229 protein-coding genes, 1 pseudogene and 2 riboswitches (2 of these 232 only partly in view) are annotated in these 222911 nt (G+C 63.9%); of the genes and pseudogenes, 131 read left to right on the top strand and 99 right to left on the bottom strand.

Annotated features, from left to right (window positions below):
• Together JMY29_RS19710 and JMY29_RS19705 are read right to left on the bottom strand one after the other, a co-directional pair.
• Nucleotides 1-209, bottom strand: the 5' portion of a protein-coding gene (locus JMY29_RS19710) for a PEP-utilizing enzyme (RefSeq protein ID WP_189076600.1). It extends 130 nt beyond the left edge of the window; 209 of the gene's 339 nt are visible here — the first part of the coding sequence; it begins with the start codon at nucleotides 207-209; its stop codon lies off the left edge, out of view.
• On the bottom strand, nucleotides 206-610 hold the full coding sequence (locus JMY29_RS19705; protein ID WP_229778688.1) for a hypothetical protein: 405 nt from the start codon (nucleotides 608-610) through the stop codon (nucleotides 206-208). The genes JMY29_RS19710 and JMY29_RS19705 overlap by 4 nt, the downstream gene beginning before the upstream one ends.
• Before the next feature lie 95 nt (nucleotides 611-705).
• Here JMY29_RS19705 and aztD point away from each other — a divergent pair, with 95 nt between their 5' ends.
• Nucleotides 706-2019: a zinc metallochaperone AztD gene (aztD, locus tag JMY29_RS19700; protein WP_209783745.1), complete on the top strand. Its 1314-nt coding sequence runs from the start codon at nucleotides 706-708 to the stop codon at nucleotides 2017-2019.
• A gap of 213 nt (nucleotides 2020-2232) precedes the next feature.
• Here aztD and JMY29_RS19695 read toward each other — a convergent pair whose 3' ends face one another.
• Both JMY29_RS19695 and JMY29_RS19690 read right to left on the bottom strand, forming a co-directional pair.
• The gene (locus tag JMY29_RS19695; protein ID WP_018779406.1) at nucleotides 2233-2667 is read right to left on the bottom strand and encodes a DoxX family protein; all 435 of its coding nucleotides are present in this window, start codon (nucleotides 2665-2667) and stop codon (nucleotides 2233-2235) included.
• Between the two features lie 68 nt (nucleotides 2668-2735).
• Nucleotides 2736-3302 carry an antibiotic biosynthesis monooxygenase gene (locus tag JMY29_RS19690; protein WP_018779405.1) on the bottom strand — a complete coding sequence of 189 codons (567 nt, stop codon included), beginning with the start codon at nucleotides 3300-3302 and terminating at the stop codon, nucleotides 2736-2738.
• Nucleotides 3303-3343: 41 nt separating this feature from the next.
• Here JMY29_RS19690 and JMY29_RS19685 point away from each other — a divergent pair, with 41 nt between their 5' ends.
• The 3 genes from JMY29_RS19685 (at nucleotide 3344) to JMY29_RS19675 (ending at nucleotide 5688) form a co-directional block, all read left to right on the top strand.
• Nucleotides 3344-4684, top strand: coding sequence for an MATE family efflux transporter (locus tag JMY29_RS19685; protein ID WP_064722394.1), 1341 nt, complete (start codon nucleotides 3344-3346; stop codon nucleotides 4682-4684).
• 9 nt (nucleotides 4685-4693) lie between these two features.
• Entirely contained in the window at nucleotides 4694-5272 is a 579-nt protein-coding gene (locus JMY29_RS19680) for a DUF308 domain-containing protein (protein WP_189076598.1), read from the top strand.
• Nucleotides 5273-5340: 68 nt separating this feature from the next.
• Nucleotides 5341-5688, top strand: a complete 348-nt coding sequence (locus tag JMY29_RS19675) for a hypothetical protein (protein WP_018779402.1) — start codon at nucleotides 5341-5343, stop codon at nucleotides 5686-5688.
• Between the two features lie 141 nt (nucleotides 5689-5829).
• Here JMY29_RS19675 and JMY29_RS19670 read toward each other — a convergent pair whose 3' ends face one another.
• Together JMY29_RS19670 and JMY29_RS19665 are read right to left on the bottom strand one after the other, a co-directional pair.
• Nucleotides 5830-6252 carry a hypothetical protein gene (locus tag JMY29_RS19670; protein WP_189076597.1) on the bottom strand — a complete coding sequence of 141 codons (423 nt, stop codon included), beginning with the start codon at nucleotides 6250-6252 and terminating at the stop codon, nucleotides 5830-5832.
• 287 nt (nucleotides 6253-6539) lie between these two features.
• Nucleotides 6540-7088 (bottom strand): CGNR zinc finger domain-containing protein, encoded by a 549-nt coding sequence (locus tag JMY29_RS19665; RefSeq protein ID WP_018779399.1) that lies wholly within the window; start codon nucleotides 7086-7088, stop codon nucleotides 6540-6542.
• A gap of 71 nt (nucleotides 7089-7159) precedes the next feature.
• Here JMY29_RS19665 and JMY29_RS19660 point away from each other — a divergent pair, with 71 nt between their 5' ends.
• Nucleotides 7160-8185 (top strand): EamA family transporter, encoded by a 1026-nt coding sequence (locus JMY29_RS19660; protein WP_189076596.1) that lies wholly within the window; start codon nucleotides 7160-7162, stop codon nucleotides 8183-8185.
• Between the two features lie 127 nt (nucleotides 8186-8312).
• Here the strand turns inward: JMY29_RS19660 and JMY29_RS19655 are convergent, their stop codons facing one another.
• Complete coding sequence (locus JMY29_RS19655; RefSeq protein ID WP_018779397.1) at nucleotides 8313-8576, bottom strand: WXG100 family type VII secretion target; 264 nt, start codon at nucleotides 8574-8576, stop codon at nucleotides 8313-8315.
• A gap of 158 nt (nucleotides 8577-8734) precedes the next feature.
• On the opposite strand from JMY29_RS19655, the gene JMY29_RS19650 reads away from it, so the two are divergent.
• Nucleotides 8735-9007 carry a DUF2277 domain-containing protein gene (locus JMY29_RS19650; protein ID WP_018779396.1) on the top strand — a complete coding sequence of 91 codons (273 nt, stop codon included), beginning with the start codon at nucleotides 8735-8737 and terminating at the stop codon, nucleotides 9005-9007.
• Between the two features lie 18 nt (nucleotides 9008-9025).
• Here JMY29_RS19650 and JMY29_RS19645 read toward each other — a convergent pair whose 3' ends face one another.
• Genes JMY29_RS19645 through JMY29_RS19635 form a run of 3 tightly spaced genes read right to left on the bottom strand, consistent with a single transcriptional unit; the run spans nucleotide 9026 to nucleotide 12035 of the window.
• A complete protein-coding gene (locus JMY29_RS19645; RefSeq protein WP_189076595.1) occupies nucleotides 9026-11377 on the bottom strand; it encodes a heavy metal translocating P-type ATPase in 2352 nt (783 codons plus the stop codon).
• A gap of 9 nt (nucleotides 11378-11386) precedes the next feature.
• Nucleotides 11387-11620, bottom strand: coding sequence for a heavy-metal-associated domain-containing protein (locus tag JMY29_RS19640; protein ID WP_026267396.1), 234 nt, complete (start codon nucleotides 11618-11620; stop codon nucleotides 11387-11389).
• A 49-nt stretch (nucleotides 11621-11669) separates the two neighbouring features.
• Nucleotides 11670-12035, bottom strand: a complete 366-nt coding sequence (locus JMY29_RS19635) for a metal-sensitive transcriptional regulator (RefSeq protein ID WP_018779393.1) — start codon at nucleotides 12033-12035, stop codon at nucleotides 11670-11672.
• A 94-nt stretch (nucleotides 12036-12129) separates the two neighbouring features.
• Between JMY29_RS19635 and JMY29_RS19630 the strand changes: the two genes are divergently transcribed.
• From JMY29_RS19630 to JMY29_RS19620, 3 genes are all read left to right on the top strand, one after another.
• The gene (locus JMY29_RS19630) at nucleotides 12130-12567 is read left to right on the top strand and encodes a rhodanese-like domain-containing protein (RefSeq protein ID WP_229778687.1); all 438 of its coding nucleotides are present in this window, start codon (nucleotides 12130-12132) and stop codon (nucleotides 12565-12567) included.
• Nucleotides 12568-12580: 13 nt separating this feature from the next.
• Nucleotides 12581-13228 carry an alpha/beta fold hydrolase gene (locus JMY29_RS19625; protein WP_189076594.1) on the top strand — a complete coding sequence of 216 codons (648 nt, stop codon included), beginning with the start codon at nucleotides 12581-12583 and terminating at the stop codon, nucleotides 13226-13228.
• 75 nt (nucleotides 13229-13303) lie between these two features.
• Complete coding sequence (locus JMY29_RS19620; protein ID WP_064722398.1) at nucleotides 13304-14314, top strand: YdcF family protein; 1011 nt, start codon at nucleotides 13304-13306, stop codon at nucleotides 14312-14314.
• A gap of 6 nt (nucleotides 14315-14320) precedes the next feature.
• On the opposite strand, the gene JMY29_RS19615 is transcribed toward JMY29_RS19620, so the two are convergent.
• Nucleotides 14321-16348, bottom strand: coding sequence for a glycoside hydrolase family 3 protein (locus JMY29_RS19615; protein ID WP_189076593.1), 2028 nt, complete (start codon nucleotides 16346-16348; stop codon nucleotides 14321-14323).
• A 57-nt stretch (nucleotides 16349-16405) separates the two neighbouring features.
• Nucleotides 16406-17698 carry an exo-beta-N-acetylmuramidase NamZ family protein gene (locus tag JMY29_RS19610; RefSeq protein WP_189076592.1) on the bottom strand — a complete coding sequence of 431 codons (1293 nt, stop codon included), beginning with the start codon at nucleotides 17696-17698 and terminating at the stop codon, nucleotides 16406-16408.
• A gap of 184 nt (nucleotides 17699-17882) precedes the next feature.
• On the opposite strand from JMY29_RS19610, the gene JMY29_RS19605 reads away from it, so the two are divergent.
• The 5 genes from JMY29_RS19605 to JMY29_RS19585 all read left to right on the top strand — a co-directional run bounded on the left by JMY29_RS19605 (nucleotide 17883) and on the right by JMY29_RS19585 (nucleotide 21678).
• Entirely contained in the window at nucleotides 17883-18809 is a 927-nt protein-coding gene (locus JMY29_RS19605) for a MurR/RpiR family transcriptional regulator (protein ID WP_189076591.1), read from the top strand.
• Nucleotides 18809-19330 (top strand): GNAT family N-acetyltransferase, encoded by a 522-nt coding sequence (locus JMY29_RS19600; RefSeq protein WP_189076590.1) that lies wholly within the window; start codon nucleotides 18809-18811, stop codon nucleotides 19328-19330. The genes JMY29_RS19605 and JMY29_RS19600 overlap by 1 nt, the downstream gene beginning before the upstream one ends.
• Nucleotides 19331-19399: 69 nt before the next feature.
• Complete coding sequence (ppk2, locus tag JMY29_RS19595) at nucleotides 19400-20335, top strand: polyphosphate kinase 2 (protein ID WP_018779385.1); 936 nt, start codon at nucleotides 19400-19402, stop codon at nucleotides 20333-20335.
• 147 nt (nucleotides 20336-20482) lie between these two features.
• Complete coding sequence (locus JMY29_RS19590; protein ID WP_189076589.1) at nucleotides 20483-20980, top strand: RNA polymerase sigma factor; 498 nt, start codon at nucleotides 20483-20485, stop codon at nucleotides 20978-20980.
• Nucleotides 20977-21678 (top strand): hypothetical protein, encoded by a 702-nt coding sequence (locus JMY29_RS19585; RefSeq protein WP_189076588.1) that lies wholly within the window; start codon nucleotides 20977-20979, stop codon nucleotides 21676-21678. The genes JMY29_RS19590 and JMY29_RS19585 overlap by 4 nt, the downstream gene beginning before the upstream one ends.
• 75 nt (nucleotides 21679-21753) lie before the next feature.
• On the opposite strand, the gene treS is transcribed toward JMY29_RS19585, so the two are convergent.
• Nucleotides 21754-24039 (bottom strand): maltose alpha-D-glucosyltransferase, encoded by a 2286-nt coding sequence (gene treS / locus JMY29_RS19580; protein ID WP_018779382.1) that lies wholly within the window; start codon nucleotides 24037-24039, stop codon nucleotides 21754-21756.
• A 284-nt stretch (nucleotides 24040-24323) separates the two neighbouring features.
• On the opposite strand from treS, the pseudogene JMY29_RS19570 reads away from it, so the two are divergent.
• The 4 genes and pseudogenes from JMY29_RS19570 to JMY29_RS19555 all read left to right on the top strand — a co-directional run.
• Nucleotides 24324-24662, top strand: a pseudogene (locus JMY29_RS19570) (cyclase family protein); the annotation flags it as partial.
• 59 nt (nucleotides 24663-24721) lie between these two features.
• Nucleotides 24722-25693, top strand: coding sequence for an NAD-dependent epimerase/dehydratase family protein (locus tag JMY29_RS19565; protein WP_189076587.1), 972 nt, complete (start codon nucleotides 24722-24724; stop codon nucleotides 25691-25693).
• Nucleotides 25694-25760: 67 nt separating this feature from the next.
• Nucleotides 25761-27074 carry an LssY C-terminal domain-containing protein gene (locus tag JMY29_RS19560; RefSeq protein WP_189076586.1) on the top strand — a complete coding sequence of 438 codons (1314 nt, stop codon included), beginning with the start codon at nucleotides 25761-25763 and terminating at the stop codon, nucleotides 27072-27074.
• A gap of 229 nt (nucleotides 27075-27303) precedes the next feature.
• Nucleotides 27304-28029, top strand: coding sequence for a polyprenol monophosphomannose synthase (locus tag JMY29_RS19555; RefSeq protein ID WP_229778686.1), 726 nt, complete (start codon nucleotides 27304-27306; stop codon nucleotides 28027-28029).
• A gap of 171 nt (nucleotides 28030-28200) precedes the next feature.
• Here JMY29_RS19555 and JMY29_RS19550 read toward each other — a convergent pair whose 3' ends face one another.
• Genes JMY29_RS19550 through JMY29_RS19540 form a run of 3 tightly spaced genes read right to left on the bottom strand, consistent with a single transcriptional unit; the run spans nucleotide 28201 to nucleotide 30375 of the window.
• Complete coding sequence (locus JMY29_RS19550; protein WP_017197328.1) at nucleotides 28201-28605, bottom strand: RidA family protein; 405 nt, start codon at nucleotides 28603-28605, stop codon at nucleotides 28201-28203.
• Nucleotides 28602-29363: an IclR family transcriptional regulator gene (locus JMY29_RS19545; protein ID WP_064722441.1), complete on the bottom strand. Its 762-nt coding sequence runs from the start codon at nucleotides 29361-29363 to the stop codon at nucleotides 28602-28604. Before JMY29_RS19545 ends, JMY29_RS19550 begins: the two co-directional genes overlap by 4 nt.
• A gap of 4 nt (nucleotides 29364-29367) precedes the next feature.
• The gene (locus JMY29_RS19540) at nucleotides 29368-30375 is read right to left on the bottom strand and encodes a sugar kinase (protein WP_189076584.1); all 1008 of its coding nucleotides are present in this window, start codon (nucleotides 30373-30375) and stop codon (nucleotides 29368-29370) included.
• A gap of 168 nt (nucleotides 30376-30543) precedes the next feature.
• On the opposite strand from JMY29_RS19540, the gene JMY29_RS19535 reads away from it, so the two are divergent.
• From JMY29_RS19535 to JMY29_RS19520, 4 genes are read left to right on the top strand one after another with little or no spacing between them, the layout of a single operon-like run.
• Nucleotides 30544-31863: an alanine racemase gene (locus JMY29_RS19535; protein WP_189076583.1), complete on the top strand. Its 1320-nt coding sequence runs from the start codon at nucleotides 30544-30546 to the stop codon at nucleotides 31861-31863.
• A gap of 8 nt (nucleotides 31864-31871) precedes the next feature.
• Nucleotides 31872-33521 carry an N-acyl-D-amino-acid deacylase family protein gene (locus JMY29_RS19530; protein WP_189076582.1) on the top strand — a complete coding sequence of 550 codons (1650 nt, stop codon included), beginning with the start codon at nucleotides 31872-31874 and terminating at the stop codon, nucleotides 33519-33521.
• Nucleotides 33518-34153, top strand: a complete 636-nt coding sequence (locus JMY29_RS19525; RefSeq protein WP_018779373.1) for a bifunctional 4-hydroxy-2-oxoglutarate aldolase/2-dehydro-3-deoxy-phosphogluconate aldolase — start codon at nucleotides 33518-33520, stop codon at nucleotides 34151-34153. The genes JMY29_RS19530 and JMY29_RS19525 overlap by 4 nt, the downstream gene beginning before the upstream one ends.
• 23 nt (nucleotides 34154-34176) lie before the next feature.
• Nucleotides 34177-35568: a GntP family permease gene (locus tag JMY29_RS19520; protein ID WP_018779372.1), complete on the top strand. Its 1392-nt coding sequence runs from the start codon at nucleotides 34177-34179 to the stop codon at nucleotides 35566-35568.
• Between the two features lie 307 nt (nucleotides 35569-35875).
• Here JMY29_RS19520 and JMY29_RS19515 read toward each other — a convergent pair whose 3' ends face one another.
• The 3 genes from JMY29_RS19515 to JMY29_RS19505 are packed head-to-tail and all read right to left on the bottom strand — an operon-like array spanning nucleotide 35876 to nucleotide 39190.
• The gene (locus tag JMY29_RS19515) at nucleotides 35876-36382 is read right to left on the bottom strand and encodes a universal stress protein (RefSeq protein ID WP_064722409.1); all 507 of its coding nucleotides are present in this window, start codon (nucleotides 36380-36382) and stop codon (nucleotides 35876-35878) included.
• Nucleotides 36383-36386: 4 nt separating this feature from the next.
• Complete coding sequence (locus JMY29_RS19510; protein WP_018779370.1) at nucleotides 36387-36746, bottom strand: CU044_2847 family protein; 360 nt, start codon at nucleotides 36744-36746, stop codon at nucleotides 36387-36389.
• Nucleotides 36743-39190: a CHAT domain-containing protein gene (locus JMY29_RS19505; RefSeq protein ID WP_189076581.1), complete on the bottom strand. Its 2448-nt coding sequence runs from the start codon at nucleotides 39188-39190 to the stop codon at nucleotides 36743-36745. Before JMY29_RS19505 ends, JMY29_RS19510 begins: the two co-directional genes overlap by 4 nt.
• Before the next feature lie 123 nt (nucleotides 39191-39313).
• On the opposite strand from JMY29_RS19505, the gene JMY29_RS19500 reads away from it, so the two are divergent.
• Nucleotides 39314-39514 (top strand): hypothetical protein, encoded by a 201-nt coding sequence (locus JMY29_RS19500; protein ID WP_018779368.1) that lies wholly within the window; start codon nucleotides 39314-39316, stop codon nucleotides 39512-39514.
• Nucleotides 39515-39516: 2 nt separating this feature from the next.
• On the opposite strand, the gene JMY29_RS19495 is transcribed toward JMY29_RS19500, so the two are convergent.
• Together JMY29_RS19495 and JMY29_RS19490 are read right to left on the bottom strand one after the other, a co-directional pair.
• A complete protein-coding gene (locus JMY29_RS19495) occupies nucleotides 39517-40551 on the bottom strand; it encodes an LLM class flavin-dependent oxidoreductase (RefSeq protein ID WP_110504746.1) in 1035 nt (344 codons plus the stop codon).
• Between the two features lie 106 nt (nucleotides 40552-40657).
• Entirely contained in the window at nucleotides 40658-41065 is a 408-nt protein-coding gene (locus JMY29_RS19490) for a CBU_0592 family membrane protein (protein WP_189076580.1), read from the bottom strand.
• Between the two features lie 182 nt (nucleotides 41066-41247).
• On the opposite strand from JMY29_RS19490, the gene JMY29_RS19485 reads away from it, so the two are divergent.
• Complete coding sequence (locus tag JMY29_RS19485; RefSeq protein WP_189076579.1) at nucleotides 41248-42171, top strand: LysR family transcriptional regulator; 924 nt, start codon at nucleotides 41248-41250, stop codon at nucleotides 42169-42171.
• A 402-nt stretch (nucleotides 42172-42573) separates the two neighbouring features.
• Here the strand turns inward: JMY29_RS19485 and JMY29_RS19480 are convergent, their stop codons facing one another.
• The 3 genes from JMY29_RS19480 to JMY29_RS19470 form a co-directional block, all read right to left on the bottom strand.
• The gene (locus tag JMY29_RS19480; RefSeq protein ID WP_055974013.1) at nucleotides 42574-43353 is read right to left on the bottom strand and encodes an isocitrate lyase/PEP mutase family protein; all 780 of its coding nucleotides are present in this window, start codon (nucleotides 43351-43353) and stop codon (nucleotides 42574-42576) included.
• A 40-nt stretch (nucleotides 43354-43393) separates the two neighbouring features.
• On the bottom strand, nucleotides 43394-45895 hold the full coding sequence (locus JMY29_RS19475; RefSeq protein WP_189076578.1) for a glycoside hydrolase family 3 C-terminal domain-containing protein: 2502 nt from the start codon (nucleotides 45893-45895) through the stop codon (nucleotides 43394-43396).
• Nucleotides 45896-46079: 184 nt separating this feature from the next.
• Nucleotides 46080-47297, bottom strand: coding sequence for an MFS transporter (locus JMY29_RS19470; RefSeq protein ID WP_189076577.1), 1218 nt, complete (start codon nucleotides 47295-47297; stop codon nucleotides 46080-46082).
• A 126-nt stretch (nucleotides 47298-47423) separates the two neighbouring features.
• Here JMY29_RS19470 and JMY29_RS19465 point away from each other — a divergent pair, with 126 nt between their 5' ends.
• The 5 genes from JMY29_RS19465 to JMY29_RS19445 all read left to right on the top strand — a co-directional run bounded on the left by JMY29_RS19465 (nucleotide 47424) and on the right by JMY29_RS19445 (nucleotide 51602).
• On the top strand, nucleotides 47424-48302 hold the full coding sequence (locus tag JMY29_RS19465) for a helix-turn-helix transcriptional regulator (RefSeq protein WP_018779361.1): 879 nt from the start codon (nucleotides 47424-47426) through the stop codon (nucleotides 48300-48302).
• 17 nt (nucleotides 48303-48319) lie between these two features.
• Complete coding sequence (locus JMY29_RS19460) at nucleotides 48320-48715, top strand: (R)-mandelonitrile lyase (protein WP_039243452.1); 396 nt, start codon at nucleotides 48320-48322, stop codon at nucleotides 48713-48715.
• Nucleotides 48716-48840: 125 nt separating this feature from the next.
• Nucleotides 48841-49986, top strand: a complete 1146-nt coding sequence (locus tag JMY29_RS19455) for a GGDEF domain-containing protein (protein ID WP_227453607.1) — start codon at nucleotides 48841-48843, stop codon at nucleotides 49984-49986.
• Nucleotides 49987-50146: 160 nt separating this feature from the next.
• On the top strand, nucleotides 50147-51307 hold the full coding sequence (locus tag JMY29_RS19450; RefSeq protein ID WP_039243451.1) for a WD40/YVTN/BNR-like repeat-containing protein: 1161 nt from the start codon (nucleotides 50147-50149) through the stop codon (nucleotides 51305-51307).
• 7 nt (nucleotides 51308-51314) lie between these two features.
• Nucleotides 51315-51602: a MoaD/ThiS family protein gene (locus JMY29_RS19445; RefSeq protein ID WP_018779357.1), complete on the top strand. Its 288-nt coding sequence runs from the start codon at nucleotides 51315-51317 to the stop codon at nucleotides 51600-51602.
• A 42-nt stretch (nucleotides 51603-51644) separates the two neighbouring features.
• Here the strand turns inward: JMY29_RS19445 and JMY29_RS19440 are convergent, their stop codons facing one another.
• Nucleotides 51645-51881, bottom strand: a complete 237-nt coding sequence (locus tag JMY29_RS19440) for a hypothetical protein (RefSeq protein WP_018779356.1) — start codon at nucleotides 51879-51881, stop codon at nucleotides 51645-51647.
• A 274-nt stretch (nucleotides 51882-52155) separates the two neighbouring features.
• Between JMY29_RS19440 and JMY29_RS19435 the strand changes: the two genes are divergently transcribed.
• On the top strand, nucleotides 52156-54879 hold the full coding sequence (locus tag JMY29_RS19435) for an FG-GAP-like repeat-containing protein (protein ID WP_189076575.1): 2724 nt from the start codon (nucleotides 52156-52158) through the stop codon (nucleotides 54877-54879).
• 138 nt (nucleotides 54880-55017) lie between these two features.
• Here JMY29_RS19435 and JMY29_RS19430 read toward each other — a convergent pair whose 3' ends face one another.
• A complete protein-coding gene (locus JMY29_RS19430) occupies nucleotides 55018-56337 on the bottom strand; it encodes an MFS transporter (protein ID WP_018779355.1) in 1320 nt (439 codons plus the stop codon).
• A 205-nt stretch (nucleotides 56338-56542) separates the two neighbouring features.
• Here JMY29_RS19430 and JMY29_RS19425 point away from each other — a divergent pair, with 205 nt between their 5' ends.
• From JMY29_RS19425 to JMY29_RS19370, 12 genes are all read left to right on the top strand, one after another.
• On the top strand, nucleotides 56543-57313 hold the full coding sequence (locus tag JMY29_RS19425) for an IclR family transcriptional regulator (protein WP_039243448.1): 771 nt from the start codon (nucleotides 56543-56545) through the stop codon (nucleotides 57311-57313).
• A gap of 225 nt (nucleotides 57314-57538) precedes the next feature.
• Entirely contained in the window at nucleotides 57539-58456 is a 918-nt protein-coding gene (locus JMY29_RS19420; RefSeq protein ID WP_018779353.1) for a shikimate dehydrogenase, read from the top strand.
• Nucleotides 58456-60327, top strand: a complete 1872-nt coding sequence (locus JMY29_RS19415; RefSeq protein ID WP_189076574.1) for a bifunctional sugar phosphate isomerase/epimerase/4-hydroxyphenylpyruvate dioxygenase family protein — start codon at nucleotides 58456-58458, stop codon at nucleotides 60325-60327. Before JMY29_RS19420 ends, JMY29_RS19415 begins: the two co-directional genes overlap by 1 nt.
• A gap of 86 nt (nucleotides 60328-60413) precedes the next feature.
• Entirely contained in the window at nucleotides 60414-61238 is an 825-nt protein-coding gene (gene pcaH, locus JMY29_RS19410; RefSeq protein WP_374757531.1) for a protocatechuate 3,4-dioxygenase subunit beta, read from the top strand.
• A 4-nt stretch (nucleotides 61239-61242) separates the two neighbouring features.
• On the top strand, nucleotides 61243-61863 hold the full coding sequence (gene pcaG, locus JMY29_RS19405; protein ID WP_189076572.1) for a protocatechuate 3,4-dioxygenase subunit alpha: 621 nt from the start codon (nucleotides 61243-61245) through the stop codon (nucleotides 61861-61863).
• A complete protein-coding gene (locus tag JMY29_RS19400) occupies nucleotides 61860-63281 on the top strand; it encodes a lyase family protein (protein ID WP_189076571.1) in 1422 nt (473 codons plus the stop codon). Before pcaG ends, JMY29_RS19400 begins: the two co-directional genes overlap by 4 nt.
• Entirely contained in the window at nucleotides 63274-64083 is an 810-nt protein-coding gene (locus JMY29_RS19395; protein WP_189076570.1) for an alpha/beta fold hydrolase, read from the top strand. The genes JMY29_RS19400 and JMY29_RS19395 overlap by 8 nt, the downstream gene beginning before the upstream one ends.
• Nucleotides 64080-64532, top strand: coding sequence for a 4-carboxymuconolactone decarboxylase (gene pcaC / locus JMY29_RS19390; RefSeq protein ID WP_039243438.1), 453 nt, complete (start codon nucleotides 64080-64082; stop codon nucleotides 64530-64532). The genes JMY29_RS19395 and pcaC overlap by 4 nt, the downstream gene beginning before the upstream one ends.
• Before the next feature lie 43 nt (nucleotides 64533-64575).
• A complete protein-coding gene (locus JMY29_RS19385) occupies nucleotides 64576-65796 on the top strand; it encodes a thiolase family protein (RefSeq protein ID WP_018779346.1) in 1221 nt (406 codons plus the stop codon).
• A 4-nt stretch (nucleotides 65797-65800) separates the two neighbouring features.
• On the top strand, nucleotides 65801-66484 hold the full coding sequence (locus JMY29_RS19380) for a 3-oxoacid CoA-transferase subunit A (RefSeq protein ID WP_018779345.1): 684 nt from the start codon (nucleotides 65801-65803) through the stop codon (nucleotides 66482-66484).
• Between the two features lie 2 nt (nucleotides 66485-66486).
• Nucleotides 66487-67155 carry a 3-oxoacid CoA-transferase subunit B gene (locus JMY29_RS19375; protein WP_018779344.1) on the top strand — a complete coding sequence of 223 codons (669 nt, stop codon included), beginning with the start codon at nucleotides 66487-66489 and terminating at the stop codon, nucleotides 67153-67155.
• A 520-nt stretch (nucleotides 67156-67675) separates the two neighbouring features.
• Nucleotides 67676-68479, top strand: coding sequence for an IclR family transcriptional regulator domain-containing protein (locus tag JMY29_RS19370; protein ID WP_018779343.1), 804 nt, complete (start codon nucleotides 67676-67678; stop codon nucleotides 68477-68479).
• Between the two features lie 58 nt (nucleotides 68480-68537).
• On the opposite strand, the gene JMY29_RS19365 is transcribed toward JMY29_RS19370, so the two are convergent.
• The gene (locus JMY29_RS19365; RefSeq protein ID WP_189076569.1) at nucleotides 68538-68882 is read right to left on the bottom strand and encodes an iron chaperone; all 345 of its coding nucleotides are present in this window, start codon (nucleotides 68880-68882) and stop codon (nucleotides 68538-68540) included.
• 40 nt (nucleotides 68883-68922) lie between these two features.
• On the bottom strand, nucleotides 68923-69321 hold the full coding sequence (locus JMY29_RS19360; RefSeq protein WP_018779341.1) for a RidA family protein: 399 nt from the start codon (nucleotides 69319-69321) through the stop codon (nucleotides 68923-68925).
• A 135-nt stretch (nucleotides 69322-69456) separates the two neighbouring features.
• Between JMY29_RS19360 and JMY29_RS19355 the strand changes: the two genes are divergently transcribed.
• The 6 genes from JMY29_RS19355 (at nucleotide 69457) to JMY29_RS19330 (ending at nucleotide 77234) form a co-directional block, all read left to right on the top strand.
• Entirely contained in the window at nucleotides 69457-70305 is an 849-nt protein-coding gene (locus tag JMY29_RS19355; protein WP_189076568.1) for a fumarylacetoacetate hydrolase family protein, read from the top strand.
• A gap of 35 nt (nucleotides 70306-70340) precedes the next feature.
• Nucleotides 70341-70823 carry a cupin domain-containing protein gene (locus JMY29_RS19350; protein ID WP_055973957.1) on the top strand — a complete coding sequence of 161 codons (483 nt, stop codon included), beginning with the start codon at nucleotides 70341-70343 and terminating at the stop codon, nucleotides 70821-70823.
• Between the two features lie 3 nt (nucleotides 70824-70826).
• A complete protein-coding gene (locus tag JMY29_RS19345) occupies nucleotides 70827-71699 on the top strand; it encodes an acyl-CoA thioesterase (protein WP_189076567.1) in 873 nt (290 codons plus the stop codon).
• A gap of 71 nt (nucleotides 71700-71770) precedes the next feature.
• A complete protein-coding gene (locus JMY29_RS19340) occupies nucleotides 71771-73465 on the top strand; it encodes an AMP-binding protein (RefSeq protein WP_189076566.1) in 1695 nt (564 codons plus the stop codon).
• Nucleotides 73466-73479: 14 nt separating this feature from the next.
• The gene (locus JMY29_RS19335; protein ID WP_189076565.1) at nucleotides 73480-75870 is read left to right on the top strand and encodes a bifunctional salicylyl-CoA 5-hydroxylase/oxidoreductase; all 2391 of its coding nucleotides are present in this window, start codon (nucleotides 73480-73482) and stop codon (nucleotides 75868-75870) included.
• Nucleotides 75871-75872: 2 nt separating this feature from the next.
• Nucleotides 75873-77234 (top strand): MFS transporter, encoded by a 1362-nt coding sequence (locus JMY29_RS19330; RefSeq protein WP_039243512.1) that lies wholly within the window; start codon nucleotides 75873-75875, stop codon nucleotides 77232-77234.
• Between the two features lie 75 nt (nucleotides 77235-77309).
• Here JMY29_RS19330 and JMY29_RS19325 read toward each other — a convergent pair whose 3' ends face one another.
• Nucleotides 77310-77843, bottom strand: coding sequence for an ABC transporter permease family protein (locus JMY29_RS19325; protein ID WP_039243426.1), 534 nt, complete (start codon nucleotides 77841-77843; stop codon nucleotides 77310-77312).
• A gap of 189 nt (nucleotides 77844-78032) precedes the next feature.
• On the opposite strand from JMY29_RS19325, the gene JMY29_RS19320 reads away from it, so the two are divergent.
• Nucleotides 78033-78932, top strand: a complete 900-nt coding sequence (locus JMY29_RS19320; RefSeq protein WP_229778685.1) for a PaaX family transcriptional regulator — start codon at nucleotides 78033-78035, stop codon at nucleotides 78930-78932.
• A gap of 17 nt (nucleotides 78933-78949) precedes the next feature.
• Here JMY29_RS19320 and JMY29_RS19315 read toward each other — a convergent pair whose 3' ends face one another.
• The 3 genes from JMY29_RS19315 to JMY29_RS19305 form a co-directional block, all read right to left on the bottom strand.
• Complete coding sequence (locus JMY29_RS19315) at nucleotides 78950-79726, bottom strand: VOC family protein (protein WP_039243422.1); 777 nt, start codon at nucleotides 79724-79726, stop codon at nucleotides 78950-78952.
• Between the two features lie 110 nt (nucleotides 79727-79836).
• Nucleotides 79837-81423 carry a phytoene desaturase family protein gene (locus JMY29_RS19310; protein ID WP_189076564.1) on the bottom strand — a complete coding sequence of 529 codons (1587 nt, stop codon included), beginning with the start codon at nucleotides 81421-81423 and terminating at the stop codon, nucleotides 79837-79839.
• A gap of 182 nt (nucleotides 81424-81605) precedes the next feature.
• Entirely contained in the window at nucleotides 81606-82247 is a 642-nt protein-coding gene (locus JMY29_RS19305; RefSeq protein WP_064723800.1) for an NADPH-dependent F420 reductase, read from the bottom strand.
• Nucleotides 82248-82361: 114 nt separating this feature from the next.
• Between JMY29_RS19305 and JMY29_RS19300 the strand changes: the two genes are divergently transcribed.
• Nucleotides 82362-82643, top strand: a complete 282-nt coding sequence (locus JMY29_RS19300; protein WP_229778684.1) for a hypothetical protein — start codon at nucleotides 82362-82364, stop codon at nucleotides 82641-82643.
• Nucleotides 82633-83316: an HAD family hydrolase gene (locus JMY29_RS19295; protein WP_018780346.1), complete on the top strand. Its 684-nt coding sequence runs from the start codon at nucleotides 82633-82635 to the stop codon at nucleotides 83314-83316. The genes JMY29_RS19300 and JMY29_RS19295 overlap by 11 nt, the downstream gene beginning before the upstream one ends.
• On the opposite strand, the gene JMY29_RS19290 is transcribed toward JMY29_RS19295, so the two are convergent.
• On the bottom strand, nucleotides 83313-83732 hold the full coding sequence (locus tag JMY29_RS19290) for a hypothetical protein (RefSeq protein WP_189076563.1): 420 nt from the start codon (nucleotides 83730-83732) through the stop codon (nucleotides 83313-83315). The genes JMY29_RS19295 and JMY29_RS19290 overlap by 4 nt on opposite strands.
• Nucleotides 83733-84105: 373 nt before the next feature.
• Here JMY29_RS19290 and JMY29_RS19285 point away from each other — a divergent pair, with 373 nt between their 5' ends.
• A complete protein-coding gene (locus JMY29_RS19285; protein ID WP_079582929.1) occupies nucleotides 84106-85050 on the top strand; it encodes an EcsC family protein in 945 nt (314 codons plus the stop codon).
• Nucleotides 85051-85139: 89 nt separating this feature from the next.
• Here JMY29_RS19285 and JMY29_RS19280 read toward each other — a convergent pair whose 3' ends face one another.
• Together JMY29_RS19280 and JMY29_RS19275 are read right to left on the bottom strand one after the other, a co-directional pair.
• Nucleotides 85140-85766, bottom strand: a complete 627-nt coding sequence (locus JMY29_RS19280; RefSeq protein ID WP_079582931.1) for a DUF4230 domain-containing protein — start codon at nucleotides 85764-85766, stop codon at nucleotides 85140-85142.
• Nucleotides 85767-86060: 294 nt separating this feature from the next.
• Entirely contained in the window at nucleotides 86061-86672 is a 612-nt protein-coding gene (locus JMY29_RS19275; protein ID WP_018780342.1) for an NADPH-dependent FMN reductase, read from the bottom strand.
• 185 nt (nucleotides 86673-86857) lie between these two features.
• Here JMY29_RS19275 and JMY29_RS19270 point away from each other — a divergent pair, with 185 nt between their 5' ends.
• The 5 genes from JMY29_RS19270 to JMY29_RS19250 all read left to right on the top strand — a co-directional run bounded on the left by JMY29_RS19270 (nucleotide 86858) and on the right by JMY29_RS19250 (nucleotide 90605).
• Nucleotides 86858-88054, top strand: a complete 1197-nt coding sequence (locus tag JMY29_RS19270) for a Re/Si-specific NAD(P)(+) transhydrogenase subunit alpha (protein WP_055973348.1) — start codon at nucleotides 86858-86860, stop codon at nucleotides 88052-88054.
• Entirely contained in the window at nucleotides 88054-88386 is a 333-nt protein-coding gene (locus JMY29_RS19265) for an NAD(P) transhydrogenase subunit alpha (protein ID WP_055973351.1), read from the top strand. Before JMY29_RS19270 ends, JMY29_RS19265 begins: the two co-directional genes overlap by 1 nt.
• On the top strand, nucleotides 88383-89756 hold the full coding sequence (locus JMY29_RS19260; protein WP_189076562.1) for an NAD(P)(+) transhydrogenase (Re/Si-specific) subunit beta: 1374 nt from the start codon (nucleotides 88383-88385) through the stop codon (nucleotides 89754-89756). The genes JMY29_RS19265 and JMY29_RS19260 overlap by 4 nt, the downstream gene beginning before the upstream one ends.
• Before the next feature lie 194 nt (nucleotides 89757-89950).
• Nucleotides 89951-90121: a hypothetical protein gene (locus tag JMY29_RS19255; RefSeq protein ID WP_018780338.1), complete on the top strand. Its 171-nt coding sequence runs from the start codon at nucleotides 89951-89953 to the stop codon at nucleotides 90119-90121.
• Nucleotides 90122-90257: 136 nt separating this feature from the next.
• The gene (locus JMY29_RS19250) at nucleotides 90258-90605 is read left to right on the top strand and encodes a hypothetical protein (RefSeq protein WP_018780337.1); all 348 of its coding nucleotides are present in this window, start codon (nucleotides 90258-90260) and stop codon (nucleotides 90603-90605) included.
• A 139-nt stretch (nucleotides 90606-90744) separates the two neighbouring features.
• On the opposite strand, the gene JMY29_RS19245 is transcribed toward JMY29_RS19250, so the two are convergent.
• From JMY29_RS19245 to JMY29_RS19225, 5 genes are all read right to left on the bottom strand, one after another.
• Nucleotides 90745-91359 (bottom strand): hypothetical protein, encoded by a 615-nt coding sequence (locus JMY29_RS19245; protein ID WP_055973358.1) that lies wholly within the window; start codon nucleotides 91357-91359, stop codon nucleotides 90745-90747.
• A gap of 100 nt (nucleotides 91360-91459) precedes the next feature.
• The gene (locus JMY29_RS19240) at nucleotides 91460-92335 is read right to left on the bottom strand and encodes an amino acid-binding protein (RefSeq protein ID WP_189076561.1); all 876 of its coding nucleotides are present in this window, start codon (nucleotides 92333-92335) and stop codon (nucleotides 91460-91462) included.
• Between the two features lie 208 nt (nucleotides 92336-92543).
• On the bottom strand, nucleotides 92544-92990 hold the full coding sequence (gene mscL / locus JMY29_RS19235) for a large conductance mechanosensitive channel protein MscL (RefSeq protein WP_189076560.1): 447 nt from the start codon (nucleotides 92988-92990) through the stop codon (nucleotides 92544-92546).
• A gap of 131 nt (nucleotides 92991-93121) precedes the next feature.
• Complete coding sequence (gene speB / locus JMY29_RS19230) at nucleotides 93122-94117, bottom strand: agmatinase (RefSeq protein WP_018780333.1); 996 nt, start codon at nucleotides 94115-94117, stop codon at nucleotides 93122-93124.
• Nucleotides 94114-95496: an MFS transporter gene (locus JMY29_RS19225; protein ID WP_189076559.1), complete on the bottom strand. Its 1383-nt coding sequence runs from the start codon at nucleotides 95494-95496 to the stop codon at nucleotides 94114-94116. The genes speB and JMY29_RS19225 overlap by 4 nt, the downstream gene beginning before the upstream one ends.
• A gap of 169 nt (nucleotides 95497-95665) precedes the next feature.
• Here JMY29_RS19225 and JMY29_RS19220 point away from each other — a divergent pair, with 169 nt between their 5' ends.
• The 11 genes from JMY29_RS19220 (at nucleotide 95666) to JMY29_RS19170 (ending at nucleotide 109574) form a co-directional block, all read left to right on the top strand.
• Nucleotides 95666-97159 carry a PucR family transcriptional regulator gene (locus tag JMY29_RS19220; protein ID WP_189076558.1) on the top strand — a complete coding sequence of 498 codons (1494 nt, stop codon included), beginning with the start codon at nucleotides 95666-95668 and terminating at the stop codon, nucleotides 97157-97159.
• A 74-nt stretch (nucleotides 97160-97233) separates the two neighbouring features.
• Nucleotides 97234-97332, top strand: a riboswitch (glycine riboswitch).
• 148 nt (nucleotides 97333-97480) lie between these two features.
• Complete coding sequence (gene gcvP, locus JMY29_RS19215) at nucleotides 97481-100327, top strand: aminomethyl-transferring glycine dehydrogenase (RefSeq protein WP_189076557.1); 2847 nt, start codon at nucleotides 97481-97483, stop codon at nucleotides 100325-100327.
• An 11-nt stretch (nucleotides 100328-100338) separates the two neighbouring features.
• On the top strand, nucleotides 100339-101472 hold the full coding sequence (gcvT, locus tag JMY29_RS19210; RefSeq protein WP_189076556.1) for a glycine cleavage system aminomethyltransferase GcvT: 1134 nt from the start codon (nucleotides 100339-100341) through the stop codon (nucleotides 101470-101472).
• Between the two features lie 84 nt (nucleotides 101473-101556).
• Entirely contained in the window at nucleotides 101557-101940 is a 384-nt protein-coding gene (gene gcvH / locus JMY29_RS19205; RefSeq protein ID WP_018780328.1) for a glycine cleavage system protein GcvH, read from the top strand.
• Nucleotides 101937-103256 (top strand): serine hydroxymethyltransferase, encoded by a 1320-nt coding sequence (gene glyA, locus JMY29_RS19200; protein WP_064723820.1) that lies wholly within the window; start codon nucleotides 101937-101939, stop codon nucleotides 103254-103256. The genes gcvH and glyA overlap by 4 nt, the downstream gene beginning before the upstream one ends.
• A 274-nt stretch (nucleotides 103257-103530) precedes the next feature.
• The gene (locus JMY29_RS19195; protein ID WP_189076555.1) at nucleotides 103531-104931 is read left to right on the top strand and encodes an L-serine ammonia-lyase; all 1401 of its coding nucleotides are present in this window, start codon (nucleotides 103531-103533) and stop codon (nucleotides 104929-104931) included.
• A 21-nt stretch (nucleotides 104932-104952) separates the two neighbouring features.
• Entirely contained in the window at nucleotides 104953-105960 is a 1008-nt protein-coding gene (lipA, locus tag JMY29_RS19190) for a lipoyl synthase (RefSeq protein ID WP_064722886.1), read from the top strand.
• A gap of 460 nt (nucleotides 105961-106420) precedes the next feature.
• Entirely contained in the window at nucleotides 106421-106876 is a 456-nt protein-coding gene (locus JMY29_RS19185; RefSeq protein WP_018779333.1) for a hypothetical protein, read from the top strand.
• A 97-nt stretch (nucleotides 106877-106973) separates the two neighbouring features.
• A complete protein-coding gene (locus JMY29_RS19180) occupies nucleotides 106974-107810 on the top strand; it encodes a hypothetical protein (RefSeq protein WP_189076554.1) in 837 nt (278 codons plus the stop codon).
• A gap of 1 nt (nucleotide 107811) precedes the next feature.
• Nucleotides 107812-108327 (top strand): hypothetical protein, encoded by a 516-nt coding sequence (locus tag JMY29_RS19175; RefSeq protein ID WP_189076553.1) that lies wholly within the window; start codon nucleotides 107812-107814, stop codon nucleotides 108325-108327.
• On the top strand, nucleotides 108324-109574 hold the full coding sequence (locus JMY29_RS19170; RefSeq protein WP_229778683.1) for a hypothetical protein: 1251 nt from the start codon (nucleotides 108324-108326) through the stop codon (nucleotides 109572-109574). The genes JMY29_RS19175 and JMY29_RS19170 overlap by 4 nt, the downstream gene beginning before the upstream one ends.
• A gap of 59 nt (nucleotides 109575-109633) precedes the next feature.
• Here JMY29_RS19170 and JMY29_RS20910 read toward each other — a convergent pair whose 3' ends face one another.
• On the bottom strand, nucleotides 109634-109768 hold the full coding sequence (locus tag JMY29_RS20910) for a hypothetical protein (protein WP_267912508.1): 135 nt from the start codon (nucleotides 109766-109768) through the stop codon (nucleotides 109634-109636).
• 1 nt (nucleotide 109769) lies between these two features.
• Between JMY29_RS20910 and JMY29_RS19165 the strand changes: the two genes are divergently transcribed.
• From JMY29_RS19165 to JMY29_RS19140, 6 genes are all read left to right on the top strand, one after another.
• Nucleotides 109770-110807, top strand: a complete 1038-nt coding sequence (locus JMY29_RS19165) for an FUSC family protein (protein ID WP_233460893.1) — start codon at nucleotides 109770-109772, stop codon at nucleotides 110805-110807.
• A gap of 97 nt (nucleotides 110808-110904) precedes the next feature.
• On the top strand, nucleotides 110905-111405 hold the full coding sequence (locus JMY29_RS19160; RefSeq protein ID WP_018779328.1) for a MarR family winged helix-turn-helix transcriptional regulator: 501 nt from the start codon (nucleotides 110905-110907) through the stop codon (nucleotides 111403-111405).
• Nucleotides 111406-111537: 132 nt separating this feature from the next.
• A complete protein-coding gene (locus tag JMY29_RS19155; protein ID WP_229778682.1) occupies nucleotides 111538-111903 on the top strand; it encodes a hypothetical protein in 366 nt (121 codons plus the stop codon).
• Nucleotides 111900-112835, top strand: a complete 936-nt coding sequence (locus JMY29_RS19150) for a serine/threonine-protein kinase (protein ID WP_189076551.1) — start codon at nucleotides 111900-111902, stop codon at nucleotides 112833-112835. The genes JMY29_RS19155 and JMY29_RS19150 overlap by 4 nt, the downstream gene beginning before the upstream one ends.
• Nucleotides 112836-112908: 73 nt before the next feature.
• Nucleotides 112909-113169 (top strand): GlsB/YeaQ/YmgE family stress response membrane protein, encoded by a 261-nt coding sequence (locus tag JMY29_RS19145; protein WP_018779325.1) that lies wholly within the window; start codon nucleotides 112909-112911, stop codon nucleotides 113167-113169.
• A 171-nt stretch (nucleotides 113170-113340) separates the two neighbouring features.
• Nucleotides 113341-114564 (top strand): hypothetical protein, encoded by a 1224-nt coding sequence (locus JMY29_RS19140; protein ID WP_189076550.1) that lies wholly within the window; start codon nucleotides 113341-113343, stop codon nucleotides 114562-114564.
• Here the strand turns inward: JMY29_RS19140 and JMY29_RS19135 are convergent.
• Nucleotides 114561-115316 carry a ZIP family metal transporter gene (locus tag JMY29_RS19135; protein ID WP_189076549.1) on the bottom strand — a complete coding sequence of 252 codons (756 nt, stop codon included), beginning with the start codon at nucleotides 115314-115316 and terminating at the stop codon, nucleotides 114561-114563. The two genes, JMY29_RS19140 and JMY29_RS19135, sit on opposite strands and share 4 nt — an antisense overlap.
• Nucleotides 115317-115533: 217 nt before the next feature.
• On the opposite strand from JMY29_RS19135, the gene JMY29_RS20905 reads away from it, so the two are divergent.
• The 3 genes from JMY29_RS20905 (at nucleotide 115534) to JMY29_RS19120 (ending at nucleotide 117430) form a co-directional block, all read left to right on the top strand.
• On the top strand, nucleotides 115534-116142 hold the full coding sequence (locus JMY29_RS20905; RefSeq protein WP_064723919.1) for a TasA family protein: 609 nt from the start codon (nucleotides 115534-115536) through the stop codon (nucleotides 116140-116142).
• A gap of 126 nt (nucleotides 116143-116268) precedes the next feature.
• A complete protein-coding gene (locus JMY29_RS19125) occupies nucleotides 116269-117021 on the top strand; it encodes a signal peptidase I (RefSeq protein WP_189076548.1) in 753 nt (250 codons plus the stop codon).
• Nucleotides 117014-117430 carry an Hpt domain-containing protein gene (locus JMY29_RS19120; protein WP_018780357.1) on the top strand — a complete coding sequence of 139 codons (417 nt, stop codon included), beginning with the start codon at nucleotides 117014-117016 and terminating at the stop codon, nucleotides 117428-117430. Before JMY29_RS19125 ends, JMY29_RS19120 begins: the two co-directional genes overlap by 8 nt.
• Here JMY29_RS19120 and JMY29_RS19115 read toward each other — a convergent pair.
• Complete coding sequence (locus tag JMY29_RS19115; RefSeq protein WP_055975570.1) at nucleotides 117427-118695, bottom strand: MFS transporter; 1269 nt, start codon at nucleotides 118693-118695, stop codon at nucleotides 117427-117429. The two genes, JMY29_RS19120 and JMY29_RS19115, sit on opposite strands and share 4 nt — an antisense overlap.
• Before the next feature lie 192 nt (nucleotides 118696-118887).
• Here JMY29_RS19115 and JMY29_RS19110 point away from each other — a divergent pair, with 192 nt between their 5' ends.
• Together JMY29_RS19110 and JMY29_RS19105 are read left to right on the top strand one after the other, a co-directional pair.
• Nucleotides 118888-119661 (top strand): IclR family transcriptional regulator, encoded by a 774-nt coding sequence (locus JMY29_RS19110; RefSeq protein ID WP_064723925.1) that lies wholly within the window; start codon nucleotides 118888-118890, stop codon nucleotides 119659-119661.
• A gap of 85 nt (nucleotides 119662-119746) precedes the next feature.
• Entirely contained in the window at nucleotides 119747-120934 is a 1188-nt protein-coding gene (locus JMY29_RS19105; RefSeq protein ID WP_189076547.1) for a 4-hydroxybenzoate 3-monooxygenase, read from the top strand.
• Nucleotides 120935-121149: 215 nt separating this feature from the next.
• Here the strand turns inward: JMY29_RS19105 and JMY29_RS19100 are convergent, their stop codons facing one another.
• On the bottom strand, nucleotides 121150-122976 hold the full coding sequence (locus JMY29_RS19100) for an HNH endonuclease (RefSeq protein ID WP_407673012.1): 1827 nt from the start codon (nucleotides 122974-122976) through the stop codon (nucleotides 121150-121152).
• A 140-nt stretch (nucleotides 122977-123116) separates the two neighbouring features.
• On the opposite strand from JMY29_RS19100, the gene JMY29_RS19095 reads away from it, so the two are divergent.
• A complete protein-coding gene (locus tag JMY29_RS19095) occupies nucleotides 123117-123767 on the top strand; it encodes an HAD family hydrolase (protein WP_189076774.1) in 651 nt (216 codons plus the stop codon).
• Nucleotides 123768-123851: 84 nt separating this feature from the next.
• Here the strand turns inward: JMY29_RS19095 and JMY29_RS19090 are convergent, their stop codons facing one another.
• Together JMY29_RS19090 and JMY29_RS19085 are read right to left on the bottom strand one after the other, a co-directional pair.
• Entirely contained in the window at nucleotides 123852-124712 is an 861-nt protein-coding gene (locus JMY29_RS19090; protein ID WP_018779779.1) for a class II glutamine amidotransferase, read from the bottom strand.
• 22 nt (nucleotides 124713-124734) lie between these two features.
• The gene (locus JMY29_RS19085) at nucleotides 124735-126135 is read right to left on the bottom strand and encodes a glutamate decarboxylase (protein WP_189076775.1); all 1401 of its coding nucleotides are present in this window, start codon (nucleotides 126133-126135) and stop codon (nucleotides 124735-124737) included.
• 187 nt (nucleotides 126136-126322) lie between these two features.
• On the opposite strand from JMY29_RS19085, the gene JMY29_RS19080 reads away from it, so the two are divergent.
• Nucleotides 126323-126517, top strand: a complete 195-nt coding sequence (locus tag JMY29_RS19080) for a hypothetical protein (RefSeq protein WP_026267446.1) — start codon at nucleotides 126323-126325, stop codon at nucleotides 126515-126517.
• Here the strand turns inward: JMY29_RS19080 and JMY29_RS19075 are convergent.
• Nucleotides 126486-128333 (bottom strand): glycoside hydrolase family 15 protein, encoded by a 1848-nt coding sequence (locus JMY29_RS19075; protein WP_018779781.1) that lies wholly within the window; start codon nucleotides 128331-128333, stop codon nucleotides 126486-126488. The genes JMY29_RS19080 and JMY29_RS19075 overlap by 32 nt on opposite strands.
• Nucleotides 128334-128469: 136 nt before the next feature.
• Here JMY29_RS19075 and JMY29_RS19070 point away from each other — a divergent pair, with 136 nt between their 5' ends.
• The 3 genes from JMY29_RS19070 to JMY29_RS19060 all read left to right on the top strand — a co-directional run bounded on the left by JMY29_RS19070 (nucleotide 128470) and on the right by JMY29_RS19060 (nucleotide 130101).
• Nucleotides 128470-129366 (top strand): SDR family oxidoreductase, encoded by an 897-nt coding sequence (locus JMY29_RS19070; protein ID WP_039243358.1) that lies wholly within the window; start codon nucleotides 128470-128472, stop codon nucleotides 129364-129366.
• Nucleotides 129367-129473: 107 nt separating this feature from the next.
• Entirely contained in the window at nucleotides 129474-129704 is a 231-nt protein-coding gene (locus JMY29_RS19065; RefSeq protein ID WP_018779783.1) for a DUF6458 family protein, read from the top strand.
• Nucleotides 129705-129816: 112 nt separating this feature from the next.
• Nucleotides 129817-130101 (top strand): hypothetical protein, encoded by a 285-nt coding sequence (locus JMY29_RS19060; RefSeq protein WP_189076776.1) that lies wholly within the window; start codon nucleotides 129817-129819, stop codon nucleotides 130099-130101.
• Nucleotides 130102-130441: 340 nt separating this feature from the next.
• Here JMY29_RS19060 and JMY29_RS19055 read toward each other — a convergent pair whose 3' ends face one another.
• Entirely contained in the window at nucleotides 130442-131035 is a 594-nt protein-coding gene (locus JMY29_RS19055; RefSeq protein WP_189076777.1) for a histidine phosphatase family protein, read from the bottom strand.
• Nucleotides 131036-131343: 308 nt separating this feature from the next.
• On the opposite strand from JMY29_RS19055, the gene JMY29_RS19050 reads away from it, so the two are divergent.
• Nucleotides 131344-132789 (top strand): serine/threonine-protein kinase, encoded by a 1446-nt coding sequence (locus JMY29_RS19050; RefSeq protein WP_189076778.1) that lies wholly within the window; start codon nucleotides 131344-131346, stop codon nucleotides 132787-132789.
• An 8-nt stretch (nucleotides 132790-132797) separates the two neighbouring features.
• On the opposite strand, the gene JMY29_RS19045 is transcribed toward JMY29_RS19050, so the two are convergent.
• Nucleotides 132798-134027 (bottom strand): GAF domain-containing sensor histidine kinase, encoded by a 1230-nt coding sequence (locus JMY29_RS19045; RefSeq protein ID WP_110506057.1) that lies wholly within the window; start codon nucleotides 134025-134027, stop codon nucleotides 132798-132800.
• Nucleotides 134028-134104: 77 nt separating this feature from the next.
• Between JMY29_RS19045 and JMY29_RS19040 the strand changes: the two genes are divergently transcribed.
• Nucleotides 134105-135517, top strand: coding sequence for an MFS transporter (locus JMY29_RS19040; protein ID WP_079582413.1), 1413 nt, complete (start codon nucleotides 134105-134107; stop codon nucleotides 135515-135517).
• A 7-nt stretch (nucleotides 135518-135524) separates the two neighbouring features.
• Here JMY29_RS19040 and JMY29_RS19035 read toward each other — a convergent pair whose 3' ends face one another.
• From JMY29_RS19035 to JMY29_RS18995, 9 genes are all read right to left on the bottom strand, one after another.
• A complete protein-coding gene (locus tag JMY29_RS19035; RefSeq protein WP_189076779.1) occupies nucleotides 135525-135854 on the bottom strand; it encodes a hypothetical protein in 330 nt (109 codons plus the stop codon).
• On the bottom strand, nucleotides 135851-136477 hold the full coding sequence (locus JMY29_RS19030; RefSeq protein ID WP_079582411.1) for an Asp23/Gls24 family envelope stress response protein: 627 nt from the start codon (nucleotides 136475-136477) through the stop codon (nucleotides 135851-135853). The genes JMY29_RS19035 and JMY29_RS19030 overlap by 4 nt, the downstream gene beginning before the upstream one ends.
• Complete coding sequence (locus JMY29_RS19025) at nucleotides 136474-137070, bottom strand: RNA polymerase sigma factor (protein WP_018779791.1); 597 nt, start codon at nucleotides 137068-137070, stop codon at nucleotides 136474-136476. The genes JMY29_RS19030 and JMY29_RS19025 overlap by 4 nt, the downstream gene beginning before the upstream one ends.
• A gap of 90 nt (nucleotides 137071-137160) precedes the next feature.
• A complete protein-coding gene (locus JMY29_RS19020) occupies nucleotides 137161-137391 on the bottom strand; it encodes a CsbD family protein (RefSeq protein ID WP_018779792.1) in 231 nt (76 codons plus the stop codon).
• Between the two features lie 76 nt (nucleotides 137392-137467).
• Nucleotides 137468-138073: a hypothetical protein gene (locus JMY29_RS19015; RefSeq protein ID WP_039243352.1), complete on the bottom strand. Its 606-nt coding sequence runs from the start codon at nucleotides 138071-138073 to the stop codon at nucleotides 137468-137470.
• Nucleotides 138070-138663 carry a DUF6286 domain-containing protein gene (locus tag JMY29_RS19010; protein ID WP_189076780.1) on the bottom strand — a complete coding sequence of 198 codons (594 nt, stop codon included), beginning with the start codon at nucleotides 138661-138663 and terminating at the stop codon, nucleotides 138070-138072. Before JMY29_RS19010 ends, JMY29_RS19015 begins: the two co-directional genes overlap by 4 nt.
• On the bottom strand, nucleotides 138660-139037 hold the full coding sequence (locus JMY29_RS19005) for a hypothetical protein (protein ID WP_055973584.1): 378 nt from the start codon (nucleotides 139035-139037) through the stop codon (nucleotides 138660-138662). The genes JMY29_RS19010 and JMY29_RS19005 overlap by 4 nt, the downstream gene beginning before the upstream one ends.
• A complete protein-coding gene (locus tag JMY29_RS19000) occupies nucleotides 139034-139225 on the bottom strand; it encodes a DUF2273 domain-containing protein (RefSeq protein WP_018779796.1) in 192 nt (63 codons plus the stop codon). Before JMY29_RS19000 ends, JMY29_RS19005 begins: the two co-directional genes overlap by 4 nt.
• Nucleotides 139222-139710: an Asp23/Gls24 family envelope stress response protein gene (locus JMY29_RS18995; protein WP_039243350.1), complete on the bottom strand. Its 489-nt coding sequence runs from the start codon at nucleotides 139708-139710 to the stop codon at nucleotides 139222-139224. Before JMY29_RS18995 ends, JMY29_RS19000 begins: the two co-directional genes overlap by 4 nt.
• Before the next feature lie 188 nt (nucleotides 139711-139898).
• Between JMY29_RS18995 and JMY29_RS18990 the strand changes: the two genes are divergently transcribed.
• From JMY29_RS18990 to JMY29_RS18975, 4 genes are all read left to right on the top strand, one after another.
• The gene (locus JMY29_RS18990; RefSeq protein ID WP_110506052.1) at nucleotides 139899-140195 is read left to right on the top strand and encodes a hypothetical protein; all 297 of its coding nucleotides are present in this window, start codon (nucleotides 139899-139901) and stop codon (nucleotides 140193-140195) included.
• A gap of 100 nt (nucleotides 140196-140295) precedes the next feature.
• Nucleotides 140296-140499, top strand: coding sequence for a hypothetical protein (locus tag JMY29_RS18985; protein ID WP_026267449.1), 204 nt, complete (start codon nucleotides 140296-140298; stop codon nucleotides 140497-140499).
• 131 nt (nucleotides 140500-140630) lie between these two features.
• Nucleotides 140631-141431, top strand: coding sequence for a DUF1206 domain-containing protein (locus tag JMY29_RS18980; RefSeq protein WP_018779800.1), 801 nt, complete (start codon nucleotides 140631-140633; stop codon nucleotides 141429-141431).
• A 153-nt stretch (nucleotides 141432-141584) separates the two neighbouring features.
• Nucleotides 141585-142520 (top strand): SDR family oxidoreductase, encoded by a 936-nt coding sequence (locus JMY29_RS18975; RefSeq protein ID WP_189076781.1) that lies wholly within the window; start codon nucleotides 141585-141587, stop codon nucleotides 142518-142520.
• Here JMY29_RS18975 and JMY29_RS18970 read toward each other — a convergent pair.
• From JMY29_RS18970 to JMY29_RS18960, 3 genes are all read right to left on the bottom strand, one after another.
• Nucleotides 142517-143392: an AraC family transcriptional regulator gene (locus tag JMY29_RS18970; protein ID WP_189076782.1), complete on the bottom strand. Its 876-nt coding sequence runs from the start codon at nucleotides 143390-143392 to the stop codon at nucleotides 142517-142519. The genes JMY29_RS18975 and JMY29_RS18970 overlap by 4 nt on opposite strands.
• A 166-nt stretch (nucleotides 143393-143558) precedes the next feature.
• A complete protein-coding gene (locus JMY29_RS18965; RefSeq protein ID WP_064723438.1) occupies nucleotides 143559-143816 on the bottom strand; it encodes a hypothetical protein in 258 nt (85 codons plus the stop codon).
• Entirely contained in the window at nucleotides 143809-144078 is a 270-nt protein-coding gene (locus JMY29_RS18960; protein ID WP_018779804.1) for a GlsB/YeaQ/YmgE family stress response membrane protein, read from the bottom strand. Before JMY29_RS18960 ends, JMY29_RS18965 begins: the two co-directional genes overlap by 8 nt.
• A gap of 651 nt (nucleotides 144079-144729) precedes the next feature.
• Here JMY29_RS18960 and JMY29_RS18955 point away from each other — a divergent pair.
• Nucleotides 144730-145182 carry a hypothetical protein gene (locus tag JMY29_RS18955; protein ID WP_018779805.1) on the top strand — a complete coding sequence of 151 codons (453 nt, stop codon included), beginning with the start codon at nucleotides 144730-144732 and terminating at the stop codon, nucleotides 145180-145182.
• Between the two features lie 13 nt (nucleotides 145183-145195).
• Here the strand turns inward: JMY29_RS18955 and JMY29_RS18950 are convergent, their stop codons facing one another.
• Nucleotides 145196-145900 (bottom strand): alpha/beta fold hydrolase, encoded by a 705-nt coding sequence (locus JMY29_RS18950; RefSeq protein WP_189076783.1) that lies wholly within the window; start codon nucleotides 145898-145900, stop codon nucleotides 145196-145198.
• 254 nt (nucleotides 145901-146154) lie between these two features.
• Between JMY29_RS18950 and JMY29_RS18945 the strand changes: the two genes are divergently transcribed.
• From JMY29_RS18945 to JMY29_RS18915, 7 genes are all read left to right on the top strand, one after another.
• The gene (locus tag JMY29_RS18945) at nucleotides 146155-147642 is read left to right on the top strand and encodes a fumarylacetoacetate hydrolase family protein (RefSeq protein WP_229778707.1); all 1488 of its coding nucleotides are present in this window, start codon (nucleotides 146155-146157) and stop codon (nucleotides 147640-147642) included.
• Nucleotides 147635-148300, top strand: a complete 666-nt coding sequence (locus tag JMY29_RS18940) for a GntR family transcriptional regulator (protein WP_189076785.1) — start codon at nucleotides 147635-147637, stop codon at nucleotides 148298-148300. Before JMY29_RS18945 ends, JMY29_RS18940 begins: the two co-directional genes overlap by 8 nt.
• An 85-nt stretch (nucleotides 148301-148385) precedes the next feature.
• On the top strand, nucleotides 148386-149897 hold the full coding sequence (gene hpaE / locus JMY29_RS18935; protein ID WP_055973568.1) for a 5-carboxymethyl-2-hydroxymuconate semialdehyde dehydrogenase: 1512 nt from the start codon (nucleotides 148386-148388) through the stop codon (nucleotides 149895-149897).
• A 104-nt stretch (nucleotides 149898-150001) separates the two neighbouring features.
• Nucleotides 150002-151096, top strand: a complete 1095-nt coding sequence (gene hpaD / locus JMY29_RS18930) for a 3,4-dihydroxyphenylacetate 2,3-dioxygenase (protein ID WP_018779810.1) — start codon at nucleotides 150002-150004, stop codon at nucleotides 151094-151096.
• A 3-nt stretch (nucleotides 151097-151099) separates the two neighbouring features.
• Entirely contained in the window at nucleotides 151100-151885 is a 786-nt protein-coding gene (gene hpaH / locus JMY29_RS18925; protein ID WP_018779811.1) for a 2-oxo-hept-4-ene-1,7-dioate hydratase, read from the top strand.
• On the top strand, nucleotides 151870-152673 hold the full coding sequence (locus JMY29_RS18920; protein WP_189076786.1) for an HpcH/HpaI aldolase family protein: 804 nt from the start codon (nucleotides 151870-151872) through the stop codon (nucleotides 152671-152673). Before hpaH ends, JMY29_RS18920 begins: the two co-directional genes overlap by 16 nt.
• A gap of 63 nt (nucleotides 152674-152736) precedes the next feature.
• Nucleotides 152737-153183 (top strand): hypothetical protein, encoded by a 447-nt coding sequence (locus JMY29_RS18915; protein ID WP_079582400.1) that lies wholly within the window; start codon nucleotides 152737-152739, stop codon nucleotides 153181-153183.
• Nucleotide 153184: 1 nt separating this feature from the next.
• Here the strand turns inward: JMY29_RS18915 and JMY29_RS18910 are convergent, their stop codons facing one another.
• Together JMY29_RS18910 and JMY29_RS18905 are read right to left on the bottom strand one after the other, a co-directional pair.
• Nucleotides 153185-153541: a nuclear transport factor 2 family protein gene (locus JMY29_RS18910; RefSeq protein WP_189076787.1), complete on the bottom strand. Its 357-nt coding sequence runs from the start codon at nucleotides 153539-153541 to the stop codon at nucleotides 153185-153187.
• Between the two features lie 95 nt (nucleotides 153542-153636).
• Nucleotides 153637-154149: a hypothetical protein gene (locus tag JMY29_RS18905; protein ID WP_229778705.1), complete on the bottom strand. Its 513-nt coding sequence runs from the start codon at nucleotides 154147-154149 to the stop codon at nucleotides 153637-153639.
• 262 nt (nucleotides 154150-154411) lie between these two features.
• Here JMY29_RS18905 and JMY29_RS18900 point away from each other — a divergent pair, with 262 nt between their 5' ends.
• Both JMY29_RS18900 and JMY29_RS18895 read left to right on the top strand, forming a co-directional pair.
• Entirely contained in the window at nucleotides 154412-155620 is a 1209-nt protein-coding gene (locus JMY29_RS18900) for an aspartate transaminase (RefSeq protein ID WP_189076788.1), read from the top strand.
• Between the two features lie 13 nt (nucleotides 155621-155633).
• Nucleotides 155634-156308, top strand: coding sequence for a 4-carboxy-4-hydroxy-2-oxoadipate aldolase/oxaloacetate decarboxylase (locus tag JMY29_RS18895; protein WP_018779817.1), 675 nt, complete (start codon nucleotides 155634-155636; stop codon nucleotides 156306-156308).
• Between the two features lie 244 nt (nucleotides 156309-156552).
• On the opposite strand, the gene JMY29_RS18890 is transcribed toward JMY29_RS18895, so the two are convergent.
• Together JMY29_RS18890 and JMY29_RS18885 are read right to left on the bottom strand one after the other, a co-directional pair.
• Entirely contained in the window at nucleotides 156553-156774 is a 222-nt protein-coding gene (locus JMY29_RS18890; protein WP_018779818.1) for a hypothetical protein, read from the bottom strand.
• Between the two features lie 124 nt (nucleotides 156775-156898).
• Entirely contained in the window at nucleotides 156899-157843 is a 945-nt protein-coding gene (locus JMY29_RS18885; protein ID WP_039243331.1) for a LysR substrate-binding domain-containing protein, read from the bottom strand.
• A gap of 264 nt (nucleotides 157844-158107) precedes the next feature.
• Here JMY29_RS18885 and JMY29_RS18880 point away from each other — a divergent pair, with 264 nt between their 5' ends.
• From JMY29_RS18880 to JMY29_RS18860, 5 genes are all read left to right on the top strand, one after another.
• A complete protein-coding gene (locus JMY29_RS18880) occupies nucleotides 158108-158896 on the top strand; it encodes a LamB/YcsF family protein (RefSeq protein ID WP_055973562.1) in 789 nt (262 codons plus the stop codon).
• A gap of 1 nt (nucleotide 158897) precedes the next feature.
• Nucleotides 158898-159635 carry a 5-oxoprolinase subunit B family protein gene (locus JMY29_RS18875; protein WP_189076789.1) on the top strand — a complete coding sequence of 246 codons (738 nt, stop codon included), beginning with the start codon at nucleotides 158898-158900 and terminating at the stop codon, nucleotides 159633-159635.
• On the top strand, nucleotides 159632-160645 hold the full coding sequence (locus JMY29_RS18870; RefSeq protein WP_189076790.1) for a 5-oxoprolinase subunit C family protein: 1014 nt from the start codon (nucleotides 159632-159634) through the stop codon (nucleotides 160643-160645). Before JMY29_RS18875 ends, JMY29_RS18870 begins: the two co-directional genes overlap by 4 nt.
• 54 nt (nucleotides 160646-160699) lie before the next feature.
• Nucleotides 160700-162040 (top strand): MFS transporter, encoded by a 1341-nt coding sequence (locus JMY29_RS18865; protein WP_189076791.1) that lies wholly within the window; start codon nucleotides 160700-160702, stop codon nucleotides 162038-162040.
• A gap of 81 nt (nucleotides 162041-162121) precedes the next feature.
• Entirely contained in the window at nucleotides 162122-162871 is a 750-nt protein-coding gene (locus JMY29_RS18860) for an SDR family oxidoreductase (protein WP_039243328.1), read from the top strand.
• 122 nt (nucleotides 162872-162993) lie between these two features.
• On the opposite strand, the gene JMY29_RS18855 is transcribed toward JMY29_RS18860, so the two are convergent.
• The 4 genes from JMY29_RS18855 to purB all read right to left on the bottom strand — a co-directional run bounded on the left by JMY29_RS18855 (nucleotide 162994) and on the right by purB (nucleotide 166400).
• Nucleotides 162994-163428, bottom strand: a complete 435-nt coding sequence (locus JMY29_RS18855; protein ID WP_018779825.1) for an acyl-CoA thioesterase — start codon at nucleotides 163426-163428, stop codon at nucleotides 162994-162996.
• A 61-nt stretch (nucleotides 163429-163489) separates the two neighbouring features.
• On the bottom strand, nucleotides 163490-163993 hold the full coding sequence (locus tag JMY29_RS18850) for a GNAT family N-acetyltransferase (RefSeq protein ID WP_018779826.1): 504 nt from the start codon (nucleotides 163991-163993) through the stop codon (nucleotides 163490-163492).
• A 119-nt stretch (nucleotides 163994-164112) separates the two neighbouring features.
• Nucleotides 164113-164769 (bottom strand): histidine phosphatase family protein, encoded by a 657-nt coding sequence (locus tag JMY29_RS18845; RefSeq protein WP_189076792.1) that lies wholly within the window; start codon nucleotides 164767-164769, stop codon nucleotides 164113-164115.
• Between the two features lie 224 nt (nucleotides 164770-164993).
• Nucleotides 164994-166400 carry an adenylosuccinate lyase gene (gene purB / locus JMY29_RS18840; RefSeq protein ID WP_189076793.1) on the bottom strand — a complete coding sequence of 469 codons (1407 nt, stop codon included), beginning with the start codon at nucleotides 166398-166400 and terminating at the stop codon, nucleotides 164994-164996.
• Nucleotides 166401-166567: 167 nt separating this feature from the next.
• Between purB and JMY29_RS18835 the strand changes: the two genes are divergently transcribed.
• Both JMY29_RS18835 and JMY29_RS18830 read left to right on the top strand, forming a co-directional pair.
• Nucleotides 166568-166879, top strand: coding sequence for a hypothetical protein (locus JMY29_RS18835; protein WP_018779829.1), 312 nt, complete (start codon nucleotides 166568-166570; stop codon nucleotides 166877-166879).
• A complete protein-coding gene (locus JMY29_RS18830; RefSeq protein WP_189076794.1) occupies nucleotides 166879-168225 on the top strand; it encodes an alpha/beta hydrolase family protein in 1347 nt (448 codons plus the stop codon). Before JMY29_RS18835 ends, JMY29_RS18830 begins: the two co-directional genes overlap by 1 nt.
• A 3-nt stretch (nucleotides 168226-168228) precedes the next feature.
• Here JMY29_RS18830 and JMY29_RS18825 read toward each other — a convergent pair whose 3' ends face one another.
• Nucleotides 168229-168657, bottom strand: coding sequence for a phage holin family protein (locus tag JMY29_RS18825; protein WP_018779831.1), 429 nt, complete (start codon nucleotides 168655-168657; stop codon nucleotides 168229-168231).
• An 89-nt stretch (nucleotides 168658-168746) separates the two neighbouring features.
• Here JMY29_RS18825 and JMY29_RS18820 point away from each other — a divergent pair, with 89 nt between their 5' ends.
• From JMY29_RS18820 to JMY29_RS18800, 5 genes are all read left to right on the top strand, one after another.
• Nucleotides 168747-169865 carry a histidinol-phosphate transaminase gene (locus tag JMY29_RS18820; protein WP_026267454.1) on the top strand — a complete coding sequence of 373 codons (1119 nt, stop codon included), beginning with the start codon at nucleotides 168747-168749 and terminating at the stop codon, nucleotides 169863-169865.
• A gap of 150 nt (nucleotides 169866-170015) precedes the next feature.
• Nucleotides 170016-171209: a pyruvate dehydrogenase (acetyl-transferring) E1 component subunit alpha gene (gene pdhA, locus JMY29_RS18815; RefSeq protein WP_189076795.1), complete on the top strand. Its 1194-nt coding sequence runs from the start codon at nucleotides 170016-170018 to the stop codon at nucleotides 171207-171209.
• The gene (locus JMY29_RS18810; RefSeq protein WP_018779834.1) at nucleotides 171209-172189 is read left to right on the top strand and encodes an alpha-ketoacid dehydrogenase subunit beta; all 981 of its coding nucleotides are present in this window, start codon (nucleotides 171209-171211) and stop codon (nucleotides 172187-172189) included. The genes pdhA and JMY29_RS18810 overlap by 1 nt, the downstream gene beginning before the upstream one ends.
• Nucleotides 172190-172244: 55 nt before the next feature.
• On the top strand, nucleotides 172245-173804 hold the full coding sequence (locus JMY29_RS18805; RefSeq protein WP_189076796.1) for a dihydrolipoamide acetyltransferase family protein: 1560 nt from the start codon (nucleotides 172245-172247) through the stop codon (nucleotides 173802-173804).
• Between the two features lie 37 nt (nucleotides 173805-173841).
• Nucleotides 173842-174438: a phosphatase PAP2 family protein gene (locus tag JMY29_RS18800; protein ID WP_026267456.1), complete on the top strand. Its 597-nt coding sequence runs from the start codon at nucleotides 173842-173844 to the stop codon at nucleotides 174436-174438.
• 177 nt (nucleotides 174439-174615) lie between these two features.
• Here the strand turns inward: JMY29_RS18800 and JMY29_RS18795 are convergent, their stop codons facing one another.
• From JMY29_RS18795 to JMY29_RS18785, 3 genes are all read right to left on the bottom strand, one after another.
• Complete coding sequence (locus JMY29_RS18795) at nucleotides 174616-174927, bottom strand: hypothetical protein (protein WP_018779837.1); 312 nt, start codon at nucleotides 174925-174927, stop codon at nucleotides 174616-174618.
• A gap of 172 nt (nucleotides 174928-175099) precedes the next feature.
• Nucleotides 175100-175528 carry a universal stress protein gene (locus JMY29_RS18790; protein ID WP_018779839.1) on the bottom strand — a complete coding sequence of 143 codons (429 nt, stop codon included), beginning with the start codon at nucleotides 175526-175528 and terminating at the stop codon, nucleotides 175100-175102.
• Nucleotides 175525-176616, bottom strand: coding sequence for an aminotransferase-like domain-containing protein (locus JMY29_RS18785; RefSeq protein WP_237567099.1), 1092 nt, complete (start codon nucleotides 176614-176616; stop codon nucleotides 175525-175527). The genes JMY29_RS18790 and JMY29_RS18785 overlap by 4 nt, the downstream gene beginning before the upstream one ends.
• Here JMY29_RS18785 and JMY29_RS18780 point away from each other — a divergent pair.
• The 5 genes from JMY29_RS18780 (at nucleotide 176539) to JMY29_RS18760 (ending at nucleotide 181625) form a co-directional block, all read left to right on the top strand.
• On the top strand, nucleotides 176539-178080 hold the full coding sequence (locus tag JMY29_RS18780) for an ABC transporter family substrate-binding protein (RefSeq protein ID WP_237567098.1): 1542 nt from the start codon (nucleotides 176539-176541) through the stop codon (nucleotides 178078-178080). The genes JMY29_RS18785 and JMY29_RS18780 overlap by 78 nt on opposite strands.
• A gap of 192 nt (nucleotides 178081-178272) precedes the next feature.
• On the top strand, nucleotides 178273-179328 hold the full coding sequence (locus tag JMY29_RS18775) for a Gfo/Idh/MocA family protein (RefSeq protein ID WP_189076800.1): 1056 nt from the start codon (nucleotides 178273-178275) through the stop codon (nucleotides 179326-179328).
• Between the two features lie 133 nt (nucleotides 179329-179461).
• Nucleotides 179462-180190, top strand: coding sequence for a hypothetical protein (locus JMY29_RS18770; RefSeq protein ID WP_189076801.1), 729 nt, complete (start codon nucleotides 179462-179464; stop codon nucleotides 180188-180190).
• An 89-nt stretch (nucleotides 180191-180279) separates the two neighbouring features.
• Complete coding sequence (locus JMY29_RS18765) at nucleotides 180280-180831, top strand: RNA polymerase sigma factor (RefSeq protein WP_189076802.1); 552 nt, start codon at nucleotides 180280-180282, stop codon at nucleotides 180829-180831.
• Nucleotides 180828-181625: a hypothetical protein gene (locus JMY29_RS18760; RefSeq protein ID WP_189076803.1), complete on the top strand. Its 798-nt coding sequence runs from the start codon at nucleotides 180828-180830 to the stop codon at nucleotides 181623-181625. Before JMY29_RS18765 ends, JMY29_RS18760 begins: the two co-directional genes overlap by 4 nt.
• Before the next feature lie 55 nt (nucleotides 181626-181680).
• On the opposite strand, the gene JMY29_RS18755 is transcribed toward JMY29_RS18760, so the two are convergent.
• A complete protein-coding gene (locus JMY29_RS18755; RefSeq protein WP_374757943.1) occupies nucleotides 181681-182865 on the bottom strand; it encodes an IS30 family transposase in 1185 nt (394 codons plus the stop codon).
• A gap of 147 nt (nucleotides 182866-183012) precedes the next feature.
• The gene (ald, locus tag JMY29_RS18750; RefSeq protein ID WP_018780201.1) at nucleotides 183013-184131 is read right to left on the bottom strand and encodes an alanine dehydrogenase; all 1119 of its coding nucleotides are present in this window, start codon (nucleotides 184129-184131) and stop codon (nucleotides 183013-183015) included.
• A 208-nt stretch (nucleotides 184132-184339) separates the two neighbouring features.
• Here ald and JMY29_RS18745 point away from each other — a divergent pair, with 208 nt between their 5' ends.
• Complete coding sequence (locus JMY29_RS18745) at nucleotides 184340-185554, top strand: PucR family transcriptional regulator (protein ID WP_189076897.1); 1215 nt, start codon at nucleotides 184340-184342, stop codon at nucleotides 185552-185554.
• Nucleotides 185555-185804: 250 nt separating this feature from the next.
• Here the strand turns inward: JMY29_RS18745 and JMY29_RS18740 are convergent, their stop codons facing one another.
• Complete coding sequence (locus JMY29_RS18740) at nucleotides 185805-187019, bottom strand: hypothetical protein (RefSeq protein WP_229778723.1); 1215 nt, start codon at nucleotides 187017-187019, stop codon at nucleotides 185805-185807.
• Between the two features lie 15 nt (nucleotides 187020-187034).
• Nucleotides 187035-187185: riboswitch (cyclic di-AMP (ydaO/yuaA leader) on the bottom strand.
• 128 nt (nucleotides 187186-187313) lie between these two features.
• Entirely contained in the window at nucleotides 187314-187544 is a 231-nt protein-coding gene (locus JMY29_RS18735) for a hypothetical protein (protein ID WP_039243304.1), read from the bottom strand.
• A gap of 46 nt (nucleotides 187545-187590) precedes the next feature.
• Between JMY29_RS18735 and JMY29_RS18730 the strand changes: the two genes are divergently transcribed.
• Nucleotides 187591-188655, top strand: a complete 1065-nt coding sequence (locus JMY29_RS18730; protein WP_189076899.1) for an ATP-dependent DNA ligase — start codon at nucleotides 187591-187593, stop codon at nucleotides 188653-188655.
• Nucleotides 188656-188670: 15 nt separating this feature from the next.
• On the opposite strand, the gene JMY29_RS18725 is transcribed toward JMY29_RS18730, so the two are convergent.
• The 6 genes from JMY29_RS18725 to ptsP form a co-directional block, all read right to left on the bottom strand.
• On the bottom strand, nucleotides 188671-188934 hold the full coding sequence (locus JMY29_RS18725; RefSeq protein WP_018780195.1) for a DUF6480 family protein: 264 nt from the start codon (nucleotides 188932-188934) through the stop codon (nucleotides 188671-188673).
• Between the two features lie 133 nt (nucleotides 188935-189067).
• Entirely contained in the window at nucleotides 189068-189853 is a 786-nt protein-coding gene (locus JMY29_RS18720; RefSeq protein ID WP_189076900.1) for an alpha/beta fold hydrolase, read from the bottom strand.
• Between the two features lie 85 nt (nucleotides 189854-189938).
• Nucleotides 189939-190193, bottom strand: a complete 255-nt coding sequence (locus JMY29_RS18715; protein WP_189076901.1) for a hypothetical protein — start codon at nucleotides 190191-190193, stop codon at nucleotides 189939-189941.
• A gap of 80 nt (nucleotides 190194-190273) precedes the next feature.
• The gene (locus tag JMY29_RS18710) at nucleotides 190274-190681 is read right to left on the bottom strand and encodes a helix-turn-helix domain-containing protein (RefSeq protein WP_018780192.1); all 408 of its coding nucleotides are present in this window, start codon (nucleotides 190679-190681) and stop codon (nucleotides 190274-190276) included.
• 34 nt (nucleotides 190682-190715) lie between these two features.
• Entirely contained in the window at nucleotides 190716-190994 is a 279-nt protein-coding gene (locus tag JMY29_RS18705; RefSeq protein ID WP_018780191.1) for an HPr family phosphocarrier protein, read from the bottom strand.
• A 29-nt stretch (nucleotides 190995-191023) separates the two neighbouring features.
• A complete protein-coding gene (ptsP, locus tag JMY29_RS18700) occupies nucleotides 191024-192709 on the bottom strand; it encodes a phosphoenolpyruvate--protein phosphotransferase (protein WP_189076902.1) in 1686 nt (561 codons plus the stop codon).
• Nucleotides 192710-192838: 129 nt separating this feature from the next.
• Here ptsP and JMY29_RS18695 point away from each other — a divergent pair, with 129 nt between their 5' ends.
• From JMY29_RS18695 to JMY29_RS18685, 3 genes are all read left to right on the top strand, one after another.
• Nucleotides 192839-193561: a TetR/AcrR family transcriptional regulator gene (locus JMY29_RS18695; protein WP_018780189.1), complete on the top strand. Its 723-nt coding sequence runs from the start codon at nucleotides 192839-192841 to the stop codon at nucleotides 193559-193561.
• 66 nt (nucleotides 193562-193627) lie between these two features.
• Nucleotides 193628-195646, top strand: a complete 2019-nt coding sequence (locus JMY29_RS18690; RefSeq protein WP_039243294.1) for a PTS mannitol transporter subunit IICBA — start codon at nucleotides 193628-193630, stop codon at nucleotides 195644-195646.
• A complete protein-coding gene (locus tag JMY29_RS18685; RefSeq protein ID WP_189076903.1) occupies nucleotides 195646-196794 on the top strand; it encodes a mannitol-1-phosphate 5-dehydrogenase in 1149 nt (382 codons plus the stop codon). Before JMY29_RS18690 ends, JMY29_RS18685 begins: the two co-directional genes overlap by 1 nt.
• 82 nt (nucleotides 196795-196876) lie before the next feature.
• Here the strand turns inward: JMY29_RS18685 and cycA are convergent, their stop codons facing one another.
• The 5 genes from cycA to JMY29_RS18660 all read right to left on the bottom strand — a co-directional run bounded on the left by cycA (nucleotide 196877) and on the right by JMY29_RS18660 (nucleotide 200745).
• Nucleotides 196877-198337 (bottom strand): D-serine/D-alanine/glycine transporter, encoded by a 1461-nt coding sequence (gene cycA / locus JMY29_RS18680; RefSeq protein WP_018780186.1) that lies wholly within the window; start codon nucleotides 198335-198337, stop codon nucleotides 196877-196879.
• A 174-nt stretch (nucleotides 198338-198511) separates the two neighbouring features.
• Nucleotides 198512-199273: an ABC transporter permease gene (locus JMY29_RS18675; protein ID WP_189076904.1), complete on the bottom strand. Its 762-nt coding sequence runs from the start codon at nucleotides 199271-199273 to the stop codon at nucleotides 198512-198514.
• Nucleotides 199270-200052: an ABC transporter ATP-binding protein gene (locus JMY29_RS18670; protein ID WP_189076905.1), complete on the bottom strand. Its 783-nt coding sequence runs from the start codon at nucleotides 200050-200052 to the stop codon at nucleotides 199270-199272. Before JMY29_RS18670 ends, JMY29_RS18675 begins: the two co-directional genes overlap by 4 nt.
• Nucleotides 200049-200414: a DUF1048 domain-containing protein gene (locus JMY29_RS18665; RefSeq protein WP_018780183.1), complete on the bottom strand. Its 366-nt coding sequence runs from the start codon at nucleotides 200412-200414 to the stop codon at nucleotides 200049-200051. The genes JMY29_RS18670 and JMY29_RS18665 overlap by 4 nt, the downstream gene beginning before the upstream one ends.
• Nucleotide 200415: 1 nt before the next feature.
• Nucleotides 200416-200745, bottom strand: coding sequence for a PadR family transcriptional regulator (locus JMY29_RS18660; RefSeq protein ID WP_018780182.1), 330 nt, complete (start codon nucleotides 200743-200745; stop codon nucleotides 200416-200418).
• 112 nt (nucleotides 200746-200857) lie between these two features.
• Here JMY29_RS18660 and JMY29_RS18655 point away from each other — a divergent pair, with 112 nt between their 5' ends.
• The gene (locus JMY29_RS18655) at nucleotides 200858-201364 is read left to right on the top strand and encodes a GNAT family N-acetyltransferase (protein WP_189076906.1); all 507 of its coding nucleotides are present in this window, start codon (nucleotides 200858-200860) and stop codon (nucleotides 201362-201364) included.
• Between the two features lie 12 nt (nucleotides 201365-201376).
• On the opposite strand, the gene JMY29_RS18650 is transcribed toward JMY29_RS18655, so the two are convergent.
• A complete protein-coding gene (locus JMY29_RS18650; protein WP_189076907.1) occupies nucleotides 201377-202198 on the bottom strand; it encodes a class I SAM-dependent methyltransferase in 822 nt (273 codons plus the stop codon).
• A gap of 165 nt (nucleotides 202199-202363) precedes the next feature.
• Between JMY29_RS18650 and JMY29_RS18645 the strand changes: the two genes are divergently transcribed.
• The 3 genes from JMY29_RS18645 (at nucleotide 202364) to JMY29_RS18635 (ending at nucleotide 205637) form a co-directional block, all read left to right on the top strand.
• Nucleotides 202364-203833 carry an HNH endonuclease gene (locus JMY29_RS18645; protein WP_189076908.1) on the top strand — a complete coding sequence of 490 codons (1470 nt, stop codon included), beginning with the start codon at nucleotides 202364-202366 and terminating at the stop codon, nucleotides 203831-203833.
• Nucleotides 203834-203922: 89 nt separating this feature from the next.
• Nucleotides 203923-204366 carry a MarR family winged helix-turn-helix transcriptional regulator gene (locus JMY29_RS18640; protein ID WP_189076909.1) on the top strand — a complete coding sequence of 148 codons (444 nt, stop codon included), beginning with the start codon at nucleotides 203923-203925 and terminating at the stop codon, nucleotides 204364-204366.
• Between the two features lie 32 nt (nucleotides 204367-204398).
• The gene (locus JMY29_RS18635; RefSeq protein WP_018780179.1) at nucleotides 204399-205637 is read left to right on the top strand and encodes an MFS transporter; all 1239 of its coding nucleotides are present in this window, start codon (nucleotides 204399-204401) and stop codon (nucleotides 205635-205637) included.
• A gap of 56 nt (nucleotides 205638-205693) precedes the next feature.
• Here the strand turns inward: JMY29_RS18635 and JMY29_RS18630 are convergent, their stop codons facing one another.
• The 3 genes from JMY29_RS18630 to rraA all read right to left on the bottom strand — a co-directional run bounded on the left by JMY29_RS18630 (nucleotide 205694) and on the right by rraA (nucleotide 209758).
• A complete protein-coding gene (locus JMY29_RS18630; protein ID WP_039243283.1) occupies nucleotides 205694-207166 on the bottom strand; it encodes a sugar porter family MFS transporter in 1473 nt (490 codons plus the stop codon).
• 334 nt (nucleotides 207167-207500) lie between these two features.
• Nucleotides 207501-209153, bottom strand: coding sequence for an MDR family MFS transporter (locus JMY29_RS18625; RefSeq protein ID WP_018780177.1), 1653 nt, complete (start codon nucleotides 209151-209153; stop codon nucleotides 207501-207503).
• Nucleotides 209154-209284: 131 nt separating this feature from the next.
• The gene (gene rraA / locus JMY29_RS18620; RefSeq protein ID WP_189076910.1) at nucleotides 209285-209758 is read right to left on the bottom strand and encodes a ribonuclease E activity regulator RraA; all 474 of its coding nucleotides are present in this window, start codon (nucleotides 209756-209758) and stop codon (nucleotides 209285-209287) included.
• Nucleotides 209759-209914: 156 nt separating this feature from the next.
• Here rraA and JMY29_RS18615 point away from each other — a divergent pair, with 156 nt between their 5' ends.
• Nucleotides 209915-211216, top strand: a complete 1302-nt coding sequence (locus tag JMY29_RS18615; RefSeq protein WP_189076911.1) for an MFS transporter — start codon at nucleotides 209915-209917, stop codon at nucleotides 211214-211216.
• A 20-nt stretch (nucleotides 211217-211236) separates the two neighbouring features.
• On the opposite strand, the gene JMY29_RS18610 is transcribed toward JMY29_RS18615, so the two are convergent.
• From JMY29_RS18610 to JMY29_RS18600, 3 genes are all read right to left on the bottom strand, one after another.
• Nucleotides 211237-212238 carry an FG-GAP repeat domain-containing protein gene (locus JMY29_RS18610; protein ID WP_229778725.1) on the bottom strand — a complete coding sequence of 334 codons (1002 nt, stop codon included), beginning with the start codon at nucleotides 212236-212238 and terminating at the stop codon, nucleotides 211237-211239.
• 153 nt (nucleotides 212239-212391) lie between these two features.
• The gene (locus JMY29_RS18605; protein ID WP_189076913.1) at nucleotides 212392-213537 is read right to left on the bottom strand and encodes an FG-GAP repeat domain-containing protein; all 1146 of its coding nucleotides are present in this window, start codon (nucleotides 213535-213537) and stop codon (nucleotides 212392-212394) included.
• 48 nt (nucleotides 213538-213585) lie between these two features.
• The gene (locus tag JMY29_RS18600) at nucleotides 213586-214713 is read right to left on the bottom strand and encodes an FG-GAP repeat domain-containing protein (RefSeq protein WP_229778726.1); all 1128 of its coding nucleotides are present in this window, start codon (nucleotides 214711-214713) and stop codon (nucleotides 213586-213588) included.
• A 200-nt stretch (nucleotides 214714-214913) separates the two neighbouring features.
• On the opposite strand from JMY29_RS18600, the gene JMY29_RS18595 reads away from it, so the two are divergent.
• The 3 genes from JMY29_RS18595 (at nucleotide 214914) to JMY29_RS18585 (ending at nucleotide 217639) form a co-directional block, all read left to right on the top strand.
• On the top strand, nucleotides 214914-215522 hold the full coding sequence (locus JMY29_RS18595) for a TetR/AcrR family transcriptional regulator (protein WP_018780171.1): 609 nt from the start codon (nucleotides 214914-214916) through the stop codon (nucleotides 215520-215522).
• A 318-nt stretch (nucleotides 215523-215840) separates the two neighbouring features.
• On the top strand, nucleotides 215841-217031 hold the full coding sequence (locus tag JMY29_RS18590; RefSeq protein ID WP_039243276.1) for an NAD(P)-dependent malic enzyme: 1191 nt from the start codon (nucleotides 215841-215843) through the stop codon (nucleotides 217029-217031).
• A gap of 104 nt (nucleotides 217032-217135) precedes the next feature.
• Entirely contained in the window at nucleotides 217136-217639 is a 504-nt protein-coding gene (locus JMY29_RS18585; RefSeq protein WP_018780169.1) for a DUF456 domain-containing protein, read from the top strand.
• A 47-nt stretch (nucleotides 217640-217686) separates the two neighbouring features.
• On the opposite strand, the gene JMY29_RS18580 is transcribed toward JMY29_RS18585, so the two are convergent.
• From JMY29_RS18580 to JMY29_RS18570, 3 genes are all read right to left on the bottom strand, one after another.
• Nucleotides 217687-218919, bottom strand: coding sequence for an IS30 family transposase (locus JMY29_RS18580; RefSeq protein WP_307807990.1), 1233 nt, complete (start codon nucleotides 218917-218919; stop codon nucleotides 217687-217689).
• Nucleotides 218920-219006: 87 nt separating this feature from the next.
• Nucleotides 219007-219990 carry a polysaccharide deacetylase family protein gene (locus tag JMY29_RS18575; RefSeq protein WP_189076915.1) on the bottom strand — a complete coding sequence of 328 codons (984 nt, stop codon included), beginning with the start codon at nucleotides 219988-219990 and terminating at the stop codon, nucleotides 219007-219009.
• The gene (locus JMY29_RS18570) at nucleotides 219987-221516 is read right to left on the bottom strand and encodes a purine-cytosine permease family protein (RefSeq protein WP_018780325.1); all 1530 of its coding nucleotides are present in this window, start codon (nucleotides 221514-221516) and stop codon (nucleotides 219987-219989) included. The genes JMY29_RS18575 and JMY29_RS18570 overlap by 4 nt, the downstream gene beginning before the upstream one ends.
• A gap of 108 nt (nucleotides 221517-221624) precedes the next feature.
• On the opposite strand from JMY29_RS18570, the gene JMY29_RS18565 reads away from it, so the two are divergent.
• Nucleotides 221625-222911: the 5' portion of a PucR family transcriptional regulator gene (locus JMY29_RS18565; protein WP_189076916.1), read on the top strand. It continues 180 nt past the right edge of the window; only the first 1287 of its 1467 coding nucleotides appear in the window; its start codon is at nucleotides 221625-221627; its stop codon lies off the right edge, out of view.

The raw sequence follows: 222911 nt of genomic DNA, 5'->3' as shown, positions 1-222911 counted from the left end.
GCGGCATGGGACAGCATTCCTCCTGTTTCGGTGACCACTGCCGAAGCCATCCCGAACAGAGGGGTCCATGCTGGATCAGTGGTGCGGCAAACCAGTACGTCTCCGGTCCGGAAACGGGCAAAATCATCGGGCCCATGGATCAGGCTGGCCATCCCCCTGGCACTGCCGGCGCTCGCTGCGGTTCCGTTCAGGACTACCGCCCTTGTCACTTGGCGGCACCTGTTCCTGGGCGGTCGGACAGCCGGTCCAGCCGCTGCTGCGCGGCCTGCGCGGAACGGAGCCCAAGGCTCTCCGCGATCTGCGGCCAGGTCAGCCCTTCCGCCCGGGCCAGAAACAGGAGTGCAGTTTCGACGGCGTCGATCTCACCTCGGGCGGCGGGCATCAGGGTGAGCGCCGCGCGGAGATCTGAGGAATCCGGCGCTGGATCACCCTCCTGGCTCCGGAAACGCCACAGCACGTGCTGGATGAGGTCCATGGCGGTCGGTGGCTGTTTTTCGTGGAGCCAGGGACGCTGGGGCAGTGCGGCGGCGCCCCGGTCCAAGAGCAGCCGGGTCGCGTCCGTCTGCAACTGCGCGTCTTTCCCGTCTTGGGGTGTGGTGGAGGCGTTCATGCGAGCGAGCATCCCTCATCAACATTATGTTGTCAATATTTTGTTGATGTCTGGATTGATTTGCTCTCTAAATGAGAATCAATATCATTTAACTCATGTCACATCACTCACACCCCACCCTTCCCGCCGTGCGCGGCCGTAAACGCCACTTGCCCACGGGCGCGGTCGCCGTCGTCGGGCTTTCCGCCCTTCTTCTTACTGGCTGCGCGACTCCCGGCGGCTCCGCTGGCAGCACAGCCGACGCCTCGCCGTCGTCGTCCGCAAAGCCCAGCCCCAAAGAAGCCGGTGCCCCGACCCCTCGCCTGGTCTACACGTACGACGGCGGCATGGGAGTTCTGGACGCCGCCTCCCTGGAGAAGGTGGGGAGTGCGGACCTGGGTGGCTTCAACCGGCTGAATCCCGCAGGCGACGGCAGGCATGTTTTCGTGTCCACCGGTGACGCCTTCCGCCTTTTCGACGCCGGCGCCTGGACCGAGCCGCACGGCGACCACAGCCATCACTACGTCAGCGATCCCAAGCTGACGGATCTGGCGTTCGAGGCGAGTAAAGCCGGTCACGTGGTGCTGCACGCCGGCAAAACCGTGCTGTTCAGCGACGGGTCGGGCAAGGTGGAGAGCTTCAAGAGCTCTGCGCTGGGGGCTGCTGTGGAGGACGGAAAACTGCCCGCCGCCGACGTTTACACAACGCCTGAAGCGCACCATGGAGTCGCCGTCGAACTCGAGGACGGCAAGCTGCTGGTGACCCTCGGCAATGAGGAAAGTAGGTCCGGAATCGCAGTGCTCTCCGCCGGCAAGGGGCAGGACCGCAAGGAAATCGTCCGCAACGAGGACTGCCCGGGCGTGCATGGTGAGGCCGTGGCTGCCGGAGAAGCAGTAGTGGTCGGGTGCGAAAACGGCATGTTGATCTACAAGGACGGGGCCATCACCAAGGTGGCGAGCCCTGATGCTTACGGCCGCTTGGGCAATCAGGCGGGATCGGAAAAGTCCCCGGTGATCCTGGGCGACTACAAGGTGGACAAGGCCGCCAAGCCGGAACGTCCCACCCGGATTTCGCTGGTCAACACCGAAACCGCAGCCATGCAGCTCGTGGACATCGGCACCAGCTACTCGTTCCGCTCACTGGGCCGCGGCCCGGCGGGTGAAGCCCTGGTTCTGGGAACTGATGGCGGCCTGCGCGTGATCGACCCACTCTCCGGTGCCGTCACCTCAACCATACCTGTGGTTGCCGCATGGGAGGAGTCGGCCACCTGGCAGGACCCGCGGCCCACCCTTTTTGTCCAGGGCTCGACGGCGTACGTCACCGAACCTGCGACGCAGTCACTTCACGCTGTGGACCTGAAGGCGGGCAAGGTGGCGAAGTCGGTGAAGCTTGATCAGACCCCGAACGAGCTCACCGGCGTCACGGGCTAGTCCAATCCTTGGGTCCCGCGTCGTGGAAATCGGACGCTCGCTCACTTTCCATGCCTTAAGCGCCGACGCTCGCTCACGTCCCACGCCTTAAACGCCGACGCTCGCGCACGTCCCACGCCTTAAACGCCGACGCTCGCGCACTTTCCTCGAAAAGTGAGCGAGCGACCGCGTGAAAGTGTTGTTATGTGAGCGAGCGTCCGAGGGGAGTGCCGCTTAGGCCAGTGCGCGGAGCTTCGAGCCGGAGCGGCCGAAGAGTGCGGCGTCGGCCGAGATCCTGCCGGCGCCCGCCAGTGCGAGGGCCAGCGCGGCACCTGCGAAGAGCAGTACGAGTTCATACCCTCCGTTGGCCACAAAGATGCCGGCCGGAGCGTGCACCAGGAAGAGGGCCCCCAGCATGTCGATGGCCAGGAGTGCTGCGAAGACGCGGGTCAGGAGGCCGAGGATCAGTGCGATGCCGCCGACGAGCTCCAGTGTTGCCACGATGGGGGCCACGACGGATGCGCCCGGCACGCCCATCTGGGTGAAGGAAGCCTGGGTTCCGGCGATGGTGAATTCGTTGAACTTCTGCCAACCGTGCGCGGCGAAGAGAAATCCTGCAATGACGCGCAGGATGGTCAGGGCTGTGGTGGTCAAGCTGGACTTGTTCATACTTCAACCCTTGCAGCCCGTTGGTTGAAGTGTCAACTAATTGTGGCGCACTATCACCGAATTCCCAGCTAATTACGAGGCTTCGCCTGAAGCCAGGGCTGCAGGAGCCGGGTGGTGATCGGCAGGAAAATGTACGTCATCAGAGGCGTCAGGATCACGATGTTCAGCAAAACGGCAAACACCAGCGGCCAATCCTGCGTCAACGGGTGCAGCAGGAAATTTGCCAGCAGGCTGAGCGGGAAGAACGGGAGGAAGATGCTGATGGCCTGCTTCCAGCGCGGTGGCACCACAGTTTCGGGCACGACTACCGAGACATCGCCAGGCCGCGAGAACCAACCCTCAATCCCCGTATGACGTTCCACGCGTGTGGTCTCCATCATGTCCCTGGCACTGTCGATCCACCAGCGCCTCTCCTCGGAGTCCTCCCACGCCTGCAGCGATTCGGCGTCGGCGAAACGATAGAGCATGTGCCACTCGGTGGAATCCACTCCGTTGCGCACCCATCCAGATCCCAGGTAACCCGGCCACTCGCGGGCAAGTTCCTGCCCGGCATGTGCCCACGCGTTGGCTTGGCGGGTGTAGCCCGGAAGAATGGTGCGGGCTACGGAAACGGTGACGGGATGCTCATATGACACGGCCCAAATGTACCCGTCCCCCAGCAGACTAGGCTTGTTTAGTGCCTCAAACCACAATCGCCCCCGCCCGCTCCACCGCGCGCGAAATCCTTCGCCTGGCCGTCCCCGCGTTCGGTGCGCTGATTGCAGAGCCTTTGTTCCTCCTGGCCGACTCTGCGATCGTGGGGCATTTAGGGGTCGACCAGCTGGCCGGCGTCGGACTGGCGTCAACCATCCTGCACACTGCGGTGGGACTCATGGTCTTCCTGGCGTATTCGACGACGCCGGCGGTCGCCCGCGCGATCGGCGACGGAAAGTTGGGGAAGGCTCTGGCCGCAGGGCGCGACGGCGTCTGGCTGGCCCTGCTGCTGGGGCTGGTGCTCGCTGTGGTGGGCTTCGTAGCAGCCGAGCCCTTGGTCGGTTTCATGGGTGCATCGGGCGATGTGCAGGGATTCGCCGTGGACTACCTCCGGTGGTCCATGCCCGGGCTGGCGGCAATGCTCCTGATTTTCGCGGGCACCGGTGTCCTTCGTGGTTTACAGGACACCCGGACGCCGCTTGTGGTGGCGACGGCCGGATTCGCGGTCAACATAGCCCTCAATGTGTTCCTGGTCTACGGGTTGAACATGTCCGTGACGGGTTCGGCGATCGGTACCAGCATTGCGCAGTGGGCCATGGCCGCCGTCTACCTGGTGATGGTGGGCCGTAATGCGCGGCAGCATGGTGTGTCCCTGCGGCCCGACTGGCACGGCATCCGGGCCATGACCAAGGTGGGCTCGTGGCTTATGCTTCGCACGCTGAGTCTTCGCTTGGCCATCCTCGCCACGGTCCTGGTGGTGACGGCCCAGGGGGCCGTCAATCTGGCAGCGCATCAGTTGGCCATGACAATTTTCTCCTTCCTTGCCTTTGCCTTGGATGCGCTGGCGATTGCGGCGCAGGCCCTGATCGGCAAGGAACTCGGAGCCCGGAACGCAGCCAGGGCCCGTGAACTGACCCGCACGATGATCCGCTGGGGTACGGGCTTTGGCGTGGTCACCGGCATACTGCTGGCCGTGGCGGCTCCGTGGGTTGGATACATTTTCACGGCCGACTCCGGCGTTCGATCGGCGCTGACGGTTGCGCTCTGGGTGCTCGCGCTCGGTCAGCCGCTGGCCGGGTACGTGTTCGTCTTGGACGGTGTCCTCATCGGCGCCGGCGACGCGCGCTATCTGGCGATTGCCGGCGTCGTAAATCTTGCGGTCTATTTGCCGCTGCTGGTGGCTGTCCACCAGCTGAGGCCCGGCGGCGAGGCGGGTCTTCTGTGGCTGTGGGCGGCGTTTGCGCTGGGTTACATGCTGGCCCGTGCGGTGACGTTGGGGCTGCGCGCGCGGACCGATCGGTGGATGGTGTTGGGTTCGCACTAAACTGGACGGGTGACTCTTCCATCGACTCCTGCCCACACTCCTGCTGCCCCTCCGGCCGGACTGTGGAAACCCATCCTGATCCGCGCAACGGTCGCAGTGTTGTTTGGTTTGGTGACCATCTTCTGGAGTTCGCCGTCAGTGGAGGTCCTGGCGTGGGCCGTGGGCCTGTATCTGCTTGGAACGGCAGCGGCCGTGTGGATGTCCCGCGTTTTGCCAGTAGCTGTAGCAGTGGTGGTAGCCGCGGGCGGCCTCGCCGCGTTGGTGACGCAGTCTGATCAAGGCGTGGCTCTTTCTGCCATGCTGGCTCTGCTGGTTCTTGGACTTCTTGAGTCCATGCAGGGCCTGAAGAAGCGCGATTCCGTAGCCCGCGACTGGCTCATCTCGGGCATTATTTCGGTGGGTACGGGCATTCTGCTGCCATTCTTTACTTCGCTGGGTGCGCACGCGCTCCTGGGGGTTGCAGGTGGGGGCGCCATTCTCTCGGGCGTCTTGTGGATGCTTTCCGGTCTGTCGCTGCGCCATGATGCCCGCACCGGTACGAGGACGCAGGCCTCTGCGCCCGGCGCCTCGCCGGAGGCCGTAAACTAGTAGTTGGACGTTCTACTCGTTGTAGAACTTTTGCAGACCGGCGGGCATGTACCGCCATCATTGGAGGAATGACCGTGGCAGACCAGACACCAGGAGAACCGCGCAAGATGCGGACTTCGGTCAAGGGACCCCTCATGTTCTCCGCCTTCTTCGCCGTGCTGGCCTTCGTGGCCGTGCTGATCTTCGCTTCCGGCGGCAGCGCGCGTGTTCCGCGGTTCGACCTCGCGTTCACCGGCGCAGGCATCGCGTTCATTGTGAGCCTCGTTGTGGCCGCCATGCTGTCCATGAGCTACAAGGAGAACGCCGACCACCTCGGCAAGGGTTCCGGGGTCAACCTCAGTTCCAAGCGTCCGCACGGCGGGTCGCCGGCTGCGGACTCCTCCGGCGGGACTGAAACGCCCGACGCCGGCCACTAACCTTCCAGCGCTTCCCCACTGTTGTTGGGGGAGCGCTTTTTGGTGGACTCGTTTGCTTGAGTCGCTACGCTTCCCGTTTTCTGCCACGCCAATGGATTCATGACACGCAAATCCGGGTAGCGATAGTCCATATTCCGGTCGTCAGCGCATTTGGGTGGCCTGACCACGGCGGCGGTACCAACGTACAGGAAACCACGCGTTGACGATGAAGAATCCCAGCACTAACCAGCCAGCAAAGAGCAACCCAGTGTCCGGTGACAGTACGTCGTAGGAGACGCCGTCCACGACACCTGTCTCGCGATGTTTACTCAGGATCCCGGCGGCTAAAAGGCCGTATCCGATGACAACGCCGGCCAACCCTACTTCGCCATTGGTTACCCACCACCGCTTTAGGGCTGGAATGAGCCGAATCGGGAGCCCAATGAGCGCCGCTGAGCAGACTGTAACCCAAGGAATCAAGACGGTCATGACAGTGAAACCCAAAATGGTCAACACCCCGTCATAGATGAAGTTCAGCGAGAAGTAGATATATATCCAGAGCGGCGTCATGATGATGAGCCCCACTAACATTTGTATCGGCAGGGCTCTCCAAACCCACGGGAGCCGTGTGCCTGCGCGTTCGCCCTGGGGCCGAGTCTGCTCGGGAAAACGCTGAGGCAGGTGCTGCCGGTTGATCTCTGGAGAGTGCGTGTAGCCGCCAGACCGGTAGTAGTTAGCCGGCTGTCGGGCTGCAGGGACCGTCGGTAACGGCGGTGGCTCGCGGTGGGGGTTGGTCATTGTGGCACCTTCACTGAGCGCACGCGCTTCCTGATCCGGAGGGGGGGGAATCCCATGCCGCAATTATGCCTGGGTTATTCGCTTTCGGCGGCCTTCCGTGCGCGGTATGCCGCCACGTGGGCCCGGTTGGCGCAGTTGCCTGTGTCGCAGTAAAGCTTGGAGCGGTTGCGGCTGAGGTCCAGCACCACGGCATCACAATCCTCTGCGGCGCAAATGCGCATCCGGTCCATTTCCCTGCTGCGGATCACGTCGACGATGGCCATCGCGGCCTCGGTGCCCATCCTGTCAGCCAGGGGCGCTTCCGGTGTGGTGGCGTGCAGGTGCCAGTCCCAGTGGTCATGCTTGACCAGCTGTGGGAGGGCTTTTGCGTCCGCGAGCAGTTTGTTGACGGTCTTGGCTGCAGTGTCTTCGTCAGAGGTCCAGAGTGCTGCGAGTTCGCTGCGCAGGCGCTTGATGCTGGTCAATTCATCGGCCGAATTGGCGCGCGAGCCCGTGAACTCCTCGGCGTTCAGGAACGAGTTGAGTTCCTCCACGGTGGCCAGCAGTTCTTCACCGTTGGCGGCAGTGTTGATCAGGTTGACGACGCTGCGTAAGGCAACTTCGGTGTCAGGCGCAAATAGCACTTTGACTCCTTACATATTTCGGGAGTACTGTCATGACCATAAGCCCACTTTACTCCTGACAGGAGGCTGCTGTGTCAGCTCCAACGACGAAGGCTGATGCAAAGAGTTTCTTGGCATCGGGACTCGGCATTGCCCTTTTCTCTTCAGCTGTCTTCGGAACCTCCGGCTCTTTCGCCAAGTCGATGTTGGAGACCGGCTGGTCCCCGGGCGCCGCTGTTACCGTGCGCCTCACGGGAGCGGCGCTGATCCTGGCGATTCCCGCCGTCATGGCTCTCCGGGGCCGTTGGCATCAGCTCAAGGAAAACTGGCTCACCATCCTGCTGTTCGGCCTCATCGGAGTAGCCGGCTGCCAGCTTTTCTACTTCAACGCGGTAGCCCGGCTGTCCGTTGGCGTTGCACTGCTACTCGAATACCTGGCCCCGGTGATGATTGTGCTGTGGCTGTGGATCTCCAGCCGACGCAAACCGCGCGCACTCACCGCTGCCGGCGCGCTGCTGTCCCTGGGTGGACTGGTGCTGGTTCTTGACCTGACCGGCGCTGTGAAGGTGGACTTCGTTGGCGTCCTGTGGGGCATGGCGGCTGCCGTGTGCCTGGTGATCTACTTCTTCATCACCGCAAAGGAAAACGACACCCTCCCCCCACTGGTGCTCGCCTCAGGCGGTCTGCTGGTAGGTGCACTGGTGATGTGGCTGGTGGGCCTTTTGGGGCTTCTTCCCATGACGTTCAGCACCGCAGACACAACGCTGGGACCCTGGACCGTGCCCTGGTGGGTGTCCGTCGTCGGCTTGATCATCCTGGCAACGGTCCTGGCGTACGTTTCCGGAATCATGGCGGCCCGAAGCCTGGGATCGAAGGTGGCCTCGTTCGTGTCCCTGACCGAAGTGCTGTTCGCCGTGATCTGGGCCTGGCTCCTGTTGGGCGAACTCCCCGGCCCAATCCAACTGCTGGGCGGTCTCCTGATTGTGGGCGGCGTAGTCCTGGTCCGTGTGGACGAACTGCGCGGGGACCGTCGTGCCGCTGTCGTCCACGCGTTGGATCACCCGAACGACGTCGAACCTGTACCTTCGGGGCCTGTCGCCGGAGCTTCCCGGGACTGAAGCACGGCCCCGCGGCCCTGTCGGGTCGCCTTGCCGTGCATTGAAGGCAAACGCGGATAACTGCGGGTTCTGCTGTGAACACAAAAATGCCCGGACGCTTGTGCGTCCGGGCATTTTCCCAACTGTCTTAGTTGGAAGCCTGCTGCTGCTGCTCAGCGTTCTTCTGAGCGCGATCGCCGGCTTCGCGAAGAGCATCGGCAACCTTCTTCAGGTTGGAAGCGTGCTGGCTGTCCCACTCGCCGCGGAACTTGTCAGCGTCCGGACCCTTCCAGTCGGTGCCGTCGAGTGCACCCTTCAGCTGTGAACGCTGCTGCTCGATGTGCTCGGCACCTGCCTTCAGCTTGTTACCGAGCTGACGAAGCTGATCAACATCTGCACCCCAAATAGCCATGAGATTCTCCTTCATTTGTTCGGACCCGAGCTCTTCGGCATCCCCAGCGGCCTCCGGCTCATCCGGAAGATCCAATAGCTAAAACCTATCCCGGGAATCGCGAACCCGTCGATGGGCACCCCTCCCCATGCAGCACTGCCCATGGTTAGCATGGGGTTATGTGCCGGAATATCAGGACTCTGCATAACTTCGAACCGCATGCCACCAGCGAGGAAGTGGAGGCCGCTGCCCTCCAATACGTGCGAAAGATCAGCGGATCCACCAAGCCCTCCAAGGCCAACGAGGAAGCCTTTGCCGAGGCTGTCCACGAAATCGCACACATTACGCAACATCTTCTGGACTCGTTGGTGAGCCACGCGCCGGCCAAGAACCGGGACGAGGAAGCGGCCAAGGCAAAGGCCCGGGCTGCGGTCCGCTTCGGAACCGCGTAGCCCAGGCCTTCCGCGAAGCTATTTGCCGAACGAGCGCAGCCTTAGCGAGTTGGCCACCACCAGGACCGAGCTGGCCGCCATCGCTGCCCCCGCGATCATCGGATTCAGCAGCCCCAACGCGGCTACGGGAATGCCGATCGCGTTGTAGAAGAACGCCCAGAACAAGTTGGTCTTGATCGTGGAGAGGGTCTTCCGGGACAGTTCGATTGCCTGGACGAGCTGACCCAGGTCGCTGCCCATGACCGTCAGATCCGAGGCTTCGATGGCGACATCTGTGCCGGAACCCATCGCGATCCCCAGATCCGATTGCGCCAGGGCCGCGGCGTCGTTGACACCATCTCCGGCCATGGCGACTGTCGCCCCGGAGGCCTGAAGCTTCCGAACTGCCTCCACTTTTCCTTCCGGCAGCACCCCGGCGAATACGTCCTCCGGGGATATTCCGACGGCGGCAGCCACTTGGGCGGCCACGGCAGCGTTGTCTCCGGTCAAAAGGATCGGACGGATGCCCAGATCCTTGAGCTTCTGGATCGCTGCCGCCGAGCCGGGCTTGATGGTGTCGCTCAGGCTCACAATTCCAGCGGGTGCTCCGTCAACGGCGACCCAGATGGCGGTGGCGCCCCCGTTCTCCTCGTCTGCCAGCATTTCCCGATGGCCCGCTTCGAGGGAGATACCGTTCTCTTCAAGCCAACCCGAGCGACCTACGACCACAGCCTTCGGGCTGCCGTCCAGCACAACCCGGCCCCGCACTCCGCCGCCGGGAGCGGAACTGAAGCCGTCCACGGCAGGCAGGGCTCCGGCGTCGGGCATTGCGTCTTTTGCCGCGGCGGCAATCGCGTGGGCGATCGGGTGCTCCGACGCTGACTCGACGGCACCCGCCAGGGTGAGCACTGCGGCGGGGGAATGCCCGTTCAGGGCTACGGTGTGGTCCACGGCCAGCTTGCCGCTGGTAACGGTACCGGTCTTGTCCAACAGGATGGTGTCAACGTGCCGGGTGTCCTCGAGAACCTGCGGACCCTTGATGAGGATGCCCAATTGGGCTCCACGACCCGTTCCGGTCAGCAGGCCAACCGGCGTCGCCAGACCCAAGGCGCAGGGGCAAGCGATCACCAGGACAGCAACGGCGGCGGTGAATGCGGCATTCAGGTCGCCGGAGATGAACAGCCAGAGCACGAACGTTGCCAGCGCGATGACCAGCACGATCGGGACGAAGACCGAGCTGATCCTGTCCGCGAGCCGCGCAATCGGCGCTTTGCCCGTTTGGGCCTGGCTGACCAGCCGCCCCATCTGGGCGAGCGTGGTGTCGGAGCCAACGCGCGTGGCCCGGACCAACAGGCGCCCGGAGGTATTGATCGTAGCCCCGGTCACCGTGCTGCCCGGCCCCACTTCAACCGGCACCGATTCGCCGGTAACCAAGGAAGCGTCGACGGCGGAAGCGCCGTCCGTGACAACGCCGTCCGTCGCGATCTTCTCGCCGGGGCGGACAACGAACACATCATCCACGAGGAGCTGATCCGCAGGGATCTTCCGCTCAATGCCCCGTTCGAGGATGGTTGCATCCTTCGCGCCCAGGTTCAGGAGGGCCTTGAGGGCATTGCCCGCTTTGGCCTTCGCGTTCGCTTCCAGGTAACGGCCAAGGAGGAGGAACGTGGTGACAACAGCCGCGACCTCGAAGTACAGCCCCCCGCCGGACATGCTTTCCATGCCGGGGTGTTCGGTCATTCGCGGGTCGGCGAACAACTGCCAGGCCGAGTACACGTAGGCCGCGATCACACCAATGGAAACAAGGGTGTCCATGGTGGACGCCAGATGCCGCGCATTGATGGCAGCAGCCCTGTGGAAGGGCCAGGCTGCCCAACTCACCACCGGCAGCGCCAGGGCGCCCACAACCCAGCCCCAGTTGGCGAACTGCAGGGCGGGAATCATGGAGATCGCAAACACAGGAACGGTCAGGACGGCAGCCAGGATCAGGCGCGGCCGGAGTGTCGATGCCGACGGACCGTGATCCATATGGTTTTCGTGCCCGGAATGCTCGTCGTGCATGGGCTCAGCGTCGTGATGATGATTGTGATGCTCATGCCCGGGACTGTTTGCCGTGTCACCGGCGGCCGGGCGGGTATGCGGCGCGGGTGCCTGGCGCAGGGTGGCTTTGTACCCCGTCGCATTGACCGTGTCCACGATCTGCTGGTCCGTCACGGTGGCGGGGACGGTGACATGGGCTGATTCGAGGGGCAGGTTGACGCTCGCCTCGACGCCTTCGAGCTTGCCCAGTTTCCGTTCCACCCGATTGACGCATGAGGCGCAGGTCATGCCCTCAATGTCCAGCTCGATCACCCGTTGTGCGGGTTGGTTGAAGGTTTCCTGGTTACTCAAGGGAGCCCCCTAGGCTTCGTTGGCTACCACCAGGTAGCCGGCTTCTGCCACGGCCTCGCCAATTTCTGACGGCGAGAGTTCATGGGTGGATGTGATGGTGACGGTGGACAGGCCGCCGGGGTTGAGGTCGACTGCGACATTCTGGACGCCGCTAAGAGATTCGAGTTCTTCGCTCACGCTGGAAACACAGTGGCCGCAGGTCATGCCGGAAACGTTCACGTTGGTCTGGATGGTTTGGCTCATGGAGTGCTCCTTGGTGCTGAGTTGGATGGTGTGGTGGGTGGTAGCGGGGTTACCGCAGCAGGCGCCCGATGGCATCGGTGGCCTCCTTGACTTTCGCGTCGATTTGTTCGGCGCGGGCTTCGGGGTCGGGCTCGGAGGCAGCGCCAACGACGCAGTGGCCGATGTGCTCCTCAACGAGGCCCAGGCTCACTGCGTGGAGGGCTTTGGTGGCAGCTGCGACCTGCGTGAGGATGTCGATGCAGTATTTGTCGTCTTCCACCATGCGCGCGATCCCGCGGACTTGGCCTTCGATTCGTTTCAACCTCTTGAGGTACGCGTCCTTATTGCTGGTGTAGCCGTGGTGCGCGGAGGGTTCCAGGTCCACCTCGATGACTGGCGCATCCGGGTGGCTCAGTTTCAGGTCTGGTGAATTCATGTCCTCAACCTATACCCCAAGGGGGTATGCGTCAAGTACCCCCAGGGGGTATGGTGAGGAGGTGAAAGAACCCTCAATAAGGCAAGGTGACTGAATGGCGTCCGACGATCAGGCCGGGATTTTTGGCATGAAGCTCGACCCCGCCGACTATTTCCGGGCCAAGCTTCAGTGCGAGATTGATGTCATGGAGGTGGCCGAGGCGGACCCGGAAACGCTGTTTGTCGTGGACACCCGACGCCGATCTTCCTGGGACCACGGACATATTCCTCAAGCCGTACATATACCTACGGCGCTGATCCCATCCCAGGCTCCGGACCTTGTCCCCGCTGGCTCACAGGTAGTGGTGTATTCCTGGGGCCCGGGCTGCAACGGCAGCACCTTTGCTGCGCTCGCGTTCGCGGAACTCGGCTACTCCGTGAAGGAGTTGATAGGAGGCATCGAATATTGGATCAGGAACGGGCTGCCCGTTGAAACTGACGCGGGTATCGTTCAGGGAGCGCCCGATGTATTGGTGACAGCGCACACGGCCTGATGTGAAACGGGGCATGATGACGACTTTCGTACTGGTCCACGGCGGTGGTTCCACGGCGTGGGACTGGCATTTGGTTGGCCCGCTTCTTGAAGCGGCCGGGCATGACGTGGTGGCCGTCGACCTGCCCATCGAAGACGTTGATGCCCGGCTCGAGGACTACGCCCGCGCAGTGACGGCCGCCGTTGGCAAAGCCCCGCACACCATCGTGGTGGGGCACTCGCTGGGCGGTTTCACGGCACCCTTGGTTTGCGAAAAGCTCCATTCCAACGGCCTTGTGTACCTCTCGGCAATGATTCCGATGCCGGGGGAGACCTTCGGCGAGTGGTGGACCAAGACAGGCCATGACCGCGAGGCCATCCCCGACGAACCATATTTCAATCTTGTCCCCGCGGAATTGGTGCAACAGGCCACCGACAGGGAGCGTGACCAGCAAGGTGCATGGATGTCAGACCCCTGGCCGGGAAAGCATCCGAGCGTGCCAACCCTGGGGATTTTCTGCCGTGACGATTTGCTCTTCCCTGCGTCGTTCATGAGTCGCCAGATACGCGACCGGCTGGGCATCGAACCAGTGGACATCCCGGGCGGTCACTACGCCACGCTGAGTCACCCGGGCGCTGTAGCTGGAGCTCTTGTCGACTTTGCCGGAAAGATTGGCCTCTGACTTCACGGAGCCTCCCTCATCCCAAAGCCTCCACGAGACACCGCGAGTGGTAACGGCACCGCATAGGCTTGGATCATGCTGACCCTGGTCCTAGGACTTCTCTTTGCGGGCCTTTTCCTTGCCTCATTCCAGTCGGACCGGCGCCGGCTAAGGAATGGCGTCTTCCTTCTGGTTGCGGCCTGGTTTTTACTGCAGGCCCTCCTGGACTTCCTGATTGACCTGAATCCATGGTTCGAATGGCTGAACCTCGTAATTGTCGTAGTGCCCGTAGTCAGCATTTTCGTCTTCGCCGGCTTCTTGCTCGCGAACGGCGTCACCATGGTCCGCAGGGAAGGCCCAAGCATCACCAGCTTTTTGCCCATGGCAGTGGGAATGGCTGTTTTCCTGGCACCGGTGGTGGCCTTCCTCTTCGTGCTGAGCGGGCAGCCCGTACTGGCCGGCATCGCAGCCCTTGCGTTCTTCCTCTGCGCCTACCTCGGCTGCGCATTCGTGGTGTTCCTGGGCTATGCCGTGGTGTACTCCAAGATGCGCTTCAGCCCGAACCCGGCGGCGGTCATCGTCCTGGGTTCAGGGCTCATTGACGGCAAGGTTCCGCCGCTGCTCGCCGCACGCCTGAACAAGGCTCTGGAAATTTACGACGCCGTCACTCCGGTCAGGCCCGTTTTGGTACCTTCCGGGGGCCAAGGCCCCGATGAACCCCGGCCCGAGTCCTCGGCGATGAAGGACTACCTGGTGACCAAGGGTGCCGCTCCCGGCGATGTGGTGGAGGAGAACAAAGCCACCACCACCCGCGAGAACCTTGCCTACTCCGTCGCACTGCTGGCCGACAGGGGAATCCAGGGGCCGCTGCTGGTGTGCACCAACAACTACCACGTACTCCGCGCCGCCCTCCTGTCCCGTCGGCAGAAGATCAACGCAGAGGTGGTGGGTGCTCCGACCGCCAGGTATTTTGTGCCCAGCGCGTTCCTTAGGGAGTTCGTGGCCGTGATGAGGGACAACCGCCTGACCAACGCAGTACTCTGCCTGCCGATGTTCGGGATTGCCCTGCTCATCACGGTCGCACTGATGAACTCTCCGGTGGTGTAGCTCTTCCTATGGGTTGGGGAGCCCGGTGGTGAAGGTGTGGCTCCACTCGGTGACGGCGCCGTCCGTGAAGACGTACCCCTTGTCGGGTGCAGCGGTGACTGTCACGGTGCCCGCCGGCTTCCGGTAGGACCCAGCTGCAACCTCCTTGCCGTCAACGAGGTACGTCACGCCCGGAACTGCGGGGATGGTGTACGAATCCTGCCCCTTGCCCGGCCGGTCCGTAAAGGTGACGGCTGCCGGCGTCGCGGTGTCATAGCTGAGGCCGAAGCCGAGCGGCAGGAGGACGCCGTCGCCGTCGGCCTTCGGGACGTTCACCGGCAGTTTGCCGCTGGGGTTGACCGCGCCGGCAATGGCGCGGACGGCGCCATGGAAGTTGACCTCCTTGACCCCGTAACTGTTGAGAACGGCGTCGGCGCCCGGGAAGACGTTGATGTCGTAAGGGTTGCGCGTGGCAATGACGATCACCGGCGTTCCGGTCGCCGCGAGCTCAGCCACCATCTGCTGTTGCGCAGCGTTGCCGGTGGCGTTGTAGGAGGCGAAGACGACCGCATCCACTCCTCGGGCAGCGGCCACCGCCCGGGCCCGGTAGGCCGTGGAGGGCGATGCGCCATTCTCGTAATCTTCAGTGACTGCGAATCCTTGCATTTTGAGCATGGGACCAGCCAGTTCCGGCCACGCTGAACCGGAACCAACCATGAGCACCGAGCTCTTGGACGGGAGCGGCAGGACGCGGTCCTCATTGCGGACCAACGTGACGGCGCGGTCGGAGATCAGATTGGCCGTGCCGAGGTTTTCGGCAGTGCCAACAAGCGTGTCCACGGCGCCGGGATCGGTCATGGGCTGGTCGAAGACGCCGCGCTTGACCTTCCACTCGAGGATCCGTCGGACGGACTCGTCCAGGCGGGCTTCAGTGATCTCTCCGGACCCGACGGCGGCACGCACCCCGGCGAACGACGCCTCCACGTCGGGGGAGTTGAGGAGGATGTCGGACCCGGCCTGGATGGCCTTGACCGCGATTTTTTCCTGGGGCCATTCGGCGGCCATCGCGGCCATGTCCAAAGCGTCGGTGGTGACGAGCCCCTTGAAGCCGAGCTCATCACGGAGCAGGCCGGTGAGCACCTTGTGGGACAGGGTTCCCGGCATGTCCGGATCGATGGCCTCCACAATGATGTGTGCCGTCATGACCATGTCCACGCCGGCATCGATCGCGGCTTTGAACGGCTGGAGGTGCTTGTTCAGGGTCGCGCGGTCGTAGGTGACCGTTGGCAGTCCGTAATGGGAGTCCACTGAAGTGTCGCCGTGGCCGGGGAAGTGCTTGGCCGCAGCCCCCACGTTATGTGCCTGCAGGCCGTCGATCTGGGCGACGCCAAGTTTGCTGACCAGTGCGGGGTCTTCACTCATGGAACGGATTCCGATGACAGGGTTGTCCGGGTTGGAGTTGAGGTCCAATACCGGGGCGAAGTCCACGTTGATGCCCATGGCGCGCATCTCCGACCCCAGGATTCCGCCCTGGGCCCGTGCAAGCTCCTCATCTCCGGTGGCACCCAGTGCCATGTTGCCCGGGAGTACAGTGGCGGGCGGCCCGATCCGGGCCACAAGGCCACCTTCCTGGTCGATGGTCACGGCCAGCGGAATGCCTTTTCCGTCTGCGCCCACGGCCGCCTTCTGCAGGCCGTTCGAAAGGCCTGCAACCTGCCCGGGGTTGGCCGTGTTGCCGGACCAAGCGAAGTAGAGGACGCCGCCCAGGTTGTACTTCTCCACCACCTCGGCTGGCGTATTGACGCCGTACCGCTCCTGGTTGCTTGACGCCATGGACGTGTCATCCGCGGACGAACCATAAACATGGGTCCACGTCATCTGGCCGATCTTTTCGTCCAGAGTCATGCCCGCAATCATTGCGTCGATGTCCGGTGAGGCGGAGGCCGCCGTCGTCATTACCGTGCTGGTGGGCACGGCGGCGACTGCAGTGCCCGCGCCGGTCATGAGCAGCGCCGTGGCGGCCGCCGTCATGAGGGTAGTTCCTTTTCTGTACATGTGGATCCCAATCCCATCGTCCTTGTTTGTTGGTTGAGGCGGGGTGTTTCTGCGCGCTTAGCGTGGCCCGTTGTAGAGGAGGTACGGGCGGGTATCGCGAACGAACTGACCCAAATCCTGCCGCCAGCTGTCCATGATCGTCCTGGCGTCAGCGCCGGCGTCGAGCTGTTCGGCGAAGCGGGCCGAACCGCTCAGCAGGCCCATCCAACGGCCGCCGTCGCCGCGCCAGTCGAAGCCCGGGTACAGACGCTTGGCTTCGACCAGCATGTGGGTGCCCACCTCAAGCGCTTCAACGCGGGTGGCGTCGGTGATGTGGACCTGGACGCCCCCACAGATGAGGCCTTGGTTTTTCGACAGCGTGGGCTGGAAGTAAGCCTCACGAAAGGTGACGCCGTTGAGACCCTTGCCGTTCAACGCTTCGGCCCATCGGTAGTCCACATAAGGCGCGCCGATGATTTCGAAAGGCCGGGTGGTTCCGCGGCCTTCGGACATGTTGGTCGCCTCGAACAAGGCTGTACCGGGATACAAGGTGGCTGTTTCCGGCGTGGGCATGTTGGGACTCGGGAGAATCCAGGCTGCCCTGTTATCCGGTCCGGTCATCTCGCGGCGCCAGCCCTGAACCTGCACCACGTGAAGGTCCTTGATGGGCGTGAGACCGGCGGCCGGGAGGTAGACGGCGTTGAAGCAGGTGGCGAGCTCGCCCACGGTCATGCCGTGTTGCAGGGCTATGCCCAACCGTCCCACTCCGGACTCGAAGCCGGGTTGGAGGACCGGTCCGCGCGCCTGGCCGCCGATGGGATTGGGGCGGTCCAGGACCACAAACTTGGTGCCGGTCCGGGACGCCGCCTGCATGGCGCCCCACATAGTCCAGATGTAGGTATAGAACCGGGCTCCGACGTCCTGGATGTCGAAGCAGATGGTGTCCACGCCGGATGCTTCGTAAAAGCCCACGTAGTCGGCAACTTCGGCGCCGTAGGAGTCATAGACGGTGATGCCGGTCCGCGGGTCCACCGAGGTGCCTTCGCTGCCGCCGTCCTGGGCGGTTCCGCGGAAGCCGTGCTCGGGTCCGAAGACGGCCCCGACGTCGACGCCCTTGTCCGCCATGTCGTCCACGATGGAGCGGAAGTTGGCCAGGACGCCGGTGGGATTTGTGATGACACCTACCTTGCGACCGGCGAAGATGCTCCAGTTATCGGCGGCGGCGAGGTCGGCTCCGTTGACGGCGGCGCCCGGCTTTCCGGGTCGCGTGCCCGGCGGCTGCGCGACGGCGGCAGGCGTGAAGGGTGCGACGACGGCGGCCGCTGCGGCCAGCCCCGAGGCATGGATCAGTCTTCTGCGGTTGAGGTTCATGGGGTGCCTTTCGGAAAGGTGCTGCCGTGCTCAGGTGGGGATTCCTTGACAACATTTGTGATTTTCCTTACATCGACCGTATTCCCCTCGTGGAGATGCGTCAATGACTTACCTTCGTATCCACGTTTAGGTAACTTATTTACAAGCCCGTACTTTTGGACCCAGCCGTTGGAAGGAGTCCGCCGTGGACCAGGAGCTGAACACGCAGGCATCGCGTACTGTTTTGGTCCGGATCAGATCTGCCCTGCCGGCCCTTCGCCCATCCGAGCGCTCTGTTGCCGAGCTTGTCCTGGCGGACCCTTCGCGGGCCGCGACGTTGTCCATCGGCGACCTCGCCGAGCACTGCGGAACGTCCACCACGTCAGTTGTCCGCTTCTACAAAAAGGTGGGCTACCGCGGGTACTCCGAGCTGCGCCTCGACCTCGCCAGGGAAGCGGCCAGGGAGAGTTCAGCCAACCCCGTGCCCGCTACGGTTTACGACGACGTGAACCCGTCGGATTCGCTTCCCGACATCATTTCCAAGATCGCTTTCAACGAAACGATGTCCATCGCTGACACCGCCCAGGTGCTCGACGTTCACGAACTGGCCACAGCCATCGAGGTCATCACCCTCTCGCGGAAGATCGACATCTTTGGTGTGGGCGCCGGAGGGTTGGTCGGCCACGACCTGCAGCAGAAACTGCACCGGATAGGCCTGACTTCCTTCAACTGGCCCGAAGTTCATGTCGCGTTGACGTCCGCAGCACTTCTGGACGGGAACGGTGTGGCGGTGGGCATCTCGCACTCCGGCACCACCGCGGATACGGTCGATTTCCTCAGGGCGGCCAAGGATGCCGGGGCCACGACGATCGCCATCACCAACCATGCTGACTCGCCGTTGGGCCGTGACGCCGACATTGTGCTCAGCACCGCAGCGCGTGAGACACCCTTCAGGCCAGGCGCGATGGGGAGCCGGATCGCCCAGATGATGGTGGTTGATTGCCTTTTCGTGGGGGTCGCCCAGCATTCGTACGACGCTTCCATCTCAGCGCTGCGCAAGACGCACGCGGCCGTCCAAGGCAGGAAAGTGCCGCGCGGGCATACACCGCCCCAGCCGAATATAGTCGTGTGATGTTCACCCTCGTTGCTCCGGATGCTTCCTTTCATCAGTCGTTTACCGAGTCCCACAGCGAGTGGGACGGTGCCCACCAGGACGGTGCCGGGCTGTTCCCGGGGGATGACGTCACCAGTCAAAAGGGCTTTGAGCGCTGGGTCCGCAAGCTGCTGGACGCTGAACGGGCCGTCGAAAAGGACGGTATTGTTCCCTGCACGTTCCGGTGGATAACGGAGGGCCCGCGGTATGTGGGCTCCATTGCGTTCCGCCACTATCTCACCCCAGCCCTTCTGAACTCCGGCGGGCATATCGGCTACGGCGTAAGGCCATCCGATCGTGGACGGGGGGCGGCATCCTGGGCCCTCCAGGAACTGTGCGCTCACCTGGCTGCACGAGGAGAGCCTGATCGGGTTCTCTTGACCTGCGATGACTCCAATGCCGCGTCCGCCAAAACCATTGAACGCGCGGGCGGGCTCCTTGAGGATGCGCGAACCGACGCCGATGGGCGACTCTTCCGCCGCTATTGGATCGACCTCTAGGCTGTTCATGTTCCCGTCACCAAGCCTTGTTAGCCTGCCGTGCACCACACGGCTTAGCAGGAGGACCGCATGACGGACGCAAACCCACTCGCCACATCGCTGGACAACTGGTGGGTCAGGGACAACCTGCGCGAGACCATCGACCATCTGGTGGAGCTGGGATACACCATCAGCGGAGGCCAAGGGGAAGACCCTGAGCTCATCGATCCCGGCGGATCGGCCGTGGAAACATGGAGCGACGAATACCCCTACCCGGAGCGGATGACCCGCGACGAGTACGAGATCGAGAAGTACCACCTGCAGATAGAGCTGTTGAAGTTCCAATACTGGGGCCAGGATCTGGGCCTGAAGCATGTGATCGTGTTCGAAGGCAGGGACGCCGCGGGCAAGGGCGGAACCATCAAGCGTTTCACCGAGCACCTGGATCCCCGCTCGGCCCGGACCGTGGCGCTCGCCAAGCCCTCCGACCGCGAGCAGGGCCAGTGGTATTTCCAGCGCTACATCCAGCACCTGCCCACTGCCGGGGAGATCGTCATGTTCGACAGGTCCTGGTACAACCGGGCCAACGTGGAACGCGTCATGGGGTTCTGCACCGACGAGGAATACGACACCTTCATGGGCCAGGCGCCCGTCTTTGAAAAAATGCTGGTGGACGCCGGAATCCACGTCACCAAGTTCTGGTTCTCCGTGACCCGGCAAGAGCAGCGCACCCGTTTCGCGATCCGCCAGATCGACCCCGTGCGGCGCTGGAAACTTTCACCAATGGACCTCGCGTCACTGGGCCGCTGGGATGAATACACCGAGGCCAAAGAGCAGACCTTCCTCCACACGGACTCCGATCACGCACCGTGGATCACCATCAAGTCCAACGACAAGAAGCGTGCCAGGATCAACGCCATGCGCTTCTTCCTCAACCAATTCGACTACGAGGACAAGGACACCTCGGTGGTCTTCCCGGCGGATCCGCTGATCGTCCGCCGCGGCCGCGACGCCGTAGGCGACTAGTCGCTCTACGCGCAAAACCCGGCAAACCGCGACGTCGGCACTTACCGTAAGTGCCGACGTCGCGCTTTTCCTGAAAAGTTCCGTTACATTCTTCTGACTGCCGGACATTAACCGGGTATGAGCGTGCAGACGGACCAAGGAGATCGCGTGGAGCCGGCCAGACAGGAACACTTCCTGGCAGCCCACTCGGCCTGCCATGACAAGGTCTATCGCTATTTCCGGCGGCGCGCCGGGGACCCGTCCACTGCGGAGGACCTATGCGCCGAAGTCTTCCGCATCGCCTGGGAGAAGTGCCGTCAGGACCAGGAATTGTCCGTGCTGATCGTGTTCGGTATTGCCCGGAATGTTCTCCGCAACCACAACCGTTCCGCCGTCCGCTCGATCAACCTCGCGCAGCAACTGGAACGGCAGCAGACCAGGGAACCGGTTAGCGACGACGGCGAGGTGCGGGACGCGCTGGACCGGCTCAAGCCCGAGGACCGTGAGGTTCTCCTCCTGACGTACTGGGACGGCTTCACCTCGGCCGAAGTTGCGGAACTGCTCGATGTCTCGGCCACCGCTGTCAGGATGCGGCTGCACCGGGCTCGAAGACATCTCAGCCAACTACTTCGGGCAGAGCGAGAGATAGAGGATGTGCAGCGATGAGGCATGAGGAAACGGCCGCTGTGGAACGATTGACGGGCGCCGATCCGGGCGTGGCCGTCACGGAAGAGGAACTGGCCCGGAGCCGGGAGAAAAGCCTTGCTGTCAGGTTCACTGACTCGGAGCAACTCGTACCCGGCGGCTCCATCGACGACTTCCATCAGCGACGCCCGCGTCGACGTTTCCGGCTGGCTGCGGGGGCCGGGTTGGCGGCAGCGGCAGTCCTCGCCGGTGTTTTCGTGGCGTCGTCCCTGTCCGCGCCGCTCAATGAGCAGGCGGGTCCAGCCGCCACCCCGTCTGCTGCCGCACCGGAAACAGATTCGTCCGCGTCTCCATCATTGCCTGAAATTATCGGCGCCAAGGCGGCGACGGGCGCTGCCGAAATCGTCGTCGGAGGCAACGGCAACAAGGCCGCCGTCTCTACGGATCAAGGCGTCAACGTCTTCATGGAGGCTCTCAACTCAGGCAGGCTCGGCCTGAACAGCGGAGGGTGCTTCGCCGAAATCCGCCCGGACGGAACATCGACGGGCCTCATCTTCCCCTTCGGAACCCAGGTCACCGGGACGGGAGTCATCTTGCCCGACGGAACTGCAGTCAATGTGGGCGACGACTTTGCGTTCGGAGGAGGACTCGCGCCCGGTACCAGGGACCCCGGCGTGTGCTCTCCGACCGGTGCAGCGTTCCTGGTCCAGAGTTGGTGAGCCCGCGAGTTGGCATTTAATGCCCATGTTTTGGGGCAAAGTCATTAGGTGCCAACTCGCGGAACGTCGGGCTTCCTATTCGGTAGCTTCGTCCTCGGCGACCGGATCCTTCAACAGGAGTGCCGTGCCCTGGAAGGGCCGCAGTTCCAGGAAGAAACTGCCCAGGTCATCCACCTGGCCCACATCTTCGCCGCTGAACAGATCGTGGACCGTCGCGCCAGGCACCAGATGCGAGGACTGGATGCTGCCTGCGATGTCCTGGTCGGAGAAGTTCAGGACCGTCACTTGCACCGCACCGTCAGCGAGCTGGTTGACCATCACCAACAGTCCACGGTTGGACACGTCCGGGACATCCAGGAGCGTACTGGTTGCGATCCCGGACTCTTCCCGCACCGTGAGGATCTTCTGGAGCCGCCGCGCATAGGACGCCGGATCCTTGAGCTGCTCGGGCAGCGGGCCGTAGAGGCTGCGTGCCCGGGCCATGCCCGCCAAGGAGGTCGTTGCGTCCGGGCTGGTCCCCATGAGATCGTGGGCTCCGCGGTTGATCCAGCGGGTGTCGCCCTGGGACGTCAACTCGCGGACAGTCTCACGGTCCAGGGCAGTGATGCCGGTGAGGTCCCAACCGGACAGTGCGAAGACGCCCGGCTGCAAAGCGTTGTACATGGACAGCAGGACGTGGGCATCCAGTACTTGGGCTTCCTGTTCCGCCGTGATGGCGTCCGGGTCCTTGATCCCCAACGTGGCCATGATGAAGCTGACGGTGGTGCAGGCGATGCCGTTGGTGGTGAAGACGGCGTTGTAAGGGCCGTTCTCACCTGTGAGGCGCTCCCGCAGGGTGTCCTGTACTTTCTCGGCCACCTCCGCGCCCGTCAGTTCTTCCCCGCCGAGCTCGAAAATGTCGTCCCTGTGGCCGGCCGCGAAGTGCAGCAGTTCGTAGGTCAGTTCGTCGTGGTTCTGGAGTGCGTGGACCAAGGACGCCTGGTCGACGCCGATCTCCATGGCGAGCTTCAAGGTCAGGCGCAGGAACTCGGTATCACCGGTCACCAGGGCGTAGTGGTAGGCGGGCCTGGTGACGAAGTCGTAGGACAGGTCCGGACCCGACTCGGACTGGGCCTTGATGTCATCAATGGTGAGGTTGAGTTCCTGGAAGGAGAAGCCACCCACTTTGCGGATCATCGAGCCGATCAGCTGGTTCGCTGCCTCGGACAACGGGTGGCCTTCGGACCAGCCCGGCTCTTCCTCGGCGCTTTTCTCAACACCCAGGAAGCCGTTGGCGTCCAGGCGCAGTGCGCCCGTTCCAAGGTCCAGCAGGGAATGCAGGGCATCGCCCACCACCAGGCGCATGCCGGCAAAGGTGGGGTCCAGCCAGTTAATGGACGGCTGCCCGGCCTTGAAATAGTGGAGGTACACCCAGCGGCGTTTCTTGCCGGTGGTGTCGACGATTGCCTTGGTCGCGCTCCAGTTGGTTTCCTTCACGCCCGGCTCGTAGAAGATGACCCGCTGCAGGCGGCCGATGATGTAGCCGGCCTGCTGGAGGGCCTTCTCCGTCTCGGGACTGATGTTGACGGAGTCCTCGTTCTCGGGAACGTCCGGCAGGAGGTGCCAGTCCTCTTCGGGGATGTCCACCATGTGATAAATGCCGGGGTAGTCCCGGAAGTTCATTTCGGCAAGCCGGAAGTCAGCACCCTTGCCGGTGTGCCCGGGAACAATGTCGTCGATGATCGTGCCGCCGTGCTCGACGGCGACCTCGCACATCTGCCGGAATTCTTCCTCGGTGCCGAACGCAGGGTCGATCGCCATGCTGATGCGGTCGAAGTGCCCGTCGACGCTTGGTGTCTGCGACCATCCGCGGATGCCGCCGGCAAGCTTGACCGGCCCAGTGTGCAGCCCCCGGATGCCGATCTGGCTGAACGCATCCCACAGTGCAGGGTCACCGAGCGCAGAAAGGAACGACTGGCCGTCCTTGGTGATGAAGGACAGGGGGTAGGCCGTGAACCAGACAGGTGCGCGCTCCACTGCGGAGCGCGGGTTCGGCCTGGCGTAGGAGTTCTGCCACATGCTGGCTTGCCCCGAAAGCTGCCGGGCCATGGTGTTGGCGTCGCCGAGCATGGACTGGTTGCGCAGCCAATCGACGTACGTGGAGTTCAGTCCGTCGAACTCCAGGGACGGTCGGGCTGCAAAGAACTGACGACGGCGGGCAATCGGCCTCAGCGCTTTGGGCCGCGCAGGGTAGAACTGCTCGTCGAACGTGATTTCCGGTGACTCTGTTGCGGTTTCCTCAGTTACCTGCGGTTCTTCCTGTGATTCAGATGGATCAGCGCTGACTTCTGCCGCGCTCTCGTTGACTACAGGCTCCCGCACAGCATTCTCCTTTACGTGGCCGGCGCTGGCGCCGACCTTCCGAGGGGGTCGTTCAAGAGTTCACGTACCCGGGCTTACCCGGAGTATTCATGCTAGGCACGACCGCATGCGGTTTGTCGAACTTGGGAGAAGTGAGTCGTCAGGTTGCTGGCTAATGTCCGCCCGAAGACTGTTGCTGCGCTAGTAGACGGACCCTTCCAGCAGCTCCGAAAGCCGGCCCGCTGCACGCCTTAGTTCCGGTACGCCGGCCCTCAACGCTTTGTCGGTGACGGATTCCACTGGGCCGAACCAGCAGGAAGGCATCAGGCGTGGAACAATCCCAGGAGTTCGTCGCCTGGGCGTGGGACAACCAAATTGCGCTGCTGGCCGCCGACAACTTCGCCTTCGAATGCCTCCCGGCCGTGGCAGGCAGCCCGTTCCTGGAGGCGGCGCCGAATGGCAACGGCATGATGCACCAGCAACTCCTCGCCAAACTCGGCATGCCCCTCGGTGAGCTTTGGCGACTGGGTCCATTGGCCCGGCACATGAGGTCAACCGGAAACTGGGACGCCTTTGTCAGCATCAAGCCGCTCAACATCGTGGGAGGCACGGGTTCGCCGGCGAACGCCATCGCGCTGCTGTAAACCACGAAGCCGGACTACGCTGGAACTCCCGGCCCCGGAGCAAAGGCGAAGTGGACACCATGAAGACAGTTGTCATCGGAGGCAGCGGCCACATCGGCTCCTTCCTCGTTCCCAGGCTCGTCCGTGCGGGGCATGAGGTGGTCAACATCAGCCGCGGAACCAGCACGCCCTACACGGATTCACCCGAATGGCAGCAGGTCCGCCAGGTCGCTGCGGACCGTGAGCAGGAGGACCGTGCCGGCACCTTCGGTGACAGGGTCGCGGAGCTGGGTGCCGACGTCGTGGTTGACCTTGTCTGCTTCACGCTCGACTCGGCCACCGCGCTGGTGAACCGTCTCCGTGGCGAGGTGGGGCATCTCCTGCACTGTGGATCCATCTGGCGGTACGGCGAGAGCTTGAAGTTGCCGTTGGCGGAGGGCTCGGATTCCGCCCTCGAACCGACTGATGAGTACGGCATCCAGAAGCGCGACATCGCCCGCATGCTGAAGGAGGAGACGGCGTCCGGCGGCCTGGTCACGACGTCGCTGCATCCCGGGCATATCGTGGGGCCGGGCTGGCATCCGGTGGGGCCGCTTGGGAATTTCGATCCCACGGTGTGGCAGAAGATCTCCGGCGGGCAGACAGTGCTCATGCCGGGAAGCGGTGCGGAAATGATGCATCACGTCCATGCCGACGACCTCGCGCAGGCCTTTGAGAAGGCCATCGACCGCCGTGATGCGGCGGCCGGCGAAGACTTCAACATCGTCGCTCCCACGGCCCTGAGCGTTCGCGGCTACGCCAGGATTGCGGCGTCCTGGTTCGGCCAGGAGCCGCATCTTGAGACGGTCGGATGGGACGAATTCCGCCGGACCAGCACACCGGAACACGCCGACACTAGCTGGGCCCACTTGTCCCGCAACCATTGCCTCACCATCGAAAAAGCCAAATCCCTCCTGGGCTACGCACCGCGCTACGAGCCCGAACAGGCCGTGCACGAGTCCCTGCGCTGGCTCGTTGACCACGGGCAACTCAAGGTCAGCAGCCCCGACTGAACCTGAACGGTATCTGTACATCCCCCGCGCGAGGCCCGAAGCTTGAAGCAAGCAAAGGGGGCTCTCTGTGTACAAGGCGCCGAGCAGGGACGTGACTGACAGCCGGCTGGACCATGCGTTCTTCATTCTGGGCGGGGCGGCTGCGGTGTGGCTGGCGTTCCTGCTGGTGGGGGAGAGCTTCCATCTGGGGTGGGGCCAGGTGTGGTTCTACTTCTTCTTCTGGGTATTTCTTGCTTATCTGCTCCTGCCCCGCCTGCACCGCATCCTGACCACTATTTACGTTCCGGGCTACTTCATCGGGCGCGCCCGGACCAGTGACGGACTCCTGGGCGATCCCGTGAACGTCGCGTTGCTCGGCCACGAGCCGCAAATCCACGCCATCATGCGCGCTGCCGGCTGGACGCAGGCGGACGACGTCACCTTCGGCAGCAGCCGCCGCATCATCAGCTCCACCATTTTCAGGCAAAGCTATTCCGAGGCGCCGGTCAGCCCGCTCTACCTGTTCGACCGGCAACAGGATTTCGCCTATCAGCAGGAAGTGGACAACAACCCCGGCAAACGCCACCACGTCCGGTTCTGGCGCTGCCCCGATGGCTGGCTCCTGCCGGGCGGTCATAAGGTGGACTGGCTTGCCGCCGGAACCTACGACCGCAGCGTCGGTTTCTCGCTGTTCACCCTCCAGATCACGCATAAGATCGAGCAGAACACGGACGTTGAGCGTGACCACATCGTGCGGACAGTTTCCGACGCCGGGCCCGCGGTGGCCGTTCACGTCATCAAGGACTTCTCTACCGGCTACCACTCCCGGAACGGCGGCGGTGATTCAATCTCCACTGACGGCGACCTGCCCATTATCGACGCGCGGTCCGTGACTGTCCCGGCCGGCCAGCCTTCCCGTCCCACTGACAGCCGTGACAGGCGGCCGGCTCCCACCATGATGGGTGCCGCGTTGGTGGTGGCCAGGTCCATCGCGGCCTTCGTCCTCGCCCTGACGCTGCTGACTTCGTCCGAGGTCTTCACGGACCTCACCGCCGACGGCGACCCCCTTGACCCGCAAACCACGACGGCGGTGGTCACCTTCGTTGCCATCGCGGTGCTGTTGTTCGGCCTGGGTGAGATTTTCCTTGCCTGGCGGATTTTCCTGGGCAGCAACGGAGCCCGGGTGATCGCAATGGGCCTCAGTTCCATATCGGTGGTTGTCCAGGCCATTGACTACTTCACCGGAAGCACCAACATCACCCTCGAAGCCGGACTCTCAGGCCTGGCCACCGACATCCTGGTTCTCCTGGCACTTTCCAGCCAGCGGGCGAGGGTCTACGCCAAACGGCAGCGAATTCCGGCCGTGCCTGCCTCGGTCGTCGGGCGCCGCGTCTCTTCCTGACCCTCTTTCAAGCCGGGAGTGCCGGGACACGCCGTAGTTTCCGGCGTGTCGGGGGCGTTTCAGATTCAAAGCGGGTCGTGGAGGTACAGCTTTCCACGATTCTTCAGCTTGGCTCAATAGACTGGCGGTGCCCGGGGCCGCGCATAGCAGCATTGAGCCCCGGCAATTATCGAACACCGAATTGGGGACCCTCGTTTTGACTGCTGTTTTTCCGAAAGTTACCGTCGTTGTGCCTACCTACAATGAGCGCGAGAACCTGCCGGTTCTTGTCGCCCAGCTCCAGGCACTCAGTATTCCGAATCTGCACGTGCTGGTTGTTGATGACAGCTCACCTGACGGGACCGGGATGGTGGCTGATCGATTGTCGGCGGAATCCCGGGGAACAGTGTCCGTCCTGCACCGGAAGGAAAAGGATGGACTGGGCCGGGCCTATGTGGCGGGAATGACCGAGGCGCTGGCCGGGAACTCGGAGATCATCATCCAAATGGACGCAGATCTGTCCCACCCTGTAGCTGCAATCCACACCATGCTTGAACGGATCCAGGATTCCGGGGCTGCGCTCGTGATTGGTTCGCGCTACGTCACTGGCGGCTCAACTGCGGCCGAATGGCCCTGGCACCGCAAGGCCCTCTCGGCGTGGGCCAACTTCTATGTCGGCGCAATCCTGGGATTGAAGGTCAAGGATGCCACGGCGGGATACAAGGCGTGGACAGCTTCTGCGCTGCAACAGATCGATGTGGCGTCCATCCAAAGCGACGGATATTCATTCCAGGTGGAGATGAACTACCGGGCAGCCCGGCACGGCCTGAAGATCATGGAGGTTCCCATTCATTTTGAAGAGCGGGTGGAAGGCGCATCCAAGATGGACCTTCGCGAACAACTCGAATCCGCGCTCACCCCGTGGAAGCTCCGCTTCCAGAAGGTGGAGGCACCCGCACGGGTGACCGCCTTCTAAGGCGCCAAACTCTTAAAGCCCGACGGCGGCACCCAAGTGAGTGCCGCCGTCGGGCTTTATCCCTGTGCGGGAGCGTTGGCTTCAAGCTTGAGGGATGTGCGGGAGCGTTGGGTTCAAGCTTGAGGGATGTGCGCGAGCGTTGGCCTCAAGCTTGAGGGATGCGCGCGAGCGTTACGCGGTGACTGCCAGGGCGTCGATCTCCACCAGCATGACCTCGTGCGGCAGGTCCACGAACACGGTGGTGCGGCTGGGCAGCTGGCCGCTGGGGACGTTCTCGCGGATGAACTCGCCGTAGACTTCGTTCATGGCGGCGAAGTCGTCGCGGGTGGTGAGGTAGACGCGGAACATGAGGACGTCTTCGACGGAGGATCCGCCGGCTTCCAGGATGGCCTTGACGTTCTCCAGGGTGCGGCGGGTCTGGACGCGGACGTCGCCCTCGCCGATGTACTGATTGGTGGCGGGGTCCATGGGGCCCTGGCCCGAAACCTGGAACATGCCGCCCTTCTTGATGCCCTGGGAGAATACGTGCGCCGGGGCGGGGGCGTTTTCGGTCAGTACTACGGTCTTTTCACTCATGCTGGGTTCCTTTCGTGGCTGATCCAGCCGAGGTCGTTGGAGATGGCCTCGGTGCTGGCTTTAAGGTCGGGCAGCAGCTCAAGCAAGCCTTCATAGCTGAGCATCACTACCGGTACCGAACAAGAGGCTGCGGCAACAACGGCGCCGCTGGCGTCGCGGATGGGGGCCGCGATGCAGTGCACGAACGCTTCGTGCTCGGCGTTGTCGTGTGCCCAGCCCTGTTCCTTGACCTGCTCGAGTTCGGCCAACAAGGCCTCCGGCGAGGTCAGGGTGTTCTCGGTAACTTTCACGTAGTCCAGCCCCGCCGCGATCTTTTCCTGCCGGCTGCGCGGCATGTCGGCGAGGAGGACTTTGGACACAGCGGCCGAGTGCAGCGATGCAGTCAGGCCGATGCGCGAGTACATGCGGACGGGGTGGTGGGACTCGAACTTGTCGATGTACACCACCTCGCTTCCTTCGAAGGCGGCAAGGTGCACGGTGTGCCCGGTCTTGCCGTTGAGTTCGGCCAGATGGGGGTGGGCCACTTTGCGGATGTCCCGCTGTTCCAGCGCCAGCGAGGACAGTTCGAACAGCTTGGAGCCGAGCATGAACCGTTGGTCCTCGTCCCGCACTACCAGCCGTTTTTCTTCGAGGGCGTGGAGGAGCCGCATCACGGTCGTCTTGTGTACGGATGCCTTGGATGAGAGTTCATCCAGGGTGGCTGGCTTCGCGGCGAGTTCGCCGAGCAGGTCGATGGCCCGCAGGAGGCTTTGGCTCAAGGTGTCACGCTCCGGTTCCGGTGTTGAATTGTCCGTCTTCAACATGGATAGCAGCCCAAGCCCCATCCGAAGAATCGAGGATGGCCGCGAGGTCCTCCGCGGACGGCAGCGGACCCCGGTCGCCGTGGACCGTCAGCGTGCAGGCAGCGGCGACATGGCCGCGGCGGAGGCTCTCTTTCTGGCCGAGTCCGAACAGCATGCCGCTGAGGTACCCGGCGGCGAACGAGTCACCGGCGCCAACAGGTTCGACGACGGCGACCGACAGTGCGGGCACCTCTTCCCGGGTGCCGCTCCGGTCCAAAGAGATGGCGCTGATGGCCTCGTTCTTGATGACCAGGACCTTGGGGTCGGGCATCAGGCGGCGGAGTTCGGCTTCATCAGTGGTTCCGAAGGCGTGCTCGGCTTCGTCTTTCCCAACAAGCACGACGTCGGCCAGGTTCGCCAGGCGCTGCAGGACGGAACGGTCTTGGCCTGCCCACAAGGCTTCGCGCCAGTTGACGTCGAAGCTGATGGTCCGGCCGTTCCGGGGTGCGGTGAGGATCGCTTCGAGGAGGGACAAGCACTCGGGGGAGAGGGCGGCGGTGATTCCGCTCAAGTGGATCAGGGCAGCTTTTTCCAGCAGGGAGGACACCGCGGGATTGGCGAGTGTGTCCCGTCCCATGGCCGATGCCGCGGATCCTTGCCGGTAGTAGAGGACTGAGCTGCCGCCGTCGGGGTCTGAATCCTGGGCCGGGACCTTCACGTAAAGGCCGGTGGGACGCTGGGAGTCGATGTCGACGCCTGAGACGCCCACTCCGTGGTTCCGGAGATCGTGGAGGATGCGCGTGCCGAAGCCGTCGTGGCCCACCCGGCTGACCCAGTGGGTGTCCAGTCCCATGGCTGCCAGGCCCATGGCGACGTTGGATTCGGCGCCGCCGATCCCGCAGTGCAGCTCCGTTGCCAGGTGCAGGGGGACGGCTTGGACAGGGGTAAGCATGGCCATGGTTTCGCCGACACATACAGCTGAAAGCACTCGTTCTCCCATAGGTTCGCGCGCTTCGCAGCGGCCTTGACTCTCTATCCGCCACCATGTTAGACATATCACCAGCAGGTTTGCAACCAGCGTTGCAAAATACGCAACGCAAGAGAATCAACCCAAAACGCAGCTTCAACGCCGCAGCACCGCGAAGGGAATCAACGCGTGGACACTTCCGAAGCCATCTCGGCAACCGCCGTGGCATCCTTGGCCGAGCGCCGGCTCGACTGGCGCCACAAGGCCATCCCCGCCGCCGCCAACGGGATCACGCACGCTGATTTCCTTGCGGCCAAGCCAACTCTGGCCGCGCTGCAGACCCCGCTGCTCACCCTCGACGCCCAGGCACTCCAGGGCAACGCCGACCACCTGGCGAAGTGGTGCGCAGACAAGGGCGTGCTGCTCGCTCCCCACGGCAAAACCACCATGTCCCCGCAGCTCTGGGCCGAGCAGCTCAACCGGGGAGCCTGGGGCATCACGCTGGCCAACTTCGCGCAGCTGCGGGTGGCCCGCGGGTTCGGAGTCCGCAACCTGCAGCTCGCCAACAGCCTCACGGATCCCCACGCCATCCAGTGGGTGGCGGAGCAGGACTCCGCCATCCTGTCCTGGGTTGATTCAGTGGACACGGTCGCGCTGATCGAACGGACCTTGGCCGGCACCGACTCTGTTCTGGATGTCCTGGTTGAGCTGGGCGCACACGGTGGGCGGACCGGAGCCCGCGGTGTGGATGCCGCGCTTGAGGTTGCCCGGGCCGTTGATGCCGCGGAGCACCTTCGCCTTGTGGGCGTCGCCGGGTACGAAGGCTCGCTCGCGCACACAGCGGACGACGCCGGACTGGCCGCCGTCCGCGGGTACCTCGCCAAGATGCGGCTGCTTCACGAGGAGCTGCTCGCCGCCGGGTTGTACGGTTCCGGCTCCGTCATCATCACGGCCGGTGGCAGCGCGTACTTCGACGACGTCGTCACTGTGCTGTCCCCCTGCATCAGCACCACAGCGGAGGCGGCCCCGACTGTGTCTCATTCCTTGAAAGTGGATCTCATGATCCGCAGCGGCGCCTACATCATCCACGACGACGGTTTCTACCGCGGAATCTCGCCGTTCTCCCGGGCGGGCAACCAACCCTTCAGCCCCGGAATGTACGGCTGGGCACGGGTTGTGTCGCAACCGGAACCGGGCCTTGCACTCCTCGACGCCGGCAAGCGGGACCTTCCGTTCGACGAAGGCCTGCCCGAGCCGCAGTTCATCGGCTCAACCCTCGGCGGAGCCATGGAGCCCCTGGTCGGAGCCGAAATCACTTCGGTCAACGACCAGCACAGCTTCCTGACCTTCAACCCCGACACCACCACCGTCCGCCCCGGCGACGTCGTCCGGCTGGGCCTGTCCCATCCGTGCACCGCCTTCGACAAATGGACGGTCATCCCGGTGCTCGCGGATTCCACGCCGGGCGGCGACCAGACCGTCGTCGACCTCATCCACACCTTCTTCTAGGACCCGCCATGAAGACCCTCATCAGCAATGCCACCCTGGTGGACGGAACCGGAGCGGACCGCCGCCCAGCGGACGTCCTGCTGGACGGCGCGGTGATTGCCGCCGTCGTCGACGCCGGTAGCCTCACCCCAGCGGACACGGGCGCCGAGCGTGTCATCGATGCCAGCGGCCTGGTCCTGAGTCCCGGTTTCATCGACATGCACGCGCATTCCGACCTGCAGTTGTTGGTCAACCGGGACCACTACGCCAAGCTCAGCCAAGGCGTCACCACGGAACTGTTGGGCCAGGACGGACTGTCCTATGCGCCCGTGGACGACGCCACACTGGCCGGTGTCCGGGAGAAAATCGCGGGCTGGAACGACAACCCGGCCGGCTTCGACTGGAACTGGCGGACCGTGGGCGAGTACCTCGACCGCCTCGACAGCGTAGAAGAGGGCGGCCGCATCGCCACCAACGCCGCCTACCTGGTACCCCAAGGGACCGTCCGGGCCATGGTGATGGGTTTCGCTGAAGGAGACCCCACGCCGGAGCAACAACAGCACATGCAGGACGTCATCCGCACGGCGATGGAAGAAGGCGCCCTCGGCATGAGCTCCGGGCTGACCTACACGCCCGGTATGTACGCGCAGACCGAGGAACTTGCCGGGCTCCTCCGCACGGTGGGTGAGTTGGGCGGCTTCTACGCACCGCACCACCGCTCCTACGGCAAGGGCGCCCTGGGAGCCTACGCCGAGATGATCTCCCTCAGCCGCGATACCGGCTGCGCCCTCCACCTTTCCCACGCCACCATGAACTTCGCCGAAAACAAGGGCCGCGCCGGGGAACTCCTGGACTTGATCGACCAAGCCCTGGACCAAGGCGTGGACATCACCCTGGACACCTACCCCTACCTCCCCGGCGCCACCACGCTCTCCGCGATCCTGCCGAGTTGGGCCTCATCCGGCGGAACCGAGGCCACCCTGGCCCGGCTGGCGGACCCGGACACCCGCGCGCGCATCCGCGAAGCCGTGGAGATCTACGGCTCCGACGGCTGCCACGGCGTCGTTGCCGAGTGGGACACCCTGGAAATCAGCGGAGTGCAGAACCCGGCGCTCGCAGAACTCGTGGGAAAGACCATCAAGGACATCGCGGCCGAAGCCCGGCAGGATCCCTTCGACGTGTTCGTGCGCATCCTCACCGAAGACCGCCTCGGCACCGGCATCCTGCAACACGTCGGTCACGAGGAAAACGTCCAGGCCATCATGAAGCACCGCACGCACACCGGCGGCAGCGACGGACTCCTGGTCGGCGCCAAACCACACCCCCGCGCCTGGGGCACGTTCCCGCGCTACCTCGGCCATTACTCCCGCGACCTCGGCCTGCTCAGCCTCGAAGAAACAGTCCACCACCTCACGGGCCGGCCCGCCGCCCGCCTCAAGCTCAGCGGCAGGGGACTGGTCCGCGAAGGTTGCGCAGCCGACGTCGTGCTCTTCGACCCCGCAACCATCCGCGATACCGCCACGTTCGAGAATCCCCGCCAGGCCGCCGACGGCATCCACTACGTGTTCGTCAATGGCATGGCAGCGATCGACGGCGGCAAACCCACCGGCGCACGCGCCGGCCGCGCCCTCCGCAGACACAGCGACGGCCTCACCCGAGTAGGAAGCAGCACCTCATGACCCCCGAAGAATTCCTCCAGCAGCTCGAAACGGACCGCACGCTCGCTGTGGTCCGGGCGCCCTCCATTACGGACGCGGCCGACCTCTGCCGTGCCTTGGCCAGCGGCGGCATCCGCAGCGTCGAGCTGACGTTCACCACGCCGGATGCGCTCAAGCACGTCAAGCGCGCGGCCGAGACGGCAGCGGACCACGGTGCCGCCGTCGGAATCGGCACCGTCATGACCGGTGACCAAGCCCGCGCAGCGATCGACGCCGGGGCGAAGTTCCTGGTGACGCCCGGGCTCAGGCCGGAGGTCGCGGCAGTTGCTGCGGCTGCGGGAATTCCCTTCAGCCTCGGCGCCATGACCCCCACAGAGGTGGCGCAGGCCCTGGACCTGGGTTCGGCCGCCGTCAAGATTTTCCCCGCCCGCCAGCTCGGTCCGGCGTATCTGAAGGACTTGCAGGGCCCGTACCCGGGCATCCGTTTGCTGCCTTCGGGAGGCATCGACGCCTCCAACGCCAAGAGCTATCTCGACGCCGGTGCTGCCGCAGTCTGCTGTGGCACCAGCGTGGTCCCGCCCGCAGCAGTCGCTGCCGGCGATTGGGCAGACATCGCGGCACGTGCCGCAGCCTTCACCAGCACCCTCAAGTAGGACTCACCCAGAAAGAAACGCCCATGAATGAATTTCTTGAATGGCTGCGGCACGACACCGCCGGCCTGCTCCTCCTGGCAGGCGCGGGCATCGCGTTGCTGCTGTTCCTGATCATCAAGGTCAAGCTCGAACCGTTCATCGCCCTCGTGGGGACGGGTGTGATCGTGGCCCTGGTCGGCGGGATTTCCGTGGAAGCCCTGGTGGGTTCGGCCACCAAGAGCAGCGACGCCCTCATCGAAAAGGGCTTCGCCGGCATCCTCGGCCACATCACCGTGATCATCGGCCTCGGTACCGTGCTGGGCGCCATCCTGGAACGGTCCGGCGGCGCGGAAGTGCTGCTCGGCAGGCTCGTGAAGATCTTCGGTGAAAAGGGCACCCCGCTTGCCATGGGCATCACCGGCTTCGTACTGGGTATTCCGGTGTTCTTCGATATCGGCATCTTCGTCCTTGCGCCGCTGGTCTATGTTGCCGCCATCCGCGGCGGCAAGTCCCTGGCACTGTACGCACTGCCGCTGCTGGCAGGCCTTTCCGTAACCCACGCCTTCCTGCCTCCGCACCCCGGCCCTGTTGCCGCTGCCGGCCTCTTCCACGTTGACCTTGGCTGGATCATCCTCATGGGCCTCATCTGCGGCATCCCCGCCTGGTTCGCTTCCGGCATCCTGTGGGGTACGTACATCGGCAAGCGCGTGATGGTGTCCGTTCCGGAAGACCGGATCGTTCCCGAGGCCGAGGGAGCCCGGGGCCACGAACCGTCCATCGGCCTGGTGCTGCTGGCCATCGGCCTGCCCATGATCCTCATCCTTGGCGGCACGTTCGGCAACATCTTCGCTCCTCCCGGGGCTTTCCGGGACGTCCTCCAGTTCTTCGGCAACCCGGCCATCGCATTGACCGTGGCCGTGCTGCTGGCCATGTGGCTGCTGGGCATCCGCCGCGGCATGACCTCCGCCGAGCTCAGTGAAATCACGGGATCTTCGCTGCGGCCCGTAGGCATGATTCTCCTCGTGGTCGGTGCCGGTGCCTTCTTCGGAGCAGTCCTGTCCGCCACGGGTGTTGGTAAGGCTGTTGCGGACTCGCTGTCCCAGGCCGGCCTGCCGATCATCCTGTCCGCGTTCGTCATCAGTGCGGGCATGCGCATCGCCCAAGGCTCGGCCACCGTGGCAATCGTGACCACCGGCGGCATCCTGGCACCGAGCCTGGCCACCGGGTACTCCCAGCCGCAGCTCGCCCTGATCGTGGTGGCCATTTCCTCCGGCTCCATCATCGCCAGCCACGTCAACGACGGCGGATTCTGGATCATCTCCAAGTACTTCAACATGTCCGTCAAGGACACCCTGAAGACCTGGACCGTGCTGGAAACCGTGCTGTCCATTGTGGGCTTCGGAATGGCGGCCCTGCTGTACACCTTCGTGAGGTGAACCGCCGGCACCCACGGTGGGTTCCGGCGTCGTGAGCTTCTACCGTCACGAGCCAATGTGAAACCGGAACGGCCCCGGCATGCCTGTCAAAAGGCATGCCGGGGCCGTTGTGCTTTAAGCATGTAGTGGCCGCATCGGGCGCGGCTGCGGCCGCATCGCGCTGCCGTTAAAGCAAAGAGCTCCGGAGTGCGTTATTGGGGGATACGCACTCCGGAGCGGTCTTTGAGCAGGCGCTTTCGCTTCCTGCACTCATCACTCTACGTGCCATGGGACGCCAATGCCACCACCTCGAATAAGTACTTTCGCTTTAGTTTCTCCGGTCCCCGTCATGGCGCTTTTTCTGGGGCACAATCAGCACCGGCCGGCGCTGGTGATGGCTGAGCCAGGCAGCCACGGAACCGTTGAGGGCCTCGGAAATCCGGTGCCCCAAACCAGGTTCCGGCGAGCCCACAATGATCATGGACGCGTTGATGTCCGCCGCCAGCCGCCCCAGGGCCCGGGCGGGATCGCCGGCCAGCAGCCGCAGGGTCCAGTCGGCGCTGCCGCCGTCCATGGCTTCCCCGATCATCTTGCCGAGATCCCCCCGGACCGCGTCCACCTCGGCGTCGTCTTTTTCCGGGTGCAGCGACATCCTGTGGGTTTCGCGGGAGGGATCCCACTCCACGAGGTAGCTGGCCTCGTCCACGTAGGCGCACACCAGCGGCACGCCGAGCTGCTCGGCCAGGGTCCGGGCCGTTTGCAGCACCTCCACGTGCTGGTCGGGAAGGACGCCCACCACGAGGGGAATGGGCCCGCTGAAATTTTCCTCAGCCATACCCTTATTGTTGCGCCGCGCCGTGCTGTTGAACAGGCTTGTTCCACGTCAGCCGCACCTTGAAGTTGGATGCCGTGCTGGCCGATGCGATAAAGGCGCCCGCCTCCGCATGAAGGTCTATCCCGAACTCCACACTCAGCTCGTCGGGGCGGTTTTCGAGGCTGAGCAACTCGTCAATGACGCCTTGGACCGCGGGACGGACATGCTCGAGGGCCCGTTGGAACGTCTGCTGGGCACGCGCGAAGACCCCCGAGTGATCGGCCGTGTGCTCACCACCCCGTGTCACCAGGCTGCCGGCAGTGCTCGCCACCTCCACGATCACCGTGCCGCCGTCATCCGTTGCGAACTCCACCAGGTGCGTCATTTTTCAGTCCTTTCCGTTGACCGCGCACGCAGGCGGCGGGAGGCCGCCAGGAAAGCCATACCGGCCGCGCAAACCACAAAAAGCTGTATCAAGGCAAAGTAGGCGTGTGTCCGGTACCAGGACTCAAGGAACACTCCCTTGTCCTGGACCCAGACCAGCGGCACGGACAGTGTGGGCCAGAGCAGCAGCCAGCCCATAAGCCTGGATTGACTGGAACGCATGGCCAGGATGCCCGCGCACAACCCAAAACCTGCATGCACAAAGCTGAACACCACAGCTGTCAGTTCCACGCTGTAATTCAGTCCCGAAAGTCCAAAGACCGCACCTGAGACAACAACTCCGGCCATCACCAGGCGTCCGATGATGGTCCGATCCGGAAGGCCGGCGACGGCCAGCAGCAGGTATCCCAGGGGAGCCACCAAACCGTAGAGGATCCTCAGGGATGCGTCGCCGCCGCTCTCGTACCAATAGTTGTCATCGAACCACAGGAAGTAGACGGCAAAGCACACCCCAAGCCCGCCGGCCACCGCCAGGACGGCACCGCCCCAGGCAAGGGGAACCGCATTCAATGGCGCGGACGCGCCCGGCTGTGATGCCACCGGGCTTTGCCCGGCTTGGGCAGCTGCAATATTCGACGCCGGCACACCGGTCAGCGGCGCAGCGCGCGGTTGGGGCGGGGGCTGATACACGGTGGTGTACGAACCCCGGGTGCCGGCCATATCAGTTTGGGACTCCTCCGCGGAAGGGGTTTGCTTTGGCTTGGCCTTCTCGATTTCGGCACGCGCTGCCGTGGCGAGCCCGCCGGGATCCGCCGCCGAGGGGTCCACTGAAGCCAATTCACTGGAAACGTCGAGCACTGCCTGCCAGGAGCCCTGGGAGGAGTGGTACCGCAGTTCCCCCTCTAGGTCGGAGACGCGTTGCTTTCGCTCGCAGTCCTGTTTGCGCGCTGCGGCCTGGGGATACTCGGGGTCGTCCAGGACCAAGGCGAAGCCGTCCGCAGCGGCCAACCAATCGCCGGATTCCTCCGCCTGGAGCGCCTCGCGGTAGATACGTGCCAGCTCCAGCCGTCTGCGGGCCGCATCCCTTTGCGTTGCAGCGTCCCTATAACCGGGTTCCAGAGTGAGTAGGTCCTCAAACAACTCGACGGCCTGCTCGAATCGCCGGGCACGCAATTCCGCGGTTGCCTGCACGTACAACGCCCTCAGCTGGGCCCGCTTCATCGCCTGATCGGTGTGGGCTTGTTCGGTGTTCGCAACAGCAGGGGGCGGCACCGCAGCCTGACCGCCCGACGCGGCGGCCGCCGTCGTGCTTTCACTGTAAGCCGGTGCGCGCGGCGGCCCCGTCAGCGTGAAGAGCTGCGTGGAGCCGCCCCGGACGTAGAGGGCCGGCGTGACCCATTCCAACGTGCCGTCGGGGCTGGCCATGACCGAGATGCGGCCAACGCGGGCGGCTTCGTCCACCGTGCGGCCGTTGGCGATTGCGGCGTAGAAGCCGTGGGCGAAGGCGATCGCGGCGGCGTCGCTGATGGCGAACTGCATGGCCGCCACAGCGCCTATTCCGCTCCTGACCAGCGCGGCAGCCGTCCCGGAGAAGAGGTCGGTCTGGCCCATCTCACCGGAAGAACACGAATTGAGCACCACCAGCCGTGGCCTGGGGGAGGCCACGCTGAGCAGGGCCATCAAGCGGACGGCGCGGACCATGGCTGCACGCCCGTCCTGGCCCACCAGGGCGATCCGGCCCTCGTCCGTGCGGGGGTCGTAGTCGCCATGCCCGACAAAATGAACCACATGCCATGGGCCGGCGAGGAGCATCGACTGGACGTCATCCCAGGTCCCGGTTTTGGACCACACCAGTTCCACGCGGCCCTCGCTCATGGGGCCGGCCAAAGCCCGGCCCAAGTGGTCCTTCTCGGTCTCGACGTCAAGGGCAGGCAGGTCGCGCGGCGATGCGACGATGCCCAGAATCCTCAGCGGAGGTGCGACGTCCAGCGGGTTCTGGTTGTAATCGGGGGCCGGGATGTGCCGGATGAGCGGCTCTGTCTGGCAAAGGTAGGTCTCAGTCCCGGGGTCGAAGAGGGTCTCCCACGGCATCATGGCCAACTCCGGAGCCGCGAGCCGAAGCACCACGCGAAGTTGCTGGCCCGAATGCTGTGTTGCCCCAAGGCTTGCCCTGTAAGTGCCGTACACCTCACGGGTAAAGAGTGCTTGAAAGAGTTCCTGCCCCACTTCCCGAACCGCAACCTCGGCGATAGGCAACGTCCGCCGGGCGGCGACCGCGGAAGCCAGGACGGTGGCCTCAAGCTGCGGAAGCCGGTCCTGGATGCCATCTACGTCCAAGGTGAAGGCTCCGGACGCATGCCCTCCCGCCGGCGCACGGACCACGTGCACCGTATATTCACCGCGTGCAGAGCCAGCGTCGATTTCCAGCTCGATGTCACAGTCCATCGCGGGTCCCTTGTGGTTCCTACGTACAGATTGGCCCTACGACGGCCACCCCGCAAGGGGTTTCAGGCCTTGAAGCGGCAACCGACCAGGCCTACCGTTAAACCGACGGAAGGTGGTCCCGCGGTGGAAATCTACATGTGGTGGCTTGATCTGCACATGGACAGCAAGGAATGGCTGCGCGAGAACCTGCGCGTGGAAGAACTCCCCCTGCAGGTCCTGCAACATATCGCCGAGGCCGGCGGTCCCCATCCGGACAAAGTCAGCGGTGTGCTGACCACGGCCGACTGGGACTTCATCGAGACCCAGTCCGAATTCGTGGACTGAGGCTATTCCGTCGGCGCCCACCCCAGCGCCGGCCCCAACGTGCCCGCGATATCGGTGAGGATCTGCACGTAGTCCTCGTGCTCAAAGCTGAACGGCAACGCGAACGCTACCTCGTCCACTTCCTGGAAGCCCTGGTGCGCGTACAACTGTTCGGCAATCTGATCGCTGCTGCCGATGAGGTCCCGCGCGAACATCATGCGCTGCGGGCCTTGGGGCGCGCTGGTGCGCGGAGTCCGCTCATCGACATAGCGCTGGTACTTCTCCCGCTGGGCACTGGAAGCGGAATCCGTGGGGATCACCACCAGTCCTTGCGAGACGCGGGCGGTGCTGCTGCCGCCTGCTTCAGCCGCGCCACGGAAAGCGCGGATCTGCCGTTGCTGTACTGCAGCAAAATCCGGCTCTTCATCCTGGCCCGGGAACACCACGCTGCTGGTAAGCAGGTTGAAGCCGTTCTCCCCGGCCCACGTTGCCGACTTCAGGCTCGCTGCTCCATACCAGATCCGTTCACGCAGCCCGGCGGAATGGGGTTCCACGCGGTTTGAGAACTCCTCCACCACGCCCTGCTTGCCGGAAAACTCCCGCACCTTCCCGCCGGCGACCAGCCGGGCAAAACGGTCCACACGGGCGTAGCTGAAATCTTCGGTGTCCGCGGAATCAGGGTAGAGCTCGTGCTTGACGGTGTCGTAGTGCATCGGTACGCCGACGCTGACCCCCGGATTGATGCGGCCTCCGCTGAGTAGGTCCACTGTGGCCAGGTCCTCGGCCAGGCGAAGCGGATTCTCCCAACCCAGCGGGGTCACCGCGGTGCCCAGCTCGATCTTCGAGGTCCGTTGGCTGGCCGCTGCCATCACCGCAACCGGCGACGAAATTCCGTACTGCAGGTGCCGGTGGCGCAACCAGGCACTGTCGAATCCCAAGCGCTCGCCGAGTTCGATGATCTCCAGGGTGGAGCGGTGCCCCGCAGCCGGATCCGCGGGATCGAACAGGCCGATGGTGAGGAATCCAAGCTTGCGCAGCGGACGGTCTGGGGTGGGCATGGCTTCCTTCTCTGTCGGTCGGCGCTTAGTGCCCACCCTAAGCGTTGCCGCTTACGACGACGACGGGAGGTTACCTTGTGTGATGTGCAGCCCAGGGATACGCGGATTACGCGCAGTTGACTGCCTGGCTGGGCCGCGGGATGACCATCTGCGCGGCTGTGTCCGTGATGCTGATGTCCCTGGTGCCTGAGTCCCTGGCGCCTGTGTTCCAGCCGGCTGGGTCCATGGTGGCGAGGGCCGGGGCGGTCATTGGTTCGGGCTCGGCGACTGCAGCCTCCGTCCGGGAGCGCATCCGCAGCAGCGCCACCGCTGAGATGAGGAACCATGCCACGTTGGTCACCACCGAGGGCCACGCTTGGTGGAGGGTGCCGTTGATGATGAACGCGCAGGAGCCAAACAGGTTCACGGCCTGGAAGGTACTGCCCGGCTTGATCCATCCCATGGACACTGTCATGTAGGCACAGAGCATCGCCGCCGCACCGGCCCAACCGGTAATTTCCCACAGCAGTTCCATCGGGGGTCCTCTCATGTCCAGGCAGCCGGAAGTGGCCGGGCGACGAATGGTTTCAGGGGTTTTTCTGCCGAATGCAGAGACCGGCCCTTCAGAGCGAAGAGCGGCCTTGAACTAAATTTTGAGGGATAGCTGCCTTTAGTTCAATTGCATTATTCTGAAGCCCGTATTTAGAATCTCTGAACATGGAAATGGACCCCCGACGCCTGCTCGTCCTCCTCGCCGTCGCCCGTACCGGAGGGGTCCTCGCCGCTGCCGACGAACTGCGGATCACGCCGTCCGCGGTGTCCCAGCAACTCACCAAATTGGAGAACGAAGCGGGCCAGGCCCTGCTCCTCCGAACCCCCAAAGGTTCAGTGCTGACACCGGCCGGACTGGCCATGGCGGAAGCCGGGGAGGAAATAGAGCGGGCGTTGAACGTGGCGCGCTCGCGGATGCAGGGAGAAGCGGAGGTCGCGGGAGTTGTGCGGGTAGGTGGGTTCACCAGCTTCATGCGCACGGTGGTCATTCCGCGCCTTCCGGAGTGGCGCGTCCAGTACCCGCAACTACAGATCCAGCTGGTGGAGGACGGCTTCCCGGCGCTCATGCGTCTCTTCCGACAACGCCAGCTGGACGCCGTGGTGGTCGAGCAGGATTCGACGACCTCGGACCAACGTCCCCTGGCAGCCGGGATGGTGGAAGAACCACTGCTGGATGAGCCGTGGAAGCTGGTGGTGCCGGCGGGATCACTGCTCAGCACGGACAATCTTGACCTGAGCCGTCTGCCCCTGCCGTGGCTGGGCGTAGAGCCGTCCGCAGCCAACATTGCCGTGCTTGGCCGACTGCGCCATTCGACGGGTGCCCACATCGAGACGATTCACCAATACCAGGACACACTGACTGCCTTGGCGCTGGTGGCGGCCGGGGAAGGTGTTGCGATAGTGCCCACCCTGGCGCTGACAGGAGTGGTCCAGGACCAGGTGGACATCCTTGATGTGCCGGGTTTGGGGACGAGGCACATCGCGCTGCGTCGGTTCGACAGGCGAAGGCCGACAAGCCTTCCGTTGGACACGGTGGCCCGGCTCCTGCGGGAATCTGCGGCGGATTTTGACACGCGGTCGACTTCGTAACCGGTTACGGCCTGGAGCGTCAACCTACTGGGTGTCCTTGGGAGCAGTGCGTTTCCCCCGGCGCTATCTCGTGGCCTTGGATGCACGTGCGTTCAGGTGGCTGGTGGTCATCGTGGCGCCGTATGAAAATACTGCTGCCGGTTCCCTCCACGCCTGAGTCCTCGCGCTGCAGCCACTCGCCGAAGCGGGTCCTGTGCACCTTGCCGTCACTGTTTTGATCCGGTTTACCGTGGTGGAATGGACTTTTGGCCATGGCAACCGCGCCCCTTCTGCTCGGTCTCTGTTGCCCGCATTGCACAGTAATTTTAGGACCACGCAGCAAGCACTGAAAGAGGTGCCGGGAAACGCTGGCCAAGGCCGCTCCCGGTCCGCTCACTCAGAGCGGGCCGGGACGGCTTAGGCCTAGTTCAGCGCCGGGGTGTCCGTTGGGATGACGCCGGAGCCGTACAGGTCAGAGGCCAGATCCTGAAGAGCGCGGAGGGCCACCCGCTGGGTGAACGGACCGTAGGACACCCGGGCTACGCCGAGTTCCTGGAGCTCGGCAGCAGGCAACGCTCCGGGAGCGCCGATCACGGAGAGCTTGCCGTGGCCGAGGCCCTCAACCAGCGGTTCGATGAGATCACGGTTCAGCGCGCCCGGCACGAAAACCAGCGCTGCACCGGCGTCGAGGAAGGCGCGACCCCGTGCGATGGCGTCCTCGATGCTGTCCTTGATCGGACGGTCACCACCACGGACGATCGCGTCCGTGCGGGCGTTCAGCTGGAACGGAATACCCTCGGCGTTGGCGGCATCGATGATCGCCTTGACGCGGGCAACCGCTTCGTCGAACGGCCGCAGGCGGTCCTCAACGTTGGCGCCCACGACTCCGATGCCAATAGCGCGCCGGATGGTTTCGGCAGGATCCTCATATCCGTCGTCGAGATCTGCAGTGACGGGGACGTCCACAGCCTTGACGATCCTCTCCACTCCGCTGAGCGCCACGTCCAAGGGCATGGTTCCGTCCTTATAGCCAAAAGCCGCGGCGATGGAGTGCCCGGCGGTGGCGATGGCTTTTGTCTGGGGGAGGGCTGCCACCGTGGTGGCACTGACCGCATCCCAAACATTGACGACACTCAGGATTTCCGGCGCTTCATGCAGGGCCTTCAGTTGTTCTGCGCGTGCAGTCGTGTTTGCTTCAGTCATGGTTTTCTCCGTCATCCTCGGTAGGGAGTTGGTGCCACGTTCAGCCTAAACGCAACGCATCCGCCCCGGCCAAGTCCACCCGGATGTCCGTCATCAAAGGTAAATCCGCACTGGATGTCCCCGCGCGGAGGTGGAAGATCCCCGGCTCCAGGGACCAGGAGCCGGCGGCGGTGTCCCAGTGCCCGAACAAACGCCGGGGAATCGTCACGGAAACCGTGTCTTCCGCTCCTGCAGGCAGCTCGGAAACGGCCGCACCCGCGAACCACAGGGCGGGCCTTTCCACCCGGCTCTGCCCCCGGGAGAGGTAGAGCTGAACCACTTCGCGGGACGCCCGGGCGGAATGGTTCCTGAGCCGGACGGTCACAGCGACGTCCTCCTCCTGTGCCCGGACCTCCAGATGTGACAGGCTCCAGCTTCCGTAGCCCAGTCCGTGCCCGAAGGCGTAAGCGGGTGCGGTTTCCGCCCCGGCGCGGTAGCCGATGGCGAGCCCTTCGCGATAGACCACGTCGCCATTCTGCGGCTGCGGCGAAGCCAGACCTTCCTCGCTGGACGGGAAGGTGACGGGCAGCCTGCCACCGGGCTCTGCCTCTCCGGTCAGAACGTCCGCCACAGCCCAGCCCATTTCCTGGCCGCCGAACCACGTCAGGAGGATGGCATCCACCTGGTCACGCCAGGGGAGGAGAACGGGCGCCCCGGAATTGACCACCACGATGGTCTTCGCGCTCACGGCCGCCACCGCTGCCACCAGTTCGTCCTGGCGCCCCGGCAGAGCGAGCGTGGTCCGGTCGAAACCTTCAGCTTCGTCTTCCGAACCGGTGCCGGCAAAGACGATGACGCAGTCCGCATCGCGGGCCGACTCCACCGCCTCCGCGATCAGCAGGTCGGCGTCGGGTGCTGCTGAATCAAAGCCCAAACGGAGGGAGGCCACGGTCCGCTGTGCCGGCGCGTAGGTGAAGACCACCCCCACGGCCTGTCCCGGTGCCATGGCGAGGTCAATCAGCGCTTGCGGCGGCAGGGACATGCCCACCACGGCGTCGGCATTAATAGGGATGAGCTCCCCATCGAACCGGGCGACGCCGTCCACGGTCACCTGCGCGTGGCCCACGCCCGCCGCGGAGAACACGTAATCGCCCGGGGTGTCGGCGGTGAGGAGGGTGCTTGCCCGGATGGCCTTGACCTCGTCCTCCGGAACGCCGTCGGGGTAGCCCATCCCGTACGTCAGTGTGTCGCAGCGGTCGCGTGTTTCGCTGCCCAGCGTGCGGCCTTCCTGGTCCAGGAATTCAATGAGGACCACGCCCTGGCCTCCCGGCGCGGAGCCGTTCGCTGCGGAAAGGGTCTTCACCAGCGTGGTGGGGCGGACCCCCTCGCTGTAATGGAACAGGGTGTCCGGCATGGCCGCGCGCAGCGCCTCCAGGGGCGGCACGGTCGGGGGAGCGATGACCGCCGCGCTGCCGCCGCCGTTGGTTCTCGGCACAACAGCGGCAGGACCGACGACGGCGATCTTCCGTGCCGCCGTCGTCAACGGCAAGGCCCGGTCCTCATTGCGCAACAGCACCATGCCCTTGGCCCCGGTGTCCCGCAGAAGCCGGCGTATCCCGGACGATTCCGCGGACGGTGGCGTGGGGAGGGCGTCCCGGTCCACCAGTGGCTCAATGCCGTCGAGGGCTCCGAGCCGGGCCGCCAGCCGCAGCAGCCGGAGCACCTTGTTGTCGACGGCCGCCTCCGGGACGCGTCCTTGGCGGACTGCATCCACGAGGCCCGCAGCCCACATGGTCCTGGGGCCGGGCATCGCCAGGTCGGTACCACCCAGCGCCGTCGACTCCACAGTCCGGATGGCTCCCCAGTCGGAAACCACCAAACCGTCGAATCCCCATTCGCGCTCCAAAATCTCCGTCAGGAGGTCCGACTCAACGGCCGGGGTGCCGTTGACCCGATTGTAGGAGGACATGATGCCGAGGCCACCGGCTTTGACGATCGCTTCGAACGGGGCCAAGTAGGCCTCCCGCAATACATTCTCAGGGACCACCGAGTTCGAATTCAGCCTGTCCGTTTCGGCCTCGTTCGCGATGAAGTGTTTGGCTGTGGTGGCCGGGCCCTCGGCTTGGATTCCCCGCACCATGGCCGCCCCCATGATGGCCGTGAGGTACGGGTCCTCGCTGAACGCTTCGAAGTGGCGGCCGCCGTAAGGGGTGCGCTGAAGATTGACCACCGGGCCAAGAACGACGTCCACGCCCTTGCGCCTGGCTTCCGCGCCGATGACGCCACCCATGGCGGCCGCCACGCGAGCGTCGAACGTTGCTGCCAGCGCCGTCGCCGAAGGGATATTGATGGAGGTGTCCGCCTCGGTCCACCGCACGCCGCGGATTCCCACGGTTCCGTCGGAGAGAACAAGGGAGCGCAGCCCGATCGATTCATCGGCGTAGGTGCTCCAGTGGTCCTTGCCCGACAGCAGCCGGACCTTGGCTTCCAGGTCCAGGCGCGCAAGACGGGCCATGAGTTCCTGCTCGAGCAAGCGGGAAGGGGGAACGGGAATTGCACGCATGGGCGGCACCTTTCGCAATATGCTGCCGGCCGCTGCACGAGGGATACCAGGGGTGCGCGGCGGCATCAGGCCCGGTGGGGTTCGCGATGCATTGACCGCTGCGAGCAGGCCCACCGGATGGATTGCGTCTGCCTACGTTCGCCCTCAATTTACAACAGCTGCGGGCCGGGGCGCCAGATCGCGGCTACCGCCTGCGTGACACGCGCTTCGTCATGAACGCCAGGAACGCCGACACCAGAAGGACCACGGAACTGGCCAGGAAGGTGCTTTCAAAGCCCAGCGAGTCGAACAGCACTCCGCCAACTGTGGAGCCCAAGGCAATGCATGTCTGGACCACGGCCACCATGAGCCCACCGCCCTGTTCGGCGTTGCGCGGCATCGCTTGCGCCACCCAACTCCACCAGCCCACCGGAGCGGACGTTCCCAACAGCCCCCAGAAACCCAACAGAACAACGACGACGGCGAACACGCCACCGAACGGGATCAAGGCAACCGCGACGAGGGCCATGACGACAGGGATCACCATGAGTGTCCGGTACAGGCCAGCACCCAGGAACCGGCCGATGAGCACGGTCCCGACGAATCCGGATAGGCCCATGACCAGCAACACGAGGGACACCAGGGCTCCCTCCGCCCCGGTCACGGTTTCCAGGAAGGGCCGCACGTAGGTGAAGAGGATGAACTGGCCCATGAAGAAGCTCCCGCAGGCGGCCATGCCCCATGCGACAGTCCGGTCCTTGAAAGCCGTGAAGATGGTCAGGATGTCGCGGGCCTTGGTCCTGCTGACAGGCGCTGCGAGGGACGGCAAGGAAATCCAGAGCCACACCACACAAACCACGGAGACAGGCACAAGGCAGAGAAAAGCTCCCCGCCAACCAATGAACGAACCCAGGTAACTGCCAAGCGGCGCAGCAAGAACGGTGGCCAGGGCATTGCCGCCGTTGACGATCGCCAGCGCACGCGGGACCTGCGCCGGAGCGACGAGCCGCATGGCGGTGGCAGCGGACATGGACCAGAAACCGCCGATGACAACACCGATGGATGCCCGGCCCACCATGAATGGCAGGTACCCCGGGGCCAAGGCGATCAGGGCGCCGGAGGCACCCATCAACGCGGCCAACCCGATCAGCAAGGTGCGCCGGTTCATCCTGCCGGTTACCGCGGACACGGAAAGGCTGGTGAGGACGGCGAACAGCCCGGAGATCGCAATTCCCTGGCCCACCAACCCTTCGGAGACCTGGAGATCATTGGCCATGGGAGTCAGGAGACTCACGGGCATGAATTCGGAGGCCACCACGGCGAACGCTCCAAAGGACATGGCGAAGACGCCGCCCCAACGGCTCACGGGGTTCGGGCCCTCTTTGTGTGCGCCGGGCGTGGCGGTACGGGTATCTGCTGACATGGATTGGCCTCTCAGGTGAACTGGGATCCATCGGACCATGGCTTGGCGGATAGGTGGGAGGGACCGTTTATACGGGTTCCAACAGAACCTCTCACCACGGGCAACGGGGGTCGTAACGTGGAGGACATGGACAATCGGTCGGAAGTGCGGGAGTTCCTGATGTCCCGCCGCGCACGCATCACCCCGGAGCAGGCAGGCATCGAAGCTTTCGGCATTCGACGGCGGGTCACCGGCCTGCGGCGCGATGAAGTGGCGCGGCTTGCAGGCGTCAGTATCGACTACTACATCCGGTTGGAGCGGGGAAATCTCTCCGGCGTATCGGACAGCGTCCTGGACGCCATCGCCGGGGCTCTGCAACTGGACCGCGCAGAACTCGAGCACCTCTATGACCTCGCCCGGACAGCCAACCGGGGCGGGCGCACGAAGGTCAAGAAGGCGGCCCGCACGATCGATCCCGCGCTCCAGTTTTTCCTGGATTCCATTACGGGAGCACCGGCTTTGATCTCCAACAACCGCATGGACGTGGTGGCTGCTAATGCTCTGGGTTACGCCATGTACTTCGACCTCTTCAGGAGCACGGCCGGCCCCGCGAACCACTCCCGGTTCATCTTCCTGGATCCCCGCGGACGGGATTTTTATCCCGATTGGAACCGCGCTGCGAACACCAACGTGGAGATCCTGCGCCGCCACGCGGGTCGCTTCCCCCATGACAAGGCAATCGCCGAACTCGTGGGCGAGTTGTCCATGCGGAGCGAGGAATTCCGCACCCTTTGGGCCGCGCACAATGTCCGGCGGCACCGCTCGGGAATGAAGACCTTCCAGCACCCGGTGGTCGGATCGCTGGAACTGACTTACCAGCAGCTCGAACTCGACGAGGATACCGGCCTCCACGTCACCGTCTACCCGGCCGTGCCAGGAAGTGCCAGCGAGGAAGGCTTGAAACTCCTGGCGTCCTGGGCGGCTACCGAAAACGTCGTCGAAAAGGCCACGGCAGGCACGCGCTGATTCTTGAGGAGCGAAACATGAAGTACATGAAAAGCGGCAACCCGACAGCAGCCGGCCCGAAGGAATGGTTCACGGGAACCGTGCAGATCGACGGTATCCGGAACCCGGATGGGCAATCAGCCATCGGCTGCGCACACGTCCGGTTCGCTCCCGGTGCACGGACTGCCTGGCACCACCACCCCAAGGGACAAACCCTGTATGTCACCGACGGAATAGGTCTGGTGGCTACGCGGGACGGCGGGATACAGGAGATCCGCCCCGGCGACGTTGTCTACATCGAACCCGGCGAGGAACACTGGCACGGCGCCACCCCGGACCGGTTCATGGCACATATCGCGATGCAGGAGGCCGACGGGAACGGCCAGGTCGTGACCTGGCTGGAACACGTCACGGACGAGGACTATGGGGCCTGAGCAGCTCTTTCCGGGCATAGCCCGCCCTGCAGCTGCGGTCCTCCGCCGCGTCGTGTCCCGCCCATTCTCCTCCCGGCCCTTATGCTGGCCGGTGAATGGGGGATTCGATGTTGGATTTGTTGAGCATGAAACTTGCTCTTGCTGTTGTGACGTTAACACTGTGGGTTCTTTTCCTGGGTTCTTACCGGAGGACCCGATCGCTCTACAGCGCCTATTGGTGTGCTGCCTTGGGGTGCTGGCTTGCGGGCAACGTGGCGTACTGGCTGAAGGAAACGGACTGGGGCTGGGTAGCCAGCCCCCTGGGCAACGCTCTTACGGTCGCCGGAGCCTTCGGTGTCTGGGCGGGGTTCCGTTCCTTGCGGAACCTTGGCACGCCGTTGTGGCTGCTATTTGCGGCTCCGGCAGTAACGGCTTCGGCGACAGTCATTGAAACCGACCCCGACGGCGCGTGGCAGGGCGGGTTGGTGTACTTCGCTTTGATGGCGACCGGGATGGCGCTCGCCGCCCGGGAACTGGCCTTGCTGAAGTCGCGGGCCTCGCAAGCTCACCGGCCGCTGCTGGTTGTCGCTGCTGTCCTGGTGGCCTACTTCGGTTGCCGCATCGTGGTCTATGCCGTGGCCGGGCCGGACAGCGAGGTCCTGCAGTCCTATTTCAGCCCGGCGGTGACGTGCTTGCTGCTGATCATGCTGCTGGTCCTGGTTTCCTTCAGCATGACCGCGCTCAATAGCCACCAGCTCATCACGAGGCTCAATGAGCGGGCATCGCGCGACGGAATGACGGGCTTGTTCAATCGCCAGGCTTTCATGGAATTGGCTGAGCGGGAGCTCGCTGCCCTGCAAACGGCGGGCAGGTCGGCGGCCGTTGTCCTGGCCGACCTTGATCATTTCAAGTCCGTGAACGATACCCACGGGCATGCCGCCGGGGACGCTGCCATCCGGGCGTTTGCCGTGGCGTGCAAGGGTTCGTTGCGCAGGACCGACTTGGTGGGCCGGTACGGCGGGGAGGAATTTGTCATTTTCCTGCCGGGTGCCGACGAGGTCGCGGCGGAAGCCATCACCACCGAGATCAGCCGGCGCCTGGCCGCTGCGCCCGCACCTGACGGGCTGGAGTTTCCCACCGTCAGCTACGGGATTTCATCCACTGCAATTTCAGGCTCAACGCTGGCCCAGCTGATCCACACCGCCGATGGGGCCCTTTACCAAGCCAAAGCAGCGGGCAGGAACCGCGCGTTCAAGGCCGATGGTCCTTTGGACGCGGCCTCCGCCACCTGACATCACACAACACGAAGGTTGCCTGAGGTACTCGTAGCTGGTGTGGCCACGCATCGGGAATCCGGTGCCGGGACCCGAATCCCAGGACCAAGCGCAAGCCCTCGTGAATTCTCCACATGGCTCCAAAAACCCATTGCCCTCCCCACCCCACGATGGTTCGATGGGACTCATGGCTACCGCAGAGAGTTATGTCCTGGCGATCGGAACCAAGAAAGGCCTGTGGCTGGCAACCAGCCCGGACCGAAAAGAATGGTCCCTCTCCGGTCCGCACTTCCTGATGAGCGAGATACCCAGCATCGGGATAGACACGCGGGACGGCAAAACACGAATCATGGTGGGGGTAAGGTCTGAGCACTGGGGACCCACTGTGGCCCATTCAGACGACCTCGGCGCCACATGGACCGAGCCCGAGCAAGGCGCCATCAAATTCCCGGACGGCACCGACGCCGCCCTGGAACGGGTTTGGCAGATCTACCCCGACGCCGACTCCCGCCCAGGCGTCGTGTGGGCCGGTTGCGAGCCGATTTCGGTGTGGAAGTCCACCGACGGCGGCGAACACTTCGAGCTGAACCGCGGACTATGGGACCACCCCCACCGCAGTGAATGGGGTGCGGGCTACGGCGGCGCGGCGGCACACTCGATTGTGGTGGATCCATCCGGCGAGAAGGTCCACATCGCCATGAGCACTGGCGGCGTCTACAGATCCCTCGACGGCGGGACCTCCTGGGAGCCCCGCAACAAGGGCATTTCGGCGTACTTCATGCCGGACCCCAATCCCGAGTTCGGCCAGTGCGTGCACAAGATCGCAGCCGATGCCTCCGTGGAAGGTCGTCTTTACGCGCAGAACCACCACGGCGTGTACCGGACGGATGACAACGGCGAGAATTGGGATTCCATCGCCGAAGGGCTGCCGGCCGATTTCGGTTTCGTCATGCTCACCCATCCGCGCCGGGAAGGGACGGCCTGGGTCATCCCGCTCAAGGCTGACGGTGAACGCATCCCGCCTGGCAGCAAGCTCAGCGTCCACCGAACCGACGATGCCGGTAACACCTGGAAGGAACTGCACACGGGCCTGCCGGATCACGAATACAACGCGGTGCTCCGCGATGCCGCATCCGTGGATACCGCCGAACCCGTGGGTGTGTACTTCGGAACCCGCGGTGGTTCCGTGTACGCCAGCGCCGACGAGGGCGAGACCTTCAATGAAGTGGTCTCGCACTTGCCGGACGTGCTTTGCGTTCGTGCGGCCGTCGTTGTTGGCAGCGACGCCGGAGCCACCGCCGTCGAGCAATCAGCAGCCAGCGCCCCGGTACCTGGTTAGGTCCGTTGTGGCTGACTTTACGGTCCTGTTGCCTGGTGTCCTGCAGCCGCTCGTCGGCGGACAGTCCTGTCTGACTGCGTCCGCCGACGGTGCTGTGACCGTTGGACAGCTCTTGGACTCGGTGACCGGAGATTATCCGGTCCTGGCCAGGCGTTTGCGTGATGAAACCGGGGCACTGCGCCGTTTCGTGAATATTTACGTTAACGGTGACGAGGTCCGGCGGTTGAATGGTCTTGAAACGGAAGTTGCGGCGGGCCAGGAGGTCTTGATTGTCCAGTCCGTGGCCGGCGGCTGAGGGTGAAGAAGGGCGTCCAGCCTGGTCTCCAGCAGAGACTGTTCAGGCGACGCGCCAAACACTGCATTCGTCGGTATTGATGGCTTTCCTCATCCCGGAGGCGTAATCCATGATCCAGACGACGCCGATTCCCGGGGCCGTTTCCTGGACGCGTCCGCGGCGTATGACCACGTCGTCGTAAGCGGGCCCAACCGACAGGCGGGCCTCGATCTCGTCTCCGCGGTGGAGCTGGCTGATCGCGCGTATTCGTGTTGTTTGAGTGGTTACTTCCTTCAGCATGGTGTCCTCCTGGCTGGAGCTGGTGCCTGCACTTGCCGGCTATTCCAGTGTGGAGGGGCAATGTTGCCACGGTATTTCGGCGTGGTTAGGGTCCGGTTAGCATTCCGGGATGGTTGCGTTTCCGCCCGTGCGCGGGCGCCGCCGCGACGGACGGCGACAAGACGCGCCCGCCTGAAGTCCGGCGCCTCCGCAGGCCAGTGCCGACGCGGTTGTAGCCTGATCTCGGTTACTGAGATTTACAGCAACCACAGGCTCCGTCCTCCCGGGAGAACCAATGGGTGTTTTACGGCGATCGCTCGCGCTGTCCACAGGCTTGGTGGTTTTTGCCGCCGGCCTGTTTTCTGTCCAGGCTCCTGCCACGGCAGTTCCACTTCCCGGGCCCGATAATCCGAACGTCCAATTCGTTGAGGGCACACCGCACTCGGAGCATGTTTTCGAGACGCCCCTCCCGGAAACCAAGCAGCCCACCAAGGGTCAGGCCGACGTCGACTCGCTGCTCCGTGACGGAGCTGCGGCAGCCGGTCCGGGCGGCACCATCAACGTCCGGCTGGTCACCGCGAAACTGGCGGACAACACCAACCCGGTTTCCATGACGGACGCTGAAAAGGCTGTGGTGTCCACCAGCAACTACTGGAAAGCCATGACGGCCAACAAGCTGTCCATGACGGTGGCCAGCAAAGTCGCCGGCCACCAATCCAAAGCCCGCTCCACGGACAGTTACAGCACCATCATCTCCACCATCACGGGGGAGTTGAACTGGTCGGCCAGTCCTTACACAGCGCTGGTCATCTTCATTCCGACGTCCACGTTGTCCGGCAACGCCCTGGGCGCCGGGTACAGCAGCGGCAGTTACAGCGGCCGGGTGCTCCTGCCCCAGATCAGCAGCTTCACCAACAACGTGATGAGCCACGAGTTCGGCCACGTCATAGGCCTGATGCACGCAGATGCCCTGCAGTGCGGCAGCGGAGTGTCCGACATCGGGGTCAACAGCAACGGCCAGTTCACCGATCCGTCCTGCTACATCCGCGAGTACGGCGACACCACCGACATCATGGGAGCTGCCCAGTACGCGACGCCGGTTGTGAGTTCCACGTTCTGGGACTATGCGGGCCTGGGCCGCGGGGATGAGATCCGGGACGTGGGCGTCGCAACGGGTTCCAAGAGCTACACGCTCAAGCCGTGGGGAGGCACCGAAGCCCAGCGGGCGATCAAATTCACCGATCCCGTCAGCAAAGAGGTCTATTACCTGGAGCTGCGGGAACCTGCCGGCTTTGACAATTACCTGGGAACAGCCGGCAAACCCGGAAACATGGGCGTGAAGGTCGTCCAGCGCGGCGGCGCCACCATCGCTTCTTCCCTGATTCTGATGCCCTCCACCAAGCCTTTCTCCGACCCGTGGTACGCCAGCAACCACGCCTGGCAGGCAGGGAGCACCTTCACCACGTACACCGGTACGCAGGTGACCATGAATTCGGTGTCGTCGACGTCGGCCACCATCACCATCACTGCCGACCCGCGGCTCACCGCCAAGGTCCGCTTTTCTACGGGAGATTTCGACGGCGATGGACTCGCCGATGTCTTCTCCCGCGAGCCCGACGGCTCCCTGATGCTGTATTCGGGTTTGCCCGGCAACAGGCTGGATAATCCGCGCCAGGTGGGCTCCGGGTGGAACATTTTCGATGCCATCACCGGCTTTTCGGATTTCGATGGAGACGGACGAAGCGACATCCTGGCGCGCACCAGCGACGGTGTCCTCTGGCTATACCCGGGCGACGGAAACGGCGGTTTCCTCGCCAAGCGGCAAATCGGATCCGGCTGGCAGGGCTTCACGAACATCATTGGCGTGGGCGATTTCGACGGCGATGCCCGCCTCGACGTCATGGCGACCAAGCCGGATGGCACTCTCTGGCTTTACTCAGGAGATGGCCAGGGCGGCTTCCGTGCCTGGTCGCAGATCGGATCGGGTTGGAACGGCTTCACCAGCATCACTTCCGATGGCTCCTTCGGGCTTCTGGCGCGGGCAAGCGACGGCACCCTCTACCTGTACCCCGGCAACGGCTGGGGTGGTTTCGTGCCGCGCGTCGCAATCGGCAGCGGTTGGAACGCGGTGGGCGACATCGTGAGCGGACAGGACTTCACGGGTGATAAGAAGTCCGATGTCCTGACGGTGACCTCCGGGGGGTCCATGCGGCTCTACCCGGGCAGCGGTTCGGGCTTTGCCGAACGCTTGGTCATCGGTGCCGGTTGGAACCAGTTCAGCCAGGTCTGGGAGGCGGGAGATTTCGACGGAGATGCAGTCGCCGACATCCTGGCCCGCGGTACTGACGGTGCGTTGTGGCTCTATCCGGGGAACGGTTCCGGCGGCTTTCTGCCCCGCGTCCAGGTGGGGTCGGGGTGGAATGCTTTCAATACTGTCCTGAGTGCCGGAGATTTCGACGGCGATGGCCACCCGGACCTGGTCGCACGGACAGCCGGCGGAGCGCTGTGGTTGTACCCGACAGACGGCCGGGGCCAGTTCCTGGCCCGCAAGCAGATCGGTGTCGGCTGGCAGGGTTTCAACGAGCTGCTGGCTCCGGGTGACTTCAACGGTGACGGAAAAGCTGACCTTGTGGCCCGGGCAGCCAACGGCACTTTGTGGCTTTACCCGGGTAACGGTTCGGGCGGCTTCCTCCCGTGGAAGCAGATCGGCACGGGGTGGGACATTTTTGACTCGGTAGTGCAGGGTGGGGACTTCAACGGCGATGGCCGGGAGGACATCATGGCCCGGGGCACTGACGGGGCGTTGTGGCTGTATCCGGGCAATGGCAGCGGCGGATTCCTGGCCCGCGTTGCCCTGGGTTCCGGCTGGAACACTTTCAGCTCGTTCGCGGCCTTGGGGACAGGCTTCACGGGAACGGGAAATCCGTCAGTTGTGGGTGTTGGCGGAAACGGGGAGCTCTTCCTGTACACAGGAACCGGTCAGGGGAGCTTTCAGTCCGTGCTGCTGGATCCACGGTAGGCCTGGGATGTTCCTTGCCGCTTGCCTTGCCTGAACACCAGACCGGGCAGCGGAAAGCCCGGCATGTCAGGAGACATGCCGGGCTTTCCCCGTTCCGGCGCTCCGGCAACAGGGCTGGAGCGCCGGAGAGGTGACGTTCTAGCGCAGGCCGAGTTCCGCCGTCGGGACCTTTGCCGATTCGCGTGCCGTGGAGGCCGAGACGATGGCGATGAGGCAGACGATGGCCGTGAAGATGGACACGGGAACCCATCCACCGGGTTTGGTGCCACCGATGGCGGTCACGATGGTCGGGGCGAAACCTGCGGCGAGGAAGCCGAGCTGCGTGCCGATGGCCAGGCCGGAGAAGCGGACCTTGGTGCTGAACATTTCACCGTAGAACGACGGCCAGACGGCGTTGGCGGCAGCGTAGCCAAGGGAGAAGTACACGACGGCGGCCAGGAACATCAGCGGCGTGGAACCGGACTCGAAGCTCAGGAAGAAGACCGGCGTCATGATGGCGCTGGCCACTGCTCCGTAGATGAACACGGGCTTGCGGCCGATGCGGTCTGCCAGCGTGCCGAAGAGCGGCTGGGTTCCCAGAGCCACGAGGTTGGCCACAACCACCAGCCATAGGGTGATGGTGCTGTTCACGTGCGCAACGTCCTGGGCGTACTTGATGGCCAGGGTGCCGAAGACCGTGCTGACTGCGGCAATGAACGCGCAGCAGATCACGCGGAGGACGTCCTGCCAGTGGTGCTTGAGGAGGTCGGCGATAGGGAGCTTGGCAATCTGGTTGTTCTTCTGTGCCTCAGCGAATGCGGGTGGCTCGTGCAGGGTGCGGCGGATGAAGAAGGCAACCAGCACCACTACTGCGCTGAGCCAGAACGGAATACGCCAGCCGATGCCGTACTTGATGTCATCCGGCAGTGCCACCACGGGAATGAACACGAGCGCTGCCAGGATCTGGCCGCCCTGCGTTCCCGTCAAGGTCCATGAGGTGAAGAAGGAGCGGCGGTTGTCCGGGGCGTGCTCCAGGGTCATGGATGACGCGCCGGCCTGCTCGCCTGCTGCCGACAAACCCTGGCAGAGCCGGGCAAGTACCAGGAGGATCGGGGCACCCCAGCCGATGGTTTTGAAGTCGGGGAGGCAGCCGATCACGAAGGTCGAGGCGCCCATGAGCACCAGGGTGAACATGAGGACCTTCTGCCGGCCGATCCGGTCGCCGAAGTGACCCAGGAACGCAGCGCCGATGGGCCGTGCAAGGTAGGCGAAGCCGAACGTGGCAAAGGACATGACGGCCGCATTGGTGTCTGCGTCCGGGAAGAAGACGTGCGGGAAAATCAAGGCCGCGGCAGATCCGAAGATGAAGAAGTCGTAGTACTCCACGGCGCTGCCCAGGAAGCTGGCGAGGGCAGCCTTCTTGGGTGTCCCGGTGGTTTCGGTGATGCCTGGCGTCGCTGACGGCATTGTTTGGCTCATTGGGTGTTCCTTCTGTGACGACGATGTCGCGAATAGAGCTTCAGCGGGAGACCCAAGCGAGGTGCGGCCGGTCAATCCCTTAGCTAGTAACCACATGGTGAGAGCTACTTGCGTAATACAGCAATGATCCCTGTGAGTATGGTCACTTGTCAAGAGGTGTAATCACCATCTAGAAATAGCTCTCACTATGTGAGAGCATCGGGTTATGAGTGTGAAAGAGGACACAAAGACCGACATGGTCGGCAAAGCCCTGGGCCTGCTGGTCCTGCTGGGAAACGAGCCGAAGGGTGCAAGTGCGGCGGATCTGGCCAGAAGCGCCGGACTGCCTTTCAGTACTACCTACCGGCTGCTGGGCTCGTTGACCCGCGACGGATTCGTTGACTACGAACCCGATGGCCGCCGCTACCACCTGGGCCTGCGCGTCTTCCAGCTCGGGCAACGCGTCTCCAACCATCACGGCTTCGCTGCCACAGCGCTGCCGGTCCTGCAGCGGGTCACCGACAGTACGCATGAGGCCACCATCCTCTCGGTCCGCGACGGCGACCACCACCTCACGGTCAACAAGGTGGACGGGCCCAAGACGTTCCGCGTCACCAGTGACCCCGGACATCTGGGAGCGTTGCACACGACGTCGGTGGGCAAGGCCCTGGTTGCGTTCGAGGATGAGCCCGAGCGAAAACGCCTGATCGAGGAACTTCCCCTGGACCCGCTCACTGAGCATTCCATCACCGACCGCGACAAGTTCCGGGCGGAAATTGAACAGGTGCGCCGGCAGGGCTACGCCGTGATGGACGAGGAAAACGAGATCGGCATGCGTGCCGTCGCTGTCCCGGTCCTCAACTCCCAGGGCCACGCGTTCGCTTCCCTGGCCACTGCCGTTCCGGTTTTCCGACTCAGCATGGAGGAACTCATCGCCCATGTGCCCACCCTGCAGGAGGCTGCGGCTGAACTCGCGGCCCGCCTGCCGCAGCGCTGAGCTTCGTTGCGAGGCCCGTTCTGCGCGCTAAACGTGACTCTGGGCGCGCAAAGCAGGCCCCGCAACGCAAAAATCAGCCCGACGCAACGCATCCGGCACATCATTTGTTCGCGATAAGAACAAGCGTGCGGAATATGAACACTTGTAGTAATCTGGATAACACCCGGCCGTCGACGCCCCAGAAAACGTCAATGGCTGCGGTGCTGAAGTCAAAGGAGCTTTAGGATGAGCAACCGAGCCGAGTCCGTTCTGGTGGGCCTCGTTGGCGAAGGGGTCATGCCCTCGCTCACGCCGCCCATGCATGAACGCGAAGCCGATGTGCAGGGCCTTCGCTTGCTGTACCGCCCCATCGACCTGCTGGAGCTGGCCTTGCCGGCCGCCGCCGTCGGGGACCTCCTCACCGCAGCCGCCCGCATGGGCTTCAACGGCCTTAACATCACTCACCCGTGCAAGCAGCTGGTGCTTGGGCACCTTGATGAAATTTCCGACGACGCCGCGCGCCTGGGTGCCGTCAATACCGTCCTGATCCAAGACGGCCGGTTCATAGGACACAACACGGACTTCTCCGGCTTCGGTTCGGCCTTGAGGGATGGACTTCCGGACGCCACCTTGGGCCGCGTCGTCCAGCTTGGCGCCGGCGGGGCCGGTTCGGCCGTCGCCTACGCGCTCCTCAAGGCCGGCGTCACCACCCTGGACCTGGTGGACGTGGATCCTGCCCGGGCCGCGGAACGTGCCGACGAACTCAGCGGACTTTTCCCGGCGGCCACCGTCACCCCGCGCAGCACGGACGAACTCCCGCAGATCATGCCCCTGGCCGACGGCCTGGTGCACTGCACCCCGATCGGCATGGCCGCCCACCCCGGACTGCCGCTGGACCTGGGACTCGTGGAGCCGCGGCACTGGGTGGCGGACATCGTCTACCGCCCCATCGAAACGCAACTGGTCCGCGAAGCACGGGCCAAGGGCTGCAAAGTCCTCGACGGCGGCCGCATGGCAGTCGGTCAGGCGGCCGACGCCTTCAAGCTCTTCACCGGACGGGACGCCGACCGCAACCGCATGCGGGAGCACTTCCTGGAGCTGATCGCCCTGGAAGACGCCGCAACCGCGCTCTCCGCCGGCACCCTCGCAAAGGCGGCCCACTGATGCGCACCGGAATCGCCACTGTCTGCCTGTCGGGCACCTTGAAGGAAAAGATGCAGGCCTGCGCCATCGCGGGCTTCGACGGCATCGAGATCTTCGAGCAGGACCTCGTCACGTCCCCGCTGAGTCCCGAGGACATCCGGAAGATGGCCGCCGACCTCGGCCTGGGCCTGGATCTCTACCAGCCGTTCCGGGATTTCGACGGCGTCACTCCGGCCCTGCTGAAGGCCAACCTCAAGCGGGCCGAGGCCAAGTTCAAGCTCATGTCGCGCCTGGGCATGGACACCATCCTGGTCTGCTCCAACGTGGCCACGGCCACCATCGATGACGACCAGCTGCGGGCCGAACAGCTGGCAGCGCTCGCCGGACTGGCAGGAGACCACGGGGTCAAGGTTGCCTACGAGGCCTTGGCCTGGGGCAAGTACGTCAACGACTACGAGCACGCCTACCGCCTGGTGGAAATGGTGGACCACCCGAACCTCGGCACCTGCCTGGACTCCTTCCATATCCTTTCCCGCGACTGGGACACCGCCCCGATCGAGGACATCAACGCGGAGAAGATCTTCTTCGTGCAGGTTGCCGACGCCCCCAAGCTCTCCATGGACGTGCTCTCCTGGAGCCGCCACTACCGGGTCTTCCCCGGGGAGGGACAGTTCGAGCTCGCCAAGTTCATGGGCCACGTCGTCCGTGCGGGCTACACCGGGCCGGTATCGCTTGAGGTCTTCAATGACGTCTTCCGCCAGTCGGACGTGGAACGGACCGCAGTGGATGCCATGCGTTCACTCATCTGGCTGGAAGAACAGAGCGCAAAGTGGCTGGCCGGCACCTCCGCGGAAGCCGGAACGGAAGCAGCAGCCTCGTCCCGCCGTCGTTATCCCATGGAACTTGCCACGCTGCCCAAGGTCAACGAACCAGCCGGCTTCAACTTCGCCGAGGTCAAAGCCGACGACACCGCGCAGCTCGAGAAGCTCCTGGGGCAGCTCGGCTTCGGATTCGAGGGACGCCACCGCACCAAGGACGTCCAGCTCTGGACCATGGGCCAGGCACGCGTCATCATCAACGAGCAAGCGGCCTCGCACTCGGAACCGGCCATCGCGGCCCTGGGGTTCGACGTCGACTCTCCAGTGATTGCCTCCGCTCGCGCCCAGCAACTCAAGGCGCCCGTAGTGGCGCGCAAGGTCCAGGCCGACGAGGAAGTTTTCCAAGGCATCTCCGCCCCGGACTCCACCGAGATCTTCCTGTGCCAAGGCAGCCCTGACGGAACCGCAGCCTGGACGCACGAGTTCGGCGAAGGCCTGGAACACGTTCCCAGCGGGCAGAACGCGGTCATTGACCACGTGAACCTCGCCCAGCCGTGGCAGCACTTTGACGAAGCCGTCCTCTTCTACACCAGCGCATTGGCCCTGGAACCGCTGCCGTTCGCAGAGGTCCCGAGCCCCAGCGGCCTGGTGCGCTCGCAGGTCATGGAAACCAGCACCGGCGCGGTGCGGCTGGTGCTGAACCTGGCGCCGGCCCAGCAAGCGCAGAACGCCCGCAAAACGTACCAGGAACACATCGCCTTCGCCGTGGACGACCTCGTAGCCACGGCGCGGTCCGCCCGGGACCGCGGCCTTGAGTTCCTGCAGATTCCGGCCAACTATTACGAGGACCTGGACGCACGGTTCGATCTTGAACCGGGCTTCCTGGCCACCCTCCAGGAGCTCAACCTCCTGTATGACCGGGACGCCAACGGCGAATTCCTCCACTTCTACACGGCCACAGTAGGCAGTGTGTTTTTTGAAATGGTGGAGCGCCGTGGCAGCTACAACGGCTACGGAGCCCCGAATGCCCCAGTCCGCCATGCCGTCCAATACGACTCACTTCACCGGGCATAGCTGCCCGAACCTCACAAAGAATCCATAGAAAGGAGCCGGTTGTGCCGCAAGACAACACTGCACAAGCTCTAGAATCCGAGGAACTCGTGCCGCCAGCAGAGCCGCATGCCGCGCACGATGCCAGGAAGGTTGAGACGCAGGCGGACCTCAGCGCTGAGATCAAGGCCATCGGGGATCGTTACGCCCAGGCACTGAAGGACGGCAAAGGACCTGAAACCATGCCGCGGCTGGACTATGCGCCCTACCGCAGCAGCATCCTGCGCCACCCCACCAAGAGCCTGCACCACGCGGACCCGGAGACCATCGAGCTCTACTCGCCGGCCTTCGGACACCAGGACGTGCACGCACTGGAATCGGACCTGACCATCCAGCACAACGGCGAGCCGCAGGGTGAGCGCATCATCGTCGCCGGCCGCGTGCTGGACGGCGACGGCCGCCCGGTGGCCGGCCAGCTCGTGGAGATCTGGCAGGCCAACGCATCGGGCCGCTACATCCACAAGCGCGACCAGCACCCCGCACCGCTCGACCCGAACTTCACCGGCGTCGGACGCTGCATTACCGGCGCCGACGGCTCGTACTCCTTCACCACCATCAAACCCGGCGCCTACCCGTGGAAGAACCACCTGAATGCCTGGCGTCCGGCGCACATCCACTTCTCCATGTTCGGCTCGGAGTTCACGCAGCGCATCGTCACCCAGATGTACTTCCCGGGTGACCAGTTGTTCCCGTTGGACCCCATCTACCAATCGATCGTGGACCAGGACGCCCGCGACCGCCTGGTGGCACAGTACGACCACGAGCTGACCAGCCCCGAGTGGGCCCTCGGCTACAAGTGGGACATCATCCTGACCGGTTCCAAGCGGACCTGGACGGAAAACGAAGCATACGGCGACGCCGGGGACGAGGAGTAAGCACATGAGCAAGCTGACACCCACACCGGGCCAGACCGTGGGCCCCTTCTACGGCTACGCCCTCCCCTTCACCAAGGACAACGAGCTCCTGGCCCCGGGCAGCCCCGGCAGCATCCGCCTTCAAGGCACGGTGTACGACGGCGCGGGCAACCCCATCCCGGACGCCATCCTTGAGATCTGGCAGCCGGATACCGAAGGCAACATCGTCCAGCGCACCGGCTCCCTGGTCCGTGACGGCTACACGTTCACCGGCTGGGGCCGGGGCTCCGTGGGCAACTCCGGCGTGTACACGTTCACCACGGTCAACCCGGGTCCCACCAAGCCCGGAGCGGCAGCGTTCATCTCGGTGGCCGTTTTCGCCCGCGGCCTCATGAACCGCCTCTTCACCCGCGTGTACCTGCCGGAAAACGAGGAAGCACTGGCCAATGATCCCTTGCTGAGCTCCCTGGATCCGGAACGCCGCAAGACGCTCATCGCCCGTCGCGACCCCGACGGTGGCCTCACCTGGGACATCCGCCTGCAGGGTGGCGACGAGACCGTGTTCCTGGACTTCCAGCAAGACGGTTCGCTCGACAACAGCGTCGGCAACAGCGGGGACTCGCCGGCAAGGGAAAACCTGGCATGATCGACGGCGACTTCGGCCTCCTCAGCCCCGTCTCGGCGTCGCCCTCCGTGGCCGCGCTGACGGGCGACCGTGCCGTGATCGCGGCAATCCTCGACGTCGAAGCTGCCTGGGCGGCTGTCCTCGAGGAAGCCGGGCTTGCCCCGGCGGGATCCGCCGCTGTGGTGGCCGAAGCCGCCAACCCCGCGTCCTACGACGTCGCGGATATCGCTGAACGGGCCCAAGGCGGAGGCAACCCGGTGATTCCGCTGCTCGGCGACCTCCGCGCCCGGGTCCGCGGGCTGGACACCGCCGGCATCGGTGCGGGCAAGGCGGTCCACGCCTCGCTCACCAGCCAGGACGTCCTCGACTCCGCCCTCATGCTGCTCGCCCGCAGGACCATCGCGGCGCTCCTGGCCGAAGTCAAGGGCACGACGACGGCGCTCGCCACCTTGGCGGAACAGCATGCGGAAACGCTGTGCGTGGGCAGGAGCCTGACGCAGCATGCGCTTCCGTACTCGTTCGGGCTCAGGGCTGCGCAGTGGTTCCAGGGCGTGGCCGCTGCGGCTGCGCGCCTGGAGTCGTTGGAGTTGCCCGTACAGTTCGGCGGGGCCGGCGGAACCTTGGCCTCCGGGACCAGGCTGGCCGCGGGCTCCGGTTCAACGCCCTTTACACTGTCCGATTCGTGGGCGGCTGCGCTGGGGTTGGCCCCGGCGGCGGCTCCCTGGCACACCAACCGCCTGGTGGTGACGGCCCTCGGTGACGGGCTTGCGGCACTGGTCGATTCCTTCGGGAAGATCGCAGCGGACCTGTTGTTCCTGAGCCGTCCGGAGGTTGCCGAACTTGGCGAGCCCCTGGCTGCCGGCCGCGGTGTCTCTTCGGCCATGCCGCAGAAGCAGAATCCGGTGCTCTCCGTGCTCATCCGCAGCGCAGCGTTGCAGGCTCCCGGCCTCGCATCTCAGCTGCACCTGGCCGCGGCCACTTTCAATGACGAACGCCCCGACGGCGCCTGGCACAGCGAATGGCCGGCGCTGCGTCGCCTGCTGGGCCTGGCGATGGGCGCTGCTTCCCACCTCCGCGAACTCACCGAGGGTCTCCGTGTCTTCCCGGAAGCGATGCGCAGGAACCTGCAGTTGTCGGGCCCGCTGCTCCTCAGCGAAGGTGTGTCGGCCGCCGTCGCCCCTCTGCTGGGCGAGGACGGAAAGCAGAAGCTGCAGGCCGTCGTCGACCGGACCCTTGCTGCTCCGGCAACCGAACAGGGGGACACGTACCGCAAGCTCCTCCGTGAAACCGTTCCATCCAACAAGCTCTCCGACGCCGGGCTTGAGGCACTGCTGGATCCGGCAAGCTACCTGGGCGAGGCACAGGAGATCAGCCGTCGGATCCTCGCCGCCTACCCCGGCTTCACCGGATCCCCTGCGAAAGGAGCCCCTCGTGGCTAAGCCAACCATCAAGGCCGTGTTGCTGTCCCCGAAGCGTGAACTCGGAGCGAAACCGCTCCTGGTGGTCGGCCCGTCGCTGGGTACCTCCACCGTTCTGTGGTCCGAAACCGCCGCGCTCCTGGGCGACGAATACGACGTCATCGGCTGGGACCTGCCCGGCCACGGCATCTCGCCGGCCGCCGCCGAAGGTTTCCACGTCGCGGACCTGGCGGACGCCGTCGTCGACCTTGTGGACTCTGTCACCGGAAACACGGCTGCGACGTTCCACTACGCGGGTGTCTCCCTGGGCGGAGCCACCGGCCTGCAGCTCGGCATCAAGCACGGCGACCGCCTCCGCAGCTTGTCCGTCCAGTGCTCCGGGCCGAAGCTCGGCACTCCGGAGGGCTGGCTGGACCGTGCGGAAACCGTGCGCTCCCTGGGTACTCCGGTGATGATCCAGGGTTCCGCTGAGCGCTGGTTCGGCCACGGATTCATGGATCGCCAGCCGGAGATCAGCAGCCGCCTGCTGCACGCACTCCGCGACGCCGACAGGTTCAGCTATTCGTTCTGCTGCGAAGCCCTGGCCCGCTTGGACGTCCGCGATCAGCTCGGCAGCATCACCGTCCCCACGCAGGTGATTGCCGGTGAAGAGGACCAGGTCGCACCGCCGTCGATGGCTGAAGAGCTCGTCAACAGCATCGTCGCCGGTGGCGGCACTGCTGAGGCCGTGACGCTCGACGGCGTCGGGCACCTCGCGCCCGCAGAGGCACCGAAAGTCGTGGCATCGCTGATGCACACCTTCATGAAGGAGAACGGACGATGAGCTCTACAGCTTCCGAAAGCAACGACGCGGCACGCAATGGTGCCGTACAGGCGGACGCCACCGCGCAGGATATCTACGACGCCGGCATGGTGGTCCGCCGCGAAGTGCTCGGCGACGCGCACGTGGACCGGGCGAATGCCGGCAAGGATTCCTTCACCGAGGACTACCAGGACATGATCACCAGGATCGCCTGGGGTGGCATCTGGACGCGGCCTGGCCTGAGCCGGCAAATGCGTTCCGCGGTCACCCTCACGGCGCTGGTGGCGCACGGTCACTGGGAAGAGCTGGCCATGCACGTCCGGGCAGCCCTCAACAACGGCCTGAGCAGGGACGAAATCAAGGAAATTCTGCTGCAGACCGCCATTTATTGCAGTGTGCCGTCGGCCAACTCGGCCTTCAAGACGGCCCAAAAAGTATTCGCCGAAATCGACGCCACCGAACCCAACTGACCCCAGGTCCCCTGGTTGGTCAGGCAGAAACGAAGGAAACACCATGAACCAGGCTTTTGTGTACGACGCCGTGCGCACGCCCTTTGGCAAGTTCGGCTCCGGCCTTGCCGCTGTCCGTCCCGATGACCTTGCCGCGCACGTGGTCCGCGAGTCCGTGAAGCGGGCACCCGGGCTGGATGTTGAGCGGATCGACGAGGTCGTGTTCGGCAACGCCAACGGTGCAGGCGAGGAAAACCGCAACGTGGCCCGCATGGCCACCCTGTTGGCCGGCCTGCCCGTGTCCATTCCGGGCACTACGGTCAACCGTTTGTGTGGCTCGTCCCTGGACGCGGCCATCATTGCTTCGCGCCAGATCAACGCCGGCGACGCCGACCTCATGCTGGTGGGCGGTGCCGAGTCCATGTCCCGTGCGCCGTGGGTGCTGCCCAAGACGTCCAAGCCCTACCCGGCCGGTGACATGACCCTGGCATCCACCACGCTTGGTTGGCGTTTGGTGAACCCGGCCATGAACAAGGACTGGACCATCTCCCTGGGCGAAGCCACCGAACGACTGCGCGAGAAGTACGGGATCACCCGGGAACGGCAGGACGCTTTTGCGGCGGACTCGCACAACCTGGCCGACGCCGCGTGGAACGAAGGCTTCTACGATTCTTTGGTCACGGCGGTTCCGGGCACTGATCTCGTCCGGGACGAGGGCATCCGTGCCGGTTCTTCCGCTGAGAAGCTCGCGGGTTTGAAGACCGTGTTCCGCCCTGAGTCTGACGGGCCCGACGGCGGTACGGTCACCGCCGGGAACGCCTCACCTTTGTCCGATGGTGCTTCGGCTGCGTGGATCGGTTCGGAAGCCGCTGCGGGGATTCTTGGTTTGGATCCCTTGGCCCGTATTGCCGGCCGTGGCGCGCATGGCAACGATCCCCAGTTCTTCGGGTTCGCCCCGGTGGAGGCCGCGAACAAGGCCCTGGCGAAGGCGGGCATCGGCTGGGACCAGGTGGGCGCCGTCGAACTTAACGAAGCGTTCGCCGCGCAATCGCTGGCGTGCGTTGACGCGTGGGGAATCGACCCCGGAATCGTGAACCGCCACGGCGGTGCGATCGCGATGGGCCACCCGCTCGGTGCCTCCGGTACCCGCATCCTCGGCACGCTGGCCCGGTCCTTGCAGGCTTCCGGTCAGCGCTGGGGCGTCGCGGCGATCTGCATCGGCGTCGGTCAAGGCCTGGCCGTGGTGCTGGAAAACGTAACTGCCGGAGTTTCAGAAGGAGTCTAGGGCGATGTTGAATTTCATTGACACTGTTGGCGAGGCTGTCGCCGGCATCAAGGACGGGTCCACGGTGATGATCGGCGGGTTCGGCAATGCCGGGCAGCCGTTCGAACTCATTGATGCCCTGATGGATTGTGGCGCGAAGGACCTGACCGTGGTGAACAACAACGCCGGCCAGGGCGATCAGGGCCTGGCGTTGCTGATCAAGGAAGGCCGGGTCCGCAAAATGATCTGTTCCTTCCCGCGGCAGTCCGATTCCTGGCACTTCGACGCCAAGTTCCATGCCGGTGAGATCGAGCTGGAGCTCGTGCCGCAGGGCAACCTGGCTGAGCGTATCCGAGCCGCCGGCGCCGGGATTGGCGGGTTCTTCACCCCCACCGGCTACGGCACCACCTTGGCTGAAGGCAAGGAAACCCGGTTGCTGGATGGGAAGTGGCAGGTGTTTGAGACCCCGATCCACGCCGACGTCGCGCTGATCAAGGCACTCAAGGCCGACGGCAAGGGCAACCTCGTCTACCGCAAGACCGCCCGTAATTTCGGCCCGATCATGGCCGCCGCAGCCAAGCACACCATTGTGCAGGTCTCGGAGATCGTCCCCACCGGTTCGCTGGATCCGGAGAACGTGGTGACACCCGGTATTTACGTCAACAGCGTGGTCCGCGTCGGCGGTTCCCGAGCAGAGCAGGTGGCCTGATCATGAGCACCCAGACAAGCATCCAAACCTCCGAAAAGCCGCTGGGCCGCGACGAACTCGCCCAGCTGGTGGCCCGCGATATCGCTCCCGGTTCGTTCGTGAACCTGGGCATTGGCCAGCCGACGCTCGTGTCCAACTACCTCACCGAGGAACAGAACATCACGCTCCACACGGAGAACGGGATGCTCGGCATGGGCCCGGCAGCTGTTGGCGAGGAGATTGACGGTGATTTGATCAACGCCGGCAAAATCCCCGTCACCGAACTTCCCGGAGCTTCGTACTTCCACCACGCCGACTCGTTCGCGATCATGCGCGGCGGGCACCTGGACATCTGCGTCCTCGGGGCCTTCCAAGTCTCCGCCACCGGCGACCTCGCCAACTGGCACACCGGGGCTCCGGACGCTATTCCCGCCGTGGGTGGCGCGATGGACCTCGCCACCGGCGCCAAGGATGTCTTCGTGATGATGACCCTGCTGACCCGCGAGGGCGTGTCCAAGCTCGTGGAGAAGTGCACGTACCCGCTGACCGGCGTCGGCTGCGTTACCCGCGTCTACACGGACAAGGCAGTGTTCCTCACAGGACCCGACGGCGTCACCGTCCGCGAGACCTTCGGCTGCACCTTCGACGAGATCCAGGAACTCGTGCCCCTTCCGCTGAAAAAGGCAGAGTAGGCCCCGCAAGTTTGGGCTCTCCGTTGTGAGGCCCGCTCTACGTGCTATCCCCTCGGCATAGCCCGCAGAGTAGGCCCCGCAAATCTGGGCTCCCCGTTGTGAGGCCCGCTTTGCGTGCTATCCCCTTGGCATGGCCCGCAGAGTAGGCCCCGCAAGTTTGGGCTCCCCGTTGTGAGGCCCGCTTTGCGTGCTATCCCCTTGGCATGGCGCGCAGAGTAGGCCCCGCAAATCTGGGCTCCCCGTTGTGAGGCCCGCTCTACATCCCCACCGCCTCCCTAACCTCGCAAGCTTGGTCAGGGAACCCGGGCGGCGTGGGCCCTGTTTCGGCATGGCGCGCAGGGTAGGCCCCGCAAGTTTGGGCTCCCTGTTGTGGGGCCCGCTTTGCGGGCTATCCCCTTGGCATGGCGCGCAGAGTAGGCCCCGCAAATCTGGGCTCCCCGTTGTGAGGCCCGCTTTGCATATTATTTTTCCCGCTTAGGGCGCAAAGCGGACCCCGCAACGCCACCTAGGATTGGTAACCATGACCGACTCCGCAGTTACCCCGCAGGCCAGCGACCAGTACGTCCAGTCGCTGGCCCGGGGCCTCGCCGTGATCCGGGCGTTCGACGCAAACAACCCCGTCATGACGTTGAGCGAAGTCGCAGCCCGCACGGACCTGACCCGCGCTACGGCTCGCCGGTTCCTGCATACCCTGGTTGAGCTCGGCTACGTCCGCACCGACGGAAAGACCTTTGCGCTCACGGCCAAAGTGCTGCAGCTCGGCTACTCGTACCTCTCCGCCCTGTCCCTGCCGCAACTCGCCCAGCCCCACTTGGAGCAGCTCAGCCTGAAACTTGGGGAATCCACGTCGGCCGCAGTCCTCGACGGGCAGGACATTTTCTACGTGGCGCGGGTCGCCACCAAACGCATCATGAACGTCGGAATCACGGTCGGCACGCGGTTCCCCGCCTACGCGACATCCATGGGCCGGGTGCTGCTTGCCGGACTTCCGCAGGCCAAGCTCGAGGCATACCTGACGACGGCGGAACTCACCCCGCTCACGCCGCGAACCGTCGCCAGCGTGCCCGACTTGAGGGCCGCCGTCGAGCGTGTCCGTCAGCAGGGCTGGTGCCTGCTTGACCAGGAGCTGGAACTCGGGCTGATGTCCATCGCCGCCCCGGTCTGGAACCACAACAACGGGGACAACGTGGCCGCGATCAACGTGTCCCTGCAGGCCCAGGCCGTTGCGGCGCAGCCGGATCCGGACCAGTACCTGGAGGAAGTGCGGCAGCAGGTGGTGGCGACCGCCGACGCCATTTCCCAGGACGTCTCGGCCAAGCACTGAGTTTTTGTACAGCTAATGCCCGCAAGCTGGCCTCAGAAGGGCATCAGCTGTACAAAAACTACTTCCGGATCGCCGCGAGCCGCGTTTCCAGAATCCGCCGCACCATGGAGTCGGGCACGGGGTTGTCCGCGGAGAACCTCAATGTTCCCGGCGACCACGAGTACCCGCCAAGCTCCTCCGACATTTCGGGGAGGATCTGGCCGCTGAACGGGTACAGCGCCAAGTGCTTCTTCGTTTCGAGCACGCTCACGAGGCCCTTGCCATCCACCAGCAACGCGGGCATCCCATAACTGGTGCCTTCCTCGGCGTCAGGGGCAAGCTCCCGCGCGATCCCGACGATCCGTTCCAACGGACCCCGGTTGCCCGCGCTGACAGTGTCCAGGTATTCGGTGACAGTTCCCATAGGGACATGCTTCACCACGGGAACCCGCCAGGCCAGAGGCTTAGCGCTCCGGGATGACCGCGATGCCCTGGATCTCGATCAACGCTTCCTTCTGCCACAGGCGCGTGACGCCGATGCCGGCCATGGCCGGGTACTGCGAGCCCGCCATTTCACGCCACAGCCGTCCGATTTCCCGGCCGTTGGCCATGTAGTCGTCAACGTCGGTGAGGTAGATGGTCACGTTGACCAGGTCCTCAGGTTCACCGCCGGCCTCGCGCAGGGTGGTGAGCACGTTGGTGAACGCCTGTTTGAACTGCTCCACAATCCCGCCGGGAACGATGTTCATGTTCTTGTCCAATGCTGTCTGCCCGCCCAGGAAGACCGTGTTGCCGGCCAGGATTCCGTGCGCGTAGCCGGATGGTTTGGCCAGTGACTCCGGGTTGATTGTTGTGTGACTCATGCTGTTCCTCCTCGGTTGTGGCAACTGCAAAAACTTTTGAAAAGCCCCTGTGCAGATCATTTCCGCCGTGCTACGTTGAGCATATGTGACGATCGTAAAAAAGTCGACACATCCAGAATCTCGAAGGGACAAGCAATGAAACTCGCCACTTTGCGCACGGCCAACGGAGGAACGACGGCGGCCATCGCCACCGGCGACGACGCCTGGCTCGCGCTTCCGGCCAGCGACGTCGGCGCACTCCTGGGCCGGTCGGGCTGGCGGGCTCTCGTGGAGGAAACGCAGGCATCCGGAGCTCCGGTCATCACCGGCGCAGACCCTGCCCCGTTGCTTCCCCGCGCCGGCAAAGTCATCTGCTGCGGCCTGAACTACGGCGACCACATCCAGGAAATGGGCAGGGAGCTTCCCGAATACCCCACCTTGTTCGCCAAGTACGCGGACACCCTGGTCGGCGCCAACGACGCCGTGGAAGTCCACGGCAGTGACCGCGTCGACTGGGAAGCCGAGCTCGCCGTCGTCGTGGGTTCCGAGCTGTACCGGGCGGACGAGGACCAGGCCCGCGAAGCCATCGCCGGGTACACCGTTGCCAACGACGTCTCCATGCGCGACTGGCAGAACCGGACCCTGCAGTGGTTCCAAGGCAAGGCCTGGGACCGCACTACCCCGGTGGGGCCGGTCATGCTGACCGCGGACGAGGCCGGGGAGAGTTTTGACGTCCGCGGCTACGTCAACGGCGAGCTCGTGCAGCAGGGAAACACCAGCACCCTGGTATTCGGACCGGCGCAACTGCTGTCCTACATCTCCCGGTTCACTGTCCTGCGCCCCGGCGACCTCGTACTCACCGGAACGCCCGGGGGAGTGGGCATGGGCATGACTCCGCCCCGCTTCCTGAAGGACGGGGATGTCCTCACCACCGAAATCGACGGGATCGGCCGGCTGGAAAACCTGTTCCGGATCCATGCCGACGTCGCAGTCCCCGCGTCATAACAAACTTCCCGAAACCCACACAAAGGAGAAACCCCATGAGTCAGACAACCACTGAATACGTCCTCGACGGCGACAACTCCATCTACGCCCAGCCTGACGGCAAGGTTGTCCCGGTTGTTACCCGCGCCGGTGCGGAAGACACCAACACCGCACAGTCCGGCGATTGCATCCGCGTCTCCGGCGTCAGCATCCAGCACACCCCGGCGACCAAGATCTGGTTCGGCCAGGTATCCAACACCCCCGGGTACCGTTCACTGCCGCACCACCACGGTGAAGCCGAAACCGGCGGCTATGTGCTCCGGGGCCACGGCCGGATCTACTTTGGCGAGAACTACTCGGAGTTCCTGGACATGAAGGCCGGCGACTGGGTCTTCGTGCCCCCGTTCATGCCCCACGTCGAGGCCAACATGTCCGTCACGGAAGATCTCGTGTGGCTGACCGCCCGCACCCCGGAAAACCTCGTGGTCAACCTTGAGGACGTTCCGGACGAGACCCTCGCCGACTACCGCAGGGCGTAGGCCATGATCGCTGGAACCCTGACCTCGGAGACCTTCCTCCGCGCCGTCCAGCTGACCCCGGCAACGCCGGAGGTTTTCGACGAAGCGTACGAAGCAACCACGCAGTACGTACCGTGGCCAAAAGCCTATGGTGGAGACATGGTGGCCCAAGCCGCAGCAGCCATGATGCGCTCGGTGGACGCTGACAGGACATTGCACTCGATGCACAGCTACTTCATGCGTCCGGTGGATATAGGTTCCAGTGTCCGCTACGAAGTCGAGCGCCTTCGGGACGGCCGCGGATACTCAACGCGGACAGTCCGTGGCTTCCAGAACGGCAAGCCGGTGTACGCCGCGATGGGTTCCTTCCAGGTTCCCGAGGACGGGCCGGACTTCCAGCCTGAGGCGCCTGCCGCCGTCGAGCCTGAATCCCTGCGGTCAGCGGCGGAAGCGCTTGAAGCGGCCGACGGCGCGGCGGCGGAGTACTGGTCGACGGGACGCAGCTTCGACATGCGCCATATTCCCGGTCCGGTATATATCGAATTGGAGGGCGGCATGGTCCCCCAGCAGGCCATCTGGGTCAAAGCCTTCGATGCCTTGCCGGACGACGCCGACCTCCACCGCACAGCCCTTGCCTACGTCTGCGACTACACGATCCTGGAGCCGCTCCTCCGGGTCAATGGATTGAACTGGTCCAGCCCCGGCCTCGCAACGGCGAGCTTGGACCACTCCATGTGGTTCCACCGCGACGGCCGCGCCGACGAATGGGTGCTGTATGCCCAGGAAGCCGTATCCGGCCAGAGCAACAGGGGCCTGGCCATGGGCCGGTTCTTCGACCGGCAAGGCAGGCTCCTGGCAACAGTCGCCCAGGAAGGCATGATCCGCGCGGGCTCCTGACCGGCCCGCAACCCGCACGCCCCAAAACGCCCATCCCCAGCTTCAACGACGCACCACTGAAAGGAACGGCCATGAGCATGTTGCCATCGGCCCACGTGGACACGTTCACCCGCGACCACCTGCCGCCCGCCGATACCTGGCCGGCGCTCGAATTCACCCTCCCCGAACTCCAATACCCGGACCGGCTCAACGCTGCCGCCGTGCTGATCGACGACGCTGTCGAGCAGTACGGTGCCGACCGTCCCGCCCTCCGTACTCCAGACGGCGTTGTCTGGAGCTACGGCGAGCTGCAAACCCGTTCCAACCAGGTGGCCCAGGTCCTCACCGAAGACCTCGGCGTGGTTCCCGGCAACCGCGTGCTGCTGCGCGGTCCCAACAACCCGTGGATCGTCGCGGCCTGGCTCGGCGTCCTGAAGGCCGGAGCCGTGGTGGTCACCACCATGCCCATGCTGCGCTCCACCGAGGTCGCCACCCTGATCGGACTTACCAAGCCGGCGGTTGCGATTTCCGACCACCGCTTCGTGGACGAGCTCGCGATCGCGGCAGGGGACGATGTCACTGTCCTGGCGTACGGATCGACCACCGGTAACGCGGACGACGACGGCGACCTCACCTCCCGTTGCGGGCGCAAGAGCGGGGAGTTCACCGCTGTGGACACGGCCGCGGACGACGTTGCCCTGCTGGGACCGACCTCGGGTACAACCGGTGTGCCCAAGGTGACCATGCATTTCCACCGCGACATCCTGGCCAACGCCGACACGTTTGCCCGGTACATCCTGCAACCCACGGCTGACGATGTCTTTGCGGGCTCACCTCCGCTTGCGTTCACGTTCGGACTCGGGGGCCTGGTGGTCTTCCCGCTCCGCTTCGGCGCGTCATCCCTCCTCACCGAGAAAGCCGGACCCGTGGAACTGGCAGAGCACGCAGCCGCAGCCGGTGCCACCATCCTGTTCACCGCCCCCACGGCGTACCGGGCCATCCTGAAGGAGAAGCGCGGAGATCTCCTGCGCAGCCTGCGGATTGCCGTCTCTGCCGGAGAGCACCTTTCCAAGGAGACCTGGGAAGCCGTCCGTGAAGCCACAGGCCTGCGCCTGGTCAATGGAATCGGGGCCACGGAGATGCTGCACGTCTTCATCTCCGCTGCCGGGGACGATATCCGTCCTGGAACCACGGGGCGTGCTGTGCCGGGGTTCAGGGCCACCATCCTGGACGACGACGGCAACGAACTCGGCGCGGGCAACATCGGCCGCCTGGCAGTCATCGGGCCCACCGGGTGCCGCTACCTGGATGATCCCCGGCAGGCGAACTACGTGGTGCGAGGCTGGAACGTCACCGGGGATACCTTTGCCATGGATGCCGACGGGTACTTCACCTACCAGGCTCGCTCGGACAACATGATCGTCTCCTCCGGGTACAACATCGGCGGGCCGGAGGTTGAATCGGCCATAGACCAGCACCCGGATGTCGTGGAAAACGCGGTCATCGGCATCCCGGACGAGGAACGCGGCAGCATCGTCTGCGCTTTCGTTGTCCTGCGCGACGGAGTCACCGGCGACGCCGCCAAGCGCAAGGAAATCCAGGACTTCGTGAAGCAGACCATCGCGCCCTACAAGTACCCCCGGGACGTCCGCTTCGTCACCGGACTACCGCGCAATCCCAGCGGCAAACTCCAGCACTTCAAGCTCCGCGAAGGAGTCCTTGCACAGGACGCCGGGAGCGCGAGCCAAACCCCGCAACTTACCCCTGCCGGCCAGAGCCAGGCCTGAAAAGGAGCATCACCATGAAGATCGCAATCGTTGGAGGCGGCCCGGGTGGCCTGTACTTCGCAGCACTGATGAAGCAGCTGGACCCGTCCCACGACATCACCCTCTGGGAACGCAACGCTGCCAGCGACACCTTTGGATTCGGCGTCGTGTTTTCCGATGAGACCCTCGGCGGCATCGGCAACGCCGACCCCGTGGTGGCCGAATACATGAGCCGTCGGTTCGCCCGATGGTCCGACATCGACATCCACTTCCGGGGCGAGATGAAAACGGTGGGTGGGCAGGGGTTTGCGGCAATGAGCCGCAAGGAACTCCTTGAGTTGCTCCAGCGCCGCTGCATCGAACTGAACGTGGATGTCCGGTTCAGCACCCTGGCGCCGCCGGTGGAGGAACTCGAGGCCAATTACGATCTTGTCCTGGCCGCCGACGGAATCAACTCCCAGATCCGCGCCCGGTATGCGGAGTCCTTCAAACCGAACCTGGATCCGCGGACCAACAAGTTCATGTGGCTGGGCACCAACCAGGTCTTTGAAGCCTTCAAGTTCTTCGTGAAGGAAACCGAGTGGGGCGTCATGCAGATCCACGGCTACCCCTACTCGGATGAGGGCTCCACGTTCATTGTGGAAATGCACCAGGACGTGTGGCACGCAGCGGGCTTCGACGAGACCGCCAACGAGGTTTTCCCGCCGGGTGTCTCGGACGAAAAGGCCATTGCCAAAATCCGCGACATCTTCGCCGAGGAACTGGACGGCTACGAGGTCCTGAGCAACAACTCCAAGTGGATCAACTTCACCACGGTCCGCAACGAGAGCTGGCGCCACAACAACGTGGTCCTGCTGGGCGACGCTGCCCACACGGCCCACTTCTCCATCGGCTCCGGGACCAAGCTGGCCATGGAGGACTCCCTGGCCCTGGCTGCGTGCCTGCACGAGCACCCCTCGGTGGAGCAAGCACTGGAGGCCTACGAGGCCGAACGCCGGCCCGTCGTGGCGTCGACCCAGCGTGCAGCCCAGGCTTCCCTTGAATGGTTCGAGCGCATCGGCCAGTACAAGGACCAGGATCCCACCCAATTCGCGTTCAACCTGCTCACCCGCAGCCGCCGCATCACTCAGGAGAACCTGCGCTTGCGGGATCCCGGATTCGCCGAGGCCGTGGAGCGTAACTTCGCTGAATCTCAGGGCCTTGGCGACGTTGCCCCGGCCATGTTCCAGCCGTTCCGCCTCGGAGGGCTGGAGCTCAAGAACCGCATCATCGTCTCCCCGATGGACATGTACTCCGCTATTGACGGCGTCCCGGGCGACTTCCACAAGGTCCACCTGGGGTCCAAGGCGCTGGGCGGCGCGGGCCTGGTCATGACCGAGATGGTGTGCGTTTCCGAAACGGGCCGCATCACCCCCGGCTGCACCGGCCTGTACACCGATGGCCAGCGTGACAGCTGGAAGGAGATCGTGGACTTCGTTCACAGCCGCTCCACCGCCAAGATCGGCGCGCAGCTGGGCCACTCCGGCCGCAAGGGCTCCACCAAGCTCATGTGGGAGGGCATCGACCAGCCGCTCGAGTCGGGAAACTGGACCGCCGTCGGGCCTTCCGCCCTGCCGTACAGCGCCGAAAACCAGACCCCGGTGGAATTGGACCGTGCCGGCATGGATGCCATCAAGGCGGAGTTCGTTGCCTCCACCGTCCGTGCCGAGGAGGCAGGTTTCGACCTTCTGGAGATCCACGCGGCCCACGGCTACCTGCTCTCCTCCTTCCTTTCGCCGGTTTCCAACAAGCGGACCGACGAATACGGCGGCAGCTTGGAGAACCGGCTGCGGTTCCCGTTGGAAGTGTTCGACGCCGTTCGCGCGGCCTGGCCTGCCGGCAAGCCTTTGACGGTACGCATCTCAGCGACCGACTGGATCGAGGGTGGCAACACGTCTGACGATTCCGTGGAGATCGCCCGGGCTTTTGTCGCCCACGGCGCTGCCGGCCTGGACGTCTCCACCGGCCAGGTGGCCAAGGAAGAAAAGCCTGCCTTCGGCCGCAGCTACCAGACGCCGTTCGCTGACCGTATCCGCCAGGAAGTGGCCGCTCCGGCAGGTGTGGCGGTGATCGCCGTCGGCGCTATCTCAAGCTACGACGACGTCAACTCGATCCTCCTTGCCGGCCGTGCGGACCTCATCGCCCTGGGCCGCACGCACCTGTACGATCCGCAGTGGACCCTGCATGCCGCCGCTGAGCAGGAGTACCAGGGGCCCGGCGCCCAGTGGATCCCGCAATTCCGGGCGGGACGCCGCAAGCCACCGAGCTCGCGCACTGACGCCGTCCGTCCCCGCCTTTCGTTGCTGAAGGAAGCGGACATCGACGAGGCCACCACGCACCTCCGGTGGACCCCGGCGTCGGCTGCTGCATCGGTTTTGGTGAAGTAGCCGTGGCTACCGCACCAGTCAACGACTGGAACGTGCCTAAGAAGACCACCGGCCTGGTGTTGTTCTGCTGCTGGCTCGCGATCCTCGCCGAAGGCTATGACGTCGGCGTCCTCGGCGCTGTCCTTCCCGCGCTTGCGGAGTACAAGGAATGGAACCTGTCGCCGCTTGCCCTGGGCGGCCTGGGGTCATATGCCTTGATCGGCATGCTTATTGGTGCTCTGTTCATCGGCACGCTCAGCGACCTCGTAGGCCGCAAGAAGATGCTCCTGGCATCCATGGTGATCTTCACGATCACCCAAGCCGGCGCGGCCTGGGCACCTACCCCCGAACTGTTCGGGCTGTTCAGGCTTATCGGCGGTCTCGGCATGGGTGGTGTCATCCCGGTGGCGGCTGCACTGACCATCGAGTACTCAGCCCCGAACAAGCGGTCATTCAACTATGGCCTCATGTACTCCGGCTATTCCCTGGGCATTGTTGCAGCTGCCCTGGCTGCATTGTTTGTCCTGCCCCTGGGTGGCTGGCGTGCCGTGATTGCCATTGGAGCGGCGCCGATTGTCCTGCTCCCGGTCATCTGGAAATTCCTGCCCGAATCGCTGGAATACCTGGAGACAAAGGGCCGCCGTTCCGAGGCGAAGGCCTTGGCCGCTACTCTTCAGATCGCCGACTACCGGCCTGTTGTCCCGGCGGCCCCGGTTGCCAACGGCGGGCCTGCGGATCCTTGGTGGAAGACCATCACCACCATGTTCTCCAGGAAGTACCTGCGCTCCACGGTGTTCTTCTGGATCTCGCTGTTCTGCGGCCTGGTGCTGGTGTACGGGCTGAATACCTGGTTGCCGAGCATCATGAAGAAGGCCGGCTACGACCTCGGCTCGTCCCTGACGTTCCTGTTGGTCTTCAGCCTCGCCTCTGCCATCGGTGGCCTGCTCCTTGGCCGCGCGGCTGACAAGTACGGCAAGAAGCTCATCCTGGTGGTGTTCTACATCCTGGGCGGCCTGGGCATCATGCTGCTGGTCTTCCCCAACACCATGGTGGTGAATCTGCTGTTCGTGGCGTTCGCCGGCGTCGGTTCGATCTCGACGTCGCTGGTCCTCACCGGCTACATTGCCGACTACTACCCTGCCAAGGTCCGTGGAACAGCCACAGGCTGGGCGCTGAGCTTTGCCCGGCTGGGTGCCATTTCCGGGCCCCTGATCGGCGGCTGGATTGCAGGCTCCAAGTTGCCCTTCGAGGCGAATTTCGCGATCTTTGCCGGCATCGCCGTCCTGGCGGCCGGGGCGGTGGCGATGATTCCCAAGCCGCAGCCTGAGGTGCCCGTCGCCGCCGTCGACGTCGATCCCGACGACGTCACCGTCAGCACCGTCTAGGAAGCAGCCCCGCGAGGTGGCAGTTAATGACAATTGGGAACCCCGGGACTGTCATTAACTGCCATCCCGACGTGGTTAGCGCAGGCCCTTCAGGATGTTCTTGGGGCGCTGCATCTCTCCGTGCTTGGCACCGAGAATGATGACCCAGGCAGCGAAGGCGGGAATGGCCCACTGAAGGGCCTTAAGCTGGGTCTGTGCCGACTTCAGCTCATCGGAGGCACCTGCGCGCGGTTCCGTGGCTCCTTCGGCGCCTTCGCCGGAGAGCTCGTCAACCTTCTTGCCCACGATGCCTGCGTAAAGTGTCACCGCAGCTCCGGCCAGGGTCACCACGGTCTTGTAGACGGTGTTGGCGGCCACATTGTCCTGCTTGGCGATGCGCCCCTTGTTCTCCCAGGCGATGGCGAGGTCGGAGGCGAGGTGGCCCGCGAAGGCCGCGGTCTGGATCGGAGCCCATTTGCCCCAGCCCTTGCTGGACAAGCGGGTGCGCTCGGTGGGGTCCTTGGCTTCTGCGGCGGCTCCGTTGAGCCCGATGGCCCCCATCAATGAGCCGCCGAACCATGCCGCAGCGGTGAGGTCGTGGATGGAACGGGCTACAAGATTTCCTGCCATGATGCGCTTCCTATCGTTGATGCGGAAAGTACCTGATGTGGCTGCTTGATCCTGTTGCGGAGTTCAAGTGTTCCTCCATAGTAAGCATCCTTACTATGGGCTTGCCAGTTCGTGGCCTTTCGTTGAGCAGGCGGCGGCGCTCCCACACCTATGATGAAGTGGACTGGCGCCTGAACATTTGGCGCGGAAATGAGGATGTTTTCGATGTTCGCCGTCCCGGCACCCCCGGTGCGCCACCAGCAACTCCTCGTCACGATCTTTGGCCTCTACGGCCGGAACGCGGGCGACGCCTTGCCGGTCTCAGCACTGATTTCCATGCTGGGTTCCCTGGGATATGACGCTCCGGGAGTGCGTTCTTCCGTGTCCAGGCTCAAGGCCAAGGGCGTGCTCAAGAGCGTGCGTGAAGGTGGCATCGCCAAGTACAAGATTTCCGAGTCCGTCAGCGATGTGTTCCGTGAGGGCGACCGGAGGATCTTCGCCCCTGAGCAGGCCGCCCCCGTGGACAAATGGGTACTGGCCGTATTTTCAGTGCCGGAGTCCATGCGCAACCGCCGGCACCAGCTGCGCTCCGCACTGCTGGGGCTTGGCTTTGGGTCTGTGGCGAACGGCGTGTGGATCGCACCGGCGGGCAAGCTTGAGCAGGCCAGGGAGCGGCTCACAAGCAGTGGCTTGATCGAATTCGTGGACCTTTTCCGCAGCGACTACGTGTTTGACGGCCCCATGCGTCCGAAGATCGCCGAATGGTGGGACCTGAACGAACTCGACCAGCAATTCACCGAGTTCCTGGAACTCTATGAGGGGGCCGAAGAGCAGTGGACGCGGCGGGTTGGAGATGATCCCGAGGCCGCGTTGGCCGGTTCCACCGAGGAGTTGCGGCGCGAAGCCTTCCGTTACTACATCCCCATGCTCACCTTGTGGCGTAAGTTTCCGTACAAGGACCCGAACCTGCCCGCGGACTACCTGCCGCCGGAGTGGCATGGGCCTGCTGTCCGCAGGACCTTCCAGGCCGTCCACCGCTTGGCGGCGCCGCTTGCCGCGGCGCACGCACACGAGGTGATCTCGGAGGCGTTGGATCCCGCCGCCGCCTGATCGTGCAGCCGGACCGCTTAGTTGTTCGTCCGGGGCGCGTCGATGATGCCGAAGGTCTCACCTTGCGGCGCCCGCACGATGGCCGTGCGTCCCAAAGGGCTTTCCGCGGCCGGTCGGAGGAGCGTGGCGCCGAGCTCCACCGCCTTCAGCGCGGTGGCTTGGACGTGGTCGCTGGCGAACCACGTCATCCAACGGTCGGGCAAAGAGGCCTCGGCATCGTGGAACACTCCGCCGACTTCCCTGCCGTCCAGGGGCCTGCAGATGGTGGAGTACACGTAGCCGTCGTCGTGGATTTCCTGGAAACTGACGTCGAAGACGTCCGTGTAGAAGGACCGCGCCGCCTCCTTGTCGCGGGTGTGGAGTTCGTTCCAGCACAGCGCACCGTGTTCATTGACTCGTTCAGCCCCGATGTGGTTCCCGGCCTGCCAGATCCCAAACACCGAACCGAGACTGTCTGAAGCCAGGGCCATCCGGCCGGAGTCCATCACATCGAAAGGCGGCGCGATCAGTTGACCGCCGCTGCCCACGATTCTGCCGGCCGTCTGGTCAACGTCATCTGACGCCAGGTACGTAGTCCACGAGGCCGGGGCGTCCTTGTCCTGTTGAGGGCCGATTCCAGCCACCGCGCGGCCCCGGAGTTCCGCCAGGACGTAACCCCCGGACTCCGGGCCGCCGGAAGCGAAGGTCCACCCAAACAGATCCGCGTAGAAGGCCTTGGCCGCGTCCAGGTCATCCACTCCCAAATCCACCCACATGGGCGTCGCGGCGGGCCAAGCGGAGATTTTGGTGGACATGGGGCTCCTTGGTGTAGGGCTGCGCTGAGTGGTGCAGCTGCCTCCCCGGAAGCCCTATGCGCCGAGCATCCGAAGAGGCAGCCACCCATAAAGTGCAGTCACGGCCCGGTTCATGACACGGTTTCGTCCTGCAAATCCTCCAGGACCGCCATGGCGGCGTTGTGCCCGCCCAATCCACTGACTCCGCCCCCGCGGCGGGCACCTGCCCCGCAAAGGAAGATGTTCGGGTACCCCGTTGCGACGCCCCACCGTTCAGCCGGGGAAGCCCGGGGCTCGTCGTCCTCCAGGAAGGGCCACTGCAGCTTGCCGTGGAAGATATTGCCCCCCGACATGTTCAGGGCATGTTCAAGGTCAAGGGTGGTCTTGGCCTCGACGCACGGGTTTCCGTCGGCGTCCGTGAGCAGGAGGTCCTCGATGGGTTCGGCCAGGACCGAGTTGAGCGATTCGAGGACGGCGGCCTGGAGCTTGGCACGCATCACGTGGTTGTTTTCTTCCGTCACCAGCCGGTCGGGGGTGTGCAGCCCGAACACCGTCAATGTGTGCGCTCCGGCGGCTGCAAGCTCCCCGGAAAGGATGCTCGGATCAGTCAAGGAGTGGCAGTAGATCTCACAGGGGAGTGGGCTGGGAATCTGCCCGTCGGTGGCCGCACGGTGCGCGTCGGCAAGCTGTTGGTACCGCTCATTGATGTGGAAGGTCCCGCCGAAAGCGGCTTCGGGAGTGACCGTGGCATCCCGGAGCTTCGGAAGGCGCTTCAGGAGCAGGTTCACCTTGATCTGCGCCCCTTCGGGCCGGGCGACCTCCTGCGGTGACGGCACTCCCAGAAGGTCCTGCAGGACCCATGGCGAAACGTTGGCGAGGATACGCCTGCCCTGGAACACGTGTTCGCTGCCGTCGTGCCGGAACCGGACTTCGCCGTCGTCGGAAATGGCTGTTACCTCCGCCGATGGCAACAGCACCGCCCCGGCCTCCCGGGCCGCCCGCTCGAGTTCGCGGGAAACGGACCCCATGCCGCCCAAGGGAATGTCCCACAAGCCGGTCCCGTTGCCGATCACGTGATAGAGGAAGCATCGGTTGGCATCCAGGGAGGGGTCGTCGAGCGAAGTGAAGGTGCCGATCAGGGCGTCGGTGGAAACCATGCCCCGGACCAGATCGTGGGTGAGGCGCTCTGTGATGACCTGGCCCAGCGGATTCTCGATGAAGGAGTTCCACAGCTTGTCGTCAGCCACGAGGGCCCGGGCTTCCGAGCGGCTGGGCAGTGGTTCGCAAACGGTGGGAAACAAGGCCTGCGCGAGCTTGCCGGTGTCGGCGTAGAAGCCTTCCAACGCGTCAAAGTCAACTCCCGCACCCACATTTTCGAAGGATTCCCGGCTGGCGTGGGAGTCGCCGCCGTCGATGAGGAGGCCTTTTTCGGGGTTTTCCGGGTCCGGTGTGTAGGAGGAGTACCTGCGGCGGGCCAGCGCTATGTCCAAGTTCAGCTCCTGGATAATCCGCTGGGGAAGCAGGCTGACCAGATAGGAGTAGCGCGAGAGGCGGGCATCGACGCCCTTGAAGGCGGCCGCTGAAACAGCCGCGCCGCCGAAGTGGTCGTCCCGCTCCAGGACGGCTACGCTCTTGCCCGCCCGAGCCAGGTACGCGGCCGCTGTGAGTCCGTTGTGGCCGCCGCCAACAATGACTGTGTCGTAAAGGGTCTTTTCCATAGGGCGAGACTAGACGGCGGGGGCTGTTGCTTACGGATACTGCTTCGAATGGTAAGAGGAACTTGGCCTTAGCTTGGATGCTGCCGTGATGAGCACCACCTCCGCGCGGTGATACCCGACTGTTCCACGACGTGCGACGGCGGACAGGCGCAAGCCGCCCGTCCGCCGTCGTGCGCTGTGGTTCAGTTGGTGCGGTTCGCCTTGGCGAGGTTCTCCCGAAGTTCATCCGCGTTCTGCCGGATGACATAGGCGGGACGGTCGCGCTCGACCCGCCAGCTGTCTGCAAGGGGCCCGATGTTGACGGTGTCGAAACCGAATTCGTCGTAAAGCCTGGTGACGAGCTCCGCTGCTTCCGGGAAGTCGCTGGCGGTTGCCAGGGCACGACGGTTCGGCGTCCCCGCCGGAGTGCCGTCCGTCGTGATGTCCTTGGCGAAGATGTGGTTGAAGCCCTTTGCCACCTTCGAGGTGGGGAGGTGCTTCTGGAGCAGGCCGGACGTGGTTGCTTCACCGTTGTCCAGCTCCGGAATGCGTCCGTCGCGCTCCCAGTAGTAGTTGTTCGTGTCGATAACCACCTTGCCTTCGAGCGGCTGGGCGGGAACGTCCCGGTAGTTCTTCAGGGGAACGGTCACGACGGCGAAATCGCCTGCCGCTGCTGCTTCGGCCGCCGTCGCGGCCCGGGCGCGCGGCCCCAGTTCCGCGACGAGGTCGCCGAGGGTCTCGGGTCCGCGTGAGTTGCTGATCACGACGTCGTAGCCGAGTTCGACCGCCTTGCGTGCGACCTGGCTGCCAATGTGTCCTGCACCGATAATTCCGATTGTTGTCATATCCACGCCAACAAGAAGTTGCAGGCGCGTATTTCCAGCGTTACGGATTATTTCCAAGGGCTTATACTAAGTAGTCTTACTAAGCTGTTTTTCATCGAAAACGAGGAGGTAGCGATGGCCGGCCGTTTGGAACTGGTGGAAACGCCCGATGGGGGATATCGGATTTTGATGGTGGACGGCGGGGATTGCCTGATGGGTTTGTCCAAGCGGTTCTCCACGGTGGATGACGCCGTTGAAGGGGTGGCTGCGATCCGGGAAGTGGCCGGCACCGGCCTGCTGCAAACCGGCTCTGCGGAGCGGTACGCCGTATTGATGTTGGAAGAGCCCGTGATTGATTCTGCGCTCGCCGCCCAGGGGACGCGGACACAAGCGAAGGTGGTCAGCTGTGGCAACTGAGGCGACGTCAAAGAAGCGCGGTGTCCTGTTCGACGTGGACGGCACCCTGATTGATTCGAGCTACTTCCACGCCATGGCGTGGTGGCAGGCGTTCCGGCGGGAAGGGTTGGACATCGAAATGTCGGCCATCCACCGGCGAGTCGGCATGGGAGGCGACCGGCTCATCCAGAGCTTGGTGCCGGAGCCCTCGGAGGACTTGCAGGAAAACCTCAAGTCCTCGCACAGTGCGGTTTTTTCCACCTTCTGGCCCGCGCTGCGGACCTTCGAATCGGCCCGGGATCTCCTGGCCGCCTGTTCGGAAGCCGGGCTGGCGGTCGGATTGGCGTCCTCGGCGCAGGATCGCGACCTTGAGGTCAGCCGCAGGCTCCTCGACGCCGGATCCTCCATTGATGCGTGGACGAGTTCCAATGACGCGAAGGAGAGCAAGCCCGCGCCCGACATCCTGGAGGCGTGCTTGGAGAAGCTCCACCTGGAACCACAGGACGTGGTTTTCGTGGGCGACGCTGTCTGGGACGTAAAGGCCGGCTCTGCCATTGGCGTTCCGGTGATCGCGCTGACCTGCGGCGGAATCAGCGAGGCCGAATTGCGCGACGCAGGTGCCGCGGAAGTCTATGACAATCCGCGGCACCTGCTCGAAAACCTCGAAGGCAGCCTTATCGGGAAGCTGGCCTAGCTTTCCCGGCTGATTCCCTTGTCCCGGCCGCGCCGGTTCCGCAGGGTCCAAATGATTAGCGCGATGATGATGACGGCGGCAACGCCCGCCAGCACCCACGGCACGGCGTTGGTGCGGGTCTGCTCCTGGGGTTCGGATTCTCCCGTGCCGGGGTTGGCTGGTCCGCTTCCTGCGGGGTTAGGTGTGTTGGGCGCACCCGAGGATGGCCCGGGGTTGGTGGGTGTCTGCGTTGACGGGCCCGAGGGGTTGCTTGCATCCGGCGAAGGCGTTGCCGTGGTGGCGGCTACGCTGCCCTGCGCGTGGACGGTGGTTGCGGCTGCCGCCGGGGCTGCGGCGTTTGCTGCGGCGGTGGTGGATGCCATCGACCCGGCAAAAAGGGCCAAGGCGGCTGTAGTTATGGCTAACTTACGAAGCATCGGTATCTCCTGAGTAGGGGCGTGTCCTCAAATCCTCATACTCGTAAGCATACTGACTAAATCCTTGCAGGTGGGGGGTACTGCGGGTGCCGCTTCGGGAGTTCGCCCGCGAGATCCTCAACGTCGATAGCTTCGTCGATCTTGGGTACAGTTTTGAGGAAACCGGCACTGATTACCTCGACCAAGCGCTCAGAGCCCCAATGAGGCAGCGCCTTGATCACGCTGGGTGAACTATATTCCGGTCGACACCTGAGGCGGACACTGTGGTGTCTCGAAAACCTAATGCTTCCTGAGGCAGTGCTGGTCGGCGCTCTCTTCAGGAGCGGAAGCCCTCGAAAATCCTAAAGGCTGGGGATTCACCGGTGACGGAGTCTTGTTTAGTCGCCTCTCCGGGAAGTGTCTCAGCAAAAGCGGAGCACGCAAAGCCAAGGACTCCATTCCCGACGGCATCAGCGACTGGGGTGGGGCTGCGTTTGGCTCCATGAGGCAGGCGGCCGGGCGCATTTCACGGGCCGGTCTATCTCCTAAACAGGTTGTTGCGAAACACAAAAAGAACGGCCACGACGTTACGAGGCTCTCCGACTTGCGTCACCTCGACCTTGAGCAAATCGACGTTGTCCGCGGGAGAGGTATGAGCTGGGGCTACCCTCTTGCTGCAGCTCTTTCGGGGGCCGGTGCAGGACTGGTGATCTCCGGAGGGGAACTCGCTGTCCCCGTCACCGGCGGAGCCGCGGCTGCGCCTTCAGGGGCAGCAATCGCCGGGGCATTCGTTGGTGACGCTGCATTAGTTCTAGGTCTCGCGTCCCGCTCCGTCGGTCACATATCTCTGCTGTACGGCTACGACCCCGAAGAACCAGCGGAGAAACTTTTCGTTATGTCTGTCGTCAACGCTGGCACGGCAATGTCAGCCAGCGCGAAGACTGCCGCGATGGCTGACATTTCACGGCTGACCCAGGCACTCGTGCGTGGCAAGAACTGGGCGGTGCTCTTGGATATGTCGCTCGTAGCCCAGGTCTCCAAGAAGTTTGCGGAAAAGTTCGCTTTTCGGCTTACCAAGCAAGGGCTCGGCAAAGTCGTCCCGGCAGCCGGGATCGTCTTGGGTGGCGCTTTCAATTGGGCCACTCTGGAATCGATTGTCGACGTCGCAAATATTGAGTACCGGAAGCGCTTTCTTCTTGAGAAATACCCGCACCTCGCTAATGACGAGGCGGCCGACTCGTTTTCCGATGTCGATCAAGACGCCACCCAATACGGGGACGACGAGGGAATCAGCGTGCTAGGCGAACTCGCCGAGACAGGTGGGCCAGACCTCCGCTAACGGGCTTGGCGAGGACACAATCATCCACCTCGTCAGAAAAGTGGACGTTCCTGAGTGGCACATCGGAGCAGGGCAGCTGGCCGTTGACGCTACTTTGCGAATTCAAAGACGATTTCGGCGTCGGTATCGACGCCTGTGATGATTCCGGAGTAGAACGTCTTGGTCTGCTCCTGAAGCGCGGCCTCGTTTTGGGCTATATATTTCTGCTTGTTCTCGTCGCTGAGAATGTTGTTGATCATGCGGGTTTGAACGGCGGGCGGCGTCAGCCAGCTAAGCGCTTCGCTGCTCTCCATTGGGTCTTCGAACACCGGATCGTCGAAGCCGATGCCGACGAACTGAGGAATGGTCACCCGGAACGATGATGGGCTGTTCTTTTCGATCTTGACCTGTGACCCATCGATGCCTAGTTTTGCGTTGAACTTGTACTGGATCAGTGTCGTTTTCTCGCTGGCAGGTACGGCGACGCCGAGAATTTCCCCTGTGCTTTCATGCCTCGCGACACCCTCGATGTGAAGACTTACCAAGGCAACCTCCTGCACGCGCGTGACCGCCTGGACTACTTGCGTATCTCGTTCGTTGGAGCTGCTGCCGAGCATCGAACTGAGAGCCAGGGCATTAAGTCCGCCAGTTGCAAAGGCCGCGCCCAGTCCCGCAATACCCACACCCATGATCAGCAGGACGGGCCAGAGCCGAACCTGTACCCTAAAAAATTTCATGACGATTCAATCCCCAAGTCGTTCGATGCCGAAATGCCCTTCCGCGCTTGTGGAGTGATCCAAATGGATCACCCGGTCAAGTCTTTCCGAACCTTATACGCAAGCGGAAGCCGTCCGATAATCGCACACCCCAACGACCATTCCTAGGTTCAGGACCTCATTGAGGCCGGCGGTCGGCGTTAATGCGGAAACGCAAACCACCGGGCCGTCGAACGTCCGCGCGGACATCGACCTTTCCTCGTGGTCCCGGGGTGCCGCCCCAGGAAGAGCGGCACCCGCCCCTCGCCAATACAGCTAACGCGTGAGCTTGGCCGAATCCGGTTCCGGGTCGCCGATGTGTCCCGGCGCGTTGGCTGCCAGGACGCGTTGTACGAACGCGCTGTACTCCTCCATATAGTGGCGCAACAGCGCGGCGGTCCCTTCGTCCTTAACGGAACCGTCGTCGTCGTACGCGTCTGCCACGAAGCGGATGTACGCCTCGGGCGCATTCAGCTGCGGCGCGTCCAGGAAGCTCAGAACGCTCCGCATGGATGACTGCATCACTGCAGTGCCGATGCCACCGGGCGAAGCGCCGATGATTCCGGTGGGTTTCCGTGCGAACGAGTTGGTGCCCCAGGGGCGCGAGCCCCAGTCGATGGCGTTCTTCAAGGCGCCAGGGATGGAACGGTTGTATTCGGGGGAGATGAACAGGATCCCGTCCGACGCCGCGATGGCATCCTTCAACTCCCGGCCCGCGGGCGGGAAGTCGGCATCGTAGTCAGAGCTGTAGAGGGGAAGGTCCTTGATCGCGATTTCATGGAATTCGAGTTCCGGGGGTGCGACGCTGATCAGCGCTTTGGAGAGGACCCTGTTGATGGAATTGCTGGCCAGGCTTCCAACGAAATAGCCGATTTTGAAGGTGTCCATAGCGGCGTTCCTTTCCGACGGCGCGGCCGGAACCGGCTCGTCGACGGTGTGGTGGCGGGTTGACCCGACTCAACCGACACTAGTGGACTTGTTCACATAGCGCAGCCCCCTACTCCCGCCCGGACCCTCGCGGTCATAGACTCATGCCAACTGGTTTCTGGAGCGTTCCGGAAGAGGGGTGGCGGGTGAAAGCAGGCATAGCACGCGAAGCGCTCGACGGCGAGCGGCGGGTGGCAGCCACGCCGGAAACAATCAAGCAACTAGTGGGCCTCGGCCTGGCGGTGGACGTTGAATCCGGCGCGGGGCTCGCCTCCGGCCACAGTGACGACGACTACCGCAGCGCAGGAGCGTCCGTGGTGGGGTCGTTGGACCTCGGATCGCTGGACGTCTACTGCCACGTCCGTCCCATGGAACCGTCGACGGCGGGAGCCCTCCGCCGGGGTTGCGTCACCGTTGGCCTGGGGTCGCCGTCGTCGGAGTTGCCTACCGTTAGGGCGCTCGCGGCCGGCGGAATCACCGCTTTTGCATTGGAACTCGTACCGCGCATTTCACGGGCCCAGTCCATGGACGCACTGACCTCCCAGGCGCTTGTGGCGGGCTACCGCTGTGTGCTGGAGGCCGCTATGCGGCTGCCTCGGTTCTTCCCGCTGTACATGACTGCGGCCGGAACCATCCCTCCGGCCCGCGTTCTGGTGCTGGGGGCAGGGGTGGCCGGGCTGCAGGCCATCGGCACAGCCAAACGGCTAGGCGCCCGGGTCTCGGCCAACGACATCCGGCCGGCGTCAGCCGACGAGGTTGCCTCCATGGGCGGAACGTTCATCAAGCTGGACCTCGAGACAGCAGAGGCCTCCGGGGGATACGCGCGGGAGCTCAGCGAGGACAGGGGAGCGCTTCAACGGGCGCTTCTGACACCGCACGTGGCACAGGCCGATGTGCTGATTACTACTGCTGCGGTTCCGGGCAGGCGGGCGCCCCTACTGGTCAGCCGCGACATGGTGCAGGGCATGAGATCGGGATCCGTGGTGGTGGACCTCGCCGCGGAATCGGGCGGGAACGTGGAGGGAAGCATTCCCGGGCAGGACATTTCCATCCCCACCGGCGACGGCCAAGGCACAGTAACCCTGGTGGGAATGAAGGATGTGGCCTCGGCGATGCCCGCAGATGCCTCCCGCTTGTATGCCAAGAACGTGGCCAACCTGCTGGCGTTGATGACCCGGGATGGCGTGGTTTCCCCGGACTTCGAGGACGAAGTGGTGGCGGGGACCTGCCTCACCCACGAAGGCACGGTCCGGCACGCACCCACGGCGGAAGCACTCGCCGCCCTTGCCGGCGGGCCAGCACCCTTCGGAAGTATCCACCCCGGGACCGAAGGAGAGCGCTGATGGACGGCATGAGCCTGCTAACAATCACTGTGCTGGCCGTGTTCGTGGGCTTTGAGGTTGTTTCCAAAGTCTCCAGCACCCTGCACACACCCCTGATGTCGGGGGCGAACGCGATTCACGGCATCATCCTGGTGGGGGCCATCATCGTGGCGGGCCAAGCAGGCGATCCCTGGGTGTTGGCGGTCGCCCTGCTCGCTGTCGTCCTGGCCACGGCCAACCTCGTGGGCGGTTTCGTGGTGACGGACCGGATGCTGGAGATGTTCCGGGGAAGGCAGCGGCCGCCGTCGAAAGCCGACGCCGCAGCAGGTGCGGCTGAGGAGCGCCGCCCGTGACACTGTTGAATCCCACCTGGACGGCACTCCTGTATCTTGCGGCAGCAGCCTGTTTCATCCTTGCCCTCAAAGGCCTGAACTCGCCGCGCACGGCCCGGCGGGGAAACCTGATCGGGGCAGTCGGAGCCCTCCTGGCCGTGGTGACCGTGTTTGTGTCGGTGAAGCTGGATAACGTGCCCTGGATACTGGGAGCTGTGGCCGTTGGTGCCGGAGTGGCCGCTCCGGTTGCCCGCAGGGTGCAAATGACGCAGATGCCGCAGCTGGTGGCTCTTTTCAATGGCGTGGGCGGTGGCGCTGCGGCCTTGGTTGCCTTGCTGGAGCTTTCCCACACCAGCGACTCCTGGGTCCGCCTGGCGATTGTGTTCACCTTGCTGGTGGGGGCAGTCTCGTTTGCCGGCTCGGGGGTGACCTTTGCGAAACTCCAAGGCCTCATGACCACCCGGCCTGTGACCTTCCCCGGGCTTCCTGCGCTCATGGCCCTGGTGCTGCTGGCGGCAGTGGGTGCTGGCGTTGCAGTGTTCCTGAACGGTTCGCTGCTGTTGGCGTTGATCCTCCTGGTTCTTGGCCTCGTTGCCGGCGTCCTTCTGGTGCTCCCGGTAGGTGGGGCCGATGTCCCGATCGTCATCTCCCTGCTGAACGCGTTTACGGGGTTGGCCGTAGCTGCGTCCGGACTGGTGCTGGGGAACGTGCTGCTTTTGGTGGCCGGGACCTTGGTTGGGGCGTCGGGCACCATCCTCACGCGGGCCATGGCGGCGGCGATGGGACGCAGTGTTGCCGGCATTATGTTCGGCGCCTTCAAAGGCGGGTCCACGGCCGGATCCACCGCTGTGAGTGAGCGGCCGGTGCGTTCGTCCAGTGCCGAGGACGTAGCGGTCCTGCTCGGGTACGCGCAAAGGGTGATCATCGTCCCCGGCTACGGCCTCGCGGTGGCTCAAGGGCAGCACACGGCGGCTGAATTGGCGCTGGCCCTGGAATCGCGCGGAATCGAAGTGGACTTCGCCATCCACCCCGTCGCCGGACGCATGCCCGGACACATGAATGTCCTGCTGGCGGAGGCCAATGTTCCTTATGAGTCCCTCAAGGAAATGAGCGAGATCAACTCCGAATTCAAGACCGCGGACGTCGCCTTGGTAGTAGGCGCCAACGACGTCGTGAACCCCGCCGCGAAGACCACCGCCGGTTCACCGATTTACGGGATGCCCATCCTGGAGGTTGCTGACGCACGGCAGGTGGTGTTCCTCAAACGCTCCATGCGTCCCGGGTTCGCAGGGATTGAGAACGAACTTCTCTACGAACCCCAGACCACGCTGTTGTTTGGTGATGCCAAGGACTCGTTGACCAAGGTACTCGGCGCCGTAAAGGCACTGTAGCGTCATTAGGTTGTGGGCATGGATTAATTTGGCCGGGAATCGCGTCATGGACTGAGCCGTGGCAGCACACCTCCTGTACAGGGTTTGTAGAGGACGCGAGGAGTCGTCGGTTGAAACAGGGTGCGAAAGATTCGCTGTTCGGGGTCAGCTTTGATCGATCAGGGGGCAGACGGGTGTCCGACTGGAGATCACTCGTGGGTCAAACTGTCCAGGTCCTGAGCGGCAAGGAAGTGGTGGACGAGGGAGTCGTGGATGCGGTGACGTTCGATGGCAGCGTCCTGTGGCTCCGCCAGAAAGGCCCCATTGGCCGGCGGTTGGTGATGAAGGAACGCGGTGTGGCCGTCAAGGTCCGCATTCTCAAATAGGGGTTCGCTTCCTTCCCCAAGGTCCGGGCCCCGGCTTGCTGGCGGCAGGGGTCTTTTCGACTCGGGGTCCGCGTCCTAAGGTGAACGATAGGAAGTAACCTGTCCTTTCCGATCGCACCATGAACGAGGTTGAGCCATGACCGTGAAACTCAACAAGAAGGCATTCGAGAACGCGAAGCACCTGATCCGTGATGGCAAGGCCGTCAAAGACACCAGGGACGACTGGAGCGAGCATGCCCCTTCCACCGGGGATGAAAACTCGTTCCTGGACAAACACGGACATGCCGAATACTCAAAGTGGTTCCTCGGCGTGGACGACGAGCATCCGGATGACCAAAAGGGACATTACAAGTTCCCGATCGGTGACTTCAAAAAGGTCCACCGCTGTGCAGTGATCTCGGCGGAGAGCAGGGCGGGCCAATACGACTACGACGACATCCGTGATGCTCTGGGCAAACTGCTGGAGAAGATCGACGGCGACTAACCCGCCGCGGGGGCCGACCCCGAGTTCCTCCCCGGTTGCTCCATGCCAGACCCAAGGGACACCGCGTGTCGAATGAAAAACGCGGTGACGCCGGAGAAGCAACGGGGAAGGAACGCAGCGGAATCAGCCGCCGCCCGTCCTAGGAGGCCTTGGTTGCGGTAAACATCTGGCGCAGGGTGAAGAAGCATCCAAGGGCACCGAAGAGCAGCGCGAGCAGGAAGTCCTTCATGTATCCGCTGATGAACTCCGGGTTGTATGCGAGGTTGTTGGCCATCAGGGCCCAAGGTTCGGAATTCATGACCATGGCCAGGGGCTCGCGGCCGAGGAACTGGACAGCGTCGAGCCACACGCCACCGACGAATGACGACAGTGCCGTCACCACAGTTACGCCGACGACGATCCACACGCCTTTTCGGCTCAGGGCTCCCGCGCCAGCTACGTAGAATTTAGCGGCCATGACGGCGGCGGCAAATGTCACCAGGGAGGACATCCACCCGAGGCTCCATATGGCCATCCACAAGATAACGCCGATGGGCAGGGCAGCCAGTGCAAACAGGGCTCCGCGTCCCACGTCTTCGCGGGGAGTAACAGAGATGGGTTGGCCGTAGATTGCTTGGATGTGTTGGGCTTCCGGGTGCCATGCCGGAACGTCCGGGCCGGTCCCTTCGGGAAGCCGTACGCCGTACTGCGGTTCGGGTGTGTTGGTGTTGTTCCCGGCAGTTTCGGGCGTGCCGGAGTGAGTGTTTTCAGACAAAGGTCCCCCATGGGAAAGATGCGAATGGTGGACAAATATTCGCACGTTGGAAGTCCAGGAGTGCCTCACGACACGAATCCTGCAGGCGACCGGGATACCGTCAGTCCCTCGCCGGGGTGGGGGCAGGGCCGTAAGCCAGGATTTCGGCCAGTTCAGCCAAGCGATGGGCCCTCGCGGATTCGGCCGGAGTGAACGGCTCGCCCGGGCGGGAGAACAGGAGTGGACCATGCCAGGCGGTGGGAACCTTCAGCACATCCGTGGAACCCACGACGGCGGTCGCGGCCCCGGGTGGCCGACGTTCCGGACTGTTGGGCACTACTTTTGCGGACAGCAGCTCAGCCAAGGCGTGTGGGAGCTCAGCAGGATTTCCGGCGACCCGGGCGGCCAGGCTCAGGGCCCTGGTTTGTCCGTCGGCCATGGCCAGCGCGGTGGTCGGCCAGACCTGGGACCCACGCCCGCCGCCGTCGTCCAATGCCTTCAGCAGTTCAACCTCGGTGACCTCGCCCGGGGCGGAGAGGACGAACTCGTCCATGACGCTGCCGTCAGGCCCGGCGCCGTCCATCGGATGAACGTGGATGCTCAGGATGTTGGTCTCCAGACGGGCGAGTGACTGGGTGATCCTCTGCAGGGATCCGGGTTGGTCCAGCACGAGGGTCCGCGCCCGCCACAGGGCAGGCGCCATGTTCAGCTTGTGCCGGTGGCGGAGTGCCGGGGCGTGCAACCAGCGCCTGAGGACCTTCGCGGCGGAGGGCTCGGCAACCCAGATCACCAGGACGGTCGCGGTCACGGTGAGCAGCAGGACCTTGGCCAGGTAGGGAAGATGGGTTTCCACCACCGCTGCATGGACCAGAAGTTCAATGGGAAGCATGACCGCGATGTTGGCCAGGGTCAGCCTGGCCTTGGGCGGTTCGGGCAGTTGGCCGCAGACATCGCACAGCAGGTCCGCGGTAACGGGGGTCCTCGGGTTGCGCTTCATGGTTTCATGCTGCCCCGCGCCTGTTTCGAACCCGTTGCTGGTGCGTCACGTTCCGGCTACTTCCGGGTAGCCGGCTGTTCCTGCCCGGTGAGTGGCCCATGTATCGGGGCGGACAAAAGTAAAGCCCGGCACTCCCTCAGGGGTAGTACCGGGCTCTACGTGGCCAAACGTGAAAGACCGCAACAACAGGGATGTGCGGCGGGCTGTCCTAGCGGATGGAGTCGTCGTCCAAGTCCCGGGCATTTCCGCGGGCGGCGGGTGCATCCTTCAAGAGGTCGCGGATCTCGGCAAGCAGCGCGGTGTCGGCCGGAAGCGGCTCTTCCTCGGGCTCCTCGGTGGAGAGGCGGTCCTTGACCAGTGAGTTGATCTTGTTCATGGGTGCCACGAAGATGAAGTAGACCACGGCTGCGGTGATCACAAAGGTCACGAGTGCGGTGAGCACGGCGCCGAAATCAACAAAGGTGGCGGGGTTGTTTTCCCAGATCTTGAAGCCCAGGCCTTCGGCGTTCATGCCGCCGGCGGCGGCAATCACCGGGTTGATGATGTGGTTGGTGAAAGCTCCGACGAGTGCGGTGAATGCACTGCCGATAACGACAGCGATAGCCAGTTCGATCACGTTTCCGCGAAGTATGAAGTCCTTGAAACCCTTAAACATGGATGGTCCTCCGGTTGGGTGCGTTGTCTGCCTCAGCAGGAATCAAACTACCATTCCGGTGTTTCCAGTGGGGGTCAAGTGACCAGGGAGGAAACTTGACCCCACTCAGTGCGGGACGGCGCCCCTGAGGATCAGGCTGTAGCTTCTTCGAGTTCGAAGCCTGACACGCTGGCGCCCTTTCCCCGGTTGACCATCAGGGCCAAGAGGTCAAACACCACAGTTGCTGCGGCAACACTGGTGATGTCGGCATGGTCATACGCCGGTGCCACTTCTACGACGTCGGCGCCCACGATGTTGATGCCGTTGAGTCCGCGGAGCAGTGCCAGGAGCTCCCGGGAATGCAGACCACCCATCTCCGGGGTGCCGGTGCCGGGTGCGTAGGACGGGTCCAGGACGTCGATGTCGATGGAAACGTAGACGGGGGTGTCGCCCAACCGCTGCCTGACCTGGTCGATCGCCGCCGGGACGCCTATGACATCCAGGTCCGAGCAGCGAATGATTTGGAAACCGAACTCGTGGTCGCGCAGGAAGTCGTTGCGGTCATACACAGGACCACGGATACCCACATGCATCGACTTGTCTTCCAACAGCAAGCCCTCCTCGAACGCCCTCCGGAAGATTGTTCCGTGCGTGACCGGCTGGTCGAAGTACGTGTCCCAGGTGTCCAGGTGGGCATCGAAATGGAGTAGCGCCACTGGTCCGTGCACTTTGTTGAGCGCCTGCAACATGGGGAGCGCGATGGTGTGGTCGCCGCCGATGGAGATGAGTTTCCTGTCCTGGCTGATCAGCGGACGGGCTTGCTCCTCGATCTCGCGGATGGCACGGGCGATGTCATAAGGAGTGCAGGCGATATCCCCTGCATCCACGACCTGGACTTCGTTGACTGGCTCCACATCGAGCTCCGGGTGGTAACCAGGGCGCAGGAGGCGGGAGGCTTCGCGGACTGCGGCCGGACCAAACCGGGCCCCTGGGCGGTAGGAGGTACCGCCGTCGAACGGTACGCCGACAATGGCAATGTCGTAGTCGGGGACGCGGTCAATCTGCGGCAGACGGGCAAAGGTACCCAATCCTGCGAAGCGGGGAACCTTGGTGGCATCGACTGGTCCGACGGGCTGGTGAGTGGTCATGACAGGGATCCTTCGGTTACTTTATTCGGCTCCGGGGTGCCCGGATTCTTACGGGAGGTGAGTTCTGAAAGGGATTTGTTGGCCGTTTCCGGCGCGAGCAGGAAGGTCGCCACCAAACCGACCAGGGAGATCACGGCGCCGATGAGCAGGGAACCGGCGGCGCCGAAGCTCACTATTGCGATGGGCATCAGGTAAGTGCTGGCGGCAGATCCGATGCGGCTGATGGCGGTACCAAAACCCACTGCCGTTGCCCGCACTTCGGTGGGAAAAAGTTCGTTGGGGTAGACGACTTCGAGGAAGCTGGAGGCGCCGGAAGCCAAAGCGAATACGGCCAAGGCGATGAACAACGGCGCGGCCTGGACGTCGGGAATGAAAGCCGGGATGGCCAAGGCCACCACGATGACCCCGAAGCTCCAGAGAAGCAGCCGGCGTCGGCCGATTCTTTCCACCAGCCACAGTCCGGGGATGCCACCGACAACAAACAACATGGAAATCAAGAACGATCCTCCGTAGAGGTTGGCGTCTCCGTGCATTCCGAAGGATGCCAGAAGGTCAGGGGCGAAGGTGTACACAGCAAAGAGTGGGATCACCTGGGCTGTCCAGAAAATGGAAACAAACAACGTCCGCTTCCAGAACTGGCCCCGGAAAATGTCCAGGAGCCTGCCTTGCTTCGCCGGTCCCTCGCTGTCGGAAGCGATATCAGCCAGCCCATACTGCTGTCCGTAGACCTTCTTGATGACTGCATCAGCCTCCTCACGGCGACCACGTGACAGCAGCCAGCGTGGCGACTCAGGTGTCCCGAGCCGGCACAGCAGGGTGATGATGGCGAAGATCGCCGGGCTGGCGACCATCCAGCGCCAAGCGTCCGGCCCCATGTCGCGGAGCAGGAATCCGACGGCGTAGGCGACCGCTGCGCCAACAGCCCAGACCACAAAGGTGGCCCCAAGCAGGCGGCCGCGGTGCTTCTTGGGCAGGAACTCTGCCAGGAGCGACGTGGCGATGGGGTAGTCGGCGCCGATGGCCATCCCCAGGAAGAACCTGCACAGGACTACTTGCCAGACCTCAGTGGCAAAGCCGTTCAGCAGCGAGAAGACGGCCAGTGCTATGAGGTCGGCAATATACATTTTGTGGCGGCCGATCTTGTCCGTGAGCCACCCGAAGACGGCGCCGCCGAAGAAGATGCCTACCAGGCTGGCGGCACCGATCAGTCCAATTTCCCCGGTACTCAGCTGCAGTCCGGGGGTCATTGTGATCAGGGCGATGCCGATGATCGACAACGCGTAGCCATCGATGAACGGACCGCCGGAGGCGAAGAACGTCAGCTTTTTGTGGAACGCGGTCAGTGGGGCATCGTCAATGAGGTTGCTTGTTGCGCTCATTGCAACCCTCTCTCGTGAGTGCTCTTGGGGAGCGGGGAAGTAGTCATTCAATTCTTGGGTGACCGGCGTCACTCCGACTATCTGTAGATCGACTACAAATGATTAAGTTGCATATACATTTGTCTAAACGGTGCTGGCGACCATCCGGCACACCCCGGGAGGCCAAGGCATGGCAATCACCGTCGCTGAACTCGTCGCCGAACCGCAGCTGGGCCTGACAATCCTGGCCGGCTCGGCAGGAATGGATAACCGCATCACGTGGGCTCACACCTCGGACCTGCCCCGGCTCTGGGAGTGGGTCACGGGCGGCGAACTCATGATGACCAACGGCCTCTCCATCCCGGCGGACGCTGACGGGCAAGTGGCGCTCGCGGAGGCCCTGATGGACAGCGGTGCCAGCGCCCTGGCCATCGGAGAGAAGATGCACGCGCCGACCCTGACCGCGGAATTCCTGGCGGCGTGCGATCGGCTCCCCTTGCCCCTGGTCAACATTCCGTATCCGTTGCCGTTCATCGCGATCGCCAGGTCGGTTGCGGAGTCCTCGCTGCTCGAAGAGTCCCGTCGGCTCCGGCAGACGGCGCGCGTCTATGATCTGCTCCGCACCGCAGGTGCCTCCGAGGACCATTGGCAGAGCCTCGTACAGCGGCTGGCGACCGAGTTGGACGCGGACCTGTTCGTCGTGGATCGCCGCTGCCTCCATCCCTGGCACCCCGATGGGAAGGCACTCCCGGAGTTCCTCGCTGATGCCTGGGCGCCGTCGTCGGGGCAGGTGACCCCTGCCGGGAAGAACTTCCAGTGGCACCGTGTTCGGGGCAGGCACGTCCTGACCATGGATATCCCCACCCACGCGAATGCGCTTTTGGTGGTGCTGCCCAACAGCGAACCGCACCCGGACGCCGTCGTGCTCCTGCACGCCGCAACCGTGCTGGGACTGCAGCTTTCGCGCATCGTCCTATCTTTGGAAGGCCGCCACCGCCTGGCCGGCGAGTTCCTGCTCCAGGCCTTCGACGGCAGGCTCGGCACGGCGGACATGGAAAGCAGGCTGGCAGCTTTCGAGGTTCCGGCACAGGGCTTCGTGGTCGCCTCGATCTCAGCCGACGACGGCGACCGGCTGGCGAACGTCCACATCGAACTGTGGCGGCACGGGGTTGCGTCGGCGTCGTTGAAGCGGAACAACAGGTTCCATGTGGTGGTCCCGGCGGACACGGCAGAAGAAGTTCTGGTCCATTGCGCCGGTGTGGATGCCGCGATCGGGATAAGTGCGCCGGCAGCCGTTGCGAATATCCAACGCGCGTTGCAGGAATCCCTCTGGGCGCTCGGTTCGGCCCGGGCCAACAAGCTGGGTTTGGCCCGTTATGCCCAGGGCCCGTCCTGGTTGGGCCTGACCGGGGTTGAGGAGGGAACGGCTCTGGTCCGGCGGTTGTTGGGTCCGGTTTTCGACTACGAGCAGAGCCAGGAAGGCGATCTCATTGTCACGTTGCGGACGTATTTGGACTCGCAGCGGTCCTGGCAAAAGACGGCGGCAACCCTGTTCACGCACCGGCAAACCATCATCTACCGGATCCGGAAAATCGGTGAGCTGACGGGCCTGGACATGGGTGAAACCTCCACGGTGGCCCAGCTCTGGTTCGCCCTTCAGATCCACGAGGCCATGCACGGGTAGGGGCCGCTTGCTTGCACTTTTGCGAAACCCCACGCTATGGTGTGAAGCGTGTCACTCGCGTGACACAACGCTTTTGATCTGCGGCGGGAGAGTCCTGCCGGTACATCCAGTCAGGCGCCGTAGGAGCAAATCCTCCCCAGGAATCTCTCAGGCCCATGTACCGCCGCGGTTAGGCAACTCTGGAAAGCAGTTCGGGTAACCGGGCTCACCGACGGTGCAAGCAGGCAACCATTCCTGCGGAATCTCTCAGGTCCAATACAGAGCGGGGAGGAACCCACATCATCGTGGCGCTCAGTGGGCGCCTGAATCATGGAGTTCCTCTTGACTGTTCAATCAACCCCCACCGCTTTCGCGGACCGGCACATCGGCGCCCGGCGCCAGGCCGACGTTGACACCATGCTCAAGGCCATCGGCTACGACTCTGTCGACGGCCTGGTGGACGTAGCCGTCCCCGATTCCATCCGCCAGGACACGGCCCTGAAACTGCAGGATGCCCTCACCGAGGTGCAGGTCCTCGCCGAACTGCGGAAGCTCGCATCCAAGAACAAGACCGCGGTCCAGATGATCGGCCAGGGCTACTACGACACCGTCACGCCCCCGGTCATCCGCCGCAACATCCTGGAAGCTCCCGCGTGGTACACGGCCTACACGCCGTACCAGCCGGAAATTTCCCAGGGCCGCCTTGAAGCGCTCCTCAACTTCCAGACCATGGTGCAGGATCTCACCGGCCTTCCCGTGGCGAACGCTTCCCTGCTGGATGAAGCCACCGCGGTGGCCGAGGCCGTGTTGCTGATGCGCCGGGCCAACAAGAACAAGACGGCCAAGGATGGCAAGACTGTTTTGGACGCCGACCTCCTTCCGCAGACCATCGCCATCGTGAAGGGCCGTGCTGAGGCGCTGGGCTTCGAGGTGGAGGTCGCGGACCTCTCCGCCGGTCTGCCCGACGGCGACATCAACGGCGTCGTCCTCCAGCAGCCTGGTGCTTCAGGCCGGGTTTTCGACCATTCCGGCGTCATTTCCGAAGCGAAGGAACGCGGCGCACTGGTCACCGTGGCCGCGGATTTGCTGGCGCTCACCCTCATCACGCCCCCGGGCGAACAAGGTGCCGACGTCGCCGTCGGAACTGCGCAGCGCTTCGGTGTTCCGCTGTTCTTCGGCGGCCCGCACGCGGCCTACATGGCCGTGCGTGAAGGCATGGAGCGGACGCTCCCGGGCCGCATCGTCGGTGTCTCCAAGGACAACGCCGGCGTCCCCGCCTACCGCCTCGCGCTGCAGACCCGCGAGCAGCACATCCGCCGCGAAAAGGCCACCTCCAACATCTGCACGGCACAGGCATTGCTCGCGATCGTCGCTTCGATGTACGCCGTCTACCACGGCCCTGAAGGCCTGAAGGCGATCGCCGAAACCGTCCACGGCCACGCCCGCGTCCTTGCCACTGCACTGCAGAAGGCTGGCCGCGAGCTCGTCTCAGATTCCTTCTTCGACACCCTCACCGTCCGCGTCCCCGGCAAGGCGGACAAGGTCATCGCCGCCGCCGAAGCCCGCGGCATCAACCTGCGGATCATCGACGCCGACACCGTTGGGGTTTCGGTTGATGAAACCACGACGCCGGAAGTCCTCTCCGCGGTAGCCGTCGCCTTTGGTGCCGGTCCGGTGGGGGACGCCTCCGGGTTCGAACTGCCCGAATCCGTAGTCCGCACCTCTGATTTCCTACAGCACCCGGTGTTCAACACGCATCGTTCAGAGACGCAGCTGTTGCGCTATATCCGCAAGCTGTCCGATCGGGACCTCGCGCTGGACCGCACCATGATCCCGCTGGGCTCGTGCACCATGAAGCTCAACGCCACTGCCGAAATGGAAGCCATTTCCTGGCCGGAGTTCGCCTCGATCCACCCGTTCGCTCCGGACCACCAGACGGCCGGTTGGCGCGAACTGATCGAAGACCTGGAAGCCGACCTCACCGAGATCACCGGCTACGACCAGGTCTCCATCCAGCCGAACGCCGGCTCCCAGGGTGAGCTTGCCGGGCTCCTGGCGATCCGCGGCTACCACCTGTCCCGCGGCGATGAGCAGCGCAACGTGTGCCTCATCCCGGCCTCGGCCCACGGCACGAACGCTGCCTCCGCGGTGCTGGCCGGAATGAAGGTTGTCGTCGTGGCGGCGGCATCCGATGGCACGATCGACCACGACGACCTGAAGGCCAAGATCGAGGCCAACAAGGACGCGCTCTCCTGCATCATGATCACGTACCCGTCCACGCACGGTGTGTACGACGCCGACGTCCGCGAAGTCTGCGATGCGGTCCACGCAGCCGGTGGCCAGGTGTACGTTGACGGCGCCAACCTCAACGCGCTGGTTGGCTTGGCCCAGCCGGGCAAGTTCGGTGGCGATGTCTCGCACCTGAACCTGCACAAGACCTTCTGCATCCCGCACGGCGGTGGCGGTCCGGGCGTTGGCCCGGTCGCAGCCAAGGCACACCTGGCACCGTTCATGCCCGGCGACGCGAACAGTGATTCTGCCGAAGGCGGCGTCGCGATCTCGGCCTCCCGCTACGGTTCCGCCGGCGTCCTGCCGATCTCCTGGGCGTACGTGAAGCTCATGGGTGGCCAGGGTCTGACCGAAGCAACCAAGTCCGCGCTGCTGGCCGCGAACTATGTTGCCTCCAGGTTGGATGAGCACTTCCCGGTGCTCTACACAGGTGAAGGCGGACTTGTGGCTCACGAGTGCATCCTGGACCTCCGCGAGCTGACCGCGAAGACCGGCGTCACCGCTGAGGACGTAGCCAAGCGCCTCATCGACTTCGGCTTCCACGCCCCCACGCTGGCCTTCCCTGTGGCGGGAACCTTGATGGTGGAACCCACCGAGTCCGAGGACCTGGCCGAGATCGACCGCTTCATCGAAGCCATGATCACCATCCGTGCCGAAATCGAGCAGGTGGCCAACGGTGATTTCACTGTTGAGAAGTCGCCGCTGCGCAACGCGCCGCACACGGCTGCCGCCGTCGTCAGTTCCGATTGGGTCCGCGACTACCCGCGTGAGCAGGCCGCCTTCCCGGTCCACCACCTCAAGCAGGACAAGTACTTCCCGCCGGTAGGCCGCATTGACGGTGCCGCAGGCGACCGCAACCTGGTGTGCTCCTGCCCGCCCCTTACGGACTTCGAAAACTAAGGACTCCTGAGATGACTGAGAACTACACAGCCCTGTACGAGCAGCACAAAAAAGCCGGCGCTTCCTTCACGGATTTCGGCGGCTGGCAGATGCCCCTCAAGTACGAGTCCGAACTCGCCGAGCACCACGCGGTCCGCAACGCAGCCGGCCTGTTCGACCTCTCCCATATGGGCGAAGTCTGGGTCACCGGCCCCGACGCCGCAGCGTTCCTGGACTACGCCCTGGCGGGCAAGCTGTCCGCGATTGCGGTGGGCAAGGCCAAGTACTCGCTGATTTGCAACGCCGACGGCGGCATCATCGACGACCTCATCACGTACCGTCGCGCTGACGATAACTTCCTGGTGGTCCCCAATGCGGGCAACGCCAAGGTGGTTGCGGCGGCACTGAAGGAGCGGTCAGCCGGCTTCGACGTGCTGGTTGACGACGCCTCCGCCGAGACGTCTCTGATTGCCGTGCAGGGCCCAAACGCCGAGGCGATCCTGCTGAAACTGGTACCCGCCGAGCAGCGCTCCTTGGTGACGGAACTGAAGTACTACGCGGCGGTGGAGGTTTCCATCACGTTCGACGGCGGCACCCAGGACCTGCTGTTGGCCCGCACGGGTTACACCGGGGAAGATGGCTTCGAGATCTACATCCCGAACGTTGATGCCCCCGGTCTGTGGGAAGCGCTCCTGGAAGCAGGCGAAGGCCACGGACTCATCCCCGCCGGCCTTGCCGCCCGCGACTCCTTGCGCCTCGAAGCCGGAATGCCCCTCTACGGCAACGAACTCTCCCGCCACGTGAACGCCTACGCCGCAGGTCTTGGCCCGGTAGTTTCCCTGGCCAAGGAAAGCGACTTTGTTGGCAAGGAAGCACTCGCCGCGATCAAGGCTGCCGGTGTGGGATCCACCATCGGCCAGAAGCTCGTGGGCCTCAAGGGCACCGGCCGTCGTGCCGCCCGTGCGCACTACTCCGTTCTCAAGGACGGTTCCCTGATCGGTGAGGTGACCTCGGGCCAGCCAAGCCCGACGCTCGGTTACCCGGTGGCGTTGGCCTATGTCGACGTCGAACATTCAGCGGTTGGCACCATCGTGGACGTTGACCTGCGCGGCAAAGCGGAGCCTTTCGAAGTGGTGCCGCTGCCGTTCTACAAGCGCCAAAAATAAGAGTTCTTGTACACATAACGCCCCTATGAGGCCCTTTTGAGGGCATCAACTGTACAAAAACTCGAAGAGAGAGAAGGAATTGGAATGAGCAAGGTAGTAGCTGAACTGAAGTACTCGGCCGAGCACGAGTGGGTTGCCGCTGACGGGGACGGGCCGGTGGGGATCGGGATCTCCGCCGTCGCCGCTGACGCCCTGGGCGACATCGTGTACGTGGACCTTCCCGAGGTTGGTTCCACAGTGACCGCGGGGGAGACCTGCGGCGAGGTGGAGTCCACCAAGTCGGTATCGGATCTGTACTCGCCTGTGACGGGTGAGGTGACCGAGATCAACGACGCCGTTGTCGGAGATCCCGCGCTGATCAACAACGACCCCTACGGCCAGGGCTGGCTGTTCAAGGTCGCCGCCACCGAAGAAGGTCCGCTCATGTCGGCCGAAGAGTACGCAGCAGCCAACGGAGGCGAACTGTGAACCCGGCAGCCGTGACCGAATTCGAGCAGGTTGTGTCGGCGTCGTTGGACGCGCAGCTCTCCGAGCTGGACCCCGAGATCGCCGCGAAGATCGACGACGAACTGGGCCGCCAGCGCGACGGCCTGGAAATGATCGCATCCGAGAACCACACTGCCGTAGCTGTCATGCAGGCGCAGGGCTCAGTGCTGACCAACAAGTACGCCGAGGGCTACCCGGGCAAGCGCTACTACGGCGGCTGCGAACACGTCGACGTCATTGAGCAGCTGGCCATTGACCGCATCAAGGCATTGTTCGGAGCCGAGTACGCGAACGTGCAGCCGCACTCCGGCGCACAGGCGAACGCTTCCGTGATGCACGCGCTGATCAAGCCGGGCGACACCATCATGGGCCTGAACCTTGCCCACGGTGGCCACCTCACGCACGGCATGCGGATCAACTTCTCTGGCAAGCTCTACAACGTGGTCCCGTACGGGGTTCGCGAGGACACCCACACTGTGGACATGGCTGAGGTGGAGCGCCTGGCCCAGGAGCACAAACCGGCACTGATCGTGGCCGGCTGGTCCGCGTATGCGCGGCAGCTGGACTTCGCTGAGTTCCGGCGGATTGCTGACTCCGTGGGCGCCTACCTGATGGTGGACATGGCCCACTTCGCCGGCCTGGTGGCTGCTGGCCTGCACCCTTCGCCGGTCCCGCACGCCCACGTCACCACCTCCACCACGCACAAGACCCTCGCCGGTCCGCGCGGCGGAATCATCCTGTCCAACGACGCCGACATCGCCAAGAAGATCAACTCGGCCGTGTTCCCGGGCCAGCAGGGCGGACCGCTGGAGCACGTGATCGCGGGCAAGGCTGTCGCGTTCAAGATTGCCGCTTCGGAGGAGTTCCGTGAGCGCCAGGAACGCGTCTTGGCCGGTTCCCGCATCCTGGCCGAACGCCTGGTCCAGCCCGACGTCGCTGCCAGGGGAATCTCCGTGGTTTCCGGTGGAACAGACGTGCACCTGGTCCTGGTGGATCTGCGCAACTGCGAACTCGATGGCCAGCAGGCCGAGGACCGTCTCGCCGCGATCGACATCACCGTCAACCGCAACGCCGTCCCGTTCGACCCGCGCCCGCCCATGGTCACCTCAGGCCTGCGGATCGGCACCCCTGCGCTGGCAACGCGCGGCTTCGGGGAAGCGGCCTTCCGTGAGGTCGCTGACATCATCGCCGAGGCACTGATTGCCGACGCCGATGCGGACCTTACCGGGTTGCGTCACCGCGTTGAGGCACTCGCTGCCGCGCACCCGCTGTACCCGGGAGTTGCGAACCTCGGGTAGCCACTCGGTTGTGCCGTCCGATTCGTGGGCTCGCTGCGGAATGTGCCGTGCGAACGGCATGTTTCGCAGCGAACCCCCGTTTCCGACGAGGCGCTCCACGGCGTAGGCACATTGATCTCCCGGGTGGGCGGTCGCTTGGGAACGGGCGCCCACATAAAGACCGGGTTGGAGGTCCGCACTGGGACCTCCGGGGGCCGGGCCGCCTTGGCTCGGGATTGGCCCGGCCCCCACATTCTTTGTCTTGTTTCACTCTTCCCTGAAAGGGATCCCGGCTATGGCTGTTGGTGTTTTCGATCTGTTCTCTGTGGGCATTGGTCCGTCGAGTTCCCACACGGTGGGGCCGATGCGGGCCGGGGCGGTGTTTGCCCGTGAGCTGCGTGAGTCCGGTTTGCTTCCTGCCGTGGCCGGGCTCCGTGTTGATCTTTATGGCTCCTTGGCTGCCACGGGCAAGGGGCATGGCACCTTCACGGCTACCTTGCTGGGCCTGGAAGGTTACGAGCCCGAGGAGATCCTGCCGGACGAGGTGGAGGAGCGGCTGGCCTCGATCGCGGAGACAGGCAAGCTCAACCTCGCCGGTGAGGTCCCCCTGCCGTATGCGGTGGAGGATATGGTGTTGCATCCGTTGACGGTGTTGCCGCGGCATACGAACGGGATGAAGTTCGCCGTGGCTGATGCTGAGGGAAACACTGTGCATGAGGCGACGTTCTTTTCGGTTGGTGGTGGGTTCATTGTCCGGGAGGGTGAGGAGGACGCTGCGCGGCAGGAGTTGGAGGAGTCGAAGAAGGAGTTGCCGTTGCCGTTCAGGACGGCGGCGGAGTTGTTGGGCAGGTGTGCGTCCAAGGGGTTGGGGATTTCGGACATCATGTTCATCAATGAGCGGGCGTCGCGGTCTGAGGAGGAGATCCGGGAGGGTCTTTTGCATATCTGGTCGGTGATGGAGGCCTGTGTTGAAACCAGTTTGAAGCGTGAGGGTGTGTTGCCTGGCGGGTTGCGGGTCCGGCGTCGTGCTCCTGATTGGTTGGAGCGGTTGTTGAAGGAGGACAAGGACCGGAACGATCCGAAGTATTGGCAGGAGTGGGTGAACCTGATTGCTTTGGCGGTCAATGAGGAGAACGCTTCTGGTGGTCGGGTGGTGACGGCGCCGACCAATGGTGCTGCGGGGATTATTCCGGCGGTGTTGTATTACGCGTTGAATTACGCTCCGGGCATGGATCAGGCCAGTCAGCAGGACAGGGATGATGTGGTGGTGAAGTTCTTGCTCGCTGCTGGTGCGGTGGGTGTGTTGTATAAGGAGCAGGCGTCGATTTCGGGTGCTGAGGTGGGGTGTCAGGGGGAGGTTGGTTCGGCGTCGTCGATGGCTGCTGCGGGGTTGGCTGAGGTGATGGGTGGTTCTCCGGGTCAGGTGGAGAACGCTGCGGAGATCGCGATGGAGCATAATCTGGGGTTGACGTGTGATCCGATCGGGGGGTTGGTTCAGATTCCGTGTATTGAGCGGAACGCGATTGCTGCGGCGAAGGCGATCAACGCGGCGAAGATGGCGTTGTGGGGGGACGGGACGCACCGGGTTTCCCTGGACGAGGTGATCGTGACGATGCGTGAGACGGGCAAGGACATGTCCGATAAGTACAAGGAAACCGCGATGGGCGGCCTCGCCGTCAACGTCGTCGAATGCTGAAGATCAACGTAAAGGAACCCCATGACACTCGCACCTGAAGGCCGTAAGTTGCTGCGCGTTGAGCAGCGTAATTCTGCGGTACCGGTTGAACGTAAGCCTGAGTGGATCAAGGCCAAGGTCCAGATGGGGCCTGAGTTTGTCCAGCTCAAGAACCTGGTGAAGAAGGAAGGCCTGCACACGGTCTGTGAAGAGGCCGGCTGCCCGAACATTTTCGAGTGCTGGGAAGATAAGGAAGCGACGTTCCTGATCGGCGGGTCCGAGTGCACCCGGCGCTGTGATTTCTGCCAGATCGACACCGGCAAGCCCTCCCCGGTAGACATGTTCGAACCCACCAAGGTGGCCCGGAGTGTCCAGGCGATGCAGTTGCGCTACGCCACCGTGACCGGGGTGGCCCGTGATGACCTGGCCGATGAGGGTGTCTGGTTGTACGCCGAAACGGTCCGGAAGATCCACGAACTGAACCCGGGCACCGGGGTGGAGTTGCTGATCCCGGACTTCTCCGGCAAGCCCGAACACATCGCGGCGATCTGTGATTCCAAACCCGAGGTGTTCGCCCACAACGTCGAGACCGTGCCGAGGATTTTCAAGCGGATCCGTCCGGCGTTCCGGTACGAGAGGTCCCTGGATGTCATTACCCAGGGCCGGGATTTGGGCATGGTGACCAAGTCGAACCTGATCCTGGGCATGGGCGAGACCCGGGAGGAAATCTCCGAGGCCCTGCGCGACCTGCACCAGGCCGGTTGTGACCTGATCACGATCACCCAGTACCTTCGCCCGTCCGAACGGCACTTGCCGGTGGACCGGTGGGTCAAGCCGCAGGAATTCGTGGACCTCCAGCACGAAGCCGAAGAGATCGGCTTCCTCGGTGTCATGTCCGGGCCGTTGGTGCGGTCCTCGTACCGGGCCGGCCGCTTGTGGGCCACCGCGATGCGGAAGAAGGGCTGGGAAATCCCCGAAGCCCTGGCACACATCGAGTCCTCCGGCACCACCCGCCAGGAAGCCTCCACCATCCTCGCCGCCCACGGCTAGCCCCAAAACAGACGCACGACGGCGGTCGGGCCACCTTCTGAAGGTGACCTGGCCGCCGTCGGGGGTTAAGGGAGCACGCCGGAAGCTTCGAACACCAGCGCATTTTTTGCTCAAGATGGGCACAAGATTGCCGCATCAACGTCGTAGCGCCGTCTTCGGCCGCCGCCAGGGAAGTGTCCATTCCTTGGACAGTCTGGGAGAAGGCGAGTACTTCGGGCCCTGACAGGGCTGGAATGACGACCAGCCCGCCAAGTAGTCCGGGCGGAGAACGCGAGTACTTGCGTCACGCATGCGGGTATTTCCCAGCCTTTGTTCGAAGAAAAAATGGGGTAGCCGGAATCGTAGCCACACGACTTGCCATGGCTGAAACATTGGCTGCATCGCTTCATCCGCCAGCAAAGGCCGGATGCTGGGGGTTGCGCTGCGGCTCCCCGGACCAGATCAACCAAGGAGTCACATCATGCGCAAGCTTTCCAAGAAGAGCCGGATCACCGCCGCTGTTGCGGGCGTCGCACTGGTAGCAGTCGGCGGCGGTGCCGCCTACGCCTACTGGACCACCACTGGTTCCGGCAGTGGCAATGCCACCAACTCTTCAGGTGGCGGAACCGTCACCCTCCACGCCACTTTCGCCGGTGGCCTTGCTCCGGGCAATTCCGTCCCGGTGAGCTACACGGCCGACAACTCCACCACGTCAGGCACGGTGGTTGGAGCGTTGAGCGCGAACGTGACCACCAATGTGGCCGGCTGTCTGCCGGCTTGGTTCGAAGTCACCGCAGTCACCTCGAACAGCCCGGTGGCAGCCAACAGCACCGGCACGTCCGTTGGCTCCGGAACGCTGAAGTTCAACGACAGCACCACCGTCAACCAGGACGCCTGCAAGGCGGCCATCGTGACGGTCAACGTCGGCAGCCTGTAAGACCTCGACGCCGGGGCCCGCCAGTTAGGCGGGCTCCGGCTCAGCCGTTTCGGCCCCTCCACCACCGCACCCAAGCCGACGTCCGAAAAGAGCTTCCATGGACCACCGCCCAGAGCGCACCGCACCGTTACATCGAGGTGGGGTCCTGCGTGCGATTCTGCTGGCCGTATTGGTGGCCATCCTGCCAACCGCAGCCCTTGCTGCCAGCAACGGCCAAGGGAACGCTGCGAAGGCCCCGGCGGGCATCACGGTGGCGTTGTCTCCTTCCAGCCGCACGGTTGACCAGGGCCAGTCCACCACGTTCACCGTGTCGGCGACGTCGACCGGGGGCTTTGCGGGACAGTTGACCTTCACGACCAGCGGGCTGCCGGCTGGCGCAAGTGCCAGCTTCACGCCGTCGTCGGTTAACCTCACTGCCGGCGGCACCGTCCAGACGACCCTGACGGTTGGAACCGCCACCACAACAGCGGCGGCGAAGACCGATTTCGCGGTCAAGGCGGGCAGCGGGACCATCGTGTCGAACGCTGCTCCGGGCCAGTTGCAGGTCCTCGAAGTCAAGCGGTCGTTCGGCGTATCCGGTTCCGTGAATGGCTTGCTCGCACCGGGTGTCTCGAGGCCTCTGGAACTGCAGATCTCCAATCCCGGCAACAAGAGCATCGCCGTGACCAACCTCTCGGTGTCCATCACCCAGGTGGTCCGGACTCCGGCGGCCATTGCGAAGAACCTCCCCTGCACCACCGCTGACTACAAACTCACCCAATACTCCGGCGCGTATCCGTTGACCGTGGAGCCCGGCGTCCGGGCATTGTCGGCGCTGGGCGTCCCGGAGTCGGCCTGGCCCCGGATCACGATGCACGACACGGCCCAACTCCAGGACGGCTGCAAAGGCGCCACCCTCCAGCTCACGTACTCCGGCACGGGACAAGGCAACTGACATGAAGACCATAGTCCGGACACCCCGCACCCCCGTCCCAGGCCGGCTGGCAAGAACCACTGCAGCCACTGTCGCCCTGTGCGTGCTCGGCGGAGCGGGATCGGCCTACGCGTACTGGAGCGCCACCGGCCTCGGGAACGGATCATCAGTAAACGGAACAATGCAGAACGTCACGGTGGACGCACTCGTCCCGGGCGACACCCTGCAGAGCAGCCTGGTTCCCGGGGGAACGGCCGACGTCCTCCTCCGGGCGACGAACCCCAACCCTCACCCCGTCACCATTTACGGAATTGCCGCCAACGGACCCATTTCCGCGGACACTTCCCATAACGGGTGCACAACCACCGGAGTGACTTTCACACCTCCCGCCGCACCACTCAACCCGCCGATCACCATCGCCGCGAACACCTCCATCCTGGTGACGCTGCAAGGGGCAGCCAGCATGGGAGCCACCTCAGTCTCCGCCTGCCAGGGCGCCCAATTCGCCATCCCCGTGACGCTGGAGGTACGGAAGTGAGCCAGGACCGTCAGGCATCGAGCATCAGCATGGGGCGATGGAACCGCATCATGGTTATTGCGTTGGGCATTCTCCTTCTTTCCTGCGCAGGGCCCGCTGCCAGCGCGTTCTGGGGTTCCGTCAGCAGCGGTTTCGGAGCCGCGAAGGCCGATTCCGTAGCCCAGGGCGCCAAGCCGGGCACCAGCGTGTCCGGTACCACCGTTACGGTCAACTGGACAGCCAGTACGACGGCGGGGGGCCGGCCCGTGACCGGCTACGGCATCGCCCGCTACAGCTCGGCCGCTGGCGGCACGCGCGTGGCCGCAACCGGCACCTGCCAAGGCCCGGTTGCGGGCCTTTCGTGTGCCGAGGCCAACGTCCCGGCAGGAACCTGGTACTACACAGTGACGCCCTTGTTGTCCCTTTGGCAGGGCACCGAAAGCATCCGCAGCACCGGCACTACTCCTGTCACGGATACAACACCACCCAACGCGCCGGTTGTGAACGCACCGGCAGTGGTCAACGCAGCCCTCGCAGACAAGGTGCCGGTCAGCGGCACGGCGGAAGCCAACTCATCGCTCGTCCTCACTGTGACAGGTGCGGGTGCGCAACCGGTAACCCAGTCGATGGTTGTCAACAGCGCCGGGAATTGGACAGCCTTGCCCGTTGATGTCCGGAACTTCACGGACGGCACCATCAGCTACTCCGCCAAGGCTACGGATGCGGCCGGGAACACCAGTGCCGCAGGGACGGCGACCTCATCCAAGGATGCAACGGCTCCGACGGTGACGAATGTACAGCTTGGCAACGGTGGTGTCGCTGGCAAGATCGACAAGAACGACACCGTCATCGTCACTTTCTCGGAGTCACTGAAGGCCAGCACCATCTGCAACACGTGGACAAGCAACACTGCCACACAGACCCTCGGCGGCAACGGAGTGGTGACGGTCAATGTGAGCGCCGGGAACGTCCTGACGGTCACCAGTTCCGCCTGCACCGTAAACCTCGGCAGCCTGGCGATGACCGGTGCCTACGCGGGGTCGGCCATGAGCTTCGGAGGCAACGGCAGCAACGCGTCGTCCCTGACCTGGAACCCGGGCACCGGGGCAAAGACGCTTACCATCACCCTGGGCGGGGCATCGGGCACAGCCAACACATCGGTAGCAGCGGCCGCCGCAACTCTCACCGCCTCGCCGACCCTCACGGACATTGCAGGTAACCCCCTGAGCCCGGTGACATTTACGAATGCAGCCCCGGGCGGTTTCTAGACCCGGGCCGTCCGGAACACACTCCCCCTTCCAAGTCGCCAACTTCGTGATGACCACCACTATCCGGTCCAGATCCCGCAGTAGCCCAGCAACCGGAGCGTAACCTTGAGAGCGGACGCCAGTGCCGCCGTCGTACGTTTGATCCTGCGACGAAAGGCGAGCCGCCCCTTGAAGGCTGTAGCGGAAATGTTCACGATGGGTCCTGGCAACAAGGACCACCATCCCGCCCTCCGCTGCGCAGTTGGTGTGTTCGTTCCGCTGATCACGTTGACGTTGATAGGCCGACTGGATCTGGCGGTGTTTGCTTCGTTTGGAGCCTTCACGGGGATCTACGGACGCAACGAACCCCATAGCGTCCGTTTCAGGAGCCAGTTGCGCGCCGGCGGCTTCATGCTTTTCATCATTCTCCTGGCCACATTGCTAGCCCGTTTCGCCCATGCCTTGGGCATTGAAGGTGCTGAATATTCCTGGCTCTTGACCGCTGCCACTACGGTCGTGGCCGGCGTTTGCTCGGTGGTGGTTGCTGCGTGGCGGCTGCGGCCCGGTGGCTCCTTGTTTCATATTTTTGCTTTTGCTGCCATTGCGTCGATCGCAGCCCAACCGCCCCTGTGGGAAGCCCTCCTGGTGGCTGTCGGGACCACGGTTTTCTGCCTCTTGATCGGCATGTCGGCTCGTGTGCTCAAAAGCCACAGAACGCCGTGGAAACGCCCTCCGCGCATCCGGCACACCCCGGCTGAGCGACGGGCGATCTGGCTGGAGGGTGGCGGCTACCTGGTCGCTGCCGGCCTGGCGGGAACCATTGCCACGTTGGTGGGGGAGCGGCTTGGCTTCGGGCATACTTACTGGGCGATGGTTGCGGCGGTTGTTCCCCTCGTGGGGCATTCAACGCGCCACAGGGTCAGCCGAGGCATCCAAAGAATCGCCGGAACAGTGCTGGGCCTGGTGCTGCTGGCGGGCATTCTCTGGCTCAACCCTGCACCTTGGGCGATGGTCCTGGTGATCGCTGCGTGCCAGTTCGGTGCTGAGATGTTTATTGCCCGGCAGTACCTGGTGGCGCAGGTTTTCGTGACGCCGCTCGCGTTGATCGCAACGCTTCTTGCAGCGCCGGTCGATCCTGGTTTGCTGCTTCGGGACCGCATTGTCGAGACGGTCATTGGTGCCGCCGTCGGCGTTGCCGTCGTGGTGGCTCCAGCTCTCTGGCGGCGTGCGCGGAAGCTTCCGCAGCAGGCCTGAGCGTGCCGTGCTGATCACCTGGTCAGCAAACGAGCGGCAAATCGCCTAGTATCGATTGGTTAGACAAGCGAGATACATGTCTACCAAAGGACTGGTGATGAGCGACAAAAGTGAACGTCAGGGCTATTGGTACGGGCTGGAGAGCCGCAAGCAGATGGGCGCCGTGGATGTCCTGAATGCACTCAGGGACTACCGTGCCGCCGAAGCGGATATGCGCCGACGTACCCGCGCTTCCATGGGGATGGGCGAAACCGATCTTCTTGCCTTGCGGTACTTGCTTGAAGCCGAACGCGCAGGCCGTGAGGTCGGGCCCAAGGAGTTGGCTGTCCGCCTGGGCGTGACGTCGGCTTCCATGACGTCCCTGGTCGATCGGCTCGTGAGGTCCGGCTATGTCACGAGGGAGCCGCATCCGACTGACCGGCGTGCGCTCATCCTGCGCCCCACCCCCGGCTCGGATCAGGAGGTGCGCAGCACCCTGGGTGATATGCACGCCCGGATGATGGAGGCGGCCGAAACCCTGAGCAGCGAGGACTCCGCTGTGGTGGTCGAGTTCCTTCGGCGCATGCGAAAGGCGATCGACGGGATCGCGGCCTCCTGACGCCCTGAGTGACCGCATCCTGACTGGACATAATTCATAAGTACACATATAACTAGATAGCCAAGCTACTTACTAGGGAATGTGTGGGAGAGAACGATGACAGTCGCGCTGCGTGAACCAAGCTCCACACCAGTGGCTGAAAATACCGTGGAAGTTCTCACGGAACAGGTAATTCCCATGGGTCCCGTGCACTGCGGGTCACACATGGCCATCTCCGCCGGCCCGGCCTACGACGCCATGAAGTGGGTCTCCGTGGAGCCCATCTGGCCCGAGTGGGCATGCGGATGCGGATTCCGGATGGACATCGACGCCCTCGATCCCGTGAGCTCCGTCTGGATCGCTGCCCTTCGCAGGCAGAGCCTCCAGCACGAACTGGCGATCTCGCAGAACACCCTGGCGCTCGCCTTCAAAAAAGCTGTTGACGCCGGAGTCAACCCGCATGCCCTCGCCGAAGTGGCCGGAGTGCCTGCGGCCGAGATCGAAACCCTCCTCGGGTGACCACGCTCGACGTTGCGGCTGTCCGCGCTGATCGCGGAGCCGCAAGTGCATGCGGCGTGCCCCGGGACCTTACGTCCCAGGACAGCCTGCGCCAGGACAGCGTGGCCCAAGAGAGTGTTCACCGGGACCGGGTCATCGCCGGCCGGTACCGCCTCGCAGGACCATTGGGCGGCGGCTCGGAAGCCAACGTCCAAAAGGCATTCGACCTCCACAGTGGCGACGCTGTGGCAGTCAAGATTTTCAGGTGTTCCGACGCTGCCAACGACGCCCCCTTCCGTCGGGAAGTGGACATCCACGGCCGGTTGCGGCACAAGAACATCGTCCGGGTCCTCGGTTCCGGAACTACCGGGCACCAGGAAGGCGGAGAAATCCGGAATTTCCTGGTGATGGAGCTGGTGGAAGGAATGGATCTGCGGACCCTCCTTCATCATCAGCCGGCTTCGCCCCGCGAGACGGCCGAGTGGGTGAGCGGAATTGCGCGTGCCTTGACGTACATCCACCGCAGGGGCATCGTCCACAACGACATCAAGCCCGGCAACATCCTGGTCAAGCTCGCAGCAGACCCGGGTGGCCCCGGGGTAGCACAATTGACCGACTTTGGAATTGCCCTCACCGGCGGGACCGCCGCACCGGACTCGTCCTCGGGCACCCCGCATTACCTCAGTCCTGAAGAGGTGCGTGGCGAAAATTCCACAACCGCCAGCGATGTCTACTCGCTCGGTCTCGTTGCTCTTGAGTGCTTGACCGGAACGAAGGCATTTCCTGGCCCTCCCCTCGAGTCCATGGTTGCCAGGACTCTGGGGGAACCCCGAATTCCCGACACGGTCCGGCGGCGCTGGTCCATGGTGCTTCATGCCATGACAGACCCCGACCCTGCCGGCAGGCCGTCTGCCAGCCAAGTCGTCGGAATGTTCCGACGACTCAGCCGGTAGCCAACAATCAGGTCAATAGCGGCATGCGTTCCTATGCCGGACTAGGACCTCTTCACGAAAGAGAGAATGAAAAATGGGATTCATCGGTTGGATTGTTTTGGGTTTGATCGCCGGCGCCATTGCCAAGGCCATTAAGCCCGGCCACCAGGGCGGCGGCTGGATCGCCACCCTGCTGCTCGGCATCGTCGGTGCCGTCCTCGGCGGTTGGATCGGCAGCGCGCTGTTCAACGTCGGTATCAACGAGTTCTGGTCGATTTCCACCTGGCTCCTCGCCATTGGCGGTGCTCTGCTGGTCCTGATCATCTGGGGTCTGCTGACCCGCAAGAAGGCCTAGCGTTTCAGGAAGGCCCTGTCCCCGCGGTTATCGCCGGGAGGACAGGGCCTTTTCGCGTCTGTGGGCGGCTTTTTCGGTCACAATTTCCCCGTACGACAGCGACTGCGGGCGGCATCATCAGTTCCGTTACGCTGCTCGGAGCCACCACACTCCGTACGCCAAGGGTCACCAATGACGCACTCTTCAGCTGCCACGTCCACCACCACGGCGCCGCCCCAGCCGGCGCTGGGGTCCAGTGCCGCCGGTACGGCATTGGGCGCATTCGGCATGGCGGCTGCGGTAGGGCTGTTGTCCCTCCTCCTGCACGTCGCGGGAGAGGTTTCGCCCAGGGTTGGCCCGTCGTTCGAAGGATGGTCCGGTGAAGCCAACGACTCCCCGGTTTCCGGCCTGCGGTGGTTCCTCGGCGACATGACCGAGCCCCTTTTCTACAAGGCGGATCTGGCGGCGCTGGGATTGCTGGCGGGTGCATTCCTGGCCTGGCGCGTTGCCCGTGGCGGCAAGGCCTGGGCCGGCTCGCTTGCCTACGGCAGCGGGCTTTGGCCGTGGGTGCTGGCGTCGGCGTCGTTGAGCCTGCTGTTGTCCAACCTGGCGTTCGGATGGATGCTCGACGACGGGTGGCAGCCAACGTTCGTGCCTTTCGTCTGCGCCGCGCCCGCCATGGTTCTGCTCTACGGTGCAGGATGGCGGACATGCGTCACCGGAGCCGTCCTCGGAGCAGCTACCGTGACGCCCTTGGCTCTGCTCTTCATCCCGACAGTTGCTGCCCCCTTGGGCTTGCCGCCCGTCGTCGGAAGCGTCCTGGCGATGGCGGTTGGTTCCGCCATCACATTCTCTATTGCACGCCGCCTGCCGTGGCTTGTCCTGCGGAAGCCGAACCCGTCCACGCCAAGCCACCACCCGGCGTCGGGGGTTGGGCAGAGCTTCCGACAGGATGCTAACCGGGCCGCACGCCGGGTGCTCAAGGACTTCAGTGAAACGCACTTTTTCGCCAACGAAGCCGCCAGCCTGGGGATGATCCTGGGGGTCTCCGTGGCCTTCGTGATGAACCCCGGCTTGCCGTCGTATGGTTCGGCCCTGCTGCCCAAGATCCTGTTCGCCCAGGCCCTGACATCAGCTGTCGGTGTGGTTCTGTGGCGGCGCTGGTACCGGGAGGAAGGGTGGGCGGCGACGTATGCATCCGTGGTGTCTGTTGCACCCGCCGCCGTCCTGGCCTCCGGAGGTTCCTGGATGGGGATCGTCGGGGGGGCGGTACTCGGCGCCGTTCTGGCACCGCCCCTCGCCCGCGCCATCTCCGGTTGGCTGCCGTCCGGTTTCCATCCGGTGATCGGCAACACTGCCGCCATGGCACTTTCGACGGCGGTTGCCTTGCCTGTGCTGGGACTGCTGGGCCCCTAGCCTCCCACGTGATGGATGGTGAAGGCGCTGAGGAAGCCGACGGCGGCCGTCAGGCCCGTGAGGTTGTGGTGCTCTTCGAAGGCCTCGGGAATCATGGTGTCGGCCAGCATGGCCAGGATCCCTCCGGCGGCAATGGCCGTGATGAAGGCGATGACCGAGTCGGGTGCGTTTTCCAAGGCCGTGAAGCCAACAAGGGCCGCAATTCCGCTGAACACGGCGATGCCCACCCACGTGCCAAAGACGTAGGCAGGGCTGCGTCCTGATTTCTTCATTCCGGCCGTGCTGGAGAGTCCCTCCGGAACGTTCGAGATGAAAACGGCGGCGAGCATGGCCGGGCTGATGGCTCCGCCTGCCAGGAGTCCTACCCCGAGGACCACCGATTCGGGGATGCCGTCGATGAGGGCGCCTATGGCAATGGCCGTGCCGCTTCCGGGAGAGTCCTTTTCCGAGGGCTGGGCGCCGCCGGAGCGCTTACGATGCTTGGCACCGGCGCGTGAGAGGAGGACATTGGAGCCCACGAAGATCAGTGCCCCCAGCAGGAAGCCCAGTACGGTGGGCAGCAGTCCGCCGCCTTGCACGGCTTCGTCCACCAGTTCGAACGCCAGTGCCGAGATCAAGACACCGGCGCCAAAGGCCATCACTGTGGAGACGACCTTGGCGGGCACGTTCCACATCCACGCGATCCCCGCGCCGAGAACCAAAGCGCCCCCGGCCAGCGTTCCCCAGAGCAAGGCCTGCAACCACATCGGCATACGTTTTGCCCTTTCATCGGCTGATCAGGTGCACCCAAGAGTGTTTCACATGGTGCTTGGGGTGCTGCGGTTTTCTTGAGGGTTTCCTGAGGAAGTGTTGTGGGTTTGCAGGATTGGTTCTTGATCCAGGCCCGGCAAAGTATTTCTTGTCAGCCACACAGGCTGGAGAAACGGCCGGCCGGTCTCACGGTGGCCACACGAAAGGACACTGATCCCCATGGCCATCAGCCTCAAGACCACCTCCGGCAAAATCCTCGCCTCCGTCGCACTGGTCGGCACCGCAGCCGCCGTCGCCGGCATGGGAACCTACGGCGCGTTCACCTCCTCCACCTCCGCCTCCCAAGCCGTCACCGCAGGCACCGTCACCATCGCCCTGGGCGCCCCCGGACCAGCCAACACCCTCAACGTCCCCATCGCAGGCCTGCTGCCCGGCGACAAAGTCGAAAAACTCGTCACCCTGGCCAACACCGGCAACTCCGACCTGAACAACGTCACCCTCACCACCTCCGCCGGCGCCACCGCCTCCCTCCTCACCACCGACACCACCAACGGCCTGCAACTGACCATCGAAAACTGCTCCACCCCCTGGACCGGCACCGCCGCCCCCTACACCTGCGCCGGCACCAAAACCACCGTCCTGGCCAACGGCCCCGTCATCGCAGCGAACAAGGTCCTGAACAACCTCACCTCCCTGACCTCAGCCAAAACCGACAACCTCAAAGTCACCACCGCGTTCCCCACCACCGCGGACAACACCTTCCAAGGTGCCACCTCCACCATCGCCTTCGCCTTCACCGGCACCCAACGCACCGAAACCACCAAATAAACCACCCCAAACCCCGCCGGGCCTGGTCGGGCGCCCCCCTGCCCGATCAGGTCCGCCGGTGCAGCACCAACTGAACGATTTACCGCACTGAATGATTTGCCCACTGAATGAAAGGAACGCCAGGACATGAGCACCATCGAGACCCTCAACGGACCAGCACTCCATGGCCGGCGTTCCGCTGCGAACATCCCGGCTTCCAGGGCCGCTGCCTCACAGCCGGCCGCCGTCGCCGTCGTCGAAACTGCAGCCGTCGAATCTGCTGCCGTCGAAACTGTCGTCGAAACCCGGGCTGAAGCCCCTGCCCCCAAAAGTGCCATCCGCCGCGTTACCGGCACCGTGGCTAAGGTGATTGCCGTGGCCTTGCTGGTCCTTGGCGCGCTGGTGTTCCTGTTCCTCGCGATCGGGCCACGCGTTTTTGGCTACCAGACCTCCACCATGCTGACCGGTTCCATGGCTCCCCTGATCAACCCCGGTGACGTGGTGGTGACCGTGCCGACGCCCATCGAGGACGTCAAAGTGGGCGACATCATCACCTACCACATTCCGGTGGAAGACCAGCGGGTGGAAACCCACCGCATCACCGAAATCACCACCACGGCGGACGGCGGGGTAGCTGTCCAGACGAAGGGCGACGCCAACAACGGCATCGATCCCTGGATCGCCACACTTCAGGGCAAGACCGTGGACAAGCAGGTCGCCACCATCCCCTATGTCGGCAACGCGATCAGGGCCATCCGGGAACCGATGGTCCTTAACACCCTGATGTACGGCGCACCAGCCATCCTGGTCATCGGGATGCTGGCCTCCATCTGGACGAAAGACCCCAGCAAGTCGGCGCCGGAAGGCGTCGCACAGCCCCAGGCAGCAAGCGGTGAGTGACCGGGCGGCACCCCACCCGGGGCCGAGTCCGCTGGAACCTTGCAAGCTGCAAGCGCTGGCCGAGGAGTTGGGCGACTCCCGGCTGGCGCTGCGTTTCCTCTCCACGTACCTCACCATGCTGCCCGAAAGGATCCTCAGGCTTTCCAACGGACTGTGCGGGCACGACCTCGACGCCAGCATGGACGCGGTCCTTAGCCTCAAGATCTCCTCGGCCATGGTGGGCGCGGTGGAAACTGAAAGCCAGTGCCGGGCCATCGAGATGATGATTCGTGAGGATCATTTCGACTCGGCGGTAGCGGCGCTCCCGGAGCTGAGGAAGTCCAGCGACCGCTGTTTCGACGCCGTGCCCCAGTTGCTGGGTACCACGGAGTCCCTCCACCGGAGTCCTTGGAATCCAAGGATCGCTTAGTGGTCGGCCGTGACGGTTTCCTCGCTGTTTTTGACCTCATGCGGGACCAGGACCAGCGCCACGACAGCCAGCACGCCGGCGGCGGCAAACACGTAGAAGCCCGCCGGGTACGCGATGTTGGCCGCAACCAGGGTTCCTGTCACGGCTGGGCCGACAATGGCACCAAGCCGGCCCACTCCGGCAGCGAAGCCGAGGGCCGTTCCGCGGAGCCGTGGCGGGAACAACTGGCTCACCCAGGCGTAGACCAGCACCTGTGAACTGAACACGAAGATGCCCGTAACGAACACGGCGGCGTTGAGCAGGAATTCGTTCTGGATTTTGACGCTCAGGATGGCCAGGAAGACGGCTGACAGCCCAAACCAGAGCAGCACGATTTTCTTGGTCCCGTGCTTGTCGGCCAGGACCCCGGCCAGGAACAGCCCGGCGACAGCCCCGAGGTTCAGGACGAGCAGCAGTGTCAGGCCCGTGCTGACCGGATATCCGGCGGCAGCCATGAGCTGGGGCAGCCAGGTGTTGAGGCCGTAAACCAGCAGCAATCCCATGAATGACGCCACGCCAATTCCCAGGGCGACTACCGGATACGGCTTTTGGAGCAGGTCCCGGAAACCGTTCTTGGCTGCGGGATTTGCGGAACGCGCGACGCCGGCTGCGGGCTTGGGCGCCCCGCCCGCTTGGGCCGGGGCTGCTTCAGGCAGCGACTCGGGAAGCTTCGCCCACAGGAAGGGCAGGAGCACCAGCCCGGCGACTCCACCAATGATGAACATGAGACGCCAGTTCGGAACGATGATGATGGCCAGCAGCGCGGTGGCCACGGCGCCCACGTGGTATCCGGTCATGGTCCTGGTGGTGGATTTTCCTGCCGTACCGGAAGGGGCGTAGTCGTTCATGTACGCCAGGGCTGCAGGCAGGCACGCACCAAGGCCGAGGCCTGCAAGGAGACGCATCGCCGAGAAAACCGCCACATTGGGGGCGAACGCCACGGCGATGGTGAAAACCGAAAAGCCCGCCACGCAGGCGATCAGCAGCCTGCGGCGACCGAACTTGTCCGAGAGCGGTGCAATGAAGAGCGCTCCCAAGCCAACGCCGACCAGGGAGATGGTGGCTGCGAACGTGGCTCCCACGGCGTCAAAACCTAGTTCCCCGGTCTTGATCAGTGTTGGAATAACGGTCCCGAGGACCACAAGGTCGAAACCGTCCAGGACCATGGCCAGCCAGCAAAGCCACACGGGCCATTGGGAGCGGCGGGCAGATGACATCGTTGGCATAGCGTCCTCGTTGCTAGGGTTCCGGTCGCCTGAACGTCCGGTTAGTTACGAGAGTTTTATCACCACTCTTTGTAACGTGGCACACGTCCTACCATTGAATGGAATCGATAATTTCGGTGGATGGCGTCAGCTTGGTGCCATCGCGCAGTTTCGTGCGTCGTCCCTTACGCGCTTTCAGAAAGGTGGTGAACGGTGGCCAACTCATCATCCGGCGACTCCGTGGTCGAACGCGTCGTGCGGTTGATCGCGGCGTTTCCCGAGGGCGTGACATCGCTGCAGCTGACGGAACTCGCTGAACGGGCGGGCCTTCCGTTGTCCTCCGCCCACCGCCTGGTCCGCCAGCTTTCCCAGCAGGGGCTGCTGGATCTTGGCGCGGGCGGGACGGTGCGCCTCGGGCTGCGCTTATGGGAACTGGTGAACCGCAATTCGCCCACGCTGGCCCTGCGTCAGGCTGCCATGCCGTTCATGGAGGACATTCAGCAGGTCCTCAACCAGAACGTCAACCTGGCCATCCTCGAAGGCTGGGAAGCGCTGTTCGTGGAGCGCCTTTCCCGGCGCGGGTCCGTGGCCAACAGGGCGCGGGTCGCCGGGCGGATGCCCGTCCATATTTCGTCTGCCGGCCTGGCCCTCATGGCCAACCAACCACGGGAGCTGCAGGCGGAGTACCTCAAGCACTTCCGGGACCCGGCGGGAAAGGTTACCGCCGACGTCGTGCGTCATCTCCTGGCCGAAGCCGCGCAGCAAGGCTATGCCCAGCTGGCGGGCGTTGTTGATCCGGATACCTGGGGAATCGCTGTGCCCATACTGGACAGTAAGCGCCGGACGGTGGCGGCCCTCGGGGTGGTGGTTCCTTTGGCCGAGATGCGGCTCCAAGCGCTGGTGCCGGCGTTGCAGACCGCGGCACGTGGCATCGGACGCCAGCTGGGCGATAACAATCACAACTTCCGTTCAATGGAAGTGATGTAACGCCAGTCACTCCGTTCGGGCCACACTGATTCCAAGCTCATCCCAGCCGTTCGAAGCGCGGGGATCCGCAACGAAGCGAGGAATCATGACACGCACACCCATCAGCACCCAGGTAGCCATCATGGGCGGAGGCCCTGCCGGGCTCATGCTTTCCCATCTGCTGGCCAGGCAGGGAATCGACTCTGTGGTGGTTGAAATCCGCAGCCGCAAGGACATCCAGGAAACAGTTCGCGCCGGAATCCTGGAGCACGGCACGGTGAACCTGCTGGTCGACTCAGGAGTGTCGGACAGAGTGCTCCGCGAGGGCGACCGGCACGACGGCATCGAGCTGCGCTTCAACGGCGAAAGCCACCGCATCAATTTCAAGGAACTCGTTGGCGAGTCCGTGTGGCTGTACCCGCAGACAGACGTTTTCATGGATCTCGCCGCCCGTCGGGAGGCTGACGGCGGCGACGTCATGTACAGCGTCTCGGATACCACCGTGCATGACCTCGAAGGCAAACCGAAGGTCTGGTTCACTGACTCGGAAGGGCAGGAGTTCGAGATCCAGGCTGACTTCCTCGTCGGTGCCGACGGATCCCGCAGCCACTGCCGCTTCCAGATCCCCGAAGCTGATCGCAAGTGGTATTTCCACGAGTACCCGTTTGCGTGGTTCGGCATCCTGGCAGAAGCACCCCGCAGCGCCGACGAGCTGATCTACGCCAATTCCAAAGACGGCTTCGCCTTGATCAGCCAGCGCACCGAGACGGTGCAGCGCATGTACTTCCAATGTGATCCCAAGGAAAACGTGGCCGACTGGGACGACGAACGAATCTGGACCGAGTTCCGCAAGCGCGTCAATGGCAACGGGTTCGAGCTCAAGGAAGGCCCGGTCCTGGAGAAGATGGTCTTGCCGTTCCGCAGCTTCGTGCACACGCCCATGCGCCACGGCAACCTCTTCCTCGCAGGCGACGCCGCCCACACGGTCCCGCCGACGGGGGCCAAAGGCCTGAACCTGGCCATCCATGATGTCAAAGTGCTCTTCGAAGGGCTCGACTCCTTCTACGCCAACGGCTCCACGGCCCTCCTGGACTCCTACAGTGATCGCGCCCTGGACCGAGTTTGGAAGGCGCAGCACTTCTCCTATTGGATGACGTCCATGCTGCACACCGTCCCGGGAGCCGACGATTTCGACCGCGCCCGCCAACTCGGTGAGCTGCACTCGGTGGTTACGTCCGAGCATGCCAAGGCGTACCTGGCGGAGTCGTACACGGGCTGGCCCACCTCGCATTGATTCCGGCTGGGCTTGATTCCGTGGCCTGAGGTGTGAGGCCCGGGTCCTGGAGCCAGCCCGCCGTCATCCTTCGCCCTGAACGCGACCACCATCGCCGTGACCTTACACGGCCACCCTGGTTGAGTCCGCGTCAGGGGTGCTTGGCGTCGCGTTTCCCACGGGCACTCCTCATCTGACTTTTTGCGGAGCGGTTTGATCAGGCTTATCGCCCGGTGTCATGTTTTTGGTGGTGTGTGGTGGTGGTTGCGTCGGGGTGTTTGGTGGGGGTCGATGTGGGGTGGGGGGATGAACCAGGGGACGCCGTTTTGGATGGTGATGCGCCAGTGTTCTTTGTGGATGAGGTGGTGGTGGTGGGAGCAGAGCAGGGTGGCGTTGTTTGTTCCTGTGGTGCCGCCTTGTGACCAGTAGGTGATGTGGTGGGCTTCGCACCAGGGTGCGGGGAGGGTGCAGTCGGGGAACGCGCAGCCGCCGTCGCGGGCGGTGATGGCTTTGCGGATGTGGGGTGGGAAGATCCGGGTGGTGCGGCCGATGTCGAGTATTTGGGAGTCGGTGCCGAGCAGGACGGGCAGGATGTCGGCGTCGCAGGCGATTTTGCGGATGGTGTTGGGGTGGATCGGACCGGTGTAGGTCGCGGTGCCGGTACTGACAGTGTTCCGGGGGCCCGGCTGCTTCGGGGTGTTGGTTTCTTTTGTGGCGCTCGTGGTGGTGTGGGTGAGTTGTTGGAAGAGTTCGTGGTGGTCGATGGTGACGGTGAGTTGGGGTCGGAGTCCGCCGTTGCTGGGCAGTTTCCCGGTGGTCATGGCTACGGCGCAGGCTCCGATGAGGCCGTCGAGGAGTTTCTGGGCGCGGGAGCGCCGGTCCAGTCCGGGGCCCGCACGGTTCGGATCACCTGCAGCCGGTGCCGACGCGGTAGCCGTGCCGTGGTCAGCGCCTAGGGCAGTGCCCTGAACCGTGCTTTGAACCGCGCCTTGGTCAGGGCCGGTGGTGTTGGTGAGTCGTGGGTTGGTGGCGGCGTTCATGGCGGTGGTGAGGGTTTCGTATTGTTCGGTGGTGGCGAAGATTTCCAGGTGGTGGAGTCCGTGGCGGCGTCGGCGTCGGAGGAACGCGCCTTGGACATGGCGGAGGGCTTCTTCGGTGGGTTCGGGGCCGTTTTGGTCGATGTGGTCGATCCAGCGGTTGGCCATTTTGGTGACGAAGTCGGGGTCGGACTGTGTGGCGGTGGTGGTGAGGGCGTGTTCCATGCCGGTGAGGGTGTCCGGGTCGGTGAAGTGTTGGGCTTTGTCCAGGGCGGTGCTGATGATCGTCGCGGACCGGGACGGGACCTGTCCGGTGTGGAGGGCGTCGGCGAGTCTTTGACGACGGGCCGGGATTTCCTGGCCGGTTATTCCGGCCCCGGGCAGGACATCGGTGGCGAGGGCGAGCCTGCGCCGTGCTTCGCCGATCCCGATCCTCAACCGGGCCCGGAGGAACTCCGCCGCGTTCCGGTACCCATCATCCAAAACACTGCCACCACCACCATCAGCAGCAGCCGGGACGGAGTCACCGCCGACGCCACCTTCTGACTCACCGGCGGGCTCGGTCCACCCCGTCCGCCATTCCTGGGCGCCGGACGCCGGGGACTGTCCGGGCTGCTGTGCCGGCACCGCACGCTGCGCCTCGGTCCGGGTCCGCTCCACAGCCTGCGCCGCGACGACCTGCACGTACTCCAGCTGCCGAGACAGATCCTCTACCCGGCCCGCAAAATCAGCAGCCTCCCCAAAGCCAAACAAGCGGGTATCTGCAGCGACCGAACTACCCAGCTCGACCAACGCCTCGGAAGCATCGTCAAGATAAGAACCGAGCGCCGTCTGTGCCAGGAGAAGGGCATCTCTACCGTCGTTTAGGGATGGCCGGGGCAAGTCGCCGGAAGGGCATTGGGCAACGGACGATGGCACCCTGCCATGAAGCAGGCCTGATGAGGGAGTTCCTTCATGGTCTGAACGCGCTCCATCATGACCAGGAGACGCTGTCCCAGGTCCCACGAGCTGCCCAATCCCATCCATGGATCAAGCCTGTCAGACCCTCAAGAACGCCAGAAGCCCTCAACCACCGTATGTGGACAGCCCCACCGTATGTGGACAAACTTCCAGCACACCGCACGGCAGGCTGCCGCCCCGGCCTTCCGGGATCGTATTCTGGGGGAATGCTGCTGCTTGTTGACCTCGACAATACCCTCGTGGACAGGGCAGCAGCATTCAACACCTGGGCCTCTTCCTTTGTTGGTGCGCTCGGGGGATCCGCACAGGACACGGCGTGGCTCATTGAATTGGACAGGGACGGCTACGAACCCCGTGATTCCCTGGTGCGTGCCATTGGGGAGCGCTTCGATGCCTCGCCGGAACCGACGTCTCTCATGAAGATGTTGCTCTTTGACCACGTGCCCTTGATGACACTGGATGAGACTGTCGTGGTCGCCCTTCGGAACGCCCGTGAAGCGCGTTGGAAGGTGGGCATCGTTACCAACGGCGCGACGACGCAGCAGGCGCTCAAAGTCCGCAGCCTCGGCCTCGAACCGCACGTTGACGACGTAGTTATTTCCGAGGCCGCAGGAGTAAAGAAGCCGGACCCTGGGATTTTCCGCCTCGCTGCCGACCGCATAGGGGAGTCATTGAGCGGCGGCTGGATGATCGGCGACCACCCGACGGCGGACATCCTGGGCGGCAGCGGAGCAGGCCTGAAAACCGCTTGGGTATCCCGAGGCAAGACCTGGCCTGAGGGGCTTCCCGCACCGGACCTCGCTGCTCCGACGGCTGCAGAAGCCATCAACGCCATCGTTGGCGGGTGCCCTGCCTGACCAGGCACAGGTAACCAGCCCCACGACAGCGGCAGCTCGCCGTCGTCGTCTGCTCGCCAAAAGTGCGGACTAAGGCAGCCGGGGTCACCGTGCCTGCGACGCTGCCGCGGCCGGTTCGAGGTCGGCGAGGCTAAGCGGGTAGGTCGGGGCATCGGGGAAGGCGATAGTGGATGTCACCGTCAGGTCCGGTCCGACGTGAACCAGCTCGCCCGACGCCATGGGTCGCCAGCCGGGGTTTTGGTCCATTGGCTCGGTGGCGAGGAGGACGTGCGGGGACCGGGAGAGTTCGGAGCTGTGGGAGCGGATTCGTGCGCTTTGGACGTCGAGGGGGCTGGGTTTGGCGGCCGGGCGGCGTTCAAGCATGTAGAGATCGTGCGTCGCCGGGTACCTGAGTGCCCACATATCCGTGGCCGTTGTCAGGATGAAATTGAGGCTGAATACGGGCAGTTCCTTGGCTACCCAGGCAACGGCGGCCACTATGCCCGCCTGGATGTCCCCGTCGGCGGCCCTGGTCTCGGCGGTAATGAGCGCGAAAAGACGCTCGCTGTCCGACTGGCCCAGCACCAGATCCATGGCCTCGAGCTCAACAAGGCGACGATCAAGTTTTTCCAGGCCCCGCAGCACCCCGTTATGGGCAAAGAGCCGGCCGTCCTGCTCGAATGGGTGCGTGTTGACCATGGTGAGGGCGCCGGTGCTGGCGTACCGCACGTGAGCCAGGAACGTGGTGCTTTTCAGGTCACGGGCTTCACGGGCGAAGGCGTGGTCCTCCCACGCTGCCATCGGCTGTTTGAAAACGTGTGCCTTACCGGCCGCGTCGAAGGTTCCGATTCCTGCGCCATCGGGTTCCCGCCGGCTTTGGGCCGAGAGGCTGTCCGGTGCATTCAAGAGCCAAAACGTTGCCCGGACTGCTTGGGCGCCTGCATGCAGCCCGAAAAGACGGCACATGGGAATCCTCTCCTTCGCATGTTTAGTGGTGGAAGCCCTCAGGCTGTTTGTCCATGGGCATGGGTGACGTGAGGCTGTCCAGGTACTCCACTGCCTTGGTGAGGTCGGCCAGAAAACTGGAAGCGAGATCACGGGTGAATCCGTTCCGCACCACGATTCTCTGGACTGTTACCTCACTCAGGCCATCAGGCAAGGGATAGGCGGGCACCAGCCAGCCGTTCATGCGGAGGCGTTCGGACAAGTGCTTGAGGTTCCATTTGTCCGTGTAGCCCTCCGTGAGCTGCCAGGCGAAAACGGGGATATCCGAGCCGTCGCTCCAGAGGGTGAATGCGTCCATGGCTCCAATCTCGCTGGAGAGGTACAGGGCTACATCCCGGGAAGTGGCCTGGACGGACCTGTACCCTGCAAAACCGAGCCGGAGGAACAGGTAGTACTGCAGGAGGACCTGTGCCCCGGGCCGGGAGAAGTTCAGCGCGAACGTGGGCATGTCGCCGCCCAGGTAACTGACGTGGAAGATCAGGTCTTCGGGGAGCGCATCCGCGTCCCGCCACACCACCCAACCCAGGCCCGGGTAGACCAGTCCGTATTTGTGTCCGGAGGTGTTGATCGAGGCGACCCGGGGGAGCCTGAAATCCCACACCGTTTCGGGCTGGAGGAAAGGTGCCACCATCGCACCGGACGCGCCGTCAACGTGGATTGGGATGTCCAGGCCGCGGCTTGCATGGATCGCATCCAGCGCATCGGAGATCAGCTGGACGGGTTCGTAACGGCCTGTGTAAGTGACACCGAGGATGGCGACGACCCCGATGGTGTTTTCGTCCACGTACTTGTCCAGGTCGTGGCCGTCCAGCATGGGATGTTCGGCAGAGACCGGCACAAAGCGGGGTTCAACTTCCCAGTAGTTGCAGAACTTTTCCCAGCACACCTGGACTGCTGAACTCAGGACGAGGTTGGGTTTGTCGGTTGGCTTGCCGGCCTTGCGGCGTGCGTGTTGCCAGCGCCGTTTCAAGGCCAGTCCGCCCAGCATGCAGGCTTCGGAGGATCCGATGGTGGACGTGCCAATGCTTTTCCCGGGATCCGGTGAGTTCCAGAGATCGGCGAGCATCCGCCAGCACCGGGTTTCGATGAGTGCGGTTTGGGGGTACTCGTCCTTGTCGATCATGTTCTTGTCGAACGTCTCGGCGTACAGGGTGGACGCTTCGGTTTCCATCCACGTCCCTACGAACGTTGCGAGGTTCAAACGGGAATTGCCGTCCAGCATCGCCTCGTCGTGGACAACCTGGTACGCGGTGGCGGGGAGGGATTCACCGTCCGGAAGGGTGAACCGGGGAAAGATGGTGGATTCTCCGGGCCTGCTGAACAGGGGATTGAGTTCGACGGCGGTGTCCGGTTCGTGGTGGGACGTGTGGTGGGATCTGCTCACGGGGCAACTCCTTGGATTCGTTCGCTCGCGGTGGGGCAACTCGTCTGCGGCTCACGCTACCCGTGGCCGGCCACGCACCCAAGTATTGGACATGCTCGACGGCGGGAGGTCGCCGTCGGACGTCAGGACCGTTCCGGTCTGGAAACTGCCGCTATCGCAAAAGCCGCGACGATGGGACGATCTTCCTATGGGCGAACAAGAGAAATACCAGCCCGCCGAGCCGGCCGGCATTGCGTCAGAGGATGCGGGAGCTCCAACAACCCAACAGATGCGGACCGTCGGGCAACGCAGGCGCGAAGCCGAGCGCAAGCTTGACCTGCATCTGGAAGAGGCGCGCCACAAGGGTGAGGCTACTGAAGACGGGGATCATTCCGAAGGGTAGAGCCACTGGAACTCCCGGCGCCGCCAAACGGGGTGTCGCTCTTGCGGGCCTCCCCGTGGTGCAGTTGCAATGCACTGTGAATCAGCGGGAAGTGGCTGAACGCCTGGGGAGTGTTGCCCAGTTGCCGTTTGGTGCGGGGATCCCACTCTTCGCTCAGCAGGCCGACGTCGTTGCGCAGGCTGAGCAGCCGCTCGAAGAGTTCTGTGGCTTCGTCTGTGCGCCCGATGCCAAGCAACGCGTCCACCAGCCAGAACGAACAGGCCAGGAAGACCCCTTCGTCGCCAGGTAATCCGTCGTGTCCGGACTGGGTCCGGTACCGAAGAACCAGTCCGTCCTCCGTAAGGCCCTTCCGGACGGCGTCCACGGTCCCGGCCACGCGCGGATGCCGGTGCGGCAGGAACCCCACACGGGGGACCAGCAGCAGGCTCGCATCCAGTTCCTTGCTCCCGTAGGACTGCACGAAGCTGTTGAGGTCCTCGTCGAAGCCCTTGGTCATCACGTCATTGTGGATTTCGCTGCGGAGCGCCGCCCAGCGGTCATGCGGGCCGGGCAGTCCGGAGGTCCGCACGGCTTTGACCATGCGGTCGGCCGCTACCCATGCCATGACTTTTGAATGGGTGAAGTCCCGGCGGGGTCCGCGCATTTCCCACAGCCCGTTGTCCGGCTGGTTCCAGGCCCCTTCGAGGTATTCCATCAACGCCACCTGGATGTCCCAGGAATTGTCGACGGTGTCCTTGAAAGCGGCCCGGGTCAGTGAAAGTCCGTCCAGGACTTCGCCCCACACATCCAGTTGAAGCTGCGGAGCTGCCGCGTTCCCGGTTCGGACAGGCGCCGAACCTTCATACCCGGACAGCCACGGAATATCGGCCTCCGGAAGCCTGCGCGCGCCGTCGAGTCCGTACACGATCTGAAGTTGTGAGGGGTCGCCGGCGATGGCCCGCAGCAGCCAGTCCCGCCAGGCGGAGGCCTCTTCCGTGTAGCCCGCGGCGAGCAGAGATTGCAGCGTCAGGGTGGCGTCGCGCAGCCAGCAGTACCGGTAGTCCCAGTTCCGCGGGCCGCCTATCTGTTCGGGCAGGGACGTCGTGGCGGCGGCCACGATGCCACCGGTGGGGGCGTAGGTGAGCGCTTTGAGGGTGATGAGGGACCTCTCGACCGGCTCCTTGTACCTCCCAGCTATCTGGCTGCGGCCGATCCACTCGAGCCAGTACGATTCCGTGGCGTCAAGCGCCCGCAGGGGGTCGATGCGCCGGGGTTCGCGCTCATGGCTGGGTGCCCACCGCAGAACGAACGGGACCCGGTCGCCGGCACGGACGGTGAAGTCGCTGTAGGTCCGGTTTTCCCGTCCCATGAGCGGGGCGTGGGTGGTGAGGTAGGCGGAATCCGGCCCGGCAACAGCGCTGATGCCGTGCTTGCTGCGACGCACCCAGGGCACGACGCTGCCGTAGTCGAAGCGGAGGACGAGTTCCATATGCATGTCCACCTCGCCGGACAAGCCTTCGACGATCCGCACGAGGTCCACGGCGTCGTCGCGGACGGGCATGAAGTCGATGACCTTCACCGAGCCGCCGTCGACTTCCCAGACAGTCTCCAGGATGAGGGTGTCTTCCCGGTACGCGCGGCGGGTGCTGTTGCCGCCGTCGGGAGTGCCGGCAGGTGCCAGGAGCCAGCGCCCGGCTTCGGGCGTGTGCAGAAGCGCCGCAAAGCAGGCGGGCGAGTCGAACCTCGGCAGGCACATCCAGTCAATGGACCCGTTCCGCCCCACCAGGGCGGCAGTGTTCAGGTCCCCGATGATTGCGTAGTCCTCGATCCTGGCCATGGAACCGATCCTAGTCTGCGTCGCCGGCCTCCTTGGTTGAGGCTCGACGGCGGCAGTCGTCGCCGGGGTTTGGGTCTGGTCTCGCTTTCGAGTGCGTGCTACCACTGTCGTAGGAACAAATCCCTGAGGAGAAGTTGTGGCCGAAGACCTGCCTGTCCTTGTTGTTGGCGCCACGGGTTTCCTGGGCGGCCAAGTGGTTGATGAGCTGTTGCGCCGCGGCAGGAAAGTCCGTGCGCTGGTTCGCCCGGGCTCCAAAGCCGCCAAGCTGGAGGCCAAAGGGGTTGAGGTCGTCCGCGGCGACATGCTGGATACCGCCTCGCTGATCGCGGCCATGACGGGCGTTTCCGCAGCAATTTCGACGGCGGCCGGCTATACCCGGAATGACAGGAACGCCAAGGTGATCGACAGCTACGGCAACAGCAACCTGGCCGTCGCTGCAAAGTACGCCTCCGTGCCGCGCTTCGTGTTGATCAGCATTCTCACCTGCGACGAAACACCCCAGATCCCGCATTTCTGGAACAAGAAGCTGGCGGAGGATAAGTTCGAGGAACTCGGCGTACCGTTTGTCGCGCTGCGTCCCGGCGCGTTCTTCGACCAGGCTGTGGGAATGGGCGGGGATCCTTTCGCGAAGGGGCGTTTCGTGTGGCTCGGGTCCAAGGACGCGCGGCTGACGTTCGTTTTGGCAAGCGATCTCGCCGCTTACCTGGCAGCTGCCGTTGACGCTGACATTGTGGACGGCGAGCGCATCGATATCGGGTGGACGCGGCCGCTTAGCATGCAGGAGGCGGCCGGAATCGCAGGTCGTCGGGCGGGGAGGGAGATCAAGGTGCGGTCCGTTCCGGCCGGGGCCATCAACGGGCTCGGCAAGGTCACCGCCAAGGTCCTTCCACTGGTGGCGGATATGGCCAGCATGGTGGCGTGGTTCGAGACCGGGAAGTATGTTGCGGACACTACCCGCCAGGAGCAGGTCTTCGGTCCTGTGCCGACCCCTGAGGACGCCATCGGCCGGGTGGCTGCGCGGTACGGCCACTAGCAGCCGTGTCTTCTGATGGCTGGCGGGCACGGTAAATCATAAGTATCCTGATGACACGGATCCGGCCACGCCCTGTACATGCGCCGGACATACATGAGGAGCACGTTATGAGAATCGGTTCTTCCATTGCCCTGATTGCCATCGGAGCTATTCTGGCTTTCGCGCTCGCCCCCGGAATCATCCCTTTCCTGGACCAGGTCCTGGTCGGTTACATCCTGATAGTGGTGGGAGTCATCGGCCTCATCATTTCGATCGCCATGTCCAACAGGACCCGCCGCACGGTCGTTGAGCGCCGCGGCGATCCCCACACCGTCGTCGAACGGCGCCCCGAGATCTAGCAGCCACAGCCAACGGAAGAAGCGCGCGACGGCGGCCTCCCGCCGTCGTGCGCTTTCTGCGTCCGGTGCGGGGCTGGTCCGGCCCTACCGCCCAACGGCGTAGGCTGCTGCCATGGAGCAGACATTCGACATCGAATTGGTGAATCAGAACGAGTACTTGGTGCGTTGGGCTTCGGAAGGGCAATCCGGGGAATCCCTGATCCACACCAATCCCGCGTTCCTGGCCGAGGTGGGGCTCGAAGGCATTGATGAGCAGCGGATCGTGGAAGAAACCACCAGCTACCTCGCCGAATGCCAGCCGGTCATCGACTTCCCGCAAACGGTGGACCTGGAAGAAATTGCGGCGGCGTACACGGACTACACCGAACAGTTGAAGTCGCGGCTTCAGGCCAAATAGGACTTCCGCGTCACGATCCTGCCTTTTCCGCTACTTAACCTGCGTCCGGTCAGTCGGCGTCCAAGGGAGTAGCGGCCATCAATACCTTCACGCCCGAGTCGATCGCTGCATGGGCATCATCCCTCGATTCCAGGACCACGCTTTGCTTCGACATCGCCGGGATTCATCGGGGCAAGGTGACGTTTTATGCGGGGCCAGGGTCAGCCGGGAACCAGGCAATCGCAGTCTTCGATCTTCCCGGAGCCGGAACGTTCCTTGCCCGCCACCTTGGTGGGGCAATGGAAGACTGGGTAGCCGGCCTGCTTGAGGAAGCCAGGAGACTTGCTCCGGAAAGGCCTGTTCAGGCCTGAACGTCTGCCGCGATGCGCTCGCCGTTGAAGTACTCAAGCTGCCAGCCGTCAACAGGGTGATGGTGGGCGAGGTTCAACACAGCGTTCTGGACACTGTCCAGGGTGCGGCCAATCGCGCGGCTCAACGTCAGCCGGATCAGCGTGCCGTGGGCAACCACCAGAACGCGCTTGCCTGCGAACTCCTGGGCCAGGGACTCCAGCGCAGCAATGCCGCGCGCGGCAGCGTCGTCGTCACTTTCGCCACCGCGGAAACCGCCGGGGATGCGCAAGGCCTCCAGTTCCGGTCCGGCCTGCAAACCTTCCGCCGGCCCAAAGCTGCGCTCAGTGAGGTCCGGCACCAGCCGGGCCACGGAGAGTCCTAGTCCGTTGGCGATGATTTCCGCCGTTTCTGCCGCCCGGCTCAGCGGCGAGGACACTACCGTGTCCCATTGCTGGCCGGACAGGAAGGCGACGGCGTCGCGCGCCTGGCCGCGCCCGACGTCGTTCAAGGGGATGTCAGTGGCTCCCTGCAACCGGCGCTCCGCGTTCCAGTCGGTCTGGCCATGGCGGACGAGGGCGAAAGTTGTGAGGGTCATGCTTCCCATTGTGCCCTGCCGGCCAAAGGGGCGCAGTTCCCTGCGTCACGTACGGAAACGCCCGACGGCGGACGGGCGTATCGCCCTGATGAGGCCCTTCGTGAAGCGTCCCATTGTCCTTACCGTGATTTAATCAGTATCCTGATGACTTATCTGGTGAAACCGGATGATGCTGTTTGAGCTGAGTTGCTCAGGCCGCGAGGGCTGAAGCAACCGGCCAAGCGGCTACGTGAAATGTGATTGACGGCATTACTTGGTACCGGCGGGCAGAGATTGGGTCCGTGCCGCGCCAGGTGGTCCCAAAGGACGTGACAACCGTGGGCTACAACGAAATAACCGTGGGCGCTGGCGCCCCCGATTCCGTGAACGGCACGGAAACAAGCGGCGCACTCGACGGCCGCTACCAACTTGGACCCCTCCTGGGCCGCGGCGCGATGTCCACTGTCCATCAGGCGACTGACCTGGTCCTCGGCCGTGAGGTTGCTGTGAAGATCTTCCTCCCCGGCTCCGGCGACGAATCGTTCCGCACCCGCCAGGAAACCGAAATGCGCCTCCTCGCTGCCTTCGACCATCCCGGACTGGTGGCAGCCTTTGACGCGGGCGTCGATACGCGCAACGACGAAGAACGTGCCTACCTGGTCATGGAACTCGCCCAAGGGCGGGACCTGCGCGCCCTCCTGGCCGACGGGCCGCTCACTGTTCCCGAAACCGCGCGGATCGGGATCCGGATCGCCGGAGCCTTGTCCCAGGTCCACGAACACGGCGTCATCCACCGTGACATCAAGCCGGCCAACATCCTGGTGTCCGACGACGACGGGCTGGCTCAGTCGGTGAAGCTGGCGGACTTTGGGGTCGCCCTGGTGATGAACGATAACCGCCTCACCGCGACCGGATTCACCGTTGGCACGGCGCAGTACCTCAGCCCGGAGCAGGCGCAGGGCCTGCACCTGACGCCAAAAAGCGACATCTACTCGCTGGGCCTGGTGCTCCTGGAATGCCTGACAGGTCATGCGGAGTATCCGGGTACGCCGGTGGAGACAGCCTCGGCGCGTCTTCATAGAGCCCCGCAGATTCCGCTGGAACTGCCTGCTCCGCTGCGCTCCCTCCTGGAGGCGATGACGGACATGGACCCGGAAAAACGACCCGCGGCCCAGGACGTGGAGCAAGCGCTGTCGGAGGAGGGTGTCCAATCAGGGCGCAGGACTGCGATCCTTCCGCCCGTCCCGCAGCGGACTCCGCTTCAGGCGCCGACGGCGTTGACGCCCAATGCGGGTGGCCTTGCCACCCGACCGGCGGCTATCCGGCCGCGGAACAGGAAGCCGGCGACGGTTGCCGGAATCCGTGACTTCAGTAAACGGCGGCCCAAGACCGCACGGGGTGTGGCAGCTGCAGCAGTGGCCATTCCCCTCGCCCTGCTGGTGCTTTCCCAAGGGCTGTCCTCGGCCGGCAATACAGCCGACCCGTCCCAGCCTTCCGATAACGGTGTGTCGCAGGCCGATCCGCAACCTTCCTCGCCGATCCTTCCGGTGCCGGCAGCTCCTTCGCCCTCCGCGGTTGTGCCGGCGGAAGTAGTCAACGTGCCAGTGACATCGGTGCCGGAGCAAGCCCCGGAACCGGTGGTGCAGGGCATCCCCGTTCAGGACCTCCCCGTCCAGGCCCCCTCAGGCCAGTCTCCGGCAGATATGAACGGCGCGGACATTGCCAAGACCAAGAGCGATGGCAAGAGCGACAAGAAGCCTGGGAAAGACAAGGCCGCAAAGTAGCCCGGCTTCTACGTCCCGGCCGGAAAACTCACCGCAATAGTGGTGCCGCCGCCGGGGGTTTCGGCGATGCTGAGGTCGCCGCCGTGGGCTTTCGCGATGCTGCTGCAGGTTGCCAGGCCCAGCCCGGAACCCGGGCCGTCGCCTTCCCGGCGCAGCCGCACCAGGGGTTCCAGAACTTTGTGGCGGTCCTCGGGTTTGATGCCCTTGCCGTTGTCCGCGATGTAGACGGTTGCGCCATGGTAATTGGAAACACCGCTGATGCTGACCCTGGGATCCCGCTCGGGGCTGCGGTAGTTCATGGCGTTGGACAGCAGGTTCTGCAGGAGTGTCCGCAGCTGCCCACGGTCCGCGTGCACAGTGATGTCCTGGACGTCAACGATTCCGTCGTTCTCTATTCCAAGATCCCTCACCACCTCTTGGGTGACCTCGAGCAGCGAGACGCGGGCAGGCTGGATGCCGCCACCGACGCGTGAGTAGCTGAGGACGTCTTCCAGCATCCCCAGCATCCGCCGCCCGCTGGCGCCAATGCGGTCCAGGTACCGTGCAGCGGGGCTGTTGGGCTCAATGTCGGGGTCGTCCTCCACCAGTTCGACGTATCCGAGGATGGTGGTCAGGGGGATGCGCAGGTCATGGCTTACCCGTCCGGCGAATCCTGCGAGCTTGGCGTTGCTTGCCCTGAGCTCGGAATAGGTGCGGTCCAGCTGGGCGGTACGGTGCTGAAGTTCCAGGAGCTCAACCACCTGCTTGGCCAGAACCTCCAACATCCCGAGCTGTTCCTGGCTCAGTTCCTTGGTCTCGTCCGAGAAAACACACAAGGTTCCCGGCACGAAGCCCGATTCGGTTTGCAGCGGCACCGACGCGTAGAAGCGGACGTTGCCTATTTCTCCCGTGACAAAAGGGTTGTCGGCAAAGCGTGGATCCCGGGAAGCGTCTGCCACCACCGTCCGCTCCCGGGAGAGGAAGACCTTGGCGCACATCGAGTCCTCCCGGGAACAGACACCGGGCTCCACGCCCCAGGCCCCGATTTGGTGCTGGTATTTGGCGCTGATGATATTGACTACCCCAAACGGGGCACCGCAAAGCTCAGTGGCGAGCCGTACAAGGTTTTGCAGGGCGCTCATGACTGCGGCGTTGGGAAGGAGGACGGAATCCACTGCCGGATCAAGGCCGTATTCCTGGAGTTCCATGTCCCGGCCGAAGTCCGTAGTGAAAGCCAGCCGTCCCTGAATTTCCGTCATTGAAACAACCCCCAGCAGTCTTTTGAATTCCCTGCCGATACTACCGGGAGGTTGGCCCCGGTGGTTTACTGGGACGCATGACCGAGCAGGAACCGGCCGCCGCCGGGTCTACTGGCAATGTCAATCCTCCGGAACGCACGCCCGCGGAGAGAACACGGACCTTCACGGGGATCCTGGTCAACACTGCCCTGGCCAACATCACCACCAGCTACCTGTGGTTTGCGCTGACGTTCTGGGTGTACCTGGAGACCCGCAATGTGATTGCTACGGGGGTGATCGGCGGGGCCTACATGCTGCTGATCGCGCTGTCCAGCATTAGCTTCGGCACCTTCGTGGACCGCTACAGGAAGCTCGCGGTGATGCGCTTCGCCGCCGGATTTACGCTGGTGATGTTCGTGCTGTCCGGGGTGATGTTCCTGCTGACGCCGGAACAGGCGCTGTTGGACCTGTCCCAACCGTGGTTTTGGATCTTCACCTTGATTATCCTTGTCGGCGCGGTGGTGGAGAACATGCGCAACATCGCCCTGTCCACCACGGTCACCATCCTGATCGAACCGGACAAGCGTGCCAACGCCAACGGACTGGTGGGGATGGTCCAGGGGTTGATGTTCATCGTCACCTCGGTCCTTTCAGGACTGTCAGTGGGACTGCTGGGAATGGGCTGGACCGTGGTGGTGGCCTTGGTGCTCACAGCCCTGGCCTTCGCGCATCTGCTGACGTTGCGCCTGCCGGAGGAGGTCCGGGCAGCAGCATCCGACGCCCACGGCGGGTTCGATCTTCGCGGATCCTGGGCAGCCGTCATGGCCATCTCCGGGTTGTTCGCCCTGATTGTTTTCTCCACCTTCAACAATTTCATCGGCGGGGTCTACATGGCATTGATGGACCCTTACGGCCTGGAGATGTTCCCCGTGGAGATCTGGGGCACGGTGTTCGCGGTCGGCGCCACCGGCTTCATCCTGGGCGGGGCGCTGATCGGAAAGTTCGGGCTCGGCTCCAACCCTTTGCGGACCCTCCTCATCGCAGTGGCGGTGATGGGGCTCGTCGGAGCTGTCTTCACCATCCGCGAATGGGCTTGGCTCTACATTGCCGGGATTTGGCTCTACATGGCACTGGTTCCGGTGGTGGAAGCAGCTGAGCAGACGGTCATTCAGAAAGTTGTGCCCCTGTCACGGCAAGGAAGGGTCTTTGGTTTCGCCATGGCCTTCGAATCCGCAGCGGCCCCCATCACTGCGTTCCTGATCGCACCGATTGCCCAGTTCTGGATCATCCCCTACGCCCGCTCCGCGGAAGGTGCCGCGCAGTTGGCGCCGCTTCTGGGGGAAGGAACCTCCCGGGGCATTGCCTTGGTGTTCCTGGTGGCGGGCCTGATCATGATCGTCGTTGCCCTGCTTGCTTTCCTGGCCCCGGTCTACCGCAGGGTCACGGCCTCCTACGCGCAGGCAGCCGAGGAGGAACAGAGCGAGGACGCGGACAGCCCGTCCTCCCGTTGAGCCGCGGTCAGGCGTCGATTTTGGCCACCAAAACCTCGACGACGGCGGGCACGTTGCCCAGGTGCCTGCGGATCGCCGCGGCTACTTCGCGCGCCACCTGCGGAGCCGGCAGGAGGTTTCCGACGCCGATCCGGGCTTTGACGGCCACCACGCCGTCTTCCCCGGTCAGGCTTATCAACGGCAACTGTTCGCCGGTTACTGCCGCCACGGCCGCCCCGGCAATCGACTGCCACAACGGCTGGGCCGGATATACCGCTGAGACTCCCTCCACTGCCTGGACGATGCCGAGCAGTTCGTCGGCCAGGGCGGGAGACTTGGCTTCCACATGCTCCGTCATGGCTGGTCCTCCTTGTTCGGGGTCATGCCTGGCTTGTTCGGGGTCATGGCTGGCGCGGGGAGCTCCAGCACATCGGTGACAGTGATGTTGATGGCTTGGATGTTCAGTTCGGTCTGGACCTCCAGTACCTTCGCGAGTTCGTTGCGCAGTGCAGCCGCGCGCTCTTCCATGGCGTGTCCGTAGACCACTGCGATCTCCACCTCCACAGTGATGCCGGCTCCCGGCACGGTAATGTCGCCGAGCAACCTGCATTTACCCGCGGCCGTTCCCGGGAAGGAATCGGCCACCGAACGGATCAGGGCCGACACCGAGCCCTCGGTTTCCCAAAGGGTGTCCTGCGGGTCCTCCGCGCGCAGCGGGATGCTCCGTCCGGGCCGCAGCTCCAGGCGCAGGTTGTCCAGGATGGTCTGCATCCAGTCGTCACTGCCCGAACCGGCGTCGGCTACGTCAGCTGTCAGCAACTCATTTCCGAGTTCCGAGAGCCGGCGCAGGGAGGCCAGTCCGGCCTGGCACTCAGGGCATGAGTCCAAGTGCGCCGGATCCGCAATCTCGCCCGTGTCCAAATAGGCACTCAGTTCCGCGAGACTGTGTCCGCATTCCAAGGCATCGCCGGGGGTTTTCATCGCCACTCCTCCATTGTGCGTGCAAGGGCAATCCGTGCCCGGGCCAGGCGGCCGCGGACGCTGGCGGGGCTGATATTCAAGGTCAGCGCAATCTCCTCATAGCTCAGGTCATTGAATTCCTTGAGTACCCAACAGCGCCGCTGCTCCTCGGGAAGCCGGGCGAGCGCCGACTTCAACGCATCCACCCGGGAGGCATTGACGGCGGTGCTTTCCGGGTCCGGGGTCCGTTGGCCGGACGGGGCATCGACGTGGTTTTCGAGATCGTCCAGGGCCAGGTGGTTGCGCCGTTTTCGCAGGTGGTCGATGCTGCGCGTGCCCACAATGCGGAGCAACCAGCTCTTCACCGCTGCGGGATCACGGAGTTGGTCCAGCTGTTTCCAGGCCTGCATCAGGCTTTCCTGGACGACGTCGTCCGCGTCAGCCAAGGTGCCCGTGAGTCGTCGTGCAGTGGCCCGCATCAATGGACCATGGCGCCGGGCGAGTGCTTCGAAAGCGGCAGTATCACCATCTGCTGCCCTGCCTGCGAGCAACGCGTCCGGCACGAGGTCCAGCTGCTGCTGTGCGGTGGGCGAAACCGCAGGTGAACCAGTCACGTTTCTGCCTTTCAAGTGGTGTGAGTCCGGCTGATCCTCGGATGGGCAGGGACGGTCCCGCCATGAAGCGGAACCGTCCCTGCTCCCGTCCTACTTGTCGGTGAAGCCTTCCTTGAGCTTCCGGGCAGCGTCCTTGATGTTCCCGGTGATGTCGGCAGCAGCGTCCTTGACCTTCTCGCCGGCTTGCTGGAGCTTGGCCTGGGCCTGATCCTGCTGGCCTTCCCGCTCGAGGGTGGAATCGCCGGTGAGCTTACCGGCGCCCTCCTTGGCGGCGCCAAGGTGCTCGGTGGCGGCATTGTTGATCTTGTCGTTGATTCCCATGGTGTTCCCTTTTCTTTTCGGTGCGCGGCTCTGAGTTGCCGTGCAGTTTGTTTACGTGGAGTACTTTGGCTGACTGTCACCGGGCGCGCCGTGATGAGGACACTTGTGTCCGGGTGCCGCTGGTGATTCGCACCAGGACGGGCATCGGATGTCCCAGCCAGGCATCAATTTCCTGGAGCAGTTGTTCCACCGTGTCGCCGATATCCCGGGGGGATGCGCCTTTGCGGGCTTCGAGCCGCAGCCGCAGAGCCGTTCCGCGGCGTGATTCCCAGGCTGAAACGGAGGTCGCCAGCACGTCGGGGTTTCCGTTGAGGGCTTCCTTGATGGCTGCGGAAACCAGCCCCGCGTCCACGACCGTCCGGCCTGCGTTGCCCTCTGAGCGTTCGGCCAGGCGGGGTGTCTTTCCGCCACCCTGCGACGCCAGCCACGCTGCGCCAAGGACCGCACCGGCCAGCAGCACGGCAATTCCCAGCGCCAGCCACCAGCTCCGAACCGGGTCCGGCAAGGGGGCGGTGCCCGCCAGGTTGCGCACGTGCTCCCGAACAGAGGAGAGGTTTGTTTCCCAGAAACCTGCGGCCCCGGGGAGGGTGCCGGCCGCGATGAGTGCGGCGCCGGCGCCCAGCAGGATGATCCCCAGGATGGTGAGCAGGATCCGGTTGAGGGCCCGGTTCGTGTTTCTCATTGCCCTACCGCTCCTTCGTTCAGAATGTGGACGCTGGACCTGACGGGGCGGTCCAACGCGTAGGCGGCCAGTTCGCCGTCGACCGCTGCCTGGATGTCTTCCACCGCCAGTGGTTCGCCCGACGTCGGACGCACCTGGACGCGTACGGAACGTCCGCCAACGGTGGTGGTCACCTGGCCCGGGGCCAGGCCTGCGGCGCGTCGGGCCGCCTTGGAAACCGCCGCCGCCATGACTTCGTGATCCACCACGACGGCGGCGCGTGCGCTGCCGAGGGCCCGGCGTTGCTTGCGGCCGCTGCCAAGGGCAAGTCCAAGAAGCAGCAGTGCCACGATTCCCAGTCCGGCTCCGGCCGCCACCATGCCTGCCTGTGTGGTGTTGGCCGGAAGCTCAATCAGCCACCGGAGCATCTGGGCCGGGCTGGCGAGCACCGGCTGGTCCTTGAGCAGCCACAACACTGATTCCAGTGCCAGCCACAGGAAGACGGCTATCAGGAGGGACGCGGCCACGATTGACGGGACCGCCCTCGAGGAGTGGGTTTCGCGTCTGATCAGACGGCGGCTTGCCGTGTCCTTGCTGATTCCACTGCTCATTCCACTCTCCTTTCCCTGGGCTGTTCGGCCTTCCCGCCGGTGAGGCGGATGTCTACCCGGCCTATGTCCAGGCCAGTGATTTCCCGCCCCCGCGCCACGATCTGCTCCCGGGCGGATTGGGCCTGTTCGAATACCGTGTCCCCACCGTTCCGTGGCTTCAGGAGCTGGGGGAGGGCCAGCTTGACGGACACACTGACGCCGAGCTTCCCGGCGTCGTCGTCCAGCGTTGCTGACACGTTGCCCGTGGCCACCCGGAACGCGTTGGCGGTGACCGATTCCACGGTCTTGCGGATGGCGGTGTGGGTGAGGCGGTTGTGCCCGGCCCGGTCCCCGGCGTCCATGCCAGGCCGAGGGCCGGCAGCTGCCCGGTTCATGAGGAGGAACGCTTGCCCCGCAGGGCATCAAGCACCCCGCGAAGGTCAAGCTTTCCCTCGGCGGAACGGCCCAGCACCGCACCGACCCCCATGAACAGTGCCGTGAGCAGCAGACCCCAGAATCCGAAGGCCAGGCCTGCCAGGGCGAGGACTGCCCCTATTGCCAGGCCGGCGATGGTGGGACTCATGCGACCCTCGGCTCACGCTCGATGTCGTCAGCGTCCGCGTCTTCCGACGGAACGTGGATGTCCGTGATGGTGACGTTGACCTCGGTGACTTCCATGCCCACGAGGTCCTCGATCGCGGTGTAGACGGCATTGCGGGCGTTGTCCGCAACTTCCTGGAGCGGGTGGGGGTATTCGACTACCAGCGTCACGTCGACGGCTACCTGGGTTTGGCCCACTTCCACGTTGACGCCCTGGGTGAGGTCCTTCTGGCCGACCTTCTCCCGCAGGTTGCCGATGGCGCGGGCGGCGCCGCCGCCCAGGGCGTGTACGCCAGGGATTTCCTGGATGGCGATGCCGGCAATCTTGGCGACTACGCCGTCCGCGACCGTGGTTGCGCCTCGGCCGTCCTTGCCCTTGTCCCTTTCCGGAGCGTCCACAGTCGATACAGAGCTGTTTTTGGTGTTCTTGGCCGGAACGTCAGCGGGGGTGTGCGTTTGGATCGTCATGGCGATGGCTCCTTGTCTGTTGTGCGGCGCTTGTTGTGCGCCGTCATGAATAAGACGTGCGTGCCAGGGAATTCCTCACGCTCGAAATCCTGTGATCTGGGTCACTGCCCATGCGAGGCGCTGGCGCATGTAGTTAGTTTGCCATATAACTAGTTTATCGAGACACATCTTCACGGGAGGGGTACCAAATGACTGCAGTGGTTATGACCGGGACGAAGGACGCGACTCTTCCGGAAATCTTGAAGGAAGCCCCTGTTTCCACGCCGTCGAAAAGAACCGGGCTTCTTGACCTGGTGTGGACGGCGGCCGCCCGAGTGGAGGGTCTCCAGTGGGAAATGGATGAGGCCGAGGAGTCCTTGGCCCAGGCCATGCGAAGCGCAGTGACGGCAGGAGCAGGCCTGCCGGACCTGGCGATCGCATCCGGGATGAGCTTCGCGGACATCGAGCAGTTAATGGCACAGCAGGTGGCCGGTCCCAAACCTTGAGCAAATCTTGAGATGACCCGGCGTCGTTCTTGAGGACGCTGCCCGATGGTTGAACCATCAGCTATTGGAGTTGATGGGAACTTCCAGGAAGGCGACCGAAATGACTGCTCAAATCACCGCCCCGACCAATGGTGCCGGCGAGGCCAACACCGCCCCGGACGTACGTCCCTTTACTGCGGAGGCCAACCATCAGCCGGCGGATTCCCCGGTCCAGGGTCGAGCAGTCGTGACAGTCCGCGAGCAGTTCAACCCTCTTGGTGCGGGGCTGCGGAGTATCTGGCCCCAGTCGGTCGTCGGGTTCTAGGATCTTTTTGGTTTTTCTACGGGCAGGCACCCAGGTGCCTGCCCGTCGTCGTTAATGCCGTGGCATTCACGGGGTGCGGGTGGGACGATGGTGTCCATCGGAAACTAAGGAGGCTTGTCATTAAAGAGGAGATGAGGAAGGCCGCCGATGCGGCCGAAGAGGCCTCAAACTCGCGGACCTTCGAGATCGTTGCGCGTGCCGGGTACGCCGTCAGCGGGCTGCTGCACGTCCTCATCGGAGTCATCGCCCTCCAGCTGGCGTTCGGGCGCGGTGGCGAAGCCGATGTGTCAGGAGCGGTGGCCTCGCTGGCCAGCCAACCTGTGGGTCCGGTGCTCCTCTGGGCCTGCTTCGGTGCCTGCGCGGCGCTGGCGTTGTGGCAACTGGGTAACGCCATCCTTGGGGAACGGACCTCCAGCAAGAAGCTCACCAAAAGACTGTCCGCCGCAGGCCAGGCGCTCGTGTTCGCGGCCTTGGCGGCGACGATCGTCTCGTTCATCATGGGCCAGGGCAAAAACAGCCGCGAGTCCAGCAGCGATTTCACCCTCACCCTCCTGAGTGCTCCCTTCGGGGTGTTCCTGCTGGTCGCGATCGGTGCAGGCATCGCCATCACGGGCATCGTGTTCGCCGTGCGCGGCTTCCGGCAAACGTTCAAACGGGACATCTCGTTGTCCTCGGAGGAGGCCGTCCGCAAGTTCCAGGTCGGCGTGGGCGTGGTGGGCTACATAGCGAAAGGCATTGCCCTGTTCCTGGTCGGCCTGCTGGTGGTCATCGCCGCCATACGTGCCCAACCGGAGCAATCAACCGGCCTGGATGGAAGCCTGAAGGCGCTGCGGGAACAGCCATATGGGCCGTACTTGCTGGCCGCCGTCGCCGTCGGGCTGATTGCCTACGGGCTCTTCCTGATGGTCAAGGCCAAGTCCCTCCGGACCTAGCGATTTCCGGTGGGTCCTGCCAAGGGAGCCGAGCACCGTTTAGGGGCCCGGGTGGTGGGTACAGGTCCAACAAACCGTGCGATGAGCCAAACCGTGCGATGGAACACCGGTTCGGTGAATCCTGCGAGCAGGCTACCTGAGAGGGGCAGAATCATGACTCACGACGATCCACGCCGGAATGACGACCCGGAAGCAGGCGGGCATCGCCTCGCCTCCGCGCCCTCGGATCCCCGGAGCGGCTATTACGGGGATGAATTTCCCCGCCAGGAGCAGCAACAGCCAGGCCTGACCAAGCCCCTTGACCCACAGCCCGACCACGGCGAAAAAAGCTACGTTGGGCACGGCCGGCTGCAGGGCAAAACGGCGCTCATAACCGGTGGGGACTCCGGTATCGGTGCCGCAGTGGCCATCGCCTACGCCCGGGAAGGTGCCGATGTAGCCATCAGCTACCTCCCGGAAGAGGAAGAAGACGCGCAATCGACGTCGGACTGGATCCGCGAGTGCGGTGCCCGGGTCCTACTGCTGCCCGGCGACGCGCGGGACGAAGGCTTTGCCGCCGAAATCGTGGAACGCACTGTTCGGGAGCTCGGCGGCCTCAACGTCGTAGTGCTGAACGCGGCCTACCAAAAGAACAGGGAGGGCCTGGAAACGATCCCCACTGAGGAGTTCGACCGCGTCTTCAAGACCAACCTGTACTCCCTCATCTGGACGGCACAAGCGGCCATTCCCCACCTCCGCCCCGGAGCGTCGATCATCGTGACCGCATCCATCCAGGCTTTCAATCCCTCGGCGCAACTGGTGGATTACGCCATGACCAAGGCTGCCCAGGTGGCCTTTACCAAGGCCATGGCCGAGGAACTCGGACCCAAGGGAATCCGCGTCAACGCTGTGGCGCCCGGTCCCATTTGGACTCCGTTGATCCCCGCCACCGAGTGGCCGGACAAGTTGCCCTCATTTGGTCAGGACACGCCCTTGGGCCGTGCCGGACAACCCGCGGAGCTGGCTCCTGCATACGTCCTGCTTGCCTCCGACGAGGGATCCTACATTTCCGGTGCAGTACTGCCCGTGACGGGAGGCAAGGGGCTCTAGGCCGGGGCAGAACCTGCGGTATCCCTTTCCACGGGAATCCACAGTTGGCCACGGCCGTGTGTTCCGCCTGCCTCAACCTGGACACTGAGCATTTCGGGTCCCGGCGCCCATCGGTACGGGTTGGCCGGGAACCACTCAGTGGCGGCGTCCGCCCACATGCTCTGAAGAACCTCGGGGAACTTTCCTTCGGCTTCGAAGACTACCCACTGTCCGGCGGGGACCCCCAAGGAATCAAGGCCTTCCGGAGCTGCCCTGGTGGAGGCCACAGCATGCCAGTAGTCCAGCTCGCTTCCTTCGGTCCGCTGCTCATGGATGTTGTCGGTGACAGACAGTGGACCTGAGGGGTCCGTGTCGGCCAACTCAAGCAACCTGGCCGTCAGCGCAGGGTCCAGGCTTCGCTGGAAGTCGATGATCGCCTGGTTGGGCCCCGAGTGTACGAGCGGTATGCGGGCCTTCAAGCCAATCAAGTGGAAAGCTCCCTTATCCACTATGCGGTGTTTCATATCGGTATTCCCTTCAACGCGGAGATGGAACCTCAGTTGAGGTTGGGAATGGAGTACCGCTCCGGGACGCCGGGCCTCTGAGGGTGTCAGCCCATGCATTGCCTTGAAGGCCCGCGTGAACGCCTCGGCCGACCCGTATCCGTAGCGGACGGCAACGTCCAGCACGGTTGCGCCTTCCAGGATTTCCGCCGTCGCTGCGGTGAGGCGGCGTCGTCGGATGTACTCGGAGATGGGTATCCCTGCCAGTGAGGAGAACATCCTCCTGAAGTGGTATTCGGAGGTCAGTGCGGCCTTGGCCAGCTCGCTGACCTCCGCGGTCGCGGCCAGATCCTGCTCGATGATGGCCATGGCCTGGTTCCACTCCTGCACAGTTGCCTCCATTCCTTGGGAACGACGCTACGCGGCCCTGTCCGCACATGCCCCGACAATCCATGCCTGAAAATATCAGTGCCTTTCGCCAACGCAAGAACCCGGAGGCTGCAATGCAGTCCTCCGGGTTCTTGCGTTGATTCAGTTATTCACGAGGCGGGAGCCACTACGGCCGGCCTGAGCCTGCTTCTTCATCCGGTTCGGACGAGAACGGCCGGTCAGCCGGGGTGTCTTCCGTGTTCTTGGCGTCGAGTTCGGCATCTGCTGAAGGCACAGTCGACTCGGCGTAGTCACCCTCGGTGTAGTCTCCGCCAGCATCTTCCTTCAGGGTTTCCGGCGACGCTCCTGCGTCTCCGTAATCCCCCTCGGTGTACTGGCCGTCGAGTTCTTCACCGTTGGCATCGCGGTTCTGGTTATTAGCCATGGGTAGCCCTGCGGTTGGTAACGAGGCCGTAGATCAGCAGCACGATGATCGAGCCGCCGATGGCCAGGAGCCAGGTTGTCAGGGAGAAGAATTCCTGCAGGCCCGTGTTGAAGATCAGGCCACCGATCCAACCACCCAGGAGGGCGCCGACGACGCCGAGGATGAGCGTGATGAACCAGCCACCACCCTGGCGGCCGGGGAGAATAAGTTTAGCGATAGCGCCGGCCAAAAGGCCGAGCAGAAGAAAACCAAAGAAACCCATTTTTGTTCCTACTTTCATGTCGATGGAAATTCCACGGACGCGATTAAGCGAGTAAGTTCACCGGGGGCCGATGCTGCGGTGCGGGCATCGCAATGGGGCCCCGGAGGCCCTATGGAATGTAAGGAGAGGAATTGCTCATTCGACTCCGATGTATTTGTTATATCCAGCCAATAAAGCACTCCTGCCAATGGGTCGGACTTGGTACTACATATGCAACGCTAGCCGCTCGCGGCACAAGTAGCAAGTAACCTGACTATCTACTTGTCATGGCCGGGAAGCCGGAAGTGCTGCGAATGGTGCTTTGACCAGTCATGCGGGGCGGTCCCGGTGGGGTTCCCGGCGTGGTTGCGTTCTCCGGCCGTGGAAGGTGCGCAATCCGGCTCTTCGCCACCCGGTAAAGTCCTGCTTTTCCCGGTGCTTGCCGGCAATGACCTTGCGTCACTCCCGGAATATCGAGGCGCCCCTCGATCCCTTTGTTCCAGTAAATGACAATTCGCACGGACCAATCTTTGCTTTTCACCAAGGCGATGGAACCAGCTGAGTGCAGGCCATTACATGGCCCGGTCATTGGGGGCCGGACTATTGGCAGGTGACAGGGCGCGTGGAGCGGGACTAGGGTCGAATAAGAACACCTCTGAAGGAGTGAGTGCCGTGAAAGGTAAAGCATTGTTCGCCGTCGGCGTGGCTGTTGGCTACGTGTGGGGGTCAAAGTCCTGGCCGGAAGTGTACCGGCGGGTCCGCGGAGGCACCGAGAAAGTCCTGAAGAACCCAGAGGTCCAGGAGAACGTCCATCAGGCTGCAGAGACAGTCCAGGAGACCGTTCCGGACATTCTGGAAAATCTGTATGAAGCCGGCAAGAAGCTAATGGAGAAGGCGGAAACCATGTTCCCTGGACACAACTCATCCACGTCCGGTGATCGGGCGGACTCCACTGGCGGCGAGGAGACCAAGGCGGCCACAGTTCCCGTGGCGGCTCCTGCTCCTGCCGTAGCCTCGGACGTCGTGTCCGATCCTGCCCTCGACGACACGACAGGTACGGACTGGACCGATGAGGGCGGCGCGGCGCCGGAAGGCCCGGCAACCAACACGCCACCCCGCCACTAGTAGCTGCAGTCCGTTAACCGCTGTGGTTGACGGCCGTCAGGATGGCCTGGCCCAGTTCACCGGGTTTGGTGAGCTGGGGCCAGTGCCCCGTGGGCAGATCCACGTAGTCAACGTCCCGGATCCGGGCTAGTTCGGCCGTGAACGGATGCCCGGCGTCCATCCACTCCTTGAGCAGTGACGATGGAAATTCGCACGCGATGATCGTTGCGGGGACGTCGTAGCGGGCAGTGTTCGTGAGGTGTTGCTGGTCGAAGGCGACGCCCTTGGGTTCGGGAATCGCCCGGGCGCGGAAGACTGCTTTAAGCTCGTCGGTGAGGTCCACGAGATCCTCATCTTCGAATGCTTCCCACGGCGGGAGGGGTATCCCGTCGCCGTCGTCCGGTAATTCATCATTGATGACCCCGCCCTCACCCAGCGGCCCGCTGTCCACATAGATGGCCCGGGCTATGCGGTCCGGACGGGCGTCGGCCACGCCATGAATAATGGCGCCCCCGCCCGAGTGACCCACCAGGATCACTTTCCCGTCCAGCGAATCCACCTTGTCCACGACGGCATCGATGTGTGTTCGAAGGCCGATGCCCGCCCGGGGTGCGTCCGCCGATTCCAAGCCTGGCAAGGTGAGCGGATGGACCCGATGCCCTGCTTCCACCAGGGCCGGCGTCACCCCATCCCACGACGATGCGTCCAACCAAAAACCCGGTACGAGGATGATGTCCATGCGGGTACCCTACGGGAGGCCGACGACACTTTGTAGTGTTCATCAGTTCTCACGCCAGGGCTTCGCCGCATCCTTCTCCCCGCCGTGTTCCCCCTCCCGCGAGACTCAGCCTTATGGAGGGGGTTGACGGGCATCACATTAACGCGTCATAGTTTTCGTATACGATTTCGTACTCGATAACTGGGGCGATCAGATACTTATCAGGAGGAGGCGCCGTGACACTGGAGGTCCGGACCGAGGAAGTCAGCCAGGACATGCTGGCCCGGACGCGCAAGGTCATTGCGGTCCACATCAATTACCCCAGCCGTGCCGCGCAGCGTGGACGTACCCCGCAGCAGCCGTCGTACTTCCTGAAGCCTTCCTCGTCCTTGGCGCTCGGTTCGGCTGAGGCCCCCGGCATTGTTGAACGTCCGGCAGGTTGTGAATTGCTGGGCTACGAGGGCGAGATCGCGCTTATCATCGGCAAGTCCGCCCGTCGTGTCGGCCTTGCGGATGCATGGAGCCACGTCGAGTGGGTGACCGCGTCCAACGACCTCGGCGTCTACGACCTGCGCTACGCGGACAAGGGCTCCAATGTCCGGTCCAAGGGCGGCGACGGATTTACCCCCGTTGGCCCGGCGCTGATCCCTGCCGACGCCGTTGATCCCGCTGCCCTAACCATCCGCACCTGGCACAACGGCGAGTTGGTCCAGGACGACACCACCGAGGACCTGCTCTTCCCGTTCGGGCAGCTCGTCGCGGACCTTTCCCAGCTGCTCACGCTCGAAGAGGGCGACATCATCCTCACCGGCACTCCCGCCGGCGCCTCCGTGGCCAAGCCGGGTGACGTCGTCGAAATTGAGGTCACCGGCGCTGGGTTCAGCAGCGGCCGCCTGACCACCAAAGTCACGGAAGGTACGACGCCGTTCGCGGACTTTGGTGCCCTGCCCAAGTCCGATGACACCCAGCGCGAAGAGGCGTACGGCTCCCGGGAGGCTGCGGGACTGGCCCCCGCCGCGGCTGATGCCGGCACCGGGAATGTCCTGACGCCGGAGTTGAAGGCCAAGCTCGAGTCCGTCGCGACAGCCACTTTGTCCTCGCAGCTGCGCAAGCGCGGCCTTAACAACGTGAGTATCGACGGCCTGCAGGCCACGCGCCCGGACCGCAAAGTCGTGGGCCTCGCGCGAACGCTGCGCTACGTGCCCAACCGGGAGGATCTCTTCAAGACCCACGGCGGCGGGTTCAATGCCCAGAAACGCGCTATCGATTCCGTCAACGAAGGCGAAATCCTGGTCATGGAAGCCCGGGGAGAGAAGGGGACTGGCACTGTTGGGGACATCCTCGCACTGCGGGCCCAGGTCCGCGGTGCTGCGGCGATCATTACCGACGGCGGCGTCCGCGACTACTCGGCAGTCGCTGACCTGGAGATGCCCACGTACTTCGCCAACCCGCACCCGGCAGTCCTCGGACGCCGGCACATTCCTTGGGACACGGACATCACCATCGCCTGCGGGGGAGCCACCGTCCAGCCCGGTGACATCATCGTGGCCGACTCGGACGGAATCCTGGTGATCCCGCCGGCCATCGCCGAGGAACTCGTGGACGACTGCATCCAGCAGGAAAAGGAAGAGACGTTCATCTTCCAGATGGTCCAGGAAGGCAACAGCGTTGATGGGCTGTATCCGATGAACGCCGAATGGCAGGCCCGCTACCAGGAATGGTCAGCCCGCCGGCATGCCGCGGAAGGAGCCCACAGTGACTGAAACCGCCGTCGAAAGTGCCGCCCAAAGCAAGTCCCAGCAGGCCTATACCGCCGTCAAAGCGCGGATCGTCGAGGGGACCTACACGCCGGGTTACCGGCTGGTGCTCGCAAAGATCGCCGAAGACCTGGGCTTCAGCGTGGTCCCGGTCCGGGAGGCGATCCGCCGGCTGGAGGCCGAAGGACTGGTGAAGTTCGAACGGAACGTGGGAGCCACGGTCTCCGGGATCGATCCCACCGAATACCTCTACACGATGCAGACCTTGAGCATCGTGGAAGGTGCCGCCACGGCATTGTCGGCTCCGCTGATCGATTCGGTTGCGATTGCCCGGGCACGTGCTGTGAACGACGAGATGCGTGAGTGCCTGGAACACTTCGATCCCGTCCGCTTCACGGCTTTGAACCAGGACTTCCACAGTGTCCTCTTTGAACACTGCCCGAACCCGCACATCCTCGACCTGGTCCACCGGGGCTGGAACCGGTTGGCCTCGTTGAGGTCCTCCACGTTCCGGTTCGTCCCCGGCCGCGCGCAGGAATCAGTCCGCGAACACGAAGCACTGCTGCAGCTCATCGAGTCCGGAGCAGACGCCGACACCATCGAAAAAGCAGCCCGCCAACACCGCGCCGCCACCCTCGACGCATACCTCTCCACCACCACCTAAAAGCAACCCGGGGTCACTTATGGCCCATAAACCCACCTCGAATGGGCCATAAGTGACCCCGCGTTGGAAGAAAAGGAAGACAACGATGACGACCTCGGTAGAAACCAACAAGCATTACATTCCCGAAAACCTGCCCACCCATATCCAGCACTTCATCAACGGCGAGTTCGTTGACTCCGTGTCCGGTAAGACCTTCGACGTCCTGGATCCGGTCTCCAACGGCAATTACGCCACCGCCGCTGCCGGCCAGAAGGAAGACATCGACCTCGCCGTGGCAGCCGCCCGCGAAGCCTTCAAGAACGGCCCGTGGCCGAAGATGAAGCCGCGCGAACGTGCCCGCGTCCTGAACAAGATCGCCGACGCCGTTGAAGCGCAGGAAGCACGACTCGCCGAGCTGGAGACGTTCGATACCGGCCTGCCGATCACCCAGGCAAAGGGCCAAGCGCTCCGGGCTGCCGAGAACTTCCGCTTCTTCGCGGACCTGATCGTGGCCCAGTTCGACGACGCCATGAAGGTTCCGGGCTCGCAGATCAACTACGTGAACCGCAAGCCGATCGGCGTCGCAGGGCTCATCACGCCGTGGAACACGCCGTTCATGCTGGAGTCCTGGAAGCTCGCCCCGGCTTTGGCAACGGGCAACACCGTGGTCCTCAAGCCTGCCGAGTTCACGCCGCTCTCTGCGTCGCTGTGGGCGCAGATTTTCAAGGACGCCGGCCTGCCCGACGGCGTGTTCAACCTGGTGAACGGCCTGGGCGAGGAAGCCGGCGATGCACTGGTGAAGCACCCGGACGTGCCGCTGATTTCCTTCACCGGCGAGACCACCACGGGCCAGACGATCTTCCGCAACGCAGCCGCCAACCTCAAAGGCCTGTCCATGGAACTCGGCGGCAAGTCCCCGTGCGTCGTGTTCGCCGACGCCGACCTGGACGCTGCGATCGACTCGGCACTGTTCGGGGTGTTCTCCCTCAACGGAGAACGCTGCACCGCCGGCTCCCGCATCCTGGTTGAGCGCGCCATCTACGACGAATTCTGCGAAAAATACGCAGCCCGGGCCAAGAACATCGTGGTGGGCGATCCCCACGATCCCAAGACCCAGGTCGGCGCACTCGTCCACCCGGAGCACTACGACAAGGTGGCATCGTACGTGGAGATCGGCAAGTCCGAAGGCCGGCTCCTGGCCGGTGGCGGCAGGCCCGACCACCTGCCTGAAGGCAACTACATCGCACCCACGGTGTTTGCCGACGTCGCGCCTGACGCGCGGATCTTCCAGGAGGAAATCTTCGGTCCCGTCGTGGCCATCACGCCCTTCGAGAACGACGACGAAGCCCTCGCCTTGGCGAACAACACCAAGTACGGCCTGGCGGCCTACATCTGGACCCAGAACCTGACCCGGGCCCACAACTTCTCCCAGAACGTCGAAGCCGGCATGGTCTGGCTCAACAGCCACAACGTCCGCGACCTCCGCACCCCGTTCGGCGGCGTCAAAGCCTCCGGCCTGGGCCACGAAGGCGGCTACCGTTCCATCGACTTCTACACCGACCAGCAGGCCGTGCACATCACCCTCGGTTCGGTCCACACACCCAAATTCGGCGCCTAAACTCGGAGTTTTTGTACAGATAACGCCCCTAAAACCCGTTCTAAAGGGCCGCACCTGTACAAAAAATCCATCCAAATGACCCCTTTCAACGAAGAGAGAATCCCATGAGCAACCCATTCACCGGCCCCATCCCCACTCCCACAGTCCCGGCTCCGGATATCGTCCGCTGCGCGTACCTGGAACTCGTAGTCACGGACCTGGAGAAGTCCCGCGCGTTCTACGTGGACCTGCTGGGCCTGCACGTCACCGAAGAGGACGAGAACACCATCTACCTGCGCTCCTTCGAGGAGTTCATCCACCACAACCTGGTCCTCCGCAAGGGCCCGGTCGCCGCAGCTGCTGCCTTCGCCTACCGTGTGAAGTCCCCGGCCGAGGTCGACGCCGCCGAGGCCTACTACCGCGAGCTGGGTTGCCGCGTTGAGCGCCGCAAGGAGGGCTTCACAAAGGGCGTGGGCGACTCCGTCCGCGTCGAGGATCCGCTGGGCTTCCCGTACGAGTTCTTCTACGACGTCGAGCACGTCGAACGCCTCACCCAGCGCTACGACCTCTACTCCGCCGGGGAACTGGTCCGCCTGGACCACTTCAACCAGGTCACCCCGGACGTTCCCCGCGGCCGTAAGTACCTGGAGGACCTCGGCTTCCGCGTTTCCGAGGACATCAAGGATTCCGACGGCGTCACTTACGCCGCGTGGATGCACCGCAAGCAGACCGTGCACGATACCGCCCTGACCGGGGGCAACGGACCCCGCCTGCACCACATCGCGTTCTCCACGCACGAGAAGCACAACATCATCCAGATCTGCGACAAGATGGGTGCCCTGCGCATCTCGGACCGGATCGAACGCGGTCCCGGACGCCACGGTGTGTCCAACGCGTTCTACCTCTACATCCTTGACCCGGACGGCCACCGCGTGGAGATCTACACGCAGGACTACTACACCGGCGACCCCGACAACCCCACCGTCACCTGGGACGTCCACGACAACCAGCGCCGCGACTGGTGGGGCAACCCCGTGGTCCCGTCCTGGTACACCGAGGCCTCCCTGGTCCTGGACCTCGATGGCAACCCGCAGCCCATCATCGAGCGCGAGGACAAGTCCGAAATGGCCGTCACTGTCGGCGCCGACGGCTTCTCCTACACCCGGCCCGAGGGCGCTTCAGATACGGCGGAGGGCTTCAAGCTGGGAGCCCAGGTCTAGGCCATGTTGGACGCGAAGACGATCGAAGCCATTGCCGACGAGCTCCTCGAAGCCGGCCGGAACCGTAAACCGGTCCCGCGCCTGACCGCGCGTTACCCCGACATGACGGTGGAGGACTCCTACGCCGTGCAGCAGCTATGGATGCGGCGGAACGAGGAAGCCGGACGCACGTTGGTGGGGCGCAAGATCGGCCTCACGTCCAAAGCCATGCAAGCTGCCACCGGCATCACCGAGCCCGACTACGGCGCCATTTTCGATGACATGGTCCTGGAGACCGGCTGTTCCGTGGAGTGGGACAAGTACACCCATCCACGAGTTGAGGTGGAGCTGGCCTTCGTGCTGAAGTCCGGCCTCAAGGGGCCCGGCTGCACTATTTTCGACGTGCTCAACGCGACTGACTACGTGGTTCCGGCCCTCGAAATCCTGGACTCCAGGATCGAAATGGAGGGCCGGACCATCGTGGACACCATCTCGGACAACGCCGCGATGGGGGCCATGGTGGTGGGTGGACGACCGGTGCGGCCTGACGCCGTCGACCTCCGCTGGGTGTCCGCGATCCTGTACAAGAACCAGACCGTCGAGGAGACCGGAGTCGCGGCCGGCGTGCTCGACCACCCGGCCAATGGAGTGCACTGGCTGGCCAACAAGATCGCCGCGCACGGGGATTCGATGAAGGCCGGAGATATCATCCTGGCGGGCTCGTTTACCCGCCCCCTGTGGGTGTACAAAGGTGATACCGTGCACGCGGATTACGGACCGTTGGGAGTCGTGACATGTCACTTCAGCTGAGCCCCACCTTCTATTCGGCCCTCTCCGAGGTTGGGCGTCCATTGGCCGGGATGTGGGTCTGCTCCGGTAGCCCGCTGGTGGCGGAAATCTGTGCCGGTTCAGGTCTGGACTGGGTGTTGATCGACGCGGAGCACAGTCCCAACGGCCTCGAATCGATCCTTGCCCAGCTCCACGCCGTCAGCGGTTACCGCGTGCAGGCCATGGTCCGGCCCCCGGTCAATGACACCGTGGTCATCAAGCAGTACCTGGACCTCGGCGTGCAGAACCTGCTGATCCCCATGGTGAACTCTGCGTTTGAGGCAGCCTCTGCGGTTGCTGCTGTACGGTACCCGCCGCATGGTGTTCGCGGGGTTGGCTCGGCACTGGCCCGGGCTTCACGGTGGAACCGTGTCCCGGACTACCTGGCTGCTGCTTCCGAGTCCATCAGCCTCACGGTCCAGATCGAATCCGAGGCTGCGGCCTCGGCCGTGGAGGAGATCCTGGCCGTCGACGGCGTGGATGGCATCTTCCTCGGCCCCTCGGACCTCGCCGCGTCCATGGGCCTGCTGGGACAGCAGGAGAATCCCTTGGTGAGGGCCGTCGTCGAGCATTGCCTGGAAGCCGCTAAAGCGGCCGGCAAGCCTGCCGGTGTGAACGCCTTCAACCCTGATACCGCCCGTGCCTATCTCGACGCCGGTGCCTCCTTTGTGCTTGTCGGTGCCGATGTGGCGGTGCTGGCCCGCGAGTCGGAGAGGTTTGCCAAGACGTTCATCCCCGTGCCCGAAGCGGCGGAGCGCGACAGCTACTGACAGCTACTGGACCAGAGGGGGTGGGCTAGGCTGGACGGCACGGGAGCCTGAGGGGGCAGAGCCATGAAACGCCGTGTCGTCGCTACAGTTGCCGTTGTTGCCGCGTTGGGGCTGGCCGGTTGTTCGTCGCCAACAGGTCCGGACGTCCTGGCCAGGGAAGCGACGGCAGAGGACCAGCTTCCGGAGCCCGTGAGCCTCACCGGAGTGGATCTTGAGGTCGAGCCGGGGTCGGCCCGTTTGTTGGCTACCCATGATGACGTGAAGTACTACGGGGCAAAGAGCAAGACAGGTGGATCCGCTTGCCTGTATGCGGTGCCGGTCGGACTCCCGGAGCGATGGAGGGCAGGCTGCGCGGCGGTTGCCACAGGTGAGGAGATCCTCACCCTCACTGTGTTTGACGGTTCGCAGGCGAAGCTCATCAACGATGACGTCGACGCCGGCCAAGCGAAGTACCAGGGCTGGAGCCAGATCCAAGAGAATGTGCTGATCCGCCCCGCTGACCGATCCTGAGCTACTTGCGCGCCATGTACCACTCGGTGAATTCACGGGCGCGGCCGTCGTCGGCGAAACGGATCACCCAAAGGTTGTCATAGGTAGGCTCACCGTTGAGGTATGTGGTCACGCCTTGGACGAAAGCGGTATCGCCGTCCTGCCCCAGGAGTGTCCACTCGAACTTCCAGTCCTCGGGCTTGTCGCCGGCGTCCGCCCACGCCTTGACGATCTCTTCGTGGCCATTCCAGGGTTTCTCCGTGTTGGGTTTGTCGAAGTAGGTGGCGTCCTCGGTGAAGAGGGCCCGGATGTCGTCAGGCTCGTTCGAGGTCCATGCGCGTTCGTACCGGTCCATCCAGGAGTTCACGTCGTTGGTCATGTACCCGTTCTACCCTCCGCTGGGGTTGGGTTCAACGGGTGCCCAGCCGGGGACGACAGGCGGGGCCGGCAGGCGGGGAGGGCCAGCCGGGCGTACTAGGCCGGGCGTGCGATTCCCCGGGTTGCCCGGCGGATATGGTCCGGAGTGAGCCCCGTCAGTGACGCGAGTTCCAGATCATCACACACGTGGTTTCGGAGTGCCATCACAATCAGGGCTTCCCGCCGCTCCGTGATCTGTTCGCGGTGCCTCTCGGCCGCACGAAGCTCACGGCTTTTGGTCTTCAACGCAGCCAACTGGGCTTGCCGGGGAAGTCCGCTCGGATGGAGATCGTCATAAGCCAAAGCGATGGTTCGGACGGTGCGGAGATTCTCGCCAGTCGCTGCGGAAATGGTCGCGAACCCCAACCCGTCTTCCATGGCTTGCGCAATCAACTCGTTCCTGGCGGCGGTGAGGTTACGGATAGCGCTGGAAGCATGGCTCAGGAGTTGCCGGTGCAGGGCCAGTGCATGCACGAGTTTGGCGCGTTCTACGTGAGTCGGAGCCTCGGTTCGTGGGGCACGGGCGCGGTATGAGTACCGGGCTGTGGTTGACCGGGTATGGGCTGGCATGGGCTACCTTTCGGCCACGGAACGGGCGCTGCGCGGACACTTCCAACCCTTCGAATCTAGGCGGAGTCCAGCAAGCCGCGGAAATACCAAAACCGCGTGAACCCATAAGCAAAGTGCATGGGTATGGTGCCGCCTTCGGTCATAAGAGTCCCTTATAGATCCACGCACATTAGGTCTTATCCAGAGCCCCCTTTCAGTCCTTAGTCTCGAAAAAGGGATCCGCGAATCCGCGCGTCCCGGGTTCCACATTCCTGGAGGAGACATGTCCGAGTTCCTGCCGGCGTCGAGGGTCAGCCGCATCAAGGCCTCAGCCAGCGTCGCCGCTGCCGCCCGCGTCCGCGAACTGAAAGCCGAAGGCGTCCAAATCATCGACCTCACGGTCGGCGAGCCGGATTTCGACACCCCTGACCACATCAAGGCCGCCGCCATCAAGGCAATCAACGCCGGCGAGACGAAGTACACGTCGGTCACTGGCACCCCTGAGCTGCAGGCCGCCATCCTGAACAAGATCGAGCGGGACGCCGGACATCGCTATGACGCCAAGCAGCTCACCATCGGTGGCGGAGCGAAGCAGGTCCTGTACGTGGCACTGATGGCATCGCTCAACCAGGGCGACGAAGTGATCGTCCCAGCGCCATACTGGGTTTCCTACCCGGACATGGTCCTGGCCAATGACGGCACTCCGGTGATTGTCCCGTGCGGCGAGGATACGGGCTTCAAGCTCACACCGGCCGCACTGGAGGCGGCCATCACCCCCAAAACCAAGTGGCTCATCCTCAACGCTCCGTCCAACCCGACCGGGGCCGTCTACACGCGTGAGGAACTGCAGGAGCTCGGGGAGGTCCTCGGGAAGAATCCGCACGTCTTCATCCTCACCGACGAGATCTACGACGAAGTCCACTTCGGCGACGGCCGCGTGACCAGCCTGGTCACAGCCGTCCCGGCGCTCAAAGACCGCGTCCTGTTGGTCAACGGAGTTTCCAAGGCCTATGCCATGACCGGTTGGCGGCTCGGCTACGGAGTGGGTCCAGTACCCCTGATTGCGGCCATGAACAAACTGCAGTCGCAGACGTCGTCGTGCCCGTCGTCCATCAGCCAGGCCGCAGCAGTCGCGGCGCTGAACGGTGACCAGTCCTTCGTCGGTGACTCGGTGGAGGTCTACCGCAAACGCCGGGACGCCGCCGTCGAGGGCCTCAACGCCATCAACGGCCTGTCCGTTGCGCCGGCCGAAGGCGCCTTCTACGCGTACGTGAACTGCTCAGGCGTAATCGGCAAAACCGCGCCCGACGGCAAGGTCATCGGGAACGACCAGGACTTCACGCTCTACCTGTTGGACGCCGCACGCGTGGCCGTCATCCAGGGTTCGGCCTACGGCTTGGGCCCTTACTTCCGGATCTCCTTCGCCACCTCGCTGGAGACCATCAACGCCGGTGTGGACTCGATCCGCGATGCCGTCAACGCCCTCAACTAGAAAGATCCAGACAATGATCCACGTCAAGACCAAGTTCGAGCGCCCCGACGCCGATGTCGTCAGCCGCCTCGCCAAGTTTTCCTCTGCCACCATCCACGAAGCACAGGGCCGCCGCGGCGCGCTGAGCTCCAGGATCAAGCCGATCGACCGTTCCATGTCCTTCTGCGGCCCGGCCGTCACTGTCGCCTGCGCACCACAGGACAACCTCATGCTCCAGGTCGCCATCCACTATGCCCAGGCCGGCGATGTGGTCCTGGTCGGCGCGCAGGAAATGGCCGAGGCCGGCACGTTCGGCGATGTCCTGGGCAACGCGATGAAAGCCAAGGGGATCGCTGCCATGGTCACTGATTCCGGCGTGCGGGATACCCAGGACTTGATTGAACTCGGCCTTCCCGTGTTCTCCGGCAGCGTCAGTATCAAGGGCACCGTCAAGGAAACCCTCGGCCCGATCAACCACCCCATCGTCTTCGGCGACGAAATCATCTACCCGGGCGACATCCTCCGCGGCGACGCTGACGGCGTTGTGGTGGTCCGCCGCGAAGAGGCCGAGGAAGTCATTGCGCTGTCCCAAGCACGCGATGACCACGAGCGCGAACTCATCAAGCTCTACCATGACGGCGGCAACACCATTGAGCTCTGCGGACTGACGGAGAAGCTCAAGGAGAAGGGCCTCCTGGTAGAGGACTGATCTTCGGCGAAGGGGCCGGTCGCGCGTCTGTGGCGTTGCGGCCGGCCCTTTGGTGTGCCTGTTTACGGCACGAGCGGTTTGCGGCAAGTCTGGTTTGTGGCACGATCAGGGCCGCGGGCATGAAAAAGGCGCCCTTGCCGGGGGCAGGGCGCCTTGGTGCGGTCGAGTTAAGCGGTCCGGTGCAGCGGCGGTGGAAGTACGACGGCGGGTGGCCGGGTCCGGCGGCTGCCCCTGCGGCCGCCGCTCAGTCGAGACCGGAGTGGCCGGGGCGGGTATCCACCAGGTGCCACTCGATGCTGTTTCCGGAGTGTGCGGGCATCAGGCTGCCTTCGAAGACAAACAGTGGTTCACCGATGCCACCGATGGGACGCCAAAAACCATTCCGCGGGCAGTGGAATCCGGTTCGTGCGCTGATCGTTCCACGGGTTGGATTCGAAACCCATCCGGTCGTGCTGATCTTTTTCACCGTTTTTTCCTTTGAACGTGCCCGCGGTGTCCGTGAGCTGTTTTCGAATTCCTTGCTGATTCGATATTAGGAAATTAAAACGGTCTTGAATAAGACCAAAGCCGTCTGTCCGGATAAGGCTTTGTTATGGATGGGCCGGCAGTTGCACGGGGTCGGTTCCGTACTTCCTGATCAGTTGCTGGTGCAGCATTTCCTTGACCACCATGAGCACGGCTGAGGCTGCCTCGGAAAGCGGCTCGTGGTCGGGAGTGCAGAGGGCGATCTTGCTCTGCAGCCCGGGTTCGACGATCCGCAGCACCTTGAAGTCCTGGTCCGGGAAGAGGGCGTCGGCGGCCGACTTGGGCAACACAGTGCCACCCAGGTTGGCCCGGATCAGGCGGGTCAGTGACGGTACCGACTCGACTTCGCCCACCAGCTTGAGGGGCAGGTCCTGTTCGGCGAGGCCCTTCTCGATGATCTGACGGAGGGTGTGGTTCTTCTCCGGAAGGAAGAGTCCCACCTTGCTGGCTTCCGCAAGCGTGACCGTATCCTCGCCGTGGTTCACGTCCAGGTCCGGATGGACCACCAAGTGCAGGTCTTCCACGATCATGGTGGTGAATTGCACTCCGCGGATCTTTCCGGGCTCGTAGATGAGTGCCATGTCCAGGCGGCCGTTCTTGATGGCTTCGCTCAATACCCCGCCAAAAATCTCCGTCAGGTGCACCACGATATCCGGATAGCGCCGGCTGACTTCGCTGATGATCTGCGGCGTCAGGCTGGAGGCCATGCTGTAGGGCGCAATCGCTATGGAGACCCGGCCGGAGGGTGCGGCGCCGGAGGTGGCGACGTCCTGCCGGGCCTGCTCCACCAGCCGGAGGATCGACTGCGCGTGCCGGTAGAGGGTGTGTCCCGCCGCGGTGGGCTCAACGCCTTGTTTGCTGCGGATCAGGAGGCGCTGCTTGAGGTCGTTTTCCAGTGCCGATACCTGTTGGCTCAGGGCGGGCTGTGCCACGTGGAGCGCCGCAGCAGCCTTGGTAATGCTGCCGGAGTCAACGATCTGCACGAAGTATGAGAGCTTGCGCGTATCCATTGGTCTGCCTTCCTCGAGGGCCACGTCCCCGGGTGGCTTGCGTTAGGGAAATTCTATCCGGGGCCGGTGGGACCCAAGCCACAGTACAGGGTGGTGCAGGTCATAACGGAGAGCTATTACGGGATAACTATTAGGTCTTTGTGCCGCGTGGTTGACCGGTGCGAGACTTTTGGAAAGAACATCCGGCAACGGAGGGGAATCCTGAAATCACCCGCCGTTTCCTTGGAATTCAATTCCACGGCAAAACCACGAAAAGAGAACCACGTGAACCCGATAATTGATCTTGTAGCGGATCTCGGAGAGGGATTTGGCGCCTACACCATTGGCGACGATTCCGAACTCCTTGAGATCGTCTCAAGCGCCAATATCGCATGCGGGTTCCATGCCGGCGATCCGGACATTATGGCCGCTACTGTTGGCGAATGCGTGCGACGTGGAGTTGGAATCGGGGCCCATCCGGGTTTCCCGGACCTGCGGGGTTTCGGTCGGCGCGACATGGGCCTTTCGGCCGGTGAAGTTCAGAACGACGTCGTGTACCAAGTGGGCGCGCTGAATGGCTTCGCCGCATTCCACGGCACCAAGGTCACGCACTTGGCACCCCACGGCCGGCTCGGCAACCTCGTTGCCGTCCGGGCCGATTACGCCCGGGCCGTGGCCGAGGCAGCGGCCCGCGTGGACAACGAACTCGTGGTGGTGGCCCAGGAAGGCGAACTGGCTGTGGCTGCACGCGCCGCCGGGCTGGACGTGGCAATTGTCGGCATCGTTGACCGCGCCTACCAGGAAGACGGGACACTGGTTCCCCGGAGCCAACCCGGTGCTGTGCTGCATGATCCCGCCGACATCGTGGAGCGGACACTCCGCATGGTGGTTGACGGCAAGATCCGCTGCGCCAACGGCGCTGACATGGATATCGACGTCGACACAGTCCTCCTCCACGGGGACAACCCCGGCGCTGTCGGACTGGCCCGCCTGATCCGTTCCGAGCTCATCTCCGCCGGTGTTCGCATCGCCCCGCTGGCCGAGGTCATGGATGCCAGGAAGAAGGCGGCCTGACATGACCGTCCTGACAGTGGCCCCCACCGAGATTTACGAGTCAGGTGACTCCGCACTGCGTGTCGTGGCCATCTCGCAAGCAAACGAAGACAACTGGCTCACAGTTCACCGCTTGGCCGACTGGCTGGAAAGCTGCGGCGCCGAAGGTCTCTACGGTGCCGTTCCCACCTACGACTCCGTCCTGGTGGAATTCGATCCCATCCTGGTTTCGGCCCGCCAAGTGCGCGCCTTCGTCAAGCTGGGGCTGCTGGAGCTGGGCCATGCAGCCGAGGGAGCGCAGGCGCCCCGTGAATTCGATGTCCCCGTGGTCTACGGTGGCGACTTCGGTCCGGACCTGGAACTCGTTGCGGAGCATCAAGGCATTTCAACCGGAGAAGTCATTCGGCTCCACACTGAAAAGACCTACACCGTACGATGCCTGGGCGCTCCCGCAGGTTCTCCCATGATGGACGGTCCCGCGTTCCCCAGGCCTGTACCCCGGTTGAAGGATCCCCGGCTCAGCGTCCCGGCAGGTGCGGTGTCCGTTGCCGGACGCCAGGCAGTCATCGCTCCGGCCGCTGCTCCGGGTGGCTGGTGCGTGATTGGCCAGACACCGCTTTCCGTGCTGAACATCCGCAAGGAACCGTTGGTCCCGTACAAGCCCGGCGACATTTTGCGGTTTCGGCAGATCGGCAGCGAAGACTTCAACGACTTCGTTGGCCGGGAGTTGGAACCGCTGGAATTGGAACGCCTGCCATGAGCGGCCGGATCCTGATCCAGCAGCCGGGAAACTCCGTGGTGACGGACCTCGGCAGGACCCGGGGCCCCCGCTTCGGACTTCCCGTGAACGGCGCCCTCGACCAGTATTCAGCGCGCGCCGCCAATATCCTGGCCGGAAATCCTGACAACGATCCCCTGGTGGAGATCACGGCCCTCGACTTTCGGATGACCGCGAACACAGATGTCCTGATCGCTGTGACCGGCGCACCCCTTACCCTGACCGTCGGCGGACGAGCATGCAACCAGTGGGAACCCGTTTCGGTGCGTGCGGGCGAATCCGTGTCCATCCGCGGGATCCACCGCGGACTCCGTGCCTACCTGGCCGTCCACGGCTCCATTGAGGCCGAGACATTGCTTGGTAGCGCCGCCCCGGACACCGTCGTGGGCTTCGGACGCCAGCTCAAGGAAGGAACCGCGCTCGTCACCCGTCGGAGCGTGACACCTGTACGTCAGCCGTACTTCGACCTTCCCCTTTTCCGGCTCGGCCTCGAAAGGCCGGGCATGGGTTCAGACTTGTTGGTCGACGTGACCGACGGGCCGGACGTCGCCGAGTTCGGCGAATCCGGTGAACTGCTCTTCACCTCCGAGTACGCCGTCAGCGGCCGCAGCAACCACATAGGCCTGCGGCTTGGCGGAGAACTTCCGGAAAGAACCTCAAGCGGTGAGGTCCTTTCCCGCGGCGTGCCAGTGGGCGCCGTCGAGGTTCCCTCAAGGGAAGAGCTGCTGGTACTGCACCGGGGACGCGGCGTCACCGCCGGATATCCCGTCCTTGCAGTGGTTACCAGCACCGGACTGGATGTCCTGGCCCAAGCGAGGCCAGGGGACAAAGTCCGTTTTCGGAAAACCACAGTGGCAGAAGCAACTGCCGCCCACAGGCGCTCGCGGGCTCAGCTTGAGACCCTCCGCGAATCCGTCCACACCGTCTTCGGACTCCTCGGCATTGGATGCCGTCCCCAGTGGCAGGACCTACCAGTTGCGGCATGCAGCTAAAACCCTGTCGTCAACCAGTAGGCGTTGCTACGCTCATCCCAGTAAGGAAAAGTCATGACCGCAAGCACCAATGCTGCTCCAGTGCAGCATGAGCGGCTCACGGGCCGCCAAACCCGCAAGGTTGTCACCGCAGGGTGCGTTGGCATCTTCGTGGAACTGTACGACAACGGCATTTTCGCCTTCATGGCAGGGACTCTGGCCCTGGTCTTCCTGGCGCCCGGCAACCCGGACAACGCCCTGCTCTTCGTTTTCGCCGGGTACGCGGTCTCCTTCTTTGTCCGTCCCCTCGGCGCAGTGGTCTGCGGCTACCTTGGCGACCGGATCGGCAGGCAGAAACTACTGGTCTTTGTCATCCTCCTGATCAGCGTCGCCACCGCCGGTATCGGCCTGCTTCCCCCTTACGCAGCAATCGGTGTTGCAGCTCCCATCCTGCTGGTTCTCCTGCGGCTCCTGCAGGGCTTCTCCGTTGGTGGCGAAGCTGCCGGCGCCATGACGTTCCTCGCTGAACACGCCCCTGAAGGCAAGCGCGGCGTCATCACTTCCTACGCGCAGATTGCCTCTTTCGCAGCGCTGCTCACCGGTACTTTGGTGGCCTACTCCATGTCGCCGTGGCTCACCCAGGCAGCGATCGACGGCGGCGGCTTCGGTGCGTTCGCCTGGCGCATCCCGTTCCTGGTCGCCATCCCCATGGGCATCATCGGTTGGTACATCCGCAAGGCCATCAGCGACACCCCGAACTTCGAGAAGCTCAAGGAAGAGGGCGGCCTCTCCAAGAACCCCCTCAAGGAAGCCTTCCAGTCCAAAGAACACCGCCGTGCCATGCTCCTGGCCCTCTTCATCCCGCTGATGAACGGCTCCGGCTACTACGTTCTCTTCTCCTACATGCCGACGTTCCTCAAGGGCAAGCAGCTGAACTTCACCATCGGTGAGGCACTCCTCGTCACCGCCTGCAGCCTGGTGGTCATCTGCATCGCCATCCCGTTCGTGGGCGCCTTGTCCGACCGCATTGGCCGCAAGAAAGTCATCGCTGGTTCCGCGATCGCCATGGCTGTCCTCGGCATTCCGTCCTACGCCCTCATCGCCACCGGCGAAATGGGCCTGGCCATCCTCGGCGCCTGCATCATGGCCATCGTCTTCGCCGGGCACACCGCAGTCATCCATATCCTGATCGTCGAGCTGTTCCCCACCCGCGTCCGCTACTCGGCTTACGGTCTCGGCTACAACATCTCCTCGGCATTGTTCGGCGGCACTGCCCCGCTGCTCATGACCTGGCTGATCGGCAGCACCGGCAACATCTACATGCCTGCTTTCTACGCAGTCATCACCGCCCTCGGCACGCTCATCGCGGTCAGCACGGTCAAGGACCGAGCCCACGAACCGCTCCGCGACGCCTAGCCACCACCTAGCGGCTGTGCGCCGGGCCTTACCGGTCCGGCGCACAGTGGCCCACCGATTCCCCACCTTCTGGAGGACACCATGTCTTTTTCCGACTACACCACCGCCCTCGTCACCGGAGCGTCAACCGGGATGGGTGCCGCCATCGCGGAGCGCCTCGCCAAGCGCGGCCTGACAGTCCACGCCGTCGCCCGCAACGAGGAACGCCTCGCCGAACTGGCCGACCGCACCGGAGCCATCCCGCACGTAGTCGACCTAACCGACACGGCCGCGCTGGCCGCCGTCGTCGGTGACCTCAAGGTGGATGTCCTGGTGAACTGCGCCGGTGTTTCCCGACCGGGCAACATCCTGGATTCCTCCGAGGAAGACATTGACGAGCTCGTGGACGTGAACCTTCGCGGCCTGCTGCAGCTCACCCGGCTGGTGCTGCCGGGCATGGTGGAGCGCGATCTTGGCCATGTCATCAACATCAGCTCGATCGCTGGTCTGTACAACTTCTACGGGCACACGGTCTATCACGCCACCAAGGCCGCCGTGCACCAGATTTCCCGCCAGCTCCGGAACGACACCGTGGGCAAGCGCATCCGCGTTACCGAAATCTGCCCCGGCCGCGTGGAGACCGAGATCTTCGGCCGCAACCTCGGTGGCACGCCCGAGGCCATGGAAGAAGCCTGGCAGACCTACTACGAGGGCTACGAGTCGCTGACCACGGACGACATCGTCAATGCGCTGGACTACGCCATCGAAACGCCCCGCCACGTCAACGTAGGCATGCTCGAACTCATGCCGACGTTCCAGGTACCCGGCGGGCTGACGTTCGACCGGCGCTAAAGCGCCCCACAGGTTCCGGCGGCACTCACTCCCGTCGCCGGAAATACAAGCTGGCGGCCGCGTATTCGCGGCCGCCAGCACCCGTTTAACTGCAGTTTTAAGGCTGCCCGACGGCGGGTGGTTCAGTCTTCGTCGAGCGTCTCGGTCAGGTGGTGGGTGGGGATCCGGTCGCGGTCGTACGTGATTTCCGTGTAACCGTGGGGCTGGGGACGCCCGTCAGCTCCGAGGTTGACGAACACGATCTCCTCGATGGTCAGGATGGCCTGCCGCGTGATCATGTTCCGGACCTCGGCCCGCATGGTCAAGGACGTGCGGCCGAAGTGCTTGGCCGTCAGCCCCATCTCGATGAGGTCGCCCTGGACTGCGGAGCTCACGAAGTTGATCTCCGAGATGTACTTGGTGACGGCCCTGCCGTTGCCGAGTTGAAGGATGGCGTAGATCGCGGCCTCTTCATCGATCCACTTCAGCAGGCTACCGCCGAAGAGCGTGCCGTTGGCGTTAAGGTCCTCGGGCCGAACCCATTTACGGGTCCGAAAGGTGATGTCTGCTTTTTCCATAATCCGAGATTATCGAACCGGCGCAACTCCATGCTGGATGTTGCGCCGGAGTCCGTCCCGCTTAGGCCATTGCTGTGTGTGAAGCACTGTGGGAGTCCAGGCGCTTGGAATAGCAATATGACTCGTTGACGCCCACATAGGGACCAAAATTGGGCACGGCCGCAAAGCCCGCGCTTTCGTAGAAGCTGCGGCCGTCCGACTGGGCTGAACCTGCCTCGGCTGCGATCACCGTGAATCCGTGTGAATGTGCCTGGGCTTCGAGTGCGGCAAGGATTGAGCTCGCCACTCCCGAGCCACGGGCATAGGGAACCACGTAGAGCCTCTTTACCTCTGCCGTGTTCTCGTCCAGCATCCTCAGGCCGCCACAGCCGAGCGGTTGGCCGGAACACTTTTCGTAAGCCACCACAAAGACTGCGGTATCGGCTTCCGACGGGGGAGGCCCGGGTTCGTGGTCAGTGCTTCCGAAACGTGAATCCAGTTCTGCCTGCTGCGCGGCTCGAAGGTCGGCACCTACGGGGTTGGCCCACGTGACCTGCCGGATGTTGAGCCGTGGGTTGGTCTGCATTTATGCCTCAATTCGCCGGGTTTCGGGGAGGTGTCTATGCGACTTAAGCCTAGGTAGCCGGGGTTACCGTGGTGTTTCCTGCGCGTAAGCGTCGGGAGAAATACTGCCCGTCTCCAGCTTTACAGTGCCTCGCCTGTGGGATCCTCGGAGGTTTGGTCCGTGAGTGCCATACCGCCAACGGGGATCTGGTCCCAGTGCAGGACTCGCCAACCGCTTGCCGGGTCACCTTCGAGGGCCACAATTCCGGTGTTGGGCAACTGGTGCGTTCGGGCGAACACTGCGTCGATGTCTGAAGCCCTGCGGCCGGCCCAGCAACGGATTGCTGCTCCGTGGCTGACAATCACCGCGGTCTGATGCCCGGCGGCCGCCACTTGCTCCACGGAGGCGTCGAAGCGGGCGAAGAAGTCGTGCCCCGCGAACGCCCCGGGCATGCGTACGTCCAAGTCGCCGTCGGTCCAGGCGAATACCGTGCTCATGTAGCGCATGTGCGACTCGTGATCGGTCTTCTTTTCCAGGCTGCCGGCTTCGATCTCGTGGACGCCGTCCAGGATGGTTGGCTGCAGCCCGGTGGCCTTGACCAGCGGCAAAACAGTGCGTTGGGTGCGTAGCAAAGTAGAAGTGTAGATGGCGTCGATGGCTTCGTCTGCCAGTGCTTCAGGAAGGGCGGCCGCTTGGCGCTCTCCGAGTGCCGTCAGGCCCGGGCCGGGGAAGGCTGTATCCAACTGGCCCGCAACATTGCCCGGGGTTTGTCCGTGCCTGATCAACAGGAGCTTCATATTGCCCCGCTCCTTACATCGTTTCGTCTGGCCGGCGTTCCATCCGGGCTTTGCGTCCTGCGTACTGTGCCGCAGCCCGGTTGGTTCCAGCCAATCAGTCGCGAAGGCCCGGAAAGGACCCGACACGCCGTGTCGCCCCAAGGGTCAGCGGCAGGTTAAACCACGACGGCGGGCCAAGGCTCCCAGCCCCGCCCGCCGCCGTCGAACGCCGTGCGTTGCTTTGGCTACTTCAGGTGGTCCACGAGCTTGTCAGCGATGCCCGTGTACTTGCCCGGCGTCAGGGCGAGCAGACGTGCTTCAGCCTCAGCGGAGAGGCCCAGGCCCTGAACGAACTCCTGCATGCGGGCACCGTCCACCCGCTGGCCGCGCGTGAGGTCCTTGAGCCGTTCGTAGGGGTTTTCCATGCCTTCGACTCCGGCGATGGCTTCGGCGCGCATGACCATCTGGATGGCTTCGCCCAGGACTTCCCAGTTGGTGTCGAGGTCGCCGGCCAGGACTTCCTCGGCTACATCGAGGGCCTTGAGACCCTTGGCGACGTTGGAAATCGCAAGCAGCGAGTGGCCGAACGCGACGCCGATGTTGCGCTGCGAAGAGGAATCCGTGAGGTCACGCTGCCAGCGGGACGTGACCAGCGTTGCGCCCAGGGTGTCCAGGAGACCGTTGGAGATTTCCAGGTTGGCTTCGGCGTTCTCGAAGCGGATCGGGTTTACCTTGTGCGGCATGGTGGATGAACCAGTGGCTCCGGCCACCGGGATCTGGCGGAAGTAGCCGATGGAGATGTAGCTCCAGATGTCCGTGCACACGTTGTGCAGGATGCGGTTGAAGCGTGCGATATCGGCGTACAGCTCGGCCTGCCAGTCGTGGCTTTCGATCTGCGTGGTGAGCGGGTTCCACGTGAGGCCCAGCCCTTCCACGAAGGACTTGGCGACAGCTTCCCAGTCAGCGCCCGGCACAGATGCGACATGGGCGGCGTAAGTGCCGGTGGCGCCGTTGATCTTGCCCAGGAATTCGGTCCTGGCGATGCGTGCGAGCTGGCGGTTGAGGCGATGTGCAATGACCGCCAGTTCCTTGCCGAGAGTGGTGGGCGTGGCCGGTTGGCCGTGCGTGCGGGAGAGCATGGGCACGGAGCGGTTTTCCTCGGCCATGGCCTCGATCTGCTTGACCAAGGCCGTGGCATTGGGAAGCCAGACATCTTCAACAGCACCCTTGATTCCCACAGCGTAGGAGAGGTTGTTGATGTCCTCGGAGGTGCAGCCGAAGTGAACCATGGCGGTCAGGTTTTCGATGCCGATGGCGGGCAGCCGGCGGCCGATATAGTACTCGACAGCCTTCACGTCGTGGACGGTAACGGCTTCGATCTCTGCGAGCTCGGCGACGGATGACGCGTCGAATTCGGTGACGATGGCCCGCAGCTGGGCAATCTGGGAGTCGGAGAGCGGACCGGCACCCGGAAGAACAGACTGGCTGGTCAGGTGGATGAGCCATTCGACTTCGACGTGCACGCGATCGCGGTTCAGCGCGGCCTCGGACAGGTAGTCCACGAGGGGTGCGACGGCGGCACGGTAGCGGCCGTCAAGGGCGCCAAGAGCCAGAGGTTCGGAAGCGAGGGACACACGAGGGGATTCAGCCATGGTGCCTATTCTTTCATGCCCGGCGCGGAGGCCGGCGTCGATGACGGGGCTATGTGGACGACCCGTCAGGTTATCCACATACGCGACGTCGATACTTCCGTCGGCCTCTGCCCGTCCGTAGCGTTTTGGCTACCGATCAGCAGAACGACCACTGGAGTACAACCCACATGAGCCTCGGCGTGATGCCTGCAGCCAATCCACCAGCTTTCGATCCTTCGGAATGTGCTTCCCGGAGCCACGAAGTCCAACGGCTTGCATGGCGAATGAAGACCTGCGTCGACCAGGCAGATACAGTCCTTGCCTCCCTGCGGAAGATTCAGCTGGAGGAATGGCAGTCCCCGGCGGGCCGTGAGTACCGGACCACGATCGCCATCCATGCTTCTGCCCTTATGCGGGCGCGGGAGAACTTGGACGGCGCCGCCGCGGTAGTGCTGAGGCACTCACAGAACGTCTCCCTCCAGAGCGGGAGGGGATACTGATGGCCGATGCGGCTCCGGTGGGTGCCGGCGCGGCGCCCACGCCTTCTCCGCCGCCGGCCGACGGAAGCCTGAGCATCCGGGGAGGAGTTGGCGGGATCTCTTTCCAGCTGGAAGAACTTGTGAGGGGGGCCGACCGGCTCGATGACATTGTTGGGCAGCTATTGGGCATAGAGGAAGAGGCCCGTCGCGTTCAGGATGCACTCACGCCGTATCTCTCCGACTCCTATGACTCGGGCTGTCTTGCCATCGATGCCGTGGCCGAAAGCAGGAAAGACATAGGACGCCTGCGTCAGGACCTGTGCGACGTCAGCGCAAGTGTGCGGGCCAGCCACCGGGACTACACGGTGACGGAGGCGCTGAATTCACGGCTTCATCTTTTTGGGCCCGGGGCAATGATGTTCCCGGATCCGGGCCACTTCCTCAGACCGGGACGTGACCTTACTGAGGACATCCTCAACCTGGTGATCACCCCGGGTCTCGAAGCAGAGCCGGTGGTGGGGCTGGTGCTCGGTTCACCGTTGCTGGCAGCGTTCCAACCCCGTCCCGTCAGCGTGGCGAAGGTCAGCGAAAGCGTGGAAGATATGCAGCCTTCCATGGCCGAAAGTCTCCGGCGTCTCGAGAAGGTCTATGCCAGGAACGACGGCGAGATTGAGGTGATCGAGTTTGATAACGACGGTTCGTCCTCATGGATGGTCCTGATACCCGGCACACAGCCCCATACGCCCTCAACCAACCCTCTGGACATCCAGGGAATCGGCGAAGCAGTCGGCTATGGCTCCGAGGAGGTCATCCCCGCAGTCGCGCAGGCCCTGCACGAAGCAGGGGCTGGGGCCGGGGATCAGGTGGTGGCAGTCGGGCATAGCCAGGGCGGTGTGCACGCCATGAACCTTGGTCGGGACAAGGCGTTCCTCAGTGAGTTCGACCTCAAATTCGTGCTTACTGCCGGTGCTCCTGTTGGAGGCATAGTTCCCGAGCCCGGCATCAACTCCCTGCATCTGGAACACGTGCAGGATTGGGTTCCCGGAACGGACGGGCACATGAACCCCGACACGAAGGAACGCGTGACAGTGACGCTGACGGACCACGTCCAGACTCCCGAAGGGGAAGATCCGGGCCTGGGCCCCGGGCACGATCAGGAGAATTATGCGAAAGGAGCCGAGCTGGTCAGCGCGAGCGGAGATCCTTCGTTGCTTGCATCCACTGCGGCGTTCGCAGGAGTCGTGGGCGTTGGCGGAGCGGCGAAGATTAGCCGGTTCAAGCTCACCCGGGATCCGCGGACAGATCGTAGGGGCAGTCTGACGGTACCTGCCCTTCCCGAATCACGGTCCACGGCCGGAGCGCGATGATTCCTACCGCTTACGGGTACCAGGGATGAGCCCGGCCACCATGGAGATGATGCTGATGATGATCGACGCCAGGATGGCTGTCCAGAAGAAGGAATCCAAAGTCAGGTGTACGGGGGTGAAAGTGCTGAGCCACGCAGTGAGGTACAGCATCGCCGCGTTGATGACGATGGTGAACAGGCCCAGGGTCAGGATGGTCACGGGAAGCGAAAGAAGCCTCACCAAGGGACGCACGAAGGCGTTGACCACTCCAAAAATGAGCCCAATGAACAAATACGCCAAAATTATGCCCACCGTGTCAGCGCCCTGCGTCAGTCCCGCATTGGCGGCCGCTGACTCCGTGGCGCTGGTTGTGATGTCCATGCCTTGCAACAGCCAGGTTGCAACCCACAGGGCGAGCCCGTTGATGAGGACGCGGATGATGAATGAACCCATGGCCCCATGCTTTCACACTCACCTGTGCCGTGGCTGGGCGGTTTCTCCATCACTCCGGCCGTGCGAGGGGTGCAAGTAGGCTTGAAGCCATGACTACTACTGACAACGCACCGGAGGGCGTACTCCCTCGACCGGTCGTGGACAGGCTTCCCAAATACGCTGCCGGTAAACCACCGGCAGCAATTGAAGGCCTCACCAGCTATAAATTGTCGTCCAACGAGAATCCGCTGCCTCCGGTTCCTGCAGTGTTGCAGGCGATTGCGGACCAGACTGACATCAACCGCTACCCCGATCCGCTGGCAACGAAGCTTCGGACCGCCCTTGCAGGCTTTCTGGACGTCCCGGCTGACGATGTCGTCACCGGTGCCGGCAGCCTCGGAGCGCTGAACCAAATCCTTGCGACGTTCGCCGGGCAAAACGACGACGGCAAGGCAGACGAGGTGATCTACGCGTGGCGTTCCTTCGAGGCGTACCCCATCTGCGTAGGCCTGGCGGGCGCTGCCAGTGTTCAGATTCCTCTTCTGGCGGACGGCCGGCACGATCTCGACACCATGGCTGCGGCAGTTACCGTACGTACCAAGGTGATTCTGTTGTGCACGCCCAACAACCCCACCGGGCCGATTCTGACCGCCGAGGAAACTGAGCGCTTTATTCAGTCAGTACCCCCGAATGTGGTGGTGGTTATCGACGAGGCCTACCAGGAATTCGTCCGCGACCCCCAGGCCGTTGACGGCATCAAGCTCTACCGCAAGTACCCCAATGTGGTGGTTTTGCGAACCTTTTCAAAGGCGCATGGGCTCGCTGGCTTGCGCGTTGGATACAGCGTGTCCGGCCCGGCGCTTACCCAACACCTCCGGGTCACCGCAACGCCGTTTGCGGTTTCACAAATTGCGGAAAGGGCAGCCGTAACCTCGATTGAGAATTTCGACCAGGTTGTGGAAAGGGTACAAAGCCTCGTCGATGAACGGGACCGCGTGACGGCCGGGCTTCGGGAGTTGGGCTGGTTCATTCCAGAGGCCCAAGGCAACTTCATATGGTTGAATCTGGGCGAGAACAGCGCCGAATTTGCGGCCCTGGCGGCAGAGCAGGCACTGTCCGTTCGCGCCTTCGCCAATGAGGGCGTCCGTGTCAGCATCGGAGAGGTGGAGGCCAACACGCGTTTCCTGAATCTCTGTGCAGGTTATACAAAGGCGCCGCAAGGTTCCTAGCGGTTAACAAATGCGCCAACCGAACTTACTGCCGATAAAGTAAGGGACGAAAGCCAAAAATATGCCCGTTCCGGAATGCATTCCGGAACGGGCATATATCCCAGCGACAGAATTGCCCGGCAACCTGCCACGGCAAAGCAAGGAGACGGAATGGGCTCGACACAACTGCCCCCCGGGACGGAAGAATCTCTCGCGGCGACAACCGCGTTAGCAGCCGCACCAGGCGAACCTACGGAAATGGTGCAGTTGCTCGGACCCGACGGGGCGCTGGGTTCGGACCCGATCTTCTCGGACTACGCCAAGCGGATCGACCCCGAGAAACTCCGGGTGTTCTACACCGACATGGCCAGGATCCGTCGCTTTGACCAGGAGGCCACCGCGCTCCAGCGCCAGGGCGAACTCGCCTTGTGGGTTCCTTTGACGGGCCAGGAAGCCGCCCAGATCGGTTCCGGGCACGCAAGCCAGCCGCAGGACTACATCTTCCCCACGTACCGGGAGCACGGAGTTGCGTTGGTCCGGAGCGTGGACCTCGCAGAGCTGCTGAAGCAGTTCCGTGGAGTATCGAACGGCGGATGGGATCCCCGCGAGAACAACTTCCACCTGTACACGCTGGTACTCGCTGCCCAGACACTCCACGCTGTCGGCTACGCCATGGGCATCCAGCGGGACCAGAAGGCTGCTGCTGCCACGGAATCGTCTGACCCCAAAGCCGCAGTCATCGCCTACTTCGGAGATGGCGCCAGCTCAGAGGGCGACGTTCACGAGTCCATGGTTTTCGCGGCGTCTTACAACGCGCCCGTGGTGTTCTTCTGCCAGAACAACCACTGGGCCATCTCAGTGCCGACCGAAGTCCAGACCAAGGTTCCGCTGGCCAACCGTGCCAAGGGTTACGGGTTCCCGGGTATCCGGGTGGACGGCAACGACGTCATCGCGGTCCACGCCGTCACGGAGTGGGCCCTGGAGCATGCCCGCGAGGGCCGCGGGCCGGTCCTGATCGAGGCTTACACCTACCGGGTTGGTGCCCACACCACGGCTGATGATCCCACCAAGTACAGGGAGTCGGCCGAAGAGGCTGCCTGGCGCGAGAAGGATCCGCTGGACCGCCTGGAAAAGTACCTTCGGGCCGAAGGACTCGCCGACGAGGCGTTCTTCGAGCAGGTCAAGGCCGACGGCGACGAACTTGCCAAGTACGTACGCAGCACCACCCACGGGCTGGAAGTCCCCGACATCCGCGACGCGTTCGCCAGCGTCTACGCCGAGCAACATCCGCTGATTGCAGAGGAATTGGCCTGGTTCGAGGAGTACTCTGCCGGCTTTGAAAGCGACCAGGAGGCAGACAACTGATGGCAACAATGACCATTGCCAAGGCCATCAACGAAGGTCTCCGTGCAACTCTGACGGGAAACCCCAAATCACTCTTGATGGGTGAAGACATCGGACATCTCGGTGGTGTCTACCGGGTCACTGACGGCCTCATCAAGGAATTCGGTGACGACCGCGTCCTGGATACGCCGCTGGCCGAGTCCGGGATCGTGGGCACTGCGATCGGCTTGGCCCTTCGCGGATATTCGCCCGTTTGCGAGATCCAGTTCGACGGCTTCGTGTACCCGGCCTTCAACCAGATCACCACGCAGCTGGCAAAGATCCATGCCCGGAGCCTGGGCAAGCTCACGGTTCCCGTTGTCATCCGCATTCCCTACGGCGGAGGTATCGGTTCCATTGAGCACCACTCCGAGTCGCCGGAGGCTTTATTCGCACACACCGCGGGCCTGCGCATCATCACCCCTTCCAACGCCCACGATGCCTACTGGATGATCCAGAAAGCCGTCGAGTGCCAGGATCCCGTGATCTTCTTCGAGCCCAAGCGCCGTTACTGGCTCAAGGGTGAGGTCGATGTCCAGAACCCGGGTCTTTCCGCGGACCCGTTCAAGGCGCACGTTGTCCGGGAGGGCTCCGACGCCACCATCGTCGCGTACGGACCGCTGGTACCGGTGGCGTTGGCAGCTGCAAACGCTGCCGTCGAGGACGGACGGAGTATCGAGGTCATCGATCTGCGTTCCATCTCACCCTTGGACTTTGACACTGTGGAAGCTTCCGTCAAAAAGACCGGCAGGTTGATCGTTGCGCACGAGGCCCCGACCTTTGGCGGCATCGGTGGTGAGATCGCGGCCCGCATCAGCGAGCGGGCGTTCCTGCACCTCGAAGCCCCGGTCATCCGTGTGGGCGGTTTCCACATGCCCTACCCGGTTGCAAAGGTGGAAGAGGATTACCTGCCGGACATCGACAAGATCCTCGAAGCCCTAGACCGCTCCCTGGCCTACTAACCCGTCTGATCCTGCCCGGCTTCGCGGCCTGGTAACCGGAAAATCGAGGACCACTGTGACTGTAAAGAAATTCAACCTGCCGGACGTCGGAGAAGGCCTGACCGAGGCCGAGGTCGTTGCCTGGAAGGTCAAACCGGGCGACACCGTTGCGATCAACGACGTTCTCTGTGAGATCGAGACCGCCAAGTCCCTCGTTGAACTGCCGTCGCCCTTTGCCGGCACGGTCACGGAGTTGTTGGTGGAAGAAGGCATAACCGTGGAGGTGGGAACGGCGATCATCGCTGTCTCGGAAGGTCAGGACGGCGACGCCCAAGCCGCCCCCGACGCCCCGGCCCCTGCGGCGGTCGCCGAGGAAACCTTCACTCCCCTGTACGGCAAGCTCACCGCCGAGGCCGGCGAACAGCCCGCCGGCGGCCCCCTGGTCGGTTCGGGCCCCAAGGCCGACGCCGTCAAGCGCCGTGCCCGCAAACGCCCCGCCGGCGCTGTGGTTGAGGCTGCCGGAGTCGCCGAAAACGCTGAAGGAACCGTGCAGGACAACCAAGCGGTCCTGGCAGCGAAAGCAGCCGAAGCGCCGGTTTCGCAGCGCCCGACGCCGGCCCGCGCCGTCGTCGAACCCCTGCAGCAGGCGCCGGCAGCCCCGTCGGCGCAACCTTCTGCGCAGCAGCCCGCGGCCACCCGAGGCGCGGCTTTCGGCGGCACCATCAGCGGTTTGGTCAACAAAGTTCTGGCCAAGCCGCCGGTACGCAAGTTTGCCCGTGACCTTGGTATCGACCTCGCCGATGTCGTGGCCACGGGGCAACGCGGTGAAGTGACCCGTGAGGACCTGGTCAGTTACCAGGCCCAGCGCGACGCCGAGCTCGATCAGGCAGACACGTTCTGGGGCGCCTCGAGGAAGCCGCAGGAGCAGCGGGTCGAACGCGTGCCGGTCAAGGGCGTACGCAAAGCCACAGCCAAGGCCATGGTGGAATCCGCTTTCTCGGCGCCCCACGTCAGCATCTTTGTGGATGTCGACGCCAGCCGGACCATGGAGTTCGTCAAGCGGCTCAAGGTTTCGCGTGATTTTGAAGGCATTAAGGTCTCTCCGCTGCTCATCCTGGCCAAGGCCGTCATTTGGGCAGCAGCCCGAAACCCCAGCGTCAACGCCACCTGGGTTGAGGACGCTGACGGCAAGGGCGGGGCCGAGATCCAGATCAAGCACTTCATGAATCTGGGAATCGCCGCAGCTACCCCGCGCGGCCTCATGGTCCCGAACATCAAGGACGCTCAGGACCTTTCCCTCAAGGAACTTGCCCTGGCGCTCAATGAGCTGGCAACCAAGGCCCGCGCGGGAAAGACGCAGCCTGCCGAAATGCAGGGCGGTACTTTGACCATCACGAACATCGGTGCACTGGGAATCGATACCGGCACACCGATCATCAACCCGGGCGAAGTAGCGATCATTGCTTTCGGCACCATCAAGCAGAAGCCGTGGGTTCTGGATGGCGAAGTGATTCCGCGGTGGATTACCACCCTTGGCGGTTCCTTCGACCACCGGGTGGTCGACGGCGACTTGTCGGCGCGCTTCATGGCAGATGTTGCTGCCATTCTTGAGGAACCGGCGCTGCTGCTTGACTGAACAGAAGACAGAAGCGGGCCACACGCCGCCCCAGCTGGTGACAGGTCCGTGGCGGACCTTGGCCCGCGTCCTGACGGAGGTTTTCCAGCCACCGGCCGTTGTCCTGGTCCTGCTGCTGATCAGTCCTGCGATCGAGCCTGGATTCCCGGGAACCATGTGGTTCGGGCTGCTGGGAGCGTTTTTCGTTTGCGTGCTGCCACTGGCCTATGTCCTGGTGATGGTCAAGCTGGGCCGGATCACCGACCACCATGTCAGCGACCGGCGGCAGAGGCCGGCGTTGCTTCTGATGGCACTCATATCCGTGGTGCTTGGACTGTTCGTGCTGCAGTTGCTGGGTGGGCCGGTCAGTGTGTCCGTGATGATCATCGCCCTGATCGGGGGCATCGCGGTTCTGGCTGTTGTCAGTGCTTTTTGGAAGATGAGCGGGCACGCTTCCGCACTGGCGGCGGCCGTGGTCATCGCTATCCTCATGTTCGGTCCCGCGTGGCTTCCGCTGCTGGTGCTCGTACCTGCCGTGGGCTGGTCGCGGCTCGTCCTTCGCGCCCATACCCTGGGGCAGGTCATAGCGGGATCATTGTTCGGCGGCATTGTGATTGCAGGCCTGTGGTGGCTGCTGCGGGAGCTCATGCTCTAGCAGCGCAGCCGCAGCCGTGGAGGCCGGTCCGCCACGAGCTCTGCGCCGTCGACGGTGGCAATCCGGAAGCGCCTCGCCAACTCCCTACTTGCTCGGCGCTGCCTGGCTGGCCGTGGGGCTCGCGGTCTTCCTGGTCCGCCGCAGCCGGTCTGGTGCCCGGGAAGCCCTTGAATTCGGCTAGAAAGCCGGGTAGTTCACCAACAGTGCCTGGAGCTCGGTCGTCGACATGTGGTTGGCCAGCTCAACGCTGATACCCATGGCAACCGCCGCTACGGTGACCATCGCAACGCAGGCCAGGGAGAGGAAGCGCCAATCCTTGCGGAACACGCTGCCGATGGTCTCGGGCATCTCGAGGCCCGGAGTGATCATGTTCGGAGCGCTGTCCCAGGAGCCGTCATCGAGCATTGCGATGACCTGGTTGTTGGCGCGGTCGTAGCGCATGGTGCTGATGGTGTTGCCGTGGCGGGCAAGCAGGATGTCGTGGCCCACGCGCTGGCGCGGCTGCAAGGTAAGCAAGAAAGTTCCCCTGAAATCGAGAAGTGGATGGCGGCTCACGCCATTGGGGGCATCTCGATTTTATAACGGTTCGGTTTGCTGACCGGCCCGAAATACGCCAAACGCCGGGTGAGTCTCCCCACCCGGCGCAGTGATTCAGCTCGCTTTAGGGCTGGTCGGTCTTGGCGATGTACACATCGCAGGGGGCCGTGTGGGCTACCGTGTTGGCCACGCTGCCGAGGACGCGGCCCAGGCCCTGCATGCGTCGGTTGCCCACGACGATCAGGCGGGCGTCCTGCATCTCGGCCTCCTTGACCAAGGCCTCGCCCGGCTTGCCGCGGGCTGCGGAGTAGGTCACTTCGAGGCCTTCGTGAGCGAGGCGCTCGGCTACGGTGCGGGCTACGGTTTCGGCTTCGGCGGCGTCGGACACGATCCACTTGTCGGTGCCGATTTCAACCACCTCGGTCCGGTTGCTGTCGAAGGCGCTGACAACGCGCAGGCTGGCTCCCAGTCCGAGCGCCAGCTGCTGTGCTGCCTGCGCCGCCCTCATCGCCGTCTCGCTGCCGTCGACTCCTACAATCACAACTCCGGTCATTGTGCTGCTCCTTCAGTGGTGGCTTTGATGGCTTCTGCCAGGACAGGTGCCAGGCGTCGCACGCCTTCGGCAATGGTATCCGGCGGCACCGCGCTGAAGGCGAGGCGCAGTTTGTTGGAGGGGCCGTCGGCGGGCGAGAAGGCTGCGCCGGGGATGAAGACGACGCCGGCGTCGATCGCCTTTCCGAGGAGCGGATAGGTGTCCACGCCCTTCGGCAGGGTGACCCACACGAAGAAGCCGCCGGCCGGCCGGGTCCACGAGAGTCCCTCGGGCATGTACTCGTCCAGCGCGGACAGCAGGGCCTCGCAACGCTCGGAGTAGAGCGTCCGGTAGGTGTCGATCTGTCCCTGCCAGTCGTAATCGCGCAGATAGGCCGAGACGATCATCTGGTTCAGCGGTGGCGGGCAGAGTGTCACGGCCTCGGACGCCAGGTAGAAGCGCCGTTGCAGATGGGCGGGAACCAGCGCCCAGCCGATCCGCAGTCCGGGGGCGAAAATCTTGGAGAAGGACCCGAGGTAGATCACGTCATCCGGGTTCGCCGCACGCATGGGGGCGATGGGGTGACCGTCAAAACGCAGGAGTCCGTAGGGGTTGTCCTCGAGGACGATAATATTCGCTTCGCGGCATATGTCGACGATGCGCTGCCGGCGTTCCTGGGCCAGTGTGATTCCGGAGGGGTTGTTGAAGTTGGGAATCGTGTAGAGGAACTTGATGTTCTTGCCCTCTGACTGGAGCGCCGCGATCCTGGCCGCGAGCAGCTCCGGTACCAAACCGTCGTCGTCCATTTCCACGGGTTCCACCTGCACCTGGTACGCCTCGAACGTGTTCAGGGCGCCCACATAGGTGGGGTTTTCCACCAGGACCACATCTCCGGGGTTGCAGAAGACCTTGGTGGCGACATCCTGCGCGGACTGCGATCCGGCCGTGATGACGACGTTTTCGGGCCGGGCGTCGGTGATGCCTTCAGCGGCCATGATGTCGCAGATCTGCGCGCGCAGTTCTTCCGTGCCTTGGCCGCCGCCGTATTGCAGGGCGGTCATTCCTTCCTCGGCGATGATCCGCGCGGCAGTCTGGCCGAGCTTCTCCAAGGGCAGGGACTGCAGGTACGGGTTGCCTCCGGCGAGGGAGACAAGGCCGGGCTGTTGGACTTCAACGGCAAGGCAGAGCCGAACAAGGACTTCTGCGAATCGGTGACCAGCGAAGTCAAGGACGGCAAGCAGACCATCACCATCAAGGTCAACGACAAGGCGACCTGGAACGATGGCACTCCCATTGATGTGAAGACCTTCGAGAACACGTGGAAGATGCTCCGCGGCGAAGACAAGTCCATCGACATCGTCACCGCTGGTGCCTACGCCTTCGTGGATTCGGTCAAGGCCGGTGCCAACGACAAAGAAGTCATCGTCACCACAACCCAGCCCGTCTTCCCCCTTGAAGGTCTCTTCTTCGGCCTGATCCACCCCGCCATCAATACACCCGAGATTTTCAACAAGGGCTTCGCGGGAGAAATGCACCCTGAATGGATGGCAGGTCCGTTCAAGGTGGAGAACTACGACACCACTGCCAAGACCGTCACGATGGTCCCGAACGACAAATGGTGGGGCCAGAAGCCGGTTCTCGAGAAGGTCATCTGGCGCCAGATGGAGCCGAGCGCAACCATCGCAGCGTTCAAGAATGGTGAGATCGACGCGACGAGCGGCCGTACTCTTGGCCGTTACAAGCAGCTCGAGGGCACCAAGGACGCTGACGTTCGCCGCGGCCAGCGCCTCTTCGCTGGTGGCTTGAACCTGAACGCCAAGCGCCCGGCCTTGACGGACGTTGCCGTGCGTAAGGCAATCTTCACCGCCGTGGACCGCAAGGCCATCCGCGACGTCCGCTTCAACGGCCTGAACTGGTCCGAAGAGAGCTCGGGCTCCATGATGCTCATGCCGTTCTCCGAGTACTACCAGGACAACTACCCCGTGAAGGATACGGGCGCTGAGGCTGCCAAGAAGGTCCTGACTGACGCCGGCTACACGGCCAACGACAAGGGAATCATGGCCAAGGACGGCGTTCCGGTCTCCTTCAAGATCACCAACTTCGGTGACGATCCCACCACGGCTGCAACCTCCCAGACCCTGCAGAAGCAGCTCCAGGCAGCCGGCATGGATGTTGGCATTGACCAGCGCGGTGACGCCGACTTCGGCAAGGTGGTTGGATCCCGCGAGTTCGATGTGACCATCTCCGGTTACACCGTGGGTGCGGACGCAACGGACGCCGTGAAGCAGTACTACGACTCCACCACCAACGAGAACGGCCTGGGCGATGCTGAGCTCGACGCCGAAATCAAGCGCCTTGCCACCATCGCCGACGACACGGAGCGCAACAAAGCGGCCATGGACGTCGAAAAGAAGCACATGGAGAAGTACTTCTCCATGGGAACCGTGCTGAACGGCCCGGAGATCCAGTTCGTGCACAAGGGCCTGGCCAACTACGGCCCGTCCCTGTTCAAGAGCCTCTCCAACGTTCCGGACTGGACCACCCTCGGCTGGGAAAAGGGCGCCAAGAAGTAGCCCTGCAGCAGTAACGTCCTGAAGGCCGGGAATCTCCCTGAACCTGATCATCGGTTCGCGGAGGTTCCCGGCCTTCGCCGTCCCCATCGCTTGCTCACGTTCCGGGTGCTTGAGCCAATCGCTTGCTCACCCGGTGATCGAGGGTTGCCGGAAAGGGGCTATTACGTGAGCGAGGATCGGTAGCCTAGGGTCATGACTTCCCAGCCGATCCGTACCGCAGTCGCAGGCTTTGGACTTTCGGGCAGTGTCTTCCACTCGCCCTACATCTCCGCCAATCCTGCCTATGAGCTCGCCGTCATCGCCACCTCGGACGCGGAACGGCAGGCCAAGGCCAAGGAACGCTATCCCCAGGCGAAGATCGTTAACACCCCTGCCGACGCCCTGGCCCTCGCCGGTGAACTGGACCTCATCGTCCTCGGCACACCGCCGGCAACCCACTACCCGCTTGCTAAAGCCGCGCTGGAAGCCGGGCTCGACGTCGTCGTCGATAAGCCGTTCGTCACCCACAGTGCGCAAGGCGAGGAACTGATCCAGCTGGCAGCCAGGCTGGGCAGGGTCCTCACGGTGTATCAGAACCGGCGCTGGGACGGCGATGCGCTCACCGTGCGGCAACTGCTCGACGCCGGGACGCTGGGTACCGTCACCCGGTTCGAGGTAGGCATGGAGCGGTGGGCGCCGGAAATTGCAAAAGCCTGGAAAGCCGGGGCCACGGTGGAGGACGGCGGCGGAGTCCTGTTCGACCTCGGGACCCACGTCCTGGACCTCGCTCTCCGGTTCTTTGGCCCGGCGACGGTCACCTACTCCGAAATCGCTGCCCGCCGCCCCCAGGAGAACGCCGACGACGACGTCTTCCTTGTCCTCCGGCACGACTCCGGTGTAATCACGCACGTCACCATCAACCTCAACAGCCACCTCCACGGCCCGCGGTTCCGGATCCTCGGCACGCAGGGTGCTTTCGCGAAGTTCGGCTCCGACCCCCAGGAGCCGTTTGTCCTGGGTGGCGGGTTGCCCACGGACCCGCAGTACGGCGTCGAGCCTGAAGAGGACTACGGCATCCTGGAGGTGGACGGCCAGCGGTCCACCATCCCCACCGAGCGCGGCGCCTACCCGGAGTTCTATCGCCTCCTCGCGGAAAAGCTCGACGACGGCGGAACCGCCTCCGCGCGTCCGGCACCTGTGGATCCGGCGGACTCAGTGGCGGTCCTGAAACTCATTGAGCAGGCCCGGGATCTGGCCCGAAAAAAATAAATCTGCACGAGGCGTAACCTCACCAACGCCCCCAGCGATGTAAAGGGAGTGCGGGCCACGTCCGCACGCTGATCATCCGGCAGCCACCCAACAGCTGCCGGGGCAATCCCAAAATCGTTTGTCGGAGGGTTTCATGTCCTTGTTCACTGTCCTTGCCACCAGCAAAGTCGCCGCAGGCGTCCTGGCTGCCGGAGCTGTTGCTGTCGGCGGAACCGGCGTCGCTGCCTTCAATGGCGCTCTTCCCACCGAAATCCAGCAGACCGCCCACGACGTCGTAGGTGCACCTGCCCCCCTCGCTGCCGGAACTGCCGGTGAAGCAGCCGACGCAGCGGAAACTGCCCAGGCCAAGGCGGCAGACGCCGTCGAGACCGCCAAGGCAACAGCGAATGACGCCGCAGAAGCCGGCAGGGCAACTGCGAAGGATGCCAAGGGCGAAGTCAGCGGCGCTGCCGGTGACGCAACCAAAGACGCCAAGGCAGCCCTGGAAGATGCCACGTCGCCTGAAGCATTCGGACTGTGCACTTCCTTCCTCAACGGCGGCTTGAAGGCCGACACCAAGGTTGCCGGCTTCAAGTCACTGACCATCGCTGCCGGTGGCGAGGCCAACGTAGAGGCGCACTGCGAGGCCGTGGTGGAAGCCGGCAAGGCTGCCGGACTCAAGGCTGACGGCAACGCCAAGGCAGACGCCGACGCCGATGCCTCCGTTACGTCCGGACTTCCGGCCACGCCTGCCGTCCCGGCTGTTCCGGCCACTCCCGCAGTGCCTGCCGTGCCTGCAGTCCCGGCCGTACCGTCGCTGCCTACCCAGGTCCCCACTGAGCTGCCGGCTGTTCACGGAGCACCCGTCGATTCTGTCCGCTAAGCGGAGAACGGCTACGGTTTAAAGGCAGGGCTCCTTGGCTTGATGACAAGGAGCCCTGCCTCATAACGCGGGATGGGAGGCGTCCACGGGTGCTTGAACCCTTGGCTGATGAATATGTGCAGGCGGATCACGACGATCCCGCGCTGCTCTTCACTGCTGCCTACAACGCCTTCTCCGGACCGGTCTTTGGCTATCTCAAAGCACGCGGCGTGGACGATCCCGAGGCCGTAACGCAGGACGTCTTCCTTGCCCTCTACCCCAAACTGGAGACTCTCCACGGCGGGCTGCAGGGAGCCAAGACATTGCTGTTCACCATTGCGCACGCCCGGCTGGTGGATCACTACCGGAAGCGCGAACGAACCCCCGATGCCACGCCGTACGAGGCCGACTTCGACACCCGGCGCTCACCGTCGGCCGAAGAGCAGGCATTCGGAAGGGCGTCCGGCCTGGGGGTTACGGAACTTTTGGAGGACCTGACCGAGGATTATCGGGAGGTCCTGGCACTGCGGGTCGTTGCTGACCTGTCGGTGGAAGAAACTGCGGACATCATGGGCAAATCCCAAGGGTCCGTGAAACAGCTGCAGCGCAGGGCATTGGGCGCATTGAAGAAACGTGCGCTACTAAGGAACGGCACATCATGAGCGAATACACCGCACCCGGTCGCGGCAATGACCAGCAGGCCATCGATTCCTTGCTGGCCGACGCCGGGCTTGAGGGCAGCACGGACCTCCGCAGCGAACTTCTCGAGCTGCGCTCCCTGGCCGACACTGCGCCAATTCCGTCCGAGGCCGTTCGTGCGCTGATGGCGGGTGGGGCGATGGTTACCAGACCCGCTGCCGTAACGCCGCAAGTCCCGGCACCCGAGCAAACCCCGGCAACAGATGAGTTGGCTGCGCGGCGGTGGAAGAAGCGGCGCGCAGCCATTGCGGGCCTCGCTGTGGCGGTGTCGCTGGCCGGTGGCGCCACAGCGGCTGCCGCCTCCGAGGGCGGGATTCCCGGAGCTTTCCAGCATCTTGGCGCGGCCATCGGTTCGGTGGTTTCACAACTGGCTCCCGGCGCGGGCAATGCGCCGCAACCCGCTGCCCCTTCGGGATCGACCCCGGAACCCGGCCCTGCACATCAGGAAAGCCAACCGGCAGTGGTTCCGGGACAGGCCAGCCCCAGCCCGGCGGATCCCGGGAACCCCGACGGGACACCTCACGCTGAACCGCACCCGGCGACGCCCGGAAACCCATCCCAGGATCCCAAGAGCCCGTCGCAGCCCGACCCTGGCAAGCGTGTGCTCCCCACGGCTCCCTCGTTGCCGGTCATGCCTCCGGAGATCGACCCCTCAAAGCTTGATCCCTCGAAGCTCGGGCCATCGGACATCCCCGTCCCGGTCCCGTCCCAGCTGATTCCCCCGGTCCCGGAAGCCCCGAAAATCCCCGCGAAGTGACAGTTAATGCCAATGTTCCTCGGGCAAAGTCAATTGGTGGGAGCAACGCTGGGGGTTAGGCCGCTTGTAGCAGCTGGTTTAGCCGGTTGGCTGGGGTCTCGAGGTTCAGTGTTGGTCTGGGGCGGCGGTTGAGTTTCGCTGCGACCAGGCGGATGTCCTCGGGGGTGTGCACTGAAAGGTCAGTGCCTTTCTCGAACCAGAACCGCAGGAGCCGGTTGGTGTTTTCGTTGGTGCCGCGCTGCCAGGGCGAGTGCGGGTCGCAGAAGTACATCGTCGTATCGAGAGCGGTCTGGATTTTTGCGTAGTCGGCCAGTTCGGTGCCGCGGTCCCAGGTGATCGACCGGCGCAGGTGATCCGGGAGGGAGGCCATCTCCCGGATCATCGCGGCGGCAACGGTTTCCGCGGTGTGGTCCCCTGGCAGGTGCAGCAGGATCGTGAACCGGGTTGAGCGTTCCACCAAGGTTCCGATCGCTGTCCCGTTGGCGCCGATGATGAGGTCACCTTCCCAATGCCCGGGCACTGCCCGGTCCTGGACCTCGGCGGGACGTTGGCTGATCTTGAAGGCCTCTTTATAGGGGCTGTTGGCGCGCCGGTCAGTGCCGTGGGGGATGCGTTGTTTGCGTTTCAGGCTGAGCTTTTCGGCCAGGTCCGCCCGCAGGTTCCCGCGGGTTTGGACGTAAAGGGCCTGGTAGATCGTCTCGTGGCTCACCTGCATAGTCTGATCGTCACCGAAGTAATACGCCAACATCGAGGAGATCAGCTTCGGACTCCACCCGTCATCCATCCAGACGCCGATCAGCCGGCACAAACCCTCGTCCTTGGCCAGCCTGAAGGGTTTGGGACGGCGCCTGTCCTGATGCGCTTTGGCGTGAGCGACCGAGGCGTAGTACTTCCCGTCCGCGCTCGTGTGGCGTTTGACCTCCCGCCAAACTACGGACTTATCCCGCCCGATCAATGCGCCGATCTTCGCGTAACTGAGGCCCATCCGCACACCCATCTGGATCATGCCTCGCTCTTCCAGACCCAACGCACGGCCAGGGCCCCCGACTGAAGGAGCAGGATCGGCAAGACCTCCGGTAGCACCCCGGTTCACGGTCATCATTAGGCCAGACTGAACCCACCAATTGTGCCCGGTAGCGTGCACCGCCCCGACACGCTGGGCAGCAGTACGAACAGGCATCCCCGCACACACCAAATCAAGAAACTCAGTACGCGCAGCCTTGGGGAACAACTTGACCATAAAACGCTCCATCAATCAGAGCGTTGCAACGACCCTATGACTTTGCCTCGGGAACATTGGCATTAACTGTCACTCGGCAGGCGTTAAACCACGACGGCGGGGTGCGGCTTCACGTGGAAGCTGCACCCCGCCGTCGTGGTTGGCTGCTTAGGCGGAGACCAGGCTGTGCCAGTCGTTGACGAGGGGCAGGTTGTGCGCCTCGGAAACGGAGTGGTGTGCCACGTGGCCTGCGGCGATGTTGAGGCCGGCGGCCAGGGCGGGGTCGCGGTCGAAGGCGGCCTTGACGCCCAGGTTGGCCAGTGCCACGGCGTAGCGCAGGGTGACGTTGGTCAGTGCGTACGTGGAGGTGTTCGGAACAGCGCCAGGCATGTTGGCAACGCAGTAGAAGATCGAGTTGTGGACCTTGTACGTCGGTTCCTGGTGGGTGGTGGGGTGCGTGTCCTCGAAGCAGCCGCCCTGGTCCACAGCGATGTCCACCAGGACCGAGCCCGGCTTCATGCGGGAGACGAGTTCGTTGGTGACCAGCTTGGGAGCCTTGGCGCCCGGGATCAGGACGGAGCCGATCACGAGATCTGCGTCGATGACTGACTTCTCGATCTCGTAGGCGTTGGAGGCAACGGTCTTCAGGCGGCCCTGGTAGAGGGCGTCCAGTTCGCGCAGCCGGTTGATGTTGATGTCCATGATGGTGACATCAGCACCGAGGCCCAGCGCCATGGCAGCGGCGTTGGTTCCCGCAACGCCGGCGCCGAGGACAACAACCTTGGCCGGGCGGACGCCCGGTACGCCGCCCAGGAGGACACCCTTGCCGCCGGCCGGAGCCATCAGCGAGGAAGCGCCGACCACGACGGACAGGCGGCCTGCGACCTCGGACATGGGGGCAAGCAGCGGAAGCGTGCGGCCTTCCTGCACGGTTTCGTAGGCGATGGCCGTGACGCCGGAGTTGATGAGCTCGGCGGTGAGCTCGGGTTCTGCGGCGAGGTGCAGGTAGGTGAAGAGGATCAGGCCCTTGCGGAAGCGGTGGTACTCCGCGGCGATGGGTTCCTTGACCTTCATGACCATGTCCGCGCGGCCCCACACGTCATCGGCTTCGTTGACGATTTCGGCGCCGGCGATCGAGTATTCCTCGTCGGTGATGCCCGAGCCGAGGCCTGCGCCGCGCTCAACCAGAACGGTGTGTCCGTGGGTGCGGAACTCGTGGACGCCGGCGGCCGTGATGGCTACGCGGAACTCGTTGTTCTTGATTTCTTTGGGGACGCCGATGATCATTTGCTGGCTCCATCGTTAGCGGCCTGTTCGGCCGAATATTTGCTGCGGGCTGTGATTCCAGAATAAATCCGGCTGTGAGGCAGGCGACATGGATTCCCGATCGGCCCGGGAGCAAAACCCCGGAAATTCAAGGAACTCCTGCCGTCAAGCTCGACATTTGTCGAGCACCAAGGCGTCAGGTGTCGCCTGCTGTTGGTACGCTTTCCGGATGCAGCAAGACGTGGAACAGATCGTTGAACGCGTAGCACTGAAGCTCGGCCGCGGACTGTCCTTGGAGGACCTCGACGGCGTTCTTCTCGCCTACAGTTCCAACCAATCCCACGCAGACCGCGTCCGGGTGAATTTCCTGCTCAGCAAGCGCGTCCCCAGCGACGTCAGCGCCTGGCAGCTCTCGCACGGCATCTCCACCGCCGTGCGCCCCGTGGTGGTGCCCGCCAACGACGAACTCGGGATGCTCGGCCGCGTCTGTGTCCCCTTGTTGGTCCGCGGTTTCCGTGTGGGGTACTTGTGGGTGCAACAGGACCTTGAGGAGCAAAGCGCGACGGCGATCCTCGCCCAGTTGCCCGGCGTCCGGGACGAACTGGACCTGTTGGCGGGCTTGCTCCTGGACTCGAACACGGCCGAGTCCGAGTTCCGGCGCAGGCGTGAGCAGGAGTTCCTCTCGGCCTGTGGCGGCGAATCGAACGCCGTGGCGGCCGTTGCGGGGTGGAAGGAGATCCAAGGCCGCGGCCCGTGGCAACTGGTGACGATCCTTGACGCCGAAGGTGCCCGGTCCGACGTCGATCCCATCGCGGCAACCCTCACGCACCGCTCAGCCGCGCTGCAGTCCACCATCGGCGTGAACGCGGCTTTGTTCAGCGCGGGCACGGAAACCCACTCGGTGGTCCTGTTCCGGGAATCCGGAGGACGGGCAGACCACGCGCAGGTCCTGGTCCATTACCAGCTTGAGCTCGCAAAGCGTGCCGGCCGGACCGTGGACCGCGTCATCCTGGGGATCAGCGAACCATTCCAGGTGATCAGGCAGCTCGCGGGGGCGTACCGGCAGTCCAAGGTTGCTGCGCAGGCGGCGGCCGTGGATGCGCAGCTCGGGGAACTGGTGGACAGCCGTTCCGTGGGCGTGTACCAGCTCTTTGACCGCCTGCTGGCACCGGGCGGCTGGGACGATACCGGCTCGGTGCATTTCCGGACGCTTGAGGACCAGGACAAAAGCGGCGAGCTCCTGCCGGTCCTGGAGCTTCTCTACGACAACGACAGTGCCGTGCAGGATGTCGCGGCGAAACTTCACCTCCACAGGAGCAGCATCTACAACAGGCTCGGACGCATCCGCCAGCTCATCGGTGCTGATCCCTTGAACGGTGCCATCCGGCTTGAATTGCATGCTGCCTTGAAGGCGCGGCGCTGGGCCGGCAGGCCGCGGATCTGAGCCCGGACCCGCGGATCTAAGCACCGGCAAAACTCAGCGTAAGAAACAGATAAGGCAGGTACCCGCGCGGGTACCTGCCTTATCTGATGCCAATGCGCTTGCCTGGCCGTTAACTGGGGAACGCGTCAGGAGCGCCTCAGCCGCTGGCAACTCCAGCGGCCCAAACGGCGCCGGAACGTTGCCGTGCGGCTGCTGCTGCAGTACCGCCCGTGCCAGCCGGCGTGCACGTTGGTGCGGGGCAACCGCGTGCTCACTGCAGTGCCTTCTGTGCGGCGTCAAGGAGCGACTCCAAGGTGGACGCCTGCGGCTGAGGCGACGTGCCTGCGGTGGGCTTGCCGGTGGGCCGGGGCTTTGCCGTTTGAGTTCCCGTCGGTGTTGGCGTCGGGGTCGGCGTGGGAGTGGTGGTCGGCGTCGGCGTCGTGGTGGGCGTCGGTGTTGCCGGCGGCGTCGTGATCGTGTCCGAGGGCACGTCGCCGGGCGCCGGCGCAGGTTGGGTCGGAGCCGGAGTGCCGGCTACGGGGGACGGCGCTGCGACTGCCGGGGCGGACGCCGAGGGGACCCAGACAGGGGCTGCCAGGGAGACGTGCGGTGAAGGAACCGACGACGGCGAAACCGCCACAGGCGCTTCCGGTACCGTCGCCTCCGGTACCGTGGCCGGTTGGCCTGCTTCGGATGACGATTGACCCGACGACGACGGGGAGGACGCTGTGGTGTAGGAAGCCCGGGGCGCAGGGGCTGCCGAGCCCGGTTGGCGGTCCTCGCCACTCTGGCCGCCGCTGGCTTCCTGGGCCGGACTTTCCTGACCGAAGAACGGAAGCTCCAGTGCCTGCCCGACGGTTCCCGCAGTCAGTACCAGGCCCAGCGCTCCGGCAACCACTGCCATGCGCTGGCTCATGTGTTTCACCGACGCGGCTTTCCGCAGAACAGCTTGGGGTTCGCGGCCAAATGAGGAGGTGGTGCCGAGGGTTGATGCCGTCACCGGCGGAGGTGTCTTGCGGGATGCCGCCGGGGCCGGGGCGGCCGCTTCGGCTCCGGCTTCCCCGCGGGTGGCTGCCTTGCGGGCGGCAACCACGGGAATGGCTGACGTGGGAGGCCCGGGTGTGGTGGATGCCGGAGCTGCGGCCCGCGCGGCTTCGACTACCGGAATCGCTGCGGTTGCTGGCTCCGGGCCTGCGGTTGCCGGCTCCCGAAGCGCAGGGGCCGCCTTCGGCTCGGCAGGGGCGATCACAGCCCTTGCCGCACGCTCACGCTCAGCGGCCCGGGCCGCAGCCCGCGTGGTGGGCGCAGCCGTAGCGGGTGATGCCGGGGTGGGTGCCGTTACGGTGGGGATCGCCGTCGTGGCGGGTTCTGCTTGGGTGGGCATCGCCGTCGTGGCTGGTTCCGGGGATCCGCTGGGTTGGGCCCGACGGCGTCCGGTTGGCTTGGTGCGCTCGCGCTCGAGTTGCGCGCGGCGTGGGTTATCCATGGTTGGGGACATGGTTGTGCCTCTCAACGCCTGCGAGGTTAGCTGTCGGGTTCGGACGAGGCCGTCCGGCCGCGCGTGGCGGCTTCACCCCAAGGGCTTGCGGAGAAAACAAGCCCGGGAAACTGTGGGTCCCCCGTCTCTGCCGCGGGTCTGGCGGATCCTGGATTGCGGCAGAGCCCGGCGTCAATCCAGAAGCGGCCCAGCGGAGATCGGGTCGCCCTACGACCGTACAGGAGGCGGAAAGTAAAGTCACATTAATGTAACGGGCGGTAGTTCTGCCCCCGCGGGAGGGTGCTACCGCTTAGGCTTCGGGGCCGGTGCGGGGGCGGGGATTTCGTGTTCGATTTTCCGGACCTGGTGGGCTTGATGTGTGGCAGGGCGGAAGACTTCGTCTGCGATCCCCAGCATGCCGCCTGCTGCGGCCCGCCGGACGCCGCGCTTGTTCTCCCGCGCAATCCAGTACCAAAGCGCGCCTATGAGCGCGGGAACTCCGAGCACTGCTGCCAACACGGCCAAGATGTCCATCCGCCAACACTAGCCTTGGGCACGTACTGGCCGGTAGACATGAGCTATGGACCTACCAGTGATGCCGCCCGTTTCGCCCATGCTCGCCAAGTCCGTCACGAACATCCCCGACGTTGGGCATTACGAGCCCAAATGGGACGGATTCCGGACCATCGTCTTCAAGGACGGGGACGACATCGTCCTGGGCAGCCGCAACGAGAAGCCCATGACCCGTTACTTCCCGGAGCTGGTGGAAGCGCTGAAGAAGAACCTTCCGGACAAGTGCGTTGTGGACGGCGAGATCATCCTGATCCAGGGCAACAGGCTTGAGTTCGAGGTGCTGCAGCAGCGAATCCATCCCGCGGACAGCCGGGTTCGGATGCTTGCGGAGAAGACGCCGGCGTCCCTGGTGGCGTTCGACCTGCTTGCCCTCGGCGACGAGGATCTGACCGGCCGGCCCTTCGCCGAGCGGCGCGCTGCCTTGGAGAAGGCCCTCGCCGACGCCCGGCCTCCTGTGTACGTAACGCCTGCGGTGACGGACCTGGGGCGCGCCAAGGAATGGTTCGTGCAGCTTGAGGGAGCAGGCCTCGACGGCGTGCTGTCGAAACCGCTCGACGGCACCTACCAGCCGAACAAGCGGGTGATGTTCAAGACGAAGCATGAGCGGACAGCCGATTGCGTGGTGGCCGGATTCCGTTGGCACAAGACCGCGAAAGTTGTGGGGTCGATGCTCCTGGGGCTCTACGACGACTCAGGCCGGCTTCATCACGTCGGCGTCGTGGCGTCATTCCCCATGGCAAAGCGGGAGGCGTTGGTGGCGGAGCTTGAGCCCTATCAAGTGGAGCTCGGCGACCATCCGTGGGGCGAGTGGGCCAAGCAGGACGATTCGCCCGGGGGGTCTCGGATGCCCGGGGCGCAGAGCAGGTGGAGCGCCGGAAAGGACTTCTCCTTTGTGCCGCTGCGCCCCGAACTGGTGATCGAGGTGACCTACGACTACATGGAGGGTGACCGGTTCCGCCACACGACGCAGTTCCGTCGGTGGCGGCCGGACCGGACTCCTGAAAGTTGCACGTACTCGCAGCTGGAAGAGCCTGCGGAGTACGACCTTGGGGAGATCCTGAGCCTGCCGTAGCGGCCCGGTGGGGAACTACTCCTCGTGCCCCTGGTCGCTGCTCATGCTGCCTTCGGCGGGCGGGGTTTCTCCCGGGGGCACGCCGCCGCCTGGCTCGAGGCCTGTGACGTTTCCATCCAGGGGGTCGGGATTGGCCGAGGAAGCGGGGTCGTCGTCCTCGTCCTGGCGCATGTCGGGATCTTCGTGGATGCTGTCCGCGTCGGCGGTAGTGTCTATGGGTCCACTGGCGCCGCTCACGCCGAAGGTCCGGGGATCGTCTTCCGGGTCATAGCTGGTCATGGTGAGCCCTTTCGTAAGTAAGCTTACTAATTAGCTTGCTCCGCCAGCCTATCCGGGACGGGCCGCGCCAACAAGGCCGTCCGCAGAGGTGCCCGTGCCGGTGCGGCTCCCTGCACCTCGGCGTCCTGCTTGCTCAGCGGTGCCGGGTGGTGGCGTTGACGAAGCTGCGGATGGCGTCCGCCACGGCTTTGGGGCGCATGTGCTGGGCAACGTGGCCGACGCCGGGAATTTCCACCAGGCGCCCTTGGGCCACCGCCCGCGAAAGCCTCAAGGACCAATCCGGTCCGGCAACACGGTCGCGGCTTCCCCGGAGAACCAGGACCGGGACATCGATGCCGGACAGCCGATCCAGGGTCGGGTACTTCATCATCACGGGCAGTTCGGTGACGTACCAGCGCGGTCCGCACCGGAAGTAGTCCCCCATGACGATCCAGTTGGACGAAGGACTCTCGCGGAGGATGCCATCCAGTGTCAGGGCAATCGACTGCTGCATCACGTTCTTGTGCCGCGAATCGACAACCGGCCCCATGAGCACAAGCTGCCGTGCACTTTCCGGCCGGTGCAGTGCAGCCTCAATGGCGAACTGCACCCCCATGGAGTGGCCTACCAAAATGTAGGAGTCGATGCCGCGGGATGCCAGGGCCCCGGCAATGAAGGCGCCGTAGTCCTCGACCTGGAGTTGCCTGCCGGGCCGGGGAGTGCCGGCGAAGCCCGGCAGGTCGAAGGAGTACGTGGGCGCATGCGCCGCCAGCACGGCGTGCAGTCGTGCCAGGTACCTGTGGGAAACCCCGATGCCGTGGATCAGGATGTAGGCAGGCTTCTCTGCCGACCCGGCCCCGGGTTCGGGAGACCCCTCGGTCCAGAAGATGCGTCCGGTGAGGCCATGGGCCTCTATGTCGGAGGACAGTAGCGCGCTCATGCGGGACAAATGACGGAGAAGTACCTTGAAGCCATACAGCTATTGAACAGCATGCTGTCGGTTTCGGAGGGCTCGCCGGTGCGAGCTAGTCCCGCGAGTCCCGCGCGGCGTCGTCCGATTCATTGGAGTCGGCCGGCCGCGCATCAGTTGCCTTCGCAGCGTCAGCCGCCTCCCGGCGTCGTGCGATTTTCGATTCGGTCCACATGGTGACCGCCACGAACACCGTGCACGCGAACATGAAGGTGGCCACAAAGTTCAATCCCATGGCTGAGCCCAAGGGTATGGCAAGGGCAAGCGCAGCCAAACCGGCCACGATATGCCACCCTTTGAAATTGCCCACCGATCAAGCGTAACCCCGGGCTTTACAGGTCCCCGCCTGTTGGCTGGGATCGTTGCTTGATCCTTATCACTCGGACGCTTTCAGTCGCTTTCCGCAGCCTCCGCAGCGGCGGTTTCGTCCTGCTTGCGCTTCTGGGTTTCCAGCCACGCAATGATCGCCGCCTGCCGGATCCGACGATGCGTTCCCCGGTACTCCACCGGAATCTCGCCACGGTCGGTCATGTTCCGCAGATAGGTGTGTGAGATCCCGGCAAGCTCCGCAGCCTGCGAAGTCGTCAGCATTTCCTCCACGCTGCTGACGGTCACCGTTTCGCCCCGCCCGAGCCTCGCAAGGAGGTCGACGACGGCGTCCCGCGCCTGATCGGGCAGGCGGTGGACCGTGCCGTCCACGAACACGGTGATGTCGTCGCTGTCGTTGAGGGAGCGTGCCAGGTTCCGGGCGTCGTCGGTGGGGAGGCCTGCTGTGACGCGGGGAGCTATCAATGCCATGGCAGAAGCCTAGCCTGCGGCGTGGAGGAAGAACTTACTCCGCGTCCAGATCCGTTTCCAGCAGCTTCACCAGTGCGTCCAGCGCGGCATCGGCACCGTCCCCCTCGGCTCGAAGCACCACCACGTCACCCTTCGCAGCGCCGAGGGTCATAAGCGAGAGGATGCTGGCCGCGTCCATCGCTTCGTCCTCGGGCTGGCCCTGCATGGCGATGGTGACATCCACCGGCTGCTCGCCGGCTGCCTCGGCGAACAGGGCAGCGGGCCGGGCGTGCAGTCCGGAGCGGCTGGCTACGGTTGCTGTGCGTTCTGGCATGGTTTCTCCTTGCGTTGGTGCGGGAAGGGTTAGAGGCCGAGCTCTTCGAGCACGGGGAGCTTGGCGCGGACCCAGTCGCGTGCCTCGGTGGCGCTGGGGGCGGAAAGAGCCAGGCGTGCAAGTTCCTGCGCCTGCTCCAGCGTGACGGTCTTCAGCACGGTCCCGACCGCGGCCAACGAGCGCGCGGTCATGGACAGTGTGGTGACGCCCAGTCCGGTGAGGACGACAGCGAGGGCGGGGTCCGCGGCGGCCTCGCCACAGACGCCAACGGGCTTGTTGTTGCCCTCCTGTGCCGAGCCTTCCACGGTGAGCTGCACCAGCCGCAGCACCGCGGGTTGCCACGGAGTGTTCAGGTCCGCGAGGGGGCCCAGCTGGCGGTCGGCGGCCATGGCGTACTGGGTGAGGTCGTTCGTGCCCAGGGACGCGAATCCCACTTCACGCAGCACGGTTGCGGCCGTCAGCGCAGCGGAGGGGACCTCCACCATTACGCCTGGCGTCCGGATTCCCGCTGCTGCGCAGAGCGAGGCAAAGCGTCCTGCCTCGGCAGCTGTGGAGATCATGGGAGCCATGACCCACACATCGGCCTCGGATTCCGACGCGGCGCGGGCGATCGCCTCGAGCTGGCGTTCCAGGACGCCCGGGGTGGTGAAGTCGGTGCGGTAGCCGCGAACGCCCAGTGCAGGGTTGGGCTCGGTGGCATCCGTGAGGAAGGGGAGGGGCTTGTCGGCGCCGGCGTCGAGGGTGCGGAGGACCACCTTCTTGCCCGGGAACGCGTCAAACACGGCTTTGTAGGCGGCGGCCTGCTCATCCACGGAGGGCTCGGTGTCGCGCTCCAGGAAGCAGAATTCGGTGCGGAACAGGCCAACGCCCTGGGCGCCCAGCTTCGCAGCTGCCACGGCATCCTTGGCTCCGCCCACATTGGCGAGGAGCGGGACCAGGTGGCCGTCCGCCGTCGTGCCGTTTCCGTCGAAGGCTGCCAGCGTGGCGGAGGTTTCCGCCCAGGCGGTGGCAAGTGCACGTTGTTCCTCGGTCGGTTCGACGGCGACGAAGCCGGCAGCGCCGTCCACATAAACCTCTGAGCCATCCGCGATCCCGTCCACGCCGTGGGCCGCAACGACGGCGGGCAGGCCGAGGGAGCGCGCGATGATCGCCGTGTGGGACTGCGGCCCGCCGCCTGAGGTCACCAGCGCCAGGACAACTGCGGGATTCAGGGTCGCAGTGTCGGCGGGAGCGAGATCCTCGGCTACCAGGATGAAGGGTGTTTCGGAGGACGGGATGCCCGGTGCGGGGACACCCCGGAGTTCAGCGACAATGCGTGCGCGGACATCCAGGACGTCGGTGGCGCGCTCGGCCATGTAGCCGCCCAGGTTGTGCAGCATTTCAGAGACCGATGCGCCGGCTTCCCAGATGGCCCGTTCTGCGGAGGTTCCGGCGTTGACGAGTTTGCCCGCCGACTTCAGCAGCATGGTGTCTTTGGCCATGAGGGCGGTGGCCTCAAGGACGGCCTTGCCGTCGCCGGAGGCGGTTTCCGCGCGCGCCTTGAGTTCATCATGGACGGCTTGCGCCGCTGCCTTCAACCGCGCGACGGCGTCTTCCGGAGCGACGTCCGCGGCCAGGCGTTCCCCCGACGGCGGTTCACTCACCGGCTTGGGCATCTGGCGGACGGAACCCGTGATGCGGCCAGGGCTTACCCCAACTCCTTGGAAATTCTGCACTGAATCCTCTGTTCCTGCTTGTTGTTTCAGACCCGTCGGCGACGGCACCGGGAGCCTCTGTAACCAGCCTACAAAATTCCTTTGTGAGCCACTTCATATAGCAACGCTATAGGTGCTAGGGTAGCGGTTATGAGTTTCGATGACCAGCTTCCGCCTAAAATTCGGTTGCTTCGCGCAGCTGCCGAATTGCTGGCGAATTCGGAGGGGTCAGCGGTCTCAACGCGCCAGATCACCAAGCTTGCCGGTGTCACGGCGCCTACGCTCTACCACCACTTTGGTGACAAGGAAGGACTGTTCGACGCCGTCGTATCAGCAGGCTTCGAAGAGTACGTGGCGGGGGAGCGGGACTTTGCGCCGTCCGGGGAGCCCTTGGAAGACGTCCGGCGGATGTGGGACAACCACGTCCAGTTCGGATTGACCCAACCCCATCTGTACCTGGTCATGTTCGGCAACATCAGGCCGGAGAGCCGCCCGGCAATCGTGGCCGATGCTGAAGCGCTCCTGGAAGAGATGTTGAACAAGGCCGCCATCGCAGGTCAGATCAATGTGCCGCCCCGCGAAGCGGCACGGAGCATTCTCGCGGCCAACGTGGGCGTCACGCTCATGCTGATCGCTGAACCGGTGGAAGAACGGAACCTCGAGCTCTCAACGATGACCCGGGATTCCATGATTTTTGCCGTCTCCACGGAAACCGCCCGTGGCGCCGCAGCGGACGACTCCGGTAAGTCGTCGGTAGTTGTTGCGGCAATCGCCCTGAATGCGGCACTGCAGGCCTCGCATTCGGACCAACTTTCCAGCTCTGAACTGAAGCTTTTCCTGGAATGGCTTCATCGCATTTCCAGCAGCTCCTAGCTGCTCTCTCTCGATCTCTATATCGACTGACCCCGCGCCGCCGCGGGAAACACGTTAGGAATTCACATGGCAACAGAGACAGTTGCGAAGCCCCGCACCAGCGCCCGCGTTGGCGTCCAGAAGTTCGGAACATTCCTGTCCGGCATGATCATGCCCAACATCGGCGCCTTCATCGCCTGGGGCCTCATCACGGCCCTGTTCATCGAGAAGGGCTGGATTCCCGTCCCGGAACTCGGGGGCTATGGGACCAACGCCGAGGGTGTTGCCAACGTGGGCCTTGTGGGCCCAATGGTCAACTACCTGCTTCCGCTTCTGATTGCCTACACCGGTGGCCGGATGGTCTATGACGTCCGCGGCGGTGTGGTGGGTGCCATCGCCACCATGGGTGTCATTGTGGGCACGGGTATTCCTATGTTCATCGGGGCCATGATCATGGGGCCGCTGGGCGGCTGGACCATGAAAAAGATCGACAGCATCTGGGACGGCAAGATCCGTCCGGGCTTCGAAATGCTGGTCAACAACTTCTCCGCCGGTATCTGGGGCGGAATTCTGACCCTGCTCGGGTTCTACGGCCTGACCCCCGTAGTCAAGGCCTTCACAGCCGGTGCCGGCTCAGTGGTTCAGTTCCTGGTGGACAACGGCCTGCTGCCCCTCACCAGCATCTTCATCGAGCCTGCCAAGGTCCTCTTCCTGAACAACGCCATCAACCACGGCGTACTGACACCGCTGGGCATCCAGCAGTCGCTGGACCAGGGCAAGTCCATCCTGTTCCTGCTCGAAGCCAACCCCGGCCCCGGCCTGGGCATCCTGCTGGCCTACATGTTCTTCGGCCGTGGTGCTGCACGGGCATCGGCTCCCGGTGCTGCGATCATCCACTTCCTGGGCGGAATCCACGAGATCTATTTCCCGTACGTCCTGATGAAGCCCATCCTCATCCTCGCTGCCATCGGCGGCGGCATGACGGGCATCGCTACCCTGGCCATCACCAACTCCGGTCTCGTGGCTCCGGCAGCTCCGGGTTCCATCATTGCCGTCATAGCCCAAACCTCACGTGACAGCTACGTGGGCGTGGTCCTCGCTGTCGTGCTTGCCACCACTGTGTCCTTCCTGATCGCCTCCCTGATCCTGCGCACGTCCAAGAACAAGGGCGACGACGATCTCAGTGAAGCCACGTCCCGCATGGAAGCCATGAAGGGCAAGAAGAGCTCCGTCTCCTCCGCCCTCGTGGGAGACCGGCAAGCAGCTCAGGGTGAAGGCACCGTCCTGACCCGTCCGGTCCGGAACATCGTGTTTGCCTGCGACGCCGGCATGGGCTCGAGCGCCATGGGTGCCTCCGTCCTCCGCAACAAGATCAAGGCGGCCGGCTTCCCGGACGTCAAGGTCACCAACTCGGCCATCGCCAACCTCAGCGACACCTACGACGTCGTGGTCACCCACCAGGACCTCACCGAACGTGCACAACCGCGCACGTCCAGCGCCGTGCACTACTCGGTAGACAACTTCATGAACAGCCCCAGGTACGACGAAATCGTTGACTTGGTACGTTCGAGCAACAGCGCAGACGCTCCAGCAGCGGCTGCTCCTTCGGGGGCCGTCGAAGAAGCCCCCGCCCATGGTGCCCATGCCGCCGAGCCGGCTGCCGCCGTCGAAGGCAAAGGCGTCCTGCTTCGCGAAAGCGTGATCCTGAACGGCACCTCCCGCGACCGCGACAGTGCGATCGACGAGGCCGGAAAGCTGCTGCTGGACCGTGGCGCCGTGGATGTCAGCTACGTCCATGCCATGCACGAGCGTGAGGAATCCGTGTCCACCTACATGGGCAGCTTCCTGGCGATCCCTCACGGCACCAACGATGCCAAGGAACACATCAACCACTCGGCCGTGTCCATCATCCGGTACCCCGAGGGCATCGACTGGGGCGGCAAGCAAGTGAAGTTCGTAGTCGGCGTGGCCGGCATCAACAACGAACACCTCCACATCCTCTCTTCCATCGCCAAGATCTTCACCAACAAGGCGCAGGTTGCCCAGTTGGAGCAGGCAACCACGGTGGATGAAGTCCTGGAGCTGTTCGGAAAGGTCAACGCATAGTGAAGGCAGTCCATTTTGGGGCAGGCAACATCGGGCGGGGTTTCGTGGGGCTGCTGCTGCACGAATCCGGGTATGAGGTGGTGTTCGCCGACGTCGCGGATGCACTCATCAGCCAGCTCGCGGAGGCCAGCAGCTACGACGTCCATGAGGTAGGCGAAAACCCGGCGGTCAAGACCGTGGAAGGCTTCCGCGCCTTGAACTCGGCTGCACAGGAAGCGGCTGTTGTGGAGGAAATCGCGACGGCGGATGTGGTCACCACCGCGGTGGGGCCCCACATCCTGAAGTTCGTGGCGCCGGTGATCGCCCGCGGGCTGGCCGCCCGGCCCGCGGACCTCCCTCCGCTGCAGGTCATGGCCTGCGAGAACGCCATCAATGCCACGGACCTCCTCCACACGGAGATCCGGGCGGCCTGGGACGATTCTGCCGGTGACCTGGACGCCGTCGCGGTTTTTGCCAACACCGCAGTGGACCGGATCGTGCCCAACCAGGCACCAGGCCAAGGCCTGGACGTCACGGTGGAAACGTTCTACGAGTGGGTCATCGACCGTACGCCGTTCCGCGGCAATGCGCCGAGCATCCCCGGCGCGACGTTCGTGGACGAGCTGGGACCGTACATCGAGCGCAAGCTGTTCACGGTTAACACCGGCCATGCGTCGGCTGCGTACTTCGGCTACGGTGCAGGGCTTGAGAAGATCTCGGACGCCATGGCCGATCCTGCCGTGGCCGCGAAGGTCCGGGCCGTGCTGGAGGAAACCAAGGAACTCCTGGTTGCCAAGCACGGTTTCGTGGAGGCCGAGCAGGAAGCGTACGTCCAGAAAATCCTGCAACGCTTCAGCAACCCGCACCTGCCGGATACCGTGAACCGCGTGGGCCGTGCGCCGCTGCGGAAGCTTGGCCGGCATGAGCGGTTCGTTGGTCCGGCGGCCGAGCTGGCAGAGCGGGGCGTCACCCCGGTGGCCCTGCTCGAGGCGATGTCGGCAGCCCTCCGTTTTGACGACGGTGCCGATGACGAAGCCGTGGAGCTTGCCAGGATGCTGTCCGAACTGGACGCGGCCGCCGTCGTCGAACGCGTTACAGAACTGCCGCCGACGCACCCGCTATTCCCCGCCGTGCAGAAGCTGGTGGAGGACCGGCAGGCCGAGCTCTGACGCTCTCTCACGTTCCACATAAAGGCCCGACGTCGAGCACTCAAGTGAGTGCCCGACGTCGGGCTTTTTCGGGTGCGGGGGTCTAGTGCGCTGCCGAGGTTTCCGCTTCCGACATCGCCTTCCACTCAGCCACGCGGGCCTGGTGGAGCGGAGACTTGCGGACTACGGCGTACGCGACGCCGAGGATTGCGAACCAGATGGGTGTCACCAGCAGTGCCGTGAGGGTGTCGGGCTGCGTAGTGAGCGCCCAGACAAGGAATGCGAAGAAGGCGAACACTACCCACACCATCGGAACGCCGCCGGGCATCTTGAACGGCGAGGCCGCGTGCAGCTCAGGGCGGCGCTTGCGGTACACCAGGTAGCTGGCCAGGATGATGGACCACACGAACATGAAGCAGACTGCGGACACGGTGGTCACCATGTCGAACGCCACGCCAACGTCCTTGCCCGCGTAGAGAAGCGCGACGCCGGCCAGCAACAGGACGCAGGAGAGGAACAGTGCGTTCTGGGGTACTTTGCGGCTGGAGAGCCGGCCGAAGAGTTTGGGTGCGTCGCCGTCATTTGCCAGGCCGTAGACCATGCGGGACGTCGAGTAGATGCCCGAATTGGCCGAGGACATGGCAGAGGTGAGCACCACCAGGTTCACCACAGTCGCTGCCATGCCCAGGCCCGCCAGGGAGAACATGGCGATGAACGGGCTTTGGCCTGCCTTGAATTCGGTCCACGGGGTGACCGACATGAGGATGATCAGGGCGCCTACGTAGAAGAGCATGACGCGCAGGGGAATGGCGTTGATGGCGCGGGGCAGGTTGTGCTCCGGGTTCTTGGTTTCTGCAGCGGCAGTGCCCACCAGTTCGATGCCCACGAACGCGAACACGGCGATCTGGAAGCCGGCCACGAAGCCCATGAATTCCTTGGGGAAGAAGCCGCCGTGGCTCCAAAGGTTGGTGAAGCTGGCGGTGCCTGCGTTGGACTGGAAGCCGGTGAAGATCATGACCAGGCCCACGACGATCAGCGCGACGATGGCCACGATCTTGATGAGCGCGAACCAGAACTCGGTCTCGCCGAAGGCTTTGACGGTGGGGAGGTTCAGGAGGAGCAGGATGATGATGGTGGCCAGGCCCGGGATCCACAGCTGGATTCCCGGCCAGAGCTCGTTGGCGTAGCCCGCAATGGCGATCACGTCCGCAACGCCGGTGACTACCCAGCAGAACCAGTACGTCCAACCGGTAAAGAAGCCGGCCCACGGGCCCAGGAGGTCGCCCGCGAAGTCGCTGAAGGATTTGTAGTTCAGGTTGGACAGCAGGAGCTGGCCCATGGCGCGCATCACGAAGAAGAGCATGAAGCCGATGATCATGTAGACGAAGATCACCGAGGGCCCGGCGACCGAGATGGTCTTGCCGGAGCCCATGAAGAGGCCCGTTCCGATGGCGCCGCCGATGGCCAGGAGCTGGATGTGGCGGTTGCTGAGCGAGCGTGAGAGGTGGGGCTCGCTGTCCCTGCTGGAGGCGCGGAGCTGCCCCTGTGTTGTCTGGTCGGACATTAGTTCAAGAACCCTTCGGAGGAACCGTCAGAATAGTGACGGCCGTTACAAATCTGTTCGATAAAGCTATAGCTAATGTCTGACCAATGGCCAATCGGTCTGCATGGCGAAAGCTCCCTTGTGGAAAAGGGAGCTTTGGCCGTTGGTTCGGGCTGGGTTTCAGAACACGGGCCGCTAGGCGTTCCGGCGCTTGTAAGCCGCCGTCGCAAAGGCGTAGGAGACGACGAGGATTCCCAGGCACCAGGCCAGTGCTACCCAAATATCCGTTCCGGCCGGTCGCTGGGCGAACAGGTCCTGGATGGTGTTCACGATGGACGTCACGGGTTGGTTCTCGGCGAACCAGCGGACCGGACCGGGCATGGTTTCCGTCGGAACGAACGCCGAGCTGATGAACGGCAGGAAGATCAGCGGGTAGGAGAAGCCGCCGGCGCCGTCCACGGACTTCGCCGAAAGGCCCGCGATGATGGCGATCCACGTCAATGCCAGGGTGAACAGCGTCAGGATCCCGGCCACGGCCAGCCAGTCCAGCACATTCGCCGAAGTGCGGAATCCCATGAGCAGCGCAACCCCGACGATGATCACCAGTGACAGGCCGTTGGCCACCAGCGACGTCAGGACGTGGGCCCACAGTACAGAGGAGCGAGCGATGGGCATGGACTGGAACCGCTCGAAAATGCCGCTCTGCATGTCCGTGAAGAGACGGACCGCGGTGTACGCGATTCCCGAAGCGATGGCTATCAGCATGATGCCCGGAAGCAAGTAGTTGACGTAGTTTTCAGTGTCGGTCCTGATGGCGCCGCCGAACACATAGACGAACAAGAGCATCAGGGCAATCGGCGTGATCGCGGTGGTGATGATGGTGTCCACGCTCCGGAAGATGTGCCGCATGGAACGGCCCAACAGAACAGAGGTGTCTGCGAAGAAATGGGTGTTCATGACCTGTCCTTTACTGACTCGGCGCTGCCGTTGGTTCCCACCAGTGCCAGGAAGATGTCCTCCAGGCTCGGCTGCTTTTCCACGTATTCCACCTTGGCCGGCGGAAGCAGTTGCTTGAGCTCGGCGAGCGTGCCGTTCGCAATAATTCGCCCCTCGTGAAGAATGGCGATTCTGTCTGCTAGGTGTTCGGCCTCGTCGAGGTACTGGGTGGTGAGCAGGACTGTTGTCCCCTTGTTGGCAAGGTTCTTCACGATCTGCCACACCTCCAGGCGGGCCTCCGGGTCCAAGCCCGTGGTGGGCTCATCCAGGAAAATCACCTTCGGGTTGCCGATCAGGCTCATGGCGATGTCCAGCCGGCGACGCATGCCTCCGGAGTACGTCGCCACTTTGCGGGAACCGGCTTCCGTGAGGCTGAACTGTGCCAGCAACTCATCTGCGATCCGGCCCGGGTTCTTCAGGTGACGCAGCTTGGCGACGAGGATGAGGTTCTCCTTGCCGCTGAGGACCTCATCCACTGCGGCGAACTGTCCGGTGAGGCTGATGGACTGCCGCACCTGGAGCGACTCGGTTGCGACGTCGAAACCCTCGACGGCGGCCTGCCCGCCGTCCGCTGTGAGCAACGTTGAGAGGATCTTCACCATGGTGGTTTTTCCCGCTCCATTGGATCCGAGGAGGGCGAAGATGCTGCCCGAAGCTACCTCGAAGTCCACGCCCTTGAGTACATGGAGATCCTTGTAGGACTTTTCGATGCCCTTTACCTGGATTGCCGCAGCTGTCATGACTCCGCCTCTTTCGCTTTGTCGATTGCTTTGTTGAGGCGCTCACGTTCCTTGTCGATCCAGCGCTTTCCGCCGTAGGCCTGGGCGAAAGTCTCGGCGAATTCGATCGGATCCTCGCCCACCATTTCGCTGACGGGAGTTCCGTCCAATGCTGCCCGTTCCCACAGGTCTGCCAGATCGATGAACATCTGGACCATGGTGTCGCCCTCGGTCACGCCGCCGTAGTACATCAGGTAGCGGTTGAAGGCGCTTGCTACGGAGCGGTAGGGCTCAGGCAAGGCATCCATGCGGGCTTTGGCTTGCTTGTACTGCTTCTTCTGCTCGAGTGATCCCGTGACCAGTTCGATCCATTTTGCTGCCATGTTATTTTCCTTCCTTGCGGAGCTCTTCAATCCGTCCGGACAAGAAGCTCCAGGTGTTCCAGAATTCGTTTAGTTCTGTTTTGCCTTGGGCGTTGAGCGTGTACACCTTGCGTGGCGGGCCCTTTTCGGACGGCCGCTTTTCGACGTCCACCAGCCCCTTTTGTTCGATCCTGACCAGCAACGCGTACACGGTGCCTTCGGCGATCTCGGTGAAGCCCTGCTCCCGGAGCAGCGTGGTGATTTCGTATCCATACGCCGCCTTCCCGGTCAGTAGGGCTAGAACAATGCCCTCCAGTGTGCCTTTGAGCATCTCCGTCATTTGCTTGCCCATCGGACACCTCCCTCGCTACTCAGTATTACTAGCTACCACTACATAGTAGAACTAAGTACCGGTACTTAGCAATACTGAGTTCCGAAGTCATTTTGCCAAGTGGCATGCTGGGGTGGTGACTACGAGACCTGCCGCCGAGCCCGCTTTGCTGACTGCCGCCGTCGAGCTTGGAACCTTCAGCCTGCGGCGCGCCCGGAAGGGCGACTTGCCGCATATCCTCGCGTTGCTCGCGGACGACCAGTTGGGTGCCACGCGTGAAAGTGCCGACGATTTAGCCCCGTACGAGCGGGCTTTTGACGCGATCGACGCCGATCCGGCGCACCTTTTGGTGGTGGGCGAACTCGACGGCGAGGTGGTGGCCACTTTCCAGCTCAGCTACCTTCCAGGCCTGTCGCGCAAGGGGTCGTGGCGGGCGCAGATCGAGGCGGTTCGAGTGTCCGGCAAGCTGCGCGGACAGGGTGTCGGGGCGCTCATGATCGAGTGGGCCATAGGGCAGGCCCGGGAGCGCGGCTGCTCCTTGGTCCAGCTGACTACCGACAAATCCCGGGCTGCGGCGCACCGCTTCTATGAGCGGCTGGGGTTCGTCGCGAGCCACGAGGGCATGAAGCTCACGCTCTAAGGCGGCCAGCCCTCAGGTTCGGGTTGCGGTCACAAGATACGTGCGTAAGTTGGATGCTCGTTTGGTTGGTGGGCTCTCAGTGAATCGACCGAAGTTTGCTTCAGGCTGTCCGGGGTAGGTCAGTGCGGCATCGCTCCAGCCGTTGGCCGTGAAGAGTGTTATGGGTTCATCTGTGCAAAAGGGCAGCGGCCGCTCAGCTTTCATGCGTGCCTCGACCAGCGGAGCCAGTGCCTCCAGCTGCAGAAGGCCGGTTCCGAAGATGTCTGCAAGGAAGATTGAGCCTTGTGCGGACAGGTCCGCGGCGGTGCGCACCAGGGACTGGGCGGCCTCGACGGTGAGGTAGTAGAAGAGGCCCTCGGCTACCCATATTGTTGTCGCTCGCGGATTAAGGCCTGCCCCGAGGAGGGGTTCCGTCCAGGTCCCTGACAAGTCCGCGGGCACGGACAGTCGTTCGGTCCGGGAGGTCGCCGTCCCGAGGACTGCTTCCTTATCCGCAAATGCCTCTGCGTAGTCGAGCTCGAACACTCGGCAGGATGGCGGAAGGGGCATTCGGAATGCCCTTGTATCCATGCCAGCCCCTAGCAAGACTATCTGCGCGCCCGGCCGGGCTGCCCTTAGGATTTGGTCATCAAAATAACGCGTCCGGACCGGAAGGAACGGGTTGTAGGCGGATGCTGCCAGGGTGGCTTTGCCGGAATCGCCGGCCAATAGCTCGGCCCACGGATCGCAAAAGAGCCGGTCCGGGCGGGCGGTTTCGAGGGCTCGTGAGGCGGCGATCCACCGACCCGTGTTTACTGCGGTGGCCCGTGCTTGCGGCCCGGAATGCGTTGTCATTGGTCCACAATAGCGACGGGCTGCTCTCGCGGGGAGCGGGTGGGTGGCAGTTTGTGGGTAGCGCTGGTTTGGCATGAGGCTCGTTTTTTTGGCTTTGATTCAGGGTTTTCCACATAGGGCGGTTGGTGTCTTTTGGGTGCTGTTGTTGCTTGGAAGAGTTGGGGTATGGAGCAGATTCGGGCAATGCAGTCACCGCCACCGGCGGCGCTTGCTGGTGCCGCGGAGCGTCTGCTTTTGGAGTCCGCGCCCCGAGTGTCTGAATTGATCACGCTTCTGGGTGCCGTCCGTCTCAGCACCGCCAGCGGCGAACTGATCGATCAGATCCGTGGGCTGGAGCGGTTGAAGTCCGCCATCACAGGATTGCAGGCCCGTGCCGCGGTGGCCTTCGACCTCGCCCAACGGCAGGAACAAGCCGACGCCGGGGTGCCGGCGGCCGAGCGGGGCCTGGGTGTTGGCGCCCAGGTGGCGTTGGCCCGGCGCGAATCCCCGAACAAGGGGTCCCGTCTCTTGGGGTTGGCAAAAGCGCTGGTCACGGAGATGCCGCATACTATGGCCGCGCTGGAATCAGGTCAACTCAACGAGTGGCGGGCCACCCTACTCGTGAAGGAAACGGCGTGCTTGTCCGTCGAAGACCGGGCCGCCGTGGACGAGGAACTCGCAGCCGACACCGGGACCTGCGACGGGAAAGGCGACCGGGCCATCACCGCCGCCGCGAAGGCTGCCGCCTACCGCCGGGATCCGCGCTCGGTGGCCCAGCGCGCCAGTCATGCCGCGACCGAGCGGACGGTGAGCCTGCGCCCGGCACCGGACACCATGACGGTCCTGACCGCGCTGCTTCCCGTTGCCCAGGGCGTCGCGGCGTACGCGGCGTTGTCCCGGGCCGCGGACACTGCCCGGTCCAGTGGGGACGCCCGAAGCCGGGCGCAGGTAATGGCCGATACCCTGGTCGAACGCATGACGGGCAGGCCTGGCGGGATCAGCGGGGTCGAGCTTCAGCTCGTCATGACCGACCGGACCCTGTTCCAAGGCGACAGCGAACCGGCACGGCTGCAGGGGTACGGAATCGTGCCCGCGGAATGGGCCAGAACACTGCTCGGCGCCGGAGGGACCGAGCCGCCGGCCGCGGAAGAAGAAAGCACCGGGCGGGACATAGCGGACATATCGGATCACGAGTTCAGCGTCTGGCTTCGGCGGCTCTACATCGCCCCGAGCAGCGGGGAGCTGATCACCACCGATTCCAAGGCCAGGCTCTTCCCACTCAGGCTCCGGCGTTTCATCGAAACCCGCGACCATACCTGCCGCACCCCGTACTGCGACGCGCCCATCCGCCACACCGACCACATCGTGCCCTGGCAACACGGCGGACCCACCACCCTGGCCAACGGCGCAGGACTCTGCGAAGCCTGCAACCACACCAAAGAACACCCCGGCTGGACAGCCACCACCACCACCCCCACCACCGGAACCCGCCACACCATCAACCTCCAAACCCCCACAGGCCGCACCTACCAATCCACCCCACCACCCCTACCCGGGCATCCAGCCGCACCCCAACCCGGAACCGAAGCGCCCCCACCCACATCACCACCACCCAAATCCCACCCAGCAGACCAACGGGATCTCACACCCATCTAGAACCCAGAAACCCAAGATTTGGGACGGGTCGACGTTGAACTCGTAGAGCACTTGACCATTAGGGGGCCTAACTATTAGGCTACCTAAATATGAGCGATAGTTTCGATCCCCGCCTCACCGACCTCGCGCGTGAATTTCGTGAGGCCCTGCGTCTGGGTGTCTACATGTTTCGTCGTCTGGACCCGGAGGGTGACCTCACCGCCGCGCAGCTGAGCCTGCTCTCCATGATCTCGGACGGTGGCCTGCGTGTGGGCGACATCGCCAAGAACCTCGGGATCAAAGTCCCCAGCGCAACCGAGCAGATCATCAAGCTTGAGCGCGCCGGCCTGGTAACCCGTCAACCTGACCCCGACGACTCCCGCGCTGTCCAAGTGGGCATCACCACGGCCGGGACCGCCGCCGTCGAATCTGCCAACCACCGGCGCAACGCCATGGTGGCGGAGTTGCTGCAGGGCCTCAGCGCGCAGGAAATCGAGCAGCTGGCCGCGGCACTTCCCGTCATCAGCAAAATCAACAGCTCATTCCAGAACTAACACGAATTAACGCACCGACAAGGAGCAATTGAATGTCACGCCAGTTGGCTGACGCTTCAGCAAGCGCCGAAACAACCATCGAAACCACCCTCGAAGCGGAGAAGGCTTCCCTGCTCAAACAGCCGAAAGCGGTGTGGGCCACGGCCCTCGCGGCTGTTTTCGCCTTCATGGGCATCGGGCTCGTGGACCCCATCCTCCCTGCGATCGCCAAGAACCTGCAGGCCTCCACCAGTGAAGTGTCATTGCTGTTCACCAGCTACTTCCTGGTGACTGCGGTGGCGATGTTGATCAGTGGTTTCGTGTCGTCCCGGATCGGCGGCAAGAAGACGCTTCTCATCGGCCTGGCGATCATCGTGGTGTTTGCGTCGTTGTCCGGCCTGTCCGGCAGTGTTGAGCAGCTGGTTGGCTTCCGCGCGGGGTGGGGACTCGGCAACGCGCTGTTTGTCGCAACTGCCCTGGCCGTGATCGTCGGTGTGGCCAGCGGCGGTACCGGCACAGCGATCATCCTGTACGAGGCCGCCCTTGGCCTGGGCATCTCGCTCGGCCCGCTGCTCGGTGCCCTGCTTGGCGGATGGCAGTGGCGCGCCCCGTTCTTCGGCACGGCGGTCCTGATGGCCGCAGCATTTATCGCACTGTTGGCATTGCTGCCCAAGACACCTGCCCCGGCGAAGAAGTCCCGCCTCCGGGACCCGCTCCTCGCACTTGGCCACAAGGGCCTCCGCACCACCGCAGCCAGTGCGCTGTTCTACAACTACGGCTTCTTCACCATCCTCGCCTTCACTCCCTTCATCCTGGGAATGGATGCCTACGGCATCGGGGGAGTGTTCTTCGGTTGGGGCGTTGCCGTAGCCGTGTTCTCGGTATTCGTGGCTCCCGTCCTGCAAAAGCGCTTCGGTGCCGTCAAGGTCCTGACCGGAACGCTGGCTGTCCTGATGCTCGACCTCGTCGGGCTGGGACTGGCTGCCGGGCACTCGGTGACTGCCGTCGTCGTGCTTGTCATCGTGGCTGGTGCCCTGCTGGGCATCAACAACACGGTCTACACGGAACTGGCCATGGGCGTCTCCGATTCGCCGCGTCCCGTCGCGTCGGCGGGCTACAACTTTGTCCGCTGGATGGGCGGCGCGCTGGCTCCCTTTGCCGCCGCGCAGCTCGGCGAGCACTTCGGGCCGCAGGTGCCGTTCTTCGCTGGCGCAGTTGCCATGGTGATTGCCATCCTGATCGCGTTCAGCGGCCGCAGCTTCCTGTCGTCCCACGAACCGCACCTGGTGTAACAAGCCACCAAGCAAAAGAAGCCCGGCGGATATGATCCGCCGGGCTTCTTCGTCTGCTATTTGCCTTCGTCCGAGGTGACCGGCAGCGGCGCTACCGGCGCCCCCTTCGGGACGAACAGGGTTTCCGCCTGTTCCAAGGACATGCCATTGGTCTCGGGCACCTTGAACATCACAAAGAAGAACGACGCCGCGGCGAACGCTGCGTACATGGCGTACGTCAGGGGCAGCGAACCTGCCGCCATGATGGGGAAGCTGAGCGTGATGGCGAAGTTGGCGATCCATTGCGCGGCGGCTGCCAGGCCCAAGGCGCGCGCGCGGATCCGGGAGGGGAAGATCTCGCCCAACAGCACCCACACGAGCGGTCCCCACGAGGCGCCGAAGCTGATGACGAAGATGTTCGCCGCTACCAGGGCGATGGGTCCCCAAGCACCCGGAAGGGTGATCTCGGAGCCAGTGCCGACCGCGGAGGAGAAGGCCAGCGCCATGACCCCGAGCGATACTGCCATGCCGATGGAGCCGGTCAGCAGGATGGGCCGGCGGCCAATCCGGTCCACCAGTGCGATGGCCACGAGCGTCACCAGGATGTTGGTGACGGAGGTGGCCACGGAAATGGTCAGGGAGTCCTTTTCCTGGAATCCAACGGCCTTCCACAGAGTGGTGGAGTAATAGAAGATCACGTTGATGCCGACGAACTGCTGCAGCACGGACAGGATGATGCCGATCCACACCACGGGCAGCAGGCCGAAGCGGTTGCCGCGCAGAGAGCCCTTCTTGGTGGAGAGCTTTTCCTGCTGGATGGATTCGCGGATCTCGCGGATGTGCCGGTCGATGTCGTCGCCCGGAATGAGCTTGTTGAAGATGGTGCGGGCCTGGTCTTCCTTGCCGTTGAGTACCAGGAAGTGCGGTGACTCGGGCAGGCGGAAGGCGATCCAGCCGTAGATGGCGGCAGGCACGGCGCAGGCGATGAACATCCAGCGCCAGGCTTCGATCCCGAACCACAGCGTTCCGTCCGCGCCGCCGGCAGAGTTGGCCAGGACCGCGTCGGAGAGCAGCGCCGCAAAGATACCCGTGGTGATGGCCAGTTGCTGGAGCGAGGCCAAACGGCCGCGGACGTGCCGCGGGGAGATTTCCGAAATGTAGGCGGGGGCAATCACGGATGCGAGCCCGATGCCGAGGCCACCTACCAGCCGCCAGAAGATGAGGTCCCACACGCTGAAGGCGAGGCCGGTTCCGATGGCGCTGACCAGGAAGAGGAGTGCGCCGATCTTCATTGCGGGGATGCGGCCGTACCGGTCGGCAACTTTACCGGCCAGGTAGGCGCCCACGGCACAGCCGAGCAAGGCCACGGCGACAGCGAAGCCGGTGAGAGCCTCGCTCATGGCGAACTCGCCCGCCATGGCATCCACCGCACCGTTGACTACGGACGAATCAAAGCCGAACAGGAAGCCGCCAACTGCGCCGGCGACAGCCAGGCCGATCACCTTCCGGGAAACGTGGGGGGCGCCTGCTTCGGTGCTGGGACTGGACATGGGTCTCCCTTGGGAAAGGTGTGTGGGAATGCGGTGCGTGACGTCGTCGGCTGTTCCGACGGGGACGCCGGTGCACTCGCGCTACACAGTGTGGCACGTCATATCCGCCAAGTTCCAGTCAAGTGATGGACGTGACATGCATTCACTTTCTTAACCCATTCAGCCCTGATCACGGACTGTGTGTTCGCTGGGAGTCCGTGATCGGTGCTCGTCCGGACCTCCAACCCTCGTTTTGAGTCCACAAATTGAACACAAAGCACGACGACGGCCCTTAAGGATGGTGCCATCCTCAAGGGCCGTCGTCGGACGGTATGCTGCTTGGCTTCGCGGGGAACTAGTGGGCCGGAACTGAATCCTTTGCGGCAGCCTTGGGATCCGTGAGCTTCTTGTTCGGCAGCGCGAAGCTGATCAGGAAAGCGATGATCATCAGGCCCGCAGCGGTCAACATGACCACGTCAATTGCCTGTGCAAAGCCCTCCGTGATCGGCCGGGTGAGCGTGCTATTGGCCGAGTGCAACCAGCTGGTGTCGTTCAACGAATCGTTGTTGGCACCGTTCTTGAAGAAGTCGAACAGCTTGGCGTTCGCAGGATCCGAGGCCACGGCAGGGTCCCGCATGACAGCTTGGTAGTCGGGGCTGGATGCTGCTGTTTTCATGCCGTCTGCGATCTTGTCCGCGGCCGTGCTGAACAGCATGGAGATGAACACTGCCGTGCCGACGGCGCCGCCCATGGAACGGAAGAACGCGGCCGTGGAGGTGCCAACGCCCATGTCCTTGGGTGGGACGGATACCTGCATGGCAAGGGTCAGCGGTTGCATGCAGAAGCCGAGTCCGACGCCGAAGAACACTGCGATCAGTCCGGGAACCCACAAGCCGGTGTCGACGCCCAGGACTAGCCCCATGACCGTTGCTGCGCCTGCAAGCACTGCCGTTCCCATGATCGGGAAGATCCGGTATACACCGGAGTTGGAGATGGTGCGGCCGGCGGAGATGGAGCCGAAGAGGATGCCCACGGTGAAGGTGATCATCATCAGGCCTGCCTCAGTGGGAGTAAGGCCCTTCACCAGCTGCAAATACATGGGCAGCATGGCGATGGCACCGAACATGCCGATACCGATGATGAAGTTCAACAGCGAGGACAAGCCGAACGTGGTGTTCTTGAAGAGACGCAACGGAATCAGCGCGTAGTCGCCGGCACGCTTCTCGGCGAGGAGGAACGCCACGATGCCGATGACGCCCAGTCCGTAGCAAAGCCATGATCCCGCGGAGGACCAGCCCCAGGTGCGGCCTTGCTCAGCTACCAGGAGCAGCGGAACAATCGCCAAGGTGATGGCGGCTGCGCCCCAGTAGTCGATCTTCTGCTTCACGTGCCTGACCGGCAGGTGCAGGTACATGAAGACCACCACCAGCGCGGCAAGGCCGATGGGGAGGTTGATGAAGAAGACCCAGCGCCAACCGTCGAAGCCCAGGATGTTGGCTGAACCGGCAAAGGCACCGCCAATGACAGGGCCAAGGACAGACGAGATGCCGAAAACGGACATGAAGTAGCCCTGGTACTTGGCCCGGTCCTTCAGGGCAACGATGTCGCCGATGATGGTCAGGGCCAGCGCGAGGAGACCGCCGGCGCCCAGTCCTTGGATGCCACGGGCGATGGCAAGCTCCGTCATGGAGTGGACGGAACCTGCGTACAGGGAGCCGGCGAGGAAGATCAGGATGGCCGTGAGGTACAACGGGCGGCGGCCAAAGATGTCGCTGAGTTTGCCGTACAGCGGGGTGCTCACCGTGGAGGTGATGAGGTACGCCGTAGTGGCCCACGCCTGCAGGGACAAACCGTCGAGGTCGTTGGCGATGGTGTAGATGGACGTGGACACGATGGTCTGGTCCAGCGAGGACAGGAACATGCCGAGCATGAGTCCCACCATGACGGTGAGCGTCTGACGATGGGTCAGGACCTCACCAGCAGCCCGAACGGGCGTGGAATTGGACATATCTTCTCCAGAGATGGCAGAAAAGTGGGATTAAGCAGGATAGTTGCTTTCAGTAACTATCCTAACGCCCCGATCATTCCCAGCGGGAGAATATTTCTTGGCCGACCCTCTTCAAGTCTCCTCCGCTCACCTCAGCGTTCCAGGAGGATTCCGTCCGGATCGCTGAAGATCATCACCCCGGGACGGATGCGGACATCGTCGATCACGAGTTCCACATCGACCTCGCCGGCCCCCGTCTTGGCACTCTTCCGGGGGTTGCTTCCGAGGGCTTTGACGCCCAGGGAGAGCCGGGCGATGGCTTCACGGTCGCGGATGGCTCCGTAGATGATCACTCCGGCCCAACCGTTTTCCACGGCGCTTTCAGCGATCATGTCGCCCATGAGGGCAGTCCGCATCGAACCTCGGCCATCGACGACCAGGACTGCTCCGTCGCCCGGCGTGGCCAGGACTGATTTCACCAGCGCGTTGTCCTCATGGCACCGGATAGTACGGACGGGGCCGCTGAAATGCGTGTGGCGTCCAAGGTTCTGGAACTGGACAGCAAGGGACTCGAGTTCCTCACCGCGTTCGTCGTAGAGATCTGCCGTATTTACATGCTGGCTCATGGTGCTTCTCCTCCGTGGGTTTGAGGCCACACTAACGCGCCACACGGGCTGCTCGGGTGCGTATTTCGGGCTATGTGAATAAACGACGCGACGGCGGTTCAGCGTCACTCCGCCACGCTAGGCTGAATTCACACATTCAAATGAGGGGAACCTGCCATGAGTTTGTCCGACCTTCCGGGGCCGGTACCGGACCCCGCTGTCGTCCGTGGCGGCACCACGGCGCTGGCTGAACCGGTTAAACCAGTCCGCCCTGTTTGGGTCACCGGCGTGGTACTGGTCAACCTGGGCATCAACGCAGCGTTCTTCGGACCCCTTCAGGTTCTCCTGGGCCAGCAGGCTGCCCACTTTGACGAGGGCCAGAAGGAGGCCATCCTGGCCCTGGTCACCGGCTGCGGTGCTGCAGTTTCCATGGTGGCGAATCCCCTGTTCGGCGCCTTCAGCGACCGGACCACATCCAGGTTTGGGCGGCGGGTTCCCTGGGTTCTGATGGGAGCAATCCTCGGCGCCGTTGCCCTTGTTGCCCTGGCGGGCGCGCCCAACGTAGCTGTGATGACTTTGCTGTGGTGCCTGGTGCAGGCGGGAGCCAACGCCATGTATTCGGCCATTACCGCCGCCGTCCCGGACAGGGTTCCCGTGCCGCAGCGCGGAACTGTTGGCGGCTTGGCCGCCATGGGCCAGACGGTAGGTATCCTCGTGGGCGCCGTGATCGCCGCCGTGGTCGCCGGAGACTTCGCCGCAGGTTACTGGGTGTGCGCCGCAGCGCTGCTGGCCGGCGTCGTGCTTTATCTCTTCAAGAGTGATGACCAGCCCCTTCCGCCCCAGGACCGGCCACCCTTCAGCCTGTGGCGGTTCGCGAAGGGGTTCTGGGTTTCGCCGAAACGCTACCCGGACTTCGCCTGGGCTTGGCTGACCAGGCTGCTTGTCAGCACGGGCAACCACATGGTGACTCTGTATCTGCTCTTCTTCCTAAGCGACGTTGTCCGCCTCAAGGAAACTGAGGGAATCGAGCCCGAGTTCGGCGTGCTGGTCCTGACCGGGCTGTACGCCGTGATGGTCATCATCACCAGCATCCTGGGCGGTCGCTTGAGCGATCGGATGGGAAAGCGGAAGCCCTTGGTCATAGCTTCGTCCGTCATCATCGCTGCAGCGTCACTGATTCTGGCCTTCGCCCCGACGTGGATTGGCGGCCTCGCGGGAGCGGCTGTCCTCGGAATCGGCTTCGGCGCCTACCTTGCGGTGGACTTTGCGCTGATCACCCAGGTCCTGCCCACGGCTTTGGATCGCGGCCGGGACCTGGGTGTCATCAACATCGCCAATTCGCTGCCCCAGGTGATCGCTCCCGCGATCGCTTTCGTCTTTGTTGATTCCTTGGGCGGCTACGTCTCGCTGTACGTAGCCGCCGCAGTCATCGGGCTCTTGGGTGCCGTGTTCGTGGTGAAGATCAAGAGCGTGGCGTAGCCCAGGAAGTCGAACAGCTCCTAAAAGACGTAGTTCATGACGTTCCAGCCGCTGCCGACTACTGGTTGGCCTTTCCACTTGAAACCGTAGATGCCCCGGGAGCTGAAGCCAGAAGGATCAGCGAGGTACATCGTCAGCTGACCATTGGGGCTGATGCCGTAAACATCGTTGTAGCCATCGCCGTTGAAGTCACCGGCAACCCCAAAACGACTGAGCGCCTCCCAACCCCGCCCAATGACTCCGTCGTAGCCGCTGGGGTGTCCGTATTCAAAGAAGAGTCCGTTGCGCGAAGAGGAACGGACCTGCAGGTCCCCAAACCTGTTGCGGCTCAGGACCACAGCCTCAGGTGTGCCATAGAAATGCCCCGCACCGGCAGAGTCCAAGCCCTCCCAGGCGGAACTGACCTTGCTTGGTGAGAGCCAGCCGCCTCGCCCGTTCCCCGGGTAGAGGAACACGTTGCCTGCTGCATCCTGGGCGAGGATGTCATTGGTGCCGTCGCCGTTTAGGTCGCCGGGTGCGATGAGGTTGACGAAGACCTGCCAGCCTTGACCGATCTGGAAGGCCTGCTTCCAGGCTCCGGCACCATTGCCTTGGTAGAGGAAGAGCCGTCCGTAGCCGTCGCGGCCCATGACGTCCACAGTTCCGTCGCCGTCGAAGTCACCCGGTGACACGAGCAGGTTGTAGATGTGCCAGCCATTGCCGATGACACGCGGAGCCTGCCAATTGCCTCGGCCGTCGGTGGGATAGAGCAGGAGCCGGCCAGCGGCGTCGCGGGCGAACAGATCGAAGGTGCCGTCGCCGTCGAAGCCCTTGGAGCGGGGTGCCGCTTCGATCGGCATGGCATCCGCCGTTTCGAGGCCGGAGATTGTTTGAATGGCGGCGGTTTCGGAGGTCGCTGTTGCTGCGGATGCAGGCAGCGCCGAGGCAAGCAGCCCAGCGGCAACCAGTGGAACAGTGAGAAGCGTGAGCAGTCGTCGAGGACTGCGGCGCGCAGGCGCGCGCAGGGCAGGTTTGAAGCCCAAGGATTCCCCCAAGAAAATAAGGCGGCACGGAGACGGCCGAAAGAGATCAATTGGGATGACACTACCGCCTGCAGCGGCGCCGGGATAGAGGGCCCCGTTTATGACGAAGGCCCCGTCCGGATATCTGCGAACGGGGCCCTCAACGAAGTGAAACTAGAACAGGTCGGTGAACCCGCCCCAACCCCAGCCGACCACAGCGCTTCCGGTCCATCCGGCGGCGCCGTTGCCGTAGTAGGCACGCAATTGACCGGAACTGTCGACGGCGAAGACGTCCAGCTTTCCGTCGGCGTTGATATCGCCTGCGCTGCCGATCTTGCTCATGCCGCCCCAACCCCAGCCGACCACTGCCGTGCCGCTCCAGCCACCCGCGCCGTTCCCGCTGTAGAGCCTGAGGTTCCCGGCGGAGTCGCGGCCCAGGACGTCCACGTTGGTGTCGCCGTCGAAGTCGCCAGGAGTGATGAGTGCATCCAACGCGTTCCAACCCTGGCCGATTACGGTTCGTGGCAGCCAGCCGCCGTGTCCGTCGCCGGGGTAGAGGTAGAGGACGCCGTTGGCGTCGCGGGCCATGATGTCGTTGTTGCCATCGCTGTTGAAATCGCCTGGAGCTACGAGGGAGGTGAAGATATTCCACCCCGTCCCTACTTTGCGGGGACCGTTCCAGCCGCCTGAACCATTGCCGCTGTAGAGGTAGAGGCCACCTGACGAGTCCCGGCCCAGGACGTCGTTGTTGCCATCGCCATCGAAGTCACCCGGAGACAACACGGTGGGGAAGATGTTCCATCCCATGCCTACGGTTCGTGCGGGTTCCCAGGTGTTGTTGGTCCGCGGGTACATGAGAAGGGCGCCGTCGGAGCGTCGGGCGAGCAGCTCGAAGGCACCGCGGCTTGTGAAGCCGTTGGGTCGGTTGGAGGCCGAGATCGGTGCGGTCTCCTCGCTCGCTACCTCCATGTCCTCGCACGGGTAGGCGGCCACGAGGTGCGCGGCGATGGTTTTACCGCGGTCCTCTTCGCCCAGTACGTAGTTGGGCCAGGTGGGGTGGTCTGTGGCGACTTCGCCGTCCCTGGTCCAGTAGATGCGGGTGTCCGGCCCGGCTCCTGCGCCGCACCCCTTGTAGGCGTAGGGATCCCATGTGACGGTGAGCGTGGAACCGACATAGGGCGCACCGGTGATGACCGGCGGTTCAGGATCCATGGTGGCCATGGCGGGTGCGGGCCCAACAATCACGGCAGCGACGATCGCAGCCACTGTTGCGGCAACCGCTCGACGCACGCCAGACCCCAGGCGTGATGGAGCGTACATTGTGTCCTCCCCAGACTTTATGAAGTTAATGGTACAGCGTCCGGGTTTTTAGAAGATTGCTGTGAACCATCCAAAGCCTGCGCCCACGGCCTCGGAACCTTTCCAGCCCGCGCGACCGTCGCTGTAGTACGTCAGCAGGCGGCCCTGCTGGTCCACGCCGTAGACGTCGGGGAGCCCGTCGCCGTTGAAGTCGCCGGCAGCGCCAACGTACTTGAGTGCGTTCCAGCCAACGCCGATCATCCATGAGCGCGACCATCCGCCTGCGCCATTGCCCGTGTAGACGAACAGGTATCCGTTGCTGTCGCGCGCCAGCAGATCCACATTGCCGTCGCCGTTGAAGTCTCCCGGCGTCACCAAAGCGTTCATCACGTTCCAGCCGGTCCCGACGGCGGTGCGCGGCAGCCAGCCTCCCGCGCCATTGCCGGGGTACAGATAGAGGGCGCCGCCAGGCTCCCTGGCAAGGACGTCGTTGTTGCCGTCACCGTTGAAATCGCCCGGGCCGATGATGGAGTCGAAAATGTTCCAGCCGTTGCCGATGGCACGTGCCGGTTTCCAGCCGCCGGCCCCGTCACCGCTGAAGAGGTAGAGGCCGCCCACGGAATCACGGACGATCATGTCGCTCTTGCCGTCGCCGTCGAAGTCCCCAGGGGAGAAAGCCAGGTTGAAGATGTTGAAGCCGTAGCCCACGGTCCGTGCAGCATCCCACCCTGCGCCGTTGCGGCCGTACAGAAGCAGCGATCCGTCAGAGGCCCTGGCAAGCAGCTCGAAGCTCCTGCCGGTGAACCCTGCCGCGCGGTTCACGGCGCCGACAGGCCTGGTCTCGGCGCTGTGCAGGGATTCTCCACCGCAAGCGGTCTTGCTGGCAGTAACGTGCACGGCCATCCTGGAGCCGGTGTCGTCCGCCTCCAGGTTGTAGCTCGACGTCGTCTCCCCGGCCACCAGGAATCCGTCCCGGGTCCAGTAGATCGAGTAGTCGGGGCCTTTGCCGCCACCGCAGCCGTAGAAGGTGTAGGGGCCGATATCTGCGGTCAGCTGTTTGCCCACGAAGGCTTGACCGTTGAGCAGGGGATCGGGTCCGTTGCTGGGCGCTCCCGACGCCGGTAGGGAACCAAGTGCCATGGCCGCCATTGTGGCGGTCAGCAGCGCCGCTGCCATCCGGCGTCGTATTGTCCCCATGCGTTTCCTCCTGCGGGTTTCAAGTCTGCATGAAAGTGTATGCGGGCGGCCCGCTATTTCCGGGAGCGGCGGCCGCCGGGACTCCGGGGGACTCTCAGGGAACGGTCAAGAAGCTCCCGTATCATTGATGCGATCGGCCAGCCGGTGGTCTTCGCGCCGGCCGGCCGCCTCCTTGTCAGCCTGCCAAGAGATCGCCGGAAATGCCCGTAACCAACTCACTGGAACCGTACTCCCTTGACCTGACCACGGGGCTTCCCCGTATGGCTGCCGCGCCCACCACCCCGCGGCAGCAGTTGCGCTATGCCCGCATCCTGAAAACGGCCGCAGGGTTCGCCCAGCGTCAGTTCGATACCTTGAGCCTCTCCGACGTTGCTGCCCGCGCCGATGTCCCGCTTGGAACCCTTTACCGCTATTTCCCCTCCACCTCCCACCTCATGCTCGCCGTCTATAGGCAGCAGCTCAGGGAGCTAATGGAGGGCGTCCACCAGCGCGGCGCCAAGGGTCACGCACTCGCGGGTTTGATGATGGAAATCTTCCATCTCCGGGTGATGCAACCTGGTGTGGAGCACTGCCTGATCCGCCCGGCGGGCAAGGATGACGACACTGCGCAGTTGTTGCGGGAGATCGATGCCCTCTCGGAAGAGGTGGTGGGTTCGCTCAGCAAGGATGCGGGCAAGGACACTGTGAAGGCCAGGATTCTCCTGCACCTGGTCAGCGGCCTGGTCCAGGCCGTACGTTGCCGGAGGTTGTCCCTCTTTGAGGCGGAGAAGGACCTTAAGCGCGCCTGCTCACTCATGACCGGCGAATAGCCACGGCCGAAAGGCCAAGCAAAGTCGGCGGCGAATGACAACAGCCTCCGGTGGTCTAGACCGGGCGGCGGTCAGAATGCGCTTTTTTGTATGTAGTGGGTCACATTTTGGCTAGGTTGAACGTTTTACTCTCGAATCGTCTCTCTTGGTATTGAATCTTGTACCCTCAACGCTTACCTAGGCTGGAACTACCGAAGCGGCTAGCAGCCCCCTATCTGCAGAAGCAACGCCGGACCAGCCACCCTTGGTCCGCCACAGCAGTTCTGTTCCTGCCCGAATCATGCCGTGGGTCCACGGCTAGCCTGAGGAGACAAAGACGTGTCCATCGAGACAATTGCAACTGACAACGACGCCCTGGTACTGACCGAAGAAGAGATCTTCGCAGCCCACGAAGGCGGAAAGCTGACGATTTCCAGCACCGTTCCGCTGAACAACAAGCGTGACCTCTCCATCGCTTACACCCCCGGCGTGGCCCAGGTGAGCCGCGCAATCCACGAGGACCCCAAGCTTGCCCGCACCCACACCTGGGCCGAGCGCCTGGTTGTCGTGGTCAGCGACGGCACCGCAGTGCTGGGCCTTGGCAACATCGGCCCCAGCGCCTCGCTGCCGGTGATGGAGGGCAAGTCCGCCCTCTTCAAGTCCTTCGGCGACCTCGACTCCATCCCTTTGGTACTCAACACCACCAATGTCGACGAAATCATTGAGACCTTGGTCCGTCTCCGCCCCAGCTTCGGCGCCGTGAACCTCGAGGACATTTCCGCTCCGCGCTGCTTCGAACTCGAAGAGCGACTCATCGAAGCCCTCGACTGCCCCGTCATGCACGATGACCAGCACGGCACCGCCGTCGTGGTCCTCGCAGCCCTGACCAACGCAGCCAAGGTGACCCAGCGCGAGCTCAAGGGCCTGAAGGTTGTTGTCTCCGGTGCAGGTGCCGCAGGCATCGCCATCGCCGAGATCCTCCTTGCTGTCGGCATCGAGGACGTGATCCTGCTCGACTCCAAGGGTGTAGTCAACGCCGACCGTGCCGACCTCGTGGCCGATCCCGGCAGCGTCAAGGCCCGCATGGCCCAGCGCACCAACCCCCGCGGTATCAGCGGCGGTCCCGGCGAGGGACTGACGGGCGCCGATGTGTTCGTGGGCGTTTCCTCCTCCAAGCTGGACGAAGAGCACCTGAAGCTGATGAACGACCAGTCGATCGTCTTCGCACTGTCCAACCCGGATCCGGAAGTCCTGCCCGAGGTTGCCCGGAAGTACGCGGCCGTTGTTGCCACGGGCCGCAGCGACTTCCCGAACCAGATCAACAACGTCCTGGCATTCCCCGGCATCTTCCGCGGCGCACTTGATGCCAAGGCCCGCCGGATCACCCCCGCCATGAAGATCGCCGCTGCGAACGCCATCGCTGAGTTGGCAGCCGAGGACCTCTCCGCGGATTACATCGTGCCGAGCCCGCTGGACGCCCGCGTGGCACCGGCAGTCACCGCGGCAGTTGCCGCAGCCGTCACCGAGTAGCGGCCACTGACGCAAGACCGACGACGGCGACGCCTCCCGCGCCAGGGAGCGTCGCCGTCGTTGTCGTTAAAGGCGCATGGATCAGCGGCCCATAGACTTGGGCCATGAACGCCGAACTCATCGTGACCATCCTGTGCGGCCTGGCCATCGCAGTCGGCGTGGCCGGCACCATCATTCCTGTTCTGCCCGGCAGCATCCTCATCGGCGCGAGCCTGCTGGCGTGGGCCATCTGGGGTGGTGCGGGTCCGGTTGGCTGGGTGATTTTCGCCGTCGGGATGGTCTTTGTGGTTGCCGGGATGGCAGCCAGTGCCGTGCTCACGGGGCGCAAACTGAAACAACACGGCATTCCGAGCAGGTCGGTATTGATCGGGGTTGTCCTGGGTGTCGTGGGCATGTTCGTCATTCCCGTGGTGGGCCTCTTTGTGGGCTTCGCGGTAGGCCTTCTCCTCAGCGAGGTCCAGAGGACCCGCAACTTCCAGGCCGCTGTTCGCTCCAGCGGGGCGGCGCTCAAAGCAACGGGGATCGGCATCCTGGTGGAATTCGGCCTCGCCTGTGCAGCCGCGAGCACGTGGATCATCGGAGTGTGGATCAACGCCGTCAACGGTTAAAAGCCGCCGCCGAGTTGGCATTAGGTGACAGTTCCAGGCAGGCGGTTTCAGCTTGCTAGTGCAACACCATCGATTAGTTTGGTCAGTCTTTCAGTTGGGGTGTCCCATTGGAGTGTTTGACGCGGTCGGATGTTGAGCAGGTGCTGGGTGTGGGCGAGTTCTTCGTCGCTGACCTGGTTGAAGTTCGTGCCTTTGGGGTGGATATCGCGGACCAGTCCGTTGGTGTTCTCGTTCGTGCCGCGTTGCCAGGGTGAGTGCGGGTCACAGAAGAACAGCTGGCAGCCGGTCGCTACTGTGAACTTGGCGTGTTGAGCCATTTCCGTGCCTTGGTCCCAGGTGATCGTTTTAAGGATCGCCTGGGGCAGGGTGTGGATCATTTTCTGCATGACCTCGATGACCGTCGCGCTGTCCCTGGCTCCCGGCAGCCGGCCCAGCAAAGTGAACCGTGAGGAGCGCTCGACCAAGGTGACGATCCCGGAGTTACCGGGACCCACGACCAAATCACCTTCCCAATGGCCGGGCACGGCCCGGTCCTGGACTTCGGCGGGCCGGTCGCTCAGCCGGGCCCCTTCAAGCCAGGGCCTTACGTTCCTGGCAGGCAGCTTTGATTGGGGCTTACGACCGGTCCGGCCCGAACGTAGGGCCTTCTCCACGGCAAGTTCATGCCGCAAGGCACCCCGGCCCTGCACGTAAAGGGCTTGGTAAATTGACTCGTGGGACACGTGCATCTCCGGCTGCTCGGGGAACGTCTTCTTCAGGTCCGCAGCGCTCTGTTGAGGTGAGAAACGCTGGTTCAAGCGTGCCACGACCTCCTTCCACACCGCCGTTCCCGCAGAGAGCTTCACGGGCCGGTTCCGTCTACGGCGGACCAGTGCCCGGTGTTGGGCAACCCCGGCGTCGTAATAGCGCCGGGCCCAATGCTCGATACTGTGTCGGCGGATCTCCCGGGACACCGTTGATGGATGCACGCCCAACTCCTTGGCGATCTGTCGCATGGAACGCGGCTCCGGCAAGCCCAGACAGGCCTTGATATAAGCCCGGTCCTCCAAAGTCAGCCGCCGGTACCTTCGCTCCTTATCCCGCGAAAGCCCCTCCGAAGCCATCGGAAGACGCACGCCACCACCAGGGCCGGAGATAAGTTCCATGCCCGCTAGTTTCGCCCAATGCGACACCGCTTGCCGGGACACCCCAGCCGCGGCAGCACTTCGTCCCGTGTCCTCACCCGCCAGCAAGTGCTCATACGCACACGCACGAACCGACCACGGCAACTTCTTGACCATGACACCCCTCCAACTCCAGGGGTGTTGCACTAGCCACCTGAAGACGCCGCTTCAACATCGTCATCTTTTGCCAACTCGGCGATGTTTTTAGCGGAGGGTGGGCGCTCCGGCGGGCGCTCCGGTGGGCACTCCGGTGGGCACCTTGATTTCCGCCGGACGGAACGTTGCTCCCGCGCCCGGGAACAGTGGGATATCGATCCGGGCGTGCGAGTGGACTTCCCGGATTGTGTCCTTGGTGTGCCGGGCAATCTCGGCCAAGGTGGTGACCCACATGCCGTCCAGGCCCTTGACCCGTTCGATCAGCCGTTCCAAGGCCACGGCGCGGGATGGCCGGCCGGAGATGAACGGGTGATTGGTGAGGACGAAGCAGCTGCCCTGGGAGTGGTGGGCCTCGGCCTCCAAGGTCCACATCTCAAGTGCCTTGGCCGGGCTCTCAATGACGCCACTGCCTGTGACTCCAGGGTAGAAACCGTATTGCTCCCAGTCGTCCAGTGCCCAATCCACGGGGATTTCCACGATGTCCCGCGGGTCGTCCTCGGCGACGGCCATCCGGTAGGGGGCGTCGCCGTCGAGCAGGCTTGAATCGTAGAGGAAGCCACGGTCCGCGAGCAGGGCCGGTGATTGCCAGTTCAACTCCCACCAAGGTGCCCGGTAGCCCACCGGACGGATGCCGGCCACGTTGGCGAGTGCCTCGAGGCCGCGATCCAGGTAGCTGGCTTCGGTGGCGGCATCAATGCCCTGCATTGGTTCGTGCAGATAGCCGTGATGGGCGATTTCGTGCCCGGCATCAGCGATCCTGCGCACCACGTCAGGGTAGCTCTCTGCCGTGAACCCCGGGATGAAGAACGTACCTTGGATGTCCTGTCGATCCAGGATCTGCAGCAATCGGGGAACAGCTATCTTTGGCCCATAAGACTGGTGGCTCATGAGGGACATGCGCCGCGTGCTGGAGGGGTCATGGGCGATGGTGCAGGACTCGGCATCGACGTCGAAGGTGAAGGACGCCGCGGCCTGGAAGCCCTCGGGCCACATGATCGGGTGGAGCGCATCAGCGAAGGCGGGCTGGTTCATGCTGTGGTCCTTTCGGGAACTGAAGGTGCGGCTGGCTGTGTCACTGATACGTGGTTCGAGTCCGCGAGGAGGTACTTTTTGTGTGCGCGGGGGCCCAGGATCGCGTAGGCAGCGGCGCTGGTGAGCCCGCCGGCCAGCCACGAAAGGTCCCAACCGCCCAAGGCGACGGCGATGGGGCCCTGCATGGCGGGAACCAGGCCGTACATGAACAGCCACGTGGAGAAGATGCCCACCAGGAGGGATACGATTCCGGCCCAGTTGATGACGGGAAGCCGGTGGGTGCCGACGCCGTCGAAGAGCCGATCCACCTTCGCCGGCCAGCGCTTCTCAAGCCAGAAGTAGTGCACCAGCATGACTCCGCCCCAAGCGGCAACCCAGGCGACCAGGCCGATCAGCCAGGCGTCGAGCACTGCTGCGAAGTCCTCCTGGAAGATGAAGAACACGACGGCGATGAGCGAGAAGACGCCCACGAACAAGTTCAGCTTGCGGCGGCTGATGTTGATGTCCAAGGCCTGGGTGGCAACGGAGAAGGTGTAGATGTTCAGGATGTTGGTAGCGATGGGGCCGTGCAGCACCATGAGCAGTACGGGGAGGGCAAGGACTCCGAAGTTTTGGACAATCAGCTTGCCGGGATCGATCTCGCCGCTGTTGGTGGCCAAGCTTGCGCCGAGGATGCCCAGCCAGACTACGGGGATGAACTGGCCGAGGACCGAGGCCAGGTAGAGCTTGCGCTTGGGAACCGAGGTGCTGACGAAGCGGGAGTAGTCGGCGGCGTAGGTGAACCAGGTGATGCCCCAGCCGATACCGATGGCGGTCATGACTGCGCTCATGGCGGCGATCCGCTCTGAGCCTTCGAGGATGTTGCCGGCCGGTCCTGCGTAGCCCCAGTCGATCTTCATGCCGAACCAGGCCACGGCGGACATCACGGCCAGGATGATGATGGTGGGCGGAACCGTCCACTTCTCAAAGGCCGCGATGGCTTTGTAGCCGAACCAGGCGATGGCGACCTGCGCGGCCATGATGGCCGTGGCGACGCCGATCTTCCAGGCGTAGTTCTGTGCGTTGGGATCCACCCAGCCGAGGGTTCCGAAGAGCGCCATGACCAGGTCCAGGATGATCCAGGTGTTGACGGCGCACCACCCGATGACCAGAAGTGCCTGGATCGCTGCCGGCAGGTAGTTGCCACGGCGGCCAAAAGCCGCCCGGGCCAGAACCATTCCTGTGGCGCCGGTCTTTTGTCCAAGGAGGACGAAGCATCCGAATAAGAGCATGCCGATCAGGTTTCCCAGGACCAGGACTATCACGGTGTCTGCGAAGCCGAGGCCCAGATGGATGCCCAGTGCACCCAGCACCCAGTTGATAGGGGCAAGGTTGGCGCCGGCCCAGATCCAGAACTGTCCGGAAACCTTGCGGGTGCGGTCTGATTCGGGGATGGGTTGGAGCCAGGCTTCGCTGTCATGGGCCGGCGCCGTTGCTGGCCCTGACTGCGCTGAAGGTGAAGGCGAAGGGGAGAGGTTGTCTTGCATGGGGAGAGCCTCCGTGTGTGAAAGGGACCCTTTCAGCGTATGTGCGCCACATCACAGCAACAAGATACGATGTGTCTAAACAAATCACCCCAAACCGTACGGAGTGTCATGCCAATTCTGCTGGGCGCGGCTCTGGAGTACCAAAGCCTCAGATCTGCCGAACCGAAGCTGCTCAATGACGTGCCGGAGGCGCTGTCCCGGCCTGTCCGATGGGTGCACTCCAGCGAGGTCCTGGACATCGCGCCGCTCCTCAGCGGCGGCGAACTGCTCCTCAGTGGTGGGCAGGCGCTCGCCGGCGTGACGGCAGAACGGCAGGCTGACTATGTCCGCGACCTCGCGGCCCGGGGAGTCGCTGCACTGGCCCTCGAGACGGGTCCGGCCCTGCCCGAAGTGCCTGCGGCCATGTTGGAGGTCGCCGAGGCTGCCGGATTGCCAGTCATCGAGCTCCGTCAGGTAGTCCCGTTCGTCGGCGTGATGCAGGAAATCAATTCGCTGCTGGTGAGTGAATCCGTAGAGCACCTCCAGCGCGGTGACCAGGCAAGCCATGCCATGGCCGCCGAACTTGCCCACGGCGGCGGACTCGATCAACTCCTCGCTGTGTTGGCCGAAAGGACAGGCGCCAGCGCCAGGCTGGTCTCGCCGTCGGGCCTCACGCTCGGGGCGGCCGGCGGCACCTTTTCGTCCGACGACGACGGCAGCGTCACCGTGGTGGACGTGCCGGTGCGGGGCGTCCTTGCCGCTCGGCTCGAGGTGAAAATGCCCGACGGCGGCGATGCCGGCCTCGCGCGCGTGGCCGGCGAACGGTCCGTGGACATCCTTGGCCTGGCGCTGCTGCAGCGCATGCCTCCGGGATTGAAGGAACTGGCAGGCATCGAGCTCATGCGGGCCATCAATTCCGGAAGCCAGGAGTGGCAGCTGCAACAGCTTGGACCGGCGTCAGGCTTCCCCGTGGATGGTGCAGTGGCCGCCGTCGTGATTCGATCCACCAGCGCGGGACATCTGCGTCCGGCCGTTGACGCGCTGCTCCGCGGCTGCGTCCCGCACAGTGCGAGCTACGCCAATAACGCGGAGCTGATCGCGCTCGCCTCCCTGGGCGGGAGTGCCACCCGGCAGGTGTTGCTGGAAGCGCTGCGGGCACTCGACGTGCCATCAGGGTCCGTGGTGGCTGTGGGCCCGACGGGCAGGGGTATTTCCGAAGCGCCGTGGTCATTGGCTGAAGCACGGAGAGCCTTCGACCTCGATACGACTGGACGCGGAGTGGTGGATGCAGACATCCTCGCCGTTGAACTCCTGGCTGGCGAATCCCTGGACCCGGCCACCCGCGAGGGGTTTGTGCAGCGGCAGTTGGGTGCCGTCGTCGAGCATGACCGCCTGAAGAAGTCCGAACTGATGCGG

The sequence above is a fragment of the Paenarthrobacter nicotinovorans genome, assembly GCF_021919345.1.
GTDB lineage: Bacteria > Actinomycetota > Actinomycetes > Actinomycetales > Micrococcaceae > Arthrobacter > Arthrobacter nicotinovorans.
The sequence above is the reverse complement of the archived record's forward strand: the minus strand, read 5'-3'. Positions and strand labels throughout refer to the sequence as shown.

Excerpts from the sequence above, each read along its gene's own strand:
- JMY29_RS19705 (WP_229778688.1), bottom strand. The coding sequence starts at position 610 with ATGAACGCCTCCACCACACCCCAAGACGGGAAAGACGCGCAGTTGCAG.
- aztD (WP_209783745.1), top strand. The coding sequence starts at position 706 with ATGTCACATCACTCACACCCCACCCTTCCCGCCGTGCGCGGCCGTAAA.
- JMY29_RS19695 (WP_018779406.1), bottom strand. The coding sequence starts at position 2,667 with ATGAACAAGTCCAGCTTGACCACCACAGCCCTGACCATCCTGCGCGTC.
- JMY29_RS19675 (WP_018779402.1), top strand. The coding sequence starts at position 5,341 with ATGACCGTGGCAGACCAGACACCAGGAGAACCGCGCAAGATGCGGACT.
- JMY29_RS19655 (WP_018779397.1), bottom strand. The coding sequence starts at position 8,576 with ATGGCTATTTGGGGTGCAGATGTTGATCAGCTTCGTCAGCTCGGTAAC.
- JMY29_RS19650 (WP_018779396.1), top strand. The coding sequence starts at position 8,735 with ATGTGCCGGAATATCAGGACTCTGCATAACTTCGAACCGCATGCCACC.
- JMY29_RS19640 (WP_026267396.1), bottom strand. The coding sequence starts at position 11,620 with ATGAGCCAAACCATCCAGACCAACGTGAACGTTTCCGGCATGACCTGC.
- JMY29_RS19635 (WP_018779393.1), bottom strand. The coding sequence starts at position 12,035 with ATGAATTCACCAGACCTGAAACTGAGCCACCCGGATGCGCCAGTCATC.
- JMY29_RS19630 (WP_229778687.1), top strand. The coding sequence starts at position 12,130 with ATGGCGTCCGACGATCAGGCCGGGATTTTTGGCATGAAGCTCGACCCC.
- JMY29_RS19625 (WP_189076594.1), top strand. The coding sequence starts at position 12,581 with ATGATGACGACTTTCGTACTGGTCCACGGCGGTGGTTCCACGGCGTGG.
- JMY29_RS19620 (WP_064722398.1), top strand. The coding sequence starts at position 13,304 with ATGCTGACCCTGGTCCTAGGACTTCTCTTTGCGGGCCTTTTCCTTGCC.
- JMY29_RS19615 (WP_189076593.1), bottom strand. The coding sequence starts at position 16,348 with ATGTACAGAAAAGGAACTACCCTCATGACGGCGGCCGCCACGGCGCTG.
- JMY29_RS19610 (WP_189076592.1), bottom strand. The coding sequence starts at position 17,698 with ATGAACCTCAACCGCAGAAGACTGATCCATGCCTCGGGGCTGGCCGCA.
- JMY29_RS19600 (WP_189076590.1), top strand. The coding sequence starts at position 18,809 with ATGTTCACCCTCGTTGCTCCGGATGCTTCCTTTCATCAGTCGTTTACC.
- ppk2 (WP_018779385.1), top strand. The coding sequence starts at position 19,400 with ATGACGGACGCAAACCCACTCGCCACATCGCTGGACAACTGGTGGGTC.
- JMY29_RS19585 (WP_189076588.1), top strand. The coding sequence starts at position 20,977 with ATGAGGCATGAGGAAACGGCCGCTGTGGAACGATTGACGGGCGCCGAT.
- JMY29_RS19565 (WP_189076587.1), top strand. The coding sequence starts at position 24,722 with ATGAAGACAGTTGTCATCGGAGGCAGCGGCCACATCGGCTCCTTCCTC.
- JMY29_RS19550 (WP_017197328.1), bottom strand. The coding sequence starts at position 28,605 with ATGAGTGAAAAGACCGTAGTACTGACCGAAAACGCCCCCGCCCCGGCG.
- JMY29_RS19530 (WP_189076582.1), top strand. The coding sequence starts at position 31,872 with ATGAAGACCCTCATCAGCAATGCCACCCTGGTGGACGGAACCGGAGCG.
- JMY29_RS19525 (WP_018779373.1), top strand. The coding sequence starts at position 33,518 with ATGACCCCCGAAGAATTCCTCCAGCAGCTCGAAACGGACCGCACGCTC.
- JMY29_RS19520 (WP_018779372.1), top strand. The coding sequence starts at position 34,177 with ATGAATGAATTTCTTGAATGGCTGCGGCACGACACCGCCGGCCTGCTC.
- JMY29_RS19515 (WP_064722409.1), bottom strand. The coding sequence starts at position 36,382 with ATGGCTGAGGAAAATTTCAGCGGGCCCATTCCCCTCGTGGTGGGCGTC.
- JMY29_RS19510 (WP_018779370.1), bottom strand. The coding sequence starts at position 36,746 with ATGACGCACCTGGTGGAGTTCGCAACGGATGACGGCGGCACGGTGATC.
- JMY29_RS19505 (WP_189076581.1), bottom strand. The coding sequence starts at position 39,190 with ATGGACTGTGACATCGAGCTGGAAATCGACGCTGGCTCTGCACGCGGT.
- JMY29_RS19495 (WP_110504746.1), bottom strand. The coding sequence starts at position 40,551 with ATGCCCACCCCAGACCGTCCGCTGCGCAAGCTTGGATTCCTCACCATC.
- JMY29_RS19490 (WP_189076580.1), bottom strand. The coding sequence starts at position 41,065 with ATGGAACTGCTGTGGGAAATTACCGGTTGGGCCGGTGCGGCGGCGATG.
- JMY29_RS19485 (WP_189076579.1), top strand. The coding sequence starts at position 41,248 with ATGGAAATGGACCCCCGACGCCTGCTCGTCCTCCTCGCCGTCGCCCGT.
- JMY29_RS19480 (WP_055974013.1), bottom strand. The coding sequence starts at position 43,353 with ATGACTGAAGCAAACACGACTGCACGCGCAGAACAACTGAAGGCCCTG.
- JMY29_RS19475 (WP_189076578.1), bottom strand. The coding sequence starts at position 45,895 with ATGCGTGCAATTCCCGTTCCCCCTTCCCGCTTGCTCGAGCAGGAACTC.
- JMY29_RS19470 (WP_189076577.1), bottom strand. The coding sequence starts at position 47,297 with ATGTCAGCAGATACCCGTACCGCCACGCCCGGCGCACACAAAGAGGGC.
- JMY29_RS19465 (WP_018779361.1), top strand. The coding sequence starts at position 47,424 with ATGGACAATCGGTCGGAAGTGCGGGAGTTCCTGATGTCCCGCCGCGCA.
- JMY29_RS19460 (WP_039243452.1), top strand. The coding sequence starts at position 48,320 with ATGAAGTACATGAAAAGCGGCAACCCGACAGCAGCCGGCCCGAAGGAA.
- JMY29_RS19455 (WP_227453607.1), top strand. The coding sequence starts at position 48,841 with ATGAAACTTGCTCTTGCTGTTGTGACGTTAACACTGTGGGTTCTTTTC.
- JMY29_RS19450 (WP_039243451.1), top strand. The coding sequence starts at position 50,147 with ATGGGACTCATGGCTACCGCAGAGAGTTATGTCCTGGCGATCGGAACC.
- JMY29_RS19440 (WP_018779356.1), bottom strand. The coding sequence starts at position 51,881 with ATGCTGAAGGAAGTAACCACTCAAACAACACGAATACGCGCGATCAGC.
- JMY29_RS19435 (WP_189076575.1), top strand. The coding sequence starts at position 52,156 with ATGGGTGTTTTACGGCGATCGCTCGCGCTGTCCACAGGCTTGGTGGTT.
- JMY29_RS19430 (WP_018779355.1), bottom strand. The coding sequence starts at position 56,337 with ATGAGCCAAACAATGCCGTCAGCGACGCCAGGCATCACCGAAACCACC.
- JMY29_RS19425 (WP_039243448.1), top strand. The coding sequence starts at position 56,543 with ATGAGTGTGAAAGAGGACACAAAGACCGACATGGTCGGCAAAGCCCTG.
- JMY29_RS19420 (WP_018779353.1), top strand. The coding sequence starts at position 57,539 with ATGAGCAACCGAGCCGAGTCCGTTCTGGTGGGCCTCGTTGGCGAAGGG.
- JMY29_RS19415 (WP_189076574.1), top strand. The coding sequence starts at position 58,456 with ATGCGCACCGGAATCGCCACTGTCTGCCTGTCGGGCACCTTGAAGGAA.
- pcaG (WP_189076572.1), top strand. The coding sequence starts at position 61,243 with ATGAGCAAGCTGACACCCACACCGGGCCAGACCGTGGGCCCCTTCTAC.
- JMY29_RS19400 (WP_189076571.1), top strand. The coding sequence starts at position 61,860 with ATGATCGACGGCGACTTCGGCCTCCTCAGCCCCGTCTCGGCGTCGCCC.
- pcaC (WP_039243438.1), top strand. The coding sequence starts at position 64,080 with ATGAGCTCTACAGCTTCCGAAAGCAACGACGCGGCACGCAATGGTGCC.
- JMY29_RS19385 (WP_018779346.1), top strand. The coding sequence starts at position 64,576 with ATGAACCAGGCTTTTGTGTACGACGCCGTGCGCACGCCCTTTGGCAAG.
- JMY29_RS19380 (WP_018779345.1), top strand. The coding sequence starts at position 65,801 with ATGTTGAATTTCATTGACACTGTTGGCGAGGCTGTCGCCGGCATCAAG.
- JMY29_RS19375 (WP_018779344.1), top strand. The coding sequence starts at position 66,487 with ATGAGCACCCAGACAAGCATCCAAACCTCCGAAAAGCCGCTGGGCCGC.
- JMY29_RS19370 (WP_018779343.1), top strand. The coding sequence starts at position 67,676 with ATGACCGACTCCGCAGTTACCCCGCAGGCCAGCGACCAGTACGTCCAG.
- JMY29_RS19365 (WP_189076569.1), bottom strand. The coding sequence starts at position 68,882 with ATGGGAACTGTCACCGAATACCTGGACACTGTCAGCGCGGGCAACCGG.
- JMY29_RS19360 (WP_018779341.1), bottom strand. The coding sequence starts at position 69,321 with ATGAGTCACACAACAATCAACCCGGAGTCACTGGCCAAACCATCCGGC.
- JMY29_RS19355 (WP_189076568.1), top strand. The coding sequence starts at position 69,457 with ATGAAACTCGCCACTTTGCGCACGGCCAACGGAGGAACGACGGCGGCC.
- JMY29_RS19350 (WP_055973957.1), top strand. The coding sequence starts at position 70,341 with ATGAGTCAGACAACCACTGAATACGTCCTCGACGGCGACAACTCCATC.
- JMY29_RS19345 (WP_189076567.1), top strand. The coding sequence starts at position 70,827 with ATGATCGCTGGAACCCTGACCTCGGAGACCTTCCTCCGCGCCGTCCAG.
- JMY29_RS19340 (WP_189076566.1), top strand. The coding sequence starts at position 71,771 with ATGAGCATGTTGCCATCGGCCCACGTGGACACGTTCACCCGCGACCAC.
- JMY29_RS19335 (WP_189076565.1), top strand. The coding sequence starts at position 73,480 with ATGAAGATCGCAATCGTTGGAGGCGGCCCGGGTGGCCTGTACTTCGCA.
- JMY29_RS19325 (WP_039243426.1), bottom strand. The coding sequence starts at position 77,843 with ATGGCAGGAAATCTTGTAGCCCGTTCCATCCACGACCTCACCGCTGCG.
- JMY29_RS19320 (WP_229778685.1), top strand. The coding sequence starts at position 78,033 with ATGAGGATGTTTTCGATGTTCGCCGTCCCGGCACCCCCGGTGCGCCAC.
- JMY29_RS19315 (WP_039243422.1), bottom strand. The coding sequence starts at position 79,726 with ATGTCCACCAAAATCTCCGCTTGGCCCGCCGCGACGCCCATGTGGGTG.
- JMY29_RS19310 (WP_189076564.1), bottom strand. The coding sequence starts at position 81,423 with ATGGAAAAGACCCTTTACGACACAGTCATTGTTGGCGGCGGCCACAAC.
- JMY29_RS19305 (WP_064723800.1), bottom strand. The coding sequence starts at position 82,247 with ATGACAACAATCGGAATTATCGGTGCAGGACACATTGGCAGCCAGGTC.
- JMY29_RS19300 (WP_229778684.1), top strand. The coding sequence starts at position 82,362 with ATGGCCGGCCGTTTGGAACTGGTGGAAACGCCCGATGGGGGATATCGG.
- JMY29_RS19290 (WP_189076563.1), bottom strand. The coding sequence starts at position 83,732 with ATGCTTCGTAAGTTAGCCATAACTACAGCCGCCTTGGCCCTTTTTGCC.
- JMY29_RS19280 (WP_079582931.1), bottom strand. The coding sequence starts at position 85,766 with ATGAAATTTTTTAGGGTACAGGTTCGGCTCTGGCCCGTCCTGCTGATC.
- JMY29_RS19275 (WP_018780342.1), bottom strand. The coding sequence starts at position 86,672 with ATGGACACCTTCAAAATCGGCTATTTCGTTGGAAGCCTGGCCAGCAAT.
- JMY29_RS19265 (WP_055973351.1), top strand. The coding sequence starts at position 88,054 with ATGGACGGCATGAGCCTGCTAACAATCACTGTGCTGGCCGTGTTCGTG.
- JMY29_RS19250 (WP_018780337.1), top strand. The coding sequence starts at position 90,258 with ATGACCGTGAAACTCAACAAGAAGGCATTCGAGAACGCGAAGCACCTG.
- JMY29_RS19240 (WP_189076561.1), bottom strand. The coding sequence starts at position 92,335 with ATGAAGCGCAACCCGAGGACCCCCGTTACCGCGGACCTGCTGTGCGAT.
- mscL (WP_189076560.1), bottom strand. The coding sequence starts at position 92,990 with ATGTTTAAGGGTTTCAAGGACTTCATACTTCGCGGAAACGTGATCGAA.
- speB (WP_018780333.1), bottom strand. The coding sequence starts at position 94,117 with ATGACCACTCACCAGCCCGTCGGACCAGTCGATGCCACCAAGGTTCCC.
- JMY29_RS19225 (WP_189076559.1), bottom strand. The coding sequence starts at position 95,496 with ATGAGCGCAACAAGCAACCTCATTGACGATGCCCCACTGACCGCGTTC.
- JMY29_RS19220 (WP_189076558.1), top strand. The coding sequence starts at position 95,666 with ATGGCAATCACCGTCGCTGAACTCGTCGCCGAACCGCAGCTGGGCCTG.
- gcvT (WP_189076556.1), top strand. The coding sequence starts at position 100,339 with ATGACTGAGAACTACACAGCCCTGTACGAGCAGCACAAAAAAGCCGGC.
- gcvH (WP_018780328.1), top strand. The coding sequence starts at position 101,557 with ATGAGCAAGGTAGTAGCTGAACTGAAGTACTCGGCCGAGCACGAGTGG.
- JMY29_RS19195 (WP_189076555.1), top strand. The coding sequence starts at position 103,531 with ATGGCTGTTGGTGTTTTCGATCTGTTCTCTGTGGGCATTGGTCCGTCG.
- lipA (WP_064722886.1), top strand. The coding sequence starts at position 104,953 with ATGACACTCGCACCTGAAGGCCGTAAGTTGCTGCGCGTTGAGCAGCGT.
- JMY29_RS19185 (WP_018779333.1), top strand. The coding sequence starts at position 106,421 with ATGCGCAAGCTTTCCAAGAAGAGCCGGATCACCGCCGCTGTTGCGGGC.
- JMY29_RS19180 (WP_189076554.1), top strand. The coding sequence starts at position 106,974 with ATGGACCACCGCCCAGAGCGCACCGCACCGTTACATCGAGGTGGGGTC.
- JMY29_RS19175 (WP_189076553.1), top strand. The coding sequence starts at position 107,812 with ATGAAGACCATAGTCCGGACACCCCGCACCCCCGTCCCAGGCCGGCTG.
- JMY29_RS19165 (WP_233460893.1), top strand. The coding sequence starts at position 109,770 with ATGGGTCCTGGCAACAAGGACCACCATCCCGCCCTCCGCTGCGCAGTT.
- JMY29_RS19160 (WP_018779328.1), top strand. The coding sequence starts at position 110,905 with ATGAGCGACAAAAGTGAACGTCAGGGCTATTGGTACGGGCTGGAGAGC.
- JMY29_RS19145 (WP_018779325.1), top strand. The coding sequence starts at position 112,909 with ATGGGATTCATCGGTTGGATTGTTTTGGGTTTGATCGCCGGCGCCATT.
- JMY29_RS19140 (WP_189076550.1), top strand. The coding sequence starts at position 113,341 with ATGACGCACTCTTCAGCTGCCACGTCCACCACCACGGCGCCGCCCCAG.
- JMY29_RS19135 (WP_189076549.1), bottom strand. The coding sequence starts at position 115,316 with ATGCCGATGTGGTTGCAGGCCTTGCTCTGGGGAACGCTGGCCGGGGGC.
- JMY29_RS20905 (WP_064723919.1), top strand. The coding sequence starts at position 115,534 with ATGGCCATCAGCCTCAAGACCACCTCCGGCAAAATCCTCGCCTCCGTC.
- JMY29_RS19125 (WP_189076548.1), top strand. The coding sequence starts at position 116,269 with ATGAGCACCATCGAGACCCTCAACGGACCAGCACTCCATGGCCGGCGT.
- JMY29_RS19115 (WP_055975570.1), bottom strand. The coding sequence starts at position 118,695 with ATGCCAACGATGTCATCTGCCCGCCGCTCCCAATGGCCCGTGTGGCTT.
- JMY29_RS19105 (WP_189076547.1), top strand. The coding sequence starts at position 119,747 with ATGACACGCACACCCATCAGCACCCAGGTAGCCATCATGGGCGGAGGC.
- JMY29_RS19100 (WP_407673012.1), bottom strand. The coding sequence starts at position 122,976 with ATGGATGGGATTGGGCAGCTCGTGGGACCTGGGACAGCGTCTCCTGGT.
- JMY29_RS19095 (WP_189076774.1), top strand. The coding sequence starts at position 123,117 with ATGCTGCTGCTTGTTGACCTCGACAATACCCTCGTGGACAGGGCAGCA.
- JMY29_RS19090 (WP_018779779.1), bottom strand. The coding sequence starts at position 124,712 with ATGTGCCGTCTTTTCGGGCTGCATGCAGGCGCCCAAGCAGTCCGGGCA.
- JMY29_RS19080 (WP_026267446.1), top strand. The coding sequence starts at position 126,323 with ATGGGCGAACAAGAGAAATACCAGCCCGCCGAGCCGGCCGGCATTGCG.
- JMY29_RS19075 (WP_018779781.1), bottom strand. The coding sequence starts at position 128,333 with ATGGCCAGGATCGAGGACTACGCAATCATCGGGGACCTGAACACTGCC.
- JMY29_RS19065 (WP_018779783.1), top strand. The coding sequence starts at position 129,474 with ATGAGAATCGGTTCTTCCATTGCCCTGATTGCCATCGGAGCTATTCTG.
- JMY29_RS19060 (WP_189076776.1), top strand. The coding sequence starts at position 129,817 with ATGGAGCAGACATTCGACATCGAATTGGTGAATCAGAACGAGTACTTG.
- JMY29_RS19055 (WP_189076777.1), bottom strand. The coding sequence starts at position 131,035 with ATGGGAAGCATGACCCTCACAACTTTCGCCCTCGTCCGCCATGGCCAG.
- JMY29_RS19045 (WP_110506057.1), bottom strand. The coding sequence starts at position 134,027 with ATGACGGAAATTCAGGGACGGCTGGCTTTCACTACGGACTTCGGCCGG.
- JMY29_RS19040 (WP_079582413.1), top strand. The coding sequence starts at position 134,105 with ATGACCGAGCAGGAACCGGCCGCCGCCGGGTCTACTGGCAATGTCAAT.
- JMY29_RS19035 (WP_189076779.1), bottom strand. The coding sequence starts at position 135,854 with ATGACGGAGCATGTGGAAGCCAAGTCTCCCGCCCTGGCCGACGAACTG.
- JMY29_RS19030 (WP_079582411.1), bottom strand. The coding sequence starts at position 136,477 with ATGAAAACCCCCGGCGATGCCTTGGAATGCGGACACAGTCTCGCGGAA.
- JMY29_RS19020 (WP_018779792.1), bottom strand. The coding sequence starts at position 137,391 with ATGGGAATCAACGACAAGATCAACAATGCCGCCACCGAGCACCTTGGC.
- JMY29_RS19015 (WP_039243352.1), bottom strand. The coding sequence starts at position 138,073 with ATGAGAAACACGAACCGGGCCCTCAACCGGATCCTGCTCACCATCCTG.
- JMY29_RS19010 (WP_189076780.1), bottom strand. The coding sequence starts at position 138,663 with ATGAGCAGTGGAATCAGCAAGGACACGGCAAGCCGCCGTCTGATCAGA.
- JMY29_RS19005 (WP_055973584.1), bottom strand. The coding sequence starts at position 139,037 with ATGAACCGGGCAGCTGCCGGCCCTCGGCCTGGCATGGACGCCGGGGAC.
- JMY29_RS19000 (WP_018779796.1), bottom strand. The coding sequence starts at position 139,225 with ATGAGTCCCACCATCGCCGGCCTGGCAATAGGGGCAGTCCTCGCCCTG.
- JMY29_RS18995 (WP_039243350.1), bottom strand. The coding sequence starts at position 139,710 with ATGACGATCCAAACGCACACCCCCGCTGACGTTCCGGCCAAGAACACC.
- JMY29_RS18990 (WP_110506052.1), top strand. The coding sequence starts at position 139,899 with ATGACTGCAGTGGTTATGACCGGGACGAAGGACGCGACTCTTCCGGAA.
- JMY29_RS18985 (WP_026267449.1), top strand. The coding sequence starts at position 140,296 with ATGACTGCTCAAATCACCGCCCCGACCAATGGTGCCGGCGAGGCCAAC.
- JMY29_RS18980 (WP_018779800.1), top strand. The coding sequence starts at position 140,631 with ATGAGGAAGGCCGCCGATGCGGCCGAAGAGGCCTCAAACTCGCGGACC.
- JMY29_RS18975 (WP_189076781.1), top strand. The coding sequence starts at position 141,585 with ATGACTCACGACGATCCACGCCGGAATGACGACCCGGAAGCAGGCGGG.
- JMY29_RS18965 (WP_064723438.1), bottom strand. The coding sequence starts at position 143,816 with ATGGCTAATAACCAGAACCGCGATGCCAACGGTGAAGAACTCGACGGC.
- JMY29_RS18960 (WP_018779804.1), bottom strand. The coding sequence starts at position 144,078 with ATGGGTTTCTTTGGTTTTCTTCTGCTCGGCCTTTTGGCCGGCGCTATC.
- JMY29_RS18950 (WP_189076783.1), bottom strand. The coding sequence starts at position 145,900 with ATGGACATCATCCTCGTACCGGGTTTTTGGTTGGACGCATCGTCGTGG.
- JMY29_RS18945 (WP_229778707.1), top strand. The coding sequence starts at position 146,155 with ATGCTGGCCCGGACGCGCAAGGTCATTGCGGTCCACATCAATTACCCC.
- hpaE (WP_055973568.1), top strand. The coding sequence starts at position 148,386 with ATGACGACCTCGGTAGAAACCAACAAGCATTACATTCCCGAAAACCTG.
- hpaD (WP_018779810.1), top strand. The coding sequence starts at position 150,002 with ATGAGCAACCCATTCACCGGCCCCATCCCCACTCCCACAGTCCCGGCT.
- hpaH (WP_018779811.1), top strand. The coding sequence starts at position 151,100 with ATGTTGGACGCGAAGACGATCGAAGCCATTGCCGACGAGCTCCTCGAA.
- JMY29_RS18920 (WP_189076786.1), top strand. The coding sequence starts at position 151,870 with ATGTCACTTCAGCTGAGCCCCACCTTCTATTCGGCCCTCTCCGAGGTT.
- JMY29_RS18915 (WP_079582400.1), top strand. The coding sequence starts at position 152,737 with ATGAAACGCCGTGTCGTCGCTACAGTTGCCGTTGTTGCCGCGTTGGGG.
- JMY29_RS18910 (WP_189076787.1), bottom strand. The coding sequence starts at position 153,541 with ATGACCAACGACGTGAACTCCTGGATGGACCGGTACGAACGCGCATGG.
- JMY29_RS18905 (WP_229778705.1), bottom strand. The coding sequence starts at position 154,149 with ATGCCAGCCCATACCCGGTCAACCACAGCCCGGTACTCATACCGCGCC.
- JMY29_RS18900 (WP_189076788.1), top strand. The coding sequence starts at position 154,412 with ATGTCCGAGTTCCTGCCGGCGTCGAGGGTCAGCCGCATCAAGGCCTCA.
- JMY29_RS18895 (WP_018779817.1), top strand. The coding sequence starts at position 155,634 with ATGATCCACGTCAAGACCAAGTTCGAGCGCCCCGACGCCGATGTCGTC.
- JMY29_RS18885 (WP_039243331.1), bottom strand. The coding sequence starts at position 157,843 with ATGGATACGCGCAAGCTCTCATACTTCGTGCAGATCGTTGACTCCGGC.
- JMY29_RS18875 (WP_189076789.1), top strand. The coding sequence starts at position 158,898 with ATGACCGTCCTGACAGTGGCCCCCACCGAGATTTACGAGTCAGGTGAC.
- JMY29_RS18870 (WP_189076790.1), top strand. The coding sequence starts at position 159,632 with ATGAGCGGCCGGATCCTGATCCAGCAGCCGGGAAACTCCGTGGTGACG.
- JMY29_RS18865 (WP_189076791.1), top strand. The coding sequence starts at position 160,700 with ATGACCGCAAGCACCAATGCTGCTCCAGTGCAGCATGAGCGGCTCACG.
- JMY29_RS18860 (WP_039243328.1), top strand. The coding sequence starts at position 162,122 with ATGTCTTTTTCCGACTACACCACCGCCCTCGTCACCGGAGCGTCAACC.
- JMY29_RS18855 (WP_018779825.1), bottom strand. The coding sequence starts at position 163,428 with ATGGAAAAAGCAGACATCACCTTTCGGACCCGTAAATGGGTTCGGCCC.
- JMY29_RS18850 (WP_018779826.1), bottom strand. The coding sequence starts at position 163,993 with ATGCAGACCAACCCACGGCTCAACATCCGGCAGGTCACGTGGGCCAAC.
- JMY29_RS18845 (WP_189076792.1), bottom strand. The coding sequence starts at position 164,769 with ATGAAGCTCCTGTTGATCAGGCACGGACAAACCCCGGGCAATGTTGCG.
- purB (WP_189076793.1), bottom strand. The coding sequence starts at position 166,400 with ATGGCTGAATCCCCTCGTGTGTCCCTCGCTTCCGAACCTCTGGCTCTT.
- JMY29_RS18835 (WP_018779829.1), top strand. The coding sequence starts at position 166,568 with ATGAGCCTCGGCGTGATGCCTGCAGCCAATCCACCAGCTTTCGATCCT.
- JMY29_RS18830 (WP_189076794.1), top strand. The coding sequence starts at position 166,879 with ATGGCCGATGCGGCTCCGGTGGGTGCCGGCGCGGCGCCCACGCCTTCT.
- JMY29_RS18825 (WP_018779831.1), bottom strand. The coding sequence starts at position 168,657 with ATGGGTTCATTCATCATCCGCGTCCTCATCAACGGGCTCGCCCTGTGG.
- JMY29_RS18820 (WP_026267454.1), top strand. The coding sequence starts at position 168,747 with ATGACTACTACTGACAACGCACCGGAGGGCGTACTCCCTCGACCGGTC.
- pdhA (WP_189076795.1), top strand. The coding sequence starts at position 170,016 with ATGGGCTCGACACAACTGCCCCCCGGGACGGAAGAATCTCTCGCGGCG.
- JMY29_RS18810 (WP_018779834.1), top strand. The coding sequence starts at position 171,209 with ATGGCAACAATGACCATTGCCAAGGCCATCAACGAAGGTCTCCGTGCA.
- JMY29_RS18790 (WP_018779839.1), bottom strand. The coding sequence starts at position 175,528 with ATGACCGGAGTTGTGATTGTAGGAGTCGACGGCAGCGAGACGGCGATG.
- JMY29_RS18775 (WP_189076800.1), top strand. The coding sequence starts at position 178,273 with ATGACTTCCCAGCCGATCCGTACCGCAGTCGCAGGCTTTGGACTTTCG.
- JMY29_RS18770 (WP_189076801.1), top strand. The coding sequence starts at position 179,462 with ATGTCCTTGTTCACTGTCCTTGCCACCAGCAAAGTCGCCGCAGGCGTC.
- JMY29_RS18760 (WP_189076803.1), top strand. The coding sequence starts at position 180,828 with ATGAGCGAATACACCGCACCCGGTCGCGGCAATGACCAGCAGGCCATC.
- JMY29_RS18755 (WP_374757943.1), bottom strand. The coding sequence starts at position 182,865 with ATGGTCAAGTTGTTCCCCAAGGCTGCGCGTACTGAGTTTCTTGATTTG.
- ald (WP_018780201.1), bottom strand. The coding sequence starts at position 184,131 with ATGATCATCGGCGTCCCCAAAGAAATCAAGAACAACGAGTTCCGCGTA.
- JMY29_RS18745 (WP_189076897.1), top strand. The coding sequence starts at position 184,340 with ATGCAGCAAGACGTGGAACAGATCGTTGAACGCGTAGCACTGAAGCTC.
- JMY29_RS18740 (WP_229778723.1), bottom strand. The coding sequence starts at position 187,019 with ATGGATAACCCACGCCGCGCGCAACTCGAGCGCGAGCGCACCAAGCCA.
- JMY29_RS18735 (WP_039243304.1), bottom strand. The coding sequence starts at position 187,544 with ATGGACATCTTGGCCGTGTTGGCAGCAGTGCTCGGAGTTCCCGCGCTC.
- JMY29_RS18730 (WP_189076899.1), top strand. The coding sequence starts at position 187,591 with ATGGACCTACCAGTGATGCCGCCCGTTTCGCCCATGCTCGCCAAGTCC.
- JMY29_RS18725 (WP_018780195.1), bottom strand. The coding sequence starts at position 188,934 with ATGACCAGCTATGACCCGGAAGACGATCCCCGGACCTTCGGCGTGAGC.
- JMY29_RS18720 (WP_189076900.1), bottom strand. The coding sequence starts at position 189,853 with ATGAGCGCGCTACTGTCCTCCGACATAGAGGCCCATGGCCTCACCGGA.
- JMY29_RS18710 (WP_018780192.1), bottom strand. The coding sequence starts at position 190,681 with ATGGCATTGATAGCTCCCCGCGTCACAGCAGGCCTCCCCACCGACGAC.
- JMY29_RS18705 (WP_018780191.1), bottom strand. The coding sequence starts at position 190,994 with ATGCCAGAACGCACAGCAACCGTAGCCAGCCGCTCCGGACTGCACGCC.
- JMY29_RS18695 (WP_018780189.1), top strand. The coding sequence starts at position 192,839 with ATGAGTTTCGATGACCAGCTTCCGCCTAAAATTCGGTTGCTTCGCGCA.
- JMY29_RS18690 (WP_039243294.1), top strand. The coding sequence starts at position 193,628 with ATGGCAACAGAGACAGTTGCGAAGCCCCGCACCAGCGCCCGCGTTGGC.
- cycA (WP_018780186.1), bottom strand. The coding sequence starts at position 198,337 with ATGTCCGACCAGACAACACAGGGGCAGCTCCGCGCCTCCAGCAGGGAC.
- JMY29_RS18675 (WP_189076904.1), bottom strand. The coding sequence starts at position 199,273 with ATGAACACCCATTTCTTCGCAGACACCTCTGTTCTGTTGGGCCGTTCC.
- JMY29_RS18670 (WP_189076905.1), bottom strand. The coding sequence starts at position 200,052 with ATGACAGCTGCGGCAATCCAGGTAAAGGGCATCGAAAAGTCCTACAAG.
- JMY29_RS18665 (WP_018780183.1), bottom strand. The coding sequence starts at position 200,414 with ATGGCAGCAAAATGGATCGAACTGGTCACGGGATCACTCGAGCAGAAG.
- JMY29_RS18660 (WP_018780182.1), bottom strand. The coding sequence starts at position 200,745 with ATGGGCAAGCAAATGACGGAGATGCTCAAAGGCACACTGGAGGGCATT.
- JMY29_RS18650 (WP_189076907.1), bottom strand. The coding sequence starts at position 202,198 with ATGACAACGCATTCCGGGCCGCAAGCACGGGCCACCGCAGTAAACACG.
- JMY29_RS18645 (WP_189076908.1), top strand. The coding sequence starts at position 202,364 with ATGGAGCAGATTCGGGCAATGCAGTCACCGCCACCGGCGGCGCTTGCT.
- JMY29_RS18640 (WP_189076909.1), top strand. The coding sequence starts at position 203,923 with ATGAGCGATAGTTTCGATCCCCGCCTCACCGACCTCGCGCGTGAATTT.
- JMY29_RS18635 (WP_018780179.1), top strand. The coding sequence starts at position 204,399 with ATGTCACGCCAGTTGGCTGACGCTTCAGCAAGCGCCGAAACAACCATC.
- JMY29_RS18630 (WP_039243283.1), bottom strand. The coding sequence starts at position 207,166 with ATGTCCAGTCCCAGCACCGAAGCAGGCGCCCCCCACGTTTCCCGGAAG.
- JMY29_RS18625 (WP_018780177.1), bottom strand. The coding sequence starts at position 209,153 with ATGTCCAATTCCACGCCCGTTCGGGCTGCTGGTGAGGTCCTGACCCAT.
- rraA (WP_189076910.1), bottom strand. The coding sequence starts at position 209,758 with ATGAGCCAGCATGTAAATACGGCAGATCTCTACGACGAACGCGGTGAG.
- JMY29_RS18615 (WP_189076911.1), top strand. The coding sequence starts at position 209,915 with ATGAGTTTGTCCGACCTTCCGGGGCCGGTACCGGACCCCGCTGTCGTC.
- JMY29_RS18605 (WP_189076913.1), bottom strand. The coding sequence starts at position 213,537 with ATGTACGCTCCATCACGCCTGGGGTCTGGCGTGCGTCGAGCGGTTGCC.
- JMY29_RS18600 (WP_229778726.1), bottom strand. The coding sequence starts at position 214,713 with ATGGGGACAATACGACGCCGGATGGCAGCGGCGCTGCTGACCGCCACA.
- JMY29_RS18595 (WP_018780171.1), top strand. The coding sequence starts at position 214,914 with ATGCCCGTAACCAACTCACTGGAACCGTACTCCCTTGACCTGACCACG.
- JMY29_RS18585 (WP_018780169.1), top strand. The coding sequence starts at position 217,136 with ATGAACGCCGAACTCATCGTGACCATCCTGTGCGGCCTGGCCATCGCA.
- JMY29_RS18580 (WP_307807990.1), bottom strand. The coding sequence starts at position 218,919 with ATGGTCAAGAAGTTGCCGTGGTCGGTTCGTGCGTGTGCGTATGAGCAC.
- JMY29_RS18575 (WP_189076915.1), bottom strand. The coding sequence starts at position 219,990 with ATGAACCAGCCCGCCTTCGCTGATGCGCTCCACCCGATCATGTGGCCC.
- JMY29_RS18570 (WP_018780325.1), bottom strand. The coding sequence starts at position 221,516 with ATGCAAGACAACCTCTCCCCTTCGCCTTCACCTTCAGCGCAGTCAGGG.